We start from the raw sequence: 180,668 nt of genomic DNA, 5'->3' as shown, positions 1-180,668 counted from the left end.
CTACCCAAATTGCGTGTGACCGCGGGCCTGAAAAGCTGCTTTCTTTGCCTACTTTCTTTGCAGCAGCAAAGAAAGTAGGTGCCGCCCCGCACAGGGGCAGTGCAAATAGACCGACGCGAAGACAGGATTTCATGAAGGCGCAGATCCACGCGCTGGGAAATCGGCTCGAACACCGCCCCCGATCCGAAGGCATCTGGCTCGCTTAGTGCCGAAAGCATCACCGCTACGGGTTATTCCCGATCTCCCGCTGCCGCATCGCTTGTTGCACTGCAACGCCGCTCGCGAGCGCTCCACCACTCGCCTTCCCAACGCTCAAAGGCGCGCGAATTGCGCCGCATTGCGGCAAACCCCACCCCACCTCGCGCCTTGACTTTCGCCGAACCGAATACGATCATTCGATCATCGAACGAGCAAATGTTCACTCAAACCGCCTTGACCGCCGCCGTCGTGGCGCCAAAGCGACCAGCCGCCCGCGAAGAACGGGCGCGCCGCCATTCAGAGGAAGAGACGACATGACGAACGAAGCCAACGTGATCCTGCACATCGGCGCCGGGTCTTTTCATCGCGCGCATCAGGCGTGGTATCTGCATCGACTGAACGAGTCGGGCGACAAAAGCTGGTCGCTCGCGGTCGGGAATATTCGCGGCGACATGAACGCCGTGCTCGATGCCCTCGCCGCGCAGAACGGCGAATACACGCTCGAAACGGTCACGCCGAAGGGCGAGCGCGAATACGAGACGATCCGCGCGATCAAAAAGGTCGTGCCGTGGTCCGCGGATCTCGCCGAACTCGTCGCCGTGGGCGCGGACCCGAAGACGAAGATCGTGTCGTTCACCGTCACCGAAGGTGGCTATTACCTCGACGAGCACGACAAGCTCGACACCGCGAACCCCGATCTCGCCGCCGACCTCAAGGGCGCAAAAACCACGATCTACGGCGCGCTCGCCGCGATCCTCGATGCGCGCATGAAGAATGGCGCGGGCCAGGTATCGCTGCAGAACTGCGACAACCTGCGCAGCAACGGCGACCGCTTCAAGGCGGGCATGCTCGAATTTCTCGAACGGCGCGGCGAGACCGCGCTGCGCGAGTGGATGATCGCGAACACGTCGTGTCCGAACGCGATGGTCGATCGCATCACGCCGCGCCCGACGCCCGACGTCGCCGAACGCGTGAAGGCCGCGACCGGCTTCGACGACAAAGCGCCCGTGATGGGAGAAAAGTTCATCCAGTGGGTGATCGAAGACAGCTTCATCGCCGGGCGGCCCGCGTGGGAGCAGGTCGGCGCGGAGATGGTCGAATCGGTGCATCCGTATGAGGAGGCGAAAATCCGCATCCTCAATGCGAGCCATAGCTGCATTGCGTGGGCGGGCACGCTCGTCGGGCTGCAATACATTCACGAAGGCACGCAGGACATGGAAATCCGCGCGCTCGCCGACGCCTACGTCACCGACGACGTGATTCCCTGCCTCACGCCGAGCCCGATCGATCTCGAGAAATATCGCGATGTCGTGCTCGACCGCTTCAGCAATCCGTACATCAAGGACACGAACCAGCGCGTCGCGGCGGATGGCTTCTCGAAGCTGCCGGGCTTCATCGCGCCGACGCTCTCGGAATGCTTCGCGCGCAAGGTCGATCCCGATTCGACCGCGATCCTGCCTGCGCTCTTCTTCCGCTTTCTCGAACGCTGGCACGAGGGCAAGCTGCCGTATGCGTATCAGGATGGCGTGATGGATCCGGCGGTGGCGCACGGCTTCTTCACGTCGCCCGATCCGGTCAAGGCCTTCACGAGCGACAAGCTCCTGTGGGGCAGCATGGCGCAGACCGAAGGCCTCGAACGCGTGATGCGCAGCGCGATTGCGAAAGTCGATGCATGGCTCGCCAATCGGCCGTAGGCGGCAAGCGGCCATAACCGGCCATAAGCGGCCATAAGCCCGCTGTTATCGCCGCGTTAATGGCATCGCGAAACTGCAAGCCGCGCCGCTCGGGTAATGTGCTCATGGCGCGGCGTCGCGCGTGGCGTTAAATTAGCGCCTCCCGCCGATATGGCGTCCCGCCTGGTTTCTGACCAAGTTCGATTCCGGCAACGACAAAGGGTCCGTTCATGTACTTAGGCATCGACCTCGGCACCTCCGAAGTGAAAGTGCTGCTGCTCGCGAGCGACGGCAGCGTCGTCGGCACGGCCGGCACGCCGTTCACCGTTTCGCGTCCGAAGCCGCGCTGGTCGGAGCAGAATCCGCTCGACTGGTGGGAAGGCACGCGCGCCGCGCTCTTCAAGCTGCGCGAGAAATTCCCCGATGAGTTCGCGCAGGTGCGCGGCATCGGTCTGTCCGGTCAGATGCACGGCGCCGTGCTGCTCGATTCGCAGGACAAGGTGCTGCGTCCCGCGATCCTGTGGAACGACATGCGCAGCGACAAGGAATGCGCCGAGCTCTACGAGCGCGCGCCGAACCTGCACGAGATCGCCGGCAATCTGGCGATGCCTGGCTTCACCGCGCCGAAGCTGCTCTGGGTCGCGCACAACGAACCCGATGTCTTCCGTCAGACCGCGTGCGTGCTGTTGCCGAAGGATTATCTGCGGATGCATCTGACGGGCACGAAAGTGTCCGATCCATCCGATGCCGCGGGCACGCTCTGGCTCGATGTCGCGCGCCGCGACTGGTCCGACGAGTTGCTTGCCGCGTGCAGCATGTCGCGCCGGCAGATGCCGTCGCTCGCGGAAGGCAGCGCGCCCTCGGGCACCTTGCGGCCCGAGCTCGCGCGCGAATTCGGCTTGCGCGAAGGCGTGATCGTCGCGGCGGGCGGCGGCGACAATGCCGCGAGCGCGGTGGGCATCGGCGCGACCGATCCGGGCGATGGTTTTCTGTCGCTGGGCACATCGGGTGTGCTGTGCGTCATCGGCGATCGCTTTCGGCCGAACCCGGCTTCGGCCGTCCACGCCTTCTGTCACGCGATTCCGGATCGGTGGCATCAGATGAGCGTGGTGCTGTCGGCGGCAAGCTGTTTGCGCTGGGTGTGCAAGCTGACATCGACGGATGAGCCGACGCTGCTCGCGGAAATCGAAGCTTTGCCTGTCGATGTTTTGTCGTCTGCGCCGTTGTTTTTGCCGTATCTGAGTGGTGAGCGCACGCCGCACAACGATCCGTATGCGCAGGGCGTGTTCTTCGGCATGACGCACGCGACCGATCGCGCGTTGCTCGGCTATTCGGTGCTCGAAGGCGTGACGCTCTCCTTGACCGATGGCCTCGATGCGCTTCAATCCGCGGGCACGCAGGCGCGCGCGCTATCGATGCTCGGGGGCGGTGCACGTAGCGCGTATTGGGCGCAGATGTTCGCCGATGCCTTCGATACCCCGACGCGCACGCACGGCGGCGGCGAGACCGGCGCGGCGCTCGGCGCGGCACGGCTCGGGTGGCTTGCGGCGGGCGGCGATCCGGCGACGGTGCTCGCGAAGCCCGAGATCAAGCAGGAATTCACGCCGAATTCCGAACGGCATGCGTTGCTGCGGCAGCGGTTGAAGGGGTTTCGGGAGCTGTATCAGCATGTGAGGCCGTTGTTCGATTCGGCGCGGCCGCGGTTGGCTTGATTTTGTATTGGTATTGAGCTTCTATGAAGCTTGTGGGCGGTGCGGGGTTTGGCGCTTTGTTTCTCTTCGCCGGATCCCCGTTTTCGTGTCGGTCTATTAGCGTTGCCCCTGTGCGGGGCGGCAGTCACTTTCTTTGCTGCTGCAAAGAAAGTAACCAAAGAAAGCAGCTCGACACGCCCGCGGTCACACGCAATTTGGGTAGTTCTCTCGTCCTCGGTGGCACTCGCCTAAGTGTCGCCCTCAAAGGACCAATCGGGCTTGGATCGCGCACGGTCTGACGAGCTGGTTTTAGATGGCCGCTGGTTCAGCACGAAAGAGCTTCGGCACAGCGCTACGCGCTGCCGTTGGGTATGCAAGGGAAACCAAAGGGCGGCGATTGCAGTGAGATGGAGACGTTAGTAGAGAAGCACGCGCGGACCCGATTGACCGGTCGGCCGCGAAGCGGGCCGGAGCTATTTGGTGCTGAACCAGTTTGGTGTGTGGTGCGATGAGACAGACCGTGCGCGAGCCAAGCCCGATGGGGCCTATGAGGGCACTCTTTAGGCAGCCCACGATGGACGAGAGGACTACCCAAATTGCGTGTGACCGCGGGCGTATCGGAAGCTGCTTTCTTTGGTTACTTTCTTTGCAGCAGCAAAGAAAGTGACTGCCGCCCCGCACAGGGGCAGTGCTAATAGACCGACACGTAATCAGGATTCCACGACAAACACCCTCGCCAGAAAGCGAAAATCAAAAACCAAGAACCGAAAACCAAACCCCCAGTGCCCAAATCCACTGAAAAACTCGATCTCGCAACGCGCGCAGCGTGGCTCTACTACGTCGCCGGCAACACCCAAAACGAGATCGCCGAAAAGCTCCAGATCTCGCGTCCGGTGGCGCAGCGCCTCGTCGCCTTCGCGGTCGAAAAAAACCTGATCCGCGTGCGCGTCGATCACCGCATCGCCGATTGTCTTTCGCTCGCCAAAGCGCTGAGCGACCGCTACGGCCTCGCGATGTGCGAAGTCGTGCCCATCGACGGCGATGCGCCCGAACAGGTCGACCGCAAGCTCGCCGTCGCCGGCGCGCAGGTCATGGAGCGCTATCTGCTCGAAGAAAAGCCGCTCGTCGTGTCGATCGGCAGCGGGCGCACGCTGAAAGCCTGCGTCGCGCAGATCGGGCAGATCGACCGGCCGCAGCATCGTTTCGTGTCGATGGTCGGCGCAATCGCGCAGGACGGCTCGTCGAATCGTTACGACGTCGCGCAGCAGCTTTCGGAAAAGACCGGCGGCAAGCACTTCATGCTGCCCGCGCCGCTCATGGCAGATAACGTCGCCGAGCGCGCGCAGTGGGTCAATCACCGGCTGTATCGCATCGTCGGCGAACTCGCGCAGAAGGCGGACGTGGCGTTCGTCGGCATCGGCAACGTGGGCGTGAATTGCCCGCTGCACGAGGACGGCTTCATCACGCGCGCGGAAGTCGATGAAATGATGTCGGCAGGCGCGGTCGCCGAATGGCTCGGCCTGCCGATCGATGCAGACGGCCGCCGCGTGCAATCGAAGACCGGCGCGCGCGCGACGAGCCTCGCGCTCGACTCGCCGCCCAAACGTCCGACCATCGGCTTCGCGGGCGGCGAGCGCAAGCGCGAAGCACTGGTCGCGGCGTTGAAGGGAAAGTGGCTGTCGGGGCTCGTCACCGATGAACTGTGCGCGAAGGCCGCGCTCGAAGCCTGACGGTTCAGAAGTCGATTTCCGCTTCCACTTCCTGTCCGATCTCCAGCGCAACGCCCTCGCCTTCCAGAACGATCGCGTTCTTGCCGAAGGTGAGCGCGCCGTCGAACTGGTCGCTGCCACGGTACGCGCTCATCGTGTCGAGCGGTTCGTGCGGCCATGCCGGGTTCGGCGCGCCCGTCGCCTGATCGATCGACGGAATCGGACAGCGCGTGCAGAGCTTCACGAGCCGCAATTGCGCATCGCCGATCCGCATTTCGCCGACGTAGTCCTCTTCGTAAGCATCGAGTCCGCCGATCACGAGGTTCGGGCGGAAGCGATTCGCCGCGATGCCCGGCGCGCCTTTGGCCGACAGCCGCGCGTTGAGATCGTCGAGCGATGCCTGACCGACGACCAGCAACGGAAACTGATCCGCGAAACGCGTGTGCGTGGATTGCGGCGCGGTCCATTTATCGCTGACATCGCGGCGGGATGCCGGTGCGAATCGCGCGAGACGCGCGAATACGCCGAGGAACGTGCTAAACCAGTGCGCGGCTTGTTCGCCCGCGTCGAGCGCATCGACGGTGTCGCGCCAGACGGTCGCGCGAATCGGCTTCGCATCGGCGAGCGCTTCGGCGCGCAAGGGCGTGCGCAGGGTCGGCATGCCGGGCGCGTCGATGACGAGATCATCGGCATCGAACGCGGTGCGGACCAGCGCCATGCGCGGATGCGAGCGTTGCGTGAACATGGCGCCGGCGGTGTCGATCACCATCCAGTGGCGGTCGTATTCGAGGCCGGTCTCGAAGAGCGTCGCGCGGCGCAGTGAAATGCCCGCGCAGGACTTGATCGGATAGACGAAGATTTCGTTCAGGACGGGCATGGCGGTATGGGGGTTCGGCGCCGGTCATCGGATGTGGCCGGTCGAAAGCCGAGATTATCGCGCATCGCCCGATACGGGTACGGTTTTACGACGCCCTCATCATCGCTGCGGCAAGTTCCAGCCCTAGCTTGTATTCGGGCGAACGCGGGCCGGCTTCGATGAGCGCATCGATCCTGTTCGTGTCGAGATTGGCATCGCCGGCGAAGAGCAGCCTGCGGATGGCGCCGATCGCCAGGCCGACTGTCTGATCGATGACGGGCGCGTCGAGTGCATCGTACGAAATCGTCGATGCGCTCATGTATTCCGGCGTTGCGAGGAACGGAACGACCAGCTGGCCGGACAGCCCGTCGAAGTGCAGCCAGTGCCTGAAAAGCATGTCGACCGGCACGGCCTGGTCTTCCGACGCTGAATACAGCGTACGAAGTTTCTGCTTTCCCTTCGGCGTGACAACGTACGCCGCCGCACAAAACGCGTAGGTTGCCCTCGCGTCGAACAAACTGACATTGTCGAAATAGTGACGGCCATCGCCGAGCAATTGCGGATTCGCGCGGCCGTTCATGCGCTTCTCCGCCTCCAGCAGCAGAAGGGACACGCGGTCGAATACGGGTGCGCAATCGAGGAACATCAGGTCGAGGTCGGGATTGTTGCCGATGTGCGCCGCGAGTATGTGATCGTTGATGAGCGTCGGAAAGAGCGGGCTCAGTTCCACGTCGTCTTCCAGCACGACGGTGGCGGTGTCGGCGGAGGAGTTGAGGATTACCCGTTCGTGCGATTGCCGACATGCCCAGACGCAGTTCTTGCCCGCGTTGTCGAACGGTCCTTGGGCGATGCCGTCAACCGCGGGGAAACGCACGATTCGATCCTGATAGCCGATGCTCGCCAGTTGCGTCTCCATCGACTTGCGCCGATCCTGACTCCGATCCAGATTGATGAAATAGCCGTCGAAACGCACTGCTTCTCCTTGTCGCGTCAGGTGCATAAATGTGCACGACATGCTAGCGGCTCGCTGTCGTGATTTGATTAGGAGGAAGCCGAGAGAAACAAGGTTTTGACGCGGATCATCGATTTGCAGGCAACTCAAATGATTAATCGATGCGCTGGTTCCTTTTGAGCGACATTGGGACGTAAGCTACGCGCCGACTTTATTCCTTCACTATTAGTAATGCCAAAAATATCAATCGTCGTTCCAACCTATAACACCTAATCGCATATCGTCGAAACGTTGAAATCGTTGCTCAACCAGGACGCCGACTTCGAAATCCTCGTTCTCGACGACGCCAGCACCGACGACACGCTCTCACTCGTTCGAAGCCTGAACGACGAGCGCATCCGCATCTTCCCGCTCGAGCACAATCAGGGCCGCCCTGCCAACGCCGATCGCGGTTTCGATCTGTGCCGGGGCGAATACATCGCGCGCATCGATCACGACGATCTGGCCGAACCGGGGCGTCTCCGAAAACAGGCAGATTTTCTCGATGCGAATCCGGATGTGACCGTGGTCGGCTCTCAGATCAGGCTCTTTGGCGACGAAGAATCCATAACCGACTTTCCGCTCGACGATGCGACCATCAAAGGCCGCTTTCTTCTCGGAGCGGCTTATCTAGCCAATCGGAGCACCATGTTCCGGCGCGCGTTCATTCAGAAACACGCTATCCGCTACGACCCGAATCTCGATATCGTCGATGCCCTGATCAAGCTGCACCGATCCGTAGGCGTTGCCATCTCCGATATCGATATGACTTGGGGCGCAAGCCGCGTCGAGCTCGAAGGCCGGTTGCTGGGAATGCTCAACGAAGTCGTAAAGGCCCGCGAGCAAGTCTATCCGCGCAGTCCGGAGCACATTGCGCTTTGCACCGAAGCCCTTTGGAAAGGTGTCAGGTCGAATAACGCGGCATAAAACGAAAAAGCGCGGTCCCGACGAACCGCGCCCGCAACACCCGAGGAACGCTCAAGCCGCCGTCGCGTGCTCCCGCAGCCACGAATCGACCACCTTGCGCGTAAACGCCTGCCCTTCCGCGTTGAACAGATGACAATGCTCAGGCGACGCGCCGAGCTTCAGCTTCTCGCCACGCGCGTGCTTCTCCAGCGGCGGAATGCGCGAGATCAATCCATCCGGCGCGACTTCGGTTTCCGCGTACAGATACGCCGCATCGCCGAGCGTCTCGACGGTCATCGCCGTCGCGGAGAGACCGTAATCGCCCGCTTCCGGCGAATTCGGCTGCAGATGCTCCGGACGAACGCCGACCGTCACCGCATCGCCCGGCTTCGCATTGCCCGGCAGCACGCCGACGAGTTGCGTCTCGCCCGTCGCGTACTTCACGAGGACGCCGTCGTTCTGCACCGCGGCGACGGTGCCCGACAAAAAGTTCATCTTCGGCGAGCCGATGAAGCCCGCCACGAACCGGTTCGCCGGCGCGTGATAAAGCGTGTTCGGCGTGCCGACCTGCTCGATGTTCCCCGCCGACAGCACCACGATCTTGTCCGCGAGCGTCATCGCTTCGACCTGATCGTGCGTCACGTAGATCATCGTCGTCTTGAGATCGTCGTGCAGGCGCGCGAATTCCAGGCGCATCTTCACGCGCAGCGCGGCGTCGAGGTTCGAGAGCGGCTCGTCGAAGAGGAACACCTTCGGCTTGCGCGTGATCGCGCGCCCGATCGCGACGCGCTGACGCTGGCCGCCCGAAAGCTGCTTGGGCTTCCGATCGAGCAGATGATCGATGTGCAGAATCTTCGCGGCGTTCTTCACGGCGGCGTCGATCGCGGGCTTCTTCTCGCCCGCGAGCTTGAGGCCGAACGCCATGTTGTCGTACAGCGTCATGTGCGGATAAAGCGCGTACGACTGGAACACCATCGCGATGCCGCGCTTCGCGGGCGCGAGCTCATTCACGCGCGCATTGTCGATCATCAGGTCGCCGCCGCTGATGTCTTCGAGGCCGGCGATCATCCGCATCAACGTCGACTTGCCGCAGCCCGACGGGCCCACGAACACGACGAACTCGCCGTCGTTGATATCGAGGTTGATGTTGCGCATCACCTCGGTTTCTTCATAACGCTTGCTGATGTTGCGCAGTGTCAGGCTAGCCATGGTGTGTGTCTCCAGTCTTCATTAGCGATGCGATGAAACGCCATCGCTATCTGAGTTCGAACGTCGCGTTCTGCAGCCATTGCTCGACGAGCGCAGGCAGTCGCGTCATGTCGTCGAATACCGCCTGCGCGCCCGCTTTTTCGAGCGCGCCGATCTGCCCTTCGGTCGCGTGTCCGCCGCCGATGAAGCCGAGCACCGGCATGCCCGCCGCGCGCGCCGCCGTCACGCCGGTCACGCTGTCTTCGACGACGAGGCAGCGCAGCGGATCGATGCGCATCGCGCGCGCTGCCGCGAGATACACGTCCGGCGCGGGCTTCGGATTCGCGACCATGTCCGCGCAGAAACGCCGCTCGCCGAAAAAGCGCAGCAGACCCGTGCGCTGCAGCACGGCATCGACATACGTCGAGAAGCTGTTGCTCGCGCACGCCTTCGTGAAGGGCACGGCCGCGAGCGCCTCGGCGATGCCCGGCACGGTCGGCGCCTGCATCGCCGCGGCTTCGACGGCCCGCCGGATGGCGACGACCTGATCGTGCGTCAGCGTCCGGTTCACCGTATCGGCGGCGCTGGCGAGCACGGCCTCGATGCGCAGGCCGAGCAGCGGCATCACGACCGGCTCGACATCGACGCCCGGCCACAGCGCCTGCAACTCGGCGACGAGCACGCGCGCCGCCACCGTTTCGCTGTCGATCAGCACGCCGTCGCAATCGCAGATCAGCAGGCGATCTTCGAGATTGGCGTCTCGGGATGGAGTGAGATTCACGAGTGCGTCCTCACTTCACCGCGCCAAACGTAAGGCCGCGCACCAGTTGCTTCTGCGAGACCCAGCCGACGATCAGAATCGGCGCGACCGCGAGCAACGAAGCCGCCGAGAGCTTGGCCCAGAACAAGCCTTCCGGACTCGAATACGACGCGATGAACACCGTCAGCGGCGCCGCGTTCGAGCTCGACAGGTTGATGCTCCAGAACGCCTCGTTCCACGACAGGATGATGAGCAAGAGCCCCGTCGATGCGAGACCGGGCAACGCCATCGGCATCAGCAGATAGACGATTTCCTGCCACGTCGTCGCGCCGTCGATGCGGCCCGCTTCCAGAATGTCCTTCGGCACTTCGTTGAAGTACGTGTAGGCCATCCATACGGCGATCGGCAGATTGATGAGCGTGTACACGATCACGAGGCCGGACACGGTATCGAGCAGGCCCGTGTTCTTCCACAGCAGATAGATCGGCACGAGCACGCCGACCGACGGCATCATCTTCGTCGACAGCATCCACAGCAGCACCGACTGCGTCTTCTTGGTCGGAAAGAAGGCCATCGCGTAGGCGCACGGCACGGCGAGGATCAGGCAGAGCACCGTGACGCCGACCGAAATCAGCACCGAATTCCACGCGAAACCGAAGTAATTGCTGCGCGCGAACACTTCGCGGAAGCTCTCCAGCGTCGGCGTGAAGAACAGCGACGACGAGTACGCCTGCTGCTCGGTCTTGAACGCGGTGATCGTCATCCAGAAGATCGGGAAGAACAGCAGGATCGACACGATCCACGCGACGATGCCAGGCACGATGTTCTTCGCATGGCCGAGCGCGGAAGTCCGCGGCGGAACATTGACCGATTGCGTGCTCATGACTCGTACTCCCCTTTGAGGTTCTTCGCGAGCATTCTCACGAGGAAGAACGCGACGATATTGGCGAGAATCACCGCGAGAATGCCGCCCGCCGATGCAAGGCCGACGTCGAACTGCTGCAGGCCGAGCGCGTAGATCAGGTACGACAGATTCGTCGTCGCGGTGCCGGGACCGCCGCCCGTCGTCGTATAGATTTCCGCGAAAATCGACAGCAGGAAGATGGTTTCCATCATCACGACCACGGCCACCGCGCGCTTCAAATGCGGCAGCGTGATGAAGAAGAACATCGCGAACGGACCCGCGCCGTCGATGCGCGCCGCTTCCTTCTGCTCCTGATCGAGCGACTGGATCGCCGTGAAGAGAATCAGGAAGGCGAACGGCAGCCACTGCCACGCGACGATCACGATGACCGCGAAAAGCGGATAGTCGGCGAACCAGTCGATCGGTTGCATGCCCATCGAGCGCATCAGGCTCGCGATCAGGCCGTACACCGGATGCAGGATCATGTTCTTCCAGATGAGCGCGGAGACCGTCGGCATCACGAAGAACGGCGCGATCACGAGCAGACGCGCGATGCCCTGTCCGAAGAACTTGCGATCGAACAGCACGGCGAGCAGCACGCCGCCTACGACCGTGATGACGAGCACCGACACGATCAGCGTCAGCGTATGTCCGATGGACGGCCCGAACGCGGGGTCGGTGACGAGAAACTCGAAGTTGTCGAAGCCCGCGAAACCTTTGACATCGGGATTCAGCAGGTTGTAGCGCGAAAACGAGAACCAGATCGTCATCGCGAGCGGAATGGCCATCCACAGGAAGAGCAGTCCGGTCGACGGCGAGATCAGCCATCGCACCGACTTCGCGCGGCGCTTGTCGCGTTCGGCGGCGGACTCCTCCAGATGATGATCGGTGATGGGGGGATTCAGTTGACTCATCGTGTCACCTCTCGATGATGCTTCCCGGGCCGCATCAGGCGACGCGGCCCGTTACCACAGGAATTACTTCTGATAGCCCGCTTGCTTCACGGCGCGATCCGCCGCGGCATTCGCGGCCTTCAACGCCTGATCGACGCTCGTCTGTCCGGCGACGACGCCCGCGATCGACTGGCCGACCACCGTGCCGAACGACTGGAACTCCGGAATGCCGACGAACTGGATGCCGCTATACGGCACCTTGTGCAGCGTCGCATCGTTCGGATCGGCGGTTTCGATCGCCTTCAGCACGAAGTCGCCGAAGGGCGCGGCCTGCTTGTACTCGGGGCGCGCGTAGGTCGACTTGCGCGTGCCCGGCGGCACCGATGCCCAGCCTTCGTCCTTGCCGACCATCTCGATGTATTCCTTCGACGTCGCCCACGCGGCGAACTTCTTCGCGGCTTCCTGCTGCTTCGACGTCTTCGGGATCGCGAGCGACCACGACCACAGCCAGTGCGAGCCCTTCGGCGTGACGGCGACGGGCGCGGCGGCGAAGCCGATCTTGTCCGACACCTGCGATTGCGACTTGTTGTAGAGCATGCCTGCCGCGACCGTCGCATCGATCCACATCGCGCACTTGCCGGACGACATCAGCGTGAGGTTCTCGTTGAAGCCGTTCGAGCTCGCTCCCGGCGGGCCGTCGTTCTTCAGCAGATCGGCGTAGAAGCCGACTGCCTTCTTCCATTCGGGCGTGTCGAGCTGCGCCTGCCACTTCTCGTTGAACCACTCGCCGCCGAACGTGTTCACGACCGTCGACACGTACGCCATGTTCTCGCCCCAGCCCGCCTTGCCGCGCAGGCAGATGCCGTACTGGCCTTTGGACTTGTCGGTGAGCTTGTCGGCGAACTGCTTGATCTGGTCGTAGGTCGGCTGATCGGGCATCTTCAGTCCCGCGGCCTGGAACAGATCCTTGCGGTAGTACGTCATCGAACTTTCGACGTAGAACGGCAGCGCATACAGCACGCCGCCCGACGAGAGGCCGTCACGCGCGGTCTTCACGACATCGTCGAGATCGTAGTTGGCGGGCAGGCCGGTCATCGGCGAGAGCCAGCCGCGCTTGCCCCACTGCGGTGCTTCGTACGTGCCGATGGTGATGACGTCGAACTGGCCGCTGTTGGTCGTGATGTCGGTCGTGGCGCGCTGGCGCAGCACGTTCTCTTCGAGAATCACCCATTTCAGTTGGATGTCCGGATTGGCCTTTTCGAACGCCGGCGCGAGCTTCTTCAGCTCGATCATGTCCGGATTGTTCAGCGTCGCGATGGTGATGGTCGTCGCGGCATGCCCCGACAGCGGCACGAGCGCGGCCGCTGCAAGCGCGGCGGACAGCGCCGCGGTCGCGAACGGAGCGCGACGCGCGCGCGGTTGTGCTCGAACGATGCGTTGAGTGCGTTTCATTGAGTTCGTCTCCTTTTTGTTGGCACGGGCGCCGTGATGGTCTCGCTGCGTGACGCAAGCGCCGTGGATGCCGCTGCCTGCTTTTTGAGGGTGCGCGATCGTGGATCGCGTGGTTGCCGGGGTTATCCTTGTTGCCGCCCTTGCCTTCGCCGACTTGGCGCCATCGACTCGACGCCGTTTCACTATAGACGGTGCTTCCCGCGCTTCAAGCTGCGTGGCGCGCGTGCGGCGCGTCAGCTCATCCAGTTGCCGCCGTCGACATTGAGCGTCTGCGCGGTGATGTAATCCGAATCCGATGACGCCAGAAAGAGCGCCGCGCCCGTCAGATCGTCGGGCACGCCCATGCGTCCAAGCGGCACTTCTTCGCCGACGAGCCGTTTCTTCTCGCCGAGCGGACGATTCTCGTAACGCGCGAAGAGCGCGTCGACTTCCTTCCACATCGGTGTGTCGACGACGCCCGGCGCGATGCCGTTCACGTTGATGCGCTCTTTCGCGAGCGCGAGCGCCGCCGATTGCGTATAGCTGATGACCGCCGCCTTGGTCGCGCAGTAATGCGACACGAGCGCTTCGCCGCGCCGCCCGGCCTGCGATGACATATTGATGATCTTGCCGCCGCGCCCCTGCTCGACCATGCGCTGCGCGACCGCCTGCATCAGAAAGAACATCCCTTTGACGTTGACCGCGAAGAGGCGGTCATAGACGTCCCAGGATTCGTCGAGGATCGGGCGCATGTCGAAAAGCGCCGCGTTGTTGAAGAGAATGTCGATGCCGCCGAAACGTTCGACGGTGCGCGTCACGATGCGTGCGATGTCGTCGCGCTGCGTGACGTCGGCCTTCAGCGCGAGCACGCGGTCGGCCACGTCCGCGAAGCGCTGGGCCATGGCGTCTTCGTTCTTCACATCCACGACGACGACGTTCGCGCCTTCTTCCAGATAGCGCCGCGCAACTGCTTCGCCGATGCCGCTCGCGGCGCCCGTGATGATCGCGACCTTGTCTCTCAATCTCACCGATGTCTCCGATAGTTTTTTGTCCCTCGCGGCGAGCGAACGCTCCGCGAATGAACAATTGCTCTCTGTTTGATCGAATGATCGGCGCTGCGCGTGATCGTGTCAAGGTGTCAACACAGCTTTCGATGCTGCGACGCGCAAACATCGCAAAACCTCGGGAAAACCCCGTCCGGCAAGCGCGCGAGAGCAAAAGGCGTACCGCGGCCGCCGAAAATAAAGCGCGCGCGAATGTGCAACGGAACGTGATACGTTATATCATCGCCCAAACGTCCGACGAGCGGCCCTCGCTCGCGCTTCAACCTTTTGCAGCCACCTCTGCGTGGCCGATATCACATGACCGCATCCGTCGAAAACATGCTGGCGCGCGCCGAGGCGCTCGCTATCGAGCGCGGCGTCGCGCTGACGCCGCTGCGCCGTCAGGTCTACGAACTCGTGCTGAAGGCGCACAAGCCGATCGGCGCCTATGACCTCATCGACGCGATGGAGCCGCAACGCGGCGCGCGCGTGCCGCCGACCACGGTGTATCGCGCGCTGGAGTTTCTCGTCGATAACGGCTTCGTGCATCGCATCGAATCGAAGAACGCGTTCATCGCGTGTTGCGATGCCGGCAAGCCGCACGAGAGCCAGTTCCTCATCTGCGACGAATGCGGCGCGACGCTCGAAATTCAGGGCCGCGAACTCGCATCGTCGCTGTCGGCGAGCCCGCCCGCGCACGGCTTTCAGGTGCATCACCAGGTCGTGGAGTTGAGCGGGCTGTGCGCCGATTGCCAGCGAAAACATCGCGATGTCTGAATCGCCGCGTCTCAAGAACATCTCACTTGCAAGGAAATCGATGAAACTCGCGCACGTCCTGACCTGCTTCGCCCTCGCGCTCGGCTTTTGCAGCGCGGCATCGGCACAGACCGCGCGCGTGCCGGTCGTCGCGGCGGAGAACTTTTACGGCGACGTCATTCGCCAGCTCGGCGGCGATCACGTGCAGGTGACGAGCATCCTCAACAATCCGGACGAAGACCCGCATCTCTTCGAAGCCAGTCCCAAGACCGCGCGCGCGTTGCAGCACGCGGCGCTCGTCGTCTATAACGGCGCGGATTACGATCCGTGGATGGACAAGCTGCTCGCGGCATCCAAGAGCAATGGCAAGCGCACGGCGATCGTCGCGGCGAAGCTCGTCGGCAAGAAGGCCGGCGACAATCCGCACCTCTGGTACGACCCGGCGACGATGCCCGTCGTCGCGAAGGCGGTGAGCGCGTATCTCGTGAGCGCGGACCCGTCGCACAAGAGCGATTACGACGCGCGCCTCGCAGCGTTCCTCGATTCGATGAAACCGATCGACGCGACCGTCGCGCAGATGAAGTCGCATTACAAGGGCGTGCCCGTGACGGCGACCGAGCCGGTGTTCGGCTACATGGCCGATGCGATCGGCTTCGAGATGCGCAACCAGCGCTTCCAGCTCGCGTCGATGAACGAGACCGAGCCGAGTCCCGCCGACATCGCCGCGTTCGAGAAGGATCTGCGCGAGCGTCGCGTGCACGTGCTCATCTACAACAGCCAGGCGACGGGCGCGCTGACGAAGCGTCTGCTCGACATCGCGAAGGACGCGCATGTGCCGAGCATCAGCGTGACGGAGACTTTGCCCGCGAAGAAGACGTATCAGCAATGGATGCAATCGCAGCTCGACTCGCTAGCGGGCGCCTTGCAAGGATGGCAGCGATGAATGCGACGATGCAGCCCGCGCTCGAAGTCAATCGCGTGACGCTCGCGCTCGGCGGGCGCGAGATTCTCAACGACGCGAGTTTCACGGTGAAGAACGGCGAGTTCATCGGCGTGCTCGGGCCGAACGGCGCGGGCAAGACCACGCTGATGCGCGCCCTGCTCGGACTCGTGCCTGTGAAGAGCGGGACGATTCGCGTGAATGGCGAAGCGGTCGTGCGCGGCAATCCGTCGATCGGCTATATGCCGCAGATGCGCACGGGTCTCGCGAACCGGCGCGTGCTCGGCCGCGATTTCGTCGCGATGGCCGCGGATGGTCATCACTGGGGACTGCCGCATCGCAATGCCCGCATCCGTGCGGATGTCGAGCGCGTGCTGGAGCTCGTCGGCGCGCATCAGCTTGCTTCGCGTCCGTTGTCGGAGTTGTCGGGCGGCGAGCGCCAGCGTCTTTTGCTCGCGCAGTGTCTGCTCGGCAATCCGCGTCTGTTGCTGCTCGACGAGCCGCTCATCAGCCTCGATCCACGGCATCAGACGGGGGTCGTCGAACTCGTGCGGCGGGTGCAGCGCGAGTTGAACATCACCGTGCTGTTCTCGGCGCACGAACTCAATCCGCTGCTCAATTCGCTCGACCGCGTGCTTTATCTCGGCAGCGGGCGCGCGGCGCTCGGCACTGTCGATGAAGTCATTTCGAAGCCGGTGCTCTCGCGTCTGTACGGCTCGCCCATCGACGTGATGCGCGTGAACGGCCGCATCTTCGTGATGTCGGGCGATGTCGAAATCGACAAGCTCGATCACGCGCACGAGGAAGGCGGAGAGCACGAGCATGAACACGATCACGGCCATGAGCACGATCACGGCCACAGCCACAGTCACGTCAAATAGAAAGCGCAATGTTCGAATACGACTTCATGGTGAATGCATTCGCGGCGTCGGGGATCGTCGCGGTGCTGTCGGGGATCGTCGGGTATTTTCTCGTGCTGCGCGGACAGACCTTCGCGGGTCACGCGCTATCGCACGTCGGCTTTACCGGCGCGACGGGCGCGGTGCTGCTCGGCATGCCGCCGCTCTGGGGGATGGTCGGATTCACGCTCGCGGCGGGCGTCGGGATGGGTGCGCTCGGCGAGCGGCTCTCGGGCCGCGATGTGGCCATCGGCGTGATTCTTTCTCTCTCGCTCGGGTTCGGGTTGCTGTTTCTGCACTTCTTCACCGCGTATGCGACTCAGGCTACTGCGCTTCTGTTCGGCAACGTGCTTGGCGTGAGTCATGACACGCTGGTCGTGCTTGCCGGGCTCGCTGTCGTCAGCCTCGGTGCGCTTGCGGTCATCATGCGGCCTTTGTTGTTTGCGTCCTTGCAGCCGGAGCTCGCGGAGGCCAAGGGCGTGTCGTTGCGGCTCGTCTCCGTGATGTTTCTCGCGATCACCGCGCTGGCAGTCGCGGCTTGCACGCAGATCGTCGGGGTGCTGCTCGTTTTTGCGTTGATGGTCGGGCCCGCGGCGGCGGCGCAGAACGTCACGACGCGATTGTCGTCAGGGCTCGTGCTTGCGGCGCTGTTTGCACTCGCACAGGCTTGGGTTGGGCTTACGCTCGCCTTCTATACCGATTGGCCTACTAGTTTCTGGATCACTATGCTGGCTGCGGTTGTTTATGGGGCGAGCTTGTTGGGAAAGCGGGGGAATTGATTTCTTCGCTGGAGCCCGGTTTCGTTGATTTCTTCGCCGGATCCAGTGTTCATGTCGGCCTAATAGCACTGCCCCTGTGCGGGGCGGCAGTCACTTTCTTTGCCGTCGACCAGAGTTAGCGCTTTAGCGCTTACTCTGGTCCTGCGCAAAGAAAGGATTCGTCCGCGAGACGCTTCCGACCGCAGTTCGGAGCAGCATAGCCGACTCATCTGGATACCCGTGCGTGCGTTCCGACGATCTTTCAAAGAAAAAGTCATGCACACAAGGCAGGATCATGCGCGAGGGCTTGGTTTCTCTGAGGGCATAGGCACTCTTCCACGAACTCTCGCGGGCGGTCAAAGAGCTTGCTACACGTGCTAGGGCCGGTACAGGTAGTGTGTTATGGTCAAGATTGCGTAGGGTAGCTTTGGAAAGTCCTTACGCTGGTTCACCATGATCCCCCCGTTAATGTACGCCTCCGCGAACAGGTTGACTTCATAGTGTGATCCCAGATTGTCCCGGTAAAAGCCCCTCGGCGCATCCCACTGGCAACAGGAGAACCGCAGGCGTTCCCATTTCGCCCAAGTACCGATCCAGTTATCGGTCGCATCGATATGTTTACCTTTGACGTGGTAAGTCGCTTCAAAACCAGGATCATTCGCATTGTTTCCTTCAATCGACCGGCACCCCACGAAAACAATTTCCGGTCGATCCCGTCCCATCTGCTTCAGAAAATCACCACACGCGAGCGGAGGCTCTGCCGTGTCATTGAATGAGGAGCTTGCATGAGTTACAACAGTCGGATCGCTATCCGCCCGCGCAATCGTTGCGAAGATCAAAATACTCAAACTTAACAGCTTCTTCATTTATCAACATCCAACAAAGCCACATACTTCCCGTCTGTATCCGGAAGCCGGTGCGAAATGAGGTAGTTATAGACCAAATTCCAGCGAACGATGTCATGCACGGTCACGCAACCCTCTGACAAGTGACCAATGTGCACGTATCGAGATGAGTTTCCGCGTCCGCCTTCAAGTTCGATGGGAAACCAGACATCGTTCGCTTTGATCCTTCCGGGATAACTATTTCGATATCCCTCGGTACTTACGTTCGCATGAGACCGATCTGGTGACATGATCCGGTGACGTCCCGAAGCGATCGGTGTGTATCCCTCATTCCAGACGCTATTGAGCGTGACTGTAATGGCCTCGCCTCCGACATTCAGCGTGGCCCATTGCTGCCGGAGTCGACCTTTGAACGGTGAGTCTTCTTTACCAAGAGTTCCGTACTTCACCGAGACCGTGTTCGTCGCAACGGTTGGCGCCGTCTTCTTGAAATGCGCTTTTGCGGCACTGCTTTTCATGCTTGCCAATTGACCAACGGCAATTGATCCATCTTGGATTCGGAAGTAGGTGCGCTCGCCATCATCCTTCACCAAAGCAACCTTCGTGTATTCGCAGAGGCTAACCCGGTCACGGGTAGCTTCAATGATTACGTCAATCCAGCCGTGTGTGTCGTCAGGCAAGCGTAGGTAGCGCGTCTCTACGGTCACCGCGTGCGTGCTCGCTTGATTGGCGTTAGTTTGTGCGCGGTGATTCCTCAAGAATTGGACATTCAATCCGGTCATCTCTATACCAAGAGTTCGATTTCGATTTGTAGGGGTGCATTCGTGCGAACGCGTACCGTCTCGCCTGCATCGCTCGTGATGCCCTCGTATGTCGCGCCGTCCGCTGACTTGATGCGAAAGCGTTGATGCGAAATTGGCTGGCCGTCCTCGTCCCGCAACACAATCAACTCGTCGAAGACAGAAGGAGCAATATCCGCTGGCGACGGCGCTCTCGTAGTTAGCGCGTGACCCTTGTCCCCGCCACTCCTTAGAAAGATGCCTGGATTTCTTCCCACGGCAACACGATTTTTACCGCACGGGCAAAGCACTATGTCGCCTTCGACGACCGCACAAAGGCCCTTTTCCTTTATGCCTAGACCGGTGCCATGAATTCTGTGCGCTCCGTTGCAGCTTCCGCACGTCGCTTGATCCTCGCTAAGAGCGACTTTCCGTCTGTCGTCGCTGATCGTCGATGAACCTGCGATGACGTAACCACCTGTGGTTGTTGGATCGCCCTCGCGTATCGCTGCTTTACGCATGGCTCAGCCTTGATCGGAGATTAAAAGGGAATCGTGGCCCGCAATTGACTCGCTGCCATTTATGGGTGTACCGAACGTTAAGCGCGGAGTTATTACGTTTCGATCGCGGTCGTTGAGCTTTAAGCCAACAAACGCGAACAGTGTATTAGCCCATATAGCGACTAGCCCCCTTTCGTCAGCAATGTTGGCTTCGTTTTCATCGTTATACGTGACCGATTTACCGATCGTCGACACTAGGTACGAACGTTCCTGCATATCTCTATCTAAGCCATTGATATGGATAACGAACTTACAGAGTTAAAAGCCAGATTGGAAGAGAACTCAGGTCATTTTGTGTTGACGAACCCGGAGCCTGCATTCTCGAACATATCGGCGCGCGAGCTTGTTTCACACCTGCGCAAACACTGTCGCATTCGATACGGGCCTGCTTTCAGGCAAACATATCTCCCGAGGCAAGCAACCCGGATTGTCGTCCGGCCGCGACAAGCCTGTACCGATCGGGGTCCGCTCTCCTCCAACGCCTTCAGCGGACCGGAACATCAAAAAACCTCACCGACACAAAACCCGCGCATGATGCGCGACATGCTCCCCGACGAAGGTAGAAATAAAGAAATACCCGTGGTCATAGCCTTCATGCCGCCGCACGATCAAACTGTGTCCGGCATCACGCGCATTGCGCTCCAAGACATCAGGGTGCAACTGCTCGGCGAGAAACTGATCCGCCAGTCCCTGATCGATGAGAATCCCGCCTTCGAACCGGGCAGCCGCATCGCCGAGAATCAACTCGCTCGCATCGTACTGCGCCCACGCCGAACGATCATCGCCGAGATAGCCAGAAAACGCTTTCACGCCCCACGGACACTGCGACGGCGCCGCAATAGGCGCAAACGCCGACACACTCCGATAAAGATCCGGATTGCGCAACGCGAGCACGAGCGCCCCGTGCCCGCCCATCGAATGCCCGAAGATGCCGATACGATCCTCTCGCACCGGCAACTCCGCGAGAACTGTCTCGCGCAACTCCTGCGTCACATACGAGTACATGCGATAACGCCGCACCCAAGGCTCGCGCGTCGCATCGACATAAAACCCCGCGCCGACGCCGAAATCCCACGAATCCTTCTCGCCCGGAATATCCGCGCCACGCGGCGAAGTATCCGGCGCAATCAGCGCGATGCCGTGCTCCGCCGCGTAACGTTGCGCGCCCGCCTTGATCGGGAACGTCTCTTCGGTGCAAGTCAGGCCGGCGAGATAAAACAACGCCGGCACCTTCGAAGAAGACGCGGCAGCAGGCAAAAAGACGGAAAAGCGCATCGGCAGGCCGACAGTCTGCGATTCATGCCGATAGATGCGCTGCACGCCATCGAAACAACGATGTTCTTCCACGAGTTCCAGCATCGCGTTTTCCTCGCTCAGTAGCTCAATAGATGACGACGGAACGAATCGACTCGCCCTTCTTCATCAGGTCGAAGCCGTCGTTGATCTGCTCCAGCTTCAGATGATGCGTGATCAGATCGTCGATGTTGATCTTGCCTTCCATGTACCAGTCGACGATCTTCGGCACATCCGTGCGGCCGCGCGCGCCGCCGAACGCCGAGCCCTTCCATTCGCGGCCCGTGACGAGCTGGAACGGACGCGTGCTGATTTCCTGTCCCGCCGCCGCCACGCCGATGATGAACGACTGGCCCCAGCCCTTGTGCGTGCATTCGAGCGCCTGACGCATGAGCGTGGTATTGCCGACGCATTCGAACGAATAATCCGCGCCGCCATCGGTCAATTGCACGATGTGATCGACGACGTTCTCCACTTCCTTCGGGTTGATGAAGTGCGTCATGCCGAACTTCTTCGCGAGCTCGACGCGGCCCGGATTGATATCGACGCCGATGATCTTGTCCGCGCCGACCATCTTCGCGCCCTGTATCACGTTCAGGCCGATGCCGCCCAGCCCGAATACGACGACATTCGCGCCCGCTTCCACCTTCGCCGAATACACGACCGCGCCGACGCCCGTCGTCACGCCGCAACCGATATAGCAGATCTTGTCGAACGGCGCGTCCTCGCGCACTTTCGCCACCGCGATCTCCGGCACGACGATGTAATTCGAAAACGTCGACGTCCCCATGTAATGGAACAGCGGTTTGCCATCGAGCGAGAAGCGCGAAGTCGCATCGGGCATGAGGCCTTTGCCTTGCGTCGCGCGAATCTTCTGGCAGAGATTGGTCTTGCGCGACAGACAGAACTTGCACTCGCGGCATTCCGGTGTGTAGAGCGGAATGACGTGATCGCCTTTTCGCAACGTGCCGACGCCCGGCCCGACATCGACGACGACGCCCGCGCCTTCATGCCCGAGAATCGCGGGGAAAATGCCTTCCGGATCCGCGCCGGAGAGCGTGTAGTAATCGGTGTGGCAGATGCCCGTCGCCTTCACCTCGATCAGCACTTCACCCGCGCGCGGACCTTCGAGATCGACCTCTTCGATCGTCAACGGCTTGCCGGCTTCCCATGCGATTGCTGCTTTCGTTTTCATCGTCTGACTCCCAAGGTTGTGATTGTTTCAGCGCACGAAATTCAGGACTTCGTAGCATGCGCCCATCGTGTGATAGTCCGTCTTGCCCGCCGGGCTTTTCTCGTCGCTGTACTGGCGATTGTCGCGCGTGAGAATGCGATACCACGCACCCCACTTGTGATCGACGAAATGCTCCCAGCTATAAGTCCACAGGCGGTCGTAATCGTTCCAGTAACGCGCGGCACGCGCCGCGTCGCCATCGCGTTGCGCGCGATCCGCGAGCAGCGCGGCCGCCGCGAACGATTCCGCCTGAACCCAGAAATACTTGTCTTCGTCGTAGAACTTGCCTTCGGTGTCGAAGCCATAGACCATGCCGCCGTGCTCGTGATCCCACGACAATTGCAGCGCGCGGTCGAACAGCTCGCGCGCACGCGTGACGTGCCACGCCTCCGGCCGATGACGATCGAGAATCAGCAGCAGCTTCGCCCATTCCGTCTGATGCCCAGGCTGAAAGCCCCACGGCCTGAAAATATTGCTGCGATCGCCCTTGTTGTAGTCCCAGTCGATCGACCAGTCCGGCTTGTAGTGTTCCCACACGAGCCCGCCCGCGAGCGCGGCCTGCCGATTCACCATGTTGTCCGCGAGCAGCGCCGCGCGATCGAGATAGCGCGCTTCTCCGGTCGCTTCGAACGCGGCGAGCAGCGCTTCGCACGTATGCATGTTCGCGTTCTGCCCGCGATAGTCGGACACTTGCCAGTCCGCGCTCGCCTCGTCCTTGTAAAGGCCGTGCTGCGCGTCCCAGAAGTGCGTCTCCATCAGATGCCAGGTTTCGTCGAGATACGCGCGCGCTTCGTCGAATCCGGCTTCGACCGCCTTCGCATACGCGAGCACGACGAACGCGAGGCCATAGCAATGATTCGTTGCATCCGTGACGTCGCGGCCGTTCAACGTCCACGCATAGCCGCCCGTCTGCGGATTGCGATGAACCGCGCGCAGATATTCGATGCCATGCGCCACGCCGCCGCGATATTCGTCGAGGCCGAAGTGCTTGTATGCCATCGCATAGTTGAAGACGAAGCGGGTGCTCGACACGAGATGACGCGACGTGCGGTCGTAGATCGTGCCGTCGTTCTTGTAGAAGTGGTAGAAGCCGCCCGCCGGGTCCATGCAGTGCGGATGATAGAAGGTCATCGTGCGCAGCGCGTGATCGAGCAGGAACGCGCGCGAGCGGAAATCGGGATGTGACGGTGACGGTGCGGGCATGGCTGAGTTCGATGTTGTCGTGACGAAGCGAGCTTCAGTTACCGCTCATATGAAGCGTCGCTTCATACTCCCCGGCGCGCATGGCGTCGGGATCCAAGGTACGCAAGTTTAAGCGGACTCGCGCCCGATCGCGAACCAGTCTTCGGTGCGCCGGTACAGATCGATGAAACGGGCGAGCCGCTGATCGAGCGACGGATTCGGACGCGGCGTCGCGGCGAGCGTCGCCTTCGGTGCGAGCGAAGCGATATCGCCGATGCGCCACTGCCCCGCCGCGATGCCGCCGAGCAGCGCCGCGCCTCGCGTCGCCGCGTTCGGGCAATCGACGGCGCGCAGCTCGACGCGCAATGCATCGGCGAGCAACTGCCGCCAGCGCGGATCGACCGAGCCGCCCCCCGCGAGCAGCATCGCATCGAGCGGCGTGCCGTTGGCGCGAATCGCGTCGAGTCCCGCACGCAATGCGAATGCCACGCCCTCGAACGCGGCGCGCATCATCGTGCCGCGCGTGTCCTCGAGGCCGAGTCCGAGCCAGCCGCCGCGCGCGTTCGGGTTCATCCATGGTGAGCGTTCGCCGCTCACATACGGCAGAAAACTCACCGATGCACTCGCGGACGCGGCGAAGGCGTCGTCGTAGGCGTCGGGCCACGATGCGTAACCGAGCCAGCCGCGCACCGCTTCCAGCGCGACGCCGACGTTCTGCATCGCCGCCATGCGATACCACGCGCCGTTGGCCGCGCGATACGTGTGCAGGCCGTGCACGGGCGCGGGCGCGTCGGCGCACATGACGACGATCTGCCCGCCGGTGCCGGTGGTGAGGAGCGCGTCGCCATCGGCGCAAAGGCCGCTGCCGAGCGCAGCGCACGGCGTATCGCCGGCGCCGACGGCCATCGGAATGCCCGCTTCGAGACCGAGCGCGGACGCCGACGCCGCAGACAACGCGCCGGCGACTTCATGCGATGCCGCGAGCGGCGCGAACCACGCGCGCGGCAAGCCGAGCCGGTCGATCAGCGCCTCGTCCCATTCGCCCGATGGCGCGGCGAGCGCGGTCGCGCACGCATCGGATGCATCGGTGACGAACGCACCGCCGAGCTTCGCGCGCAGCCAGTCTTTCGGCTGCAAGGCCCAGCGCGTTTGCGCCGCGATCCGCGGTTCGTTCGATGCGAGCCAGCGCAGCAACGGCCCCGCCATGCCGGGCGCGACCGGATTCGGCTGCGGCTCGCGCCACGCGTCGAGCAGATCGCGGGCACGGGTGTCGGGCCACAGCATCGCGGGGCGAAGCGCGTGGCCATGCGCGTCGGTCAAAACGACGCCGTGCATCTGCCCCGAAAAGCCGATGCCGCGCACCGCTTGACGCTCGTTGGCGGGCAAACGCGATGCTGCGTCGACGAGCGCGGCATGCCACGCATCGACGCTGGTTTCGGCCCAGCCGGGCTGCGCGCTCGTCACCGCGTACGCCGCACTCGACGACGCGATGTCGCGTCCGGCTTCATCGACGATCGCGAGCTTGAGGGAGCCCGTGCCGAGATCGATGCCTAAAAAACGCATGGGATTCCGAGTCTGAAAAGGCGTTAGGGAAAACGCGTAAAACGGGGGTTAACCCCGCCATCGCGCGATGAACGTGAAAAATGGACTATACGCGGGGCGTGATGCACATCATAACGACCGTCCGAAGATCGCGGCCTTCCGTCAGGCGACGAATTTCCCTTGATTTGCGTCAAACCCCTTGTGACAGTGCCGTTCGCACGTTTGCGCCGCTCGCGGCGCGCGAAACCCATATCGGCACGCGAACGCGACGTATAGCGCCGCGTGGTCTTGTTCATGGTTGCCGATGCACTTAACTTGGAGGCCATTCAAATGGAAGTAGACATAGGAGAGAGACATGGCTTCAAGTTCGGTGAACCCGTCGGTGCATCCGTGCGACGAACGGCTCCCCGCCGGTCAACTGCTGACGCTCGGCATCCAGCACGTTCTGGTGATGTACGCGGGCGCGGTGGCGGTGCCGCTGATCCTCGGCGCCGCGATGGGCCTGCCGAAAGATCAGGTCGCGTTTCTCATCAGCGCGGATCTGTTCTCGTGCGGCGTCGCCACGCTGATCCAGACGCTCGGCCTGTGGATCTTCGGCATTCGCCTGCCCGTCATCATGGGCTGCACCTTCGCCGCCGTCGGCCCGATGGTCGCGATCGGCACGAATCCTTCGCTCGGCATTCTCGACGTGTTCGGCGCGACCATCGCGGCGGGCGTGATCGGCATCGTCCTCGCGCCGATGATCGGCAAGCTCCTGCGCTTCTTCCCGCCGGTCGTGGTCGGCACGGTGATCGCGGTGATCGGCCTCTCGCTGATGGGCGTGGGCATCAACTGGGCGGCGGGCGGCATCGGCAATCCCGACTACGGCAATCCGGTCTTCCTGCTGCTGTCGCTCGTCGTGTTGTCGCTGATTCTGCTCATCAACAAGTTCGCGCGAGGTTTCATCGCGAATATTTCGGTGCTGCTCGGGATCGTCGTCGGCTTCGTGATCGCCGCGATGCTCGGCCGCGTCGACATGGACGGCGTCGCGCACGCGCCGTGGGTCGGCATCGTGCTGCCGTTCCACTTCGGCATGCCGCATTTCGATGCGCTCTCCGTCGCGACGATGGTCATCGTCATGTTCGTGACGTTCATCGAATCGACGGGCATGTTCCTCGCGGTCGGCGATCTCGTCGAGCGTCCGGTCGACCAGAAGGCGCTCGTGCGCGGCTTGCGTGTCGACGGTCTCGGCACGCTGATCGGCGGCATCTTCAACTCGTTCCCGCATACGTCGTTTTCGCAGAACGTCGGTTTGATCGGCGTGACGGGCGTGAAGAGCCGCTTCGTCTGCGCGACAGGCGGCGTGATTCTCGTCGTGCTCGGCCTCTTTCCGAAAATGGCGCAGGTGGTGGCGTCGGTGCCGCCGTTCGTGCTCGGCGGCGCGGGCATCGTGATGTTCGGCATGGTCGCGGCGAACGGCATCAAGACGCTGTCGCGCGTGGACTTCTCGAAGAATCAGCACAACCTGTTCATCGTCGCGGTGAGCGTCGGGATGGGCATGGTGCCGGTCGTCGCGCCGAAGTTCTTCACGCAACTGCCGCACGCGCTGGAGCCGATCCTTCACAGCGGGATTCTGCTGGCGTCGGTGTCGGCGGTGGTGTTGAACATCGTGTTCAACGGCGTGCGCAAGGAACGCGACGCCGAACGCGATGCGCGTGAAGCCGCGCATGAGTTCGAAGGCGCGGCCCATGCGGGCGACGCGCACTGAGGAGTTTGGGCTGTGCTTGCGTTGAGTCGCCGCGGCGGGAGCCGCGGCGTTTTTTTGTTTATCGAAGCGAGGGCCGCGCGTCAGCCCGCATCCGCCGCCCGCGGCGCATCGCCCGTCCGCTCGATCCACCCGCCTCCCAGCGCCTGATACAACGTCACGAGATTCGCCAACCGCTGCGTGCGCGCGGCAATCAGCGTCTGCTGCGCCGAATACAGATCCTGCTGCGCGGTCAGCACGCCGAGATAGCTGTCGACGCCCTGCTTGTATCGCAGCGTCGACAACTCCAGCCGGCGTTGCTGCGCGGCCGTATCGCGCACGAGCGCGGCGATCTGCTGATCGTAGGTGCCGCGCGCGGCGAGACCATCGGCGACATCCTTGAACGCGGATTGAATCGCCTTCTCGTAATTGGCGATCTCGATCTTCTTCTGGATATTCGCGTACTCGAGATTCGCGAACTGATCGCCGTAGATCGGCAAGGTGATGGTCGGCGCAAAGCTCCATCCCGCCGACCCCGCTTTGAACAGACCACCGAGCGTCGGGCTCAGTGTGCCGAGCATGCCGGTCAGCGAAATGTTCGGAAAGAACGCTGCGCGCGCCGCGCCGATGTTCGCATTCGCCGCGAGCAGATTCTGTTCGGCCTCCATGATGTCCGGCCGCCGCAGCAGCAAATCCGACGGCAGACCCGCAGGAATGTCCGCGAGCAGGTCTTGACCGTCGAGCGGCATGCCGCCCGGCAGATCGTCGGGCACCGGCTCGCCGAGCAGCAACACGAGCGCATTGACGGCCTGCGCCCGCGCGCGCTCCTGCGCCTGCAGATTCGCCGCCGCGCCTTCCATCACCGTTTGCGCCTGGCTCACGTCCAGCTCCGACGCGGCGCCGTTGTCGAATTGCAGCTTGACGATCCGGTAGGATTCGCTCGCGCTGGCCAGCGTCTGATGCGTCACCTTCAGCAGGTCGTCCGTCTGCAAGACCTGGAGGTACTGCACCGCCACTTGCGAGACGAGCGAAATCTCCGCAGCCTTGCGCGCATAGGCAGTCGCGAAATATTTCGCGAGCGCCTGATTCCGCATGCTCTGCACCCGGCCGAACAGGTCGATCTCCCACGACGCATTCAGGCCCACCGTGTAGGTATTCGAGATGGTCTGATTCAAGAACGACAGATTGTCGGGCTTGCGCGTTTTCGACTGCGCGCCCACGGCGGTGATGGACGGAAGCAGAAGCGTCGTGACGACCTGATACTGCGCCTGCGCGGCCTGCACGTTGAGCATCGCGACGCGCAAGTCACGGTTGTTCTTCAACGCGATGTCGATGAGCCGCTGCAAACGCGCATCGACGAAGAAATCGCGCCAGCCGATATCGGCCGCGGCCACGCCGTTCGCGCTGCGTGCGCCGTCCGGCGTCGCGACCGGCTGCGTCGCTTAGACGCCGTGCGCCGGAAAATTCGCCGACACCGGCGCGGCGGGGCGTTCGTACTTCGGCGCCATCGTGCAGCCGGTCGCCAGTACGGCGACGGCCATTGCAATCAAGGAAAGTCTACGCATGTCAGTGTCCTTCGTTGCCCTGTTGCGCGCGCCGCTGCGCTTCGTAACGCGCGAGCGCGGCATCCGTGTCCTCCTTGTCGCCGCCGAAACGCGAGCGCACCACGACGAAGAACATCGGCACCATGAAAATGGCGAGGAAAGTCGCGGTCACCATGCCGCCGATCACGCCCGTGCCGATCGCGTGCTGGCTGCCCGAGCCCGCGCCGTTGCTGATCGCGAGCGGCATCGTGCCGAGAATGAACGCGAGCGATGTCATGAGAATCGGACGCAGGCGCAGGCGCGCCGCTTCGAGCGCCGCTTCGATCGGCCCCATCTTTTGCGAGAGTTGGAGATCGCGGGCGAACTCGACGATCAGAATCGCGTTCTTCGCCGACAAGCCCACTGTCGTGAGCAAGCCGACCTGGAAGAACACGTCGTTCTCCAGTCCGCGCAGCGACACGGCGAGCAGTGCGCCGACCACGCCGAGCGGCACGACCATGATCACGGAGAAAGGAATCGACCAGCTCTCGTACAGCGCCGCGAGACACAGGAACACGACGAGGATCGAGATGCCGTAAAGAATCGGCGCCTGCGAGCCGGACTGGATCTGCTGATACGACAGCCCCGTCCATTCGTAGCCGATGCCCGCGGGCAGCTTCGCCGCGAGCGCTTCCATCGCGGCCATCGCCTCGCCGGTGGATTTGCCCGGCTTCGCGACACCCTGGATTTCGATCGACGACAGGCCGTTGTAGCGTTCGAGCTTGGGCGAGCCGTAGCTCCATTCGGTCGTCGCGAACGACGAGAACGGCACCATCGAGCCCGACGCGTTGCGCACGTACCAGCTGTTGATGTTCTCCGGCGACATGCGGAACGGCGCATCGCTCTGCATGTACACCTTCTTGATGCGGCTGTCCGTATCGAGGAAGTTGTTCACGTACTTCGACGCCCACGCGATCGAGAACGTCTGGTCGATGCTCGACGGATCGACGCCCTGCGCCAGCGCCTTCTGACGGTCGATGTTCACCTTGAACTGCGGCGCGTCGTTCAGGCCGTTCGGCCGGACCTGCGCGAGCGTCTCGTCCTTCGCGGCCATGCCGAGGAGCATCGCGCGCGCCTGCATCAGCTTTTCGTGGCCGAGACCGGCGCGATCCTGAAGTTCGAAGTCGAAGCCCGACGCCGTGCCCAGTTCCGGAATCGACGGCGGATTCACCGGAAACACGAGCGCGTTCTTGTAGCCCGCGAACGCCCCGTACGTGCGGCCCACCAGCGCTTGCACCTTCTCGTTGGCGCTCGTGCGCTGGGCGAAGTCCTTCAGCCGCACGAAGATGAGACCCGAGTTCTGGCCATGACCGGCAAAGCTGTAACCGTTCACGGTGAACACCGACTCGACGAGCGCGCTTTCCTTCTTCAGCAGATGGCCCGCGACATCGTCCAGCGCGCGCTGCGTCATCTCCTGCGTGGAGCCGGCGGGCGTCGCCACCAGCACGAACATCGTGCCCTGGTCTTCATCGGGCAGGAACGCCTTCGGCAAACGCGCGAACAACATGCCGACCGCCACGATGATCACCACATAGATGACGAGCCAGCGCCCCGAACGCCTGATGACATGCGCCACGCCGCCGTGATACTTCGCCTGGCTCTTCGCGAACGTGCGGTTGAACCAGCCGAAGAAGCCGGTCGTCTTTCCGTGTGGCCTTCCGGGTGCGGCTTGAGCATCGTTGCGCACAGCGCAGGGGTGAGCACCATCGCGGTGAGCACCGAGAGACCCATCGCCGAGACGATCGTCAGCGAGAACTGGCGATAGATCGCGCCGACCGAGCCGCCCGTGAACGCCACCGGCACGAACACCGCCGCGAGCACGAGCGCCACGCCGACGAGCGCGCCGGTGATCTGACTCATCGCCTTCTTCGTGGCTTCCTTCGGCGACAGTCCCTCTTCGGTCATCACGCGCTCGACGTTTTCGACGACCACGATCGCGTCGTCCACCAGCAAGCCGATGGCGAGCACGAGCCCGAACATCGACAGCGTGTTGATGGAGAAGCCCGCCGCCGCCATGATCGCGAAGGTGCCGAGCAGCACGACCGGCACGGCGATGGTCGGAATGAGCGTCGCGCGCAGGTTCTGCAGGAACAGGTACATCACGAGGAACACCAGCACGATGGCCTCGATGAGCGTCTTGACGACGTCGGCGATCGACTGCTTCACGAACGGCGTGGTGTCGTACGGATACTTCACGACGAGACCGTGCGGGAAGAACTTCGCGAGCTCGTCGACTTTCGCGCGCACCAGATTCGCGGTGGCGAGCGCGTTCGCGCCGGTCGCGAGCTGAATGCCGAATCCGGCAGCCGGACGGCCGTTGTACTGCGTCTCGAAGTTGTAGTTCTCGCCGCCGAGACCGACGCGCGCCACGTCGCGGATACGCACCTGCGAGCCGTCCTGATTCACCTTCAGCAGCACGTTGCCGAACTGCTCCGGTGTGCGCAGCAGCGTCGCTTCGGTGATGGTCGCCTGCATCGACTGGCCCGGCACCGCGGGCACGCCGCCGAGCTGGCCGCCCGCGACCTGCACGTTCTGCGAAGTCAGCGCGTTCTGCACGTCGACCGGCGTCAGGCTGAATTTGGTCAGCTTGTTCGGATCGAGCCAGATTCGCATCGCGTACTGCGAGCCGAAGAGCGTGACGGTGCCGACGCCGTTCAGCCGGCTGATCGGATCCTGCACGTGCGACGCCACGTAGTTCGCGAGGTCTTCGCGGCTCATGCTGCCGTCTTCGGACACGAACGCCAGCACGAGCAGGAAGCTGCTGCTCGACTTGGTCACGCTGATGCCGAGCTGCTGCACGACGGCCGGCAGATTGGGCGTGGCCAGTTGCAGCTTGTTCTGCACCTGAACCTGCGCGATGTCGGCATTGGTGCCGGCCGCGAACGTCAGCGTGACGGTGGCGGTGCCGCTGTCATCGGAGGTCGAGGACAGATACAGCAGATGGTCGAGACCGCTCATCTGCTGCTCGATCACCTGCGTGACGGTGTTTTCGACGGTCTGAGCGGATGCGCCCGGATAGTTCGCGGAAATCTGGATCGCGGGCGGCGCGATGGTCGGATATTGCGCGACGGGCAGCGTCGTCACCGACGCGAGACCCGCGAGCATCAGAATGATGGCGATCACCCACGCGAAAATCGGGCGATCGATAAAGAACTTGGCCATGGACGTGTCTCCCGTCCTTACGCGCCGGAGGCGGCCGTTGCGTCGGCTTTCGCTTCGGGCTGACGCGCGGGCACGGCCTTCACTTCCATGCCCGGACGCACGTGATCGATGCCCTCGACGATCACGCGATCGCCCGCGTTCAGACCGCTGTCGACGATGCAGCTCTGGCCGAGCGTGCCGGAGGTGACGAGCGGGCGCATCGCGACCTTGTTGTCCTTGCCGACGACCATCGCGAGCGCGGTGCCTTTCTGATCGTGCGTGATGCCCTGCACCGGCACGACGAGCGCCTTCGGATTCACGCCTTGCTCGATGCGCGCGCGCACGAACATGCCCGGCAGCAGCACCCGGTCCTTGTTCATGAAGATCGCGCGCAGCGTCACCGATCCGGTCGACGGATCGACGCTCACATCGCTGAATTGCAGCTTGCCCTGCTCCGGATACTCACGGCCGTCTTCGAGAATCAGCGTGACCTTCGCCGCGTTCGGGCCGTTGGTCGAAAGACGCCCTTCCTGAATCTGACGGCGCAGCTTGAGACCGTCGAGACTCGATTGCGTGAGATCGACGTACATCGGGTCGAGCTGCTGGACGGTGACCATCAGCGTCGCCTGCGCCGCCTGCACGTATGCGCCCGGCGTGACCTGGGAAATGCCGGCCTGCCCCGAAACCGGCGACGTGACGTCGGTATAGCCAAGCTTGATCTGCGCGGTGTCGATCGCGGCTTTGGCCGACGCGACATCGGCTTCGGCCTGGCCTTGCGCCGCCACGGCGTTGTCGTAGTCCTGCTTGCTGACCGCGTTCGACGCGACGAGCACCTTGTAGCGCTCGGCCTGCGCCGCGGTCGAGACGAGATTCGCATGGGCCTTCGCGAACGACGCCTTCGCGTTGTTCAGTTGCGCGATATACGGCGCCGGATCGATCTTGTAAAGGCGTTGCCCGGCCTTGACGAGGCTGCCTTCCGTGAATTCGCGGCGCAGCACGATGCCATCGACGCGTGCGCGCACCTGGGCATCGAGAAAGGCGCTCGTGCGGCCCGAGAGTTCTGTCGTGACCGGCACAGCGGCCGGCTCGACGATGACAACGCCGACTTCCGGCGTGTGCGGCGCCATCGCGGGATGCTTCTCTCCGCAACCGGCTGCCAGCAAGGCGGCCGTCGTGACACCGATGAGGCGGTATGGAATCCGTATGAGACGCATGGAACGCGAGACCTCTGAGGTTACTGACAATGAAAGGCGCGCGTCTTCGCGTTGACCGCGAGCCGCGCGCAATGTGCTGTCGTGCGATGCGAAAGTCGCTGACCGCGGCGACCGGGGCATTCGTGCGGCCCGCGCGCCTTGGATGGGGCTGGCCGCTTTCGGAAGAAATGCGGCCATATTTTTGGGATAACTGAATGTATGCGACGCTCGCGGCGAGCTTCGTCAACGACTTTTTCGAACGATCGATGGAACGGATCGCGCCGTCACGACTGCGGCAAGCAGCCGATTATAGTTATCGCGCGCAGTGAGGAAGACTAAAGAGTAGGCAGATGTGTGGATCTTTGATGGCAACTGAAACAATGTGCCAAGTCTGTTGCATCACCCAGACATCGATGCAAAACGATGTGGAACAAGTTCGAAAGCGCGAAAAAAAGCCCGGCGCGCGGCCGGGCTTCGAGTGCGACGGTTTTAGGCGAATCAGCTCGCCGCGGGCGCCGAGGCTGCTTGCGGCGCGCCTTGCGAGCCGTAGTCGACGGGCGCATCGGCGGGACGCGGCGCGTCGCCGGAACGCTCGATCCATCCGCCGCCCATGAACTGATACAGATCGACGAGGTTCGTCAGTCGATTCAGCCGCGCCGTGATGAGCAGCTGCTGCGCTTCGTAAAGCGCCGTCTGCGCGGTCAGCACCGACAGATAGCTGTCCACGCCATTGCGATAGCGCAGGTCCGACAGCTCCAGACGCCGGCTCTGCGAATTGACGAAGCGCTCGAGCGCCTTGATCTGCTCGTCGAAGGTGCCGCGCGCGGCGAGGCCGTCCGCGACTTCGCGGAACGCGGTCTGGATCGCCTTCTCGTAGTTGGCGATCTCGATGCGCTTCTGCACGTTCGCCAGATCGAGATTGGCCTTGTTCTGGCCGCCCTCGAAGATCGGCACCGTGATCTGCGGCGCGAACGACCACGCAGCCGACCCCGGCTTGAACAGGCCGCCGAGCGTCGGCGACAGCGTGCCGAAGCTGCCCGTCAGCGAGACGCGCGGAAAGAACGCCGCGCGCGCCGCGCCGATATTCGCGTTGGCCGCGAGCAGCGACTGCTCCGCCGCCGCGATATCGGGACGGCGCGTCAGCAGATCGGACGGCAGACCCGCGGGAATGTCGGAGAGCAGATTCTGCGTATCGAGCGGCATGCCGGCCGGCAAATCCGCAGGCAACGGCTCCCCGACGAGCAGCACGAGCGCGTTTTCCGCCTGCGCGCGCAAACGCGACTGCGTCTGCAGATTCGCCTGCGCTTCCTCGACCACGCCTTCGGACTGACGCAGATCGAGTTCGGTGCCGGTGCCGTTCTCGTATTGCAGCTTGGTGATGCGGAACGACTCCTGCGCCGTCTTGAGCGTGTTCTGCGTGACGACGAGTTGATCGTCGTAGGCGAGCATCGTCAGATACTGGTCCGCCACCGACGACACCAGCGAGATCTCCGCCGCCTTGCGCGATTCCGCCGTCGACAGATATTGCGCGAGCGCCTGATCCTTCAGGCTGCGGATGCGCCCGAAGAAGTCGATTTCCCACGACGCATTCAGGCCGACCGAATACTCGTTCGAGATCGTGTTACCGAAGAACGACAGATTCTTCGGCGTGCGCTGCTTCGTCTGCGACGCGGCCGCATCGAGCGTCGGGAACAGACCCGCGCGCGTGATCTGATACTGCGCGCGCGCCGCATCGACGTTGAGCACCGAGACGCGCAGGTCGCGATTGTTCTTCAGCGCGAGCTCGACGATCTTCTGCAGGCGCGCATCGGCGAAGAAATCGCGCCAGCCGATGTCCGGCGCGCTCTGGCCGTTCGCCGTGCGGCCGTTGCTCGCGCTCGAACTCGCATCCGGCTGGTGCGCGTACACGCCGCCTTCCGGAAACGTCTGCGTGACGGGCTCGGGCGGACGCTCGTACTTCGGCTGGAGCGTGCAGCCCGCGGCGAATACCGCCACGGCGGCCGCGATCAAGGAATGTTTAAGCATCTCAGTGTCCTTCCTTACCGTTCGTGCCTTCGATGTCGCCCGACGAACCCGGCGCCGGCACGTCCTTGCTCTTGCTGAACTTGCTGATAACGACGAAGAACATCGGAATCATGAAGATGGCGAGGAAGGTCGCGGTCAACATGCCGCCGATCACGCCCGTGCCGATCGCGTGCTGGCTCGCCGAGCCCGCGCCGTTACTGATCGCGAGCGGCATCACGCCGAGAATGAACGCGAGCGAGGTCATCAGGATCGGGCGCAACCGCAGGCGCGCCGCTTCCATCGCCGCTTCGACCGTCGACATGCCCTGCATCCGCAACTCGCGCGCGAATTCCACGATCAGAATCGCGTTCTTCGCCGACAGACCCACGGTCGTCAACAGGCCGACCTGGAAGAACACGTCGTTTTCCAGACCGCGCAGCGTCGCCGCGAGCAGCGCGCCGAGCACGCCGAGCGGCACAACCATGATGACCGAGAACGGAATCGACCAGCTTTCATACAGCGCCGCGAGACACAGGAACACGACGAGGATCGAGATGCCGTAGAGAATCGGCGCCTGCGAACCCGACTGGCGTTCCTGATAGGAAAGGCCCGTCCATTCGTAGCCGATGCCCGCCGGCAGCTTCGCCGCGATCGCTTCCATCGCGGTCATCGCCTGGCCGGTCGACTTGCCCGCCGCCGCCGCGCCCTGGATTTCCACCGCCGAGATGCCGTTGTAGCGTTCGAGCTTCGGCGAACCGTAGGTCCAGTTGCCCGTCGCGAAGGCGCCGAACGGCACCATCGTTCCGGCGCCATTGCGCACGTACCACTTGTTCAGGTCGTCCGGGTTCATGCGGAACGGACCATCGCCCTGCACGTAGACTTTCTTGATCCGGTTGTCGACGTCGAGGAAGTTGTTCACGTACTGCGACGCCCACGCGATCGAGAATGTCTGATCGATGTCCGATACGGCGATGCCGAGCGCGCTCGCCTTCTCGCGATCGACATTCACCTTGAACTGCGGGGTGTCGTTCAGGCCGTTCGGACGCACCTGTGCGAGCGTCGGATCCTTCGCGGCCATGCCGAGCAGCATGTTGCGCGCTTCCATCAGCTTCGCGTGGCCGAGGCCGCCGCGATCCTGCAGCTCGAAGTCGAAGCCCGCCGCCGTGCCGAGTTCCGGAATCGAAGGCGGATTGACCGGGAAGATCATCGCGTCCTTGTAAGGCGCGAAGTGCATGAACATGCGTCCGACGAGCGCCTGCACCTTCTGGTCGCTGTGCTGGCGTTCCGCGTAGTCCTTCATCCGCACGAACACGAGGCCGGAGTTCTGGCCGCGGCCCGCGAACGAGAAGCCGTTCACCGTGAAGACCGATTCGACGATCGATTTCTCGTCCTTCAGCAGATAGTCCTGCACGTCCTTCAGAACGTGCGCGGTGTACTCCTGCGTGGAGCCGGACGGCGCGTTCACGAGCACGAACATCGTGCCCTGGTCTTCATCGGGCAGGAACGACTTCGGCAGACGCAGGAACAGCATGCCCACCGCGACGATCACGACGATATAGATGATGAGCCAGCGTCCCGAGCGGCGAATGACGTGCTGCACGCCGCTGTGATACTTCTCCTGACTCTTGTTGAACGTGCGGTTGAACCAGCCGAAGAAGCCCTTCTTCTCGGGCTCGTGCCCTTCCGGATGCGGCTTCAGGATCGTCGCGCACAGCGCCGGCGTGAGAATCAGCGCGACCATGACGGACAGCACCATCGCCGCGACGATCGTCAGCGAGAACTGACGGTAGATCGCGCCGACCGAGCCGCCGGAGAAGGCCACCGGCACGAACACCGCCGACAGCACGAGCGCCACGCCGACCAGCGCGCCGGTGATCTGCCCCATCGCCTTGCGGGTCGCTTCGCGCGGCGATAAATGCTCCTCCGACATCACCCGCTCGACGTTCTCCACGACCACGATCGCATCGTCGACGAGCAGGCCGATCGCGAGCACGAGGCCGAACATCGACAGCACGTTGATCGAGAAGCCCACCGCCGACATGATCGCGAACGTGCCGAGCAGAACGACCGGCACCGCGATCGTCGGGATGATCGTCGCCCGCAGGTTCTGCAGGAACAGATACATCACGAGGAACACGAGCACGATGCCTTCGATCAGCGTCTTGACCACTTCCTCGATCGACAGTCGCACGAACGGCGTCGTGTCATACGGATACTTCACCACCAGTCCATGCGGGAAGTATTTCGACAGATCGTCGATCTTCTGGCGGACCAGTTTCGCGGTCTGGAGCGCGTTCGCGCCCGTCGCGAGCTGGATACCGAAGCCGGCAGTCGGCTGTCCGTTGTACTTCGTATCGAAGTTGTAGTTTTCGCCGCCGAGCTCGATCCGCGCGACATCCTTCAGCAACACGCGCGAGCCGTCCTGATTCACTTTCAGCAGGATGTTGCCGAACTGCTCGGGCGTGCGCAGCAGCGTCGCTTCCGTGATGGTCGCCTGGAGCATCTGCCCCGGCACCGCCGGCGTGCCGCCGAGCGCACCCGCCGCCACCTGCACGTTCTGGTTCGTGATCGCGTTCTTCACGTCGACAGGCGTGAGCGCGAAGTTCGTGAGCTTGGTCGCATCGAGCCAGACGCGCATCGCGTACTGCGAGCCGAACAGCGTCGTCGTACCGACGCCGTCGATACGCGAGAGCGGATCCGCCACGTTCGACGCCACGTAGTTCGCGAGGTCGTACTTGCTCATGCTGCCGTCTTCGGACACGAACGCGAGCACGAGCAGGAAGCTCGAACTCGACTTCGTGACCTTCGTGCCCAACTGCTGCACGACTTGCGGAAGCAGCGGCGTCGCGAGCTGCAGCTTGTTCTGCACCTGCACCTGCGCGATGTCCGGGTTCGTGCCCGCCGCGAACGTCAGCGTGACGGTGGCCGTGCCCGAGTCATCGGACGTCGACGACAGGTACAGCAAGTGGTCGAGGCCGGTCATCTGCTGCTCGATCACCTGCGTCACCGTGTTTTCGACGGTGCTCGCGGATGCGCCCGGATACGTCGCGCTGATCTGGATCGCGGGCGGCGCGATCGTCGGATACTGCGCGACCGGCAGCGTGAAGATCGACGCCATCCCCGCCAGCATCAGGATGATCGCGATCACCCACGCGAAGATCGGTCGATCGATAAAAAACTTTGCCATGTAACAGGCTCCCTTTTATTGCGCGCCCGATGCAGCGGAGGCGGCCGATGCGGCTTGCGGACCGCTGGCAGCGCTCGCGCCGCTGGCACCGGCCGGCGCCGATGCCGCCTGCGCATCCGATGCGCCGGCTACGGGATACGGGAATTTCGCGTCGACCGGCTTCACCTGCATGCCGGGCTTCGCCTTCTCCACGCCGTTCACGATCACGCGGTCGCCCGGGTTCAGGCCGCTGTCGACCACCCAGTTGTTGCCGAACGTGCTGCCCGTGACGAGCTGGCGCAGTTCCACCTTGTTGTCCTTGTTGACGACGAGCGCGGTCGGCGTGCCCTTCTGGTCATGCGTGACGCCGATCTGCGGCACGACGAGCGCGTGGTCGTTCGTGCCTTCCTGAATCCGCGCGCGCACGAACATGCCCGGCAGAAGCACGCGGTCCTTATTCTGGAAGATCGCGCGCACCGTCACCGAACCGGTGCTCTGGTCGACGCTCACGTCGGAGAACTGCAGCTTGCCCTGCTCGGTGTACGTGCGGCCGTCTTCGAGCTGGAGCGTGACCTTCGCAGCGTGGATGCCTTCGGTCTGCAGACGGCCTTCCTGAATCTGACGGCGCAGGCGCAAGCCTTCGACGCTCGATTGCGTCAGATCGACGTAGATCGGATCGAGCTGCTGCACGGTCGTGAGCAGCGTCGCGGCGCTCGCCTGAACGTAGGCGCCCGGCGTGACCTGCGAGAGACCGGTGCGGCCGGTGATCGGCGAGACGACGTCGGTGTAGCCCAAGTTGATCTGCGCGGTATCGACCGATGCCTTGCCCGCGGCGACATCCGCGACGGCCTGGCCTTGCGCCGCGACGGCGTTGTCGTAATCCTGCTTCGACACGGCATTGGCCGCGACGAGGATCTTGTAGCGCGCCACGAGCGCGTTCTGCGACGCGACGTTCGCCTGCGCCTTCGCGAGCGTCGCCTTGGCGTTGTTCAGCGCGGCGATGTACGGCGCCGGATCGATCTTGTAGAGACGCTGACCGGCCTTGACCTCGGAGCCTTCAGTGAACTCGCGGCGCAGCACGATGCCATCGACCCGTGCGCGCACTTGCGCGACCAGATAGGCGTTGGTGCGGCCCGGCAAATCGACGATGACCGGCACGCTCGTCGGCTGCACGGTGACGATACCCACTTCGGGCGTTTGCGGCGGAGGCGCTGATTGTTTTTGCCCGCACGCTGCCAGGAACACGGCAGCCGTCGCGGCGGTGATTAAGCGGAGTGGAACCCGTTCGACGCGCATGGAGCGACCTCTGTCTAAGACTGAGAGTGAAGTTTGGGCACGCGGCGGCCTTCCCCGGGCAACGCCGCGCACGAGCGTCCTTCGGGACGCTGTGAATACACCAACTTGTCCGGCGAGTGAGCGGCGACGCCAGCCTGCGCGTGACGCCTCATACCCGTGCGCGACGCTCGGAGGCGTCGCCCGTGGCCACAGGACGGCCAGAACGGGCAATGGAAACGCAAGCTTATGCGAAATCCGCCCGCCGGATGAATTTGTGAATATTCGTAGACGGGTGGTATTGTATATACATTCACGAATGAATGTAAAAAACCGTACGTGTTTCTCCCCATTGGCGATGAGAAGAAACCGCTCCGGGGAATCGATTACGTTCGACGAACCTTCGACAGAGTCGTCCACAGAGCGGCTTTCAAACGGCAGTAGCAGGAGCAGACGGCCACCGGCCGCAGGATATGGTCAGACGAACCAAGGAAGAAGCGCAGTTGACGCGCAACCGCGTACTCGACGCGGCCGAGCGCGTCTTCTACGAAAAAGGGGTATCGCGCACGACGCTCGCGGACATCGCGCAGGCGGCGGGCGTCACGCGCGGCGCGATCTACTGGCATTTCGCCAACAAGGGCGATCTCTTCAACGCGATGTTCGACCGCAGCCTTTTGCCGCTCGACGAACTCGTGGAATCCACGCTGGACGGCAAGGAGGAAGACCCGCTCGCGCGTTTGCATGAACTCTTCGTCTGGTGCATGCGCAACATCACGACCGACGAGCAGCGGCGCCGCGTCTTCGACATCCTCTTCATGAAATGCGAATTCGTCGAGGAAATGGGGCCGGTGCGCGAGCGGCATCAGAACAACATGCGCGACGGCATGGAGCGCATCGAGCGCGCGCTGCGCAACGCCGTCGAAAAGAAGCAGCTTCCGGCGACGCTCGACACGCGCCGCGCGATGACCATGCTCCACTGTCTCTTCACGGGCATCCTGCACGATTCGCTGATGCTGCCCGACATCGTTCATCCGGAACGCGACGCCGAAGCGCTCATCGACGCATGCTTCGACGCATTGCGCTGCAGCCCGTCGCTGCTGATGCCCGCGAGCGCCTGATTCGCGCCGTCTATTGCGAACCGATGTGCTGCGCGAAATACGCGAACAGCGCGATGCACACGAGCATCGCCGCCCACGCCCATATCGGCAGGCCGAGCGGATGCGGATCGTGGGAATGATCGCGGTCGTTGTGCACGAATCCGTGTCCGTGCAGCCGATGCCGCAGCACGCCGCTCGCGTGGGCGTCGGCGGAATGCCCGCGCATCGCGCCCGAGCGACGCGAGAACGCCGCCGACATCGCGCCCGGCCGCAAGAACACATGCCGGCGCTCGGCGCTTGCGCCTGCCGCGCGCATCGACGGCAAGCCGTGCTTCGCACGCACCACTTCGCAGAACTCGGCGAAGAAATCGTCGGCGCCTTCACGAAGCGCGTTTTCGATCTGGCGCGCGGGCAAGCCGGCGAGCGGTCCCGAGACCGTCGCCCAGACGGTGTATTCGATCCACGTCGCGGCGCCGTCGTCATCGGGATTGAGCGCGACCGCGATCTGCCCGCGCAATGAGCCGACGCCTTCGCCGCGCGCCTTGAAGCTCAGCGTGCGCGCGTACGCGCCGTCGTGCGACGCGTCGCTTTCCCCTTCTTCATGCGCCGCCTGTCGCGTGCGCCCGGCGGCGTGCGCGCGAATTTCGTAGCGCGCCCGCAGCGCGCCGAGCGGCACGATCAGCGTGAGGACATACTCGCCGTTGGGCGTGCGCGTGAACGATTCGCAATTGTCGAGGCTCGCGCGCAGCAACGCGAGATCGGAGAGCGCCTCGCGGACGTGCGCGCAATCGAGCGGAACGCACAGCGCATCGGTGACTTCCATTCGAGCCTCCGGGACAAGGATCGCATGCGTTCGTTATGGCGGAGCGGATGTAAGGTGTCTGTTCGGATGCGCGCCTAGGAAGTCTCGTCGATGCGATCGACGCGCGAACCGTAGAACGCGAGATAGCCCTTGATTTTCGCGGCGGCGTCGAGCGGCGCTTCGTAGCTCCACGCGGCGTTCTCGACCGGGCCGTCTTCGGTCAGCAGATGATAGTGCGTCGCCTGGCCCTTCGTCGGGCAGTGCGTGGTGTGAATCGAGCGTTCGAGGCGCGCCATGTTCACGTCGGCGCGCGGAAAGTAGTGCACTTTCTCCGCGCCCTGCTCGACGAGCGTGAGGGATGCGTGCGTATCGGCGTAGGTCACGCCCTGATGGATCACGCGGCAGCGCCGCCCGTTCAGCGTGATCTCGATGTGATGCGCCGTTTCGTGCCCGACGTTCAGTTCCGTGCCCATCGTGCTGCCCCTCCGCGTAAGAACCGGCTTCCAAAGAAAAAGCCACGAGTCATCGAGACACCCGTGGCTTAATTATGAGACAAACTTCCGATTCTGCGTGAGCGCTTTCGACGGCCCGGGCGTTTCCCTTTCGACGCCCGCGCTTACTGAATGTTCCAGTGGAATGCCGCCTTGGCCTTGCCCGGCCCCGCGACCGTCACGGCCTGCTTTTTCTCCTGATCCTTGTACTTCGCGTAGACCGTATAGTTGCCGGGCGGCAGCTTGACGAGCATGTACGGTCCCATCGATTCCGTGGACAGCACCTCGCCGCCCTTGCCGCCGACGACGCGCACATGCACGCCGGAAAGGTAATCGGAAGTCGGACCCGTGAAGCGCAGCGATAGCGGCCAGTGCGCCTGTTCGCGCAACAATGCGCGCGACTCGTCGAGGCCGACGCCGCCCGACGTATACGAAACGTCGCCTTGCTGCTCGATCTGCGGCAGGCCGCCGCCGTTGGTGTTGCCGGCGCTCGACAAATCGGTCGCCGTGCCGCCCGAGGCGCCGCTCGCCTGCTGCGCCCAGGCGCTGCCCGCCATGCTCGCGCTCGCCGCCGCAACGAGAAGCGCGGCCGCCAGCCTGCCCGTGGTTCTGCTCGTCATGTTTTCAGCTCCTTTTTCCGATGCCGCCGCGCTCGAAAGCGCCGGCGGCGTCACGCCCGATGCGTCGGTTTCACGCGATGGGGCACCAGGGAACCCGGGAGCATGCTTCGTGCCCGCGTCGCGGCCCGATGCGCTGCGTCAGCCGAGATCGACAGGCACGAAGATCTGCGCGTCGTCGCGCTGGATCAGGAGCGCGATGCTGTCGCCCGCGTGCTGAACCATCGACTTCAACTGTTGCACGGACGTCACCGGCTGGCCGTTGACGGCGAGAATCACGTCGCCCGGCTGAATGCCCGCGTTCGCTGCCGCGCCGCCCGCCTGCTGCACGAGCAGGCCGCGCGAGAGCGAATCGTTCTGCCTTTCTTCCGGAGTAAGCGGACGCACCGCGACGCCGAGGCGCGCATCCTGCGCCGACGATTCGTCACCGCCGCCGGTCTTCGCGCTCGCGGTCTTCGTGTCCTTCAACGCGCCGATGGTCACGCTGAGGTCCTTCGCGCTCTTGTCGCGCCACACCGTGACCTTCGCGGACGTGCCCGGCGCGAGACCCGCGACCTGCGACGGCAGCGAGGTCGAATCCGTGACCGGCTCGCCGTTGAGCGCCGTGATGACGTCGCCCGGTTGCAGACCCGCCTTCGCGGCCGGCCCGCCCGGTTCGACGGAACTCACGAGCGCGCCTTGCGGCGACTTCATGCCGAAGGAGTTCGCGAGCGTCTGATTCATGCCCTGCACCGTCACGCCGAGACGGCCGCGATCGACGTGACCCGTCTTGATGAGCGCGTCCTTGACTTTGATCGCCTCATTGATCGGGATCGCGAACGAAAGGCCCTGGAAGCCGCCCGTCTGCGAATAGATCATCGAATTGATGCCGATCACTTCGCCTTGCAGATTGAAAAGCGGCCCGCCGGAGTTGCCCGGATTCACCGGCACGTCGGTCTGGATGAACGGCGTGTAGTTCTCGTTGGGCAGCGCGCGCGACTTCGCGCTGATGATGCCCGACGTCACCGTGTTGTCGAACCCGTACGGCGAGCCGATCGCGACGACCCACTGGCCGACCTTGCTGCCGTTCGGATCGCCGATCTTCACCGTCGGCAGGCTCTTCGCGTCGATCTTCAGCACGGCGACGTCCGACTGCTTGTCCGCGCCGATGACCTTCGCGCGGTATTCGCGCTTGTCCGTGAGCTTCACGGTGACGACGTTCGCGTTATCGACGACGTGCGCGTTGGTGAGGATGTAGCCGTCGCTGCTGACGATGAAGCCGGAGCCGAGGCCTTCGCTCGGACGATCCGCGCGCGGGCCGCCATCGCCGCCGCCGAAGCCGGGCATGCCGCCGAAGCGCTTGAAGAACTGATAGAAGGGATCGTCGGGGTCCATCGGCAACTGATTCTGGCCGCTGCGCGCGGACGTCTGCTTGACGACGTGCTTCGCGCTGATGTTGACGACGGCCGGGCCATACGTTTCCACGAGACCGGAGAAATCGGGGATGCCCGTCTTGGCCGCGGCTTCGGCGGGCATCATCGCGGCGGCTTGCGCGGGCGCGATGACTTGCGGTGCAGGAACGTTGTTATGACCCGCCACGTAACCCGCCGACAAGGCGACGGCAACGGCAGCCGCGACGGCGCTGCGGGTAAGAATCTTCGCTTTCATCGTGTGTGCTCCTGACGAGGGATGCGCTCTCACGGAGCGCGCTTTATCGATGGAGCAAGGTTACGGGGCGTCGCTTAAACCGCTCTTAAAAGAGGAGAAAGAGCGGCTTGCTTCGGCGCGGCGGCCACGCGCATCAGAACGTTACGGCCACCTTGAGACCGCTCGCGCTCGACTCCGCCAGCGTCACCGTCGCGCCATGCTGCTGCGCGATCCGCTTCACGATCGCGAGCCCGAGGCCGCTGCCGGACACATCCGTGCGGGCGCGATTCGCCCCTTCGCCCACGCGATAAAACCGGTCGAACACCCTTTCTCGCTCTTCTTGAGGAATGCCCGGTCCGGTATCGGAGATTTCGACGACGGGACGGCCATCGGCGAGACGAAGGCACACGTCCACGCGGCCGCCGCGAGGCGTGTACTTCGTCGCGTTGTCGATGAGATTGTTGAACATCACGCGCAGCGAATCGGGATCGCCGTTCACTGTCGCCGGTTCGCTCTCCTCGATGCCGAGATCGACGCCGCGTTGCTGCGCCACCAGCACCGAGCCGCGCACGCATGATTCGAGCAGCGCGGCGAGATCGACCGATGCGAACGCCGCCTTGCCATCCGGTTCCGAGCGGGCGAGCGCCAGCAGTTGCTCCGCAAGCCGCGTCGCGCGCGCGATGCCTTCGTGCAGATCCCTGAGCGCCTCGCGACGCGTTTCGTCATCCTGCGCGCGCGCGACGAGCTGCGCCTGAATCTGCACCGCGGCGAGCGGCGTCCGAAGCTCGTGCGCGGCATCGGCGACGAAGGCCTTTTGCGTGTCGAGCGCCGCCGACAAGCGCGACAGCAGCGCATTCAGCGCACGCACGACCGGCCGCACTTCCTGCGGCAGCGGCCGATCCGGCAGCGGATCGAGCGCTTCCGGATGACGCGTGTCGAGCGCGCGCGTGACGCGTTGCAAAGGCGCGAGCCCGAGCCCGACGATCACCCAGATCGCGAGCCCGAGCAGCGGCAGCAGCAGCACGAGCGGCCACAGCGTGCGCCACGCGACGCCCGCCGCGACGCGATTTCTGATCGACAGCGGCTGCGCGAGCTGCACGACGTTATCGCCGACGATCGCGCTATATACGCGCCATTCGCCGCGCGGCGTCATCTCCGTGGAGAAGCCGAGTTCGGCATGCGGCGCGAGCGGCACGCGCGGATGCGAGAAGTACATCAGCGCGCCGTTGCGATTCCAGATCTGGATGACGACGCCTTCGTCGCTTTCGCTGCGCGAACTGAGCACCGAAGAAAACGGCTCGGACGGCAGCGCGGCCGCGATCTGCTGAAGCTGATAGTCGAAGAGTTCGTTGGCTTCGGCGAGCGCCTGCCGGTAAATGAGCCAGCCCGCGAAGCCCACGCCGACGATCACGAGCGCAAGCAGCCAGATCAGCAATTGCCGGCGGATCGACCGCATCAGGCGTCCTTCGCGACCATGTAGCCGAGGCCGCGCACGTTGCGGATGAGATCGGCGCCGAGCTTCTTGCGCAGCGAATGGATGTAGACCTCGACCGTATTGCTGCCGATTTCCTCGCCCCAGCCGTAGATCTTTTCTTCGAGCTGGCTCTTCGACAGCACTGCGCCGGGCCGCGCCATCAGCGCTTCGAGCAGCGCGAATTCGCGTGCCGACAGCGACACGGGATTGCCCGCGAGCGTCACCTGATGACCGACCGGATCGAGCGTCAGTTCACCGTGCCGAACGAGCGATTCGCCGCGCCCCGCATGACGGCGGATCAGCGCACGCATGCGCGCGCCGAGTTCGTCGAGATCGAAAGGTTTGACGAGGTAATCGTCCGCGCCGGCGTCGAGTCCTTTGACGCGATCCGCGATGGCGTCGCGCGCCGTCACGATCAGCACCGGCAGCGAGTTCGAACGCGCGCGCAGGGTCTTCAATACGTCGAGGCCGTCGCGCTTGGGCAGGCCGAGATCGAGCAGCATCAGATCGTAGGACTCGCCCGCGACCGCCGTGAGCGCGGCCTCGCCGTCCTGGACCCAGTCGACTGCGAAGCCGTCCGCGCGCAGCGCACGGCGCACGCCTTCGGCGATCATCCGGTCATCTTCGACAAGCAGGATTCGCATGGCACATGTCTGTTGATGGTTACGTGGCGCAGCCGGGGGCCGCGAGTCATTGTATCCGCGCGGGGCTTAAACGGGACTTAACGGCGCCGATCGTCCAGCATCGGAGGACAACCGCATGCCGCACCCGAAGCGCGTCGTGCGATGATTTTTTACCCGTACGATTTCCGCAAGCCAGCTTGTCTACAATAGCCGCTTCCTCGCGGCGCGACCCCGCCCGGCCACGCGCCGCCGCTCGTCATCCAGCCAAGAACAACGCTCGTCCATGCCGCCCGTTTCCCGCTCCTTCTCTCGCCGACTGTCTTCGTACGCTCTGGCCGCAGCGTTCGCCTGCGCGACCCTCGGCCATATGCCGGATGCCGATGCGCGCGGCGGCGGCTCGAAGGCCGATGCGCAAGGTCACGCGCCGCAGCGCGCGGCCATCGGCGGGGCGAAGTCGAAGCGCGCGAAAGCCGAGCGCGCCGCGAAAGCGGTCGTGCCGGCCGGCCCGCTGCCCGCATCGGTGATGACGGCGCTCGCGCACGCGCATGTGCCGCTGTCGTCGATGAGCGTCGTCGTGCAGCGTGTCGGCGCGCCGCTGCCGCTCGTCTCGGTGAACGCGAACGAGCCGATGCTGCCCGCATCGACGATGAAGCTCGTCACGACCTTCTCGGGCCTTTCGATGCTCGGCCCGGACTATCGCTGGAAGACGACCGCGTACGCCGACGGCCAGCTCGATGCGCAAGGCGTGCTGCACGGCAATCTGTACATTCAGGGTACGGGCGATCCGAAGCTCGTGCCGGAAGAGCTGATCGATCTCGTCGATCAGATTCGCAAGAACGGCATCACGGGCATCGACGGCGCGCTCGTGCTCGACAAGCGCTACTTCGACGCGTCGACGCGAGATCTGCCCGCGTTCGACAACGACGACAGCGCGCCCTACAACGTCGGCCCCGATCCGCTGCTTTACGCGTTCAAATCGCTGTCCTTCACGCTGACGCCCAACGCCGACGGACAAGTATCCATCGACGTATTGCCGCAACTCGCGCAACTTCAGATCGACAACGAACTGCGCGTGACGCGCGGCGCGTGCGTCGGCTCGCTTTCGGCGGCGTCGCCGAGCGTCGCGCAGACGCAGGGCGGCTTCGTGCAGGCGTCGTTCGTCGGCGACTATCCGCTGCGTTGCGGCTCGCGCACGATCAACGTCGCGGCGCTCGATCATTCGACCTTCTTCGCGGGCGGTTTCCTCGCGCTCTGGAAGCAGGCGGGCGGCACGTTCGCAGGCACGACGCGCGAAGGCCCGACGCCGTCGAATGCGCGCCTCGTCGGCACGCATCGCAGTCCGGTGCTGTCCGATGTCGTGCGCGACATCAACAAGTTCAGCAACAACGTGATGGCGCGCAACCTGTTCCTGACGATCGGCGCGGCGCAACTGAAGCCCCCCGCGACGACGGCGAAATCGGCGACGGCGATCCAGGCGTTCCTGAAACGCAGCGCCCTGCCGATGAACGGTCTCGTGCTCGACAACGGCTCGGGCCTTTCGCGCGACGAGCATATTTCCGCGATCTCGCTCGCCGATCTGCTGATGGCCGCGAACGCGAGTCCGGTCGCGCAGGTGTTCGTCGAATCGCTGCCGATCGCGGGCGTCGACGGCACCATGCGCAACCGTCTAACGAACGCGGGCGCGCTCGGCAACGCGCACATCAAGACCGGCACGCTGCGCGACGTGCGCGCGATCGCGGGCTATGTCGGCGCGGCGAACGGCGAGAGCTATGTGGTCGTGAGTTTCATCAACGATCCGCGCGCCGAGGCCGCGCGCGCCGCGCACGATGCGCTGCTCGAATGGGTCTACGAAGGCGCGCGTCGGCCGGGCGTGGCGGATTGAGCGGGCACGGGCGTCTGCAAACACCGAAGATTTCTTCTACGAAGTCGCGTTCGGAAAGACGCGCGCCGCGTGTACGCTGTCGGGCACGGCGCTCGGCCGTAAGCTGCGCGCGCGCCAGGATGGCGCGCGGCATCGCTTAAACTCGCAGCTAGCGGCATGAAGACCGCGACACGGTCTGACGCCGTAATCGAACTAGAAAACAGGTAAGAAGGGAGACGAGGTCATGAAGAAGCAACGCTCGACGCGCGCCGCACTGGTGCGCTTTGCCCAAGTCGCGACGGCCAGCGCGGCCTTCGCCCTGATCGCCGCGTGCGGCGGCGGCGGCGATGACAACAATTCGACGCCCGCGGGCGGCGTGAAGCTGCAAGTGGTGTCGTTCGGCGACAGCCTTTCCGATGTCGGCACGTATGCGCCGGTCGCGGCCGCGAACTTCGGCGGCGGACGGTTCACGACGAATCCGGGTCAGGTGTGGGTGCAGAACGTCGCGCAGTATTACGGCGATACGCTGACGCCGGCGATGACGGGGGGGTTTGGGGTTGCGCCGACGAATCAGTCGGGACTCGGCTATGCGCAAGGCGGCGCGCGCGTGACGAATCCCATGGGCATCGGTCACGCTACGGATCCGAACAGCTACGCGGGCGCGTTGACCGTGCCGGTCGCGACGCAAGTGCAGAACTACCTTGCGGCGCACGGCAGTTTCAACGCGAATCAGCTCGTCATCGTGAATGGCGGCGCGAACGACGTCCTTTACAACTTGCAGTTGGTTAAGGCCGGCGCGATCTCGCAGGCCGATGCATCCACTGCGATCATCACGGCGGCCAAGCAACTCGGCGGAATCGTCGCGACGATCCTGCAGCACGGCGCGACGCATGTGCTGGTATCGAACGTGCCGGATATCGGCACGACGCCGCAGGGCACGATGAGCGACGCGGTCACGCGCGCCGGTCTTTCGAGCGCTTCGATCGGGTTCAATACTGCGCTCGATCAGACGTTGCAGGCGCTCAACATCAAGTCGAAAGTCATCTACCTCGATACGCCGCCGAAGCTGGCGCAGATCACCGCGAACTATCAGCAGTTGGGCTTCACGGTGTCGAATACGGGCACCGCGTGCAACCTGAAGGCGATGGCCGCGGCCGCGCAGAAGTACGGCGAGCCGAATCCGCAGGATTTCGCGACGTCGCTGTTCTGCTCGCCGGAAACATTGACGGTCGCGGGCGCGGATCAGACGTACATGTACGCCGATACCGTGCATCCGACGACGCATCTGCACGCGCTGTACGCGCAGGCCGCGGAGCAGACGATTGCGGCGACGGGGTTGGGGAAGTAAGGGTTGGGTTTTAGGATGGAAGAACCGCTCGGGCGAGGGATCGCCCGAGCGGTTTTTTTGTTGCGGTGAGAAAGGCTCCGCGGGGCGGAGGAATTCGTCGATACGGTCCAGTTTGACGTTCTAGTACGGTCTATCTCCGCGCACGCGGAGGAACCTACAGCGGAAGCGTACGCATCCAGCGCCGGATGGGTCTATCTCCGCGCACGCGGAGGAACCGCTGGGACTGGGTCGAGAAGGCAATCGACTATCGGTCTATCTCCGCGCACGCGGAGGAACCCCTGCATCATAACTTCCTGACCGGAAAGCAAAATCCCCCAAACCCATCTTTCACAAACAGGCGCAAAGTCCAGTAATCACTCTTCCGCCTCGAACGCCGCCGCCGCCCTGCCAAGCCGATCGTTGACAGCAATCCACTCCACCGTCTCCGGCAGCTTCTCGATCAGAATCCGCTCGACATTGGCCCGATCCAGCGCCCGCAGCAAGCCATAAAGATCGCGCGCGTAAGTCTGCGGATCCTCAGGCGCCGCCACGAAGTGAACATCGGCAGCCCGCACCCATTCCCCCGCGCTCGACGCCCGCGCCACCAGCGCAATCTTCCCGTCACGATTACGAAGCAACGGCTCGATCGACGCGAACGGCAGCAGCAAAAGCGGCGTGCGCGGCGCGTAATGCGCCTTCAGCGTCCCGGAAGCACGCGGCGCGGTCGCATCCGATCCATCCGGCAGCTTCGGCGCGATCCCGATGACATCCGCGATCTGCCGCGGACTCACATGCCCCGGCCGCAGCAGCGCCGGAAAGCCCCGCGACAAATCCAGAATCGTCGATTCGATGCCGACATCCGCCGCGCCGCCATCGAGCACATGCACGGCATCGCCGAACTCGTCGCGAACGTGCTGCGCGGTCGTCGGACTCACATGCCCGAAACGGTTCGCCGACGGCCCCGCGACGCCGCCCTGCTTGCCCGTCCCCGTTCGCCGCCGATGAAACGCCGACAACAATTGCTGCGCCACCGGATGCGACGGGCACCGCACGCCCACCGAATCCTGTCCGCCGCTGACCGCCGCCGGAATATGCGCAGCGCGCTTGAGAATCAGCGTCAAAGGACCGGGCCAGAACGCATCGATGAGCTTCTGCGCATCGGCGGGCAACTCGCGCACCCAATAGCCCGGATCAGCCTCGGGCGCGAGATGCACGATCACCGGATGATTCGCCGGCCGCCCTTTCGCCGCATAGATGCGCGCGATGGCCTCGGGATTCTCGGCGTCGCCGCCAAGCCCGTAGACCGTCTCGGTCGGAAACGCGACGAGTTCGCCGGCATCGAGCAGGGCCGCGGCTTCGTCGATCTGCGCGGCGCTCGGATAGATGATGGTCATTGCTTGTACTACGAAAAAACTCAATCGAGCGGGATATGCAGCATGCGCGCGCAGTCACGCGCCGCCGTGCGCGCTTCCTCGAGCGTCGCCGCCGTGAAGTTGATGTGGCCCATCTTGCGGCCCCGGCGCGCCTCTTCCTTGCCGTACAGATGCAGCCGCGCCGCCGGCATCGCGGCGACTTCCGCCCACGCGGGCGAACGCGCCTTGTCGCCATCGAACCAGATATCGCCGAGCAGATTCAGCATCGCGGCCGGCGAATGCTGGCGCGTGTCGCCGAGCGGCATGCCGGTCATCGCGCGCACCTGCTGCTCGAATTGACTCGTGGCGCAGGCATCGACGGTGTAGTGGCCGGAATTGTGCGGGCGCGGCGCCATTTCGTTGGCGATGAGTGAGCCGTCTTCCAGCACGAAGAATTCGACGCACAGCACGCCGACGTAACCGAGCTTCGCGGCGATCGTCAGCGCGGCGTCCTGCGCCTGCGCGACGAGCGCATCGGGCGCATCGGGGGCGGGCACGACCGTCCTCGCGAGAATGCCGTTCACATGCACGTTCTGCGCGAGCGGAAACACGGCCGATTTGCCGTCGCCGCCGCGCGCGATCAGCACGGACACTTCGTACTTCAGCGGCATGCGCTTTTCCAGCACGCACGGCACGCCCGACAGCGACGCATGCGCGTTGCGCAGTTCCGCGACGTTGCGCACGCTGACCTGCCCCTTGCCGTCATAGCCGAGACGCGCGGTCTTGAGAATGCCCGGCAGCACGGCCGCGATCTTCTCGTCGGGCAGCGCGGCGAGCGCTTCCGTCGATTCGATCACGACATGCGGCGCGACCGGCACGCCCGATTCCGCGATGAAGCGTTTCTCCGCGACGCGATCCTGCGCGATCGCCACGCAACTCGCCGCCGGGCTCACGAACGTGCACGACGCGAGAAATTCGAGGCTGGCGGACGGCACGTTCTCGAATTCCGTCGATACTGCCGCGCACAGTCGGCCGAGTTCCGTGAGCGCGGCGCGGTCGTCGTAGGCGGCGCGGATATGGCGATCCGCGACGGCGCCAGCGGGGCTCGTCTCATCCGGATCGAGAACGGCGACGCGATAGCCCATCGATTGCGCGGCGAAGCAGAACATGCGGCCGAGCTGGCCGCCGCCGACCATGCCGAGCCATGCGCCCGGCAGGATGGGAGAGATCGGGGAGTTTTGTGGATTCATCGTTGGGCCAGATTGCGAAGTGGGATCACAGCGGCGGCAGCGTCATGTCCCGCGCCGCCTGATTCTGCTTCACGCGAAAAGCGGCGAGCGCATCGGCGAATTTCGCATCGGTGACGCTCAATATCGATACCGCGAAGAGCGCCGCGTTCGCCGCGCCCGCCTCGCCGATGGCGAACGTCGCGACCGGCACGCCCTTGGGCATCTGCACGATCGAATGCAGCGAATCGACGCCCTTCAGATACTTGCTCGCCACCGGCACGCCGAGCACCGGCACCGTGGTTTTCGCGGCCAGCATGCCCGGCAGATGCGCCGCGCCGCCCGCGCCCGCGATGATCGCGCGCAGGCCGCGCTCGCGCGCGCTTTCCGCGTAGGCGAACATCTCGTCCGGCATCCGGTGCGCCGAGACGACCTGTGCCTCGTACGGCACGCCGAATTCCTGCAGCATCGCGACGGCATGCTTCATCACGTCCCAGTCGGAACTGGAGCCCATCAACACGCCGACGAGCGGCGCTTCGTTCTTGTGTACTTCGTTCGTCATCTTTCTTACTCAGTCGAGCGTCTTGCCGGTCAAACGCTGGAGCGCTTCCTGATACTTCTCCGACGTCTTCGCGATCACGTCGTCGGGCAGCTTGGGCGCGGGCGGTTCCTTCTTCCACGGCTGCGTTTCGAGCCAGTCGCGCACGAACTGCTTGTCGAACGACGGCGGATTCGTGCCCACCTGATAGCCATCGGCGGGCCAGAAGCGCGACGAATCGGCGGTCAGCACTTCGTCCATCAGATAGAGATCGCCCTTGTTGTCGAGGCCGAACTCGAACTTCGTATCCGCGATGATGATGCCGCGCGTCGCCGCGTACTCGGCCGCTTCCTTGTACAACTGGATGGAAATGCGCTTGATCGTCGCGGAAAGCTCCGTGCCGATGCGGCGTTCCATCTCATCGTAGGTGATGTTTTCGTCGTGATGGCCCATTTCGGCCTTGGCCGCAGGCGTGAAAATCGGCTCGGGCAGCTTCTGCGCGTTCTGCAGGCCCGGCGGCAGTTCGACGCCGCACACCGCGCCCGTCGCCTGATAGTCCTTCCAGCCGCTGCCCGCGAGATAACCGCGCACCACGGCTTCGACGAGAATCGGCTCCAGGCGCTTCACGACGACCGCGCGGCCCTTCACCTGCTCGGCTTCGTCCGCCGCGACGACCGTCGCCGGATCGATGCCCGTGTTGTGGTTCGGCACGATGTGGCCGAGCTTCTCGAACCAGAAATCGGCCATCGTGTTGAGCACGCGGCCCTTGTTCGGAATCGGCTCGCCCATGACGACGTCGAATGCGGAAAGCCGGTCGGTCGTCACGATAAGGAGCTTGTCGTCGCCGACGGCGTAGTTGTCGCGGACCTTGCCGCGGCCGAGCAGCGGCAGCGATTTGATCGTGGATTCGTATAGCGTGGACATCGTCATGTACCGGAAAAAAGTGATTCGCCGCTTCGACGTGGGAAGCGGCGAGGAGAAAGACGAACGGGTTCCGAACCCGGAACCCGTTGATTTTACTTTACAAAACCCGGCTGATTCAGATCAGTCTCATTTCACGATCTGAGCCAGCGCGCCGGACTTGTACTTTTCGGCGATCTTGTCGAGCGAAACCGGCTTGATCTTGCCGGCCATGCCCTCGCAGCCGAACTGCATATAGCGCTGGCGGCAGATTTCCTTCGCTGCTTCGCGCGCGGGCTTCAGATAATCGCGCGGATCGAACTTCGACGGATTTTCGAACAGATAGCGGCGGATCGCGCCGGTGATCGCGAGGCGCAGATCGGTGTCGATGTTCACCTTGCGAACGCCGTGCTTGATGCCTTCCTGAATCTCCTCGACCGGCACGCCATAGGTTTCCTTCATGTCGCCGCCGAATTCGCGGATTTCGGCCAGCAATTCCTGCGGTACCGACGACGAACCGTGCATCACGAGGTGCGTGTTCGGAATGCGCTGGTGAATTTCGCGGATGCGGTCGATGGCGAGGATATCGCCCGTCGGCTTCTTCGAGAACTTGTACGCGCCGTGCGACGTACCGATCGCGATCGCCAAAGCATCGCATTGCGTCTGCTTGACGAAATCGGCGGCCTGCTCGACGTCGGTCAGAAGCTGCTCGCGCGTCATCGTGCCTTCGGCGCCGTGGCCGTCTTCCTTGTCGCCCTTCATCGTTTCGAGCGAGCCAAGCACGCCCAGTTCGGCTTCGACCGTGACGCCGATCGAATGCGAGAACTCCACGACCTGCTTCGACACCGCGACGTTGTACTCGTAGGAAGCGACCGTCTTGCCGTCGGCTTCGAGCGAGCCGTCCATCATGACGCTGGTGAAGCCCGAGCGGATCGCGGCCATGCACACCGCGGGCGACTGACCGTGATCCTGATGCATCACGACCGGAATATGCGGATACGACTCGACCGCCGCTTCGATCAGATGACGCAGGAACGCTTCGCCCGCGTACTTACGCGCGCCAGCGGACGCCTGCATGATGACGGGCGCGTTGACTTCGTTCGCCGCCGACATGATCGCCTGCACTTGTTCCAGATTGTTGACGTTGAACGCCGGGAGACCGTAACCGTTTTCCGCAGCGTGATCCAGCAGTTGACGCATTGATACGAGAGGCATTGTGGTGAGACTCCATAAGTGAAACGAATTCTTCAGCGCGCGAACTCGCTCTCGGGCGGTTTTCGGCTTCATCGTCCTGCGCGCTTGACGAAACGAGCGCGGCTGCTGGGACCGCGCTCGCTCCGGACTTGCGACAAATCGCGCGGCGTTTGACCGCGCAGCGTTCTCAAAAACGCTTAGAAGTGATCGCCCACGCGCACGATCTTGAGCGTGTTCGTGCCGCCTGCCTGGCCCATCGGTTCGCCGACCGTCAGCACGACCATATCGCCGCGCGCCGCGTAACCCTTCGACACGACCACTTCCAGCGCCTGATTCAGCGCCGTGTCGCGGTCCATGTTGGTGTCGACGTGCAGCGGCGTCACGTTGCGGTACAGGGACATCGTCCGTTCGCTCGACACGCGCGGCGTCAGCGCGAAGATCGGCACGTGCGTCCAGTGACGCGACATCCACAGCGCGGTCGAGCCGGATTCCGTCAACGCGACGACGGCCTTCGCGCCGAGATGGAACGCCGTGAAGAGCGCGCCCATCGCGATCGACTGGTCGATGCGCGTGAACGTGCGGTCGAGGAAATCGCGATCGAGCTGCGATTCTTCCGACTTCTCCGCTTCGATACAGATGGCGGCCATCGTTTCGATCGTCGTCACCGGATACTTGCCGGCCGCGGTTTCGGCGGAAAGCATCACGGCGTCGGTGCCGTCGAGCACGGCGTTCGCCACGTCGGAGACTTCGGCGCGCGTTGGCACGGGCGCGTGGATCATCGATTCCATCATCTGCGTGGCGGTGATCACGAGCTTGTTCGACTCGCGCGCCATGCGGATCATGCGCTTTTGCAGCGCCGGAACCGCCGCGTTGCCGACTTCGACCGCGAGATCGCCGCGCGCGACCATGATGCCGTCCGATGCGTCGAGAATGCCTTGCAGCGCCGGAATGGCTTCGGCGCGCTCGATCTTCGCGATCATCTTCGGCTTGATGCCGTACGGCGCGCCCGCGATGTTCGCGAGCTGACGCGCCATTTCCATGTCGGTCGCGTTCTTCGGGAACGACACCGCGACGAAATCCGCGCCGAGCGACATCGCCGTCTTGATGTCCTCCATGTCTTTCTCGGTCAGCGCGGGCGCGGTGAGACCGCCGCCCTGACGGTTGATGCCCTTGTTGTTCGAGAGCTCGCCGCCGACCTTCACCGTCGTGTGAATCTCTTCGCCGATGACGCGCACCACGTCGAGCACGATGAGGCCGTCGTTGAGCAGGAGCACGTCGCCCGCGCGCAGGTCGCGCGGCAGATCCTTGTAGTCGAGCCCGACGCGCTCGTTGTTGCCGAGCGTGCAGTTCGCATCGAGGATGAACGGATTGCCCGCGACGAGCATCGTCTTGTTGTTCTCGAACTTGCCGACGCGGATCTTCGGGCCCTGCAGGTCCGCCATGATCGCGACTTCCCGGCCCACCTGACGCGCCGCCTCGCGGACGATTTCGGCGCGCTGGCGGTGATCGTCGGCGGTGCCGTGCGAGAAGTTGAAGCGAACGACGTCGAGGCCCGCCTGCAGCATTTGCAGCAGGACGTCCGGGCTCGTTGAAGCCGGGCCGATGGTGGCAACAATCTTGGTAGCGCGATGCATGTCTTTCCTCGTCTCTGTAGGAACGCCCGTGTTGAGGCCGCGAGCACGTTGCGCTTGCAGTGAGGTGTTGCTCACCGGTTGCGCGCGCGCGCCGGTTCGTGCCGGCGTCGCTTTGTCGATTTCATTCAGGGCATGGGCGGGCACGCCGCCGATGATGACCGGAGGCGTTTCCGGAATCACCGATTCGTCTTCGGGCGCCGTCTGATCGGGTTGGGCCGCTTCCGCGATCACCCGCGCTGCTTCGGCGGCCGCGTCGAGCGCGGCGCCGCTTTCCATTTCTTCGGTTTGCGCGCCGCCGGCTGGCGCGCCCTTCTTTCCTGCTTTCGCCGGATTGTTTCGGGCGGCCAACGCCTCAAGCCCCGGCGCGGGATTCGAGCACTTCGACCGCGGGCAGCTTCTTGCCTTCGAGGAATTCCAGGAACGCGCCGCCGCCGGTCGAGATGTAGCTCACCTTGTCGGCGATGTCGTACTTCGCGATGGCCGCGAGCGTGTCGCCGCCGCCGGCGATGGAGAACGCCGACGAATTCGCGATGGCCTGCGCGAGCGTCTTGGTGCCGTTGCCGAACTGGTCGAATTCGAACACGCCGACGGGCCCGTTCCAGACGATCGTGCCGGCCGTTTCGAGTTGCGCGGCGAGCGCCTTCGCGGTGTCCGGGCCGATATCGAGGATGAGGTCGTCGTCGGCGACGTCGGCGACGGGCTTCGTTTCCGCCTTCGCAGTCGCGGCGAATTCCTTCGCGGTGACGACATCGCTCGGAATCGGCACCGATGCGCCGCGCGTGCGCGCCTGTTCGATGATTTCCTTCGCCTCGCCGACGAGATCGGCTTCGGCGAGCGACTTGCCGATCTTCAGGCCCGACGCGAGCATGAACGTGTTGGCGATGCCGCCGCCGACGATCAGCTGATCGACCTTCTCGGCGAGCGACTTGAGAATGGTGAGCTTGGTCGACACCTTCGAGCCCGCGACGATCGCGACGAGCGGACGCTTCGGGTTGCCGAGCGCCTTGCCGAGCGCATCGAGTTCAGCGGCCAAGAGCGGTCCCGCGCACGCGACAGGCGCGTACTTCGCGATGCCGTGCGTCGTGGCTTCGGCGCGGTGCGCGGTGCCGAACGCATCGTTGACGTAGACGTCGCAGAGCTTCGCCATCTTCTGCGCGAGGCCGTCGTCGTTCTTCTTCTCGCCCTTGTTGCAGCGGCAGTTTTCCAACAGCACGACGTTGCCCGGCTGGACCTGAACGCCGTCGACCCAGTCGGCGACGAGCGGCACGTCGCGGCCGAGCAGCTCCGACAGACGCTTCGCGACCGGCGCGAGCGAGTCTTCCGGCTTGAACTGGCCTTCGGTCGGACGGCCGAGGTGCGACGTGACCATCACGGCCGCGCCCGCGTCGAGAGCGGCCTTGATCGCCGGGACCGAGGCGCGCACGCGCGTATCTTCGGTGATGTTGCCGTTATCGTCTTGCGGCACGTTGAGATCCGCGCGGATGAACACACGCTTGCCGGAGACTTTGCCTTCGGCGATCAGATCGGTGAAACGCAGTACTTTCGTCATGGGAGTCAACGTAGATAAAGAAGCGGTTCGGGCGGGAACGGCCGTCGGGGCGGGCCGGTTCGTGGAGTCGCCGCGCGCAGGCCGCCGGGCAGGACGGCTCGCGCGCGGTTCAAGCTGGGGGCGAAGGACGCGCGCTTAAGCCGAACGCGCGCGCGGGATGCGGGAGAAAGGGATGAGACAGATGAATCCGGAGAGGCGCGCAAGCCCTGCCCGGGCGCGGCGATGGAGCCGGGAGCGGCGTGTTGCAAAATGAATTGCAAAACCGTAGCGCGGTGACTGCCGGACACACTTTCGACCTCGCTCACTCGGGAAAGACCCTCATTTTAACCGATCAACCCGGCCGCTTTTAGCGGGCAATCGTTGATGACGCGTATTTGACGCGGCGCGTAGCCATCTCCACGCCGCGGTCAGGCCACGAGCCGCAGCAGCGTGAACACCACCATGCCGACGGCGATCGTGCCCATCATGCCGCGCCGCCACAGGTAATACGCGAGTCCCGCCGCCGATGCCCACAACGCATGGTTCGACAGCCACAGCGAAATGCCCGCGGGCGTTTCGAGCAGATCCGGCACGACGACGCCCGCGAGCGCGGCGGCCGGCGCATACCGCAGCACACGCTGCACGCGCGGCGGCAGCACCATGCGCTCGCCGCCGATCAGAAAGAGCGCGCGCGTCACCGCCGTGACCACGCCCATGCCGATGATCGCGAGCCAGACTTGCAGCGCGCTCATCGGCTGGACCTCGTGGCATCGGATGCGGATTTGGGCGCGGCCCGCTCGGCGACGACATCCGCGAGCGTGCCCGCGATAAGCGCCGCGAACACCGCGAGCGGCAAGCCGAAACGATACGGCAGATCGAACGCCAGCAACGCGACGACGCTCGCCACCGCGACCGCCGCGAGCGTCGAACGCGTCGCGATAGCGGAAACGATGAGCGGGATCAGCGCGAGCGTGCCGGCGAGTTCGAGGCCCCAGTCATCGGGAATCAGGCTCGCGAGCAAGATGCCGAGCACCGACGATGTTTGCCATGACAACCAGCTCGATACCGCCAGTCCCCAGAAGAACGCCTCCTTGCCGGGCTGCCAGCCGGCAGGAAAATTCCGCTTCGAGAACATCAGATAGATGATGTCGCCGTTGAAATAGCCGAGCAGCAGACGCCGCTTCAGCGGCAGCCACGAGAAATGCGGCGCGAGCCCCGCGCTGAAGATCACGAAGCGCAGATTGACCATCGCGGCGGTCAGGAGAATCGTCCAGAGCGGCAGCTTCGCGGCGAAGAGCGGCAGCACCGCGAGCTGCGACGAGCCCGCGTACACCGCGAACGACATGCCGAGCGCCTGCGGCACGGTGAGCACGGACTTCGTCATCGCGACGCCGGTCACGAGACCCCAGGAAAACGTCGCCAGGACGGCGGGAGAAAAGGTACGCACGCCCTCGAAAAACGCGCGGCGATTGGTGTCGGACAGCCGGTCAAGCATGAGCGAATGCGAGGCGATGAAGACCACCCGTGATGCCAATGCGCGGCCTCGAGCGATTGCGCGATGGATCGGGAAAAACCGGGAAAATCGGGAATGGCGGGCTTCGCCGTTTCGTCCCGCTGTTTTCAGCGGACGGCGAAAGGCAAATTATAGCGTCGTGAAAGGCGCTCCAAGATCGGTTTCGTCGCGAAAAGACGCTAAAATGACGGTCTTTCACAGCCTTTGCGCCTCCGATGCGCGCGTTCGCCGGCAATCGCCGATGCACGAACGCGGCGCGAGATGCGCGAGCGCCGCCGCCCGGAAGTCTTTGGCGGCCTGCCCGAACTCACTTGAACGAGACAGCTAGGAGAACCGTATGTCAATGGCCGACCGCGACGGCAAGATCTGGATGGATGGCAAGCTGATCGACTGGCGTGATGCCAAGATCCACGTTCTGACCCACACGTTGCACTACGGCATGGGTGTCTTCGAAGGCGTGCGCGCGTACAAGACCGCGCAGGGCACGGCCATTTTCCGCCTGAAGGAACACACGAAGCGCCTGCTCAACTCGGCGAAGATCTTCCAGATGGACGTCCCGTTCGATGCCGCGACGCTCGAAGCCGCGCAACTCGAAGTCGTGAAGGCGAACGCGCTCGAGTCGTGCTACATCCGCCCGATCATCTGGGTCGGCTCGGAAAAGCTCGGCGTGTCGGCGAAGGGCAACACCATCCATGTTGCGATCGCCGCGTGGCCGTGGGGCGCGTATCTCGGTGAAGACGGGCTCGCCAAGGGCATCCGCGTGAAGACGTCGTCGTTCACGCGCCATCATGTGAACGTGTCGATGGTCCGCGCGAAGGCGTCCGGCTGGTACGTGAACTCGATTCTCGCCAACCAGGAAGCCGTCGCCGACGGCTACGACGAAGCGCTGCTGCTCGACGTCGACGGCTACGTGTCGGAAGGCTCCGGCGAAAACTTCTTCCTCGTGAACAACGGCAAGATCTACACGCCGGATCTGGCTTCGTGCCTCGACGGCATCACGCGCGACACAGTCATCACGCTGGCGCGCGATTTCGGCATCCCGGTGATCGAAAAGCGCATCACCCGCGACGAGGTCTACACCTGCGACGAAGCGTTCTTCACCGGCACCGCCGCCGAAGTCACGCCGATCCGCGAGCTGGACAACCGCACCATCGGTTCGGGCGCGCGCGGTCCGATCACGGAAAAGCTGCAAAGCGCGTTCTTCGACGTCGTCGGCGGCAAGAACGAGAAGTACGCGAGCTGGCTCGCGAAGGTTTAAACAATCTCATGCGACGCGGCGGGCCGTTCGCTCGCCGCGCGACGTACATCACGAAAAGAGATAGCAATGAGCGACCTGAAGGAAATGCCGCTGGTGGAATTGTCGGCGAAGGATCTGCCCGCCTTCTGCCCGAACCCGAAGATGCAGCGCTGGAGCACGCATCCGCGCGTGTTCATCGACGTGACGCACGGCGAGGCGCGCTGCCCGTATTGCGGCACGCGCTACAAGCTGAAAGACGGCGAAGTGCTCAAGGGCGGTCACTGAAGCCCGCGGGGCGCTGGCCGCGCCCCGGCTCACGCGCGCCGTACGCGGCGCGAAACATACCCACGACAATCGACGGCTCGCCCCAAGGCGGCGGGCCGCGTTCATTTTGAGATCGGATAACAACAGATGCGCCGCGCGCTGGTTATAGCACCGAACTGGATCGGTGACGCATTGATGGCGCAGCCGCTCTTCACGCTCTTGCGCAAGCTTCATCCGCGTATCGCGATCGACGCCGTCGCGCCCACCTGGGTCGCACCCGTGCTCGAGCGCATGCCGGAAATCCGCGATGTCTACGCGACCGACCTCGCCCACGGCAAGCTGCAACTGCTGCGCCGCTGGCAGCTCGCGAGTGATTTGCGCGATGTCGGTTACGACGCCGCCTACGTGTTGCCCAACTCCGTCAAATCCGCGCTGATTCCGTGGATGGCGGGCATCAACCTGCGCATCGGCTACAAGGGCGAGAGCCGCTACGGGCTCTTGAACGTGCGCCACGCGAATCCGCCGAAAACCGACCGTCCGCCGATGACCGCGCATTACGCGGCGCTCGCCTATGCGCCGGGCGCGAAGCTGCCGTTCGTCGACCGGTTCGCGCAGCCGGAAGCCGCCGCGCTTCCCGACGCGCAGACGCTGCCCGTGCCGCGCCTCGAAGCCGATCCGAACGAAGCCGCGCGCGTCTCGACGCGCTTCAACCTCGACACGCGCGCGCCGCTCGTCGTGTTCTGCCCCGGCGCGGAATACGGTCCGGCCAAGCGCTGGCCGCCGGAGCATTTCGCTTCGCTCGCCCAGTTCATCGCGCAGTCGTTTCCGTATGCGCGCATGATCGCGCTCGGTTCGAAGAAGGATGCGCCGATCGCGCAGGCCATCGCGGAGCGCGCGCCGATGGTGCGCAACCTGTGCGGCCAGACTTCGCTCGGTGAGGCGTGCGCGCTGATTTCGCGGGCGAGCGCCGTCGTCACGAACGATTCGGGGCTGATGCACGTCGCGGCCGCCTCGCGCCGGCCGCTCGTCGCGGTCTACGGCTCGACCGATCCGCGCCACACGCCGCCCTTGTCCGATCTCGCAAAGGTACAATGGCTGCATCTTGAATGCAGTCCGTGCTTTGCCCGCGAGTGTCCGCTCGGCCATCTGAACTGCCTTCGCGAACTCTCGGCCGAACAGGTCTTCGCCGATGTGCGCGGCATGCTGCTCGCGCATCGTTGATGTTGCGCTCACGCGTCGAAACGCGTGTTCGTACCGGCGGTTTCCGGCCGTGTGTGCGGGTGCGGACACGCGAATGTCTCCGAACGGGGGCATGCTTTGACCAATGACCGTTGCAGCGCGCCGTTTCGTTGGCGTGAAGCATCGAATGCCAGAGACCCACGAGCCATGCCACGTTTCGCCCGCCTCTTCGAAGCCGCCGCCGATACCCTCAACGCTTACTATCAGGCAGTCGCGGACAACAGCATCGACACGGTGATGTCGTTGTGGATCGACGAGGAGTTCGCCACCTGCGTGTGCGCGGACGGCACGCATCTGCACGGGCTGGAAAGCATCCGCGCGGGTCTCGCGAAGCAGTTCGAGACGCAGCCCGTGACCGTCGAGCCGCTCGATATTCGCGTGTACGACAGCCTGGGCACGGTCGTCTATGCGATCGCCGAGGCGCATCAGCCGGCCGAGCCAGCCAGCGCGCCGCGCATGATCTACACGACGTATGTGATGGTTCACGAACGCGGCGAGTGGCGCATCGCGCATATTCACGCAAGCGAGATGCCGATCGAAACCGCGGGCCAGTTCGCCGCGAAGCTGCGTCACGGTCAGGGACCGCTGCACTAAGAAATTCGAAGAAGACGTCTGTCGGGAGGGGCCATGAAGCGCGATCCGTTGTTGAAGCACGATTCGTCGTTCGTGGACAAAGCGCCCGCCGTGGCACTGAAGGAAACCGCGCGCCTGCTTTCGCCGGGCGCCGCCGAATGGCTCTACAGCGCGCCGCGCTGGCTGCCCACGAGCCATGCGCAAACCATCGTCCCGGCGCTCTTCGGCCGCAAGCCCGACGTGCGTTACCGGCGCGAGCGCTGGAATACGCCCGACGGCGATTTCATCGATCTCGACTTTCTCGCGCACGATCCCGCCGATCCCGCCGATCAACCCGCCGCGAACGCCCCGCTCTTCGTGCTCTTCCACGGCCTCGAAGGCAGTTCCGATTCGCACTACGCTCGCACGATGATGGCCGCCGCCCGGGCGCGCGGCTGGCACGGCGTCGTGCCGCATTTCCGCAGTTGCAGCGGCCCGCTCAATCTGCTGCCGCGCTTCTACCATCTCGCGGACAGCGCCGAAGTCGACTGGATTCTGCGGCGGCTCGCGCAAGTGCATCGCGGGCCGATCGTCGCGGCGGGCGTGTCGCTCGGCGGCAACGTGCTGCTGCACTGGCTGTGCCAGCGCGGCACGGACGCGTCGATCATTAGCGCGGCGGCGTCCATTTCCGCGCCGCTCGACGTCCACGCGGGCGGCCTCGCGATCTCGCAAGGCTTCGGCATGGTCTATACGCGCAGCTTCCTGAAGTCGCTCAAAAAGAAGGCGCTCGCGAAGCTCGGGCAGTATCCCGGTCTCTACGACCGCAACGCCGTGCTCGCCGCGCGCACGCTGTACGAGTTCGACAACGTCGTCACCGCGCCGCTGCACGGCTTTCGCGACACCAATCACTACTGGTCGACGGCGACGATCCGCGCGCATCTGAAGCACATCGAAGTGCCCGCGCTGCTGCTGAACGCGCGCAACGATCCGTTCCTGCCCGAGTTCGCGTTGCCGTCGACGGCGGAAGTATCGGCGCGCGTGACGCTCGATCAGCCGAACCACGGCGGGCACGTCGGCTTCATGACGGGACCGTTTCCGGGCCGGATCGACTGGCTGTCGCAGCGCGTGTTCGGTTATCTGGAGAACTTCGTTTCGTGAACCGTCATGGATGACATCGTCAAGCAGGCGCTCGCCAAATGGCCCAACGTTCCGCACTGCACGGGCTGGCTGCTGCTCGACCGGCGCGGTCAGTGGCGCATGCGCGACGACGCCGCGCAAGCCGCCGGCGAACTCGGCACGCCGATCCGGCATGAGGCGCTGCTGGGCTTCATCAACCGCAACTACGAAAGCGATGCCGACGGCCAGTGGTTCTTTCAGAACGGTCCGCAGCGCGTGTATGTTGAGCTCGTGTACACGCCGTGGATCGTGCGTCTGCATGCGGCGGACGGCGCATTGCGGCTGATCGATCAGGGCGGCGCGCCGTTCGAGCCGGCGCATGTCTGGATCGACGACGCAGGCGGCATTCTCCTTTCCGATGACGCCTCGCCCGCACGCATCGCCGCCCTTCACGATCACGATCTCGAACTGTTCGCGGACCACGCGTCGCTCGACGATGCCGGCACACGCGGCGTGTTCCACTGGCGCGACGGCGTCGATCTGACCGTGCAGCCGATCGCCCGCGCCGATGTCGCCGCGCGCTTTGGCTTCGTCGCGAGTCCGGCCGAACGCGCCGCCGCGAAGAAAGACTGAGCTAGCTAGCCGTTCTTCTCCATCTCGCGCTCTTCCTTGTAGCGCGTCTCGAAATCGCGCAGCCGGGCGGAAATCGTCGAAAGATCGTAGAAACTCGCGGTCTTGACGTCGCGCGCTTCCTTCAGTTGCCGGATCGCGGATGCCCACGCGCCATCGAGCGCGAACTTTTCCGCCATCGCCTGATGCTGTTGCAGCGGATCGTTGAGACCCGCGCTTGCCTGCGCGAGATAGAACCACCAGTCGGGGCGCGTCGGCTCGGCGCGTGTTTCGCGGCGCGCGAGCGTCTGGGCGTCGGCGAAGCGGCGCGCGGAAAGCAGCGTCTGCAGATGCACGTCGATGGCGGCGTGCGACGCCGGCCAGCGCTTTTGCGCGAGGTCCGCGAGGCGGATCGCATCGTCGTTGCGACCGGCGCGGCGCGCGATGTCGGCGGCGAGCACGTCGAGGCTCGGCGTGCTGCGCAGCGCCGGCGGTGCGGATTGAGGTTTCGCCGGCGGAGCCGATCGGGCTTCGACGCGAACCGGTGGAAGCACGATGTCGCTCTTCGCGCGCAATGCATTGCCGTTGCCGGAGTCTCCGAGATTGAGCGGCGTGCGCGCGTTGTCGAGCGGCGTCGCGATCGTCGACGCATCCGCGTTGCGCAGCGACGGCTCGCCGCTCTTCTTGCGCGGAGCCGGCTGCGTTTGACCAACCGCGCGATCCTCCTTTTGCACTTGCGCCGATGCCGCCGCCGCGCTCGCCTCCTCGCCCTCGAATAGCGCGCGCGCCTTCGCGAGCGCGTCGCTGGCCGCGTCGTGATTGCCCAGCAGCGATTGCGCGAGCGCGATGCCGTACCAGTTGGACGCGGGATTGAGCGCCGTCTGATCCTCGATTTCCGATTTGAGCCGGCTCGCGACCTCGCGATAATCACTCGCGTAATTCACCTGCAGCACGCGCGCCCGGGCGCGCACGAACGCATATTCGGCCGACTGACGCGGCTGCCGGTACGGCACGCGCCGCGCGCGGCCTTCCATGTCGGCGATGCGGTCGATCGTGAGCGGATGCGTGCGCACGTACGGCGGCACGCCGTTATCGGCCATCGACGCGCGATCGAGACGCTCGAAGAACGCTGCCATCGCGTAAGGATCGTAGCCGGCGGCCGCGAGCATCTGGAAACCGACGCGGTCGGCCTCGTGCTCGGCCGCGCGCGAGAAGCGCAACTGATTGTCGACGGCGAACGCCTGGCCGCCCATCGCGATGCCCATGCCGAGATCGCCGCTATGGGCGAGCAGGCCCGCGAGCAGGCCGGCGAGCATCCCGGCGAGTGCGGCGTAGGAACTCTTTTCCTGCGTGCTGAGCATCCGCGCGATGTGCCGCTGAAGGACGTGCCCCATTTCATGGCCGATGACCGACGCCAGCTCCGATTCCGTTTGCGTCGCGGCAATCAGCCCCGTGTTCACGCCGATAAAGCCGCCCGGCATCGAAAACGCGTTGATCTGCGCGTCGCGCACGGCGAAGAGATCGAAATCCGGCCGATAGCCGCCGAGATACTGCGTCGCCGCCGCCGCTGAAAGCTTCGACGAGATCGAGTCGAGATAGTCGCGCAGCAGCCAGTCGTCGAGATAATCGGGATCGGCGCGCACTTCGCGCATCATCTTCTCGCCGACCTTGCGCTCGGCCTGCGGCGTGAGGGAGCCGCCGGAGCCGTCGCCGAGATCCGGAAGCTGCACCGACGACAGCGGCGCGCGCAAACCGGACATCGTCCCGGGGCGGTTCGCGAAACGGCTTTCCGCGCCGCCGTAGACGCCGAACACGCCTTCCGCGATGTTGCCCGGCACGTCGCCGCTGGCGCTTTCCTGCGACGCGCGCAGTTGCGCGGCCGCGAGCGTGCCGGTCGAGCCCGCGGAAGGCGAACTGGATTGCGCCAGCGCCGCGGGCGGCATGGCGAGGGCGACGCAAAGGAGGGAGGCGAGCGCGCGGCTCGGACGTGTGAAATGCATGGCGCGAAGCGCCGATAGTCGGCTCGAGAATCGAAACGGGCTTATCGTATCAAGTGTTGCGCGCGGCGCGTCTCAGGTCGGCGGTGCGTCGCGCCGGACCGTGGCGTTCTGCGGAAAATCGCGCGGATTCACGCTGGTATGATAGGCGCCCATTCGAAGGAGACGCTATGTCCGGACTCACCCATTTCGATGCCGCCGGCGAGGCGCATATGGTCGATGTCGGCGCGAAAAACGAAACGCGCCGCGTGGCCGTTGCACGCGGCTCGATCGCGATGCTCGCGCCCACGCTCGCGCTGATCCGCGAAGGCCGAGCGAAAAAAGGCGATGTGCTGGGCGTCGCGCGCATCGCCGCGATTCAGGGTGCGAAGCGCACGGCCGATCTGATTCCGCTGTGTCATCCGCTGGCGCTGACGCGCGTCGCGGTGGATTTCACGATCGATGAAGCGCTACCCGGCGTGCACTGTGAAGTGCGCGTGGAGACGGTCGGGCGCACGGGCGTGGAAATGGAAGCGCTGACCGCCGTGCAGGTCGGATTGCTCACGATCTACGACATGTGCAAGGCGGTGGATCGGGGGATGACCATCACCAATGTGAAAGTGATGGAAAAGCACGGTGGGAAGTCGGGGGATTGGGTGGCGGACGACCAGCCGTCGCCCGCGCCCTGACCGCTCACTCTTCTTCCTCATCCTCCGAAGGCTCCTGATTCGGCAGCGGCACACCATACAGCTTCACCAGATCCGCCTTGAACGACGCCAGCGGCTTGCCCGCTTCGTCCGCCAGATCGTAGACGGCCAAAAGCTGCTTCGGCCAGTCGTGCAACTGCGTCGCGAAGATCTTCAGGCGCGCCATCGTGTCGAGCGCCTCGGCCTTCTGCCCGGCGAGCGCCTGCAACACCGCGTAGCGGCGCAGCACGGTCTCGCCCGGCAACAGCGCAATCGCCTTCCGATGCGCCGCGAGTTTCTCCTCGACGTTCTGCGCGTTGATCGGCAGCAAGGTCGCCGCACCGTATTCGCCCCACGCCGTGAACAGGAAAGACGGATTTTCACGATACTGCTCGGCCGGGCGCGAGCCGTAGTACAGCACTTCCGCGCGGTTGTAGTCGCGTAAGGTCGGATACAACGCCGCGAGCCCGCCGAGCACCAGCACGACATATACGCCATAAGAGAGCGGACGCGGAACCAGCCGCAAGGGACGCGTCTCCAGAAGGCCGATGACGAGCATCGCCGGCATCAGAAAGAACATGTACTGCTGCGGATACTCGACGAGCGCATGCATCATCAGGACGCCGAGCAGCGACAATCCGAAAATGCGCGCCGGCGTCTGCGGCGCGCGCAGCACGCGAATCAGCCAGAAGACGACGCTCGCGACCAGAATCGCGACGCCGAGCGCACCGGTTTTCGCGAGCAGATCGATGAAGATGTCGTGCGCGTTGTTCGCGATCTCGACGCCGCCCAGATCGCGCACGAGGTCGAACTGATAGCGCGGAAACTCGCCCCATCCGACGCCCAGCAGCGGATGCGTCTTGAACATCGTCCAGCCGTACTTCCAGAGCGCGAGCCGCGGCGCGATCTGACTCGCTTCCTGCATGCGCTCCGCCGCCGATTGCGCGAGCCCGAAATCGAAGCGCACGTTCGCCCAACGCACGGCCGCGTTCACCGCGAAAAAGACGATCGCGAGCAGAATCGGGACGATCCACGCGCGCGTATCGCGGCGGCCGGGGCCGTCGAAGCCTTCCGACGCTACCGGCCGCCCAAGCACGAACGCCATCCAGAAGCCGGCGACGACGATCACCGCCGTCTGCAGCCACGGCCCGCGCGATACGGTCAACGCGAGCCCGAGCGAGTAGATCGCCGACAAGATCAGCCACAGAACGAGCGGCAGCCGACGCGCCTGCACGAAATAAAGCGCGCCCGCCAGCGCGAACGCGATCACGGTCGCGAGGTGATTCGCCTGCGCCATGTTGCCGAACGGGCGCCGTTCGATCATCACGTTGTACGCGACCACGAACGGCGTGAATTTCACTTCGAGATGCAGCAACTGCACGATCTGGCAGAAGACCGCGAACAGTCCGCCGACCATCAGCGCAGCCGCGCCGATACGCAGCGTCTTCTCGCCGAGCCCCGCCCGCACGAGACCGAAGCCCGTATGCACCGCGAGAAACGAAGCGAGCAGAAACGCGCCGCCGAGCCAGTTCATCGATGGCTGCGCGATCGGCAACAGCACCGTCTGCGCGACGAGCAACACGCCGAACGCAAGCGGCATCAATGCGACGACCGGCGATGCGAACGGCACCTTCGGCTCGGAGACGCGCACGAGGAGCGCAACCGTCGCACCGAGCGCCAGATAAAGCGCGAGCGCGCTGTATTCGGCGTAGAAGGTCGGAATCGGATACGTGTGGTTGACGACCGCGAAGGGAAACGTCAACGCAAGGCACAGAACGGCGAAGCAGAGAAAGCGCGCGTATTGGGAAGGCATGAGGAACTGGGAACGTCGGCGACCGGCGCACTATACAAAACTTTGCCCCCGCTGTCCGTCGAACGGCCGGTTTTGCTACCAAATCGCCAACTTTCGCGCAAAAACGACGGCGCGACGGCGCGGCGGCGACGTAAATCCTCCCGCCGCGCTTCGCGTCAGTGCTTACGCGCGGCACTCCGGCGGTGCGAGATTGCCTGGCAATGTCGGCGCCTGCGCAGGCGTCGGACCGGCGCCCGGCGCGGGCAGCGACGACTCGGTCTTCTTGCCCGCGAAGCATTCCCACGTCACCGACCCCGATTGCACGGAACCGCGGCTGAGCGACACGCGCGCCGTAGGTGTATCGGCGTTGTCGGGTGTCGAAGGCACGAGCACGAGCGTGTTCGAACCCGCCGGCGCGACGCGCGTCGTATAGGCGATCGTGATCTGCCCGTTGTCGCTGTCGACGTGAATCGACTCGACGTTGCGCGTGCCCGGCGGCGACGCGAATCCGCCCGCCAGATCCGCGCCGCTCGCCGCGTTCTCCGCCACTGCGAGGCGCGCGGCCGCCGCGAGCGTCATGCCCTCGCCCACGCGGCTTCGGGCAAGATAATCCTGATACGCCGGTATCGCATACGCCGCGACCACGCCGACGATCGCAAGCACGATCATCAGTTCGATCAGTGTGAAGCCGCGTGTCAGCGCATCTTTCGTGCGCCCGAACCACCATGCGCGCCGTTCGCGCGGCACGTCCAAAACCGAAGCCTTCGTCGTCATTGCTACTCCCTGAAAAACAGAAATGCGCCCTTCCGCGCAATGCGGTCAGGACGCTTCGATCGTATTCAGGGAGCCGCTCCGGCGGCAGTCAGCCGAACGGCCTAGGAGAAATCAACCCGCCGCGCGATTGCCGTCGGCGAGCGCGCGCCGCTTGAGCAGCCAGCCCAACGCGACGACAAGCAACGCGCCCGCCAGACGCGCCGCATATCCGACGAGTTCGGTATTGAGCGCGGGCCATCGGTCGATGAACGGATCGTCGATGATGAGGCCGCCCGCGATCCAGCCGAGCAGACCCGCGCCGAGCAGCACGACGGCGGGCAAGCGGTCGAGCAGCTTCAGCACCAGCGTGCTGCCCCAGACGATAAGCGGAATGCTCACGACCAGGCCGAAGATCACCAGCGTGAGCCTATGACGCGGATCGGCGGCTTCGGCCGCGCCCGCGATCGCGATGACGTTGTCGAGGCTCATGACGGCATCGGCGACGATGATCGTCTTCACCGCCGCCCACAGCCGGTCGGATGCGTCGATCTGATGATCGTCGTGGTCCGGCTGCATCAGCTTTACGCCGATCCACAGCAGCAGCAAGCCGCCGAGAAACTTGAGAAACGGAATGTCGAGCAGAAAGACCGCGAACGCGATGAGCACGACGCGCAGGATGATTGCGCCGAGCGTGCCGAACACGATGCCGCGCGTGCGCTGCCGATCCGGCAGATTGCGGCAGGCGAGCGCGATCACGACGGCGTTGTCGCCGCCGAGCAGAATGTCGATCACGATGATCTGAACGACCGCGCCCCAATGGAGCGTCGAAAAGAATTCAAGCATGAGGCTGAAATGAAAAAAGCGAGGAAGCAGCGCTCCCTCGCTTTTCAATGGCTTTTACGAAAGGAATCAGTAAGAGTACCAAACCCTCGCGTAATTTGCCTGCTTCGATCAGAGAACCGACTTCAGCAGACGTGCCATCTCCGACGGATTCTTCGTGACCTTGATGCCGCACGCGTCCATGATTTCGAGCTTGGCGTCAGCCGTGTCCGCACCGCCCGAGATCAGCGCGCCTGCGTGGCCCATGCGCTTGCCCGGAGGCGCCGTCACGCCCGCGATGAAGCCGACGACCGGCTTCTTCATGTTGTCCTTGATCCAGTAAGCGGCGTTCGCTTCGTCCGGACCGCCGATCTCGCCGATCATGATGACGGCGTCCGTTTCCGGATCGTCGTTGAACATCTTCATCACGTCGATGTGCTTCAGACCGTTGATCGGATCGCCGCCGATACCGACCGCCGACGACTGGCCGAGGCCCAGCGCCGTCAACTGGCCGACCGCTTCATACGTCAGCGTGCCCGAACGCGACACGACGCCGATGCGGCCCTTCTTGTGGATGTGACCCGGCATGATGCCGATCTTCAGCTCGTCCGGCGTGATCGTGCCGGGGCAGTTCGGTCCGAGCAGCAGCGTCTTGCGATTTTCGCGGCGCATGCGGTCCTTGATTTCGAGCATGTCGCGAACCGGAATGCCTTCCGTGATGCAGATCGCGAGATCGAGATCGGCCTCGACGGCTTCCCAGATCGCGGCGGCAGCGCCCGCGGGCGGCACGTAGATGACCGAAACGGTCGCGCCGGTTTCGGCCTTCGCTTCCTTCACGGACGCGTAAATGGGAATGCCTTCGAAGTCTTCGCCGGCCTTCTTCGGGTTCACGCCCGCGACGTACGCTTCGCGGCCGTTCGCGTATTCGCGGCAGGCGCGCGTGTGGAACTGGCCGGTCTTGCCGGTGATGCCCTGCGTGATGACCTTCGTGTCTTTGTTGATCAGAATCGACATGTAGTGACCTCTGTTCGTTTGGCGTCGCCATGCAAAAAGCCAGGCGCCGCCATTCGTATCTGGTGGAACGCTCTCTTAAGGCAACAAGCGAACGCGCTTACTTGCCTTCGGCCGCCGCGACGACCTTCTGCGCGGCTTCTTCCATGCTGTCCGCCGAGATGATCGGCAGGCCCGAGTCGGCCAGCATCTTCTTGCCGAGGTCTTCGTTCGTGCCCTTCATGCGCACGACGAGCGGCACCTTCAGGTCCACGGCCTTCGACGCAGCGATCACGCCTTCGGCGATCACGTCGCAACGCATGATGCCGCCGAAGATGTTCACGAGGATCGCCTTCAGGTTCGGGTTCTTCAGCATCAGCTTGAACGCTTCGGTCACTTTCTCGGTCGTCGCACCGCCGCCGACGTCGAGGAAGTTCGCCGGCTCGCCGCCGAACAGCTTGATGGTGTCCATCGTGGCCATCGCGAGGCCTGCGCCGTTCACGAGACAGCCGATGTTGCCGTCGAGCGAGATGTATGCGAGGTCGAACTTCGACGCTTCGACTTCAGCCGGATCTTCTTCGTCCAGATCGCGGTACGCGACGATTTCCGGATGACGGAACAGCGCGTTCGAATCGAAGTTGAACTTGGCGTCGAGCGCGATGACCTTGCCTTCGCCGGTCACGATCAGCGGGTTGATTTCCGCGAGCGATGCGTCGGTTTCGAAGAACGCCTTGTACAGGCCTTGCAGGATCGCGCGCGCTTGCGGGATCGATGCATCGGGAATGCCGATCTTGCGTGCGAGATCATCGGCGTCCGCGTCTTGCAGACCGGTCGACGGCTCGACGGCGAACTTGTGCAGCAGTTCCGGCGTCTTTTCCGCGACTTCTTCGATGTCCATGCCGCCTTCGCTCGACGCCATCACGACGATCTTCTGCGAAACGCGGTCGAGCACGAGGCCGACGTACAGTTCCTTCTTGATGTCCGCGCCTTCTTCGATCAGCAGGCGATTGACCTTCTGGCCTTCGGGGCCGGTCTGGTGCGTGACGAGCTGCATGCCGAGGATCTGGTTCGCGTATTCGCGGACCTGTTCGATCGACTTCGCGACCTTCACGCCGCCGCCCTTACCGCGGCCGCCGGCGTGAATCTGCGCCTTGACGACCCAAACCGGGCCGCCCAGCTCTTCCGCGGCCTTGACCGCATCATCCACCGAGAACACGGGTTTGCCGCGCGGGACCGCGACGCCGAATTTCCGCAGGATTTCCTTACCCTGGTACTCGTGAATCTTCATGCGTGATTCCTTCAGTCTGAGAGTTGGAGTGAACTTCTGTTTGCTTGAACCGCTGATTCTTTTCTTGTTTGAATTCCGTGCGTGAGCGCGAGCGCTGCTTGCGCGCTACGAGGCGGACTTTGTCTCCGGCCTGTCTTGCACCGTTGTTCCGGATCTGGATGGTTCGCCGGGGGCGTGGCCGAACCAGCGCGGGTAGTGTTCCCTGACCGCGGGTCCGTCGAAACGCAGCGCGTGGCATCGGCCGAGCTGAAACGGCGGCTCGTCGCGCTGCGCGTTGGCGTCGGCTTGCTTGAATGGATTGCCGTCCTCGATCTTCCAGACGTCGCCCGCGAATGCCTGAATGGCTGCGGTCGGCAAGACCCCGCACAACTCGGTGAGATGCGTGCAGCCGGCAGTGCCGCGCAGCAGCGTGTTGGCTTCGCGGCGAAAATTCTGGAGGAGATTGAGCCCGATGAGCTTGCGATAGACCGCATTGGACTCGGCGCACAAACCGCCATACGGCGCCCAGTCGGACGACGCTTCGACGTCGACGATGCTGAGTGTGCGATCGATGGTGATGCGCAGCCAGAGTTCATGGATCGGCAGGCCGTGCGGCCGGACGCCCGTCGCGAGCTGGAAGTCGCGCGGCTTCTCATCGGTTAGACAGGCTTCGATATCCCACAGGCCGTCGTCGCGTTCGAACGCTTCCACTCGAATCGCGCGGCTATGACGCAATTGTCGGGGAGCGGGAGGCGAGAGAGGCATGCTGGAGTGAGCCGGTACGGGGAAAACCGTGGAATTTTAGCATATCGGGTATTTCGAGCCGGGCATGTGCCTGACGAATGGAACGCGCGTGCGGATCAAGCCGAACGGGCGCTCAGTCGTCGACGATTTCCTCGCTCCAATCTTCGTCACCGCCCTTCAATATCTTGCCGATCGTACCGCTCGAAAAACCGCGCGCAGCCAGAAAGCGCGCCTGCTTGGCGCGCTCGGCGGGCGTCTCCGGCGGCACGCCGTATTTCTTTTCCCACACCGCCCTGGCGCGCGCGGTTTCGGACTGCGCGAGCTTGTCGGCGGTTTCGCTGATGAGCGTTTCGCCGACGGCATGCCGCTTCAGCTCGCTGATGATCCTGCTGCCGCCCATGCGCGACGCCCGCCGATGCACGACGCTCTCGACGAAGCGCTCGTTCGACAGCCAGCCATCGCGCTCGAGACTGTCCAACAGGGATTCGAGCGGAGCGGCTTCTTCGACGTACGGACGCAGCTTGCGCGACAACTCCGCGCGGCTGTACTCGCGACGCGACAGGAACGCGAGCGCGCGGCCCTTCAACGAGCGTTGCGGACGTTTGGGATTGTTGACTTCGTTTGCCGATGTCTTGCGGGTGCGCTGGCTGGAGCGGCTATAAACCGTTTCGCCGGAAACGGCTGGCGATGGCTCGGAAGGCACGCATTGTTCGAAGGGCTCGAATGGATCGGCGTCTTCGAATGGGTCCGGCGGGTTAGCGGACGGCGGGCTGCGATCGGCGGGAGGCGCCTTCGGCTGCGCTGTCGCCTGCTTCAGTAAGGCGCGAGCTTGTTCCAGGCGGGCCGCGCGATCATTCGCGTCTACGCTGCTTTCATCCCTTTTAACAGGCTCGAAAACGCGATGCGCCGACGCGAATGACTTCGCGCCGGCGCGTTCCTTGTTGCTGCGCCTGAAGCCGCCTGACTTCGACGATGCACCGCGCCGCTCGCTGCTTCGCTCGTAGCGATCGACGGAATCGGAATCGTCGCCGGTTCCGTTATCCGCCGGGTCTGCCTTGGATCCGAGCCGGCGCGTCTGCATCTTCCTTCAGGCTCGATGCTTACTCGTCGTCGGCCGCTGCGGCGCTTGCGACGACAGCTTCGCCCAATGCAGCGACGCCCAGCGATTCGCGGATCTTGTTCTCGATCTCGCGCGCGATGTCCGGATTTTCGCGCAGGAATTCCCGCGCGTTGTCCTTGCCCTGACCGATGCGATCGCCGTTGTAGCTGTACCAGGCCCCCGCCTTGTCGACCAGCTTCGCCTGCACGCCCAGATCGATGATTTCACCCTGACGCGAAATGCCTTCGCCATAAAGAATGTCGAAGATGGCTTCGCGGAACGGCGGCGAGACCTTGTTCTTCACAACCTTCACGCGCGTCTCGTTGCCGATGACTTCGTCGTTCTTCTTGATCGAACCGATACGGCGGATATCCAGACGCACCGACGAGTAGAACTTGAGCGCGTTGCCGCCCGTGGTGGTTTCCGGGTTGCCGAACATCACGCCGATCTTCATGCGGATCTGGTTGATGAAGATGACGAGGCAGTTCGTGCGCTTGATCGTGCCGGTGAGCTTGCGCAGCGCCTGCGACATCAGACGCGCTTGCAGACCCGGCAGCGAGTCGCCCATTTCGCCTTCGATTTCCGCCTTCGGCACGAGCGCCGCGACCGAGTCGATCACGATCATGTCGATGGAGCCGGAGCGCACCAGCGCGTCCGCGATTTCGAGCGCCTGCTCGCCCGTGTCCGGCTGCGAGATCAGCAGTTCGGGCACGTTCACGCCGAGCTTGCCGGCGTACTGCACGTCGAGCGCGTGTTCCGCGTCGATGAACGCCGCCGTGCCGCCGAGCTTCTGCATCTCCGCGATCACCTGCAGCGTGAGCGTGGTTTTACCCGACGACTCCGGACCGTAGATTTCCACGACACGACCGCGCGGCAAGCCGCCGACGCCGAGCGCGATGTCCAGCCCGAGCGAACCGGTGGAAACCACTTGAATGTCTTCGACCGCCTCACCTGCGCCGAGCCGCATGATCGACCCTTTGCCGAATTGCTTTTCGATCTGCGAGAGCGCGGCGGCCAGGGCCTTGCTCTTCTCCGCAGTCATGCCAGCGGGGCCTTTCTTGCTTTCTTCCATGAATCGTCCTTTGCTATGATGAACGGCGTCTGAGGCAGTGTTCACGGGGTTTTTCGCCGCTCGATCGAGCATACGAAACCGCCCTTCCCACTCACGCAGACACTGTATAAAAAAACAGTGGTTTTTGCAAGCCTGTCGCGGCGTGGCGCAGCTTTTTTTCCACGTCGCCCAAGCACGCAAGAACCACGAACACCTGGAGACCGCCGCGCCGGGCGACACACGGTGCCGGCAATGCCGATGCGCTTGATCGCGCATGCATGGCGTACAAAGGCGCACACGACGATGCGAATCCTCATTGCCGAAGACGACAGCATACTCGCGGACGGGCTCGTCCGATCACTCCGCCAATCGGGATACGCCGTCGACCATGTGAAGCATGGCGTCGAAGCGGACACCGCCCTTTCCCTGCAAACTTTCGACCTGCTGATCCTCGATCTCGGCCTGCCGCTGATGCCCGGTCTCGAGGTGCTGCGCCGCCTGCGCGCGCGCAATTCGCAGATGCCCGTGCTGATCCTCACCGCCGCCGATTCCGTCGACGAGCGCGTGAAAGGTCTCGATCTCGGCGCGGACGATTACATGGCGAAGCCCTTCGCGCTCAACGAACTCGAAGCGCGCGTCCGTGCGCTCACGCGCCGCGGCGCGGGCGGCGGTCCGACCGTCGTCCGGCACGGCTCGCTCGCCTTCGATCAGATCGGGCGCATTGCGACCATCGGCGATCAGGTCATCGATCTTTCGGCGCGCGAACTCGGCGTGCTCGAAGTGCTGCTGCAGCGAACCGGCCGGCTCGTATCGAAGGAGCAGCTCGTCAATCACCTGTGCGAGTGGGGCGAGGAAGTCAGCAATAACGCGATCGAGGTCTACGTGCATCGGCTACGGAAGAAGATCGAGCCGAGCGGCGCGAAGATCATCACGGTACGCGGTCTCGGTTACACGCTGGAGAAAGCGGCCGCCACGACGAACGGCGCGGGCGGGCCGCACGCCGGCGAGTCCGCCAGCCATCACTATAAGTAGGCCGCATGGCGTCGCCCGTTTCCCACGAAACTCAGCGAAACGCACAAGCGAACGACGACTCCGACGCGCTGCGCGACGCGCGCTACGCGAATCCGTTCGCGCCGCCCGACGAGCTCGAGCCCGACGCCGAAACGCATCCACGCTCGCTCTTCGGCGAGATTCTCGACTGGATGCTGGCGCCGCTGCTGCTGCTCTGGCCGATGAGCATCGCGGTGACGTATCTGGTCGCGAAATCGATCGCGAACGGGCCGTTCGACCGCGCGCTCGAAGCCGACGCCTACGTGCTCGCGCGCCAGATTCAGCCGGTAAACGGCGTCGCGGAACTCCGTCTGCCCGACGCGACGCGCGATTTCCTGCGCGCCGATAACGTCGACAGCGTGTTTTTCCAGGTGCTCGGCACGCGCGGCGAACTCGTCGGCGGCGATCGCGACATGCCCTTGCCGCACGACGACGATCGTCCGCAGCCGGGCATCGTCGAGTTTCGCGACGATGTGCTGCGCGGCAACGATATCCGCGTCGCATACACGACGGTCGATCTGCCCGGCCTCGCGCCCGGGCGCGATCCGCACAGCGCACAGCCGGTGCTCGTGCAGGTTGCGGAGACCCTCGACAAGCGCAGCCAGCTCGCCAACGACATCATCAAGGGCGTGATCCTGCCGCAGTTCGTGATCCTGCCGCTCGCGATCATCCTCGTATGGTTCGGGCTTTCGCGCGGGCTCGCGCCGCTGCACGCGCTGCAGTCGAACATCCGCGCGCGCCGCCCCGACGATCTGTCGCCGCTGCAGGCCGGCAGCGCGCCGCCGGAGATCGCGCCGCTCGTCGCGTCGTTCAACGACCTGCTCACGCGCCTCGAACAGAACATGGAGTTCCAGAAGCGCTTCATCGCCGATGCCGCGCATCAGATGAAAACGCCGCTCGCGGGCCTGCGCATGCAGGCGGAACTCGCGATGCGCCAGGACGTCTCGACGGAAGTGCAGCGCTCGCTAGAACAGATCGCGATGAGTTCCGAGCATGCCGCGCGTCTCGTCACGCAATTGCTCGCGCTCGCGCGCGCCGAGAATCGCGCGACGGGGCAGATATTCACGCGCATCGTCCTGACCGATCTCGCGCGGCTCGCGGTGCGCGACTGGGTTCAGGCGGCGCTCGCGAAACGCATGGATCTCGGTTACGAGGAGCCGCCGTTTGCGGTCGAAGTGGAAGGCAATGTCGTGATGCTGCGCGAGATGCTGTCGAACCTGATCGACAACGCGATCCGCTACACGCCGGCGGGCGGGCGCATCACCGTACGCGTGCGGACCGACGACGACGATCTCGATCTCGTGCATCTGGAAGTGGAAGACACGGGACTCGGCATTCCGGCGGCGGAGCGCGAGCGCGTGGTCGAGCGCTTCTATCGCATTCTCGGGCGCGACGGCGACGGCAGCGGACTCGGTCTTGCCATCGTCAAGGAGATCGCGGCGATGCACGGCGGCGCGCTCGCCATCGAGGATCACGTGTATCAGGACAGCCCGCGACTCGCCGGAACGCTTGTCCGCGTCAGTCTTCAGCGGGTTTTTCCTGCCCGGGACAAACCCTGAGCGCGAGCGCGGCAGATTCGCATTTCGCGCGCACGAAGCACGAGCATAGACGAATTTAGACGGTCGTTCGCATCACATATGCGCGGCTTCGGCGCAAATCCTCGTTTCGGACGTCACTCGCGTCCGGACACGCCGCGTCAGAACGCCGTAAGTTTTCGTTCCAATAATCCTTTGCACCGGGAGCCGCCTTATCGCGGACCGATGTAATCGAAAATCAGAACAGGAGACGATGCATGGCTACGGTCGAAGGGCGCGTGTCACACGCACCGATGACGGCGGAGGAGAAGAAGGTCATCTTCGCTTCGTCGCTCGGCACGGTGTTCGAATGGTATGACTTCTATCTGGCGGGCTCGCTCGCCGTCTATATCAGCAAGACCTTCTTCTCGGGCGTCAATCCGACGGCCGGCTTCATCTTCACCTTGCTGGGCTTCGCGGCGGGCTTCGCGGTGCGTCCGTTCGGCGCGATCGTGTTCGGGCGGCTCGGCGACATGGTCGGGCGCAAGTACACGTTCCTCGTGACGATCGTCATCATGGGTCTGTCGACGTTCCTGATCGGCTTCCTGCCGGGATACGCGACCATAGGCATCGCGGCGCCGATCATCTTCATCGCAATGCGGTTGTTGCAAGGCCTCGCGCTCGGCGGCGAATACGGCGGCGCGGCGACGTATGTCGCGGAACATGCGCCGTCGAACAAGCGCGGCGCGTGGACGGCGTGGATCCAGACCACGGCGACGCTCGGCCTCTTCATCTCGCTGATCGTGATTCTCGCGGTCCGCACGATCATGGGCGAAGAGCAGTTCGGCGCTTGGGGCTGGCGCATTCCGTTCCTCGTATCGATCCTGCTGCTCGCGATCTCGGTGTGGATTCGGATGAAACTGCATGAATCGCCGGTGTTCGAGCGCATCAAGGCGGAAGGCAAGACCTCGAAGGCGCCGCTCAAGGAAGCGTTCGGCGAGTGGAAGAACCTGAAGATCGTGCTGCTCGCGCTCTTCGGTCTGACGGCGGGACAGGCGGTCGTGTGGTACACGGGCCAGTTCTACTCGCTCTTCTTCCTCACGCAGACGCTCAAGGTCGATGGCACCAGCGCGAACATCATGGTCGCGGTGGCGCTGCTGATCGGTACGCCATTCTTCGTGTTCTTCGGGTCGCTGTCGGATCGTATCGGCCGCAAGCCGATCATCATGGCGGGCTGCCTGATTGCCGCGCTCTCCTTCTTCCCGCTCTTCAAGGCGCTCGCGCACTACACGAATCCGACGCTCGAAGCCGCGACGCAGAAGTCGCCGATCGTCGTCATCGCCGATCCGGGCGAGTGCTCGTTCCAGTTCAATCCGGTGGGCACGGCGAAGTTCACGAGCTCGTGCGATATCGCGAAGAGCGCGCTGTCGAAGGCCGGTCTCAACTATGAGAACGTGGCGGCGCCGGCGGGCACGCAGGCGCAGATCAAGGTCGGCGAAACGGTGGTGAACACGTACGACGGCAAGGCCGCCGACGCGAAGACGCAAGGCGCGGCGTTCGACAAGACGCTCGCCGGCACGCTGAAGAGCGCGGGTTATCCGGCAAAGGCCGATCCGGCGCTGATCAACTGGCCGATGGCGATCGTGGTGCTGACGATCCTCGTGATCTTCGTGACGATGGTCTACGGCCCGATCGCGGCGATGCTGGTCGAGATGTTCCCGGCGCGCATCCGCTATACGTCGATGTCGCTGCCGTATCACATCGGCAATGGCTGGTTCGGCGGCTTCCTGCCGGCGACCGCGTTCGCGATCGTCGCCGCGAAGGGCGATATCTACTCGGGCTTGTGGTATCCGATCGTGATCGCGTTGATCACCTTCGTGATCGGCATGCTGTTCGTGAAGGACACGCGCAAGTCGAATGTCTATCACGAGGATTAATCGACGGGCTTCTGCGCGATTTGTTAAATAAATCGCGCAGAAGGGGTTGACACCCGCTTCGACGCTCGCCATAATCTCGTCTTCTTTCGGCGAATTAGCTCAGTCGGTTAGAGCGACGGAATCATAATCCGCAGGTCCGGGGTTCGAGTCCCTGATTCGCCACCAGCTTCAAGAAAAAGCCGCTGTTCCACAAGGACAGCGGCTTTTTTGTTTTCTGCGCGCGACCGCTCTCCACGTCGCGCTCATGCTTAAATAGCGCGTCCGCTTCCTCAAGCATCCAGAACGTGCCCACCTTCGACCAACTCGCGGCGACGATCCGCGACCGCTTCCCCGATCTGAGCCCGCAATTCCAGGCCGGCGCCGCCTTCCTTCTCGACTATCCCGACGAAGTCGCCGTCCTCTCGATGCGCAAGGTCGCCGAGCGCGCCAAGGTCCAGCCCGCCGCGATGGTCCGTCTCTCCCAGCAACTCGGCTTCCCCGGCTGGAACGAGTTGCGCGAAATTTTCGTGAGCCGCGTACGCACGCGCCCCGAACCGCTGACGACGCGCGCCCGTTCGCTCGTCAAAGGCGGCGCCGACAATCACCTGAGCCGCGATCTCGCACACGCGCAATCGCACAATCTCGAACTCACGCTCGCGCAAAACGCGCAGAGCGTCGTCGATACGGCGAAGACGCTCAAGAAAGCGCCGCATGTGCACGTCGCGGGCTTTCGGTCGTGCTATCCCGTCGCGTTCGGCCTGCTTTATGGATATCGCCTGTTTCGGCCGTCGGTGAGTTTGATCAGCGGCGAAGCGGGCACGCTCGAAATGCAACTGCGCGGCATCGAGAAAAAGCACGCAGTGGTCGTCGTCAGCTTTGCGCCGTATTCCGTCGAAGCCGTGCGCGTCGCGCAGGCGGCGATCGAGCGCGGCGCGAAACTCATCGCGCTCACTGACAGCGCCGTGTCGCCCATCGCGCTGAACGCCGATCACACGCTGATCTTCGCGCACGAATCGCCGTCGTTCTTTCCGTCGCTCGTCGCGGCGTCGGCGCTGGCGGAGATGCTCGTCGCGCATCTGCTCGCGCTCGAAGGCAAGGACGCCGTCGCACATCTCGAACAGGCCGAAGCCGCGCTGCACGCGCACGGCGCCTACGCGGCGAGCTAATCGGCCGAGCGTTGCGTCACACGCGATATTGACAACATATGTTGTTATCACGCTAGAATGCCACATCGCGTGTTGCACGCGCATTCCGCATTCGAAAGGCAGGCACCATGACCACGGTATTTCATCGCGCGCCGCGCGCCACGCTTCCGGTCGCCGTCCGCGGCGACGGCATCGAGATCGTCGATTCGACCGGCAAACGCTACATCGATGCATGCGGCGGCGCAGCCGTCTCGTGTCTCGGACACAGCCATCCGCGCGTGATCGAAGCCATCCAGCGGCAAGTGCAGCAGTTGCCGTACGCGCACACGTCGTTCTTCACGACCGAGCCCGCCGAAGAACTCGCCGACCGGCTCATCGATGCCGCGCCGAAAAATCTCGGCCACGTCTACTTCGTGTCCGGCGGCTCCGAAGCGATGGAAGCCGCGCTCAAGCTCGCGCGCCAGTATTTCGTCGAGAAAGGCGAACCCGCGCGCCGGCATTTCGTCGCGCGCCGGCAGAGCTATCACGGCAACACGCTCGGCGCGCTCGCGATCGGCGGCAACGCGTGGCGGCGCGAGCCCTTCCTGCCGATGCTGATCGAAGCGCATCACGTCACGCCCTGCTTCGCGTATCGCGAACAGCGGGCGGGCGAAACCGACGAAGCCTTCGCGCAACGTCTCGCGGATGAACTCGAAGCGAAGATTCTCGAACTCGGAGCCGAATCGGTGGCGGCGTTCGTCGCGGAAACGGTCGTCGGCGCGACGGCGGGCGCGGTGCCGCCTGTGCGCGAATACTTCCGCAAGATCCGCGCGGTCTGCGACAAATACGGCGTGCTGCTGATCCTCGATGAAGTGATGTCGGGCATGGGCCGCACGGGTCATCTGTTCGCGTGCGAGGAAGACGGCGTGTCGCCCGATATTCTCGCGATCGCGAAGGGTCTCGGCGCGGGCTATCAGCCGATCGGCGCGACGCTCGTCAGCAACGCGATCTTCGATACGATCGTCGGCGGCTCGGGCTTCTTTCAGCACGGCCACACGTATATCGGTCACGCGACGGCGTGCGCCGCGGCGCTCGAAGTGCAGAAAGTCATCGCCGAAGACAAACTGCTCGACAACGTGAAGGCGCGCGGCGAACAACTGCGCGCGTTGCTGCGCGAGCGGCATGCGGATCATCCGTTCATCGGCGATGTGCGCGGCCGCGGCCTGTTCACCGGCGTCGAACTGGTTCAGGATCGCGCGGGCAAGATGCCGTTCGATCCGAAGCACAGGCTGCACGCGCTCATCAAGAGCGAGGCGATGAAGCGCGGCCTCATGGTGTATCCGATGGGCGGCACCGTCGACGGCCGCATCGGCGATCACGTGCTCATCGCGCCGCCGTTCATCACGACGAGCGCGCAAATCGAGACGATCGTCGAGCGGCTCTCCGATTCAATCGATGGCGCGCTTTCCGTCATCCAGTGAGAACAAACATGAAGAAGCGACTTCCCGATTTCGACATCGCGCAGGCTTCCGATGCGCAAAGAGCCGTGTTGCAGGACATCGTGAGGGGACCGCGCGGCAATCTGAACGGGCCGTTTCTCGGTTGGATCTTCAGCCCGGAACTCGCGCAGCACGCGCAAAAACTCGGCGCGTTCTGCCGCTACGAGACCGGCCTGCCGCTGCGCCTTTCCGAGCTTGCGATTCTCGTGACCGCGGCGCGCTGGCGCTCGCAGGCGGAATGGCACATTCATCATCCGATCGCGCTCGATGCCGGCCTGCCCGCCGATCTCGCCGAAGCGCTGCGCACGGGAAAGACGCCGACATTCGCCGATGCCGACGACAAGCTCATCTTCGATTTCGCCAGCGAACTCTACGACACGAAGCGCGTGAGCGATGCGACCTATGACGCCGCCGTCGCGCGCTTCGGGCACACGGTCGTCGTGAATCTCGTCGGCTTGCTGGGCTATTACGCGCTCGTCGCGATGACCCTCAACACGTTCGCGATGCGCGCCGAAGGGCAGACGGATCTGCCCTTCGCGGAATGACGCGCGCGCCGTCGCGCTATTCGAACGCCTTGTCGTTCGGTTCGGCGTAGAGCTTCTGCATCGCTTCGCTCATCGGAAAATCGAAGTTGATGTTCTTCGGCGGCACCGGCTTCATGAACCACTTGTCGTACATCGTCTTGATCTCGGGGCTTTTCATCACCTGACTCATGGCGTCGTCGACGAGCTTTTTGAACTCGGGATCGTCGCGACGCATCATGAAGCCGTACGCCTCCGACGACTGCGGCGTACCGACGAGCACCCAGTCCGACGGCTTCGCCGTCAGCGAGCGCGTGCCGGCGAGCAGCACGTCGTCCATCATGTAGGCCACCGCGCGGCCGGTTTCGAGCGTCGCGCGCCCTTCGCCGTAATCCTTCGCGCTGATGATGCTCATGTTCATCTTCTTCTCTTCGTTCATCTTGCGAAGAATGCGCTCGGACGTCGTGCCCTGATTCGTCACGACGGTCTTGCCCGCGAGATCGGGAAAGTCCTTGATGCCGGAATCCTTTTTCGTCAGCAGACGCGTCGTCGCGACGAAGAACGTGTCCGAAAACGCGACCTGATTCTGCCGCGACGTGAGATTCGTCGTCACGCCGCATTCGAGATCGACCGTGCCGTTCTGCACGAGCGAAATCCGATTCTGCGATGTCACCGGAATGAAGCGCACGCGTAGATCCGGATGCTTCGTTTTCGCCTTGACCGCATCGATCACCTTGTTGCACAAGTCCTGCGAAAAGCCGATGACGTCGTTGTTCGCATCGACGTACGAAAACGGCACCGACGTCTCGCGATGCCCGATCGCGATGAGATTGGCGCTCTGGACCTTGGCAATCGTGGATTGGCCGTAGCTTGCGCCCGCAACCAGAGATAACGCGACAGTCGATGTGAGCAACGACGCAAATTTCATGACGTCCTCTTTGAGAGTGGAATGATACGTATGTTGCCATCGACAAAATTAACGCAACATATGTATTCACCCTAGGCCACATCGCACGGCGGCCTCTTGCGACTTTTACTTACAAATGTCACAGCACATGCGTCCACCGTCGTCGTCGCGCGGCGTTATAGCTGGCAGGCATCCGGCGGTTACGCGCCTTAAGACACAGCTAATTTTCCGGTGCGATGATGCTTCCAACGTCAAACGCATCCAAACGCATCCAACGCATTCGCGTCCCGGCGCGACAGACAGCACCGGCGTTAGGCGAACACCTTTTTCGGGAGCACTGCCGTGAAGAAGAAATCGACGAACATGAAATCCGCCCGTCCCGCGATGTCGCCGCTTCTGCGCGCGCTGACCTACAGCCGCGCCGCCCGCGAACCGATGATCGACGCGATGCTGCTGCGCTGCTATGTGGCGCTCGACGCGTTTCATCGCGGACACGGATCGCAGCCGCTCTTCATGACGCTATGCCGTCACATGTTGGTCGCGGAAGAGTTGTGCCAGTTGGGCCACGCGGCGGAATGCGACCACGACATCACGCTTGCGCACGAAGCGCTCGTCGAACTGGACGCGCGTCATTCGGACGAAGGCGTCTGGACGCTCGATGCCGGTCAGCACGCACGTCTGTGCACGGCGCTCGCCGTTTTCGCGGCGCAACTGGAAGAAGCGACGCTCGAGCACATCGCGCAGGCGGAAGCGCGCATGGTCACGCAATCGCTCGTCGCGGCGAACATGCGTTCGGGTATCGGGCGTGTGGAAACGGTGTCGTCGGCCGACTGAAGATCGCTTCGCGGATCGGGACTTCCCCCGCAGATGCTTATCAATTTGCGAATGTGTTTGCGAGCGTACATTCTTAGGAATGGCCATTTGCAATACTTTTTCCAGCGCACGGGGGGCAGCAGCAAAACGCGCTGAGAGACCGACAAACAGGATGGGCGGCACTCGATCAGGTCGTGGGTAAAAGCAAAGCGCGAGAATAAAAAAGCAAAGCGCGAGTTTTTGCCAACGGCGCGACGAGTCGCAGGCGAAAGAGGCCAGCGCCCCGACAAAGAAGCTCAAAAGCCGGCATTCGCCGGCTTTTTCTTTGATGCCGTTGGATCGGTCAGCGGACGGCCGCGAACACGGTGCGCGCGCACTCGCTGCACCAATGGCGCGACACCGCATCGGGAGTCGCATCCCAAACGTGACCGTACGCGCATCGCCAGCTCAAGGGCGTCGCGGCATCGACATAGCGGTGCGAAAGCAGCGCGCCGCCGCGCGCTTGCGCGATGTCCTGCAGACGCTTCGTCTCCAATTCGCGCCGCTCGGTCGCGCAATTCATGCAGCGCACGTTCTGCGCGATGTCGAGCGTCTTGTCCCAGCGATGCCCGCGCCCGCAATCCCAGAGCACAAGCTGCTTTGCGCCGGCCTGGCGCGACGCCTGATCGCGATAGCGCGACGCTTCGTCCATCAGGCGAAGGCGCGTGTCGTATGTCACCGAATCACTCATCGTCGTCATGCCCGGAATCAGCGTTGACCGCCGCGGATCGCTTCGGAACGCGACGTCGTCACCACGGTGCCATCCGGTCCGAAGTGCACGTTGAACATGGCGTCCTGATTCACGCCGTCTTCGAGCCAGTGCCAGCTCCAGACGCGCTCCTTCTTCAGCCGATACTCCGCGATTTCGGTCGGCTTGCCGAGCAGTCTGCGCACTTCGTCCATCGTCATGCCGAGGCGCACTCTCGCGAAGTTCTCGGCGGTCAGCACCTGCGTCACGGAAACGAAATGCCCGCGGGGGTCGAGATCGACCATGTAGGTGTTCGTGCCCGCCGGGCCGCGCGGATATTCGAGGCGCTTGCTTCCGTCGGTGAACGTGCGCTCCGTCTCGGGTTCGCCCATTTGGTCGCGGATCTGCGCCTCGGTCGTCACGCCGGGCTGCAGGTTCTTGAGCAGCAAGTTGTCCGGCTTCACTGCATTGAAAAATGCCTTGAGCTTGTTCAACGCTTCCTCGCTCTGCTGCTGCTCGCAGCCGGAAAGCAGCGACGTCAGCGACGCCGCGGTCAGCGCGGCGATCATGATCTTCTTCACCTTTCGGCTCCCTTCCCGCCCGGCCAGGAATCAGCCGCCGGCCGCGCCGAGCAACGGCATCGGATCGACCGCGGTGCCCGACTTTCTCACTTCGAAATGCAGCGCGGGCGTGCCGCCCGGGCCGGTGCCCATGTCGGCGATGGTCGCGCCCTGCTTGACGGAATCGCCTTCCTTCACGAGCAGCTTCTCGTTGTACGCGTAGGCGGTCAGATAATCGTTGCCGTGCTTGACGATGATCATGCGCCCGTAGGAACGCAAGCCGCTTCCCGCATACACGACCTTGCCCGACGCCGCTGCCTTGACTGGCTGCCCGACCTTGCCTTCGATGTCGATGCCCTTGTTGCCGCTCGCGCCGAACTTGCGCACGACGTCGCCGTGCGCGGGCCAGACGAAGGTGCCCTTGGATGCAGTCGCGGTGACTGCGGATTGATGTTCTTCGCTGGCCGCAGCGGCGGGCTTTTCCGCCGCTGGCTTCTGCGCCACCGATTTCTCCGGCGTCGGCAGAAGCGGCGGCTGCGCCATCTTCGATCCGGCGGTCGCCGAACTCACCGTCGTTGACGACGCACCCGGCGGCATCACGCGCAACACCTGCCCGACGTTCACCTGCCTGCTTTCCGGCAACGTGTTCCACTTGGCCAGATCAGCGGGCTTCTGCTTGAAGGTGCGCGAAATGCCGTAAAGCGTGTCGCCCGGCTTAACGCGATAAAAGCCCGGTTCGACGGGCGCGGGTGTCGTCGGCCCGAGCGGCACGACTGGCGCGGGCGTCACGATCGGCGACCCGCTCTGCACCACCGGCGGCGCGCTCAGCGCGGAACTTTCGACGATCGGCGCGGGCTCGCGCGGCGTCGATGAACATCCCGTCAATCCGGCAGCCAACCCCGCTGCGAGCGCCACGCCCGCGATCGCCCCGCGCGGGCCCGATCCGAAACCTTCCTTGTGCATCACCACCAGCTTTCTCATGCTTGTCGTCTTGAACTTTTTCAACCAATTCCGCCAGCATAAAACATTACAGATACAAATTCGCCTCAGTGACCTAAACGACACACTTCGCCCAAGCGCCGACCGAACCTTTTGGCAATCCAAATTTTTGACGTATTTTGCCCCGGCCATGTGTCATCTGTCGTCCGCGCTGTTTGCCGACGCTGCATCGACAATCCTTGACAGTTGACAATCCCCCGCCACGGTCATTTCCGCTACATTGCCCGCGCCCGATTGCAGGTCCCGCCTGCGTCCCGCATCTCTCAATTCGACTGGAGTCTCAACGCATGCAAATCATGCAACACGGAATCATCCTCAGCCTCATCATCGGCGGCGTGGCGGGCTGGCTCGCCGGCCTCATCATGAACGGCGGCGGCTTCGGCGTGATCGTCGACATTCTCGTCGGCATCGTCGGCGGTGTGATCGGCGGATGGCTCTTCAGCACGCTCGGCATCTCATTCGGCGGCGGCATCCTCGGCACGCTGATCACCGCGGTGATCGGCGCGGTCGTGCTGCTTTTCGTGATCCGCCTGTTCCGGCGCCGTTAAGCGGTTTCGCGGCGTGAGCGAGGCCGGCATCCGACGGCCTCGCGCACCCCGCTTTTCCTCAAGCCTTCGAATTGCGACGGCTCATCTTCCATAGCGCGCCGATCGCCACCGGCACGATGGCCGCGCCGATCCCCACCAGCACGATCACGTTCAGATACTGCTTGATGAACGGAATGTTGCCGAAGAAATAGCCGAGCAACACGAGCAACAGCACCCAGATGAGCGCGCCCAGAATATTGAAGAGCTGGAAGCGCCCGTGACTCATCGACGACACGCCCGCGACGAACGGCGCGAACGTCCGCACCACCGGCACGAAACGCGCGATCACGATCGTCTTGCCGCCGTGCTTCTCGTAGAAGTTGTGGGTCTTCTGCAGCGCGGCGCGGTCCAGAAATCGTTCGAGCACGGGAATGTTCGTATCGAAAACTTTCGGCCCGATGGCGCGGCCGATCCAGTAATTCACCGTGTTGCCGGTCACGGCCGCGATGAGCAGCAGCGCGATCAGCGCGAAGAGATCCATTTCGTGCGACGCGGCGAACGCGCCGCCGATGAACAGCAGCGAATCGCCCGGCAGGAACGGAAACACGACGAGCCCGGTTTCGCAGAACACGATCAGGAACAACACCGCGTACACCCAGGCGCCGTAATTCTGGATGAAGACACCGAGCGACTTGTCGATGTGAAGGATGAGTCCCAGGAATTGCAGCAACGTGTCCAAAAATCTTTCCTCAAAAAGTAAGCCGGCGCCGGAAAAGCGGCGCATCGGCAACAAATGCGGGAGTCGCGCCATGATACCGAAGTGGCGCGGCGCCGGGCTCGCTCACACGAATGTTCACCCGGAAGCGCGCGCAACCCGGGCGCCCGAAAGCCCCACAGGAAAGATCAGGCTCCGGCCGGGTCGCTAAATTGGCAGCGCCTTGTTATAGGCCGCGATTTTCCCAAAAAATTCCTCCAGCCACTCGAGCGTCGTGCTGCCGACCGGCTGCACGATGCCGATATGATCCACGCCGGCGATCGGAGGATGAACGTACCAGACGCCCTTCTTCGGCGGATGAGCGGGGTTGTCCCCGACGAACTCGTGCGCGTGCCCGATCGGGTACTGCGCCGACGGAACCGGGACGCAACCGTCATTGGGACGCCAGTTCAGGAATCCGCCCGCAAGATCCCTTTCATTGAGGCCGAGCGCCGCGCCGCCGCCGAGGAGCAACGGGTTCATGTTCGACATCGGAACACGCGTGTCGGCGAGGCCGGGCACCGTTCCATCGGCGCAATACGACGCGTAATAAGTGTGCGGCGACGTCTTTACCCAGATGTTCTGCAGTCGGGCCGCGGCGAAGGAAAGATCGTAGATTGCGCTGTCAGTCGTCTTCCAGGCCTTGCTGAGCATGATCTTTTTGGCGTATTCGACCAGATCCTCGCCCTTCTCGCGGTGGATGCCCCACTGCTTCAAGTCGAAGTCGAAAAGCAGATCGCGGTTATCGGCGCCGCACAGGCTCGCCAGGCTCAATAGCAGGTCGGACATCGGCTCGCCGAGATCGTCTGCGACCGGGGTGCCGTTGTTGACGCCAGCGATGGACGTGATGCTATGTACCCATTGCTTGCCGCCCTTGAAGAGTTCGGAGGTGCCGGCTTCCCGCGAACTCGGCGCGAAGGCAATTTCATCCGGATCGCCATGTTCCAGCAATTGCACGAGAGTGCGGATGGTCGGACCGCCCATGCTGTGCCCGATCAGATGAACCTTGTGTTCTTCGCTCCATTCGGGAAATACGCCGGGATACGAACGTCCATAACGTTCGTGGCCGTAACGCGCCGAATGTACCGCGCCGTAATCCACCACGCCGCCCTTCAAGAAATAATAAAGCTCGCAGGCCCGGTCCCAGTTGCTGGATAACGGTCCGACCGCAGCGGTGAAAGTCTGGTAACCCCTATTATTGAGATATTCCTGAATATCGCCTGTGCCGCCGAAATAGCGATAAATCTTGCTCGTCAGCGTTTCGCGACCCCAACCGCAAAACCCATGCACGAGCACATTCGGAAAGTTGTTTCCGCTTTTACCGTTTGCCGCCACACGACTTTTCTGAGTTTTTGCTTCCGCGTTCTTATGACTGGAATGCGCGCCTGCCTGCTGGCCTTTCGTCGGCGGCGCTTCGGTCACGGCATGATTTCCAGTCGGTTTCTTTTTTTCTGAAGCGATACGGTACATGAATTATCCTTTTTCTGAAGTTTCGAAAACATAACCCAATACATTTGGCCTCCGGCGGAATCCCGTGGCTGAATCGCTCTGCATTTGCGGATAACCGGCATGATCAAAATCGTCGCGGCCATACGAAAACTCTGAAACAATTAATGCCCGAAATGATTATTAGGCCGTGACGATTACCCGATTCAACAGTCGCGAACGCGGCATTCGAAACACAAACGAATTCATACTCAGCAGGAATCGCCGCCTCGATGGCAAACAAATTGGCGGTGCGAGCGAAATATTGCGTGAGTGAGATCGACGGATTGATTGCGCGCGGCCTGGCAGAACTCTCTTGCGGCGGCGTAATGCATTGTACGCGTCGACCCGAAAAAAACTCAGTAATGCAAATAAATTGCGGCGCAAGAAAGTCCCGCTCTGGCCCGCGCTCTTGGATACGTGCGCGCCCGGACCGATGCAGCCGGCCACCCGAAGCCCGAACGTTGCGAATCGTTATAATTTCGCCATGTCCGACCTAAACGAAACCTCCGCTGGCGCTTCGACAGCCGATGCCGGGCGCCGTCCGCGCGCCATCGCCCCGCTGCCCGATCAGCTCATCAGCCAGATTGCCGCTGGCGAAGTGGTGGAGCGGCCTGCGTCGGTCGTCAAGGAACTGCTGGAAAACGCACTCGACGCCGGCGCGACGACACTGCGCATCACGCTCGACGAAGGCGGCGTGAAACGCATCGTGATCGCCGACGACGGCTGCGGCATTCCGCCGAACGAGCTTCCGCTCGCGCTGATGCGCCACGCGACCAGCAAGATCCGCTCGCTCGCGGAACTCGAAGCCGTTGCGACGCTCGGGTTTCGCGGCGAGGCGATTGCGTCGATCGCGTCGGTTGCGGAACTGTTCATCACGAGCCGCACCGAAAGCTGCCCGCACGCGACGCGCATCGACGCGCAAACCGGCGCCATCTCGCCCGCCGCGGGCACCGTCGGCACGACAATGGAAGTGCGCGAGCTGTATTTCAACACGCCCGCGCGCCGCAAATTCCTGAAGAGCGAGCAGACCGAGCTCGGGCATTGCCTCGACGTGATTCGCCGCACGGCGCTCGCACGGCCCGACGTCGCGATTTCAGTGATGCACAACGGCAAAGCCGTCGAGCACTGGAACGCGAGCGATCCGCAGACGCGCGTCGCGAAGATTCTCGGCGAGGTGTTCGAAACCGCGCATCTGCCGCTCGACGAACGCGCCGGGCCGCTTGCGGTCTACGGCTGCGCCGGTTTGCCGACCGCGAGCCGCGGGCGCGCCGATCAGCAATATTTCTTCGTGAACGGCCGCTTCGTGCGCGACAAGCTGCTCACGCACGCCGTGCGCGCCGCGTATGAAGATGTGCTGCACGGCAATCGCTATCCGGCGTACGTGCTGTTTCTCGATTTGCCGCCCGAATCCGTCGATGTGAACGTGCATCCGTCGAAGATCGAAGTGCGCTTTCGCGATTCGCGCTCGATTCATCAATACGTCTTTCACGCCGTGCAGCGCGCGCTGGCGCGGCATGCGGGCGCGTCGCCGGAAACGACGGCGGGCGGACACGCGGCGCAATTGCAGCCGACCGGCCCGGCTTCGTTCAGCGCAAAGCCTTTCGCCGGCACGCCGGATTCGCTCACGCTGAAAAGCGAGAACGGCACGAACTGGATGCGCCAGTCGCGCATGACGCAGGGCACGCTGCCCGTCGCGCAGCCGCTCGCGCTTTACGACGCGCTGTTCGGTCGCAAGGACATCGGCGCGGGTACGTCAGGCGCGACGACGACCATCGACACGCCGTATCCGTCGATGAACGAGCGCCCTCCCGCGCCGCTGATCGCCAGTGACAGTGCGGACAGTGCGCTCGATCACGCCGATGAACAGCCGCTCGGTTTCGCCGTCGGCCAGATTCACGGCATCTATGTTTTGGCGCAGAACGCGCGCGGCCTCGTGATCGTCGACATGCATGCCGCGCACGAGCGCATTCTTTACGAGCAATTCAAGCACGCGCTCGCCGATCGCGCGATCGCGGTGCAGCCCCTGCTGATTCCCGTGTCGATGACAGCGGAGCCGGTCGAGATCGGCATCGTCGAGGAAGAGCGCGCGACGCTCGATGCGCTCGGCTTCGATCTCGCGGTGTTGTCGCCGACGTCGATCGCGATCCGCGCCGTGCCCGCGTTGCTGAAGGACGCCGACCTGCAATCGCTCGCGCGCGCCGTGCTCGCCGATCTGCACGCCTATGGCGGCTCGCGCGTGCTCACCGAACGTCAGCACGAATTGCTCGGCACGCTCGCGTGTCATAACGCGGTGCGCGCGAATCGCCGGCTCACGCTCGACGAGATGAACGCGCTCCTGCGCCAGATGGAAGCGACCGAGCGCGCCGATCAGTGCAATCACGGCCGTCCGACGTGGTATCAGCTCACGCTCGCCGATCTCGACCGACTCTTCATGCGCGGACAATGAGCGCTTCCGCCTTGCCTGTTGCGTGTCTTCTCGGGCCGACGGCGTCGGGAAAGACCGCGGCCGCGCTGGCGTTCGCGGCGCTGCATCCGGTGGAAATCGTCAGCGTGGATTCGGCGCTCGTCTATCGCGAGATGGATATCGGCACGGCCAAGCCGAACGCCGAGGAGCGCGCGGCGGCGCCGCATCATCTGATCGATATCATCGATCCCGCCGAAACGTATTCCGCCGCGCAGTTTCGTGCGGATGCGCTGCGGCTCGTCGGCGAGATCGTCGCGCGCGGCAACGTGCCGTTGCTGGTCGGCGGGACGATGCTGTACTACAAGGCGCTGACGCAAGGTCTGAACGATCTGCCGACCGCCGATGCCGACGTGCGCGCCGCCCTCGACGCCGACGCCGCCCGCGATGGCTGGCCCGCGCTGCATGCGCGGCTCGCGGCGGTCGATCCGCAAACCGCCGCGCGGCTTGCGCCGAACGACTCCCAGCGCATCCAGCGCGCGCTCGAAATCTTCATGCTGTCCGGCCAGCCGATGTCCGCGCTGCTCGCCGCGCCGCGCGTTCAGGATGCGGATGCGCCGTATCGCTTCGTGCCGGTCGCGCTGGAGCCGTCGGATCGCGCGGTGCTGCATGCGCGCATCGCCGCACGTTTCGATGCGATGCTCGCGCACGGCTTCATCGACGAAGTGCGCGCGTTGCGTGCGCGCGGCGATCTGGATCTTTCGATGCCGTCGATGCGCTGTGTCGGCTATCGGCAAGCGTGGGACTATCTCGACGGCACGACGGGTTACGACGAGATGCGCGACAAGGGCATTTTCGCGACGCGGCAGTTGTGCAAGCGGCAGTTGACGTGGCTGCGCGCGATGCCGGAGCGAGTCGTGGTGGATTGCTGCGCGGGGGACGCGACGGAGCGGGCGGTAGCAGCGATTAGGAAAACTTCGAAAGTCTGAAAAGTCATACTGAAATTTTGCACACGATCGTTCTATAAGCTCAGTATCAAAAGGCTTCGCTGAGCGGCGCCACTGCGCCACGGGCTTGCCAATGTCAGACAGTCACGGCCGCGGCCGAAAGCTTCCAAGGCAGGAAGGACACTTTAACGCTCCTGATGCCGCGGCTGTCGTTTCCGTCCGGCGATACAGCGTTGATGCCACCTGGCTCGAAGATGTACGTGCCGCGCTACGAGGCGCTTACGACGTTCCTTCGGGTCGATCTATCCGAAAAATACAGCGACCCACGCACGCTCGATCAATTGAGCGCGTGGTACAAGCGAGAAATCCAATCGTTTGGCGGCCATCGCTACATGTGGGTGCAGGGGACCTCTATCGGGCTGCTCACGGAGAGCGCGAACTGGATCGTCGAATACAACGGCGCGTTGTACAAGGGCGAGTTGCTTACACCCGGATTGCGCCCGCCTTACCTGCCCAACGGCGTTTCGCACGTCGATCCAAGACCGGCCTATAACAAGACAGCTATGGACTTCCTCCTCACGCAACTGGGGCCGAATCCGCAGCAAATTCGGTCGCCTTACATGCGGCCGATGTAATCCCCAAACAAAAAACCCTCGCACTCCGCGAGGGTCTTTCTTATCAGCGCGACAACGGCACTATCAAACCACCACCGTCTGCGCCTCACCTTCCTTGCTCTCGCGCACGACGCCGATCTTCCACACCTGCTCGCCCGCGCCCGACAACAGGCCGGTTGCCGCATCGGCATCTTCCGCCGCAACGATCACCGCCATGCCGATACCGCAGTTGAACACGCGATGCATCTCCGCATCCGCGACGCCGCCGTGCTTCTGCAGCCACGCGAACAGCGGCGGCAGCGGCCACGCGCGATGATCCAGCTCCGCCGTCAGCCCATCGCGCAGCACGCGCGGAATATTCTCGACGAGACCGCCGCCTGTGATATGCGCCATGCCCTTCACCGTGACGCTTTGCATCGCCGACAAGAGCGGCTTCACGTAGATGCGCGTGGGCGCCATCAGCGCGTCGGCAAGCGTTCGGCCGTCGAAATCGGCGTTGAGATCCGGATTCGCGCGCTCGATGATCTTGCGCACCAGCGAATAACCGTTCGAGTGGATGCCGCTCGATGCCAGGCCCAGCACGACATCGCCCGGCTTGATCGTGCTGCCGTCGATGATCTTGCTCTTTTCCACCGCGCCGACCGCGAAGCCCGCGAGGTCGTATTCGCCGTCCGGATACATGCCCGGCATTTCCGCCGTCTCGCCGCCGATCAGCGCGCAGCCCGCCAGCTCGCAGCCCGTGGCGATGCCCTTCACGACGTCCGCCGCGGTGTCGACATCCAGCTTGCCGCACGCGAAGTAATCGAGGAAGAAGAGCGGCTCGGCGCCCTGCACGAGAATGTCGTTGACGCTCATCGCGACGAGATCCTGGCCGACCGTGTCATGCCGGTTCAGCGTGAACGCGAGGCGCAGCTTCGTGCCGACGCCGTCCGTGCCCGATACGAGCACCGGCTCCTTGTACTTCTTCGGCACCTCGAAGAGCGCGCCGAATCCGCCGATGCCGCCCAGCACGCCGTCGCGCAACGTTTTCTTGGCAAACGGCTTGATCCGGTCGACGAGCGCGTCGCCCGCGTCGATGTCCACGCCCGCGTCGCGATACGACAAACCTTGGGCGTCCGGTGCGGATTTCGGTTGATTCATGGAGGGAGGAGCAAGAAGGTCGGTAAAATGCGATTTTACCCGATGATGACCCGTCGACGGTCGGCCAGCCGGATTTTCCCGCGCACGCCAGAATCCGCGAAGGCGCTTTTTTCGAGATCGCAGACAATCTCAGAAGCGCCCGAGCCATTGGCGCGCAAGGCCGTCCGCCGCGGCTTTGCGCGTATACCCGCAGCTCATCCGGCAGTTTTCAAGATTCGCCCGACTCAAGGCCCGACGATACCGATCTCCCGTGCAACGCCAACTGACGCTCGATCTGGGCACGCCGCCGCCCGCCACCTTCGATAACTTTTTCGCCGCCGGCAATCACGAACTGATCGCGCGGCTGCGCGAACTCGAAGGCGCGCTCGCGGCCGGGCCGGTCGCCGACCGCACGTTCTACGTGTGGGGCGAGCCGGGCAGCGGCCGCAGCCACCTGCTGCAGGCGCTCACGCACGAGGCGAACGGCCATGCGCGCTATCTCGGCCCGCAGAGCGCGCTCAACGCATTCGGGTTCGATCCGCGCGTGACGCTTTACGCCGTCGACGATTGCGACCGCCTTTCCCCCGCGCAGCAGATCGCCCTTTTCAATCTCTTCAACGAAGTGCGCGCATATCCGGCGAGCGCGCTCGTGGCCACCGGCAACGACGCGCCGCTCGCGCTCACGGTCCGCGAAGACCTGCGCACGCGGCTCGGCTGGGGCCTCGTGTTCCATCTTCAGCCGCTTTCCGACGAAGCGAAGGCATCGGTGCTGAAGCACGCGGCGCGCGAACGCGGCATCGTGCTCGCCGACGACGTGCCCGCCTATCTGCTCACGCACTTTCGCCGCGACATGCCGAGTCTCATGGCCCTGCTCGACGAACTCGACCGCTTCTCCCTGGAACAAAAGCGCGCGGTGACGCGAGCGCTGCTGCGCACGATGCTCCAGCAAACCGGCCGGGCCGCGCTCCTCGTTCCCGTATCGGCGCCGGAAGAAACGCCCGCCGATCCGAACGGCCCCGAATCCGGCCCCGCCGCGCCGGACAACGATCCGACCCGCTTCAAGTAGAATGCGCTCCCATGAACCTTGCCCTCTTTGATCTCGATCACACGCTCATTCCCACCGACAGCGACCACGAATGGGGCCGCTTCATGGTGAAGCTCGGCATCGTCGAGGCGGAATCCTTCGCGCGTCAGAACGACGCCTTCTACGCCGATTACAAGGCGGGCGTGCTCGACATCAACGCGTATCTGCACGCGATGCTGGCCCCGCTCGCAAAATACTCGCGCGAACAGCTCACCGACTGGCACGCGCAATTCATGCGCGAAGTGATCAACCCGCGCATCGTGCCGGCCGCCGTCACGCTCGTGCGCGAGCATCAGGACGAAGGCGATCTCTGCTGCCTCGTCACCGCGACGAACGCGTTCATCACCGCGCCGATCGCCGAAGCCTTCGGCATCGAAACGCTGATCGCCTGCGAAGTCGAAACGGTCGACGATCATCCGCTCGGCGCGCTCACCGGCCGGCCGATGGGCACGCCGAGTTATCGCGAAGGCAAGATCGTGCGCGTCGAGCAATGGCTCGCGACGCTCGGCAAGACGCTCGACGACTTCAAGCACAGCTATTTCTACAGCGACTCGCACAACGACATCCCGCTGCTCGAGCGCGTCACGGATCCGGTCGCGACCAATCCCGACGACACCCTGCGCGCGCACGCGCAAGCCAAAGGCTGGCGCATCCTGAACCTGTTCGACACTCGTGATTAAAAAACTCATCCGCAAGCTGTTCGGGCAAGAAACCGCCTCTGCCGACGAAGGCCACGACGTCCCCGCCGCTGCTTCCGAAGCCGCGCCGAAACCCGCTCGCAAGAGCATGCGCAAGAAAGCCGCCGCGCCCGTGAAGCGCGATCCGAACGTGCCGGTCATCCTGTCGTCGGAGATTCACGGCATCGATCCTTCGCTGATCTCGAAGAACGCGATACGCGTGACCGACGGCCTGCAGCAGGCCGGGCATCGCGCGTTCATCGTCGGCGGCGCGGTGCGCGACCTGCTGCTCGGCGTCGCGCCGAAAGACTTCGACGTCGCCACCGACGCCACGCCCGATCAGGTGCAGAAGCTCTTTCGCCGCGCGCGCATCATCGGCCGGCGCTTCCAGATCGTGCATGTGCAGTTCGGGCAGGAGATCATCGAGACATCGACGTTCCGCGCGCTCATGGACGCGCCGCCGGAGCCTTCCGCCGAACCGCCGCGACGCCTCAAGCGCGGCGAGCTCGATGCGCGCACGCACGCCGTCGATGCGAGCGGCCGCGTGCTGCGCGACAACGTCTGGGGCGAGCAGCACGAAGACGCCACGCGCCGCGACTTCACCATCAACGCGATGTACTACGATCCGGCCACGCAAACGGTGCTGGATTATCACGACGGCATGGCCGACATCCGCGCGCGCCTGTTGCGCATGATCGGCGATCCGGCCACGCGTTATCGCGAAGATCCGGTACGCATGCTGCGCGTCGTGCGTTTCGCGGCGAAGCTCGGCTTCGAGATCGATGAAGCCACGCGCGCGCCGATCAAGGATCTCGCCGACCTGATGAACAACGTGCCGGCCGCGCGTCTCTTCGACGAGATGCTGAAGCTGCTCTTGTCCGGCCATGCGCTCGCGTGTCTCACGCGGCTGCGTCAGGAAGGGCTGCATCACGGCGTGTTGCCTCTGCTCGATGTCGTGCTCGAACAGCCGCACGGCGAGAAGTTCGTCACGCTCGCGCTCACCAGCACCGACGAGCGCGTGCGCGCCGGCAAGGGCGTGTCGCCGGGCTTTCTCTTCGCGACGCTCCTGTGGCACGACGTGCAGACGCGCTGGCAGCAATACACCGCGAACGGCGACTATCCGGTGCCCGCATTGCATCGCGCGATGGACGATGTCCTCGATATGCAGACGGAGAAACTCGCGATCCACAAGCGCTACTCGTCCGACATGCGCGAGATCTGGGGTCTTCAGCATCGGCTGGAAAAACGCGGCCGCAGCGCGCTGAAGCTGCTGGAACACCAAAGATTCAGAGCGGGGTATGATTTCCTGCTGTTGCGTTGCGAATCGGGCGAGCTCGATGCGGCCATCGGCCAATGGTGGAGCGACTTCATCGACGGCGATCACGCCGAGCGCGAAGCACTCCTGTCGCAAGGCGGCAAGGATCGCAACGCACCGAAGAAGCGCCGGCGCCGCAGCAACGCGAAGCGTCGCTCGGGCGAACCCGGCGCGCAGGACGAGCAAGCCGCGCAGGCAGGCAATGACGACGCGGTATCGAGTGCGGCGAACAGGCGCGAAGCCGCCGACGACGAGTAACGCCGGATTTGGTTACAGTAGCGAAGAGCGATCCTGTTCTCCCGCTTTCCGCTGTGACCCACGCGTAGGACTTCTGCCATGACGATTGCTTATCTGGGCCTGGGGGCGAATCTCGGCGATGCGCGCCAGACCCTGAAAGACGCAGTCGTGTGTCTCGCCCAGCAGCACACGATCACCGTGCTCGCGAAATCGAGCGTCTATCGCACCGCGCCGATCGATTCATCGGGCGACGATTACTTCAATTGCGTCGTCAAGCTCGAAACGAGCCTGCCCGCGCGATCGCTGCTGCGCCTGTGTCATCACATCGAGTTGCAGTTCGGGCGCGAGCGGCCGTATCGCAATGCGCCGCGCACGCTCGATCTCGACATCCTGCTGTACGGCGCATCGAGCATCGACGAAGCCGATCTCGTCGTGCCGCATCCGCGCATGACCGAGCGCGCCTTCGTGCTCGTGCCGCTCGTCGAGCTCGAGCCGGATCTCATCCTTCCTCAACGCGGTCGCGCCGATGCGTTCATCGACGGCGTCGCCGATCAGCGCATCGAGAAAGTCGCGACGTGTCAGTGCATGGTCGCGACGCAACCGCGCGGCTCCAACGCAACCGACTCCCCTTCCACGAAGACAGACTGCCGATGAGCGTTCCGCCACTCACCGTCACCGCGCCTCAACTGCGGCCGCCGCATCGTTACATGGCGATCGAAGGGCCGATCGGCGTCGGCAAGACCACGCTCGCGACGCTGCTCGCCGAACGGTGGTCGATGCGCACGCTGTTCGAGCGCCCGCAGGACAATCCGTTTCTCGAGCGCTTCTATCGCGACACCACGCGGCACGCGCTCGCCACGCAGTTGAGCTTCGCGTTGCAGCGCGCATCGCAGACGCAGGAAGCCGCCGATATCGTCACGAGCGGCGCCGCGCTGATGACCGACTTTCTCACGCAGAAGAGCGAGCTCTTCGCGCGCCTCACCCTGCCCGACGACGAGTTCCAGCTCTACAAGGACATCGCCTCGCGCATTCATGCGAGCGCGCCCGCACCCGATCTCGTCGTCTATCTGCAGGCGAGTCCGGAAGTGCTTTTTTCGCGCATCCAGAAGCGCGCGCTGCCGATGGAGCTGCAAATTTCCGATTCGTATCTGCGCGCGCTCTGCGATGCTTATAACGACTTCTTCTATCACTACGACGCGACGCCGTTGCTCACGGTGAACGCGGAGCACCTGAACCCGCTCGCCTCGGATGACGACCTCGCGCTTCTGATCGAGCGCATCGGCGCCATGCGCGGGCGCAAGGAATTCTTTGTCAAAGGCGTATCGGTCTGAATTCGCAGCCCGGCCACGCTCTCTTCAGTGAAACGACCATGACGTATCTGCAGGAAACGAATCGCGCGACGATCACCGTCCCCAAGCTCCAGACCATGCGCGAAAACGGCGAGCGCATCGCGATGCTCACGTGTTACGACGCGAGCTTCAGCGCGCTGCTCGAACGCGCGGGCGTCGATGTCATGCTGATCGGCGACTCGCTCGGCAATGTGCTGCAAGGCCACAACACGACACTGCCAGTGACGCTCGCGGACATCGCGTATCACACGGCGTCGGTCGCGCGCGGCAATCGCAGCGCGCTGATCGTCGCGGACATGCCGTTCGGCACCATCGGCTCGAAGGAAGACGCCTATGCGAACGCCGTGCAACTGATGCGCGCGGGCGCGCAGATGGTGAAGATCGAAGGCGGCGAATGGCTCGCGGATACCGTGCGCTTTCTCGTCGAGCGCTCGATTCCGGTGTGCGGGCACGTCGGTCTCACGCCGCAATCGGTGCACGCATTCGGCGGCTTCAAGGTGCAGGGCAAGTCCGAAGCGGCGGCCGAGCAGATGAAGCGCGACGCCATCGCGCTGCAGGAAGCCGGCGCGCAACTGCTCGTGATCGAAGCCGTGCCGACGTTGCTCGCGCGCGAAGTGACCGCAGCGCTCGCGATTCCGACGATCGGCATCGGCGCGGGCGTCGACTGTTCCGGACAAGTGCTCGTGCTGCACGACATGCTCGGCATCTTTCACGGCAAGCGGCCGCGCTTCGTCAAGGATTTCATGCAGGGTCAGCCGAACATTTTCGCCGCCGTCGAAGCCTATGTGCGCGCGGTGAAGGACGGCAGTTTTCCCGGGCCGGAGCACACGTTCTGAGCGAATGCGGCCCCGCGCGGGCCGCGCTTCACGATCTGCGTTTTCTCGTACATACTGGCGAGCTTCTTGCGCATACGCTGCCGATAGTCACCAAAAAAGCGAGAACAATCATGTGGCAGGTCCTTCCCGATGAATACGTCCGTGCCCAGCTCGCGGTCGGCTCGCTCGTCGCGCTGGGCGTGGCGCGCGTGGTGGCCGCGGGAATCGGGGCGCAGCGCGGCTGGCGCATCGCGGCCGTGACGCGCTGGTTCATCGGTGCGGCGGTCGTGTTCTGCCTGCCGCAACTGGTCGAAGTGATCTTCGTCGGCGGTTCGCATACGGCGTTCGTCGAGTTGCAGGGCAAGATCATCGGCTGCGCGGTCGCGCTGTTTTGCGCGCCGATCGTCAGTCACAGGCTCGGCTACGAGTAACGCCGCGCGTCGCCGTTTTCATCCCGCGAGCGACGAACCCGGCACGCTGTGCGACAGCACCGCCGCCGCCACGAACACACCCGCCATCATCAGCGCTTCGACGCGCATCACGTTGATGACCGTATGCGCGTCCATCGTCGATGCCGAGCGCGACAGGCGCGGCAACGCCGACCAGCGGTTGAGCGCGCCGAACGCGAGCGCCGCCGCTACCAGCAGCATCTTCACGATCAACGCATGACCCCACGCGCTCGCGGTCAGCACCGCGGCCGATCCGCCGATGCCGCGCCACGCGTTGAACACGCCCGTCAGCACGACGAACGCGACCGCGATCGACGCCGCTCGCGACATGCGCGCGACCGTGCGGATCAGATATGCGCGCGCAAGCGATGTATCGAGCGCCGGCAACACGAACGCACCCGCGATCACAATGCCGCCCCACGCCGCCGTCGCGAGCAGATGCAGCGTCTGAACCGCTTCGGCGAGCGAGAACGCGCCGGCATCGGCGGCATGGCCGATCGCCGATTTGCCCGCCGCGACGATCAGCGCGGCAACGAGCGCCATGCCGATCCGCGTACCGGAAAGCGCGCCGCCGCCCGCCGACGCGAGCAGCAACAGCACGCTGCCCGCCAGTGCCACCGACCAGCCGATGCCCGCGTGCGTGCCCGTCGCGACGAGCCACAACGCGCCGCCCGCCTGCACGATCGGCGCGCCGCTCATCGCCGCCGCCTGCAGCCACAGCGAAGCGAAGTTGCACAGAACGAGCGCGATGGCTGCGATCGGACCGCCGCGCGCCGCCCGCAACCAGCCGCGCCGCGCGGGCGATACGGTCGCGAACGCCTGTTCGCGCGACAGCCACACGTTCAGCAGCAGCGCGCCGAGTACGCAGGCGAAGGCCAGATCGGCGAGCGCGGCGAAGGCCGTCTGCGCGAGCGAGAGAGGATCGTCGTTCATCATGCGGAACCCGGCGCGGCGTGAACGCGCATTGCTAAAGGGAAGGTCATCGAAGGAATTTTGCGGAGTCTGAATGAAGGTCCACGGTGCAGCACAGCATCGAACACGAGCGAAACGCCTTGAATTTTTGCCGGACGCTTCCGAAACTGCATGAAGCACGTCGATCGGGCGTCTCGCATCGAGTCGAATATTTGTCGAGAGGCAATGAACCACACGCGCCTAGGAAGTTCGTCGCGGGTGGTCAATAGCCGCGCGGCATATTGTCGCGAATGCGCTGCAGCGGGACTTAGAGCGAGATTGTGTCAAATAGTCATCATCATGCATCGATGATAGAATGCCGCGTCGCATCAGAGGCTCGTCGAGCCGCTGTGGCCGTGGTCCGCCACCCACCGCCCCCTGCGTGGCCGTGGTTCGCCACCTTCGCACCGAGCCGCACGAAGCTCGGCAGGTCCCCGAATTTCATGGAGTGTCGCGTGTTTTCAAGACGCATTTTTCGTCCGCTGCTCGCTATGGCTTTTGCCTCGGCTCTGGTAGGCAGCGCTGGCGTTTTCAGCTCCGCCGCGCAGGCGCAGAACCAGCCGATCGCACCGGACACGATGGCCGCGCGCGTGCAAGGCTGTACCGCGTGCCACGGCGTTCACGGTGAAGGCACGGACAACGATTACTTCCCGCGTCTTGCCGGCAAGCCCGCCGACTATCTGTACAACCAGCTCCAGAATTTCCGCGAAGGGCGGCGCAAGTACCCGCCGATGAACTACCTCGTCACGTATCTCTCGGACGATTACCTTCATCAGATCGCGACGTACTTCTCGAACCAGCGCCCGCCGTATCCGACGCCCGTGAAGTCGAACGTGTCGGCCACGACGCTCGCGCACGGCCAGCAGCTCGTGCTGAACGGCGATGCATCGAAGAACATTCCCGCGTGCGCGGCCTGCCACGGCAAGGGTCTGACCGGCATGCAGCCGGCCATCCCGGGTCTCGTCGGCCTGCATTCGGACTACATCAGCGCGCAAGTCGGCGCATGGAAGTCGGGCACGCGTCACGCGAAGGCGCCCGATTGCATGCAGCAGATCGCCTCGCGCCTGACGGACGACGACGTGACCGCCGTCGCCGCATGGCTCTCTACGCAAACCGCACCCGCCAACCCGGTGCCCGCGCCCGCTGGCTCGTTGAAGATGCCGCTCAAGTGCGGCAGCGAACCGCAATAAGGCGTCTGGAGCGACAACACAATGAAACGCAAGTCCCTGTTCGCACTTTCCTCGGCTGTCGTGGTGGCAGCCGTCGCAGCCGGCGCCGTCCTCTGGTCGGGCGGCGACAACCTGCATTCGGGCGGCGCCATCGCGGCGACGCCTGCCGACAAAGCCGCGCTCATCAAACAAGGTGAGTACCTCGCCCGCGCCGGCGACTGTATCGCGTGCCACACGGTTCGCGGCGGCAAGGAATTCGGCGGCGGCCTGCCGATGGCCACGCCGTTCGGCACGATGTTCACGCCGAACATCACGCCGGACGATCAATACGGCATCGGCAAGTGGACCTCCGACGACTTCTATCGCGCGATGCACACGGGCCGCTCGAAAGACGGTTCGCTGCTCTATCCGGGCTTCCCGTTCACGAGCTACACGAAGGTCACGCGCGCGGACTCGGACGCGATCTACGCGTATCTGCGCTCGGTGCCGCCGGTTTCCGAACCGAGCCGTCCGCATGAACTGCGCTTCCCGTTCAACAACCGCAACCTGCTGATCGGCTGGCGCACGCTGTTCTTCTCGGAAGGCGAGTACAAGCCGGATCCGACCAAGTCGGTCGAATGGAACCGCGGCGCGTATCTCGTCGAAGGCCTCGGTCACTGCGGCATGTGCCACACGTCGATCAACGCGATGGGCGGCCCGGTCAGCTCGGCGGCCTTCGCCGGCGGCCTCATCCCGCTGCAGAACTGGTACGCGCCGTCGCTGACGTCGAACAAGGAGGCCGGTCTGGGCGACTGGGACCTGAAGGACATCAACGATCTGCTGAAGACCGGCGTGTCGCAGCGCGGCGCGGTGTTCGGCCCGATGGCGGAAGTGGTTCACAACAGCCTGCAGTACATGACCGACGCGGACATCAACGCGATCTCCACGTATCTCAAGTCGATTCCGCAAAAGAAGGAAGCGCCGGAAGTCATGCAGTTGGAGACGTCCGAGAAGTTCGGCGGCGAACTGCTCACGCTCGGCAAGAAGGTCTACACCGAAAACTGCGCGAAGTGCCACGCGGAGAACGGTCTCGGCAAGCCGCCTGCATACCCGCCGCTCGCGAACAACCAGTCGATCCAGATGCAATCGGCCGTCAATCCGATCCGTATGACGCTGAACGGCGGTTATCCGCCGAGTACGGAAGGCAACCCGATGCCGCACGGTATGCCGCCGTTCGCACAGTCGCTGTCGGATACGGAAGTCGCCGCAGTCGTGACGTACATCCGTATGTCGTGGGGCAACCACGGCACGCCGGTGTCGCCGCAGCAGGTGAGCAACCTGCGTTCGGCGCCGCTCGACTGATGGCTTCATAGGTCCTTCGCCGGGACAGCGTACAATACGCATATGGGGCGCAGCCTTCGTGGCCGCGCCCCTTGTCTTTTGGTGAATTCGATATGCATGTCGGCGAGCGTTTCAACAGCATCAGCCATTTGATCGGCGCGCTGCTGTCGGTTGCGGGTCTGGCTGCGCTCGTCACGATGGGCGCGCTCGACGGTGACGCGTACAAGGTCGTGAGCTTCGCGGTGTACGGCGCGATGCTCTGCGCGCTCTACGTGATCTCCACGCTGTATCACTGCGCGCGCTCGCCGCGCATGAAAGCGATACTGCAGAAGTGCGATCACTCGGCCATCTACTTGTTGATAGCCGGCAGCTACACGCCGTATACACTAGTGACCTTGCGCGGTCCCTGGGGCTGGTCGCTCTTCGGCGTGAGCTGGGGGCTCGCCGCGCTCGGGATCGTGCAGGAACTCACGCTCGGGCGGCGAACCCGCAGCGTTTCGATGGTGCTGTACGTGTTGATGGGATGGCTCGCGCTCGTAGCCATTCATCCGCTCGTGACGGCGCTGCCGCCCGCGGGAACCGCGTGGCTGGTGGCGGGCGGCGTCGTGTACACCGCGGGCATCTGGTTTTTCATCAACGACGAGCGCATCCGGCACGGACATGGCATCTGGCATCTGTTCGTGCTCGCAGGCAGCCTGTGCCAGTTCGTGAGCGTCGCGCGCTATGTCGCGTGAGCGCCGGCTGGAACGGGTGCCGCAGCGTCGAAGTGTCCATCGATGCAACTAAGCGCCAGATAACGTGTCTTGATAGCACGTCGAACCTCGCGGCAACGCCCGGCGATCGCTGATCGCCAACTGGCCCGCCGCCCGATTTTCCTTCGAGCGATGCACATGCGCTCTGCCGGCCGAAACTTTTCGCCGTGGCCCATTCGCATGCGCGCCGTTCGACACAACGAATAAGCATCCAATTTATGTCCTTTGATTCACTCGGCCTGTCCGAACCTCTGCTTCGCGCCGTCAACGAACTCGGCTATTCCAGTCCCACTCCGATCCAGCTTCAGGCGATTCCTGCCGTTCTGAAAGGCGGCGATCTGCTCGCGGGCGCGCAGACGGGCACCGGCAAGACCGCCGGCTTCACGCTGCCTATCCTGCAGCGCCTGTCGCAACTCGCGCCCGTCACGGGTGGCGCCAAGCGTCCGGTGCGCGCGCTCATCCTCACGCCCACGCGCGAACTCGCCGCGCAGGTCGAAGAAAGCGTGCGCGCGTACGGCAAATATCTGAAGCTCAAGTCGACGGTGATGTTCGGCGGCGTCGGCATCAATCCGCAGATCGACGCGTTGAAGCGCGGCGTCGATATCGTCGTGGCGACGCCGGGACGTCTGCTCGATCACATGCAGCAAAAGACGATCGACGTTTCGCAGCTCGAAATTCTCGTGCTCGATGAAGCCGACCGCATGCTCGACATGGGCTTCATCCACGACATCAAGCGCGTGCTCGCGCGCCTGCCGGCGAAGCGCCAGAACCTGCTGTTCTCGGCGACTTTCTCCGACGAGATCAAGGCGCTCGCCGACAGCCTGCTCGATTCGCCCGCGCTGATCGAAGTCGCGCGCCGCAATACGACGGCTGAGACCGTCGATCAGAAGATCCATCCGGTCGATCGCGATCGCAAGCGCGAGTTGCTCACGCATCTGATCCGCGGCAACAACTGGTTCCAGGTGCTCGTGTTCACGCGCACGAAGCACGGCGCGAACCGGCTCGCCGAGCAGCTCACGAAAGACGGCATCAGCGCGCTCGCGATTCACGGCAACAAGAGCCAGTCGGCCCGCACGCGCGCGCTCAGCGAATTCAAGGCCGAGACGCTGCAGGTGCTCGTCGCCACCGATATCGCGGCGCGCGGCATCGACATCGATCAGTTGCCTCACGTCGTCAACTTCGATTTGCCGAACGTGCCGGAAGACTATGTGCATCGCATCGGCCGCACGGGTCGCGCGGGCGCGGAAGGCGAAGCGGTGTCGCTGGTGTGCGTGGACGAGCATCAACTGCTGAAGGACATCGAGCGCCTCATCAAGCGGCCGATTCCGCGCGAAGTGATTCCCGGCTTCGAGCCGGATCCGAACGCGAAGCCGGAGCCGATCCAGCGCCGCAGTCAAGGACGCGGCCAGGGACAAGGTCAAGGTCAGGGACGCCAGAATCCGCGTAACGGCGAGGGACGTTCGAGTGGCGAAGCACGCCGCGAAGGCGGCCGTCCGAACGGCGATGCACGCGGCGCGCGTCCGGCGAAGCCGAACAACGGCGGCGCGCAGCCTTCGCGCGATGCGCGCACTCACAGCAAGCCGAACGTGAACGCGGGTTCCGCGCCGCGTCGTCAGGAGCCGGTTCAGGCCGGTCAGGTCGCGAACTCGCGCAAGCCTGGCGGCAATCCCGGCGCATTGCTCGGCGGACGGCGCGACGCATTGCGATCGGGCGATCGCAGCCGTTAATGCATCTGTCGTGATTCAGGCGGCGACGCTCGCCGCCCGCTTCAGCCAGTCGAGTTGCTCGCGCCAGCGCGCGAGCGCCGATTGCGCTTCGGTCAGTTCGAAGGCGATTCCGTTCGTGAGTCGCGCATATCCCACCCGTTGAACCTCACCGCTCTCGATCGTGCCGACGAAGCACGCGAGCGGCACATCGTCGAGCGGCACGCGACGCACGTCCAGATGCACTTGATAAAACGCCTCATCGGATACGAAGGCGAGTGTCGCGCGTCCGCTCGCGGTGACAGCCTGCGCCGTCCGCGACGACGGCCACAACGCGAACGCGAGTCTGCGCGCATCCGGCGCGTACAGCTCACCGGCGCTCAACAAAGCGGTTCGCACGCGATGAGCCTCGTCCGCCGCGCATAGCGAAACGGTGAAGCCGTCGTCGGCGCGAGCGAGCGCGCCGTCGAAGCGCGCGCGCAGCTCGGGCGGCCATTCATCGAAAACGGATTGCGACGAAAGCGACGGTCGGGGCGTGTTGTGATCGGTCATGAAAAGATGCCGGCTTTGCGCCGGCATCGTCGAACAAGGTTAGCGGAAGAATAACTGCGTCATCTTCGACAGCGGATAGTGCACGCCGGGTTGAATGCGCGCGGGCAGATCGAGCGGCTTGAGCAGCATCTTGATGGCCTGATCCGCCGACAGATTGCGCCGCACGAGCGCATTCACTCGCGCGGAGAGCTCGCGGTTGTACTCGACATCCTGCGCGCGCTCCGGGTAACGAATCGCGAAGACGTGCCGCAGCGCGATCTCCGAATCCTCGCTTTTCAGTTCCACGACGCGCCGCACGAGCGCGCCGAGCACGGCCATGCGGCCATTGCCCTCGATCTTGTTCCACTTCTTGAAGAAATGGAAAAAGTGCTTGTAATGCCGCACTTCGTCCGTGCGGATGTTGTCGGTGATTTCCTTCAGCACCGGTTCATCCGAACAATCGTTGATCGCGCGATAAAGCGTGGCCGTTCCCGTCTCGACGACGCAGCGCGCAACCATCTCGAGCGCGCGCTTCTTCTCGAACTCCTCGTATGAACAAGTGAGCGAGTATTCGTCGAAGAAATTCCTGAACGCAGTGTCCCAGTCGAACTCGGGCCACACGTGGTTGATGTAGGTCTTGAGCGCCCTGCCGTGCTGCATCTCTTCGGGCTCCCATTCGTTGTTGAGCCACGCCGAGATTTCGGGATCGTCGTGAAAATACTTGCTGAGATTGCTCGTATAGAGGTCCGTCCCGCTCTCGATGAACGAGCAGGCGCACAACAACAAGAGAAGATGCTCGTTGGATGCCGCCTTCTGACGATCGATTCGCGTGAGATCGATGTCTTCGATGCGCCAAGGCATCACATGTGTACTGTCCGTATGCATATATCGCGCTCCCTGGCTGGACTGAACGCGCCATCGGCCGATGAGAAACGGCCGAGGTTCAGGCGACGCCGTGATTGGATCGACCCCGGCGCTGTTGACTTCAAGTGTCAGCGGCTTGTTTTCATCTTAGCCGCCCTGCAATGAGTTTGCAGACATGGGGACAGACTCACCCGCGGCCCGCCAGTTCCATGCGTTCCAAATTCTTACGATCCGGCGCGGTCGAGTCGTCGGTGCGCTGCAGCATTATTCATGCCGGTCGGCTCTGTATATGGTTGCGTCGTGTTCGAACTGCAAAAGGCGGCCGAAGCCGCCTCGATTGTTTCGCGCGATGCCGTCGCGCAGCGCGCCGTTACGTTGCGCGTCGTGCCGCGCGCATGCGCCAGGCGACGATCGCCAGCGAGATTCCCGACAAGACGGCGGCCAGCAATACGTAGTAACTCGGCGCGAGCTTGTCCCCCGTGACATGGATGAAGGCTTCCACGATGGTCGGCGCAAAACCGCCAAACAGCGTGACGCCGAGCGCGTAGCCGATGGAAAGACCCGTCGAACGCACGCGAGTCGGGAAGATTTCGGACATAAGCGCGGGCATTGGACCGGAATACGCGGCCTTGAGAATGCCCGCGACCGATTGGAGAACGACCAGCGACGCGACTGTCGGATGCGCTTGCAGCCACGCAAACATCGGATAAATCGTGACGCCCATGAAAATCGATGTACCGAGCATGATGCGGATGCGCCCGAGCCGGTCGGAGAGCGCGCCCATCAACGGAGAGAAGATGAACTGAAGTCCGCCATTGAGCACCACGACGGCGAACGATGCGGTCGCCGGCAGGTGCAACTGCTTGACTGCGTACAGCGGCATATAGAGTTGCAGGACGTACACGCCGACCGTCGATTGCGCGACGATGCCCACGGCCAGCAAAAGATTCAGCCATTGATTCGCGAACGACACGCCTGGCGCGCTCGCCTTCTGCGCGGAGCGCGTCGCGAGAAACTCCGGCGTTTCGTCCAGATGCGAGCGGATGTAATAGCCAACCGGCCCGACGAGCAGACCGAAGACAAACGGAATGCGCCAGCCCCAGCTTTCGAGTTGCGGCTGCGGCAGCCAGGCGCTGAGTACCGAGCCGAACGCCGCGGCCATGATCGCGGCAAGCCCTTGGCTCGCGAACTGCCAGCTCGCGTAGTAGCCGCGCCGCGCTTCGCTGTGCTCGACCATGAACGCGGTCGCGCTGCCGAACTCGCCGCCGACCGCGAAGCCCTGCACGAGACGCGCGAGCAAGATCAAAAGCGGCGCGGCGATTCCGATGTGCTGATACGAAGGCATCACGGCCATGGTGAGCGTGCCGACCATCATCAGCAGAATGGCGAGCGTGAGCGCGGCCTTGCGCCCTTTGCGGTCGCCGTAGATGCCGAGCACGATCGCGCCGAGCGGGCGCATCAGGAACGAGATGCCGAACGTGCCGATGGCAAGCATCGTCGAGAGCCATTCGTCATTCGACGGGAAGAACGCCTTCGCGATGACCGTCGCGAAATAGCCATAGACGAGAAAGTCGAACCACTCGAGCGCGTTGCCGATCGACGACGAGAACACGATGCGGCGGATCATCGCCTTGGATGGCGCCGGGCGCGGCGCGGGCGTTTGCGCCTGCGTCGGAGCAGCGCCTTGATACACGCGTTCGTTCATGATTTCTCCTATCCCGCTTCCATGTCGTGATGTCGGACCGAGGCCACGAGGCGCGGGCGCGCGGCCCCCTCGCCTGCACAATTGCGGCGATCGGATGCGTGGTTTTTTATCGACGGAGACCGGCCGACGGCGCGGCCTCCGATGGCAGCCTCAGAAGCCTGCGGCGAGTCCGTCGCGCCGGCTGTCGCTCGCCGCGACATAGCCGCGCTCCGGATCATTGCGATCCAGCTTCCAGATGTACTGGCCGGAGCCGAAGTCCATGTAGGGATCGTCGATGGACTTGATCGTGTGGCCGAGACCCTCGAGCGCGCGCGCGGTTTCGAGATCGAGCGTGGCTTCGATGTCGATCGTGAAGTCGCGGTTCACCTTCCAGCGCGGCGCGTCGCACGCGGCCTGCGGCTGCTGGCCGTAGTCGAGCATGCGTACGATGGATTGCAGATGGCCTTGCGGCTGCATGTCGCCGCCCATCACGCCGAAGCTCATGACGGCTTCCTGCCTGCCGTCGACCTGCTGAGTGAGGAAAGCCGGAATGATGGTATGGAACGGACGCTTGCCGCCTTCCACGACGTTCGCGGACTTCGGATCCATCGAAAAGCCGCAACCGCGGTTCTGCAGCGCGATGCCTGTGTCGGGAACGACCACGCCCGAACCGAAGCCCATGTAATTCGACTGGATGAAGCTCACCATCATGCCGCGCTCATCGGCGACGGACATATAGATGGTGCCGCCCGCCTTGGGCATGCCGAAGTCGAAGTGCGTCGCCTTTTTCGGATCGATGAGCTTCGCGCGTTCGGTCAGATAGGCGTCGTCGAGCATCTGTTCCGGCGTGACTTCCATCGAGCGCGGATCGGCAACGTAGCGATAGACATCCGCGAAGGCGAGCTTCATCGCCTCGATTTGCAGATGCTGCGACTCGATGCGATCGACGTTCAAAGCGCTCACGTCGAACTTGTCGAGAATGCCGAGCGCGATGAGCGCCGCGATGCCCTGTCCGTTCGGCGGAATCTCGTGCACCGTGTAGCCGCGATAATCCTTGCTGATCGGCTCGACCCAGTCCGCGCGATAGTTGCGCAGGTCGTCCATCGTCAACGCCGCGCCGCCCGCGCGCGCGAACGCGGCGATGCGCTCGGCGATCTCGCCTTCGTAGAACGCGCGCGGACCTTGCTGCGCGAGCAGGCGCAGCGTTTTCGCGTGGCCGGGAAAGCGCACGAGTTCGCTCACGTCAGGCGCGCGGCCGTGCGGCATGAATACATCGGCGAAACCCGGCATGTCCTTGAGCTCCGGCACCGCCGCCGCCCACTTGTAGGCGACGATGCTCGCCACCGCATGACCGCGCTCGGCGATTTCGATGGCTGGCTCCATCAGATCCGCGAAGGGCAGCGTGCCGAACTTCGCATGCAACGCTTCCCACCCGGCGATGACACCCGGCACCGTCACGGCGTCCCAGCCGCGCTTGGGCTGGCGCGCGAGACCGTTTTCCTCGCCGTACTTGCGCCGGAAATAATCGACGTTCCACGCCGCCGGCGATACGCCCGAAGCATTCAGCCCGTGCAGCTTCCGACCGTCCCAGACGAGCGCGAAAGCGTCGCCGCCCAGCCCGCATGACACGGGTTCCACCACGGTAATGGCCGCCGCGGCCGCGATGGCTGCATCGACCGCATTGCCCCCCTTCCATAGCATGCGCAGACCGGCCTGCGCGGCGAGCGGATGAGATGTCGAAACGATATTGCGGGCGAACACCGGAAGGCGCGGGGTGGGATACGGGTTTTGCCAGTTGAAGCGAGTCATTGAATGAAGTCCGAAATTCCAGCGGGCAGAACGTGCCGGCCGACCTTGTGGCCAATCCGGGCAAAGGGGGAATATTGCATTGTCCGCTTAATCCAAAACAAATTCATTTATCGTATAAATTAATGCGGATTGCGCATTAACCGGGCGATCAGGCGTCGCTGATTGCGTGTGCTCGCATGCCGATCCTTGTGTGCGCCGCCGCACGAACCTCAAGTGGATTCTTCGAATTCGCGTGAGCGATGAACCGCTTCCGCATTGATAAAAAGTCAAAGCCAAAATTTTCTCGGCAAATTTGGCACTTGTCAGACGCTTGCCTACAATCCCAATTCCCGGCATCCGCAGCACAAAATCGACGCGTTTGCCCGGCAATTTTTCAGTTTTCCCGTACAACGTTTCGAAGCAAAAAGACCCGGCTTACAAAGCCGGTTGCTTATGCCGTTCGGTCGTCATGGAGAACACAATGCTGAGTCCGCACGAATTCGCCACGCTGCTATTGGTTCAGGAAGCGCCTAATCAGGTCGACATGGAACGCGAAGAGCTCGACGCCCTGCTCGAACGTCAGCTCGTCCAACTCGAAAATCTCGCATCGGGACGTCAGCAATGGCGCCTCACCGCCACCGGCGACTCCACAGTCAAGGCTTTCAAGCGTTACTCGTAGCACGCGGCAGGACTCGGGACGCGGTGCAAGGCCGCGTCCGCTTCACTTTCCCTTCACCTAGCGTCAAGTCGCGTCAGCCGGCCCGCAGTGTCGGGTCCACTGCCGCGCGCCAGCTCAGCGCCTGCGCGCGCTGCTCCAGGAAGAACTTCGCCCACGCGCTTTGCGCTTCGGGGCCGGGATTCGCGCGATAAGCACGATACCGTTCTGCAATCGCCGCCTGGAACGCGCAGAAGCGCTCCTTCTGCAACCCGCCGCGCCGTTCGGCCACATAGGCATCGTAGAAGGCTGAATAGACCGATTGCGCGTCCGCGCCGTAGTCGACGGGCGAGGTCCCGCACATGTCCTGCAGCGCGCTGAACGACGGCGCGCCCAATGAGCCGTCCAGGCTGGGCGTGCCCACGCAGCCCGTCAGAAGCGCCGCGCCCAGCACGCTGGAAATCAACAGCATACGCATCGCACTCACCCTTCAATCGGTTTCGTGCCGCCAGTATCGGACGAACACGAACGCCGCGCCACTCGGCCGAATGGCATAGGCCAAATCCGCATTCGAGCGGTCGATGTCGCGCGGCTTATGCCGTTCGGCCAGCTTGTCCGCGTCGCCTCGCTCCGATAGATTGCGCAAACGGACAGCGCCTTTGCTGCCCGAAACGTCGATGTCCGTTCGAACCGGAGGAGACCATGCAGGATCAGTACGTTCTCGCGCTCGATCAGGGCACCACCAGCTCACGGGCCATGCTGTTCGACCGGAACGGCAACATCGTGTCCTTGGCGCAGAAGGAATTCCAGCAGATTTATCCCGAGGCGGGCTGGGTCGAACATGATCCGCGCGAAATCTGGTCGACGCAGGCAGGCGTCGCCGCGGAAGCCGTCACGCGCGCCGGCGCGAGCGCTGCTTCGATCGCGGCAGTCGGCATAGCGAACCAGCGCGAGACTACGATCGTCTGGGATCGCGAGACGGGCGCGCCGGTCTATAACGCGATTGTCTGGCAGGACCGCCGCACGGCCGGCTTCTGTGACGAGCTCAAGTCGCGCGGCCTCGAAGCGATGGTGCGCGCGAAAACCGGTTTGCCTATCGACGCATACTTTTCGGCGACGAAAATCCGCTGGATTCTCGATAATGTAGAAGGTGCGCGCGACAAGGCGAAGCAAGGGCGGCTCGCGTTCGGCACCGTCGATAGCTGGCTCGTGTGGAATTTCACGCGTCACGGCTTGCATGTCACCGACGTCACGAACGCCTCGCGCACGATGCTCTTCAACATTCACGAACGCCGCTGGGACGACGAACTGCTCGACGCGCTCGACATTCCCCGCAGCATGCTTCCCGAAGTGCGGACGTCGTCGGAACGTTATGGCACGGCGCGAGGCACCGTGTTCAACGCCGATGTCCCGCTTGCAGCGCTTGCCGGCGATCAGCACGCCGCGCTCTTCGGCCAGATGTGCACGGATTCCGGCATGGTGAAGAACACCTACGGTACCGGCTGCTTTCTCGTCATGAACACGGGCGACAAGCCCATCGAGTCGCGCAACAACCTCGTCACCACGATTGCCTGGCAGATCGGCGATCACGTCAGCTATGCGCTCGAAGGCAGCATCTTCATCGCGGGCGCGGTCGTTCAATGGCTGCGCGACGGCCTCGGCCTCATCCGGCGCGCGAGCGAAATCGAGACGCTCGCGCGCGGCGTGCCGCACAGCGACGGCGTCTATCTCGTGCCTGCGTTCGCCGGGCTCGGCGCGCCGCACTGGAACGCGCGCGCACGCGGCACGCTCTTCGGCGTCACGCGCGGAACGACATCGAGTCATGTCGCGCGGGCGGCGCTCGATTCGATCGCCTATCAGTCCCTCGACGTCTTGAAAGCCATGGAAGCGGACTCGGGCATCCGCATCGGTGAATTGCGTGTCGATGGCGGCGCCTGCGCGAACGATCTGCTGATGCAATTCCAGGCCGACATTCTCGGCGTCGATGTCGCGCGTCCGCGCATCGCGGAGACGACGGCGCTCGGCGCGGCTTATCTCGCGGGGCTCGCGGTCGGCTACTGGAAGGACGTCGACGAACTCAAGGCGCAATGGCAACTGGAGCGCCGCTTCACGCCGTCGATGCCGAAACCGGAGATCGATTCCTGCCTCGCCGGGTGGCGCCGCGCGGTCAACGCGGCGAAGGCATGGGCGGACAGCTAACGGCTATGCATGGCGTATCGCACCCTTTCGCGTCATGCGGCGGTGCAAAAACCGCCGGCGTGCGGTATCCTAAAAAAGCTCGCGAGCCTTGCGGCTTGCCGGCATCGAGTACGTCTTCAGGGCGGGGTGCAATTCCCCACCGGCGGTATGTGGCGAGGCTTCGCGGCCGGACCACGAGCCCGCGAGCGCCCGCGCAGGATTCACGCGCGGGGTCAGCAGATCTGGTGAGATGCCAGAGCCGACGGTCATAGTCCGGATGAGAGAAGATGTGCAGATGGTCATGTCCGTCCCCTTGGCGATTTCCGCATCGTGCCGAACCGGACGCCGCCGCGCCTCTTGGCGCGTCGCCGTGGGGTGCCGTTCTGTCTGTTTGCAATGCCCTGAAACGTTTTTCGCTTACATTTCCTGCGAGAGCGTTTCACATGTCCCAGTCCCAAGCTGCCAGCCTGTCCTTCGCCACACCGGCCGTCATCGCCGATGACGCTTCTGCCGACCTTCCCCAGCTCGCTTCGTTCGACGTTCCGCCGCGCATCGCCGCCGCGCTCGACGCCATGCGCGAAGGCCGTCCGGTCGTGCTTCAGGACGACGACGATCGCGAGAACGAAGCCGATCTGATCGTCGCCGCCGAAAAACTCACCGACGCCACCATGGCCCTTCTGATCCGCGAATGCAGCGGCATCGTGTGCCTGTGTCTGCCCGACGACAAAGTACGCGCGCTCGAACTCCCGCCGATGGCCGCCGCGAACGGCAGCCGCTACGGCACGGCGTTCACCGTATCGATCGAAGCGCGTGAAGGCGTGACGACGGGCGTATCGGCGGCGGATCGCGTGACGACGATCCGCGCGGCGATCGCCGAAAACGCGAAGCCGGCGGACATCGTGCGGCCCGGCCACGTCTTTCCGCTGCGCGCGATGCCCGGCGGCGTGCTCGCGCGGCGTGGTCACACCGAAGGCACGGTCGACCTGGCGATCCTCGCCGGCCTCAAGCCTGCCGGCGTACTCTGCGAACTGATGAACGCCGACGGCACCATGACGCGCGGCGCGCAAGTCGAGCGTTTCGCGCAGGAGCGCGGCCTGCCGATGCTGACCATCGCGGAACTGGTGGAATTCCGCGCGGCGCTGGCCGCCGCGCGTGAATCCGTCGAGGAAGCGGCGTAAGGATCAGGAGAGCACGTCGCCGAAATCCCCGCGCACGCCCGCCGCGACGAGCGCGGGCAGCTCGTCCATGTGCTCCATGATTCGCGTGATGCCGGTTTCGCGCAGCACTTGCGCGTAGCCGGACGGAATATGGCTCGCGCCGACGAACGCGATGGTCTTCATGCCCGCCGCGCGCGCCGCCGTCAGTCCGGCGACGCTGTCCTCGACGACGAGGCAGCGCTCGGGCGCGACATCGAGCGTGCGCGCCGCGAGCAGATACACGTCGGGATAAGGCTTCGGCCGCTCGACTTGCTGCGCGCTGAACACGCGCGCGCCGACGATCTCGGAAAGCCCCGCCCGCCGCACCGACGCGCGCACGCGCTCCATCCGGCTGTTCGACACGACCGCCACCGGCAGGGCGCAGCCTTCCAGCGCGGCGCGCACGCCGGCGATCGGTCCGACCGAGCGCGCGAGTTCCACCGAGACGCGCGCCTCGATCGTATCGACGAAATCGGGCGGCATCACGATGCCGAACTTCGTCTCCAGATGAGTCAGGAAGCGCGAGGTCTGCTGTCCGAAAGCCGTCTTGACGACCGGTCTGAAGTCGATGCCGGGAAACGTCTCGGTGAGCACGTCCAGCATCACGCGATCCGCGATGACTTCGCTATCGACGAGCACGCCGTCGCAATCGCAGATGAGATGATCGATCATGTTGGCTCGAATTACGTTGAGCCAACATGATAAGCGCTCAGCAAGCGTCGGCTGCTTTTATGTCCGAGGTAACGCGCGGGACATCCAGGCGCGCGGCGAACCACGTCACCGCGAGCGCGGCCAGCGCGACCGCCGCCGCGGCCCACGGAAGCGCGTCGAGACCGTGACCGTGCGTCAGCACCGCGCCGCCGAGCCACGCGCCGCCCGCATTGCCGACGTTGAACGCGCCGATATTGAGCGTCGAAGCGAGATTCGGCGCGTCCTTCGCTTTCTCGACGACGCGCGTCTGCAACGGCGGCACCGTCGCGAACGCCGCGATGCCCCAGACGAAAATCGTCAGGATCGCGCCGGTCTGGCTGTGGCTCGTCTTCGCGAACACCGCCATCACGACGGCGAGCGCGAACAGAATGCCCATCAGCGACGGCATCAGCGCGCGGTCCGCGAGCTTGCCGCCGATCGTGTTGCCGATCGTCAGCCCGACGCCGAACAGCACCAGGACCAGCGTGACGGCGCGCGGCGAGAAGCCGCCCACCTGTTCGAGAATCGGCGCGATGTACGTGAACACGACGAACACGCCGCCGAAACCGAGCACCGTCATCGTGAGCGCGAGCCAGACCTGGCCGTCGCGCAGCACGCGCAGTTCCCGGCCGAGCGTGCTCGGCGCGGCGTCGTGGCGGTTCGGCACGAGCGCGGTCACGCCGAGCGCGGACAATACGCCCAAGCCCGCGACGATCCAGAACGTCGCGCGCCAGCCGAGCTCCTGCCCGATGAACGTCCCGAACGGCACGCCCAGCACGTTCGCGAGCGTGAGCCCGGTGAACATCAGCGCGATGGCGCTCGCGCGCTTTTCCGCCGGGACGAGCGACGCGGCCACGACCGCGCCGATGCCGAAGAACGAGCCGTGCGCGAACGAGGTCACGACGCGCGCGACCATCAGCAGGCCATAGCCCGGCGCGAGCGCGCACAGCACGTTGCCGACGATGAACACGAGCATCAGCAACTGCAGCGCGAGCTTGCGCGGCAGCTTGCTCGTCAGCACGGCGAGCAGCGGCGCGCCGACCGCGACACCGAGCGCGTAGCCCGTGACGAGCAGCCCCGCCGATGGAATCGTCACAGAGAGATCGTGCGCCACGTTGGGCAAGAGGCCCATGATGACGAACTCCGTCGTGCCGATGGCGAATGCGCTGATCGCAAGCGCGAGAAGTGGAAGAGGCATGATGAGATGGAAGGGTTTACACGTAGCGCATTGTGCAAGCCACGCAGCGATTTGAGAATTGGCCTACCCTTTGAATTATTCTCAAACCGGATTTGAAAATGACGATGGATCGGCTCGGCGACATGCGCCTGTTCGTGGAAGCTGCGTCGGCGGGAAGCCTGTCGGCGGCGGGCCGCAAGCTGGGCCTGTCGCCGGCGGCGGCGAGCGCGCGGCTCATCAAGCTGGAAAAAGCGCTGCACACGCGGCTCTTCGAGCGCACGACGCGCCAATTGCGCGTAACCGACGAAGGCCGCGTGTATTTGCAGCATTGCCGGATCGCGCTGCAGGCGATCGACGATGCCGAAGCCGCGCTGCAGGCCGGCCAGAACGTCGTGCGCGGCAAGGTTCGCATTTCGGCGACATCGAATTTCGGTCGCTCGATGCTGAACGGCTGGCTCGACGAATTCAGCGCGCTGCATCCGGACGTGAAATTCGCGCTCACACTATCGGATTCGGTGTCGAATCTTTTGCTGGAAGAGATCGATCTCGCGATCCGCTTCGGCGCCCCGCCCGACAGCGGCCTCGCCGCCCGCGCGCTCGCGCCGAATCGCCGCGTGCTGTGCGCGTCGCCCGCGTATCTCGCGCGCATGGGCGTGCCCGAAACGCCCGCCGATCTGACCGGGCATGACTTCCTCGTCGTCGTTACGGCGAACGGGCCGCTCAACGAGCTCGTCTTCGTGCGCGGCGACGAGCGTTACACGTACACGATTCCGCTCGCCGACGCCTGGGAAACCAACGACGGCGCGCTGCTGCGCGAATGGGCGCTCGCGGGCCACGGCATCGCGCATAAATCGATCTGGGATATCGCCGCCGACGTGCGCGCCGGCACGCTGCAGATGGTGTTGCCCGACTGGTGTACGCACGAAGCCGCCGTGCACGCGCTTTTTCACGCCAATCGCTACATGGCGCCGCGCGTGCGGGTGCTGCTGGACTTTCTCGTCGAGCGTTTCGAAAAAACGACGAACGACCTGCTCGGCGACCTGGCGTATCCGCCCGACGCGCGCGGGAAGCGTCGGGAATGGCGGCCAGAGCTATAATATTGGACCAAATACAGTAAAAAGCGGTGCAGATCAGTGTAATTGCGCCGCAAATTCCCTCTTTAATCTCTTTTACAGCGCCCCCAGGTTAACCACTGCGACCGGCGACGATTCATGACCAAGAAAGTTTATGTAAAGACCTTCGGCTGCCAGATGAACGAGTACGACTCCGACAAGATGGTCGACGTGCTCGGCGCGGCGGAAGGACTCATCAAGACGGATACGCCCGAAGACGCGGACGTCATTCTGTTCAATACGTGCTCGGTGCGCGAAAAAGCCCAGGAGAAGGTGTTCTCCGATCTCGGCCGTGTGCGCGAGCTGAAGGAAGCGAACCCGAATCTGCTGATCGGCGTCGGCGGTTGCGTCGCGAGTCAGGAAGGCGCGTCGATCGTCGCGCGTGCGCCGTATGTCGATCTCGTGTTCGGTCCGCAGACGCTGCATCGTCTGCCCGCGATGATCGATCAGCGCCGCGCGACCGGCCGCGCGCAGGTCGACATCACGTTTCCGGAAATCGAGAAGTTCGATCATCTGCCGCCGGCGCGCGTCGATGGCCCGAGCGCGTTCGTGTCGATCATGGAAGGCTGCTCGAAATACTGCAGCTACTGCGTCGTGCCGTACACGCGCGGCGAGGAAGTGTCTCGCCCGCTCGACGACGTGCTCACCGAAGTCGCCGGTCTCGCGGACCAGGGCGTGCGCGAAGTCACGCTGCTCGGCCAGAACGTGAACGCTTATCGCGGCGCGCTGACGCTCGGTTCGAGCGAGATCGCGGATTTCGCGACGCTCATCGAATACGTCGCGGACATTCCGGGCATCGAACGCATCCGCTATACGACGTCGCATCCGAAGGAATTCACGCAGCGCCTGATCGACACTTACGCGAAAGTGCCGAAGCTCGTCTCGCATCTGCATTTGCCGGTGCAGCACGGCTCGGATCGCATTCTGATGGCGATGAAGCGCGGCTACAGCGTGCTCGAATACAAGTCGGTCATCCGCAAGTTGCGCGCGATCCGCCCGGATCTGTCGCTGTCGACGGATTTCATCGTCGGCTTTCCCGGCGAGACCGAAGACGATTTCAACAAGATGATGGCGCTCGTCGACGAGATGAGCTACGACACGAGCTTCTCGTTCATCTACAGCCCGCGCCCCGGCACGCCGGCAGCGAATCTGCACGACGACACGCCGCGCGAAGTCAAGCTGAAGCGTCTGCAGCATTTGCAGGCGACGATCGAGGAAAACGTGCAGCGCATCAGCGAATCGATGGTCGGCAAGGTCGAGCGCATTCTGGTCGAACGCCCGGCGCGCAAGGATCCGAACGAACTCGCGGGACGCACGCAGAACAACCGCGTCGTCAATTTCCCGGCGCCGGCAGAATCGCACGCGCGGCTCATCGGCCAGATGATCGACGTGAAGATCGTGCATGCCTATCCGCACTCGCTGCGCGGCGAACTGGTCATGGCGCCCGAGCTTGCGCACTAAAGACAGGAACTCAAGTTCACTTTGAAGAACGCTCCCACGCAGCATCTGGAATTCACCGCTCCGCGCGACGACAACGCGCGGCTCGCCAACCTCTGCGGCCCGCTCGACGAAAACCTGCGGCAGATCGAGCAGGCGCTCGATGTGACGCTTTCGCGACGCGGCCACAAGATCGCGATTCGTGGTCGTGGCGCCAAAGTCGCGCTCGCGGCGCTCGAAAACTTCTACAACCGCGCGCGGGATCCGATTTCCGTCGACGACATTCAGCTCGCGCTCGTCGAAGCGCGTCATGCGACGCGTCGCGCGAAGGATGCGCGCGAAGCTAACGGCGAAGAAGGCGAAATCGATCCGCGTTTTCGTGGCGATCCCGATCATCCGTTCGATGAACCGAGCGCGACGATCGATCTCGGCGAAGACGAAGACCACGGTCCGAAGCTCTACACGCGACGCGCCGATCTGCGCGGACGCACGCCCGCGCAGCGCGAGTATCTGAAGCAGATCATCGCGCACGACGTGACCTTCGGTATCGGGCCGGCGGGCACGGGCAAGACGTATCTCGCGGTCGCGTGCGCGGTCGATGCGCTCGAGCGCGATCAGGTCAAGCGCATCGTGCTGACGCGCCCCGCCGTCGAAGCGGGCGAGCGGCTCGGTTTTCTGCCGGGCGATCTCGCGCAGAAGGTCGATCCGTATCTGCGTCCGCTTTACGACGCGCTTTACGATCTGCTCGGCTTCGACAAGACCGCGAAGATGTTCGAGCGCCAGATGATCGAAATCGCGCCGCTCGCGTACATGCGCGGGCGCACGCTGAATCACGCGTTCATCATCCTCGACGAAGCGCAGAACACCACGCCCGAGCAGATGAAGATGTTCCTGACGCGGATCGGCTTCGGCTCGAAGGCGGTCGTCACCGGCGATACGACGCAGGTCGACTTGCCGCGCGGCCACAAGAGCGGCCTGATCGAGGCGCAGCATGTGCTGTCGGAAGTGCGCGGCATCGCGATCACGCATTTCACGTCGGCGGACGTGGTGCGGCATCCGCTCGTCGCGCGCATCGTCGAGGCTTACGACGCGCAATCGCAGAAAGACGCCGCGCTCGCCGAGGCCGCGCGCGCTGCGCAACAGCAAGCGCAGAAGCCCGAATAATGCCGCGCCTCACGTTGACCCTGCAGTTTCCAGCGGCGAAGGCGTATCCGTCGCACAAGGCGATCCTGCCGCGCGCGACGGTCGCGCGCTGGATCAAGGCGTCGCTGTTCGCGGACGCCGAACTGACCGTGCGCTTCGTCGACGAAGAAGAAGGCCGGATGCTCAACCGCACGTATCGGCAGAAGGATTACGCGACGAACGTGCTGACTTTCGCGTATGCAGAATCGGAGGACGATCCGGTCGCGGGCGATCTGATTCTGTGCTGCCCGGTCGTCGAGCGCGAGGCGGCCGAACAGGGCAAGCCGCTCGCCGCGCATTACGCGCATCTGATCGTCCACGGCACGCTCCATGCGCAGGGCTACGACCATGAAGTCGAGAGCGAAGCGCAAGAGATGGAATCCATCGAGACGGATATCATGCAGTCTCTGGGATTTTCCGATCCTTACGTGCCTTCGACCTGAAGCCGGTCCGATGTCCCCGATGTTCCCAACGCGCCGTGAACGACAAGCTGCCCGAACCCACGCATCCCGAGTCACTTCCTGACATCGCGCCCGAGCCGTGCGCCGGCTATCCGCCCGCGCTCGGCGAATCCGCATTGTGGACGGATGCCGAACTTGCGGCATCGCGCGAGGCGGCGTTCGCGCATTGGGACGGCGAGTCGGACGTGTGGCTCTTCGGCTACGGTTCGCTGATCTGGAACCCCGGGCTGCCGACAGTCGAAGCGGTGCGCAGCAAAGTGCATGGCTATCATCGCGGGCTTTATCTGTGGTCGCGCGTGAATCGCGGCACGCCGGAGCAGCCGGGTCTCGTGCTCGCGCTCGATCGCGGCGGCTCGTGCACCGGCATGGCGTTCCGGCTCGCGGGCGTCGGAGCGATCGAGCATCTCGACGTGCTGTGGCGCCGCGAAATGGCGATGGGTTCGTACCGCCCCGCGTGGCTGCCCTGTACGCTCGCGGACGGACGGCGCGTCGATGCGCTCGCGTTCGTCATGCGGCGCGATGCGGCGTCTTATACCGGCAAGCTCGCCGATCCGGTCGTGCGAACGGTGCTCGGCTGCGCGAGCGGCCGATATGGGACGACGCTGGATTACGTCAGCCGGACGGTGGAGGCGCTGCGCGAGAGCGGCATGCCGGATCGGGCGCTGGAGGCGTTGTTGAAGCGTTGCCAGGCGCAGGGCGGACGCTGACGTTGGCGCTTTTTGCCTCCATATGATTTTCGCGCCTGATATCGTCCATTCGGCCAACGCTTTCCGCTGGACATACTTCTCGCACATTTATCGGCTAGCATGGCTGAAGTCATGCGCGCCGCGCCACGCAGCCCGCTTTTTGCCTTGGTGTATGCTTAACTTTCCGCTAACCTGCGCCCGGGAACTCCCGGGCGCTCCGCTATGAACGATCCCTATCCCAGTCGACGCCACACCGACAAACCGCAAGAAAAGCGCTCGCTCCTCGAACGCCTGACCGATTTCATCTCGCACGAGCCGGAATCGCGCGACGAACTTCTCGAAGTGCTTCAGGACGCGCACGAGCGCAACCTGCTCGACGCCGACTCGCTCTCGATGATCGAAGGCGTCTTTCAGGTGTCCGACCTCTGCGCGCGCGACATCATGGTGCCGCGCGCCCAGATGGACGCCATCAACATCGCGGAAACGCCCGCGGAATTCATCCCCTTCGTGCTCGAAAAAGCACACTCGCGCTATCCGGTGTACGAAGGCAATCGCGACAACGTCATCGGCGTGCTGCTCGCGAAAGACCTGCTGCGCTACTACGCCGAAGAAGAATTCGACGTGCGCGGCATGCTGCGCCCCGCCGTCTTCATCCCCGAATCGAAGCGTCTGAACGTACTGCTGCACGACTTTCGCGTGAACCGCAATCACATCGCGATCGTCGTCGATGAATACGGCGGCGTCGCCGGCCTCATCACGATCGAGGACGTGCTCGAACAGATCGTCGGCGACATCGAGGACGAATACGACTTCGACGAGGAAGCCGGCAATATCATCGCGACGCCCGACGGCAAGTATCGCGTGCGCGCGCTCACCGGCATCGAGCAATTCAACGAGGAATTCGGCACCGATTTCTCCGACGAAGAAGTCGATACCATCGGCGGACTCGTCACGCATCGCTTCGGGCGCGTGCCGCATCGCGGCGAAAAAGTACGCATCGACGATTTCGTGTTCGAGATCCTGCGCGGCGACGCCCGCCAGATTCACGTTCTTCTCGTGCGGCGCGTGCCGAATCTCGCGCAGCAACATCACCACGCGGGCGACGACGAAGACGAACTGCGCGACTAAGCGCTTCGCGGGCGCCGCAGCCGAACGGCGCCCGCTGTCAGTCCTACACTCGCTTTTGCCGTTTCATCTCGACCGTCATCAATGGCCGATTCATCGTTTCGCTTTCTCTCCCGTCAACGCGACGTCTCCGTGACACCCGATACGCGTCGCGCATTGCCGTTCTGGCATTACCTCGTCGCGGCCGTGCTCGGCGCGATCAATACGCTCTCCTTCGCGCCGACGCCGCACGGCGGATGGATCGAGCTCGCCGTGTTCGCGTTGTTCTTCTCGTGGCTCTCGCGCACGAACGGCTGGAAAAGCGCCGCCGCGACCGGCTGGGCATTCGGCTTCGGCAACTTCGTGACGGGCGTGTGGTGGCTCTACATCAGCATGCATGTCTACGGCGGCATGGCCGCGCCGCTCGCCGCCGCCGCCGTCGCACTGTTCTCGCTGTATCTCGCGATCTATCCGGCGTTGTCGAGCGTGGTCTGGTCGTTCGTCGCGGGGCGCGCGCGCTTCGGCGATGAAGACGCCGCCACCGCACGCGACATCGAAGCATCGCCGCGCTATGCGCCGACATGGCACGGCGCGTTCGCGTTCGCGAGCGCCTGGGCGCTCGGCGAATGGCTGCGCGGCCTCGTGTTCACCGGCTTTCCCTGGCTCGCGAGCGGTTATGCGCAAGTCGACGGTCCGCTCAAGGGCTTCAGCGCGATCGTCGGCGTGTACGGCGTCGGCTGGGTGCTCGCGCTCGTCGCCGCGCTGATCGTGCAGGCCGTCTATCACTTGCGCAAGACGCGGCGGCTCGCGTTCGCGCCGGGCGTCGTCGCGGTTGCGCTGATCGTCGCGGGCATGCTGCTGTCGCTCGTCCAATGGACGACGCCCGCCAACGCACCGCTCGACGTGCGTCTCTTGCAAGGCAACGTGAAGCAGGAAATGAAGTTCGAGCAGTCGGGCGTCGATGACTCGCTCGCGCTCTACAAGCGCCTCATCACCGAGAAGCCCGCTGATCTGATCGTCACGCCGGAAACCGCGCTGCCGGTGCTGTCGGTGCAGATTCCGCAGGATTTCGCCGTCGCGATCCGCAATTTCGCCGACGACACGAACTCGTCGATTCTCTTCGGCGCGATCGGCGTCACGATTCTGCCCGATGGCCGCGCAACCGATTTCACCAACAGTCTCTTCGGCGTCACGCCGCATGTGAACGGCGTGTATCGCTACGACAAGCATCATCTCGTGCCCTTCGGCGAATTCGTGCCGCCCGGCTTTCACTGGTTCGTGCGCATGATGGGCATTCCGCTCGGCGATCTCGCGCGCGGGCCGATCGCGCAGAAGGCATTCGTCGTGCACAACCAGCCGGTCGCCGTCGATATCTGCTACGAGGACATCTTCGGCGAAGAGATCGCGCGCACGATCCGCGAGCAGGAAACGCCCGCGGGCATTCTCATCAACTCGACGAATCTCGCGTGGTTCGGCAATACCATCGCGCTCGATCAGCACTTGCAGATCGCACGGATGCGGTCGATGGAAACCGGCCGGCCGATGCTGCGCGCGACCAACACCGGCATGACGGCGGCGATCGCGGCCAACGGCGATGTCATCTCGAAGCTGCCGACGTTCGCCACGGGCGTGCTCGAAGCGCGCGTGCAAGGCACGTCGGGCAGCACGCCGTATGTGACGAGCGGGAACATGACGGTGATCGCGGTATCGCTGATTCTGCTGGCGTTCGCGTTTGCATTCGCGCCGAATCGGAAACGTTCGGGCGAGCGTTGAACATCGGCTGAAACAAAGCCGCGTCGCGCGATGCGACGCGGCCCGCCTTCTCCCAAAAAGCCGCACCCGCCCGTCCGTTCGGCTAAAATTCTCCGTTTAAGTACTTCGGCCGAGCCTCCGAGTCGCGTCGTCACGACGATGGCCGCGCCGCGTTCGCCCGCAAAAGGCAATCATGCTCACTTTCCAGCAAATCATTCTGACGCTGCAGTCCTACTGGAACGAAAAGGGCTGCGCGCTCCTCCAGCCGATCGACATGGAAGTCGGCGCAGGCACCTCGCACGTCCACACGTTCCTGCGCGCGATCGGCCCGGAGCCGTGGCGCGCGGCCTACGTTCAACCGTCGCGCCGCCCGAAGGACGGCCGCTATGGCGAGAATCCCAACCGCCTGCAGCACTACTATCAGTATCAGGTCGTGCTGAAGCCCGCGCCGGAAAACATCCTCGATTTGTACCTCGGCTCGCTCGAAGCGCTCGGCTTCGATCTGAAGCAGAACGACGTGCGCTTCGTCGAGGACGACTGGGAGAACCCGACGCTCGGCGCCTGGGGACTCGGCTGGGAAGTGTGGCTCAACGGCATGGAAGTGACGCAGTTCACGTACTTCCAGCAAGCGGGCGGCATCGACTGCAAGCCCGTGCTCGGCGAAATCACCTACGGTCTCGAACGCCTCGCCATGTACCTGCAGAAGGTCGAGAACGTGTACGACCTCATCTGGACCGAATGGGAAGAAGACGGCCCGAACGGCCGCGAACTGCGCCGCCTCACCTACGGCGACGTGTATCACCAGAACGAGGTCGAGCAGTCCACGTACAACTTCGAGCACGCGAACGTCGATCTGCTGTTCACGTTCTTCAAGAGCTACGAAGAAGAAGCGAAGAAGATGATCGATGCGAAGCTCGCGCTACCCGCGTATGAGCTCGTGCTGAAGGCCGGCCATACGTTCAATCTGCTCGATGCGCGCGGCGCCATTTCCGTGACTGAGCGCGCGGCGTATATCGGCCGCATCCGTGCGTTGTCGCGCCTCGTGGCGCAGGCTTATTACGATTCGCGCGAAGCGCTCGGCTTCCCGATGCTCGGCAATCCGGTCAAGGGCGATCGCGATCTCGTCAGCGACGAGCAGGAAGCGCAGCGTCCGGCATGGGCGCCGCCGCTCAAGGTGGAAAGCACGCCGCCGGGCGAACCCAGCAACAACGAACAGGCTTGACGAGGCTCGCTAGAACAATGACGCAATCCAACCACGCTTCGCTCCTCGTCGAGCTGCTCACCGAAGAACTGCCGCCGAAAGCGCTTGCGCGTCTCGGCACCGCTTTCGCCGATGGCATCGTCGAGCGTCTCGCCGCGCGCGATCTCATCGACGGCGCGCCTTCGTTCGAAAAGTACGCGACGCCGCGCCGCCTCGCCGTGCTCATCCGCAATGTGCGCGATGTCGCGCCGGAAAAGCAGGTGCGCGAGAAAGTCTTGCCGGTAACGGTCGCGCTCGATAAGGAAGGCAATCCCACGCCGCCGCTCGCGAAGAAACTCGCGGCGCTCGGCTTCCCCGACTTTCCCATCGCCGAACTCGAACGCGCGCAGGACGGCAAGGCCGAAGCCTTCTTCCTGCGCTACGCCGCGCCCGGCGCGACGCTCGCCGACGGCCTGCAAGCCGCGCTCGACGAAACCCTCGGCAAGCTGCCCATTCCGAAGGTCATGACGTATCAGCGTCCGGACGGCACCAGCGTGCAGTTCGTGCGTCCGGTGCAGCGCCTGATCGCGATGCACGGCCGCGACGTCGTGCCGGTCAGCGCGCTTGGCGTCGATGCGGGCGATACGACCATCGGGCATCGCTTCATGTCGGAAGGCTTCGTCGCGATCGCTCATGCCGACGACTACGCCGACACCCTGCTCGACAAAGGCCGCGTCGTCGCGAACTTCGACGATCGCCGCGAATCGATCCGCACGCAACTGCAGGCGTTTGCGGGCGAAGATCGCGTCGTGATGCCCGAAGCGCTGCTCGATGAAGTGAACGCGCTCGTCGAATGGCCGGTCGTCTACGAATGCCGCTTCGACGAGGAATTCCTGCAGGTGCCGCAGGAATGTCTGATCCTCACGATGCAGACGAACCAGAAATACTTCGCGCTCACGGACCAGAACGGCAAGCTGCGCTCGCGTTTTCTGATCGTGTCGAATATCGATACGAAGACGCCCGGCGAGATCGTCGAAGGCAACGAGCGCGTCGTGCGCCCGCGCCTCGCCGACGCAAAGTTCTTCTTTACGCAGGACAAGAAGAAGCGCCTCGAAGATCGCGTGCCGCTGCTCGCGAACGTCGTCTATCACAACAAGCTCGGCTCGACGCTGCAGCGCGTCGAGCGTCTCGAAGCGCTCGCGGGCGAAATCGCGCCGATGGTCGGGGTCGATCCCGCGCTGACGCGCCGCGCCGCGCGTCTCGCGAAGGCGGATCTGCTGACCGACATGGTCGGTGAATTCCCCGAGCTGCAAGGCACGATGGGCACGTACTACGCGCGTCACGACGGCGAGCCGGAAGAAGTCGCGCTCGCCTGCTCGGAGCACTATCAGCCGCGCTTCTCGGGCGACGAAACGCCGTCGACGGGCGTCGGTGCCGCGGTCGCGCTCGCGGACAAGCTCGAAACGATCGTCGGCATCTGGGGCATCGGGCTCGCGCCGACGGGCGAGAAAGATCCGTTCGCGCTGCGCCGTCACGCGCTGGGCGTGCTGCGCATCCTGCTCGAAAAGAAGCTGCCGGTCGATCTGCGCGATCTCGTCGGCGCGGCGCAACGTCAGTTCGCGGGCATGCCGCAAGTCGCCGATTCGACCGAAGCGGTCTACGCCTTCTTCCTCGATCGTCTGCGCGGACTGTTGCGCGAGCGCGGCTTCGAAGCGAACGATATCGAAGCGGTCCTGAGCCTGAACCCGACGCGCCTCGACGACATCGTCGCGCGCCTCGACGCCGTGCGCGAATTCGCGGCGCTGCCGGAAGCCGCGGCGCTCGCGGCGGCCAACAAGCGCATCTCGAACATTCTGAAGAAGTCGGAGCAAGGCGCGCCTTCGGTGGTCGACAAGGAACTGCTCGTCGAAGCGGCCGAGAAGGATCTGTACACGCAGATCGAGCAGGTGACGCCGCGCGTGCAAAGCCAGCTCGCCGCGCGCAACTATACGGAGGCGCTCACCGCGCTCGCCGCGTTGCGCGAATCCGTCGATACGTTCTTCAACGACGTGATGGTGAACGCGGAAGACCCGGCGCTGCGCAACAATCGTCTTGCGCTGCTCAACGCGCTGCATCAGCAGATGAACTGCGTCGCCGACATCTCGAAGCTCGCTGCTTAAGAAACGCCGCCCATGGTCATGAACCGCAAACTGGTCATCCTCGATCGCGACGGCGTCATCAACGTCGATTCGGATGCCTTCATCAAGTCGCCGGACGAATGGGTCGCCATTCCCGGCAGTCTCGAAGCGATCGCGCGGCTGAACCAGTCGGGCTATCGCGTGGCGATCGCGTCGAATCAGTCGGGCATCGGGCGCGGTCTATTCGACATGGCCGCACTCAACGCAATGCATCAGAAGATGAATCGCGCGGTCGCGGCCGTCGGCGGGCGCATCGACGCGGTGTTTTTCTGCCCGCACACGGCCGAAGATCAGTGCGATTGCAGAAAGCCCCGGCCCGGCATGCTGCAACAGATCATCGACCGCTTCGAGATCGATCCGGAAGATACGCCGGTCGTCGGCGATTCTTTGCGCGATCTCCAGGCGGGCGCGGCGCTCGGCTTTCCCACGCATCTCGTGCTGACCGGCAAAGGCGAAAAGACGCTCAAGGAAGGCCAGTTGCCCGAAGGCACCCTCGTTCACAAGGACTTGCGCGCATTCGCGCTCGATTTCCTCGCGCGGCATCAGGATCGCGCCGCGGCTCAGTAACAGACATTCCATGCGCTTCATCCGTTCGTTGCTGTTGATGCTTTACTTCGTCGTGTACACGGTGCCGTACGCGATCGCCTGCTTCATCGCGTTTCCGTTCATGCGCGCAGACAAGCGCTACTGGATGGCCGCCGGCTGGTGCAAGTCGACGATCGTCGTGCTGCGGCATCTGATCGGCATTCGCTACACGATCGAAGGCATGGAGAACCTGCCGAATGGTCCGGCCGTGCTGCTGTCGAAGCATCAGTCCGCGTGGGAGACGCTCGCGTTTCCCGCGCTGATGCCGCGGCCGCTCTGCTACGTGTTCAAGCGCGAGCTACTCTATGTGCCGTTCTTCGGCTGGGCGCTCGGACTCCTGAAGATGGTGCACATCGATCGCAAGCAGGGCCGCGACGCCTTCGTCTCCGTCACCAGACAAGGCCGCGCGCGCATGGACGAAGGCGCGTGGATCATCATGTTCCCCGAAGGCACGCGCACACGCGTCGGCAGCCAGGGCAAGTACAAGACCGGCGGCGCACGCTTCGCGGTTGCAACCGGCGCGCCGGTCGTGCCCATCGCGCACAACGCCGGTCACGTGTGGCCACGCAATTCGTTCATCAAATATCCGGGTATAGTCACGGTGTCGGTCGGCAAGCCGATCGATACGGCCGGTCTCACGCCCGAGGAAGTGAACGCGCGCGTCGAAAGCTGGATCGAGACGGAAATGCGCCGCATCGATCCGCACGCTTACGCCGTGCCGAACGCGCAGCCGGCCAAAGCCGGCGCTGCGGGCGCGGGCCGCTGACGCGGCGGCGTTCGATTCGAGCCGAGGCGTGCCCTACTCTTTCTTCTCGTCATTCCTGCGCCGTGAGCGCAAAGCGGAGCCGATGCAGAAAGCCCCTTCGCGACAGCGCCCCGCCGTCGCGCTCGATACCCTGCAACTCGATCTGCCGTTCGAGCATGCGCCGGCTTACTCCGGCGCGCCGCCCGCGAACGGACCGGCTCCGCTGCGCGGCGATGTCCCCCCCGCCGATCCCGTTCCCGTCCTCACGCCCGCTGCACCGAACGCGGCCACCGCACCGCTGCCCGATGGCGTGCGCCTGCGTCGCATCGTGCTCAAAGCGGGCGCGCTCGAATACCGGTTGCGTCGTTCGTCGCGGCGCACGATCGGCTTTTGCATCGACGGAACCGGGCTCGCGATCACCGCGCCGCGCTGGGTGACGATCGCCGATATCGAAAGCGCGATTCTCGACAAGCAGAACTGGATCGTCAGGAAGCTCACCGAATGGCAGACGCGCGTGGAGCAGCGCGCGCTGCCGCGCATCGAATGGAAGGACGGCGCGCAGTTTCCGTTTCTCGGCAAGACGATCAGCGTGTCGCTCAACTCTGCGAGCGCGCTTTCGTTCGATGACGAAACCAGCGTGCTCACGCTTCCGCTGCCAGCATCCGCCGACGCGCAGCAGATCAAGGATCGCGTGCAAGGCTGGCTGCAAAGCGAAGCGAAGCGCATCTTCGGTGCGCGGCTCGCGGTCTATGCGGCGAAGCTCGGCGTCGAGTTCCGCGCGTATGCGCTGTCGTCGGCGGCGACGCGCTGGGGCAGTTGCTCCAGCGACGGCAAGATTCGCCTCAACTGGCGGCTCATCCATTTTCCGATGTCGATCATCGATTACGTCGTCGCGCACGAGCTGGCGCATCTGCGCGAGATGAATCACAGCCCGCGTTTCTGGCAGACGGTGGAATCGATCTTCCCCGAGTTCCGCGAGGCGCGGCATACGCTCAAGCATCATCCGCCGGACTTGCTGCCGGCACTGTGAGCGCGGTCAGCGCGTAAAAAGCGCCGACGGTACAATTTCATTCCTGTCCCCGCAAACCTACAAACAGGAATCCCACCATGCGACTCCTCCACACGATGCTGCGCGTCGGCGACCTGCAGCGTTCCATCGATTTCTACACGCGCATTCTCGGCATGCATGTGCTGCGTCAAAGCGAAAACACCGAGTACAAGTACACGCTCGCGTTCGTCGGCTACGGCCCGGAAAGCGAGAACAGCGTGCTCGAACTGACCTACAACTGGGGCACCGACAAGTACGATCTCGGCACGGCTTACGGTCATATCGCGCTCGAAGTCGATAACGCCGCCGATGCGTGCGAGCGCATCCGTCAGGCGGGCGGCAAGGTGACGCGCGAAGCCGGTCCGGTGAAGGGCGGCACGACGGTCATCGCTTTCGTCGAAGATCCGGACGGCTACAAGGTCGAACTGATCGAAAAGCATTCCTGAACCGCGCTCAATCCACGCTTTCAAAGCGCGCGCCGCACGCTCGTCGCGGCGCGCAATCTCCACGGGCTCGTCCCGACCTTTCGTTCATCGCAGCGGTTCGCTGGCACAATCGACGCTCCAGATCAGTGCACGCTTAACCGACAGCCGATGAGCTCGCCATCCCTCTCCCTGCGCCGCGCCCCCGACGCCACCGCCGTCATCGTGATGATCGCCCTCTGCGGCGCGTGGGGATTCCAGCAAGTCGCGATCAAGGAAGCCAACGCCTCGATTCCGCCGATGCTGCAGGCCGGCATCCGCTCGCTGATCGCGACATTGCTCGTATGGGTCTGGACGCGCACGCGCGGCGTGCCGCTCTTTCAGCGCGACGACACGCTGCCCGCCGGACTGCTCGCGGGCGTGCTGTTCGGCGGCGAATTCGTCTGCATCTTCTTCGGCCTGAGTCTCACGACGGCCACACGCATGGCCGTGTTTCTCTACACCGCGCCCTGTTTCACCGCGCTCGGGCTGCACTGGTTCGTCGCGGGCGAGCGGCTTTCGCGCACGCAGTGGAGCGGCATCGTGCTCGCGTTCTGCGGCATCGCGCTCGCGTTCGCGGACGGCTTTCTGCACGGCAATCCGAATAGCGCATCGACGTTGCAAGGCATCGCTGGCGATGCGCTCGGCATCATGGCCGGCATCTTCTGGGCCGCGACGACGGTCGTCGTGCGCGCGTCCGCGCTCTCCCATGCGAGCGCGAGCAAGACGCTGTTCTATCAGCTGGCGGTATCGGCGGTTCTGCTGCTCGTGCTCGCGGCGGGCATCGGGCAGACGCACGTCGAAGCCGTGTCGCCGATAGCGATCGCGAGTCTCGCGTATCAGGCGATCGTCGTCGCGTTCATCAGCTATCTGACGTGGTTCTGGCTGCTCACGCGCTACATGGCGTCGCGGCTTTCCGTGTTCTCGTTTCTCACGCCGATCTTCGGCGTCACCTTCGGCGTGCTCTTGCTCGGCGAGCATTTCACCGCGCGCTTCATGGTCGCCGCCGCGATGGTCCTCGCGGGCATCGCGCTCGTGAACCGGCCGGCGCGCCGCAGCTAGGGTCGGCTCATTCCGGCGCGGTCGCGCGGATCGTCACCATATCGTGATCGATGTCGTCGTGATCGGCGGGCGCGCGCAAGTGCTCGGGCGGAATCGGCTCGATCGGATAGCCGTGCTTTTCCCACGCATCGAGCCCGCCCTTCAGCGGCCGCACGTGTCTGAAGCCCTTCGCCCGCAATTGACGCGCGATGGTCTTCGCCGTCGCCTCGTTCGGACACACGCAATACACGACGACCTCGTGCTCCGCATACAACTGATCGACGCGATCCGGCGAATCGAGATCGAGCGCGATCGCGCCCGCGATGCGATACGGCTCGCGACGGCGAATGTCCGCCGGACGCGCGTCGTAGATCACGGGTGGCGTGTCGGAGTGCATCATCGCGTCGAGCTGATCGGGCGTGATGTGATACTTCGCGAGCCACTGACGAAACTGCTCGCGCCGGATCCATCGATACAGCACGAAGCCGAGCGCGATGATCACGAGCACGTCGATCAGCGTCGTGCCGTTCGCGCGCACCAGTTCGATGAGCCGGCCGATCTGCGCCTCGAGCGCCGCGCCGCCGAGCATCCAGAAGCTCGCCCACGCCGTCGCGCCGATCAGATCCCACAACACGAAGACGCGCACTTCGATCTGCGTGGTGCCGAGCAGCGGCGCCGACACGAGCCCGAGCCCCGGCACGAACTTCGACAGCGCGAGCAGCGGCACGCCGAAGCGCTCGAACCATCGGCGCGCGGTGCGCAGCGTGGTATCGATCGACAGTGAGAAGCGCACGAGCGAATTGAGAAAGGTGCGGCCGTAGAGACGGCCCGCGGTGAACCACAAGGAATCGGCGATGAGCACCGCGAGCACTGCGGCCACCAGCATTTGCCAGAACGGCACGTTGCCGGCGGCGACGAGCGTGCCGGCGAGAATGAGCATCGGCGCGGCGGGGACCGGGACGCCGAGCTGCGTCGCGAGGACGCTGACGAACACGGCCCACGCGCCCCAGGACGACGCGAGCGCGGTCGGGACGTGCGACATTCAAACCTCTCGATGGAGCTTTCGCGAAGACGAAGGCCGGCGCATCGATGCCCGGCGCAAAGGGTTACACTGTATCGCGATCCTGACAAACACGCCCAATCCATCCGGGCCGCAAAAGCACAGGATCGCGTGACGCACCGGGGGAATCAACGTGCAAGCGATCATTCAGCCCTTCTTCGACATCAACACCGGCACGATGACGTACGTCGTCTACGAAGCGCCCGGCTCCGCCGCGGCTATCGTCGATCCGGTGCTCGACTACGATCCCAAAGCCGCGCGCACATCGACGAAATCCGCCGATGCGGTCGTCGCGTTCGTGCGGGACCAGCGGCTTTCCGTCGAATGGATTCTGGAGACGCACGCGCACGCCGATCATCTCTCGGCGGCGCCGTATCTGAAACGCACGCTCGGCGGGAAGATCGGAATTGGCGAGTCGATACGCACGGTGCAGGGCGTGTTCAAGAAGATCTTCGATCTCGAACCCGAGTTCCAGCTCGATGGCTCGCAGTTCGATCATCTGTTCGCCGACGGCGACCGGTTCATGATCGGCGCGCTCGAAGCAACCGCGCTCTTCGTGCCGGGACATACGCCCGCCGACATGGCGTATCGCGTCGGCGATGCGGTGTTCGTCGGCGACACGCTCTTCATGCCGGATCTGGGCACCGCGCGCTGCGATTTCCCGGGCGGCGACGCCCGCGCGATGTATCGATCGATTCAGCGCCTGCTCGCGCTCGATCCCGACACGCGGCTTTTCGTGTGTCACGACTATCCGCCGGAGACGCGCGCTCCGAAATGGCAAGCCACGGTGCGCGAGCAGCGTGAGAAGAACATCCACGTCGGCGGCGGCAAGACCGAGGACGAGTTCGTCGCAATGCGCGAGGCGCGCGACGCGACGCTCGGCATGCCGACGCTCATCTTGCCCGCCATTCAGGTCAATATCCGCGCGGGCCACTTTCCCGACGCGGCGAGCAACGGCACGACCTATCTGAAGATTCCGCTGAACGCGTTCTAGCCTTCAATCCGGCCGCGTGTCACGCCAAGCAGACCGGCCATCGCGCGGCGCGCGCCGTTCGAATCGCGCGCGATGATCGCTTCGAAAACCGCCGTATGTTCCGCGAGCGACGCGTTGTAGACGTCGGCGCGCTTCGCGTTCAGGCGCAACTGGCCTTCGAGCGTGCGCTCGATCAGCGCGCCGAGCGGAATCAGCAATTCGTTGCTGCACGCGGCGAGCACGCCCAGATGGAAGTCGAGATCGGCGCGCACCCATTCATCGACGTTCTGCGCGTCCGCCATCGCCTGATGCGCGCGCGTGAGTCGTTCGCGCGTGCGTTCTTCGTGGTTGTCGGCGGCGAGCGCGGCGGCGTACGGCTCGATCATCTCGCGCATTTCCTGAAGCTTGAGTGCGAATTGCAGCGGCGGCGCGACGCGCGAGTACCAGTCGAGCATGTCGGCATCGAGCAGATTCCACGCGTCTTGCGCGCGCACGCGCGTACCGACTTTCGGCCGCGACTCGATCAATCCTTTCGATGTCAGCGTGCGCAACGACTCGCGCAACACCGTGCGGCTCACGCCGAAGCGCTCCATCAGTTCCGCTTCGCGCGGCAATGGCGAACCCGGCGCAAAGTCGCCGCGCAGGATCGCCATGCCCAGTTCATGCGTCACACGGCCATGCAGATCGCGGTAAATGATGGTCTCCCTTCATATTTTGAGCACGATTATCGGGCATTCGACTGATGTTTCGTAAGTCCCAATCTTTACGCGAATAATACTATTAATATGCCCAGACATCGCCTTTTTGCTACCATGTAAAACCCTTCAGGAGACGCTCAATGAAAATCACGAAACTCGAGACCTTCATCGTTCCGCCGCGCTGGTGCTTCCTCAAGATCGAAACCGACGAGGGCATCACGGGCTGGGGCGAGCCGGTTGTGGAAGGCCGCGCGCATACGGTCGCCGCAGCCGTCGATGAACTCGCCGACTATCTCGTCGGCAAGGACCCGCGCCATATCGAAGACTTGTGGCAGGTCATGTACCGCGCGGGCTTCTATCGCGGCGGGCCGATCGGCATGAGCGCGATCGCGGGCGTCGATCAGGCATTGTGGGACATTCTCGGCAAGCATCACGGCGTGCCGGTGCACGCGCTGCTCGGCGGCCAGGTGCGCGACAAGATCAAGGTGTATTCGTGGATCGGCGGCGACCGTCCGAGCGACGTCGCGAACAACGCGCGGGCGGTGGTCGAGCGCGGCTTCAAGGCCGTGAAGATGAACGGCTCGGAAGAGCTGCAGATCATCGATACCTTCGACAAGGTTCAGGGCGTGATCGACAACGTGCAAGCGGTGCGCGAAGCGGTCGGGCCGAACGTGGGCATCGGCGTCGACTTTCACGGACGCGTGCACAAGCCGATGGCGAAAGTACTCGCGAAGGAGCTCGATCCGTTCAAGCTGATGTTCATCGAAGAGCCGGTGCTTTCGGAAAACGTCGAGGCGCTGCGCGATATCGTCAACCAGACAAGCACGCCGATCGCGCTCGGCGAGCGGCTCTACTCGCGCTGGGATTTCAAGCACATTCTGGCGGGCGGTTACGTCGACATCATTCAGCCGGACGCGTCGCACGCGGGCGGTCTCACCGAATGCCGCAAGATCGCGACGATGGCCGAAGCCTACGATGTCGCGCTCGCGCTGCACTGCCCGCTCGGTCCGATCGCGCTCGCAACCTGTCTGCAGATCGATGCGGTCAGCTATAACGCGTTCATCCAGGAACAGAGCCTCGGCATTCACTACAACAAGGGCAATGACCTGCTCGATTACATCAGGAATCCGGAAGTCTTCAAGTACGAAGACGGGATGGTGTCGATTCCGCAAGGGCCGGGCTTGGGAATCGAGGTGAACGAGGAGAAAGTGCGCGAAATGGCGAAGGTCGGCCATCGCTGGCGCAATCCGGTGTGGCGTCACGCGGATGGCAGCGTCGCCGAGTGGTGATTCTGGCTAACGCTTGAGGCGCGCTTCGACCGCGCCGCGCAGGGCGTTGCTGATCAGCAGGCTCTGCGCGTTGTCGAGTTCGTTCGGCGTAAGCGCGCGTTCGCGCGCGCCGAGTTCTTCCATCAACACCGCGCGCATCACGCCCGGCAGCACGCCGGCATCGATGGGCGGCGTGAACCACTCGCCGTCGAGCTTCACGAACACGCTCGAGCGGCCGCCCTCGGTCAACTCGCCGCGCTCGTTGACGAACAACATGTCGAACGCGCCTTCGGCTTCGGCGGCTTTCCACGCACGATCGTAATCCGCGCGACGCGTCGTCTTGTGTCTGAGCAGCGGATCGGCCGAGCTATGCGGCGCGAATCCGCGCTCCGAAGCGAGCAGCACGTTCACCGTATCCGATGGCAACGGCGCAAGCGGCGCGCTCGTCATCGTGATGCGCCCGGTCTTGGCCAGCGCGATACGCATTCGATACGGTTTCTGGCCTTCGAAGTCCGCGATATGTTGCGCGGTCTGCTCATGCAACGAAGCTTCGTCGAACGTGAAACCGAGATACGCCGCGCTCGCCTTCAACCGCGCGACGTGGCGCGCGTAATGGCGCACGCCTTCATCGCGTGTCGCGTATGTCGTCTCGAACAGTTCGAAGCCGGGATCCGCGCCCGTCAGAAAACGCGCTTTCAACAGACACTCCTCGTATTCGTCGGCGGCGACACTATCGAGCACGATGCCCGCGCCGATGCCGAGCACGCCGTGCCGCGCGGCCGCATCGATGACGAGCGTACGAATCGCCACCGACATGCAGAAGTCGCCGCTCGCATCGAGCCAGCCGATCGCGCCGGTGTAAAGCCCGCGCGGCGTGCTCTCGATTTCGTCGATCAGTTGCATCGTCCGATACTTCGGCGCGCCGGTGATCGAGCCGCACGGAAAGAGCGCGCGCACGATGTCCGCGAACGACGTGCCCGGAATGACGCGCGCTTCGATCGTCGACGTCATCTGCCACACCGATGCGTACGGCTCGACCGAGAACAGCGCGGGTACGTTGACCGAACCCGTGACCGCCACGCGCGACATGTCGTTGCGCAACAAGTCGACGATCATCACGTTCTCGGCGCGATTCTTCGGGTCGAGGCGCAGCGATTCGGGATCGGCATCCCGCGGCGCGGTGCCTTTCATCGGCCGCGCGCGCAACAGATCGCCATGTTTCTCGACGAACAATTCCGGCGAGCACGACACGACCGACCTGCCGTCCGGCAACGCGATGAACGCGCCGAAATGCACGGCTTGCCGCTCGCGCAATCGCCGATACAGCGCGAGCGGCGTGCCGAATACATCGAAATTCAGCCGATACGTGTAGTTGATCTGATACGACTCGCCTTCCTTCAACGCCTCCTGAACCGTGGCGATGGCCTTGTCGAACTCGTCGCGGGTGACGCTCGGCGCAATGCCCGCGACGCCTGCAACCTCGTCATCGGCGAGCCAGGCGCTCACTTCCTTACGCGACAGAAACACGCACGAGCGAAACATCAGCACGCGAAGCGCCTGATCTTCACCACGCCCGATTTCACCGAACTGGAGATTGCGTCCGAACTCGTAATCGGCGACGACAAGCGCATGCAGGCCGCTCTGCAGATCGCGCTCGATTTCGGCGCAAACGGCATCGAGATCGCGCGCGTCCACGCACACGCGTTCGCGCACGAAGTCCGTGTACAAACGACTCGACCGCCTTTCGGCGGTCGCATCGCAATCGTCGAGCAGCGCGAACACCGCGCTGCGCTCTTCGGTTTTCATCGTCATACCTGCCCGACGTACGACGCACTCGACCGCATCAATCGAAGAAGCTCTTCACGCGGTCGAACCAGCTCTTGCTTTGCGGACTATGCCGCGCGCCACCCTCGACGAGCGACTTCTCGAACTGCTTGAGCAAATCGCGCTGCGCGTCGGTGAGCTTGACCGGCGTTTCGACCTGGACATGCACATACAGATCGCCGGCGATGCTCGAACGCAAGCCCTTGATGCCCTTGCCGCGCAAACGGAACGTCTTGCCCGACTGCGTGCCTTCCGGCACCGTGAAGCTCGCGCGGCCCGCGAGCGTCGGCACTTCGATCTCGCCGCCGAGCGCCGCCGTCGTGAACGGAATCGGCATCTGGCAATGCAGGTCGTCGCCGTCACGCTCGAACACCGAATGCTGCTTGATGTGGATTTCCACATACAAGTCGCCGGCCGGACCACCGTTGATGCCCGGCTCGCCATTGCCCGCCGAGCGGATTCGCATTCCGTCGTCGATGCCCGCCGGAATCTTCACTTCCAGCGTCTTCGTTTCCTTCACCTTGCCCGCGCCGTGGCAGTTCGCGCACGGATCGGGGATGTAGCTGCCGCTGCCGTGACACTTCGGGCACGTCTGCTGGATGCTGAAAAACCCTTGCGACATGCGTACCTGGCCCTGACCATGACAGGTCGGGCAGGTTTCGGGCTTCGTGCCCGGCTTCGCACCGGAGCCGTGGCAGACGTTGCAGTTCACCCAGCTCGGCACGCGAATCTGCGTGTCGTAGCCGTGCGCCGCCTGCTCCAGCGTGATTTCCATGCTGTAGCGCAAGTCCGCGCCGCGATACACCTGCGGACCGCTGCGGCCGCGCGCGCCGGCGCCACCCGCCGTCTGTCCGAAGATGTCGCCGAAGATATCGCCGAAGGCATCGGCGAAACCGCCGAAACCTTGCGCGCCCGCGCCCGCCATGTTCGGATCCACGCCCGCGTGGCCGTACTGATCGTAGGCGGCCCGCTTCTGCTGGTCGGAGAGCATTTCGTAGGCTTCCTTCGCCTCCTTGAAATTCTCTTCCGCCTTCTTGTTGTCCGGGTTGCGGTCAGGGTGATACTTCATCGCGAGCTTGCGATACGCCTTCTTGATCTCGTCGTCGCTCGCATTTTTCGCGACGCCCAGAACGTCGTAGTAATCCCGTTTCGCCATGTCGGTTCGATGCCGCCGCGCTTGAGCGCCGCGGTTCCTGTCAGATGCTGCGAGATGCTGCGGATGTCGCTCGCAACCCGCGCGTAAAACTTTTTGCGCCTCGCCAGAAGCAACGCGCCTCTAAAAACAACGTGCCCGGAGAGCCGAAAGGCTCGCCAGGCGCGCTCCACGTCAGACGCCAACGCGTCCCGGTGATACCACCGAAAAGCGCGTGAATGTCGCCACTCACGCGCCCGATTCGGCGTTAGTCCTTCTTCACTTCCTTGAAGTCGGCGTCGACGACGTCATCGTGATGCTGGCTCGCGCCCGCATCCGCCGACGCGCCCGCGCCTGCCGCACCCGCGGCCGCGCTCGCCGCGCCTTGCTGCGCCTGCATGTCGGCGTACATCTTTTCGCCGAGCTTCTGCGAAGCCTGAGCCAGCGCCTCGACCTTTGCTTCGATCGTGGCCTTGTCGCTCGAGCTGCTCTTCAGCGCCTCTTCGAGGTCCTTCAGCGCCGCTTCGATCTTTTCCTTCTCCGAAGCGTCGACCTTGTCACCGTACTCCGCGACCGCCTTCTTCGTGCTGTGAACCAGCGCATCGCCCTGGTTGCGCGCGTCGGCCAGCTCACGCAGCTTGTGATCTTCCTCGGCGTTGGCTTCGGCGTCCTTCACCATCTTGTCGATTTCCGCGTCCGTCAGACCCGAGTTCGCCTTGATGGTGATCTTGTTTTCCTTGCCCGTCGCCTTGTCCTTCGCGCCAACGTGCAGAATGCCGTTCGCGTCGATGTCGAAGGTCACTTCGATCTGCGGCACGCCGCGCGGTGCGGGCGGAATGCCTTCGAGGTTGAACTCGCCGAGCAGCTTGTTGCCGACGGCCATTTCGCGCTCGCCCTGGAACACCTTGATCGTCACGGCGCCCTGGTTGTCGTCCGCCGTCGAATACACTTGCGAGTGCTTCGTCGGGATGGTCGTGTTCTTGTTGATCATCTTCGTCATCACACCGCCGAGCGTCTCGATGCCGAGCGACAGAGGCGTCACGTCGAGCAGCAGCACGTCCTTGCGGTCGCCCGACAGAACCTGGCCTTGAATCGCGGCGCCCACGGCGACGGCTTCGTCCGGGTTCACGTCACGGCGCGGATCCTTGCCGAAGAACTCCTTCACCTTCTCCTGCACCTTCGGCATACGCGTCATGCCGCCGACGAGAATCACGTCGTCGATGTCGCCGACCTTCACGCCCGCATCCTTGATCGCGATGCGGCACGGTTCGATCGTGCGCTCGATGAGCTCTTCGACGAGCGCTTCGAGCTTGGCACGCGTGAACTTGAGGTTCAGGTGCTTCGGACCGGACGCGTCCGCCGTGATGTACGGCAGGTTGATGTCGGTCTGAGCCGTCGACGACAGTTCGATCTTCGCCTTTTCAGCGGCTTCCTTCAGGCGTTGCAGCGCGAGCACGTCCTTGGACAGGTCGACGCCCTGCTCTTTCTTGAACTCGCCGATGATGTAATCGATGATGCGCTGGTCGAAGTCTTCACCGCCGAGGAACGTATCGCCGTTCGTCGACAGCACTTCGAACTGCATTTCGCCGTCCACGTCCGCGATCTCGATGATCGAGATGTCGAACGTGCCGCCGCCCAAGTCGAACACGGCGATCTTGCGGTCGCCCTTTTCGGCCTTGTCGAGACCGAACGCGAGCGCGGCCGCGGTCGGCTCGTTGATGATGCGCTTCACTTCCAGACCGGCGATGCGGCCCGCGTCCTTCGTTGCCTGACGCTGGCTGTCGTTGAAGTACGCCGGAACCGTGATGACGGCTTCCGTCACCGGCTCGCCGAGGTAGTCTTCAGCGGTCTTCTTCATCTTGCGCAGGACTTCAGCCGAAACCTGCGACGGCGCGAGGTTCTTGCCGTGCGCTTCGACCCATGCATCGCCGTTGTCGTGCTTGACGATCTTGTAGGGCATCAGGTTGATGTCCTTCTGCACTTCCTTCTCGTCGAAGCGGCGGCCGATCAGGCGCTTGACCGCGTACAGCGTGTTCTTCGGATTGGTGACCGACTGGCGCTTCGCAGGCGCGCCGACGAGGATCTCGTTGTCATCCATGTACGCGATGATCGACGGCGTGGTGCGCGCGCCTTCCGAGTTCTCGATGACCTTGACCTGATTGCCTTCCATCAGCGCCACGCACGAGTTCGTGGTGCCGAGGTCGATACCGATGATTCTGCCCATTTTTTATCCTCTCCTAGCTTTGATCGCAGTGGCGTTGCGGCCGGCCTTTCGATGCCGGCTTTTGCCGATTTACCGGGCCGAACGCCCAAAATTCATACCTGTACGCAAGATAAGAGCGTCAGTTTCGATTTCAAGACCCTGCAAACGATGCGGTCTATAAGTTTTTTTGTGCGGCGACCGACACGGCCGGCACGTACGCCGCGAGACCGATTACTTCGGCGCGGCGACGGTCACGAGCGCCGGACGCAGCACGCGGTCGGCGATGACGTAGCCCTTCTGCAGCACCGTGACGACAGTATTCGGGTCTTGTTCCGCCGGAACCATCGAGATGGCCTGATGGCGATGCGGATCGAATTTTTCGCCGACCGGGTTCACCGCGATCACGCGGCCTTTCTCCAACGCGCCCGTCAGTTGACGCAGCGTCAGTTCGACGCCTTCGCGAACCTTGGCGACATCCGTCGACTGGTCGGCGAGCGCGGCTTCCAGGCTGTCGAGCACCGGAAGCAGGTTCTCCGCAAAATTTTCGATGGCGAATTTATGCGCCTTCGCGACATCTTCCTGACTGCGGCGGCGCACGTTCTCGGTTTCGGCCTTCGCGCGCAGGAAGTCTTCCTTGAGCGCGGCGATGGTGGCCTGCGCTTCGGCGAGCGCAGCTTCGGCCTCATTCGGCGCGGCTTGCGGCGCGGCGGCGGCATCAGCCGGTGCGCCTTGGGACGCGGGAGCCGCCGCGCTGGTCGGGTCGGCGGACTGGCGCGCGTTATCGTCGGCGGGCGTTGCGTTCTGGCTCGCTGGATTCTCTTGCGTGTTTTCCATGTCGCTGAATATGTATTGCAGTGAGTTGAATCGGCTGCGAAAGCGGCCAGACCGAAAGTCGGACGCATTTTTCGCACTAACGGCCGAAATGAGGGCGCCGAAAGCTTTTTCAAGCCTTCGAAACGGTTTTTCGGACAAATCTCGACAGCAAGGTGGCGCCGCAATGGCTCGTAATACACACTTCGCCGCGGCGCGCGATTTTCGGATTGAGGGAAAGCCCTGAGTCGCCTACACTTCAAAAAAGCAGCGCAGGACGCACGTTAACCCTAATCCTACGAATTGCTTCAAACCGCTTTCAGCCCTTGCCCGTTTCCTGATCCGGCCGCCTTCTGACCGGGCAACCCGCTTCCCGGGGATACCATGAAACTGACCTTTGCTATCGCGGTGGTCGCCCTGGTACTCGTCGCGGGAACGACCACCATCTGCATGTCCGGCGTCGTGACCGAACGTACCACCGAGTACGGCGGCGTTCACGCGACCATCGAAAGCTACTTCAATCCGAACGAGAAAATTTGTCGATAGTGCGCCGGTCGCGCTTCGTCGGCCTTCCCTGCAGTTCCGCTGCGGGCTCGCGGAAATTCTTGCGGCGCTCGGCCTCGGCCATGCGTTTCGCACGGCCTTCCCCGGTTTCGGCATAGAGCGTCTGGGCGACCGGCGCCGGGCCGCGCACATCGCATATCCCGAGCACTTCAACCTGCCACACCAGCCGTTCGATATCGATCTCGACGATATCGCCGACGCGCACGTCCTTAGACGGCTTCACATTCGCCCCGCCGATCTTCACGCGGCCTTTCTCGACCGCATCGCTCGCGAGCGAACGCGTCTTGAAGAAACGCGCTGCCCAAAGCCACTTATCGATGCGCAAACGCGCGCCAGGTTCCGTCGAAATCTTGTAGTTCATGGGTAAATGCCTGAAAAAGCCGCGCTCAGGCCACTGCGGTGAGCGGCTGCACAGTCTGCACGGGCCATCCCTGAAGATGTTGCGCGGCGATCTCGCCCAGTGCCTTGATCCACGCGGGCGCTGAGTTCAGGCAGGCAATCCGGTGAAAATGCTTGCCGCCCGCCTTCAGAAATTCGTCGCGCACCTCGATGCCGATTTCCTCGATCGTCTCGAGACAATCCGCCGTGAAGCCGGGACAGAACACGTCCACACGAGAAACGCCGCCCGCGCCGAGCTCCGCGACCGTCGGCGCGGTGTACGGCTGAAGCCACTCCGCCCGCCCAAAGCGCGACTGGAACGTCACGCGGCATTCAACCGGCGTAAGCCCGAGCGCGGCCATGAGCAACGAACCGGTCAGCTGGCACTGGTCGTGATACGGATCGCCGAGATCCATCGTGCGCTTCGGCACGCCGTGGAAGCTCAGCACGAGCTTGTCGCCCGCGGCGAAATCCGGCTGGCCGTGATGCCGCCAATAGTCGCGCACCTGCTCCGCGAGCGCCGCGATATACGCCGGATGATCGGCGTAATGGCGGATCGTGCGGATTTCCGGCTGATTGCGCACGCGCTTGAGCGCGGCGAACGCGTCATCGAACGCGGTGGCCGTCGTGGACGACGAGTATTGCGGATACATCGGCAACAGGAGAATGCGGTCGGCGCCTTCGAGCTTCAGCTGATTGAGCATCGCGCCGATGCCCGGCGTGCCGTAGCGCATCGCATAGTCGACGATGACGTGATAGTCGTTCGCCGCGAAGAGCCGCCGCAAGCCGTCGACCTGCTTTTCCGTATGCACGCGCAGCGGCGAGCCTTCGGGCATCCACACTTGCGCGTACTTCTTCGCCGATGCGCGCCCGCGAAACGGCAGGATCAGGCCGCGCAGAATGAATTGCCACACGAATGACGGAATTTCGACGACGCGCGGATCGGACAGGAATTGCGCCAGATACTTGCGCACCGCCCGCGGCGTGGGCGCGTCCGGCGTGCCGAGATTGATCAGCAGCACCGCGACGCGATGCGAAGCGCTGGGCTGCGAGGGCAACTCGAGGTCGAAACGCATAAGGGAAGCGAGCCTGAAGATGGTCGTCGGAAAAGTTGAGGACCATTATAGCGGCGCGTTTCCGGACGCATCATTGGCCGAACGGCCTAGTGGCGCGCTCTTTCGCGGCGCGCCAAGATGGCGTCACTGATGACTGAGCGACATCGACAGCAAACGCGCGGTGATATCGACGATCGGAATCACGCGGTTGTACGCCATGCGCGTCGGGCCGATCACGCCGAGCGTGCCGACGATCTTCCCGTTGACCTCGTATGGCGCCGTCACGACGCTCATTTCCTCGATCGGCACGAGATTGCTTTCTCCGCCGATGAAAATCTGCACGCCTTGCGCGTGACTCGATACATCCAGCAATTGCAGGAGGCTCGTCTTTTGGTCGAACAAATCGAAAAGCTTGCGCAGCCGCGCCATGTCGGACGAAAGGTCCGCCACTTCGAGCAGGTTGCGCTCGCCGGAAATCAGCACGGTGTCAGTGGGGTCCGTCTCGGCGGTGCTCGCGACCACGGCCGCCTGCATGAGCGCGGTCATGTCGCCGCGCAACTGGTCGATTTCCTCGCGCAAACGGCGGCGTACTTCGTCGAAGGACAGGCCCGCGAAATGCGCGTTGATGTAATTGGAGGCTTCTACAAGTTGCGAAGGCGAATAGTCGCGTTGCGTGGCCATCATGCGGTTCTGCACGTCGCCTTCGGGCGTCACGATGATGAGCAGAATGCGCTTGTCCGACAGCCGCATGAACTCGATCTGCTTGAACATGTGGCTCCGGCGCGGCGTGAGCACGACGCCCGCGAACGAAGACAGATTGGACAGCACGCTCGCCGCCGCCGCGACGATCTTCTGCGGCTCCTCGCCTTGCAGGCGAGTCTTGACCGCGGTGGTCATGGCCTCGTCTTGCGGTGCTTCTACAGTCAGCATCGTGTCGACGAAGAGCCGGTAGCCGCGCGGCGTGGGAATGCGTCCCGCCGACGTATGCGGGCTCGCGACCAGCCCGAGGTCTTCGAGATCCGACATGACGTTGCGGATGGTCGCGGGGCTCAGTTCGAGGCCGGAATGACGTGATAACGTGCGCGAACCGACCGGCTGACCTTCGGCGATGTAGCGCTCGATCAACGTTTTGAGGAGGGTTTGTGCACGTGGGTCTAGCATGGGGAAATTTTAGCTCAACGTGTCGGATAGCGGCGAGCCGCGCCGGGTGGTCGGCATTCAACGTCCGCTCCATTCTAGCGACAAACGGCGAGCCTGCCCGCGTCATGCCGCACGGTCTCGTCGCGGCGCGCCCGGCGGCCATCGCCCACGGTTCTTTTCGCTCTCTGACTATGGTGTAATGCCGGCATGGAAATTGGCCAATTCAAGACCGTCGCCCTCGTGGGGCGCACCAACACGCCGGGCATCGAGGCGCCGCTGAGATCGCTCGCCGATCTCCTCAGGAGCCAGGGCTTCGAGGTCGTCTTCGAGGCGGGCACCGCGAAGGACGTCGGCGTGACGGAGTTCCCGGCGCTCTCCATCGCGGAGATGGGCGCGCGCGCGGACGTTGCAATCGTGCTCGGCGGCGACGGCACGATGCTCGGCATCGGACGGCAGCTCGCGCCGTATAAAACACCGCTCATCGGCGTGAATCATGGCCGGCTCGGCTTCATCACCGACATTCCGCTCAAGGCGATGCAGGAAATCGTCCCGCAAATGCTCGCCGGCCAGTTCGAGCGCGAGGAACGCAGCCTGCTCGAAGCGCGCATCGTGCGCAACGACAAGCCGATCTACCACGCGCTCGCGTTCAACGACGTCGTGGTGAATCGCAGCGGCTTCTCCGGCATGGCGGAGCTGCGCGTGTCGGTGGACGGCCACTTCATGTACAACCAGCGTTCCGACGGACTGATCGTCGCGACGCCGACCGGCTCGACCGCCTACGCGCTGTCGTCGGCGGGGCCGATCCTGCATCCGCAATTGCAGGGCTTCGTGCTCGTGCCGATCGCGCCGCATTCGCTGTCGAACCGGCCGATCGTGCTGCCCGACGATTCGAAAGTGACCATTCAGATCATCGGCGGTCGCGACGTCAACGTGAACTTCGACATGCAGTCGTTCACCGCCGTCGAACTGAACGACGCGATTGAAGTGCGGCGCTCGAAGCATACGGTGCCGGTGCTGCATCCGGTCGGCTACAGCACGTACGCCACGCTGCGCAAGAAGCTGCACTGGAACGAGCATCCGTCGCAGGATTCGTCCGCTCTCTGATCTGCCAGAACTTCCTTCCCCGAAGCGTCCATGCTCCGTCATCTTTCCATTCGAGATTTCGTCATCGTCGCCACGCTGGATATCGATTTCGATCCAGGCTTCACGGTCTTTTCGGGTGAAACCGGCGCGGGCAAGTCGATCCTCATCGACGCCCTCGCGCTCACGCTCGGCGCGCGCGGCGACGCGAGCGTCGTGCGCGCCGGTCAGGCGCGCGCCGACATCACCGCCGAATTTTCGACGCATCCGCTCGTCGTGCGCTGGCTGGACGAACACGCGCTCACGCAGGACGCCGATTCGGTCATGCTGCGGCGGGTGATCGATTCGGGCGGCCGCTCGCGAGCGTTCATCAATGGCACGCCCGCGACGCTCGCGCAGTTGCGCGAAGTCGGCGAAATGCTCGTCGATATCCACGGCCAGCACGCGCATCAATTGTTGATGCGACCGGACGCGCAACGCGAACTCTTCGACACGCACGCGCAGTTGCTCGACACGGCCGGCGCGGTGAATCGTGCGTGGCGAGCGATGCGCGACGCGCAGCAAGCCGTCGAGACCGCCCAGAATCGCGACCGCGAGCTGCAACTGGAACGCGAGCGTCTCGCGTGGCAACTGAGCGAGTTCGACAAGCTCGCGCCGCAGCCCGGCGAATGGGAAGAAGTGAGCGCGGAGCATCATCGGCTGTCGCATTCGGCGAGTCTCATCGACGGCGTGCAGGGTGCGCTCGGCGCGCTCTCCGAATCCGACGAAGCGATGATCTCGCAGCTCGGCGCCATCATCTCGAAGCTGCGCGGCCTGTCCGATATCGATCCCGCGTTGAACGACGTGCTCGCGTCGCTCGAACCGGCGGAAATCCAGTTGCAGGAAGCGTCGTATTCGCTATCGCACTACGCGCAGCGGCTGGAGCTCGATCCTGACCGGCTCGCGCAAGTCGAAAGACGCATGGAGCAACTGCACTCGACCGCGCGCAAGTTCCGCCTTCAACCCGAAACGCTGCCGGAAGAACACGACGCGCGCCGCCGCCAGCTCGCCGAACTCGATGCCGCCGCCGATCTCGATGCGCTCAACGCCGCCGCCGAGAAAGCGAAGAGCGAATATCTCGCGCAAGCCAAGGTGCTGTCCAAGGCGCGCGCGAAGGCCGCGAAAAATCTGTCGAAAGCGGTCACGGAAGGCATGCAGGAACTGTCGATGGCAGGCGGCAGCTTCGAGGTCGCGCTCGTGCCGCTCGCCGAAGGCGGCGCGAACGGGCTGGAGCAGATCGAATTCCGCGTCGCGGGACACGCGGGCGTCGCGCTGCGGCCGCTCGCGAAAGTCGCGTCGGGCGGCGAACTGGCGCGCATCAGTCTTGCGCTCGCCGTCATCGCGAGCACGGCGAGTCCGACGCCCACGCTCATCTTCGACGAAGTGGACACGGGCATCGGCGGCGGCGTCGCGGAAGTGGTCGGGCGTCTGTTGCATCAGCTCGGCCGCGACCGTCAGGTGCTGTGCGTCACGCACTTGCCGCAAGTGGCCGCGCGTGGCGATCAGCATTTCCAGGTCGCGAAATCGTCGGACGATGCGGGCGGCACGGTGAGCACGGTAAAGCAACTCGATCGCGCAAAACGCGTGGAAGAAGTCGCGCGCATGCTCGGCGGTCTCGAAATCACCGCGACCACCCGCAAGCACGCGAAGGAAATGCTGGCGGCTTAAGCATCCGCGTCAGCCCGCCGACGCCACTGCGAACACGCGGTCCCACAGCGCCGTCACCGCGTCGCGTTCGGTCTGAACCGTGGCCGGATCGACGCGCGCCTTTTCCATACCGTCGAGCCGCAGCGTGTGCTGCAGCTTGCGGTACTGGCGATACGCCGCGCCGATCGCATCGGCTTCTGCTTCGGCGATCAATCCGCTTTTCGCGGCGATCTTCAACAGCGTGATATTCCCCGCGTTGCGCAGAAACTCGCGATGCTCGCGCGCGTGCAGCAACACCCAGTACTGAACGATGAACTCGATATCGACCATGCCGCCGCGATCGTGCTTCAGATCGAACAGGTCGCTGCGATTCGGATGGCCATCGGCGACGCGCTGGCGCATCGACACGATCTCGCGCGCGAGCGCGGCCGCGTCGCGTTCCATGACGAGCACGTCGGCGCGAATCTGCTCGAACTCCGCGCCGATTTCGGCATCGCCCGCGCTGTAGCGTGCGCGCGAAAGCGCCTGATGCTCCCAGACCCACGCCGTGTTCGCCGCGTCGCCCTCGCGAATCTGATAGCGGCGAAACGATGCGAGGTCGGTCACGAGCAGGCCCGATTCGCCATTCGGCCGCAGACGCAAGTCGACGTCGAAGAGCGTGCCCGCGCCCGTCGCCGACGTGAGCCACGTAATGAGGCGGCGCGTGAACATCGCGTAGATGTCGGAGGCCGCGTCGTCGGGATCGTCGTACAGAAAGATGAGGTCGAGGTCCGACGCGTAGCCCAGTTCCTTGCCGCCGAGCTTTCCGTACGCGATGACCGCAAAGCGCGGCGTCTCGCGATGCCGCTTCGGGAACTGCTTCCACACGGTCTGCACGGTGACGTCGAGCACGGCGTCGGCGAGTTCGGAGAGACGGTCGCTCACGTGCTCGACGCTCAGATGCCCGGCGAGATCGATCAGCAGAATGCGAAATACTTCGGCCTGATGCGCGTGACGCAGCAGATCCATTTGATGTTCCGCGTCCTCGGCGGCATCGAGCCGTGCAATCAGCGAGCGTTTGAACGCGGCCCAGTCGAACGGGCTGGCGATGGCTTCGTCGTCTAGCAATTCATCGAGCAATTGCGGATGGCGGATCAGATAGCCCGCCGCCCAGCGCGACCCCGACAGCACCGAGAGCACGCGCGCGAGCGCCGCCGGATATTCGGTCAGCAGCGCGAGATACGCGCCGCGCTTGGCCGTCGCTTCGAGCAGATCGAAAAGCCGCATGATGGTGTCGGCGCGGCGCGGCGCATCGATCGACTGCACGGCTTCTATCGAGCGTTGAGCGACGATATCGAAGCGTTCGCGGCTCTGCGACGGCAAGCCGGCGTAACGCGCCGAATTCCACACGCCCGTCAGACGTGCGAGCACCGGCGCCGGGTCCGCGAAGCCGAGTTCCATGAGGCGCGCGGCGAGCTCTTCCTGCGCGGAATCGTCGGCGAGCGCGCCGCTCCAGATCCACGACGCCACCGAATCCTCCGCGACGCCGCAGCCGCCCTGCCCGCTCACCTTGTCGGCGAAGATCGCGTCGAACTGCTGCTCGACGAGCTCGCGATGCGCGTCGAGTGTTTCCATCAGCGCGGCGTAGTCCGCGAAGCCGAGCGATTTCGCGAGCAACGCGCGCTCGTCGTCGGCGACGGGCATCGCGTGCGTCTGTGCATCGTTGCGGTATTGCAGCCGATGCTCGACCGTGCGCAAAAAGAGATAAGCGTCGGACAGCGCCTTGCACACCTGCGGCGCGAGCAGGCCATGCGCAGCGGCGCGTTCGAGCACCGCGAGCGTCGGACGAATGCGGAAATCCGCTGCCTGTCCGCCGCGAATCAACTGAAATACTTGCGCGCTGAATTCGATCTCGCGAATGCCGCCGCGCCCGAGCTTGATGTCGTCGGCCTTGTCGGGGCGCATCGACGCGCGCCGCCGCGCTTCCTGCCGAATCTGCTGATGCAGCGAGCGGATCGCGGCGATCACGCCGTAATCGAGATAGCGCCGGTAGATGAAGGGCGTCGCGATGGCTTCGAGCTGCTTCGCGAGACGCTTCGCCGAATCGCTCTTCGTCTCCGAGATGAGCCGGCCCTTGATCCACGCGTAGCGCTCCCATTCGCGGCCCTGCACGTAGAAATACTCTTCGAGCATGCCGAGACTGCACACGAGCGGGCCGGAGTCGCCGTTGGGACGCAGCCGCATGTCGACGCGAAAGACGTAGCCGTCTTGCGTCATTTCCGCGAGCGCGCCGATCAGCCGCCGGCCGAGCCGTGTGAAGAATTCCTGCGTCGGGAGTGCCGAGCGCGTGCCGCCCGAGGTTTCGCCGTCCTCTTCGTAGACGAAGATCAGATCGATATCCGACGATGCGTTCAGCTCGCGCCCGCCCAGCTTGCCCATGCCGACGACGCCGAGCGTGAGCCGCTCGCCGTCCGGTCCGCGCGGCTCGCCGAAGAGCGCTTCGAGATCGGCCGACAGCACCGCCAGCGCGCGCTGCACCGTGACTTCGGCGAGATCGGTCATCGCGCCGGTGACTTCGGCGACATCGGCGGTGCCCGCGAGATCGCGCTCCATCACCGTGCAGAAGACTTCGGTCCGCAAGCGGCGCAACGCGGTCTTGAGCGCGGCTTCATCGAGCACGCCGCTTTCGGTGCAAGGCGTGCAGTGCGCGTCCAGCCGCGCTTCGATCCACCCACGCGTGATGCGCGTCTGCGCCCATTGCGCGACATTCGACGCCAGTTCGGGACGCGCCGAGTACGCGCGCGCCGCATAGTTGGAATAATCGGAACTGAGAAGAGTTGCGTCGGTCATGAAAGGTTAGGTTCGCTCATTGCTTCCGGAAAGGCATCGCGGTATAACACCGCGCCGCAAGTCTTGCCGGGCGCGGCTCAGCGAGCCTCCACGAGTGCGCAGGCAGCGGCCGTCGCCGCAATGCCCGTGTTACATTTCAGCGTCAAACACGCAAAACTACCATATCGCCGAACAGCAGCAGCATGTCCGACAGCAGACGATCCGTCGACCCGACCGAAGTTGGACAAGCCAGGCCCAGCGGCAACGCCGAGCGCGTGCTTGCGCGCGTCTTCAAATTCCTTCTCGTCATTGCGGCCATCGCGTATTTCGCGGTGGCGGGCGTGTATGTCGGCCTGCGCTATATCGTCATGCCGCAGGTCGATTCGTTCCGGCCGCGGATCGAGCAACTCGTCTCATCGCAGATTCACGCCCAGTTGCGCATCGGCAGGATTTCCGCGCGATGGTCCGGGCTCTCGCCGACGATCGATATCGACAACCTGCGCATCGACGCCGCCGATGGCTCGCCGGGCCTCGCCGTGCCGCACGCGAGCGCGAGCATCGCGTGGGGATCGCTGCTGCATCTGCGGCCCAAGCTCGCCGATCTGACCGTCGACGGACCCGATGTCATCATCGCGCGCAACGCCGATGGCGCGGTTACTGTCGCGGGCGTGCCGATTCCCACGCATCGCACCGGTTCGAACGCATTCACGACCTGGCTGCTCGGCCAGGACCGCATTCTTCTGCGCGATGGCACGCTGCGCTGGCGCGACGCGCAGCGCGCCGCGCCCGAGATCGCGTTCAAGCGCCTGCACCTCGCGATCGTCAACGACGGCGCGCGTCATCGGCTTGCGCTCAAGGCGCCCGCCGATGGCGACGTGCTGCACGGCCCGCTCGATTTCCGCGCGGACTTCGGTCATCAACCCTTCTCGGCGATGGGCGCGCCCGCGAACTGGACCGGCCGTCTCTACGTTTCGACCGGTCCCGTCGATCTGCCGACGCTCGCGCGCTACGTGAAGCTGCCGTTCCAGATGTACAGCGGCCGCATCAACAACCAGATCTGGCTGAACTTCGCGGGCGGCCAATTGCAGAACGCGACCGGCGACCTGACCGGCGCGAACGTCGCGCTGCGCACGCGCCCGACGCAGCCGCGCCTCGATCTTCCGATCGCCAGCTTCAACTGGAACATCGACAAAAGCGACAACGCGTACACGCTCGATCTGCGCGACCTGCACGCGGAGTTCGGCCAGTTGCCGCTCGACGACGGCACGCCGGTCGCGCGTCTGCTCGTGTCGCGCGCGCTGACGGCCACGTACCGGCTGCCTTCGGTCGGCAAGGGGCAATTGCTGCGGCTGACGGGCGATAGCGTCGATATCGGCATCCTCGCGGAATTCGCGCGTGCGCTGCCGCTGCCGGCGAAGATCCTCAACGAGCTCGTGCGCTTCAATCCGCGCGGCCAGGTGTCCGATTACACGATCTACACCGAGCGCGCCGCGCCGAAGACCGAGGAAGAAGCGCAGCAGCAGCGCAAGAAAGGCGACGCGCCGCTTCTGCACTACGCGTTCAAGGGCGATCTCAACGGCCTGAGCGTGCAGGCGCAGGAGCCGCCGCCCGGGCTCACGATCAACAACCATCCGCGCGCCGGCATTCCGGGCGTCGAGAATCTGTGGGGCAGCGTCGACGCGAACGAGAAAGGCGGCCACATCACGATCGACACGAAGAACGTCGCCGTCACCGTTCCCGGCGCGTTCGACGATCCGCGCCTCGTCTTCGATTCGCTGCAAGGCCGCGCGCGCTGGACCGTCGCCGATGCGATCGCGCCCGGCGAACTGCGCCGCGCGTTCACGCTGCATCTGGAGACGCTGCGCGTGAAGAACGCGCATGCCGAAGGCGAGGCCACCGCGGACTACTGGAATCAGGGCCACGGGCGCGGCAATCTCGATCTGAAGGCGAAGGTCTCGCATCTGAAAGTGACGAGTCTCGTGCGCTATCTGCCGACGAGCCTCAACGAGCGCGTGCGCGTCTATCTCGGCCATGCGCTGCAGGCGGGCGTCGCGAAGAACGGGACGATCGAAGTGCACGGCGATCTCACGCGCTTTCCGTACGCGAAATTTCCCGATGCGGGCATCTTCCGCATCGAGGCGCCGTTCACCGGCGGCAAGTTCGATCCCACGCCCTTCCCGCCGCGCAAGATGGCCAACGGCCTGCCTAACTTCTGGCCGGCGTTCGAGGGTATCGACGGGACGTTCACGCTCGCGCAGAACAAGCTCGGCTTCGATATCGGCCGCGGGCATTATCGTGGCGTGAAGGTCTCGAAGGTCGTCGGGCGCATCGACGATACGGGCAATCGCGAAACCAAGCTGTGGATCGACGGCAAGGCGCGCGGCCCGCTCGCCGACATGCTGAAGTACGTCGACGACAGCTCGCTCGGCCTGATGGCGAAGCACGCGACCCGCAAGATCGACGCAAAAGGCAACGCGGATCTCGCGCTCACGCTCGGCATTCCGCGCTATCGGCCGCCCGCGCCGCAGCCGCCGATCAAGCCGGAGTACAAAGGCTCGCTCACCTTCGCCGACAACGAAGTCAGGTACGCCAATCTGCCGCCGCTCTCGCATCTGCGCGGCCGTGCCGATTTCGCCGCGAAAACCGTCACGCTCAATGGCCTCTCGGCGCAATTGCTCGGCGGCGATGTGCACGCCAAGGGCGGCGTGCAGGCAGACGGCAGCTATGCGTTCGACGTGAACGGACGCATCGGCGCGGATGCCGCGGGCCGCCTCAACAAGCCGATGACGCCGCAAGTCGCGGCTTTCATGAAGCGCATCGACGGCGCCGCGCCTTACGAGATGCACGTTCACGGCGTCAAGAACGCGCTGCCGGTCGTGCAGGCGAGTTCGGATCTGACCGGACTCGGCATCGATCTGCCCGCGCCGTTCGGCAAGGCGAAAGGCGCGCCGATGCCGCTCACCTTCAGCTTCCAGCCATCATCGGGCGGCGCGCCGGATCTGCATGACGCGCAGTTGAACGTCGGCCCGGTGGCCGCGCATTACGTGTTCCGACAGATCGGCAAGGCTCAGGTCAAGATCGATCCGCAGAACGTCGCCGAGCCGATGAACATGCGCGCGCGCGTGAAGGTCGTGCGCGGCGCGATCGGCCTGAACAAGCCGGCGGATTTGCCGGCCGAAGGCGTGAGCGCGACCGCCGATCTGAACGAATTCGATGCCGATGCCTGGCGCAAGACTTTCGCCGAACTCAGCGCCGCGATGCCTGACTCGCCCGCCGACTCGCCCGCCGACGCGAACGCGCCGCGCGCACCGATGAGCGAGAACGTGAAGCAATTCATCCCAACGCGCGCCGCCATCCATTTCACGACGCTCAATCTGCTCGACCGGCGCTGGGAGAACGTCGCGATTGCCGCGAGTGAAAGCGAGACCGATCGCACATGGCAAGCGAACATCGCGTCGAATCAGATGTCGGGCGATGTCTCGTGGACGCCCGGCGCGAAGAAGGAAAGCCCCGGCGCGTTGCAGGCGCGCTTCGCGAAGATCGTGATTCCGGAGAAGAAGGAGCACGATGCGGCCGGCAAGCTCGTGATGAAGCCGCCGCGCAACATGCCGACGATCGATCTCATCGTGAACGAGATCGTGTTCCGCGACCACGACCTCGGCCGGCTCGAAGTCGACGCACATAACGAAGTCATCGCCGATGAGCCGATCTGGACGCTCGACAAACTCGAACTCGCGAACCCCGACGCGACGCTCACCGCGAACGCGACGTGGCGCACGCTGCCGGGCGGCGTCGTGCAGGCCGCCGCGCAACCGGACGCGATGCGCAGTCAGGCCGATGACGTCACTCCGCGCCGCACGTCGCTCAACTTCAAGCTCGACGTGAAGAACGGCGGCCAGTTGATCGACCGTTTCGGCGCGCCGCACGTGGTCGGTTCGGGCAGCGGAACCGTGTCGGGTCACGCGGCGTGGAACGGCGGGCCGACGGCCGTCGACGTGAACACGCTCGATGGCAACGTCGCCGTCGATCTGCGTCACGGGCAGATTCTGCGTGCGCCGGGCTCGGCGAAGTGGCTCGGCGTCTTCAGCCTGCGCAGTCTCGCGAGCCTGTTGACGCTGCATTTCGAGGATGTCGTCGGCAAGGGCCTGCCGTTCGAGAAGATCACCGGCAACGCGACGATCGTCGATGGCATCAGCCGCACGGACGACTTCCTGATGGTCACGTCGCCGGCGCGCGTGCAGATGCAGGGCATCGTCGATATGCCGAAGCAGACGCAAGACCTCCACGTCAAGGTGATTCCGACCGTCGGCGCCGGCGCGGTCGCACTGGGCGCGGCGGTCATCAATCCGCTGCTCGGCCTCGGCGCGCTCGCCGCCGATCTCGCGCTGTCGGCGTCGATTCAGAAAGCGTTCGCGCTCGACTATTCGATCACCGGCTCGTGGAGCAAACCCGTCGTTAAGCGGCTCACTGGCGATCAGGGTAAGATCGAAACACCCCCCGCCGCCGTGGCTCCGGCCGCTGCCCGCTGAAACGGGCGTTCGGCGGCGCGGTTTTCGTCCCCTTTTTAGACAGCGCACCCAAGACATGAGCGAAAGATCGAGCGAAAGCGCGGCCCCGTTTCAGGTCGCCGCGCTGCAGATGGTCAGCGCGCCGGACCGCGACCGGAATCTCGCGGACGCCGGACGGCTTATCGCCCAGGCTGCGCGAAGCGGCGCGCAACTGGTGCTCCTGCCCGAATATTTCTGCTACATGGGTTTCAAGGACACCGATAAGCTCGCGATCCGCGAAACGCCGGGCGACGGACCGATCCAGCGGTTCCTTTCCGACGCGGCGCGCGAACACGGCGTATGGATCATCGGCGGGACGTTGCCGTTGCAGTCGCCGGAACCGGATCGCGTGATGAACACGACGCTCGTCTTCGATCCGCGCGGACAGCAGGTCGCGCGCTACGACAAGATTCATCTGTTCAATTTCGAAAAGGGCGAGGAATCGTTCGACGAAGCGCGCACGATCTTTCCGGGGAACGAAGTACGCTCATTCGACGCGCCGTTCGGACGCGTGGGATTGTCGGTGTGCTACGACCTGCGCTTTCCGGAGTTGTATCGAAAGCTCGGCGATTGCGCGCTGATGGTCGTGCCATCCGCGTTCACTTACACGACCGGCCGCGCGCACTGGCAGACGCTGCTCACGGCGCGCGCCGTCGAGAATCAGTGTTACGTGCTCGCGGCGGCGCAAGGCGGCAATCACGAGAACGGAAGGCGCACGTGGGGTCACAGCATGCTGATCGATCCGTGGGGCGAAATCGTCGATGTGAAGGATGAAGGACCGGGCGTCGTGATCGGCGGCATCGATCTGAAGCGCATCGCCGCCGTGCGACAGAGTTTGCCGGCTTACCGGCATCGCGTGCTCCGTTGAAGCACGCGCGAACTTGAAGACGCGGGTTTCTCCCCGCACATGATGTGAGCGAATCGGAACGTAGAATAGGCTGCAAATCGTCTGCAAATATCATCGAACTCGTCACAGAACACGCAATAGGCACCGCATGAATATCATCGAACCCGGCATTCGTAACCTGGTCACGGCGAAGGACGTTTTGCTCACGCCCTACGGCCTCGACGAAGGCCTGATCACCCGCACGCTGGCGGAAATCTTCACGCATCGCGTCGATTACGCGGATCTCTATTTCCAGTCCACGCGCAGCGAAGCGTGGAGTCTCGAAGAAGGCATCGTCAAATCGGGCAGTTTCAGCATCGATCAGGGCGTCGGCGTGCGCGCCGTGTCGGGCGAGCGCACCGCGTTCGCGTATTCCGATGACCTCTCGCCCGAATCCATCCGTCAGGCCGCGATCGCCACGCGCGCGATCGCCAAGGCGGGCGGCGGCAAGCACAAGATCAAGCCGGCGAGCACGCTTACGGGCGTGTCGGGCCGCGATCTTTATCTCGCCGCCGATCCGCTGCATTCGCTCGACGCCACCGCCAAGGTGAAATTGCTGGAACGCGTCGAGCAAATGGCGCGGGCGAAAGATCCGCGCATTACGCAAGTGATGGCCGGCATGGCCGGCGAATACGATGTCGTGCTGGTCGCGCGCAGCGACGGCGCGCTCGCGGCGGATGTGCGCCCGCTCGTGCGCGTCTCCGTGACGGTGATTGCCGAGCAGAACGGCCGGCGCGAAATCGGCACCGGCGGCGGCGGCGGACGTTTCGACTACGGCTATTTCACCGACGCGATCCTGCAGAAGTACGTCGACGACGCCGTGCATGCCGCGCTCGTCAATCTCGAAGCGCGCCCTGCTCCGGCCGGCGCGATGACCGTCGTGCTCGGGCCGGGCTGGCCCGGCGTGTTGCTGCACGAGGCGGTCGGACACGGCCTGGAGGGCGATTTCAACCGCAAGGGCTCGTCGGCGTTCGCGGGACGCATCGGCGAGCAGGTCGCGGCGAAGGGCGTCACCGTCGTCGATGACGGCACGCTGCCGAATCGGCGCGGCTCGCTCAATATCGACGACGAAGGCAATCCGACGCAGTGCACGACGCTGATCGAAGACGGCATTCTCAAGGGCTACATTCAGGATTCGCTGAACGCGCGCCTGATGAAGATGCCGGTGACGGGCAACGCGCGCCGCGAATCGTACGCCGCGCTGCCGATGCCGCGCATGACCAACACGTACATGCTCAACGGCGACAAGGATCCGCAGGAGATTCTGGCGTCGGTGAAGAACGGCCTGTATGCGGTGAACTTCGGCGGCGGTCAGGTCGATATCACCAACGGCAAGTTCGTGTTCTCGGCGTCCGAGGCGTACATGATCGAGAACGGCAAGATCACGTATCCGGTGAAGGGCGCAACGCTGATCGGCAGCGGGCCTGAGTCGCTCAAGTACGTGACGATGATCGGCAACGACATGTCGCTGGATAGCGGCGTCGGCGTCTGCGGCAAGGAAGGACAGAGCGTGCCGGTGGGCGTCGGTCAGCCGACGTTGCGTATCGAGAAGATGACGGTCGGCGGCACGGTCTGATGGTTCATGCGGGATTTCCGCATCGGATGCGTGTCTTTGCTGTGTCGCCGCATGATCCGATGCGGATTGTCCGCGTTCTCGTAGCTGCGGGGTTGTCAACGCCGTGCGTTTGAGGTTATAAAAGCAGTCACAACTTTTTTGACACGCCTTCGATCCATCATGTCCGCCAAGTTTTATTTTTATTTTTTTTGGCATCTCAGACCGCTGGCGGATCGAGAGGGTGAGTCGTACACAGGTTGAAAGACCGAATTCCCGAGAAAACCGCCAGCGAGCCTGGCGGTTTTTTTTCGTCTGATAGTTTGATTAGAACGCTGCCGTTGGAGAACCGACATGCCCCCGCACAATACCGATGACGTTCGTATCCGTGAACTGAAAGAGCTGACCCCGCCCGCGCATCTGATCCGCGAATTCCCCTGCGCCGAGCCGGTTTCGGAGCTGATCTATAACGCGCGGCAGTCGATGCACCGCATTCTTCATGGGATGGATGACCGGTTGATCGTCATCATCGGACCTTGCTCGATTCATGATCCGAAGGCCGCTATGGAATATGCGGGGAAGTTGATCGAGCAGCGTCGTCGCTTTGCGGGTGAGCTTGAGATCGTGATGCGCGTGTACTTCGAAAAGCCGCGTACCACCGTTGGATGGAAGGGGCTCATCAACGATCCGTATATGGATAACAGCTTCAAGATTAATGATGGGTTGAGGGCTGCGCGGGAATTGCTCATGCATGTCAATGAGCTTGGGCTGCCGGCTGGGACCGAATACCTCGACATGATTAGCCCGCAGTACATCGCCGATTTGATTTCGTGGGGAGCGATTGGGGCTAGGACGACGGAATCGCAGGTTCATCGGGAATTGGCTTCGGGGCTGTCCTGTCCTGTTGGGTTCAAGAACGGTACTGATGGGAACGTGAAGATCGCCGTCGACGCGATTAAGGCGGCTTCGCAGCCGCATCATTTTCTTTCAGTGACCAAGGGCGGGCATTCGGCGATCGTTTCTACCGCGGGGAATGAGGATTGCCATATCATTTTGCGCGGAGGGAAAGCGCCTAATTATGATGCTGCGAGTGTGGATGCGGCTTGCTCGGATATCGGGAAGGCGGGGTTGGCGGCGTGGTTAATGATCGATGCGAGTCATGCTAATAGCTCGAAGAAGCATGAAAATCAGATTCCGGTTTGTGAGGATATTGGTAAGCAGCTTGCGGCTGGAGATGAGCGGATTGTCGGCGTGATGGTGGAATCGCATCTCGTTGCCGGGCGGCAGGATTTGAAGGAAGGGTGCGAGTTGACGTATGGGCAGAGTATTACCGATGCCTGTATCGGGTGGGATGAGAGTGTCGGCGTGCTTGAAGGACTGGCGGAAGCGGTGAAGCAGCGGCGGGTTGTGAGGGGTGGAGGCAATTAACTGATTTGCTCGGCATTGTGCGGGCTTGCCGACGCACAATGCCGATTTGTTCCGACTCCAGCATTTCCAAACCACATACTACGACTATGATTGCGTAGGTCAGGTCGATATTGGCCCTTCGTCGTCCGCTGTCTCCCCGTTCTGCGTTGCATTCCAAAAGGGGAGGAAGACAAGCTTCAGGCAGAACCACCAGGCGTAGATGGAACCTGCAGAAAAGCAGTCATCCTCGTTCAGTAAGCCATGAGCGAGTTCGTTGCGGATATTCCACCCCAACGGATCGCAGAAGAGCGCGCGCATTTCGAACGCGAGGTCGTTACCAAAAACCTGCTCTAACTCTGGCAATTCCAGGAGTGTACTCAGCCCATTCTCATTCTCAACGCCGTTTCTAGCAACATTCGTCGTCTTAGCGCCTGCCGCTTTGAGTTGGTATCGAACTACGTGCTCGACTTGAGGTACCAACAGATGTAAAGCGGCAGCAAAGTCATTATCGAATCCGGCATACAAACCTCGTCCAAACATTTCGGCTCGATCCGCCGGAACGATCGGTGACTTATATGCCAGCGCTGCGAAGTCGGCGCGACGCAGTCGATGCTCAAGCCTTATCATGTCGAGTGCCGGTAAAATGAGCGCTTGCGTTACCAGACCTAATTGCATTCTGTACTCGCGCATCATCTCAGCATGGACCGCCGCATCATGATCATCTGAGCCGTGGTCTCGTGGCCCAGCACCGGGCCGCTTTGCGATTACTCTACCGTCGCGCGAGTAATAAACCGCGGCAAAAAGCGACAACAACGGGAATTCTTTGAGGCTTTGCTCGGATCGTTTACGCAGCTGTTCAGCACCTATCCCTCGTGTAACGTTCACAAACGCATTTAACGCATCCAGCGGCGCCTTTCCTTTCACGAGATCTGTTGCACGGTCGATTATCTCCGTAACATCAATCGGGTCCGAGCGAAGCACGTGCATCTCACCTAATGCCCCAGCGCCCGCTCTAGTCAACTTTTCGTGCACTTCGGCGATCCGCTTCTCGACAGCGTGTTGACCCCTAAGCGCGCCGGGGATTCGGCGATACGATTGTATAGCCTTCTCATAAAAATCTGCCGCGACCATGTTGCTGGGTACATATGACGATAGTGCTGCATCCGCTTCAGCCTCCCATGCTTTGGCGAGATTCGCGAGCATTTGCGCCGAGCTATTTTTATCCCCCATCGCCGAGAACCAATGCTCCGCTTCTTCAAAATATGTCCGGCTTGCATGAAACTCGTTTTTCTCTCCAAGGACGAACGCAATTGCCCCCGGACTCTCGGAAATAGCATAAGCAGCAGCTGTCCCAAATCGATTTTGCCTCATAAACTCTGCCAGCCAGAAGGCCATGAATCCATCGCTCGCATCGAGTTGGAGAAAACGCGCCAGGGCAGCCGACTCAATAGCTTGCAGATCCTTCTCCGCGGTTCGCCTAAGCATCCTCGCCAAGCTTACGGCGCGACGCCAGCAGTCATCTCCACCAGCAATCCAAGTTTCAAGCCTCAACGGAATCGTTACGTAGGCGTTGATGGCCATCAACGCAAACTTCGGATTCGGCGGCCTCAACGTGAGCCAAGCGAGGTCCGATAACCTTGCTCTTAGCCAAGGGTTGTCTACGAAGTCAACGAAGCTAGCGAGTAGGCTCAGGTCTTCGATCGAAAAGTCCGACGGAAGCGCGGAACGCCTTCCATCGGTTAGCGACAACATCGGCCTGAATGGCTCATTGATGCTCATCGGTGCGAGCATCATCGAAGTCGCATGGGCTAGAAGCCTCAAGCACTCACCCTTTCTTAAGTCTTTCTCTCCAACTGCGGACGTGGCGGCGTTCGAAAAATCTTGGAAAAGACCGGTATAACCTTTGCAAAGGTTATTTTTTACGATTAACTCCCATCCGCAGCCTCTCATCTCCGCGAGCGTCATTGCCGGAGCATTTTCGCTGTGCATGATGTAGTCGCGCCCTCAGTGTTGTATTGGTTATCAATGACCACAGAGTACTCCGATTTTCTAGTCGGAGTGGCGACAAAATCGCACAGGAAATAATTTCAGAGAATACCGAATCGACGTCTAAACTCAACGCAAAAGGGCTCAGCGTGGAGAATCATGGTTATTCTCTTTGGAAAACTACAAAAGGCTTCAATAAGCAACACGGCGTGACGTATATGCCAATATGGCCGCCTTCACATAGGTGATTTGATGTGAATCCAGAGGATGTCCTCGCCGCCATCCGCGCGATTAAGTACTCGCGCAAGAACAAATAAAAGATCGGATAGTCGATTCACATACCTCCGCGGCGCCTCATTAACCCCAGCTGTTTCAATGCGCCCCAACGCGACAATAGCCCTCTCTGCCCGACGGCAGACAGTGCGCGCGACATGCGCCAGCGCCGCCGCCCTTGACCCACCCGGCAAAATAAATTCCTTGAGCGGCGGCAATGTCGCGTTGTACTCCTCCAGCCACGCGTCTAATTGAGCGAGATGCGATTCCTGAATCATCGAATGCCCCGGAATCGACAACTCGCCGCCGAGATCGAACAAATCGTTCTGAATCTGAGTAAGCGCATCCCGAACATCTGAAGGCATCGGCTCACAAAGCAAAACGCCGATACACGAATTCAACTCATCCACATCCCCGATTGCAGCAATCCTCGCATCGTCCTTGGAAACGCGGCTTCCATCGCCCAGCCCGGTCGTTCCATCATCGCCGGTACGCGTGGCGATCTTGCTCAAGCGGTGACCCATCATCGACTCCTGAAAAGCGGACAAAAACCCCGACCCATTATAGGCACGCGCCTCCGCGCGAAGCCCGCGGCGCCGACCGGCTCCCCGACGGCGTAAAATGAGATACAAAGCCACGCCCAGAACAGAAACCAAAGCCGCACCGCCCGGAGACACGCACGTGAATCACCCGACCGAACATCAGGCGCTTCAGAAACGCCCCTTCCCCGCCGCGCTTCTCGATGCCCTGAAGCAGCAATTCGCCGACCGCGTCTCCACTGCGCAAGCGGTGCGCGAACACCACGGCCGCGACGAATCGCCGTTCGATCCGCAACTTCCCGATGCCGTCGTCTTCGCGCGCAGCACCGACGAAGTGCAAGCCATCGTCAAGCTCTGCGCCGAACACGACGTCCCGATCATCCCCTACGGCAACGGCTCGTCGCTCGAAGGCCATCTCCTCGCGGTGCAAGGCGGCGTCTCCATCGATTTGTCGGAGATGAACCAGGTCGTCTCGATCAACGCCGAAGACCTCACCGTCACCGTGCAGCCCGGCATCTCGCGCAAGCAACTGAACGAAGCGCTCAAAGACACCGGCCTCTTCTTTCCGATCGATCCGGGCGCGGACGCGAGCATCGGCGGCATGTCCGCGACGCGCGCCTCCGGCACCAACGCCGTGCGCTACGGCTCGATGCGCGAGAACGTCCTCGCGCTCACCGTCGTCCTCGCCGATGGCCGCGTCATCAAAACCGGCACGCGCGCGCGCAAATCGTCGGCGGGCTATGACCTCACGCGTCTTTTCGTCGGCTCGGAAGGCACGCTCGGCGTCATCACCGAAATCACCGTGCGCCTCTATCCACAACCCGAAGCGATTTCGGCGGCCGTGTGCGCGTTTCCGTCGATGGGCGACGCCGTGCGCGCCGTCATCGAAACCATTCAGATGGGCGTGCCGATCGCGCGCGTCGAATTCGTCGACAAGCTCGCCGTGCGCGCCATCAACAAGCATTCGAATCTGACGCTGCGCGAATCGCCGATGCTGTTCTTCGAATTCCACGGCACCGAATCCGGCGTCGCGGAACAGGCGCAAACGGTGCAGGACATCGTCGCGGAAAACAAAGGCGAGGACTTCGAGTGGGCGACGCGCCCCGAAGATCGCAGCCGTCTCTGGAACGCGCGCCATTCCGCCTACTTCGCGATGCTGCAACTGAAGCCCGGCTGCCGCGCCGTCACGACCGACGTCTGCGTGCCAATCTCGCGCCTCGCCGAATGCGTCGAGGAAACGGAGAAGGACCTGCAAGGCTCGTACTTGCCGAGTCCGATCGTCGGGCATGTGGGCGACGGCAATTTCCACGTCGCGATGCTGCTCAATCCGGCCAAGCCCGAAGAGCTCGAAGAAGCCGAGCGCATCAATCGGCTCATCGTCGGACGCGCGCTGAGGATGGGCGGCACCTGCACCGGCGAACACGGCGTCGGGCTGCACAAGATGGGCTTTCTGATCGACGAACACGGCGAGGACGCCGTCGACACGATGCGTGCCATCAAGCAGGCGCTCGATCCGAAGAATCTGATGAATCCGGGGAAAATCTTCGCTTTCGAAGGCTGACGAAGTCGCGCAAGATGCACGCATGAAGACGCGGCGCCGACCGCGCGGTCATCGAACAAGGAGGAGACGTGAACGCACCCGACGAGCTCAAAGCCGAGCAGATGTCGCCGAATCTGCCGCACGAAGACGCGCCGGCGCTGACCGAAGATCAGCTCGCCGCGCGTCAGCGTGAAGTCGTGCAGGCGCTGATGGCCGTGCTGCCGACGCACTGTCTGCTCTTTCGCGAGGAAGACACGGCCGCGTACGAATGCGACGGCCTCGCCGCGTATCGGCGTTTGCCGCTCGCCGTCGCGCTGCCTGAAACTGAAGCGCAGGTGCAGCGCGTCGTGCAGATCTGCGCGCGTCTCGCCGTGCCGATCGTTCCGCGCGGCGCGGGCACCGGCCTCTCCGGCGGCGCGATGCCGATCCGCCACGGCATCGTGCTGTCGCTCGCGCGCTTCCGGAAGATCATCGAGGTCGATCCGTACGCGCGCACGGCGACCGTGCAACCGGGCGTCCGCAATCTCGCCATTTCGGAAGCCGCCGCGCCGTTCGGCCTTTACTACGCGCCCGATCCGTCGTCGCAGATTGCGTGCACGATCGGCGGCAACGTCTCCGAAAACTCGGGCGGCGTGCACTGCCTGAAATACGGGCTCACGGTTCACAACGTCCTGCGCGTGCGCGCGGTGACGATGGACGGCGATGTCATCGAATTCGGCTCGCTCGGCCCCGATGCGCCCGGCCTCGATCTGCTCGCGGTGATGATCGGCAGTGAAGGCATGTTCGCGATCGTCACGGAGATCACCGTCAAGCTGATTCCGAAGCCGCAGACCGCGCAAGTCATCATGGCGAGCTTCGACGATGTCGTGAAAGGCGGCAACGCGGTTGCCGCGATCATCGCGGCGGGCATCATCCCGGCCGGACTCGAAATGATGGACAAGCCCGCGACGCGCGCCGTCGAGGAATTCGTCAACGCGGGCTACGATCTCGACGCCGCCGCGATCCTGCTATGCGAATCCGACGGCACGCACGATGAAGTCGCCGAGGAAATCGTCCGCATGACGGCGGTGCTGCGCGAACACGGCGCATCGCGCATCCAGATCTCGCGTTCAGAAGCCGAGCGCCTCAAGTTCTGGTCGGGCCGCAAGAACGCGTTTCCGGCGGCCGGCCGCATCTCGCCGGACTATTACTGCATGGACGGCACCGTGCCGCGCCGCGCGATCGGGCCGCTGCTCGCGCGCATCGAAGAGATGGAGAAGAAGTACGCGCTGCGTTGCATCAATGTGTTCCATGCGGGCGACGGCAACATGCATCCGCTGATTCTCTTCAACGGCAACGATCTCGACGAGTGGCATCGCGCGGAAGCGTTCGGCTGCGACATCCTGGAGGCGTGCGTCGAACTCGGCGGCACGGTGACGGGCGAGCATGGCGTCGGCATCGAGAAGATCAATTCGATGTGCGTGCAATTCTCGCCCGAAGAGCGCGACGCGTTCTTCGCCGTGAAGCGCGCGTTCGATCCGCCGGGTCTGCTCAACCCCGACAAGGGCATTCCGACGCGCGCGCGCTGCGCCGAATACGGCAAGATGCACGTGCGCGGCGGCCTGTTGCCGCACCCCGAGTTGCCGCGCTTCTAGCCGGGAGAACGCGTTCCGCTATCCACGTTTCCCCGCGTGTGGCGCCGTTAAGCGGCCGGTACAATCGACCGGACTGCCATAGAAAACCAGAATTCGAGAGCGGAACACCCATGGAACAGGACGACGTCGTCGCCGGCTGGTCGGAGAGGATCGCCCGCGCCACAGAAACCGGCACGCTGCTGCGTATCCGCGGCGGCGGCACGAAGGACTGGTACGGTCAGACGCTCCAGGGAGAGATCCTCGACACGCGGGCGTATCGCGGCATCATCGCGTACGATCCGGCGGAGCTCGTCATCACCGCTCGAAGCGGCACGCCGCTCGCCGAAATCGAAGCCGCGCTGCGTGAGCACAATCAGATGCTGCCGTTCGAGCCGCCGCATTTCGGGCGCAACGCGACGCTCGGCGGCTGCATCGCCGCGGGGCTTGCGGGCCCGCGACGCGCATGGACCGGCGCGCCGCGCGACTTCGTGCTCGGCGCGGTCGTCATGAACGGCCACGGACAAGTGCTGCACTTCGGCGGGCAAGTCGTGAAGAATGTCGCGGGCTATGACGTGTCGCGCCTGCTCGCCGGATCGCTCGGCACGCTTGGCCTGATTCTCGAACTGTCGATCAAGGTGCTGCCGCGCCCCGTCGCCGAAGCCACGCTGAAATTCGACATGCACGCGACAGACGGCGTGCGCAAGCTCAACGAATGGGGCGGGCATCCGCTGCCGATCTGCGGCAGCGCGTGGCGCGACGGCACGCTCGCGCTGCGTCTCGCGGGCGCCGAAGCAGCCGTGAAAACCGCGCGCAACACGCTCGGCGGCGAGGTCGTCGATGCGGTCGAAGCCGACCGATTCTGGATCGGCATGCGCGAACAGACCGATCCGTTCTTCGCTGTCATCGAACCGCGTTCGGCGCTGTGGCGGCTCGCTTTGCCGTCGATCGCCGAGCCGCTGCATCTGCCGGGCGCGCAACTGATGGAATGGGGCGGCGCGCAACGCTGGTGGATCACCGACACCGATCCGCAAACCGTGCGCATCAGCGCGAAACAGGCGGGCGGCCACGCGACGATCTTCCGCGCCGGCTCCGCCTACGATCGCAATGCAGGCGTTTTCACGCCGCTGCCGGCGCCGCTCATGAAAATTCACCGTGGATTGAAAGTTGCGTTCGATCCGGCGCGCATCTTCAATCGCGCGCGTTTGTATCCAGACTTCTAGGCGCATCGATGCAAACCAATCTCGCCGATTTCATCCGCGGCACGGCCGATGGCGACGAAGCCGACGCCATTCTGCGCAAGTGCGTGCACTGCGGCTTCTGCACGGCGACCTGCCCGACGTATCAGTTGCTCGGCGACGAGCTCGACGGGCCGCGCGGGCGCATCTATCTGATGAAGCAGATGTTCGAAGGCGCGCCCGTCACGCGCAGCACGCAACTGCATCTGGACCGCTGCCTCACCTGCCGCAATTGCGAAAGCACGTGTCCGTCCGGCGTGCAATACGGCAAGCTCGTCGAGATCGGGCGCAAGGTCGTCGAAGAAAAGGTCGAGCGGCCGATGCGTCAGCGTCTGCAACGGCGTCTGCTCGCAAGCTTCCTGCCGAACAGCACGCTCTTCACGCCCGCGATGAAGCTCGGTCAGCAGTTCCGCGGCATTCTTCCGCGCAAGCTGCGCGCGAAGATTCCGCTGCCCGAGCGCCCGCTCGCCGCGCCGACCAACAAGCACGAACGCAAGATGCTGATGCTCGCCGGATGCGTCCAGCCGGCGATGATGCCCAACGTCAACACGGCGACGGCGCGCGTATTCGACGCGCTCGGCATCGAGATCGTCACGGCGCCGGGCGCGGGCTGCTGCGGCGCGATCCGCCTGCATCTCGGCTACAACGACGACGCGCTCGACGACGTGCGCAACAACATCGACGCATGGTGGCCGTATGTCGAAAACGGCGTCGAGGCGATCGTGATGAACGCGTCGGGCTGCGGCGCGACCGTCAAGGAATACGCGCATCTGCTGCGCAACGATCCGGCGTACTCGGCGAAGGCGCAAAAGATCGTCGATCTCACGCGCGATCTCGCCGAAATCCTGCCGATGTACGAAGAAGAGCTGGTCGCGCTCGCGCGGCGGCGCGGCGTGCATACGGTCGCATTTCATCCGCCGTGCACGCTGCAGCACGGGCAGCAGATTCGCGGACGCGTCGAGCATCTGCTGACCGCGCTCGGCCTCGAAGTGCGCCTGCCTGCGGACAGCCATCTGTGCTGCGGATCGGCTGGCACGTATTCGGTCTTGCAGCCGAAGCTCTCGTACACGCTGCGCAATCAGAAGCTCGACCGGCTGGAAAAGCTGGAACCGCAGATGATCGTGTCGGCGAATGTCGGCTGCATCGCGCATCTGCAAAGCGGCACGTCGACGCCCGTCACGCACTGGATTCAACTGCTGGAACATCTGCTGTACGGTTGAGGCCGCTTCGTATAATGAGCGGCTCGACCGTCCCGAGCCTCAAGCATGTCCATCGCCCAACATCTCGAAGAAGTCCGGCAACGCATCGCGAAGGCGGCGCACGAAGCGTCGCGCGATGCGGATTCCGTCAAGCTGCTCGCCGTGTCCAAGACCTTTCCCGCCGACGACGTGCGCGCCGCCTTCGAAGCCGGCCAGCGCGCGTTCGGCGAGAACTACGTGCAGGAAGGCATCGCGAAGATCGCCGAGCTCGCGGATCTGCGCGGCGAAATCGAATGGCATTTCATCGGGCCGCTGCAATCGAACAAGACGAAGGTCGTCGCCGAGCAGTTCGACTGGGTGCATTCCATCGATCGCATGAAGATCGCCGAACGTCTTTCCGCACAACGTCCGCCAAGCGCGCCCGCGCTCAACGTATGCGTGCAGGTGAACGTGAGCGGCGAGGCATCGAAGAGCGGCGTCGAACCGGATGAGGCCGCCGCGCTCGCGCATGCGGTCGCCGCCCTGCCGGGCTTGCGTCTGCGCGGCCTGATGGCGATTCCCGAACCCGCCGAAACACTCGACGCGCAACGCGAACCGCACGCGCGCCTGCGCGAACTGATGAACGCGCTGCGCGCCGACGGCCTCGATCTCGACACGCTCTCGATGGGCATGTCCGCCGATCTCGAAGCGGCCGTGCTCGAAGGCGCGACGATGGTCCGCATCGGCACCGCGATTTTCGGCGCGCGCAATTACACCAACTGACTTCACCATCAACCATGAAAATTGCATTCATCGGCGGCGGCAACATGGCCGCGGCGCTCATCGGCGGTCTCATCAAGCGCGGCACGGCGCCCGCTGACATCTATGCCATCGACATCAACGACGAAGCGCGCGCGCGCACGGCGAAGCAGTTCGGCATCGCGACGGGCGCGGCTGTCGACGAAGCGCTCGCCGGCTACGACGCGATCGTGCTCGCGGTGAAGCCGCAAGTGCTCAAGAGCGTGGCCGAAGCGCTCGCGCCGCATCTGTCGAAGCAGACGATCATCAGCATCGCGGCCGGCATTCGCGCGACGGATCTTTCGCGCTGGCTGAACGGCTACGCGCAGATCGTGCGCACGATGCCGAACACGCCCGCGCTGATCGGCATGGGCGTGACGGGGCTCGCCGCGCTGCCTGGCGTCACCGATGCGGCGAAGGCGCTCGCGTCGCAAGTGCTGGAAGCGGTCGGCACGGCCGTCTGGTTCGACGACGAAGCGAAGCTCGACGCCGTCACCGCGATCTCCGGCAGCGGCCCGGCCTACGTGTTCTATTTCATCGAAGCGATGCAGGAAGCCGCGCGCCAGCTCGGTATGGATGAGGAGCAAGGGCGCGCGCTCGCGGTCGCGACCTTCACCGGCGCGGCGCAACTGGCCGCGCAATCGGGCGAGCCGGCGAGCGTGCTGCGCGAGCGCGTGACGTCGAAGGGCGGCACGACGGCGGCGGCGCTCGCATCGTTCGAGGCGCAAGGCGTGAAGGATGCGATCGTGCGCGGCGCGCTCGCGGCAGAAGCGCGGGCGAGAGAGATGGGGGATGAGTTGGGCGGGGCTTGAGGGCGCCGCGCTCTCAAAGTTTCTGCACGACGAATTCTATGCCGCATTCCGAGAATGCGGTGCGCGTCTGATCGTAGCGCTCCATGCCGTGCAGGAAACTGTGATCCAGAAGCTCGACCTTCTTGATGCTGACTTCGCGCTCGAAACTGCGCAGCAAATCCACAACGTTGATCGAAACGGGCGACCAGCTTTCCCGCTTGTATAGGGTGAACGTGTGCTTGTGGTCGCCGTTGAACGTCGACGGCCACATGCCCTGCTCGTAGAGATCCTCGTCCGGCACGGTGATGACGAGATGGCCGCCCGGCTTGAGCACGCGCAACCAGTGGCGCATCGCGACACGCGGGTCGATCATGTGTTCGAGGCAGTGCCCGGAATAGACGAAATCGAAGCTGTCGTCCTGAACGTTCTCGAGATATTGCGCGTCGCCCTGCTCCCACTCGTAGACCGTCACCCTGTCGATACGCGGAAACAACGATCGATACAGCGCGATGCTGTCATTGCCGCCGCCGATATCGAGCCCATTGCCCACGAGCCAGCGATTGCTGAAACGAGCGTCGAGCAAGCGGCGGTTGAGCGAGATGCACGTCGTGCCGGGAACGCCTAGGGTGAGCGCGAACGGCTGCGTCTGGTCGCCGGGCAGCACCCATTTTTTCAGCGCGTATTCGCCCCAAGCGCGCGGCCACAGGACCGCGTAGCCCGTATCCTCGGAATGCCAGTGCAGCGTGTGCGAGGAGTCGAACGACGCCAGCAGTTCGAGGAACGCCGCTTCCTGATCGAAGCCGTTTTCGGCCCAATCCGGAAGCGTCCCGGAGCTTGTCTGAAACTCGCGCCGGTAGATGCGTACATCGTCCAGCACGATAAGCGCGTCACTGGCCCGCCCGCGCATGAGTTCAAGTTCCGCGAGCAACGGCAGGCGCTCGGTCGGAGAGTGTTCCTGACTCATGTAACTCTTGCCGCCATGGTCCGCGCCCGGATAGTGTGCGTCGAGAAACACGAGGCAGCGCTGTTCGGCGAGCACGCCGGTCACCGAATCGGAGCGCAGGAAGGTGAGACTGTCCGCGTTCACCACATTGAGCCGCTCGCTTTGTTCCGCTTCGGCGAAGAGCGGTTCGAAGATTTCGCAGGACAGCGCTTTCGCGAAACCCGCGCCCAAGGCGGCACGGCACGAGTCGCCTCGTCCATAGCCGGTCTCGATGAGATACGTGACTCCGTTTCGGGATGCGAGTCCGGCTAGATCGAAGCGAGCGAGAAAACCCATGACTGACACATTGGAAGTAAAGCAAACGAACGAATGCAGCCGCGCGGAAATACCCCGCGGCGTTCGGTTGGCTTGTCGAAGGAAGGCCGGCGCGTTCGCAATCGAATTGCCGGGCGGTGTATAACGCGTCTTTCAGACGCGCCCAAAGGATTAGCTAGTTGCCTAACTTGGCGAACTTATCAAAAGATAAGACCGCGAGACTTCAATGTGAACAAATTTGTCGTTCTCAGACCATTTCGCAGGCCGGAATAAAACAGCGGGCGGCGCGATGTCGCAACGTGCGTTGCACACGTTGCGGCACCCGATCCACGCGAACGGGATCAGTTCGACAGTGCATACTGCAACGCAATCCCCGCAAACAACATCCCGCCGAGCCAGTTGTTATGCCTGAACGCGGCGAAGCACGCCATGCGCTCACGATTGCGGATCAGCCCATAGTGATAAACCGCGCAGCCCGCCGCTGCGAGCCAGCCGAGCCAGTAGGGCCAGCGGAAGCCCAGCGCGACGCCGATGCCCACGTAAATCGCGAGCGTTATCGCGTAGCAGAGCATGACGGCAAGCACGTCGTATCGCCCGAAGGTGAGCGCGGACGTGCGAATGCCGATCTTGATGTCGTCGTCGCGATCGACCATCGCGTATTCGGTGTCGTACGCGACCGACCAAAACACGTTCGCCGCGAGCATGATCCACGCGAGCATCGGCACCTGGTTCTGCACGGCGGCGAAGGCCATCGGAATGCCGAAGCCGAACGCGATGCCCAGATACGCCTGCGGGATCGCGAAGAAACGCTTGGTGAACGGATACGAACCCGCCACGAACAGCGCGAACACCGACAGTTCCTTCGTGAGCGTGTTGAGCGGCAGGATCAGCAGGAACGCGACGAGCGAGAGCGCCGCCGCGAGCGCCACGGCTTCCCACGCCTTGATCTTGCCCGATGTGATCGGCCGCTCCGCCGTGCGCTTCACGTAGCGGTCGAAATCGCGATCCGCGTAGTCGTTTATCGCGCAGCCCGCCGAGCGCATCAATATCGTGCCGACGATGAAAATGACGAGCAGCATCGGCGACGGATGGCCGCTCGACGCGATCCACAACGCATTGAGCGTCGGCCACAAGAGCAGCAGGCTGCCGATAGGCTTGTCGAGGCGCACGAGGCGCATGTAGAGCGGAAAACGGGCGAACATGGCGGACCCTGGGAGCGAGATTCACGACGAGCTATTTTAGATCAGCCCGAAAAGCAAAAACCCCGCGTGAAAGCGGGGTTTCGTCATGTCGAGGCCGAGCGCTTCAGGCCAGCATCGCGCGCAGCATCCACGCGGTCTTCTCGTGCGTCTGCATGCGTTGCGTGAGCAGGTCGGCGGTCGGCTCGTCGTTCGCGGCTTCCGTCGCCGGGAAGATCTCGCGCGCGGTGCGGACGACGGCTTCCTGGCCTTCCACGAGTTGGCGGATCATGTCTTCGGCGGCCGGCACGCCGTCCGCTTCCGGAATCGACGACAGCTTCGCGAAGTCCTTGTAGCTGCCCGGCGCGTGCACGCCCAGTGCGCGAATGCGTTCGGCGATCGAATCGACGGCGAGCGCCAGTTCGTTGTACTGGGTCTCGAACATCAGATGCAGCGTGTTGAACATCGGACCCGTGACGTTCCAGTGAAAGTTGTGGGTCTTCAGATACAGCGTGTACGTGTCGGCCAGCAGGCGGGACAGCCCGTCGGCGATCTTCTTGCGGTCTTTGTCGCTGATGCCGATATTGACGGCGGGTGCAATGCCTTTCTTCGCCATGATGACTCCGAGAGAGAGTTGATTCGAAAGGTGCGAACGCCGCGCGCAAGAGCTTGCCGCGCGGCGTTTCGAGCGTTCGACAGTTTATCGTATAAACGGGGAACGATTCATTGCACGGCGACGCTATCACGCGCCCGCGACACCGCCCGCGACGATCAGCCCGTATCCCGCCGCGACGATCCCGAACGCGATCGCGACGCGCACGCCGCGCGATGCCCGAACGCTCGTTGCGTCGATCTGCTCGACGGCCTGTGCGATGTGATGCAACGCCTGAGACATGATGTGTTCTCCCGTGTTTCCGAAAGCGCCGCCGTCAGACGGCTGCGGTGTCCTGCTCTTCGATCGTCTGCCCGAGCGTCGCGAGCGCATCGATCACGCCTTGCGCATACGCCGGATCGATACGGCGGAAATGCCCGATCTGCCGCGCGACGATCTCGTTCGGCACGCCATGAATGTGCCGCGCGATGTTGCCGAAGAAGCGTTCGCGCTGGGCTTCGTCGAAGAGTCTGAAAAGCGCTGCCGGCTGGCTGTAGTAATCGTCGTCCTCGCGATGGTCGTAGCGATGCACCATCCCGCCCGCTTGCGGCGGCTCGTTTGCGTTCACGTCCTGCGCGAATTCGCCGTAACGGTTCGGCTCGTAGTTCACGCGGCCGCCGAGGTTGCCGTCGGTCCGCATCGCGCCATCGCGATGAAACGTGTTCGCGACCGAGGTACGCGGCGCATTCACCGGAATCTGATGATGGTTGACGCCGAGCCGATAGCGCTGCGTGTCGCCATAGGAGAAAAGACGCCCCTGCAACAGCCGGTCCGGCGAGAAGCCAATGCCCGGCACCACGTTCGCCGGCGTGAAGGCGGCCTGCTCGACGTCCGCGAAGTAGTTCTGCGCATTGCGATTCAGCTCGATCACGCCGACGTCGATCAGCGGATAGTCCTTGTGCGACCACACTTTCGTGATGTCGAACGGATTCACCTTCGACTTCGCAGCCTCGTCTTCCGTCATCACCTGAATGCGGAAATTCCAGCGCGGGAAATTGCCTTTGTCGATGTTGTCGACGAGATCGCGCTGCGCGCTCTCGCGATCGGCGGCGATCACGGCGGCGGCTTCGGCGTCGGTATAGTTCTCGAGCGGCTGCTGCGACTTGAAATGGAACTTCACATAGAAGCGCTCACCGTCGGCATTGATGAACGAGAACGTGTGCGATCCGAAGCCGTGCATTTGACGGTAGTTCTTCGGGATGCCGCGGTCGCTCATGAGAATCGTCACCTGATGCAGCGATTCCGGATGACGCGACCAGAAGTCCCACGCCGCGACATTGCTGCGCATATTCGTGTACGGATCGCGCTTTTGCGTGTGGATGAAGTCGGGAAACTTCAGCGGATCGCGGATGAAAAACACCGGCGTGTTGTTGCCGACGACGTCCCAGTTGCCCTCTTCCGTGTAGAACTTGATCGAGAAGCCGCGCACGTCGCGTTCGGCGTCCGCGGCGCCGCGCTCGCCCGCGACCGTGGAAAAGCGCATGAAGATCGGCGTTTCCTTACCGATGTCGGCGAACAGCTTCGCCTTCGTGTAGCGCGAGATATCGTGGGTGACGCGGAACGTGCCGAAAGCGCCCGAGCCCTTCGCGTGCACGCGGCGCTCGGGAATCACTTCGCGGTCGAAGTGCGCGAGCTTTTCGACGAGCCAGAAGTCTTGCAGCGTGACCGGGCCGCGCGGACCTGCGGTCTGCGAGTTCTGGTTGTCGCCGACGGGTGCGCCTGCTGCGGTCGTGAGTCGTTGAGTCGTCATCGTGATGCTCCTGTTTTTGAGGTTTGGCGTGAGATGAATGCGGATCGGCCGCGCGTCATGCGGCGCTTGCGAAATCGGCGAGGATCGAGACCGCCATCTGGCGAAGGTCACTCCAGCGGTCGAAGAAGGTCGCGGCGGTCATGAAATCCTCTCTGTGTCGTCATCTGAGAAGGATCGTAACGCAAGCTATCGGTTTTTATAATTCGATTAAATTTATATATGCGATAGATCAAGCGAAGTGCCGGTTTCGCTTGCGCGCGCTACCGCAAAAAAGAAAACGCCGCGCTCCGTTGCCAGAGCGCGGCGTTTCGTGGGGACAGCCGAGTCAGTTCACGGCGACCGGCATATCGAGCTTTTTCACGCCCGGCAGATCGCAATTGGCGATTGCGTCGCAGATGGCGTCGATCGCGGGCATGCGCGTGAAGCTCTTGCGCCACGCGAGCACGACGCGCCGGTCCGGCACGGGCTCGTCGAACGGTACGTAGCTGAGCAGACCAGAATCGATGCCCGCCGCGTGCGGCTTCACCTCGCTCACCGACATGCGCGGCAACACGGTAATGCCGACGCCGCTCGCGACCATATGGCGGATCGTTTCCAGCGACGAGCCTTCGAACGTCTTCTGGATGCCGTCCGCGTTCTGCGAGAAGCGCATCAGTTCCGGGCACACGCCGAGGACGTGATCGCGGAAGCAATGGCCGCTGCCGAGCAGCAGCATGGTTTCCTGCTTGAGATCGTCCGGATCGATCTTCGCACGGTTCTCCCACGCGTGCCCCGACGGCATCGCGACGACGAACGGCTCGTCGTAGAGCGCGCGCACCATCAGGCCGGTTTCAGGGAACGGCAGCGCCATGATCGCGACATCGATTTCGCCTTGCTTCAGGAGCTCGATCAGTTTGAGCGTGTAGTTCTCCTGGAGCATGAGCGGCATCTGCGGAACCGACTTGATCATCTGCTTGACGAGCGTCGGCAGAAGGTACGGTCCGATCGTATAGATCACGCCCAGACGCAGCGGTCCGACGAGCGGATCCTTGCCCTGCTTGGCGATTTCCTTGATGGCGAGCGTCTGTTCGAGCACGCGCTGCGCCTGCGTCACGATCTGCTCGCCGATCGGCGTTACGCTGACTTCGCTCGTGCCGCGCTCGAAGATCTGCACGTTCAGTTCGTCTTCGAGCTTCTTGATTGCCACCGACAAGGTCGGCTGGCTGACGAAGCACGCCTCGGCCGCGCGGCCGAAATGCCGTTCACGCGCGACCGCGACGATGTACTTCAATTCGGTGAGGGTCATTGGAGGCCAATGAAATACATTGATTCGATAGGTTTGAGTTATACACCCGCCGGCTGCCGTTCGACAACTTTTGCCGATTCGCCGGTCCGCGCAGGTTAAATAGGGACCGACATGGCCCGCGCGAGTTCAGTCAAGCCTTCAAATAGTGCTCCCGCGCGCCGAGCCAGCGCGCCAGATGGCGCGTGACGGCGTCGGGAAACTGCGCAAGCATCTGATCGGCGGCGGCGCGCGCCGGTTCGATCAGCCAGCCGTCGTTTTCAAGACTCGCGAATCGCAGCATCGCTTCGCCCGATTGCCGCGCGCCGAGAAACTCGCCGGGACCGCGAATTTCCAGGTCGCGCCGGGCGATCTCGAAGCCATCGGTCGTTTCGCGCATCGTTTGCAGCCGCGCACGCGCCGTCTGCGACAACGGATTCGAGTACATCAGCACGCAGATGGACGCCGCGCTGCCCCGCCCCACGCGTCCGCGCAACTGATGCAACTGCGCGAGGCCGAAGCGCTCGGCATGCTCGATCACCATCAGCGATGCGTTCGGCACGTCCACGCCGACTTCGATCACCGTCGTCGCGACGAGCAATTGCACTTCGTTGCGCGAGAACGCGTCCATCACGGCGGCTTTTTCGGCGGGTGCGAGCCGGCCATGAACCAGCCCGACGCGCAGTTCCGGCAGCGCGGCGACGAGCGTCTCGTAAGTTTCAACGGCCGTCTGAAGCTGAAGTGTCTCGCTTTCTTCGATCAGCGGACAGACCCAATACACTTGCCTTCCGGTCAGCGCCGCCTCGCGCACGCGGCCGATGATCTCGTCGCGCCGTCCGTCGGATACTACTTTGGTGAGTATCGGCGTGCGGCCGGGCGGCAGTTCGTCGATGGTCGAGACATCGAGATCGGCGTAGTACGTCATGGCGAGCGTGCGCGGGATCGGCGTCGCGGACATCATCAGTTGATGCGGCTGGAAATCGGCTTTTCCGTCAGCCGCGTTCAGCGCCTTCGCGCGCAACGCGAGCCGCTGCGCGACGCCGAAGCGATGCTGCTCGTCGACGATCACGAGCCCGAGCCGCGCGAATTCGACCGCGTCCTGAATGATCGCGTGCGTGCCGATGACGAGTTTCGCCGTGCCGAGCGCCGCTGCTTCGAGCGCGGAACGCTTGTCCTTCGCCTTGAGACTGCCCGCGAGCCGCGCGACCGTGACCCCGAGCGGCTCTAGCCAGCCGCGCAGCTTGCGCGCGTGCTGCTCCGCGAGAATTTCGGTCGGCGCCATGAGCGCGGCCTGATAACCCGCGTCGACGGCCTGCGCCGCCGCGAGTGCCGCGACGATCGTCTTGCCGCTGCCGACATCGCCCTGAAGCAGACGCTGCATCGGATGCGCGAGCGTCAGTTCGCCCGCGATTTCCGCGACCACGCGCTGCTGCGCGCCAGTCAGCGCGAACGGCAGCGCGCGCAACAGACGCACGACGAGCGACGCGTCGTCGTCCGGCGCACGGCGCGGCATCGCGGGCGCGGCGCGCGTGCGGCGCTCTTCATGCGCGCGCTTGAGCGACAACTGCTGCGCGAGCAGTTCCTCGAACTTGATGCGCGTCCACGCCGGATGCGTGCCGTCGATCAGCGCGGTTTCGTCGGAATCGGCGCGCGGATGATGGAGCGTCTTCACGGCGTCGAGCAGACCGGGCACGTTGAGCGGCTGCAAATGCGCCTTCGCGATCGGCGCCGGCAGCAGTTCGGGCAGATCGACCCGCGTGATCGCGTTGTCGATCGCCTTGCGCAAATACGCCTGCGAAATTCCCGCCGTCGACGGATAAACCGGCGTCAGCGCTTGCGGCAGCGGCGTGTCGTCATCGACGGGACGTACCGCCGGATGCACCATCTCCAGCCCGAAAAAGCCGCCGCGCACATCGCCGCGTACGCGCAGACGCACGCCGATCGCCATTTGCTTGACCTGCGAGCCGTAGAAGTTGAGAAAGCGCAGCGTGAGTTCATCGCCGGAATCGTCGTGGATTTTCACGAGCAACTGACGGCGCGGCCGATACGCGATCTCGTTGTCGAAAACGACGCCTTCGGTCTGCGCGATGTCGCCCGGAATCAGCTCGCCGATGGGCGTGATCTGCGTTTCGTCCTCATAGCGCATTGGCAGATGAAGGACGAGATCGATGTCGGATTTCAGGCCGAGCTTGGCGAGCTTGTCCGCCGTCTTGACGACGGTTTTCGGCTTTTCGTCCGCTTTCGCCTTCTTTTTCGCCGGCGCGGCGGCACGCGGCGCGTCCCTTTCCTCCAGGGTCAGCGGATCGGTCGTGGCGGCGGCGCGGCGGTCGGACAAGGGCATTGACTCTCTTCGCAAGTACAATATGAGGTTTGTTCGGCGCGATTGCACTTCGTTCGCGCCCGTTCGCGCTACGTTCAAGCCATGTTCACGCTTTCCGATTTCGATTTTAATCTGCCGCCCGAGCTGATCGCGCAGAACGCGCTCGCCGAGCGCAGCGCGAGCCGTCTGCTCGAGGTGTCCGATGGCGCGCTCGTCGACCGCCGATTCTCCGAGCTGCCGAACCTGCTCGCACCCGGCGATCTGCTGGTGTTCAACGATACCAAAGTCCTGAAGGCGCGCTTTCCCGGCCAGAAGGCCAGCGGCGGGCGCGTCGAGGTGCTGGTCGAGCGGCTGACCGGCGCGACCACGGCGCTCGCGCAGATCCGCGCGAGCAAGAGCCCGGCCGAAGGCACGACGATCCGCCTCGCGGATGCGTTCGACGTGACCGTCGGCGAACGCGTCGAGCCGTTCTACACGCTGCACTTCCCTGCCGAATGCCTGACGCTCATCGAGCAATACGGGCGCTTGCCGCTGCCGCCGTACATCGAGCACGACGCCGACGCCTACGACGAAACGCGCTATCAGACCGTTTATGCGGCAAATCCGGGCGCGGTCGCCGCGCCGACCGCCGGCCTGCACTTCGACGACGCGCTGTTCGCCGAACTCGAAAAGCGCGGCGTCGAGCGCGCGACGCTGACGCTGCACGTCGGCGCGGGCACGTTCCAGCCGGTGCGCGTCGAGAACATCGCAGAGCACAAGATGCATAGCGAGTGGTACGACCTGCCGCAATCGCTCGTCGATCGCATCGCGGCGGTGAAGGCGCGCGGCAACAAGGTGATCGCGGTCGGCACGACGTCGATGCGCGCGCTCGAAGCCGCCGCGCGCGACGCCGCGCAAGCGAACCGCCCGCTCTCGGCGACGCAGGCCGAAACCGATATCTTCATCACGCCGGGCTACGCGTTTCGCGTCGTCGACCGGCTCGTGACGAATTTCCATCTGCCGAAGTCGACGCTGCTGATGCTCGTCTCCGCGTTCGCCGGCATGGATACGATTCGCGATGCATATCGTCACGCAATCGAGCAAAAGTACCGTTTCTTCAGCTACGGCGACGCAATGCTTCTGACTCGCCGCGACTAGTTTTCTCAACCGATGCGCTGGACTGTTTTCCAGTGGCAGGAACTCAAATGACCGCAACCCACACTCCGCCCGACAACGGGCTCAAGTTCGAACTGCTGACGACCGATGGCCAGGCGCGCCGTGGCCGTCTGACGCTCAATCACGGCGTCGTCGAAACGCCGATCTTCATGCCGGTCGGCACTTACGGCACCGTCAAGGCAATCCAGCCGCGCGAACTCGAAGAGATCCGCGCGCAGATCATCCTCGGCAACACATTCCATTTGTGGCTGCGTCCCGGTCTCGAAGTGATCGGCGCGCACGGCGGCCTGCACAAGTTCATGGGATGGAACCGGCCGATCTTGACTGACTCCGGCGGCTTCCAGGTATTTTCGCTCGGCGATCTGCGCAAGATCACCGAAGATGGCGTCACGTTCGCGTCGCCGATCAATGGCGACAAACTCTTCCTGTCGCCGGAAGTATCGATGCAGATTCAGAAGGTGCTGAACTCCGACATCGTCATGCAGTTCGACGAATGCACGCCCTACTCGACCAACGGCATTCCCACCTCGCACAAGGACGCCGCCGATTCCATGCGCATGTCGATGCGCTGGGCGAAGCGCTCCATCGACGAGTTCAACCGGCTAGGCAATCCGAACGCGCTCTTCGGCATCGTGCAGGGCGGCATGTTCGAAGACCTGCGCGACGAATCGCTCGCGGGCCTCTCGGACATCGGTTTCCACGGCCTCGCGATCGGCGGGCTGTCGGTCGGCGAGCCGAAGGAAGACATGATGCGCGTGCTGAATCACATCGGCCCGAAGCTGCCCGCCGACAAGCCGCATTACCTGATGGGCGTCGGCACGCCGGAGGATCTCGTCGCGGGCGTCGCGGCGGGCGTCGACATGTTCGACTGCGTGATGCCCACGCGCAACGCGCGCAACGGCTGGCTCTTCACGCGTTTCGGCGATCTGAAGATCAAGAACGCGACGCACAAGAACTCGATGAAGCCGCTCGACGAATCCTGCGGCTGCTACACGTGCCGGAACTTCACGCGCGGCTATCTGCATCATCTGCATCGCGTCGGCGAGATTCTCGGCGCGCAATTGAACACGATTCACAACCTGCACTATTACCTGCAACTCATTGGCGAAGTGCGCGAATCGATCGAAAATCATACGTTCGAGGCGTTTCGCAAGACGTTCGCGGAGAATCGCGCGCGCGGCGTGGATTGAAAACGCGCGGCTTCGTTGCGCCAAGCTTTACAATCTGCTTTCTACTGCTTGCGATAAGGCCCGCGAATCGTCCGTAACGGCTTGATGGCAAAGCGCATTCGGGCATTTTCGGGCAGGTGCGGGTGGTAGAATGCCGGGCTGACTTCCAGTCAATTATTTCGATGTAACAACGGAGAGACCAACGTGTCGTTCATTTCCAATGCCTTTGCACAAGGCGCAACCGGTGGCGCGGAATCGAGCCTGATGAGCTTCCTGCCGCTGATCCTGATGTTCGCGGTGCTGTACTTCATCATGATCCGTCCGCAGATGAAGCGTCAGAAGGAGCATCGCAACATGCTCGCCGCCATGGCCAAGGGCGACGAAGTGGTGACGAATGGCGGCATCGTCGGCAAGATCACGAAGGTGACGGACGCTTACGTCGGCGTGGAAATCGCCGAAGGCACGGAAATCACCATCCAGAAGGCGGCAGTGACGACCATTCTCCCGAAGGGCACGATCAAGTCGCTGTAAGGCCACTCGTTCCACCGCGTCCGGCGCGGCCTCGCTCACCGAGCCATCCGGGTCTTCAGACCGGCTCGTCGCGCATATCGCCGGACGCCCTCTCCTCCGAAGCCAACTTTCCGGTCGGCCATTCCCATGAATCGTTATCCCCTCTGGAAGTATGTCGTGATGCTGGTGGCGCTCGTCATCGGCCTCGTGTACACGCTCCCCAACTTCTTCGGCGAAGCGCCCGCA

Annotated in this window: 155 protein-coding genes, 1 tRNA gene, 3 pseudogenes and 1 riboswitch (1 of these 160 cut by a window edge); of the genes and pseudogenes, 80 read left to right on the top strand and 79 right to left on the bottom strand. The window is 63.7% G+C overall.

What is annotated here, in order from left to right; translation table 11 throughout:
- The 4 genes and pseudogenes from QCE49_RS02450 to QCE49_RS02435 form a co-directional block, all read left to right on the top strand.
- Positions 1–206 (top strand): annotated as a pseudogene (locus QCE49_RS02450) (hypothetical protein); the annotation flags it as partial.
- 306 nt (positions 207–512) lie between these two features.
- Positions 513–1,892 carry a D-arabinitol 4-dehydrogenase gene (gene dalD, locus QCE49_RS02445; protein WP_244807727.1) on the top strand — a complete coding sequence of 460 codons (1,380 nt, stop codon included), beginning with the start codon at positions 513–515 and terminating at the stop codon, positions 1,890–1,892.
- A gap of 209 nt (positions 1,893–2,101) precedes the next feature.
- Positions 2,102–3,583 carry a xylulokinase gene (xylB, locus tag QCE49_RS02440; protein WP_250456555.1) on the top strand — a complete coding sequence of 494 codons (1,482 nt, stop codon included), beginning with the start codon at positions 2,102–2,104 and terminating at the stop codon, positions 3,581–3,583.
- Between the two features lie 761 nt (positions 3,584–4,344).
- Positions 4,345–5,292, top strand: a complete 948-nt coding sequence (locus QCE49_RS02435) for a sugar-binding transcriptional regulator (RefSeq protein ID WP_008351245.1) — start codon at positions 4,345–4,347, stop codon at positions 5,290–5,292.
- Between the two features lie 4 nt (positions 5,293–5,296).
- Here the strand turns inward: QCE49_RS02435 and QCE49_RS02430 are convergent, their stop codons facing one another.
- Both QCE49_RS02430 and QCE49_RS02425 read right to left on the bottom strand, forming a co-directional pair.
- The gene (locus QCE49_RS02430; RefSeq protein ID WP_008351246.1) at positions 5,297–6,148 is read right to left on the bottom strand and encodes an MOSC domain-containing protein; all 852 of its coding nucleotides are present in this window, start codon (positions 6,146–6,148) and stop codon (positions 5,297–5,299) included.
- An 85-nt stretch (positions 6,149–6,233) separates the two neighbouring features.
- Entirely contained in the window at positions 6,234–7,100 is an 867-nt protein-coding gene (locus tag QCE49_RS02425) for a hypothetical protein (RefSeq protein WP_175979864.1), read from the bottom strand.
- A gap of 270 nt (positions 7,101–7,370) precedes the next feature.
- On the opposite strand from QCE49_RS02425, the gene QCE49_RS02420 reads away from it, so the two are divergent.
- Entirely contained in the window at positions 7,371–8,045 is a 675-nt protein-coding gene (locus QCE49_RS02420) for a glycosyltransferase family 2 protein (protein WP_250456556.1), read from the top strand.
- 51 nt (positions 8,046–8,096) lie between these two features.
- On the opposite strand, the gene QCE49_RS02415 is transcribed toward QCE49_RS02420, so the two are convergent.
- From QCE49_RS02415 to QCE49_RS02390, 6 genes are all read right to left on the bottom strand, one after another.
- Positions 8,097–9,233, bottom strand: coding sequence for an ABC transporter ATP-binding protein (locus QCE49_RS02415; protein ID WP_008351252.1), 1,137 nt, complete (start codon positions 9,231–9,233; stop codon positions 8,097–8,099).
- A 46-nt stretch (positions 9,234–9,279) separates the two neighbouring features.
- Positions 9,280–9,993, bottom strand: a complete 714-nt coding sequence (locus QCE49_RS02410; RefSeq protein ID WP_008351254.1) for an HAD family phosphatase — start codon at positions 9,991–9,993, stop codon at positions 9,280–9,282.
- Between the two features lie 10 nt (positions 9,994–10,003).
- Positions 10,004–10,855, bottom strand: a complete 852-nt coding sequence (locus QCE49_RS02405) for a carbohydrate ABC transporter permease (RefSeq protein WP_008351255.1) — start codon at positions 10,853–10,855, stop codon at positions 10,004–10,006.
- Positions 10,852–11,790, bottom strand: coding sequence for a carbohydrate ABC transporter permease (locus QCE49_RS02400; protein WP_008351256.1), 939 nt, complete (start codon positions 11,788–11,790; stop codon positions 10,852–10,854). The genes QCE49_RS02405 and QCE49_RS02400 overlap by 4 nt, the downstream gene beginning before the upstream one ends.
- Before the next feature lie 63 nt (positions 11,791–11,853).
- Positions 11,854–13,221 (bottom strand): sugar ABC transporter substrate-binding protein, encoded by a 1,368-nt coding sequence (locus tag QCE49_RS02395; RefSeq protein ID WP_008351257.1) that lies wholly within the window; start codon positions 13,219–13,221, stop codon positions 11,854–11,856.
- Positions 13,222–13,454: 233 nt separating this feature from the next.
- Positions 13,455–14,228, bottom strand: a complete 774-nt coding sequence (locus tag QCE49_RS02390; protein ID WP_250456557.1) for an L-iditol 2-dehydrogenase — start codon at positions 14,226–14,228, stop codon at positions 13,455–13,457.
- Positions 14,229–14,561: 333 nt separating this feature from the next.
- Between QCE49_RS02390 and QCE49_RS02385 the strand changes: the two genes are divergently transcribed.
- Genes QCE49_RS02385 through QCE49_RS02370 form a run of 4 tightly spaced genes read left to right on the top strand, consistent with a single transcriptional unit; the run spans position 14,562 to position 17,617 of the window.
- A complete protein-coding gene (locus tag QCE49_RS02385) occupies positions 14,562–15,020 on the top strand; it encodes a Fur family transcriptional regulator (RefSeq protein WP_008351259.1) in 459 nt (152 codons plus the stop codon).
- Positions 15,021–15,060: 40 nt separating this feature from the next.
- Complete coding sequence (locus QCE49_RS02380) at positions 15,061–15,942, top strand: metal ABC transporter solute-binding protein (protein ID WP_008351260.1); 882 nt, start codon at positions 15,061–15,063, stop codon at positions 15,940–15,942.
- On the top strand, positions 15,939–16,820 hold the full coding sequence (locus tag QCE49_RS02375; protein ID WP_250456558.1) for a metal ABC transporter ATP-binding protein: 882 nt from the start codon (positions 15,939–15,941) through the stop codon (positions 16,818–16,820). The genes QCE49_RS02380 and QCE49_RS02375 overlap by 4 nt, the downstream gene beginning before the upstream one ends.
- An 8-nt stretch (positions 16,821–16,828) precedes the next feature.
- Positions 16,829–17,617 (top strand): metal ABC transporter permease, encoded by a 789-nt coding sequence (locus QCE49_RS02370; protein WP_034474383.1) that lies wholly within the window; start codon positions 16,829–16,831, stop codon positions 17,615–17,617.
- A gap of 356 nt (positions 17,618–17,973) precedes the next feature.
- Here QCE49_RS02370 and QCE49_RS02365 read toward each other — a convergent pair whose 3' ends face one another.
- From QCE49_RS02365 to QCE49_RS02340, 7 genes are all read right to left on the bottom strand, one after another.
- Positions 17,974–18,462 carry a DUF4952 domain-containing protein gene (locus QCE49_RS02365; protein WP_034474379.1) on the bottom strand — a complete coding sequence of 163 codons (489 nt, stop codon included), beginning with the start codon at positions 18,460–18,462 and terminating at the stop codon, positions 17,974–17,976.
- A complete protein-coding gene (locus QCE49_RS02360) occupies positions 18,459–19,223 on the bottom strand; it encodes a hypothetical protein (protein WP_250433854.1) in 765 nt (254 codons plus the stop codon). The genes QCE49_RS02365 and QCE49_RS02360 overlap by 4 nt, the downstream gene beginning before the upstream one ends.
- A gap of 2 nt (positions 19,224–19,225) precedes the next feature.
- Entirely contained in the window at positions 19,226–19,741 is a 516-nt protein-coding gene (locus tag QCE49_RS34510) for a PAAR domain-containing protein (protein WP_075583623.1), read from the bottom strand.
- Positions 19,742–20,290: 549 nt separating this feature from the next.
- Positions 20,291–21,139: an S-formylglutathione hydrolase gene (fghA, locus tag QCE49_RS02355; protein ID WP_250456559.1), complete on the bottom strand. Its 849-nt coding sequence runs from the start codon at positions 21,137–21,139 to the stop codon at positions 20,291–20,293.
- Positions 21,140–21,161: 22 nt separating this feature from the next.
- Entirely contained in the window at positions 21,162–22,268 is a 1,107-nt protein-coding gene (locus QCE49_RS02350; RefSeq protein ID WP_008351283.1) for an S-(hydroxymethyl)glutathione dehydrogenase/class III alcohol dehydrogenase, read from the bottom strand.
- Between the two features lie 27 nt (positions 22,269–22,295).
- Positions 22,296–23,510, bottom strand: coding sequence for an AGE family epimerase/isomerase (locus QCE49_RS02345; protein WP_250456560.1), 1,215 nt, complete (start codon positions 23,508–23,510; stop codon positions 22,296–22,298).
- A 108-nt stretch (positions 23,511–23,618) separates the two neighbouring features.
- Positions 23,619–25,052: a xylulokinase gene (locus QCE49_RS02340; RefSeq protein ID WP_250456561.1), complete on the bottom strand. Its 1,434-nt coding sequence runs from the start codon at positions 25,050–25,052 to the stop codon at positions 23,619–23,621.
- A gap of 334 nt (positions 25,053–25,386) precedes the next feature.
- On the opposite strand from QCE49_RS02340, the gene QCE49_RS02335 reads away from it, so the two are divergent.
- Positions 25,387–26,778 (top strand): nucleobase:cation symporter-2 family protein, encoded by a 1,392-nt coding sequence (locus QCE49_RS02335; protein WP_008351297.1) that lies wholly within the window; start codon positions 25,387–25,389, stop codon positions 26,776–26,778.
- An 80-nt stretch (positions 26,779–26,858) separates the two neighbouring features.
- On the opposite strand, the pseudogene QCE49_RS02330 reads toward QCE49_RS02335, so the two are convergent.
- From QCE49_RS02330 to QCE49_RS02305, 6 genes and pseudogenes are all read right to left on the bottom strand, one after another.
- Positions 26,859–28,319 (bottom strand): annotated as a pseudogene (locus QCE49_RS02330) (efflux transporter outer membrane subunit).
- Between the two features lies 1 nt (position 28,320).
- Positions 28,321–31,499 (bottom strand): annotated as a pseudogene (locus QCE49_RS02325) (efflux RND transporter permease subunit).
- A gap of 17 nt (positions 31,500–31,516) precedes the next feature.
- Complete coding sequence (locus QCE49_RS02320; protein WP_250456562.1) at positions 31,517–32,692, bottom strand: efflux RND transporter periplasmic adaptor subunit; 1,176 nt, start codon at positions 32,690–32,692, stop codon at positions 31,517–31,519.
- 477 nt (positions 32,693–33,169) lie between these two features.
- Positions 33,170–34,696 (bottom strand): efflux transporter outer membrane subunit, encoded by a 1,527-nt coding sequence (locus QCE49_RS02315; protein WP_008351304.1) that lies wholly within the window; start codon positions 34,694–34,696, stop codon positions 33,170–33,172.
- 1 nt (position 34,697) lies between these two features.
- The gene (locus QCE49_RS02310) at positions 34,698–37,862 is read right to left on the bottom strand and encodes an efflux RND transporter permease subunit (protein WP_008351306.1); all 3,165 of its coding nucleotides are present in this window, start codon (positions 37,860–37,862) and stop codon (positions 34,698–34,700) included.
- Between the two features lie 15 nt (positions 37,863–37,877).
- On the bottom strand, positions 37,878–39,137 hold the full coding sequence (locus QCE49_RS02305) for an efflux RND transporter periplasmic adaptor subunit (protein ID WP_244807714.1): 1,260 nt from the start codon (positions 39,135–39,137) through the stop codon (positions 37,878–37,880).
- A gap of 449 nt (positions 39,138–39,586) precedes the next feature.
- Here QCE49_RS02305 and QCE49_RS02300 point away from each other — a divergent pair, with 449 nt between their 5' ends.
- Positions 39,587–40,231, top strand: a complete 645-nt coding sequence (locus QCE49_RS02300) for a TetR family transcriptional regulator (RefSeq protein ID WP_033536527.1) — start codon at positions 39,587–39,589, stop codon at positions 40,229–40,231.
- A 10-nt stretch (positions 40,232–40,241) separates the two neighbouring features.
- Here the strand turns inward: QCE49_RS02300 and QCE49_RS02295 are convergent, their stop codons facing one another.
- From QCE49_RS02295 to QCE49_RS02270, 6 genes are all read right to left on the bottom strand, one after another.
- On the bottom strand, positions 40,242–41,033 hold the full coding sequence (locus QCE49_RS02295; protein WP_250433807.1) for a CoxG family protein: 792 nt from the start codon (positions 41,031–41,033) through the stop codon (positions 40,242–40,244).
- A 74-nt stretch (positions 41,034–41,107) separates the two neighbouring features.
- Positions 41,108–41,485, bottom strand: a complete 378-nt coding sequence (locus QCE49_RS02290; RefSeq protein WP_008351311.1) for a DUF427 domain-containing protein — start codon at positions 41,483–41,485, stop codon at positions 41,108–41,110.
- Between the two features lie 143 nt (positions 41,486–41,628).
- Positions 41,629–42,123, bottom strand: a complete 495-nt coding sequence (locus QCE49_RS02285; RefSeq protein ID WP_008351312.1) for a hypothetical protein — start codon at positions 42,121–42,123, stop codon at positions 41,629–41,631.
- 138 nt (positions 42,124–42,261) lie between these two features.
- Positions 42,262–43,767 (bottom strand): DegQ family serine endoprotease, encoded by a 1,506-nt coding sequence (locus QCE49_RS02280; protein ID WP_008351314.1) that lies wholly within the window; start codon positions 43,765–43,767, stop codon positions 42,262–42,264.
- 133 nt (positions 43,768–43,900) lie between these two features.
- Positions 43,901–45,202, bottom strand: a complete 1,302-nt coding sequence (locus QCE49_RS02275; protein ID WP_008351315.1) for an ATP-binding protein — start codon at positions 45,200–45,202, stop codon at positions 43,901–43,903.
- The gene (locus QCE49_RS02270) at positions 45,202–45,864 is read right to left on the bottom strand and encodes a response regulator (RefSeq protein ID WP_008351316.1); all 663 of its coding nucleotides are present in this window, start codon (positions 45,862–45,864) and stop codon (positions 45,202–45,204) included. Before QCE49_RS02270 ends, QCE49_RS02275 begins: the two co-directional genes overlap by 1 nt.
- A 262-nt stretch (positions 45,865–46,126) precedes the next feature.
- Here QCE49_RS02270 and dacB point away from each other — a divergent pair, with 262 nt between their 5' ends.
- Entirely contained in the window at positions 46,127–47,725 is a 1,599-nt protein-coding gene (dacB, locus tag QCE49_RS02265; protein ID WP_250456563.1) for a D-alanyl-D-alanine carboxypeptidase/D-alanyl-D-alanine-endopeptidase, read from the top strand.
- A 223-nt stretch (positions 47,726–47,948) separates the two neighbouring features.
- Positions 47,949–49,052, top strand: coding sequence for an SGNH/GDSL hydrolase family protein (locus tag QCE49_RS02260; RefSeq protein WP_008351318.1), 1,104 nt, complete (start codon positions 47,949–47,951; stop codon positions 49,050–49,052).
- 353 nt (positions 49,053–49,405) lie between these two features.
- On the opposite strand, the gene QCE49_RS02255 is transcribed toward QCE49_RS02260, so the two are convergent.
- From QCE49_RS02255 to QCE49_RS02240, 4 genes are read right to left on the bottom strand one after another with little or no spacing between them, the layout of a single operon-like run.
- Positions 49,406–50,425, bottom strand: a complete 1,020-nt coding sequence (locus tag QCE49_RS02255) for an L-threonylcarbamoyladenylate synthase (protein WP_250456564.1) — start codon at positions 50,423–50,425, stop codon at positions 49,406–49,408.
- Between the two features lie 20 nt (positions 50,426–50,445).
- The gene (locus tag QCE49_RS02250) at positions 50,446–51,633 is read right to left on the bottom strand and encodes a 5-(carboxyamino)imidazole ribonucleotide synthase (RefSeq protein ID WP_008351320.1); all 1,188 of its coding nucleotides are present in this window, start codon (positions 51,631–51,633) and stop codon (positions 50,446–50,448) included.
- Positions 51,634–51,658: 25 nt separating this feature from the next.
- Entirely contained in the window at positions 51,659–52,171 is a 513-nt protein-coding gene (gene purE, locus QCE49_RS02245) for a 5-(carboxyamino)imidazole ribonucleotide mutase (protein WP_008351321.1), read from the bottom strand.
- 9 nt (positions 52,172–52,180) lie between these two features.
- Positions 52,181–53,071, bottom strand: coding sequence for a phosphoribosylaminoimidazolesuccinocarboxamide synthase (locus QCE49_RS02240; protein ID WP_034470824.1), 891 nt, complete (start codon positions 53,069–53,071; stop codon positions 52,181–52,183).
- On the opposite strand from QCE49_RS02240, the gene QCE49_RS02235 reads away from it, so the two are divergent.
- Positions 53,064–53,213 (top strand): hypothetical protein, encoded by a 150-nt coding sequence (locus tag QCE49_RS02235; protein WP_160172878.1) that lies wholly within the window; start codon positions 53,064–53,066, stop codon positions 53,211–53,213. The two genes, QCE49_RS02240 and QCE49_RS02235, sit on opposite strands and share 8 nt — an antisense overlap.
- On the opposite strand, the gene fba is transcribed toward QCE49_RS02235, so the two are convergent.
- The 5 genes from fba to QCE49_RS02210 form a co-directional block, all read right to left on the bottom strand.
- Positions 53,198–54,262, bottom strand: a complete 1,065-nt coding sequence (gene fba / locus QCE49_RS02230; protein ID WP_008351323.1) for a class II fructose-bisphosphate aldolase — start codon at positions 54,260–54,262, stop codon at positions 53,198–53,200. The genes QCE49_RS02235 and fba overlap by 16 nt on opposite strands.
- A gap of 176 nt (positions 54,263–54,438) precedes the next feature.
- Positions 54,439–55,875, bottom strand: a complete 1,437-nt coding sequence (gene pyk, locus QCE49_RS02225; RefSeq protein WP_008351324.1) for a pyruvate kinase — start codon at positions 55,873–55,875, stop codon at positions 54,439–54,441.
- A gap of 352 nt (positions 55,876–56,227) precedes the next feature.
- Positions 56,228–57,424, bottom strand: a complete 1,197-nt coding sequence (locus QCE49_RS02220) for a phosphoglycerate kinase (protein WP_008351325.1) — start codon at positions 57,422–57,424, stop codon at positions 56,228–56,230.
- Between the two features lie 407 nt (positions 57,425–57,831).
- The gene (locus tag QCE49_RS02215) at positions 57,832–58,155 is read right to left on the bottom strand and encodes an AzlD domain-containing protein (RefSeq protein WP_008351327.1); all 324 of its coding nucleotides are present in this window, start codon (positions 58,153–58,155) and stop codon (positions 57,832–57,834) included.
- Complete coding sequence (locus QCE49_RS02210) at positions 58,152–58,898, bottom strand: AzlC family ABC transporter permease (protein WP_034470821.1); 747 nt, start codon at positions 58,896–58,898, stop codon at positions 58,152–58,154. Before QCE49_RS02210 ends, QCE49_RS02215 begins: the two co-directional genes overlap by 4 nt.
- A gap of 355 nt (positions 58,899–59,253) precedes the next feature.
- On the opposite strand from QCE49_RS02210, the gene QCE49_RS02205 reads away from it, so the two are divergent.
- The 6 genes from QCE49_RS02205 to QCE49_RS02180 all read left to right on the top strand — a co-directional run bounded on the left by QCE49_RS02205 (position 59,254) and on the right by QCE49_RS02180 (position 63,957).
- Positions 59,254–60,174: a branched-chain amino acid transaminase gene (locus tag QCE49_RS02205; RefSeq protein WP_008351330.1), complete on the top strand. Its 921-nt coding sequence runs from the start codon at positions 59,254–59,256 to the stop codon at positions 60,172–60,174.
- A gap of 66 nt (positions 60,175–60,240) precedes the next feature.
- Positions 60,241–60,438 (top strand): zinc-finger domain-containing protein, encoded by a 198-nt coding sequence (locus QCE49_RS02200; RefSeq protein WP_008351333.1) that lies wholly within the window; start codon positions 60,241–60,243, stop codon positions 60,436–60,438.
- Positions 60,439–60,564: 126 nt separating this feature from the next.
- Positions 60,565–61,638, top strand: a complete 1,074-nt coding sequence (gene waaF, locus QCE49_RS02195; protein WP_008351335.1) for a lipopolysaccharide heptosyltransferase II — start codon at positions 60,565–60,567, stop codon at positions 61,636–61,638.
- Positions 61,639–61,803: 165 nt separating this feature from the next.
- On the top strand, positions 61,804–62,250 hold the full coding sequence (locus QCE49_RS02190) for a nuclear transport factor 2 family protein (protein WP_008351336.1): 447 nt from the start codon (positions 61,804–61,806) through the stop codon (positions 62,248–62,250).
- A gap of 33 nt (positions 62,251–62,283) precedes the next feature.
- Entirely contained in the window at positions 62,284–63,366 is a 1,083-nt protein-coding gene (locus QCE49_RS02185) for a YheT family hydrolase (protein WP_250456565.1), read from the top strand.
- A gap of 6 nt (positions 63,367–63,372) precedes the next feature.
- Positions 63,373–63,957 (top strand): DUF2946 family protein, encoded by a 585-nt coding sequence (locus QCE49_RS02180; protein ID WP_008351340.1) that lies wholly within the window; start codon positions 63,373–63,375, stop codon positions 63,955–63,957.
- Positions 63,958–63,962: 5 nt separating this feature from the next.
- Here QCE49_RS02180 and QCE49_RS02175 read toward each other — a convergent pair whose 3' ends face one another.
- The gene (locus QCE49_RS02175; RefSeq protein ID WP_250433792.1) at positions 63,963–65,933 is read right to left on the bottom strand and encodes a M48 family metalloprotease; all 1,971 of its coding nucleotides are present in this window, start codon (positions 65,931–65,933) and stop codon (positions 63,963–63,965) included.
- A gap of 167 nt (positions 65,934–66,100) precedes the next feature.
- On the opposite strand from QCE49_RS02175, the gene moaC reads away from it, so the two are divergent.
- On the top strand, positions 66,101–66,598 hold the full coding sequence (moaC, locus tag QCE49_RS02170) for a cyclic pyranopterin monophosphate synthase MoaC (RefSeq protein WP_008351343.1): 498 nt from the start codon (positions 66,101–66,103) through the stop codon (positions 66,596–66,598).
- Positions 66,599–66,602: 4 nt separating this feature from the next.
- On the opposite strand, the gene QCE49_RS02165 is transcribed toward moaC, so the two are convergent.
- From QCE49_RS02165 to recA, 8 genes are all read right to left on the bottom strand, one after another.
- Positions 66,603–68,408 carry a Wzy polymerase domain-containing protein gene (locus QCE49_RS02165; protein ID WP_244807708.1) on the bottom strand — a complete coding sequence of 602 codons (1,806 nt, stop codon included), beginning with the start codon at positions 68,406–68,408 and terminating at the stop codon, positions 66,603–66,605.
- A 162-nt stretch (positions 68,409–68,570) separates the two neighbouring features.
- Positions 68,571–69,161, bottom strand: coding sequence for a pilin (locus tag QCE49_RS02160; RefSeq protein ID WP_008351347.1), 591 nt, complete (start codon positions 69,159–69,161; stop codon positions 68,571–68,573).
- A 111-nt stretch (positions 69,162–69,272) separates the two neighbouring features.
- Positions 69,273–69,983 (bottom strand): TerC family protein, encoded by a 711-nt coding sequence (locus QCE49_RS02155; RefSeq protein WP_008351349.1) that lies wholly within the window; start codon positions 69,981–69,983, stop codon positions 69,273–69,275.
- Positions 69,984–70,091: 108 nt separating this feature from the next.
- On the bottom strand, positions 70,092–70,973 hold the full coding sequence (sucD, locus tag QCE49_RS02150) for a succinate--CoA ligase subunit alpha (protein WP_008351350.1): 882 nt from the start codon (positions 70,971–70,973) through the stop codon (positions 70,092–70,094).
- Positions 70,974–71,070: 97 nt separating this feature from the next.
- On the bottom strand, positions 71,071–72,237 hold the full coding sequence (sucC, locus tag QCE49_RS02145; protein ID WP_008351353.1) for an ADP-forming succinate--CoA ligase subunit beta: 1,167 nt from the start codon (positions 72,235–72,237) through the stop codon (positions 71,071–71,073).
- Positions 72,238–72,342: 105 nt separating this feature from the next.
- Positions 72,343–72,981, bottom strand: coding sequence for a DUF2889 domain-containing protein (locus QCE49_RS02140; protein WP_034470713.1), 639 nt, complete (start codon positions 72,979–72,981; stop codon positions 72,343–72,345).
- A gap of 112 nt (positions 72,982–73,093) precedes the next feature.
- Entirely contained in the window at positions 73,094–74,041 is a 948-nt protein-coding gene (recX, locus tag QCE49_RS02135; RefSeq protein WP_250456566.1) for a recombination regulator RecX, read from the bottom strand.
- Positions 74,042–74,060: 19 nt separating this feature from the next.
- Positions 74,061–75,131 (bottom strand): recombinase RecA, encoded by a 1,071-nt coding sequence (recA, locus tag QCE49_RS02130; protein WP_008351360.1) that lies wholly within the window; start codon positions 75,129–75,131, stop codon positions 74,061–74,063.
- Positions 75,132–75,413: 282 nt separating this feature from the next.
- Between recA and QCE49_RS02125 the strand changes: the two genes are divergently transcribed.
- From QCE49_RS02125 to QCE49_RS02095, 7 genes are all read left to right on the top strand, one after another.
- Complete coding sequence (locus QCE49_RS02125; protein WP_034470819.1) at positions 75,414–76,142, top strand: response regulator transcription factor; 729 nt, start codon at positions 75,414–75,416, stop codon at positions 76,140–76,142.
- Between the two features lie 5 nt (positions 76,143–76,147).
- On the top strand, positions 76,148–77,719 hold the full coding sequence (locus QCE49_RS02120; protein WP_008351363.1) for a sensor histidine kinase: 1,572 nt from the start codon (positions 76,148–76,150) through the stop codon (positions 77,717–77,719).
- Positions 77,720–77,952: 233 nt separating this feature from the next.
- The gene (locus QCE49_RS02115) at positions 77,953–79,611 is read left to right on the top strand and encodes an MFS transporter (RefSeq protein ID WP_008351365.1); all 1,659 of its coding nucleotides are present in this window, start codon (positions 77,953–77,955) and stop codon (positions 79,609–79,611) included.
- Between the two features lie 88 nt (positions 79,612–79,699).
- Positions 79,700–79,776 (top strand) — tRNA-Met (locus QCE49_RS02110).
- Between the two features lie 119 nt (positions 79,777–79,895).
- Positions 79,896–80,756 carry a MurR/RpiR family transcriptional regulator gene (locus QCE49_RS02105; protein WP_008351367.1) on the top strand — a complete coding sequence of 287 codons (861 nt, stop codon included), beginning with the start codon at positions 79,896–79,898 and terminating at the stop codon, positions 80,754–80,756.
- Positions 80,757–80,863: 107 nt separating this feature from the next.
- Positions 80,864–82,195, top strand: a complete 1,332-nt coding sequence (locus tag QCE49_RS02100; protein ID WP_250456567.1) for an aspartate aminotransferase family protein — start codon at positions 80,864–80,866, stop codon at positions 82,193–82,195.
- 8 nt (positions 82,196–82,203) lie between these two features.
- On the top strand, positions 82,204–82,758 hold the full coding sequence (locus tag QCE49_RS02095; RefSeq protein ID WP_250456568.1) for a carboxymuconolactone decarboxylase family protein: 555 nt from the start codon (positions 82,204–82,206) through the stop codon (positions 82,756–82,758).
- A 16-nt stretch (positions 82,759–82,774) separates the two neighbouring features.
- Here the strand turns inward: QCE49_RS02095 and QCE49_RS02090 are convergent, their stop codons facing one another.
- Entirely contained in the window at positions 82,775–83,662 is an 888-nt protein-coding gene (locus QCE49_RS02090) for a glutamate/aspartate ABC transporter substrate-binding protein (RefSeq protein WP_034470816.1), read from the bottom strand.
- Between the two features lie 321 nt (positions 83,663–83,983).
- On the opposite strand from QCE49_RS02090, the gene QCE49_RS02085 reads away from it, so the two are divergent.
- A complete protein-coding gene (locus QCE49_RS02085; RefSeq protein WP_008351375.1) occupies positions 83,984–84,475 on the top strand; it encodes a hypothetical protein in 492 nt (163 codons plus the stop codon).
- A 322-nt stretch (positions 84,476–84,797) separates the two neighbouring features.
- On the opposite strand, the gene QCE49_RS02080 is transcribed toward QCE49_RS02085, so the two are convergent.
- From QCE49_RS02080 to QCE49_RS02070, 3 genes are read right to left on the bottom strand one after another with little or no spacing between them, the layout of a single operon-like run.
- Entirely contained in the window at positions 84,798–85,193 is a 396-nt protein-coding gene (locus QCE49_RS02080; protein ID WP_008351376.1) for a hypothetical protein, read from the bottom strand.
- Positions 85,194–85,201: 8 nt separating this feature from the next.
- Positions 85,202–85,750 carry an outer membrane protein assembly factor BamE gene (locus QCE49_RS02075; protein WP_250456665.1) on the bottom strand — a complete coding sequence of 183 codons (549 nt, stop codon included), beginning with the start codon at positions 85,748–85,750 and terminating at the stop codon, positions 85,202–85,204.
- A gap of 42 nt (positions 85,751–85,792) precedes the next feature.
- The gene (locus QCE49_RS02070; protein WP_250456569.1) at positions 85,793–86,722 is read right to left on the bottom strand and encodes a peptidoglycan DD-metalloendopeptidase family protein; all 930 of its coding nucleotides are present in this window, start codon (positions 86,720–86,722) and stop codon (positions 85,793–85,795) included.
- 314 nt (positions 86,723–87,036) lie between these two features.
- On the opposite strand from QCE49_RS02070, the gene QCE49_RS02065 reads away from it, so the two are divergent.
- Positions 87,037–87,288 carry a GlsB/YeaQ/YmgE family stress response membrane protein gene (locus QCE49_RS02065; RefSeq protein WP_250456666.1) on the top strand — a complete coding sequence of 84 codons (252 nt, stop codon included), beginning with the start codon at positions 87,037–87,039 and terminating at the stop codon, positions 87,286–87,288.
- Positions 87,289–87,346: 58 nt separating this feature from the next.
- Here QCE49_RS02065 and QCE49_RS02060 read toward each other — a convergent pair whose 3' ends face one another.
- Together QCE49_RS02060 and QCE49_RS02055 are read right to left on the bottom strand one after the other, a co-directional pair.
- The gene (locus QCE49_RS02060; protein WP_008351380.1) at positions 87,347–88,006 is read right to left on the bottom strand and encodes a DedA family protein; all 660 of its coding nucleotides are present in this window, start codon (positions 88,004–88,006) and stop codon (positions 87,347–87,349) included.
- A 183-nt stretch (positions 88,007–88,189) separates the two neighbouring features.
- Positions 88,190–89,491, bottom strand: coding sequence for a triacylglycerol lipase (locus QCE49_RS02055; RefSeq protein WP_250456570.1), 1,302 nt, complete (start codon positions 89,489–89,491; stop codon positions 88,190–88,192).
- A 502-nt stretch (positions 89,492–89,993) separates the two neighbouring features.
- Between QCE49_RS02055 and mutL the strand changes: the two genes are divergently transcribed.
- The 3 genes from mutL to QCE49_RS02040 all read left to right on the top strand — a co-directional run bounded on the left by mutL (position 89,994) and on the right by QCE49_RS02040 (position 93,492).
- Positions 89,994–91,955 (top strand): DNA mismatch repair endonuclease MutL, encoded by a 1,962-nt coding sequence (mutL, locus tag QCE49_RS02050; protein WP_175979827.1) that lies wholly within the window; start codon positions 89,994–89,996, stop codon positions 91,953–91,955.
- Entirely contained in the window at positions 91,952–92,899 is a 948-nt protein-coding gene (miaA, locus tag QCE49_RS02045) for a tRNA (adenosine(37)-N6)-dimethylallyltransferase MiaA (protein WP_244807702.1), read from the top strand. Before mutL ends, miaA begins: the two co-directional genes overlap by 4 nt.
- Before the next feature lie 155 nt (positions 92,900–93,054).
- The gene (locus QCE49_RS02040; protein ID WP_250456571.1) at positions 93,055–93,492 is read left to right on the top strand and encodes a hypothetical protein; all 438 of its coding nucleotides are present in this window, start codon (positions 93,055–93,057) and stop codon (positions 93,490–93,492) included.
- 63 nt (positions 93,493–93,555) lie between these two features.
- Here the strand turns inward: QCE49_RS02040 and purM are convergent, their stop codons facing one another.
- A complete protein-coding gene (gene purM / locus QCE49_RS02035; RefSeq protein ID WP_008351388.1) occupies positions 93,556–94,611 on the bottom strand; it encodes a phosphoribosylformylglycinamidine cyclo-ligase in 1,056 nt (351 codons plus the stop codon).
- Positions 94,612–94,861: 250 nt separating this feature from the next.
- Between purM and hda the strand changes: the two genes are divergently transcribed.
- The 7 genes from hda to QCE49_RS02000 all read left to right on the top strand — a co-directional run bounded on the left by hda (position 94,862) and on the right by QCE49_RS02000 (position 100,498).
- Positions 94,862–95,656, top strand: coding sequence for a DnaA regulatory inactivator Hda (gene hda, locus QCE49_RS02030; protein ID WP_250456572.1), 795 nt, complete (start codon positions 94,862–94,864; stop codon positions 95,654–95,656).
- 11 nt (positions 95,657–95,667) lie between these two features.
- Positions 95,668–96,354 carry an HAD family phosphatase gene (locus QCE49_RS02025; protein ID WP_034470695.1) on the top strand — a complete coding sequence of 229 codons (687 nt, stop codon included), beginning with the start codon at positions 95,668–95,670 and terminating at the stop codon, positions 96,352–96,354.
- Positions 96,347–97,924: a polynucleotide adenylyltransferase PcnB gene (gene pcnB / locus QCE49_RS02020; RefSeq protein WP_250456573.1), complete on the top strand. Its 1,578-nt coding sequence runs from the start codon at positions 96,347–96,349 to the stop codon at positions 97,922–97,924. The genes QCE49_RS02025 and pcnB overlap by 8 nt, the downstream gene beginning before the upstream one ends.
- A gap of 78 nt (positions 97,925–98,002) precedes the next feature.
- Positions 98,003–98,557, top strand: coding sequence for a 2-amino-4-hydroxy-6-hydroxymethyldihydropteridine diphosphokinase (gene folK / locus QCE49_RS02015; protein ID WP_008351396.1), 555 nt, complete (start codon positions 98,003–98,005; stop codon positions 98,555–98,557).
- On the top strand, positions 98,554–99,234 hold the full coding sequence (locus tag QCE49_RS02010; protein WP_250456574.1) for a deoxynucleoside kinase: 681 nt from the start codon (positions 98,554–98,556) through the stop codon (positions 99,232–99,234). Before folK ends, QCE49_RS02010 begins: the two co-directional genes overlap by 4 nt.
- 38 nt (positions 99,235–99,272) lie before the next feature.
- Complete coding sequence (gene panB / locus QCE49_RS02005; protein ID WP_034470688.1) at positions 99,273–100,088, top strand: 3-methyl-2-oxobutanoate hydroxymethyltransferase; 816 nt, start codon at positions 99,273–99,275, stop codon at positions 100,086–100,088.
- Between the two features lie 110 nt (positions 100,089–100,198).
- Positions 100,199–100,498: a hypothetical protein gene (locus QCE49_RS02000; RefSeq protein ID WP_008351402.1), complete on the top strand. Its 300-nt coding sequence runs from the start codon at positions 100,199–100,201 to the stop codon at positions 100,496–100,498.
- A gap of 18 nt (positions 100,499–100,516) precedes the next feature.
- On the opposite strand, the gene QCE49_RS01995 is transcribed toward QCE49_RS02000, so the two are convergent.
- Entirely contained in the window at positions 100,517–101,449 is a 933-nt protein-coding gene (locus QCE49_RS01995; protein ID WP_175979825.1) for a copper resistance D family protein, read from the bottom strand.
- A 461-nt stretch (positions 101,450–101,910) separates the two neighbouring features.
- On the opposite strand from QCE49_RS01995, the gene QCE49_RS01990 reads away from it, so the two are divergent.
- From QCE49_RS01990 to QCE49_RS01975, 4 genes are all read left to right on the top strand, one after another.
- Positions 101,911–102,657 carry a c-type cytochrome gene (locus tag QCE49_RS01990; protein ID WP_250456575.1) on the top strand — a complete coding sequence of 249 codons (747 nt, stop codon included), beginning with the start codon at positions 101,911–101,913 and terminating at the stop codon, positions 102,655–102,657.
- A 21-nt stretch (positions 102,658–102,678) separates the two neighbouring features.
- Entirely contained in the window at positions 102,679–103,977 is a 1,299-nt protein-coding gene (locus QCE49_RS01985; protein ID WP_008351407.1) for a cytochrome c, read from the top strand.
- A 92-nt stretch (positions 103,978–104,069) separates the two neighbouring features.
- Entirely contained in the window at positions 104,070–104,690 is a 621-nt protein-coding gene (gene trhA / locus QCE49_RS01980; protein WP_008351409.1) for a PAQR family membrane homeostasis protein TrhA, read from the top strand.
- 236 nt (positions 104,691–104,926) lie between these two features.
- Positions 104,927–106,435, top strand: coding sequence for a DEAD/DEAH box helicase (locus QCE49_RS01975; protein ID WP_008351412.1), 1,509 nt, complete (start codon positions 104,927–104,929; stop codon positions 106,433–106,435).
- Positions 106,436–106,450: 15 nt separating this feature from the next.
- Here QCE49_RS01975 and QCE49_RS01970 read toward each other — a convergent pair whose 3' ends face one another.
- The 4 genes from QCE49_RS01970 to ggt form a co-directional block, all read right to left on the bottom strand.
- Positions 106,451–106,963, bottom strand: coding sequence for a hypothetical protein (locus QCE49_RS01970; RefSeq protein ID WP_033536572.1), 513 nt, complete (start codon positions 106,961–106,963; stop codon positions 106,451–106,453).
- A gap of 39 nt (positions 106,964–107,002) precedes the next feature.
- On the bottom strand, positions 107,003–107,827 hold the full coding sequence (locus tag QCE49_RS01965) for a ferritin-like domain-containing protein (protein WP_008351417.1): 825 nt from the start codon (positions 107,825–107,827) through the stop codon (positions 107,003–107,005).
- A 349-nt stretch (positions 107,828–108,176) separates the two neighbouring features.
- A complete protein-coding gene (locus QCE49_RS01960) occupies positions 108,177–109,511 on the bottom strand; it encodes an MFS transporter (protein ID WP_409017131.1) in 1,335 nt (444 codons plus the stop codon).
- Between the two features lie 150 nt (positions 109,512–109,661).
- The gene (gene ggt / locus QCE49_RS01955; protein ID WP_250456577.1) at positions 109,662–111,299 is read right to left on the bottom strand and encodes a gamma-glutamyltransferase; all 1,638 of its coding nucleotides are present in this window, start codon (positions 111,297–111,299) and stop codon (positions 109,662–109,664) included.
- 460 nt (positions 111,300–111,759) lie between these two features.
- Between ggt and QCE49_RS01950 the strand changes: the two genes are divergently transcribed.
- On the top strand, positions 111,760–111,957 hold the full coding sequence (locus tag QCE49_RS01950) for a hypothetical protein (protein ID WP_008351420.1): 198 nt from the start codon (positions 111,760–111,762) through the stop codon (positions 111,955–111,957).
- A 73-nt stretch (positions 111,958–112,030) separates the two neighbouring features.
- Here QCE49_RS01950 and QCE49_RS01945 read toward each other — a convergent pair whose 3' ends face one another.
- The gene (locus QCE49_RS01945) at positions 112,031–112,411 is read right to left on the bottom strand and encodes a hypothetical protein (protein ID WP_250456578.1); all 381 of its coding nucleotides are present in this window, start codon (positions 112,409–112,411) and stop codon (positions 112,031–112,033) included.
- Positions 112,412–112,635: 224 nt separating this feature from the next.
- Here QCE49_RS01945 and glpK point away from each other — a divergent pair, with 224 nt between their 5' ends.
- Positions 112,636–114,132: a glycerol kinase GlpK gene (gene glpK, locus QCE49_RS01940; RefSeq protein ID WP_250456579.1), complete on the top strand. Its 1,497-nt coding sequence runs from the start codon at positions 112,636–112,638 to the stop codon at positions 114,130–114,132.
- Between the two features lie 108 nt (positions 114,133–114,240).
- Positions 114,241–114,404: riboswitch (FMN riboswitch) on the top strand.
- 174 nt (positions 114,405–114,578) lie between these two features.
- Positions 114,579–115,289 carry a 3,4-dihydroxy-2-butanone-4-phosphate synthase gene (ribB, locus tag QCE49_RS01935; RefSeq protein WP_250433912.1) on the top strand — a complete coding sequence of 237 codons (711 nt, stop codon included), beginning with the start codon at positions 114,579–114,581 and terminating at the stop codon, positions 115,287–115,289.
- 3 nt (positions 115,290–115,292) lie between these two features.
- Here the strand turns inward: ribB and QCE49_RS01930 are convergent, their stop codons facing one another.
- A complete protein-coding gene (locus QCE49_RS01930; protein WP_250456580.1) occupies positions 115,293–115,979 on the bottom strand; it encodes an HAD family phosphatase in 687 nt (228 codons plus the stop codon).
- 37 nt (positions 115,980–116,016) lie between these two features.
- Positions 116,017–117,195 carry an MFS transporter gene (locus QCE49_RS01925; RefSeq protein WP_250456581.1) on the bottom strand — a complete coding sequence of 393 codons (1,179 nt, stop codon included), beginning with the start codon at positions 117,193–117,195 and terminating at the stop codon, positions 116,017–116,019.
- A 104-nt stretch (positions 117,196–117,299) separates the two neighbouring features.
- On the opposite strand from QCE49_RS01925, the gene QCE49_RS01920 reads away from it, so the two are divergent.
- The 14 genes from QCE49_RS01920 to QCE49_RS01855 all read left to right on the top strand — a co-directional run bounded on the left by QCE49_RS01920 (position 117,300) and on the right by QCE49_RS01855 (position 132,166).
- On the top strand, positions 117,300–118,271 hold the full coding sequence (locus QCE49_RS01920) for a LysR family transcriptional regulator (RefSeq protein WP_250456667.1): 972 nt from the start codon (positions 117,300–117,302) through the stop codon (positions 118,269–118,271).
- 114 nt (positions 118,272–118,385) lie between these two features.
- Complete coding sequence (gene miaB / locus QCE49_RS01915) at positions 118,386–119,747, top strand: tRNA (N6-isopentenyl adenosine(37)-C2)-methylthiotransferase MiaB (RefSeq protein ID WP_008351429.1); 1,362 nt, start codon at positions 118,386–118,388, stop codon at positions 119,745–119,747.
- Positions 119,748–119,768: 21 nt separating this feature from the next.
- Positions 119,769–120,887: a PhoH family protein gene (locus QCE49_RS01910; RefSeq protein ID WP_008351431.1), complete on the top strand. Its 1,119-nt coding sequence runs from the start codon at positions 119,769–119,771 to the stop codon at positions 120,885–120,887.
- On the top strand, positions 120,887–121,348 hold the full coding sequence (ybeY, locus tag QCE49_RS01905; RefSeq protein WP_008351433.1) for an rRNA maturation RNase YbeY: 462 nt from the start codon (positions 120,887–120,889) through the stop codon (positions 121,346–121,348). The genes QCE49_RS01910 and ybeY overlap by 1 nt, the downstream gene beginning before the upstream one ends.
- A gap of 35 nt (positions 121,349–121,383) precedes the next feature.
- Positions 121,384–122,073 carry a gamma-glutamylcyclotransferase gene (locus QCE49_RS01900; protein WP_250456582.1) on the top strand — a complete coding sequence of 230 codons (690 nt, stop codon included), beginning with the start codon at positions 121,384–121,386 and terminating at the stop codon, positions 122,071–122,073.
- A gap of 201 nt (positions 122,074–122,274) precedes the next feature.
- Entirely contained in the window at positions 122,275–123,180 is a 906-nt protein-coding gene (locus tag QCE49_RS01895) for an HlyC/CorC family transporter (RefSeq protein WP_008351437.1), read from the top strand.
- A gap of 81 nt (positions 123,181–123,261) precedes the next feature.
- Positions 123,262–124,929 carry an apolipoprotein N-acyltransferase gene (lnt, locus tag QCE49_RS01890; RefSeq protein ID WP_008351439.1) on the top strand — a complete coding sequence of 556 codons (1,668 nt, stop codon included), beginning with the start codon at positions 123,262–123,264 and terminating at the stop codon, positions 124,927–124,929.
- 172 nt (positions 124,930–125,101) lie between these two features.
- Complete coding sequence (gene glyQ, locus QCE49_RS01885) at positions 125,102–126,130, top strand: glycine--tRNA ligase subunit alpha (RefSeq protein ID WP_075583488.1); 1,029 nt, start codon at positions 125,102–125,104, stop codon at positions 126,128–126,130.
- Between the two features lie 17 nt (positions 126,131–126,147).
- Entirely contained in the window at positions 126,148–128,247 is a 2,100-nt protein-coding gene (gene glyS / locus QCE49_RS01880; RefSeq protein WP_175979815.1) for a glycine--tRNA ligase subunit beta, read from the top strand.
- Between the two features lie 12 nt (positions 128,248–128,259).
- Complete coding sequence (gene gmhB / locus QCE49_RS01875; protein ID WP_008351447.1) at positions 128,260–128,832, top strand: D-glycero-beta-D-manno-heptose 1,7-bisphosphate 7-phosphatase; 573 nt, start codon at positions 128,260–128,262, stop codon at positions 128,830–128,832.
- A gap of 10 nt (positions 128,833–128,842) precedes the next feature.
- A complete protein-coding gene (locus QCE49_RS01870) occupies positions 128,843–129,616 on the top strand; it encodes a 1-acyl-sn-glycerol-3-phosphate acyltransferase (protein WP_008351449.1) in 774 nt (257 codons plus the stop codon).
- Positions 129,617–129,698: 82 nt separating this feature from the next.
- Complete coding sequence (locus tag QCE49_RS01865) at positions 129,699–130,625, top strand: M48 family metallopeptidase (protein WP_250456583.1); 927 nt, start codon at positions 129,699–129,701, stop codon at positions 130,623–130,625.
- Positions 130,626–130,702: 77 nt separating this feature from the next.
- On the top strand, positions 130,703–131,089 hold the full coding sequence (gene gloA / locus QCE49_RS01860; RefSeq protein ID WP_008351454.1) for a lactoylglutathione lyase: 387 nt from the start codon (positions 130,703–130,705) through the stop codon (positions 131,087–131,089).
- A 147-nt stretch (positions 131,090–131,236) separates the two neighbouring features.
- Entirely contained in the window at positions 131,237–132,166 is a 930-nt protein-coding gene (locus QCE49_RS01855) for a DMT family transporter (protein ID WP_008351457.1), read from the top strand.
- Between the two features lie 7 nt (positions 132,167–132,173).
- Here the strand turns inward: QCE49_RS01855 and QCE49_RS01850 are convergent, their stop codons facing one another.
- On the bottom strand, positions 132,174–133,187 hold the full coding sequence (locus QCE49_RS01850; RefSeq protein ID WP_250456584.1) for a DedA family protein/thiosulfate sulfurtransferase GlpE: 1,014 nt from the start codon (positions 133,185–133,187) through the stop codon (positions 132,174–132,176).
- Positions 133,188–133,338: 151 nt separating this feature from the next.
- Between QCE49_RS01850 and QCE49_RS01845 the strand changes: the two genes are divergently transcribed.
- Entirely contained in the window at positions 133,339–134,199 is an 861-nt protein-coding gene (locus QCE49_RS01845) for an MBL fold metallo-hydrolase (protein WP_309805650.1), read from the top strand.
- Here QCE49_RS01845 and QCE49_RS01840 read toward each other — a convergent pair.
- Complete coding sequence (locus QCE49_RS01840; protein WP_033536533.1) at positions 134,196–134,876, bottom strand: FadR/GntR family transcriptional regulator; 681 nt, start codon at positions 134,874–134,876, stop codon at positions 134,196–134,198. The genes QCE49_RS01845 and QCE49_RS01840 overlap by 4 nt on opposite strands.
- 140 nt (positions 134,877–135,016) lie before the next feature.
- On the opposite strand from QCE49_RS01840, the gene dgoD reads away from it, so the two are divergent.
- Positions 135,017–136,165 carry a galactonate dehydratase gene (gene dgoD, locus QCE49_RS01835; protein ID WP_008351463.1) on the top strand — a complete coding sequence of 383 codons (1,149 nt, stop codon included), beginning with the start codon at positions 135,017–135,019 and terminating at the stop codon, positions 136,163–136,165.
- Positions 136,166–136,171: 6 nt separating this feature from the next.
- Here dgoD and pabB read toward each other — a convergent pair whose 3' ends face one another.
- The 4 genes from pabB to grpE all read right to left on the bottom strand — a co-directional run bounded on the left by pabB (position 136,172) and on the right by grpE (position 142,137).
- Positions 136,172–137,950: an aminodeoxychorismate synthase component I gene (gene pabB / locus QCE49_RS01830; protein WP_409017129.1), complete on the bottom strand. Its 1,779-nt coding sequence runs from the start codon at positions 137,948–137,950 to the stop codon at positions 136,172–136,174.
- Between the two features lie 37 nt (positions 137,951–137,987).
- On the bottom strand, positions 137,988–139,124 hold the full coding sequence (gene dnaJ / locus QCE49_RS01825; protein ID WP_008351467.1) for a molecular chaperone DnaJ: 1,137 nt from the start codon (positions 139,122–139,124) through the stop codon (positions 137,988–137,990).
- Positions 139,125–139,368: 244 nt separating this feature from the next.
- On the bottom strand, positions 139,369–141,324 hold the full coding sequence (dnaK, locus tag QCE49_RS01820; protein WP_008351469.1) for a molecular chaperone DnaK: 1,956 nt from the start codon (positions 141,322–141,324) through the stop codon (positions 139,369–139,371).
- Between the two features lie 210 nt (positions 141,325–141,534).
- Complete coding sequence (gene grpE, locus QCE49_RS01815; RefSeq protein WP_008351471.1) at positions 141,535–142,137, bottom strand: nucleotide exchange factor GrpE; 603 nt, start codon at positions 142,135–142,137, stop codon at positions 141,535–141,537.
- A 360-nt stretch (positions 142,138–142,497) separates the two neighbouring features.
- On the opposite strand from grpE, the gene QCE49_RS01810 reads away from it, so the two are divergent.
- Positions 142,498–142,659: a hypothetical protein gene (locus QCE49_RS01810; protein WP_008351472.1), complete on the top strand. Its 162-nt coding sequence runs from the start codon at positions 142,498–142,500 to the stop codon at positions 142,657–142,659.
- Here QCE49_RS01810 and QCE49_RS01805 read toward each other — a convergent pair.
- The 3 genes from QCE49_RS01805 to hrcA all read right to left on the bottom strand — a co-directional run bounded on the left by QCE49_RS01805 (position 142,631) and on the right by hrcA (position 145,271).
- Positions 142,631–143,038, bottom strand: a complete 408-nt coding sequence (locus QCE49_RS01805) for an RNA-binding S4 domain-containing protein (RefSeq protein ID WP_008351473.1) — start codon at positions 143,036–143,038, stop codon at positions 142,631–142,633. The genes QCE49_RS01810 and QCE49_RS01805 overlap by 29 nt on opposite strands.
- Before the next feature lie 25 nt (positions 143,039–143,063).
- Positions 143,064–144,131, bottom strand: coding sequence for a ferrochelatase (hemH, locus tag QCE49_RS01800; protein WP_250433715.1), 1,068 nt, complete (start codon positions 144,129–144,131; stop codon positions 143,064–143,066).
- 123 nt (positions 144,132–144,254) lie between these two features.
- Complete coding sequence (hrcA, locus tag QCE49_RS01795) at positions 144,255–145,271, bottom strand: heat-inducible transcriptional repressor HrcA (protein ID WP_008351475.1); 1,017 nt, start codon at positions 145,269–145,271, stop codon at positions 144,255–144,257.
- Positions 145,272–145,457: 186 nt separating this feature from the next.
- On the opposite strand from hrcA, the gene QCE49_RS01790 reads away from it, so the two are divergent.
- Both QCE49_RS01790 and recN read left to right on the top strand, forming a co-directional pair.
- The gene (locus QCE49_RS01790; protein WP_008351476.1) at positions 145,458–146,354 is read left to right on the top strand and encodes an NAD kinase; all 897 of its coding nucleotides are present in this window, start codon (positions 145,458–145,460) and stop codon (positions 146,352–146,354) included.
- A 30-nt stretch (positions 146,355–146,384) separates the two neighbouring features.
- Positions 146,385–148,037: a DNA repair protein RecN gene (gene recN / locus QCE49_RS01785; RefSeq protein WP_034470661.1), complete on the top strand. Its 1,653-nt coding sequence runs from the start codon at positions 146,385–146,387 to the stop codon at positions 148,035–148,037.
- A 9-nt stretch (positions 148,038–148,046) separates the two neighbouring features.
- Here the strand turns inward: recN and glnE are convergent, their stop codons facing one another.
- On the bottom strand, positions 148,047–150,845 hold the full coding sequence (gene glnE / locus QCE49_RS01780; protein ID WP_175979811.1) for a bifunctional [glutamate--ammonia ligase]-adenylyl-L-tyrosine phosphorylase/[glutamate--ammonia-ligase] adenylyltransferase: 2,799 nt from the start codon (positions 150,843–150,845) through the stop codon (positions 148,047–148,049).
- Between the two features lie 182 nt (positions 150,846–151,027).
- Here glnE and QCE49_RS01775 point away from each other — a divergent pair, with 182 nt between their 5' ends.
- From QCE49_RS01775 to aroG, 4 genes are all read left to right on the top strand, one after another.
- The gene (locus tag QCE49_RS01775) at positions 151,028–155,353 is read left to right on the top strand and encodes an AsmA-like C-terminal region-containing protein (protein ID WP_309805647.1); all 4,326 of its coding nucleotides are present in this window, start codon (positions 151,028–151,030) and stop codon (positions 155,351–155,353) included.
- Between the two features lie 55 nt (positions 155,354–155,408).
- Positions 155,409–156,239 carry a carbon-nitrogen hydrolase family protein gene (locus tag QCE49_RS01770; protein WP_034470653.1) on the top strand — a complete coding sequence of 277 codons (831 nt, stop codon included), beginning with the start codon at positions 155,409–155,411 and terminating at the stop codon, positions 156,237–156,239.
- 127 nt (positions 156,240–156,366) lie between these two features.
- Positions 156,367–157,833: a metalloprotease TldD gene (gene tldD, locus QCE49_RS01765; RefSeq protein ID WP_008351481.1), complete on the top strand. Its 1,467-nt coding sequence runs from the start codon at positions 156,367–156,369 to the stop codon at positions 157,831–157,833.
- A 330-nt stretch (positions 157,834–158,163) separates the two neighbouring features.
- Positions 158,164–159,237, top strand: a complete 1,074-nt coding sequence (gene aroG / locus QCE49_RS01760; RefSeq protein ID WP_250456587.1) for a 3-deoxy-7-phosphoheptulonate synthase AroG — start codon at positions 158,164–158,166, stop codon at positions 159,235–159,237.
- A gap of 99 nt (positions 159,238–159,336) precedes the next feature.
- On the opposite strand, the gene QCE49_RS01755 is transcribed toward aroG, so the two are convergent.
- Positions 159,337–161,205, bottom strand: coding sequence for a DUF4209 domain-containing protein (locus QCE49_RS01755; RefSeq protein ID WP_250456588.1), 1,869 nt, complete (start codon positions 161,203–161,205; stop codon positions 159,337–159,339).
- 233 nt (positions 161,206–161,438) lie between these two features.
- Positions 161,439–161,999, bottom strand: coding sequence for a cob(I)yrinic acid a,c-diamide adenosyltransferase (locus QCE49_RS01750; protein WP_250456589.1), 561 nt, complete (start codon positions 161,997–161,999; stop codon positions 161,439–161,441).
- 157 nt (positions 162,000–162,156) lie between these two features.
- On the opposite strand from QCE49_RS01750, the gene QCE49_RS01745 reads away from it, so the two are divergent.
- The 6 genes from QCE49_RS01745 (at position 162,157) to proC (ending at position 169,190) form a co-directional block, all read left to right on the top strand.
- Positions 162,157–163,575, top strand: a complete 1,419-nt coding sequence (locus QCE49_RS01745; protein ID WP_250456590.1) for an FAD-binding oxidoreductase — start codon at positions 162,157–162,159, stop codon at positions 163,573–163,575.
- A 101-nt stretch (positions 163,576–163,676) separates the two neighbouring features.
- Complete coding sequence (locus QCE49_RS01740) at positions 163,677–165,188, top strand: FAD-linked oxidase C-terminal domain-containing protein (RefSeq protein ID WP_033536577.1); 1,512 nt, start codon at positions 163,677–163,679, stop codon at positions 165,186–165,188.
- 110 nt (positions 165,189–165,298) lie between these two features.
- Positions 165,299–166,387, top strand: coding sequence for a glycolate oxidase subunit GlcE (gene glcE, locus QCE49_RS01735; RefSeq protein ID WP_008351489.1), 1,089 nt, complete (start codon positions 165,299–165,301; stop codon positions 166,385–166,387).
- An 8-nt stretch (positions 166,388–166,395) separates the two neighbouring features.
- Complete coding sequence (glcF, locus tag QCE49_RS01730; RefSeq protein ID WP_008351491.1) at positions 166,396–167,622, top strand: glycolate oxidase subunit GlcF; 1,227 nt, start codon at positions 166,396–166,398, stop codon at positions 167,620–167,622.
- Between the two features lie 45 nt (positions 167,623–167,667).
- On the top strand, positions 167,668–168,363 hold the full coding sequence (locus QCE49_RS01725; RefSeq protein ID WP_250456591.1) for a YggS family pyridoxal phosphate-dependent enzyme: 696 nt from the start codon (positions 167,668–167,670) through the stop codon (positions 168,361–168,363).
- 14 nt (positions 168,364–168,377) lie between these two features.
- Entirely contained in the window at positions 168,378–169,190 is an 813-nt protein-coding gene (gene proC, locus QCE49_RS01720) for a pyrroline-5-carboxylate reductase (RefSeq protein WP_250456592.1), read from the top strand.
- Between the two features lie 13 nt (positions 169,191–169,203).
- On the opposite strand, the gene QCE49_RS01715 is transcribed toward proC, so the two are convergent.
- From QCE49_RS01715 to recG, 7 genes are all read right to left on the bottom strand, one after another.
- Entirely contained in the window at positions 169,204–170,448 is a 1,245-nt protein-coding gene (locus QCE49_RS01715; RefSeq protein ID WP_250456593.1) for a class I SAM-dependent methyltransferase, read from the bottom strand.
- Positions 170,449–170,768: 320 nt separating this feature from the next.
- Positions 170,769–171,629 (bottom strand): 4-hydroxybenzoate octaprenyltransferase, encoded by an 861-nt coding sequence (ubiA, locus tag QCE49_RS01710; protein WP_008351498.1) that lies wholly within the window; start codon positions 171,627–171,629, stop codon positions 170,769–170,771.
- A 103-nt stretch (positions 171,630–171,732) separates the two neighbouring features.
- Complete coding sequence (locus QCE49_RS01705) at positions 171,733–172,221, bottom strand: Dps family protein (protein WP_008351500.1); 489 nt, start codon at positions 172,219–172,221, stop codon at positions 171,733–171,735.
- 126 nt (positions 172,222–172,347) lie between these two features.
- Positions 172,348–172,500 carry a hypothetical protein gene (locus QCE49_RS01700; RefSeq protein ID WP_160172877.1) on the bottom strand — a complete coding sequence of 51 codons (153 nt, stop codon included), beginning with the start codon at positions 172,498–172,500 and terminating at the stop codon, positions 172,348–172,350.
- 34 nt (positions 172,501–172,534) lie between these two features.
- Positions 172,535–174,007 carry a catalase gene (locus tag QCE49_RS01695; RefSeq protein WP_250456594.1) on the bottom strand — a complete coding sequence of 491 codons (1,473 nt, stop codon included), beginning with the start codon at positions 174,005–174,007 and terminating at the stop codon, positions 172,535–172,537.
- Positions 174,008–174,332: 325 nt separating this feature from the next.
- On the bottom strand, positions 174,333–175,292 hold the full coding sequence (locus QCE49_RS01690) for a hydrogen peroxide-inducible genes activator (protein WP_008351503.1): 960 nt from the start codon (positions 175,290–175,292) through the stop codon (positions 174,333–174,335).
- 130 nt (positions 175,293–175,422) lie between these two features.
- Positions 175,423–177,609 carry an ATP-dependent DNA helicase RecG gene (recG, locus tag QCE49_RS01685; protein WP_250456595.1) on the bottom strand — a complete coding sequence of 729 codons (2,187 nt, stop codon included), beginning with the start codon at positions 177,607–177,609 and terminating at the stop codon, positions 175,423–175,425.
- 81 nt (positions 177,610–177,690) lie between these two features.
- Between recG and queA the strand changes: the two genes are divergently transcribed.
- From queA to secD, 4 genes are all read left to right on the top strand, one after another.
- Positions 177,691–178,725, top strand: a complete 1,035-nt coding sequence (queA, locus tag QCE49_RS01680) for a tRNA preQ1(34) S-adenosylmethionine ribosyltransferase-isomerase QueA (RefSeq protein ID WP_034470633.1) — start codon at positions 177,691–177,693, stop codon at positions 178,723–178,725.
- 47 nt (positions 178,726–178,772) lie between these two features.
- Positions 178,773–179,933 carry a tRNA guanosine(34) transglycosylase Tgt gene (gene tgt, locus QCE49_RS01675; RefSeq protein ID WP_034470631.1) on the top strand — a complete coding sequence of 387 codons (1,161 nt, stop codon included), beginning with the start codon at positions 178,773–178,775 and terminating at the stop codon, positions 179,931–179,933.
- Positions 179,934–180,116: 183 nt separating this feature from the next.
- Positions 180,117–180,443 (top strand): preprotein translocase subunit YajC, encoded by a 327-nt coding sequence (gene yajC, locus QCE49_RS01670; RefSeq protein WP_008351510.1) that lies wholly within the window; start codon positions 180,117–180,119, stop codon positions 180,441–180,443.
- A gap of 126 nt (positions 180,444–180,569) precedes the next feature.
- Positions 180,570–180,668, top strand: partial view of a protein translocase subunit SecD gene (gene secD / locus QCE49_RS01665; RefSeq protein WP_250433685.1) — the 5' end (the start) only. The gene runs 1,968 nt beyond the window's last position; the window shows 99 of its 2,067 coding nt (coding positions 1–99); its start codon is at positions 180,570–180,572; the stop codon falls past the right edge of the window.

Origin of the sequence: Caballeronia sp. LZ008 (genome assembly GCF_031451435.1) — a bacterium.
Lineage (GTDB): Bacteria > Pseudomonadota > Gammaproteobacteria > Burkholderiales > Burkholderiaceae > Caballeronia > Caballeronia zhejiangensis.
The sequence above is the reverse complement of the archived record's forward strand: the minus strand, read 5'-3'. Positions and strand labels throughout refer to the sequence as shown.

What these genes read in the sequence shown, in the direction of transcription:
- QCE49_RS02190 (WP_008351336.1), top strand. Translation starts at nt 61,804, where the DNA reads ATGCCACGTTTCGCCCGCCTCTTCGAAGCCGCCGCCGATACCCTCAAC.
- QCE49_RS02320 (WP_250456562.1), bottom strand. Translation starts at nt 32,692, where the DNA reads ATGCGTCTCATACGGATTCCATACCGCCTCATCGGTGTCACGACGGCC.
- glnE (WP_175979811.1), bottom strand. Translation starts at nt 150,845, where the DNA reads ATGACCGACGCAACTCTTCTCAGTTCCGATTATTCCAACTATGCGGCG.
- QCE49_RS02400 (WP_008351256.1), bottom strand. Translation starts at nt 11,790, where the DNA reads ATGAGTCAACTGAATCCCCCCATCACCGATCATCATCTGGAGGAGTCC.
- QCE49_RS01850 (WP_250456584.1), bottom strand. Translation starts at nt 133,187, where the DNA reads ATGTCGCACGTCCCGACCGCGCTCGCGTCGTCCTGGGGCGCGTGGGCC.
- miaA (WP_244807702.1), top strand. Translation starts at nt 91,952, where the DNA reads ATGAGCGCTTCCGCCTTGCCTGTTGCGTGTCTTCTCGGGCCGACGGCG.
- QCE49_RS02255 (WP_250456564.1), bottom strand. Translation starts at nt 50,425, where the DNA reads ATGACCATCATCTATCCGAGCGCCGCGCAGATCGACGAAGCCGCGGCC.
- QCE49_RS01975 (WP_008351412.1), top strand. Translation starts at nt 104,927, where the DNA reads ATGTCCTTTGATTCACTCGGCCTGTCCGAACCTCTGCTTCGCGCCGTC.
- QCE49_RS02380 (WP_008351260.1), top strand. Translation starts at nt 15,061, where the DNA reads ATGAAACTCGCGCACGTCCTGACCTGCTTCGCCCTCGCGCTCGGCTTT.
- QCE49_RS02345 (WP_250456560.1), bottom strand. Translation starts at nt 23,510, where the DNA reads ATGCCCGCACCGTCACCGTCACATCCCGATTTCCGCTCGCGCGCGTTC.
- pyk (WP_008351324.1), bottom strand. Translation starts at nt 55,875, where the DNA reads ATGCATCGCGCTACCAAGATTGTTGCCACCATCGGCCCGGCTTCAACG.
- QCE49_RS02405 (WP_008351255.1), bottom strand. Translation starts at nt 10,855, where the DNA reads ATGAGCACGCAATCGGTCAATGTTCCGCCGCGGACTTCCGCGCTCGGC.
- QCE49_RS02395 (WP_008351257.1), bottom strand. Translation starts at nt 13,221, where the DNA reads ATGAAACGCACTCAACGCATCGTTCGAGCACAACCGCGCGCGCGTCGC.
- gloA (WP_008351454.1), top strand. Translation starts at nt 130,703, where the DNA reads ATGCGACTCCTCCACACGATGCTGCGCGTCGGCGACCTGCAGCGTTCC.
- QCE49_RS01950 (WP_008351420.1), top strand. Translation starts at nt 111,760, where the DNA reads ATGCTGAGTCCGCACGAATTCGCCACGCTGCTATTGGTTCAGGAAGCG.
- QCE49_RS02275 (WP_008351315.1), bottom strand. Translation starts at nt 45,202, where the DNA reads ATGCGGTCGATCCGCCGGCAATTGCTGATCTGGCTGCTTGCGCTCGTG.
- dnaJ (WP_008351467.1), bottom strand. Translation starts at nt 139,124, where the DNA reads ATGGCGAAACGGGATTACTACGACGTTCTGGGCGTCGCGAAAAATGCG.
- fghA (WP_250456559.1), bottom strand. Translation starts at nt 21,139, where the DNA reads ATGCTGGAACTCGTGGAAGAACATCGTTGTTTCGATGGCGTGCAGCGC.
- QCE49_RS01810 (WP_008351472.1), top strand. Translation starts at nt 142,498, where the DNA reads ATGAAACTGACCTTTGCTATCGCGGTGGTCGCCCTGGTACTCGTCGCG.
- QCE49_RS02360 (WP_250433854.1), bottom strand. Translation starts at nt 19,223, where the DNA reads ATGACCGGATTGAATGTCCAATTCTTGAGGAATCACCGCGCACAAACT.
- QCE49_RS02300 (WP_033536527.1), top strand. Translation starts at nt 39,587, where the DNA reads ATGGTCAGACGAACCAAGGAAGAAGCGCAGTTGACGCGCAACCGCGTA.
- QCE49_RS02305 (WP_244807714.1), bottom strand. Translation starts at nt 39,137, where the DNA reads ATGCGCGTCGAACGGGTTCCACTCCGCTTAATCACCGCCGCGACGGCT.
- queA (WP_034470633.1), top strand. Translation starts at nt 177,691, where the DNA reads ATGTTCACGCTTTCCGATTTCGATTTTAATCTGCCGCCCGAGCTGATC.
- pabB (WP_409017129.1), bottom strand. Translation starts at nt 137,950, where the DNA reads ATGAAAACCGAAGAGCGCAGCGCGGTGTTCGCGCTGCTCGACGATTGC.
- QCE49_RS02055 (WP_250456570.1), bottom strand. Translation starts at nt 89,491, where the DNA reads ATGTACCGTATCGCTTCAGAAAAAAAGAAACCGACTGGAAATCATGCC.
- QCE49_RS02010 (WP_250456574.1), top strand. Translation starts at nt 98,554, where the DNA reads ATGAGCGTTCCGCCACTCACCGTCACCGCGCCTCAACTGCGGCCGCCG.
- QCE49_RS02315 (WP_008351304.1), bottom strand. Translation starts at nt 34,696, where the DNA reads ATGCTTAAACATTCCTTGATCGCGGCCGCCGTGGCGGTATTCGCCGCG.
- waaF (WP_008351335.1), top strand. Translation starts at nt 60,565, where the DNA reads ATGCGCCGCGCGCTGGTTATAGCACCGAACTGGATCGGTGACGCATTG.
- QCE49_RS01805 (WP_008351473.1), bottom strand. Translation starts at nt 143,038, where the DNA reads ATGAACTACAAGATTTCGACGGAACCTGGCGCGCGTTTGCGCATCGAT.
- QCE49_RS01990 (WP_250456575.1), top strand. Translation starts at nt 101,911, where the DNA reads ATGGAGTGTCGCGTGTTTTCAAGACGCATTTTTCGTCCGCTGCTCGCT.
- QCE49_RS01695 (WP_250456594.1), bottom strand. Translation starts at nt 174,007, where the DNA reads ATGACGACTCAACGACTCACGACCGCAGCAGGCGCACCCGTCGGCGAC.
- ubiA (WP_008351498.1), bottom strand. Translation starts at nt 171,629, where the DNA reads ATGTTCGCCCGTTTTCCGCTCTACATGCGCCTCGTGCGCCTCGACAAG.
- QCE49_RS02180 (WP_008351340.1), top strand. Translation starts at nt 63,373, where the DNA reads ATGGATGACATCGTCAAGCAGGCGCTCGCCAAATGGCCCAACGTTCCG.
- QCE49_RS01925 (WP_250456581.1), bottom strand. Translation starts at nt 117,195, where the DNA reads ATGCCTCTTCCACTTCTCGCGCTTGCGATCAGCGCATTCGCCATCGGC.
- QCE49_RS01895 (WP_008351437.1), top strand. Translation starts at nt 122,275, where the DNA reads ATGAACGATCCCTATCCCAGTCGACGCCACACCGACAAACCGCAAGAA.
- dacB (WP_250456563.1), top strand. Translation starts at nt 46,127, where the DNA reads ATGCCGCCCGTTTCCCGCTCCTTCTCTCGCCGACTGTCTTCGTACGCT.
- QCE49_RS02295 (WP_250433807.1), bottom strand. Translation starts at nt 41,033, where the DNA reads ATGGAAGTCACCGATGCGCTGTGCGTTCCGCTCGATTGCGCGCACGTC.
- QCE49_RS01690 (WP_008351503.1), bottom strand. Translation starts at nt 175,292, where the DNA reads ATGACCCTCACCGAATTGAAGTACATCGTCGCGGTCGCGCGTGAACGG.
- QCE49_RS01740 (WP_033536577.1), top strand. Translation starts at nt 163,677, where the DNA reads ATGTCGCCGAATCTGCCGCACGAAGACGCGCCGGCGCTGACCGAAGAT.
- QCE49_RS02250 (WP_008351320.1), bottom strand. Translation starts at nt 51,633, where the DNA reads ATGAATCCACAAAACTCCCCGATCTCTCCCATCCTGCCGGGCGCATGG.
- purM (WP_008351388.1), bottom strand. Translation starts at nt 94,611, where the DNA reads ATGAATCAACCGAAATCCGCACCGGACGCCCAAGGTTTGTCGTATCGC.
- dnaK (WP_008351469.1), bottom strand. Translation starts at nt 141,324, where the DNA reads ATGGGCAGAATCATCGGTATCGACCTCGGCACCACGAACTCGTGCGTG.
- QCE49_RS02090 (WP_034470816.1), bottom strand. Translation starts at nt 83,662, where the DNA reads ATGAAATTTGCGTCGTTGCTCACATCGACTGTCGCGTTATCTCTGGTT.
- panB (WP_034470688.1), top strand. Translation starts at nt 99,273, where the DNA reads ATGACGTATCTGCAGGAAACGAATCGCGCGACGATCACCGTCCCCAAG.
- QCE49_RS02285 (WP_008351312.1), bottom strand. Translation starts at nt 42,123, where the DNA reads ATGACGAGCAGAACCACGGGCAGGCTGGCGGCCGCGCTTCTCGTTGCG.
- recN (WP_034470661.1), top strand. Translation starts at nt 146,385, where the DNA reads ATGCTCCGTCATCTTTCCATTCGAGATTTCGTCATCGTCGCCACGCTG.
- QCE49_RS01790 (WP_008351476.1), top strand. Translation starts at nt 145,458, where the DNA reads ATGGAAATTGGCCAATTCAAGACCGTCGCCCTCGTGGGGCGCACCAAC.
- miaB (WP_008351429.1), top strand. Translation starts at nt 118,386, where the DNA reads ATGACCAAGAAAGTTTATGTAAAGACCTTCGGCTGCCAGATGAACGAG.
- dalD (WP_244807727.1), top strand. Translation starts at nt 513, where the DNA reads ATGACGAACGAAGCCAACGTGATCCTGCACATCGGCGCCGGGTCTTTT.
- recA (WP_008351360.1), bottom strand. Translation starts at nt 75,131, where the DNA reads ATGGAAGAAAGCAAGAAAGGCCCCGCTGGCATGACTGCGGAGAAGAGC.
- QCE49_RS01870 (WP_008351449.1), top strand. Translation starts at nt 128,843, where the DNA reads ATGCGCTTCATCCGTTCGTTGCTGTTGATGCTTTACTTCGTCGTGTAC.
- QCE49_RS02290 (WP_008351311.1), bottom strand. Translation starts at nt 41,485, where the DNA reads ATGGGCACGGAACTGAACGTCGGGCACGAAACGGCGCATCACATCGAG.
- glyS (WP_175979815.1), top strand. Translation starts at nt 126,148, where the DNA reads ATGACGCAATCCAACCACGCTTCGCTCCTCGTCGAGCTGCTCACCGAA.
- QCE49_RS01725 (WP_250456591.1), top strand. Translation starts at nt 167,668, where the DNA reads ATGTCCATCGCCCAACATCTCGAAGAAGTCCGGCAACGCATCGCGAAG.
- hrcA (WP_008351475.1), bottom strand. Translation starts at nt 145,271, where the DNA reads ATGCTAGACCCACGTGCACAAACCCTCCTCAAAACGTTGATCGAGCGC.
- trhA (WP_008351409.1), top strand. Translation starts at nt 104,070, where the DNA reads ATGCATGTCGGCGAGCGTTTCAACAGCATCAGCCATTTGATCGGCGCG.
- QCE49_RS02415 (WP_008351252.1), bottom strand. Translation starts at nt 9,233, where the DNA reads ATGGCTAGCCTGACACTGCGCAACATCAGCAAGCGTTATGAAGAAACC.
- QCE49_RS02080 (WP_008351376.1), bottom strand. Translation starts at nt 85,193, where the DNA reads ATGACGACGATGAGTGATTCGGTGACATACGACACGCGCCTTCGCCTG.
- QCE49_RS02210 (WP_034470821.1), bottom strand. Translation starts at nt 58,898, where the DNA reads ATGCTTGACCGGCTGTCCGACACCAATCGCCGCGCGTTTTTCGAGGGC.
- QCE49_RS02155 (WP_008351349.1), bottom strand. Translation starts at nt 69,983, where the DNA reads ATGCTTGAATTCTTTTCGACGCTCCATTGGGGCGCGGTCGTTCAGATC.
- sucD (WP_008351350.1), bottom strand. Translation starts at nt 70,973, where the DNA reads ATGTCGATTCTGATCAACAAAGACACGAAGGTCATCACGCAGGGCATC.
- QCE49_RS02175 (WP_250433792.1), bottom strand. Translation starts at nt 65,933, where the DNA reads ATGCATTTCACACGTCCGAGCCGCGCGCTCGCCTCCCTCCTTTGCGTC.
- QCE49_RS01960 (WP_409017131.1), bottom strand. Translation starts at nt 109,511, where the DNA reads ATGAACGAACGCGTGTATCAAGGCGCTGCTCCGACGCAGGCGCAAACG.
- QCE49_RS02040 (WP_250456571.1), top strand. Translation starts at nt 93,055, where the DNA reads ATGCCGCGGCTGTCGTTTCCGTCCGGCGATACAGCGTTGATGCCACCT.
- QCE49_RS02385 (WP_008351259.1), top strand. Translation starts at nt 14,562, where the DNA reads ATGACCGCATCCGTCGAAAACATGCTGGCGCGCGCCGAGGCGCTCGCT.
- QCE49_RS02220 (WP_008351325.1), bottom strand. Translation starts at nt 57,424, where the DNA reads ATGACGAAAGTACTGCGTTTCACCGATCTGATCGCCGAAGGCAAAGTC.
- QCE49_RS02430 (WP_008351246.1), bottom strand. Translation starts at nt 6,148, where the DNA reads ATGCCCGTCCTGAACGAAATCTTCGTCTATCCGATCAAGTCCTGCGCG.
- QCE49_RS01775 (WP_309805647.1), top strand. Translation starts at nt 151,028, where the DNA reads ATGTCCGACAGCAGACGATCCGTCGACCCGACCGAAGTTGGACAAGCC.
- hemH (WP_250433715.1), bottom strand. Translation starts at nt 144,131, where the DNA reads ATGCGTTTCGACCTCGAGTTGCCCTCGCAGCCCAGCGCTTCGCATCGC.
- QCE49_RS02185 (WP_250456565.1), top strand. Translation starts at nt 62,284, where the DNA reads ATGAAGCGCGATCCGTTGTTGAAGCACGATTCGTCGTTCGTGGACAAA.
- QCE49_RS02075 (WP_250456665.1), bottom strand. Translation starts at nt 85,750, where the DNA reads ATGATCGCCGCGCTGACCGCGGCGTCGCTGACGTCGCTGCTTTCCGGC.
- QCE49_RS02260 (WP_008351318.1), top strand. Translation starts at nt 47,949, where the DNA reads ATGAAGAAGCAACGCTCGACGCGCGCCGCACTGGTGCGCTTTGCCCAA.
- moaC (WP_008351343.1), top strand. Translation starts at nt 66,101, where the DNA reads ATGTCCGGACTCACCCATTTCGATGCCGCCGGCGAGGCGCATATGGTC.
- glcF (WP_008351491.1), top strand. Translation starts at nt 166,396, where the DNA reads ATGCAAACCAATCTCGCCGATTTCATCCGCGGCACGGCCGATGGCGAC.
- QCE49_RS02160 (WP_008351347.1), bottom strand. Translation starts at nt 69,161, where the DNA reads ATGACGACGAAGGCTTCGGTTTTGGACGTGCCGCGCGAACGGCGCGCA.
- QCE49_RS02270 (WP_008351316.1), bottom strand. Translation starts at nt 45,864, where the DNA reads ATGCGAATCCTGCTTGTCGAAGATGACCGGATGATCGCCGAAGGCGTG.
- fba (WP_008351323.1), bottom strand. Translation starts at nt 54,262, where the DNA reads ATGCCTCTCGTATCAATGCGTCAACTGCTGGATCACGCTGCGGAAAAC.
- glyQ (WP_075583488.1), top strand. Translation starts at nt 125,102, where the DNA reads ATGCTCACTTTCCAGCAAATCATTCTGACGCTGCAGTCCTACTGGAAC.
- QCE49_RS02205 (WP_008351330.1), top strand. Translation starts at nt 59,254, where the DNA reads ATGTCAATGGCCGACCGCGACGGCAAGATCTGGATGGATGGCAAGCTG.
- QCE49_RS02350 (WP_008351283.1), bottom strand. Translation starts at nt 22,268, where the DNA reads ATGAAAACGAAAGCAGCAATCGCATGGGAAGCCGGCAAGCCGTTGACG.
- QCE49_RS02200 (WP_008351333.1), top strand. Translation starts at nt 60,241, where the DNA reads ATGAGCGACCTGAAGGAAATGCCGCTGGTGGAATTGTCGGCGAAGGAT.
- QCE49_RS02335 (WP_008351297.1), top strand. Translation starts at nt 25,387, where the DNA reads ATGGCTTCAAGTTCGGTGAACCCGTCGGTGCATCCGTGCGACGAACGG.
- folK (WP_008351396.1), top strand. Translation starts at nt 98,003, where the DNA reads ATGACGATTGCTTATCTGGGCCTGGGGGCGAATCTCGGCGATGCGCGC.
- QCE49_RS02120 (WP_008351363.1), top strand. Translation starts at nt 76,148, where the DNA reads ATGGCGTCGCCCGTTTCCCACGAAACTCAGCGAAACGCACAAGCGAAC.
- recG (WP_250456595.1), bottom strand. Translation starts at nt 177,609, where the DNA reads ATGCCCTTGTCCGACCGCCGCGCCGCCGCCACGACCGATCCGCTGACC.
- lnt (WP_008351439.1), top strand. Translation starts at nt 123,262, where the DNA reads ATGGCCGATTCATCGTTTCGCTTTCTCTCCCGTCAACGCGACGTCTCC.
- QCE49_RS01700 (WP_160172877.1), bottom strand. Translation starts at nt 172,500, where the DNA reads ATGTCTCAGGCGTTGCATCACATCGCACAGGCCGTCGAGCAGATCGAC.
- ybeY (WP_008351433.1), top strand. Translation starts at nt 120,887, where the DNA reads ATGCCGCGCCTCACGTTGACCCTGCAGTTTCCAGCGGCGAAGGCGTAT.
- QCE49_RS01995 (WP_175979825.1), bottom strand. Translation starts at nt 101,449, where the DNA reads ATGAACGACGATCCTCTCTCGCTCGCGCAGACGGCCTTCGCCGCGCTC.
- proC (WP_250456592.1), top strand. Translation starts at nt 168,378, where the DNA reads ATGAAAATTGCATTCATCGGCGGCGGCAACATGGCCGCGGCGCTCATC.
- QCE49_RS02070 (WP_250456569.1), bottom strand. Translation starts at nt 86,722, where the DNA reads ATGAGAAAGCTGGTGGTGATGCACAAGGAAGGTTTCGGATCGGGCCCG.
- QCE49_RS02215 (WP_008351327.1), bottom strand. Translation starts at nt 58,155, where the DNA reads ATGAGCGCGCTGCAAGTCTGGCTCGCGATCATCGGCATGGGCGTGGTC.
- QCE49_RS34510 (WP_075583623.1), bottom strand. Translation starts at nt 19,741, where the DNA reads ATGCGTAAAGCAGCGATACGCGAGGGCGATCCAACAACCACAGGTGGT.
- tgt (WP_034470631.1), top strand. Translation starts at nt 178,773, where the DNA reads ATGACCGCAACCCACACTCCGCCCGACAACGGGCTCAAGTTCGAACTG.
- QCE49_RS01855 (WP_008351457.1), top strand. Translation starts at nt 131,237, where the DNA reads ATGAGCTCGCCATCCCTCTCCCTGCGCCGCGCCCCCGACGCCACCGCC.
- QCE49_RS01715 (WP_250456593.1), bottom strand. Translation starts at nt 170,448, where the DNA reads ATGGGTTTTCTCGCTCGCTTCGATCTAGCCGGACTCGCATCCCGAAAC.
- QCE49_RS01755 (WP_250456588.1), bottom strand. Translation starts at nt 161,205, where the DNA reads ATGCACAGCGAAAATGCTCCGGCAATGACGCTCGCGGAGATGAGAGGC.
- QCE49_RS01930 (WP_250456580.1), bottom strand. Translation starts at nt 115,979, where the DNA reads ATGATCGATCATCTCATCTGCGATTGCGACGGCGTGCTCGTCGATAGC.
- dgoD (WP_008351463.1), top strand. Translation starts at nt 135,017, where the DNA reads ATGAAAATCACGAAACTCGAGACCTTCATCGTTCCGCCGCGCTGGTGC.
- QCE49_RS02025 (WP_034470695.1), top strand. Translation starts at nt 95,668, where the DNA reads ATGAACCTTGCCCTCTTTGATCTCGATCACACGCTCATTCCCACCGAC.
- QCE49_RS01865 (WP_250456583.1), top strand. Translation starts at nt 129,699, where the DNA reads ATGCAGAAAGCCCCTTCGCGACAGCGCCCCGCCGTCGCGCTCGATACC.
- QCE49_RS02310 (WP_008351306.1), bottom strand. Translation starts at nt 37,862, where the DNA reads ATGGCAAAGTTTTTTATCGATCGACCGATCTTCGCGTGGGTGATCGCG.
- QCE49_RS02280 (WP_008351314.1), bottom strand. Translation starts at nt 43,767, where the DNA reads ATGAAAGCGAAGATTCTTACCCGCAGCGCCGTCGCGGCTGCCGTTGCC.
- QCE49_RS01920 (WP_250456667.1), top strand. Translation starts at nt 117,300, where the DNA reads ATGGATCGGCTCGGCGACATGCGCCTGTTCGTGGAAGCTGCGTCGGCG.
- QCE49_RS02140 (WP_034470713.1), bottom strand. Translation starts at nt 72,981, where the DNA reads ATGCCTCTCTCGCCTCCCGCTCCCCGACAATTGCGTCATAGCCGCGCG.
- QCE49_RS02340 (WP_250456561.1), bottom strand. Translation starts at nt 25,052, where the DNA reads ATGCGTTTTTTAGGCATCGATCTCGGCACGGGCTCCCTCAAGCTCGCG.
- mutL (WP_175979827.1), top strand. Translation starts at nt 89,994, where the DNA reads ATGTCCGACCTAAACGAAACCTCCGCTGGCGCTTCGACAGCCGATGCC.
- gmhB (WP_008351447.1), top strand. Translation starts at nt 128,260, where the DNA reads ATGGTCATGAACCGCAAACTGGTCATCCTCGATCGCGACGGCGTCATC.
- sucC (WP_008351353.1), bottom strand. Translation starts at nt 72,237, where the DNA reads ATGAAGATTCACGAGTACCAGGGTAAGGAAATCCTGCGGAAATTCGGC.
- QCE49_RS02125 (WP_034470819.1), top strand. Translation starts at nt 75,414, where the DNA reads ATGCGAATCCTCATTGCCGAAGACGACAGCATACTCGCGGACGGGCTC.
- QCE49_RS01705 (WP_008351500.1), bottom strand. Translation starts at nt 172,221, where the DNA reads ATGGCGAAGAAAGGCATTGCACCCGCCGTCAATATCGGCATCAGCGAC.
- QCE49_RS02165 (WP_244807708.1), bottom strand. Translation starts at nt 68,408, where the DNA reads ATGCCTTCCCAATACGCGCGCTTTCTCTGCTTCGCCGTTCTGTGCCTT.
- QCE49_RS01970 (WP_033536572.1), bottom strand. Translation starts at nt 106,963, where the DNA reads ATGACCGATCACAACACGCCCCGACCGTCGCTTTCGTCGCAATCCGTT.
- QCE49_RS01770 (WP_034470653.1), top strand. Translation starts at nt 155,409, where the DNA reads ATGAGCGAAAGATCGAGCGAAAGCGCGGCCCCGTTTCAGGTCGCCGCG.
- QCE49_RS02065 (WP_250456666.1), top strand. Translation starts at nt 87,037, where the DNA reads ATGCAACACGGAATCATCCTCAGCCTCATCATCGGCGGCGTGGCGGGC.
- QCE49_RS02240 (WP_034470824.1), bottom strand. Translation starts at nt 53,071, where the DNA reads ATGTCCACGCTATACGAATCCACGATCAAATCGCTGCCGCTGCTCGGC.
- QCE49_RS02375 (WP_250456558.1), top strand. Translation starts at nt 15,939, where the DNA reads ATGAATGCGACGATGCAGCCCGCGCTCGAAGTCAATCGCGTGACGCTC.
- QCE49_RS02100 (WP_250456567.1), top strand. Translation starts at nt 80,864, where the DNA reads ATGACCACGGTATTTCATCGCGCGCCGCGCGCCACGCTTCCGGTCGCC.
- ggt (WP_250456577.1), bottom strand. Translation starts at nt 111,299, where the DNA reads ATGACTCGCTTCAACTGGCAAAACCCGTATCCCACCCCGCGCCTTCCG.
- glpK (WP_250456579.1), top strand. Translation starts at nt 112,636, where the DNA reads ATGCAGGATCAGTACGTTCTCGCGCTCGATCAGGGCACCACCAGCTCA.
- QCE49_RS01965 (WP_008351417.1), bottom strand. Translation starts at nt 107,827, where the DNA reads ATGCATACGGACAGTACACATGTGATGCCTTGGCGCATCGAAGACATC.
- purE (WP_008351321.1), bottom strand. Translation starts at nt 52,171, where the DNA reads ATGACGAACGAAGTACACAAGAACGAAGCGCCGCTCGTCGGCGTGTTG.
- QCE49_RS02365 (WP_034474379.1), bottom strand. Translation starts at nt 18,462, where the DNA reads ATGAAGAAGCTGTTAAGTTTGAGTATTTTGATCTTCGCAACGATTGCG.
- recX (WP_250456566.1), bottom strand. Translation starts at nt 74,041, where the DNA reads ATGCAGACGCGCCGGCTCGGATCCAAGGCAGACCCGGCGGATAACGGA.
- grpE (WP_008351471.1), bottom strand. Translation starts at nt 142,137, where the DNA reads ATGGAAAACACGCAAGAGAATCCAGCGAGCCAGAACGCAACGCCCGCC.
- glcE (WP_008351489.1), top strand. Translation starts at nt 165,299, where the DNA reads ATGGAACAGGACGACGTCGTCGCCGGCTGGTCGGAGAGGATCGCCCGC.
- QCE49_RS02370 (WP_034474383.1), top strand. Translation starts at nt 16,829, where the DNA reads ATGTTCGAATACGACTTCATGGTGAATGCATTCGCGGCGTCGGGGATC.
- tldD (WP_008351481.1), top strand. Translation starts at nt 156,367, where the DNA reads ATGAATATCATCGAACCCGGCATTCGTAACCTGGTCACGGCGAAGGAC.
- xylB (WP_250456555.1), top strand. Translation starts at nt 2,102, where the DNA reads ATGTACTTAGGCATCGACCTCGGCACCTCCGAAGTGAAAGTGCTGCTG.
- QCE49_RS01750 (WP_250456589.1), bottom strand. Translation starts at nt 161,999, where the DNA reads ATGGGTCACCGCTTGAGCAAGATCGCCACGCGTACCGGCGATGATGGA.
- QCE49_RS02095 (WP_250456568.1), top strand. Translation starts at nt 82,204, where the DNA reads ATGAAGAAGCGACTTCCCGATTTCGACATCGCGCAGGCTTCCGATGCG.
- QCE49_RS01985 (WP_008351407.1), top strand. Translation starts at nt 102,679, where the DNA reads ATGAAACGCAAGTCCCTGTTCGCACTTTCCTCGGCTGTCGTGGTGGCA.
- QCE49_RS01945 (WP_250456578.1), bottom strand. Translation starts at nt 112,411, where the DNA reads ATGCGTATGCTGTTGATTTCCAGCGTGCTGGGCGCGGCGCTTCTGACG.
- QCE49_RS02000 (WP_008351402.1), top strand. Translation starts at nt 100,199, where the DNA reads ATGTGGCAGGTCCTTCCCGATGAATACGTCCGTGCCCAGCTCGCGGTC.
- QCE49_RS02115 (WP_008351365.1), top strand. Translation starts at nt 77,953, where the DNA reads ATGGCTACGGTCGAAGGGCGCGTGTCACACGCACCGATGACGGCGGAG.
- aroG (WP_250456587.1), top strand. Translation starts at nt 158,164, where the DNA reads ATGCCCCCGCACAATACCGATGACGTTCGTATCCGTGAACTGAAAGAG.